Source organism: Peptoniphilus grossensis, from assembly GCF_001940285.1.
Classification (GTDB): Bacteria; Bacillota; Clostridia; order Tissierellales; family Peptoniphilaceae; genus Peptoniphilus_A; species Peptoniphilus_A faecalis.
Map to the genome: position 1 here is coordinate 922,744 of NZ_MJIH01000001.1, position 230,686 is coordinate 1,153,429.

205 protein-coding genes, 1 tRNA gene, 3 rRNA genes, 1 other RNA gene, 5 pseudogenes and 2 other annotated features (2 of these 217 running past the window's edge) are annotated in these 230,686 nt (G+C 32.6%); of the genes and pseudogenes, 59 read left to right on the forward strand and 156 right to left on the reverse strand.

What is annotated here, in order from left to right; all coding sequences use genetic code 11:
* A protein-coding gene (locus BIV18_RS04505) for a nitronate monooxygenase (RefSeq protein WP_075659487.1) crosses the window boundary here: on the reverse strand, positions 1-841 show its 5' portion. Its footprint begins 92 nt before the window's first position; the window shows 841 of its 933 coding nt (coding positions 1-841); it begins with the start codon at positions 839-841; its stop codon lies off the left edge, out of view.
* Between the two features lie 252 nt (positions 842-1,093).
* Between BIV18_RS04505 and BIV18_RS04510 the strand changes: the two genes are divergently transcribed.
* From BIV18_RS04510 to BIV18_RS04540, 7 genes are all read left to right on the forward strand, one after another.
* The gene (locus BIV18_RS04510) at positions 1,094-2,167 is read left to right on the forward strand and encodes a TAXI family TRAP transporter solute-binding subunit (protein ID WP_075659488.1); all 1,074 of its coding nucleotides are present in this window, start codon (positions 1,094-1,096) and stop codon (positions 2,165-2,167) included.
* A complete protein-coding gene (locus BIV18_RS04515; protein WP_075659489.1) occupies positions 2,167-2,712 on the forward strand; it encodes a DUF1850 domain-containing protein in 546 nt (181 codons plus the stop codon). The genes BIV18_RS04510 and BIV18_RS04515 overlap by 1 nt, the downstream gene beginning before the upstream one ends.
* Positions 2,702-4,768 carry a TRAP transporter permease gene (locus tag BIV18_RS04520; RefSeq protein ID WP_075659490.1) on the forward strand — a complete coding sequence of 689 codons (2,067 nt, stop codon included), beginning with the start codon at positions 2,702-2,704 and terminating at the stop codon, positions 4,766-4,768. The genes BIV18_RS04515 and BIV18_RS04520 overlap by 11 nt, the downstream gene beginning before the upstream one ends.
* 190 nt (positions 4,769-4,958) lie before the next feature.
* A complete protein-coding gene (locus BIV18_RS04525; protein WP_075659491.1) occupies positions 4,959-5,612 on the forward strand; it encodes a response regulator transcription factor in 654 nt (217 codons plus the stop codon).
* Positions 5,600-6,472 carry a sensor histidine kinase gene (locus BIV18_RS04530; RefSeq protein ID WP_075659492.1) on the forward strand — a complete coding sequence of 291 codons (873 nt, stop codon included), beginning with the start codon at positions 5,600-5,602 and terminating at the stop codon, positions 6,470-6,472. Before BIV18_RS04525 ends, BIV18_RS04530 begins: the two co-directional genes overlap by 13 nt.
* An 88-nt stretch (positions 6,473-6,560) precedes the next feature.
* The gene (locus BIV18_RS04535; protein ID WP_075659493.1) at positions 6,561-7,238 is read left to right on the forward strand and encodes an ABC transporter ATP-binding protein; all 678 of its coding nucleotides are present in this window, start codon (positions 6,561-6,563) and stop codon (positions 7,236-7,238) included.
* A complete protein-coding gene (locus BIV18_RS04540) occupies positions 7,222-9,702 on the forward strand; it encodes an ABC transporter permease (RefSeq protein ID WP_075659494.1) in 2,481 nt (826 codons plus the stop codon). Before BIV18_RS04535 ends, BIV18_RS04540 begins: the two co-directional genes overlap by 17 nt.
* A 198-nt stretch (positions 9,703-9,900) precedes the next feature.
* On the opposite strand, the gene BIV18_RS04545 is transcribed toward BIV18_RS04540, so the two are convergent.
* Both BIV18_RS04545 and proB read right to left on the reverse strand, forming a co-directional pair.
* Positions 9,901-11,157: a glutamate-5-semialdehyde dehydrogenase gene (locus BIV18_RS04545; protein ID WP_075659495.1), complete on the reverse strand. Its 1,257-nt coding sequence runs from the start codon at positions 11,155-11,157 to the stop codon at positions 9,901-9,903.
* Positions 11,135-11,917 carry a glutamate 5-kinase gene (gene proB / locus BIV18_RS04550; protein ID WP_075659496.1) on the reverse strand — a complete coding sequence of 261 codons (783 nt, stop codon included), beginning with the start codon at positions 11,915-11,917 and terminating at the stop codon, positions 11,135-11,137. Before proB ends, BIV18_RS04545 begins: the two co-directional genes overlap by 23 nt.
* A 160-nt stretch (positions 11,918-12,077) precedes the next feature.
* On the opposite strand from proB, the gene BIV18_RS04555 reads away from it, so the two are divergent.
* On the forward strand, positions 12,078-14,399 hold the full coding sequence (locus BIV18_RS04555; protein WP_075659497.1) for a bifunctional dihydroorotate dehydrogenase B NAD binding subunit/NADPH-dependent glutamate synthase: 2,322 nt from the start codon (positions 12,078-12,080) through the stop codon (positions 14,397-14,399).
* 140 nt (positions 14,400-14,539) lie between these two features.
* Here the strand turns inward: BIV18_RS04555 and BIV18_RS10635 are convergent, their stop codons facing one another.
* Together BIV18_RS10635 and BIV18_RS04560 are read right to left on the reverse strand one after the other, a co-directional pair.
* A complete protein-coding gene (locus BIV18_RS10635) occupies positions 14,540-14,710 on the reverse strand; it encodes a hypothetical protein (protein ID WP_178385769.1) in 171 nt (56 codons plus the stop codon).
* 136 nt (positions 14,711-14,846) lie between these two features.
* Positions 14,847-15,650, reverse strand: coding sequence for a thioredoxin domain-containing protein (locus BIV18_RS04560; RefSeq protein WP_075659498.1), 804 nt, complete (start codon positions 15,648-15,650; stop codon positions 14,847-14,849).
* A 235-nt stretch (positions 15,651-15,885) separates the two neighbouring features.
* On the opposite strand from BIV18_RS04560, the gene nrdD reads away from it, so the two are divergent.
* Both nrdD and nrdG read left to right on the forward strand, forming a co-directional pair.
* Entirely contained in the window at positions 15,886-18,009 is a 2,124-nt protein-coding gene (nrdD, locus tag BIV18_RS04565) for an anaerobic ribonucleoside-triphosphate reductase (protein WP_075659499.1), read from the forward strand.
* Positions 18,009-18,505, forward strand: a pseudogene (gene nrdG / locus BIV18_RS04570) (anaerobic ribonucleoside-triphosphate reductase activating protein). The gene nrdD and the pseudogene nrdG overlap by 1 nt, the downstream one beginning before the upstream one ends.
* 58 nt (positions 18,506-18,563) lie before the next feature.
* On the opposite strand, the gene BIV18_RS04575 reads toward nrdG, so the two are convergent.
* The 13 genes from BIV18_RS04575 to BIV18_RS04635 all read right to left on the reverse strand — a co-directional run bounded on the left by BIV18_RS04575 (position 18,564) and on the right by BIV18_RS04635 (position 30,242).
* Positions 18,564-19,199, reverse strand: a complete 636-nt coding sequence (locus tag BIV18_RS04575; protein ID WP_075659500.1) for a hypothetical protein — start codon at positions 19,197-19,199, stop codon at positions 18,564-18,566.
* 205 nt (positions 19,200-19,404) lie between these two features.
* Positions 19,405-19,521 (reverse strand): 5S ribosomal RNA (gene rrf, locus BIV18_RS04580).
* Positions 19,522-19,548: 27 nt separating this feature from the next.
* Positions 19,549-22,398, reverse strand: a 23S ribosomal RNA gene (locus BIV18_RS04585).
* A 118-nt stretch (positions 22,399-22,516) separates the two neighbouring features.
* A tRNA-Ala gene (locus BIV18_RS04590) sits at positions 22,517-22,592 on the reverse strand.
* Positions 22,593-22,631: 39 nt separating this feature from the next.
* Positions 22,632-24,156, reverse strand: a 16S ribosomal RNA gene (locus tag BIV18_RS04595).
* The 16S, 23S and 5S rRNA genes sit together here with 1 tRNA gene alongside, the layout of an rRNA operon.
* 397 nt (positions 24,157-24,553) lie before the next feature.
* A complete protein-coding gene (locus BIV18_RS04600) occupies positions 24,554-25,381 on the reverse strand; it encodes a putative ABC transporter permease (protein ID WP_075659501.1) in 828 nt (275 codons plus the stop codon).
* A gap of 8 nt (positions 25,382-25,389) precedes the next feature.
* The gene (locus BIV18_RS04605) at positions 25,390-25,959 is read right to left on the reverse strand and encodes a LuxR C-terminal-related transcriptional regulator (protein WP_075659502.1); all 570 of its coding nucleotides are present in this window, start codon (positions 25,957-25,959) and stop codon (positions 25,390-25,392) included.
* Positions 25,952-26,965, reverse strand: a complete 1,014-nt coding sequence (locus tag BIV18_RS04610; RefSeq protein ID WP_075659503.1) for a LacI family DNA-binding transcriptional regulator — start codon at positions 26,963-26,965, stop codon at positions 25,952-25,954. The genes BIV18_RS04605 and BIV18_RS04610 overlap by 8 nt, the downstream gene beginning before the upstream one ends.
* Before the next feature lie 10 nt (positions 26,966-26,975).
* On the reverse strand, positions 26,976-27,869 hold the full coding sequence (locus BIV18_RS04615; RefSeq protein WP_075659504.1) for a diacylglycerol/lipid kinase family protein: 894 nt from the start codon (positions 27,867-27,869) through the stop codon (positions 26,976-26,978).
* 102 nt (positions 27,870-27,971) lie between these two features.
* Positions 27,972-28,466 (reverse strand): hypothetical protein, encoded by a 495-nt coding sequence (locus tag BIV18_RS04620; protein ID WP_075659505.1) that lies wholly within the window; start codon positions 28,464-28,466, stop codon positions 27,972-27,974.
* 15 nt (positions 28,467-28,481) lie between these two features.
* The gene (locus BIV18_RS04625) at positions 28,482-29,042 is read right to left on the reverse strand and encodes a YtxH domain-containing protein (RefSeq protein WP_075659506.1); all 561 of its coding nucleotides are present in this window, start codon (positions 29,040-29,042) and stop codon (positions 28,482-28,484) included.
* Between the two features lie 97 nt (positions 29,043-29,139).
* A non-coding RNA gene (gene ssrS, locus BIV18_RS04630) (6S RNA) lies at positions 29,140-29,323 on the reverse strand.
* A 34-nt stretch (positions 29,324-29,357) separates the two neighbouring features.
* Positions 29,358-30,242, reverse strand: coding sequence for an RluA family pseudouridine synthase (locus BIV18_RS04635; RefSeq protein ID WP_075659507.1), 885 nt, complete (start codon positions 30,240-30,242; stop codon positions 29,358-29,360).
* A 75-nt stretch (positions 30,243-30,317) separates the two neighbouring features.
* Here BIV18_RS04635 and BIV18_RS04640 point away from each other — a divergent pair, with 75 nt between their 5' ends.
* On the forward strand, positions 30,318-31,118 hold the full coding sequence (locus tag BIV18_RS04640; RefSeq protein WP_075659508.1) for an NAD(+)/NADH kinase: 801 nt from the start codon (positions 30,318-30,320) through the stop codon (positions 31,116-31,118).
* An 80-nt stretch (positions 31,119-31,198) separates the two neighbouring features.
* Here BIV18_RS04640 and BIV18_RS04645 read toward each other — a convergent pair whose 3' ends face one another.
* The 4 genes from BIV18_RS04645 to BIV18_RS04660 form a co-directional block, all read right to left on the reverse strand.
* Positions 31,199-32,794, reverse strand: a complete 1,596-nt coding sequence (locus BIV18_RS04645; RefSeq protein ID WP_075659509.1) for a CTP synthase — start codon at positions 32,792-32,794, stop codon at positions 31,199-31,201.
* A gap of 8 nt (positions 32,795-32,802) precedes the next feature.
* Positions 32,803-34,875 carry a glutamine synthetase III domain-containing protein gene (locus BIV18_RS04650; RefSeq protein ID WP_075659510.1) on the reverse strand — a complete coding sequence of 691 codons (2,073 nt, stop codon included), beginning with the start codon at positions 34,873-34,875 and terminating at the stop codon, positions 32,803-32,805.
* A gap of 121 nt (positions 34,876-34,996) precedes the next feature.
* On the reverse strand, positions 34,997-35,953 hold the full coding sequence (locus tag BIV18_RS04655; protein WP_235860784.1) for a sensor histidine kinase: 957 nt from the start codon (positions 35,951-35,953) through the stop codon (positions 34,997-34,999).
* A gap of 260 nt (positions 35,954-36,213) precedes the next feature.
* Complete coding sequence (locus BIV18_RS04660; RefSeq protein WP_075659512.1) at positions 36,214-36,906, reverse strand: response regulator transcription factor; 693 nt, start codon at positions 36,904-36,906, stop codon at positions 36,214-36,216.
* Between the two features lie 82 nt (positions 36,907-36,988).
* On the opposite strand from BIV18_RS04660, the gene BIV18_RS04665 reads away from it, so the two are divergent.
* A complete protein-coding gene (locus tag BIV18_RS04665; RefSeq protein ID WP_075659513.1) occupies positions 36,989-37,912 on the forward strand; it encodes a YihY/virulence factor BrkB family protein in 924 nt (307 codons plus the stop codon).
* Here BIV18_RS04665 and BIV18_RS04670 read toward each other — a convergent pair.
* The 4 genes and pseudogenes from BIV18_RS04670 to BIV18_RS04685 all read right to left on the reverse strand — a co-directional run bounded on the left by BIV18_RS04670 (position 37,909) and on the right by BIV18_RS04685 (position 44,662).
* Positions 37,909-38,511, reverse strand: a complete 603-nt coding sequence (locus BIV18_RS04670) for a ComF family protein (RefSeq protein ID WP_075659514.1) — start codon at positions 38,509-38,511, stop codon at positions 37,909-37,911. The two genes, BIV18_RS04665 and BIV18_RS04670, sit on opposite strands and share 4 nt — an antisense overlap.
* Positions 38,492-40,675: an SF1B family DNA helicase RecD2 gene (gene recD2 / locus BIV18_RS04675; RefSeq protein ID WP_075659515.1), complete on the reverse strand. Its 2,184-nt coding sequence runs from the start codon at positions 40,673-40,675 to the stop codon at positions 38,492-38,494. The genes BIV18_RS04670 and recD2 overlap by 20 nt, the downstream gene beginning before the upstream one ends.
* A 192-nt stretch (positions 40,676-40,867) precedes the next feature.
* Complete coding sequence (locus BIV18_RS04680; protein ID WP_075659516.1) at positions 40,868-41,173, reverse strand: PspC domain-containing protein; 306 nt, start codon at positions 41,171-41,173, stop codon at positions 40,868-40,870.
* 64 nt (positions 41,174-41,237) lie between these two features.
* Positions 41,238-44,662, reverse strand: a pseudogene (locus tag BIV18_RS04685) (pyruvate carboxylase).
* Between the two features lie 454 nt (positions 44,663-45,116).
* On the opposite strand from BIV18_RS04685, the gene BIV18_RS04690 reads away from it, so the two are divergent.
* A complete protein-coding gene (locus tag BIV18_RS04690; protein ID WP_083635506.1) occupies positions 45,117-46,277 on the forward strand; it encodes an ISL3 family transposase in 1,161 nt (386 codons plus the stop codon).
* Between the two features lie 229 nt (positions 46,278-46,506).
* Here BIV18_RS04690 and BIV18_RS04695 read toward each other — a convergent pair whose 3' ends face one another.
* The 9 genes from BIV18_RS04695 to BIV18_RS04730 all read right to left on the reverse strand — a co-directional run bounded on the left by BIV18_RS04695 (position 46,507) and on the right by BIV18_RS04730 (position 51,398).
* A complete protein-coding gene (locus BIV18_RS04695) occupies positions 46,507-47,019 on the reverse strand; it encodes a hypothetical protein (protein WP_075659517.1) in 513 nt (170 codons plus the stop codon).
* A gap of 92 nt (positions 47,020-47,111) precedes the next feature.
* Positions 47,112-47,312 (reverse strand): hypothetical protein, encoded by a 201-nt coding sequence (locus BIV18_RS04700; protein ID WP_075659518.1) that lies wholly within the window; start codon positions 47,310-47,312, stop codon positions 47,112-47,114.
* A gap of 30 nt (positions 47,313-47,342) precedes the next feature.
* Entirely contained in the window at positions 47,343-47,846 is a 504-nt protein-coding gene (locus BIV18_RS04705; RefSeq protein WP_178385770.1) for a hypothetical protein, read from the reverse strand.
* A gap of 199 nt (positions 47,847-48,045) precedes the next feature.
* Positions 48,046-48,276, reverse strand: coding sequence for a helix-turn-helix transcriptional regulator (locus tag BIV18_RS04710; RefSeq protein WP_075659520.1), 231 nt, complete (start codon positions 48,274-48,276; stop codon positions 48,046-48,048).
* A 112-nt stretch (positions 48,277-48,388) separates the two neighbouring features.
* Positions 48,389-48,514: a hypothetical protein gene (locus tag BIV18_RS11220; protein ID WP_268875143.1), complete on the reverse strand. Its 126-nt coding sequence runs from the start codon at positions 48,512-48,514 to the stop codon at positions 48,389-48,391.
* Positions 48,515-48,609: 95 nt separating this feature from the next.
* Positions 48,610-49,002 (reverse strand): 30S ribosomal protein S9, encoded by a 393-nt coding sequence (rpsI, locus tag BIV18_RS04715; RefSeq protein WP_075659521.1) that lies wholly within the window; start codon positions 49,000-49,002, stop codon positions 48,610-48,612.
* 12 nt (positions 49,003-49,014) lie between these two features.
* A complete protein-coding gene (gene rplM / locus BIV18_RS04720) occupies positions 49,015-49,443 on the reverse strand; it encodes a 50S ribosomal protein L13 (RefSeq protein ID WP_075659522.1) in 429 nt (142 codons plus the stop codon).
* A gap of 164 nt (positions 49,444-49,607) precedes the next feature.
* On the reverse strand, positions 49,608-51,113 hold the full coding sequence (locus BIV18_RS04725; RefSeq protein ID WP_075659523.1) for a 4Fe-4S dicluster domain-containing protein: 1,506 nt from the start codon (positions 51,111-51,113) through the stop codon (positions 49,608-49,610).
* A gap of 12 nt (positions 51,114-51,125) precedes the next feature.
* The gene (locus BIV18_RS04730; RefSeq protein ID WP_005957852.1) at positions 51,126-51,398 is read right to left on the reverse strand and encodes an NAD(P)H-dependent oxidoreductase subunit E; all 273 of its coding nucleotides are present in this window, start codon (positions 51,396-51,398) and stop codon (positions 51,126-51,128) included.
* Positions 51,399-51,517: 119 nt separating this feature from the next.
* Here BIV18_RS04730 and BIV18_RS04735 point away from each other — a divergent pair, with 119 nt between their 5' ends.
* Positions 51,518-52,162: a Crp/Fnr family transcriptional regulator gene (locus BIV18_RS04735; protein WP_075659524.1), complete on the forward strand. Its 645-nt coding sequence runs from the start codon at positions 51,518-51,520 to the stop codon at positions 52,160-52,162.
* On the opposite strand, the gene BIV18_RS04740 is transcribed toward BIV18_RS04735, so the two are convergent.
* From BIV18_RS04740 to BIV18_RS10305, 11 genes are all read right to left on the reverse strand, one after another.
* Entirely contained in the window at positions 52,163-52,669 is a 507-nt protein-coding gene (locus BIV18_RS04740) for a phosphatidylglycerophosphatase A family protein (RefSeq protein WP_144015200.1), read from the reverse strand.
* A gap of 8 nt (positions 52,670-52,677) precedes the next feature.
* Positions 52,678-53,175 (reverse strand): hypothetical protein, encoded by a 498-nt coding sequence (locus tag BIV18_RS04745; RefSeq protein ID WP_075659525.1) that lies wholly within the window; start codon positions 53,173-53,175, stop codon positions 52,678-52,680.
* A gap of 8 nt (positions 53,176-53,183) precedes the next feature.
* Complete coding sequence (locus BIV18_RS04750) at positions 53,184-54,305, reverse strand: FAD:protein FMN transferase (RefSeq protein ID WP_075659526.1); 1,122 nt, start codon at positions 54,303-54,305, stop codon at positions 53,184-53,186.
* A gap of 257 nt (positions 54,306-54,562) precedes the next feature.
* On the reverse strand, positions 54,563-56,359 hold the full coding sequence (locus BIV18_RS04755; protein WP_075659527.1) for an oleate hydratase: 1,797 nt from the start codon (positions 56,357-56,359) through the stop codon (positions 54,563-54,565).
* Between the two features lie 266 nt (positions 56,360-56,625).
* Entirely contained in the window at positions 56,626-57,159 is a 534-nt protein-coding gene (locus BIV18_RS04760; RefSeq protein WP_235860785.1) for a TetR/AcrR family transcriptional regulator, read from the reverse strand.
* A 245-nt stretch (positions 57,160-57,404) separates the two neighbouring features.
* Entirely contained in the window at positions 57,405-58,328 is a 924-nt protein-coding gene (locus BIV18_RS04765) for a branched-chain amino acid transaminase (RefSeq protein WP_075659529.1), read from the reverse strand.
* 169 nt (positions 58,329-58,497) lie between these two features.
* Complete coding sequence (locus tag BIV18_RS04770) at positions 58,498-59,505, reverse strand: electron transfer flavoprotein subunit alpha/FixB family protein (protein WP_075659530.1); 1,008 nt, start codon at positions 59,503-59,505, stop codon at positions 58,498-58,500.
* Positions 59,506-59,519: 14 nt separating this feature from the next.
* Positions 59,520-60,317, reverse strand: a complete 798-nt coding sequence (locus BIV18_RS04775) for an electron transfer flavoprotein subunit beta/FixA family protein (RefSeq protein WP_075659531.1) — start codon at positions 60,315-60,317, stop codon at positions 59,520-59,522.
* Between the two features lie 18 nt (positions 60,318-60,335).
* Positions 60,336-61,478, reverse strand: coding sequence for an acyl-CoA dehydrogenase (locus tag BIV18_RS04780; RefSeq protein WP_075659532.1), 1,143 nt, complete (start codon positions 61,476-61,478; stop codon positions 60,336-60,338).
* Positions 61,479-61,823: 345 nt separating this feature from the next.
* The gene (locus BIV18_RS04785; RefSeq protein WP_075659533.1) at positions 61,824-62,258 is read right to left on the reverse strand and encodes a universal stress protein; all 435 of its coding nucleotides are present in this window, start codon (positions 62,256-62,258) and stop codon (positions 61,824-61,826) included.
* A 427-nt stretch (positions 62,259-62,685) separates the two neighbouring features.
* A complete protein-coding gene (locus BIV18_RS10305; RefSeq protein WP_083635527.1) occupies positions 62,686-64,869 on the reverse strand; it encodes an S-layer homology domain-containing protein in 2,184 nt (727 codons plus the stop codon).
* 363 nt (positions 64,870-65,232) lie between these two features.
* Between BIV18_RS10305 and BIV18_RS04805 the strand changes: the two genes are divergently transcribed.
* The 5 genes from BIV18_RS04805 to BIV18_RS04825 are packed head-to-tail and all read left to right on the forward strand — an operon-like array spanning position 65,233 to position 69,777.
* Entirely contained in the window at positions 65,233-66,384 is a 1,152-nt protein-coding gene (locus BIV18_RS04805) for an ABC transporter substrate-binding protein (protein ID WP_075659534.1), read from the forward strand.
* Between the two features lie 55 nt (positions 66,385-66,439).
* On the forward strand, positions 66,440-67,327 hold the full coding sequence (locus tag BIV18_RS04810; RefSeq protein ID WP_075659535.1) for a branched-chain amino acid ABC transporter permease: 888 nt from the start codon (positions 66,440-66,442) through the stop codon (positions 67,325-67,327).
* Complete coding sequence (locus BIV18_RS04815; RefSeq protein WP_075659536.1) at positions 67,327-68,307, forward strand: branched-chain amino acid ABC transporter permease; 981 nt, start codon at positions 67,327-67,329, stop codon at positions 68,305-68,307. The genes BIV18_RS04810 and BIV18_RS04815 overlap by 1 nt, the downstream gene beginning before the upstream one ends.
* Positions 68,307-69,077, forward strand: coding sequence for an ABC transporter ATP-binding protein (locus tag BIV18_RS04820; RefSeq protein WP_075659537.1), 771 nt, complete (start codon positions 68,307-68,309; stop codon positions 69,075-69,077). Before BIV18_RS04815 ends, BIV18_RS04820 begins: the two co-directional genes overlap by 1 nt.
* A complete protein-coding gene (locus BIV18_RS04825; protein ID WP_075659538.1) occupies positions 69,070-69,777 on the forward strand; it encodes an ABC transporter ATP-binding protein in 708 nt (235 codons plus the stop codon). Before BIV18_RS04820 ends, BIV18_RS04825 begins: the two co-directional genes overlap by 8 nt.
* A gap of 80 nt (positions 69,778-69,857) precedes the next feature.
* On the opposite strand, the gene BIV18_RS04830 is transcribed toward BIV18_RS04825, so the two are convergent.
* Positions 69,858-70,061 carry a hypothetical protein gene (locus BIV18_RS04830; protein WP_075659539.1) on the reverse strand — a complete coding sequence of 68 codons (204 nt, stop codon included), beginning with the start codon at positions 70,059-70,061 and terminating at the stop codon, positions 69,858-69,860.
* A 302-nt stretch (positions 70,062-70,363) separates the two neighbouring features.
* Between BIV18_RS04830 and BIV18_RS04835 the strand changes: the two genes are divergently transcribed.
* A complete protein-coding gene (locus BIV18_RS04835) occupies positions 70,364-71,080 on the forward strand; it encodes an ABC transporter ATP-binding protein (RefSeq protein WP_075659540.1) in 717 nt (238 codons plus the stop codon).
* 4 nt (positions 71,081-71,084) lie between these two features.
* Positions 71,085-72,743, forward strand: coding sequence for a permease-like membrane multi-spanning protein (locus BIV18_RS04840; RefSeq protein WP_075659541.1), 1,659 nt, complete (start codon positions 71,085-71,087; stop codon positions 72,741-72,743).
* Between the two features lie 28 nt (positions 72,744-72,771).
* Here BIV18_RS04840 and BIV18_RS04845 read toward each other — a convergent pair whose 3' ends face one another.
* Positions 72,772-73,869: a SpoIIE family protein phosphatase gene (locus BIV18_RS04845; protein WP_075659542.1), complete on the reverse strand. Its 1,098-nt coding sequence runs from the start codon at positions 73,867-73,869 to the stop codon at positions 72,772-72,774.
* A 52-nt stretch (positions 73,870-73,921) separates the two neighbouring features.
* On the reverse strand, positions 73,922-75,052 hold the full coding sequence (locus BIV18_RS04850) for a THUMP domain-containing class I SAM-dependent RNA methyltransferase (protein ID WP_075659543.1): 1,131 nt from the start codon (positions 75,050-75,052) through the stop codon (positions 73,922-73,924).
* Between the two features lie 126 nt (positions 75,053-75,178).
* Between BIV18_RS04850 and BIV18_RS04855 the strand changes: the two genes are divergently transcribed.
* Entirely contained in the window at positions 75,179-75,532 is a 354-nt protein-coding gene (locus BIV18_RS04855) for a class II SORL domain-containing protein (protein ID WP_075659544.1), read from the forward strand.
* A gap of 67 nt (positions 75,533-75,599) precedes the next feature.
* Here BIV18_RS04855 and BIV18_RS04860 read toward each other — a convergent pair whose 3' ends face one another.
* From BIV18_RS04860 to BIV18_RS04890, 7 genes are all read right to left on the reverse strand, one after another.
* Positions 75,600-76,772 carry an iron-containing alcohol dehydrogenase gene (locus BIV18_RS04860; RefSeq protein WP_075659545.1) on the reverse strand — a complete coding sequence of 391 codons (1,173 nt, stop codon included), beginning with the start codon at positions 76,770-76,772 and terminating at the stop codon, positions 75,600-75,602.
* Positions 76,773-76,781: 9 nt separating this feature from the next.
* Positions 76,782-78,524: an ABC transporter ATP-binding protein gene (locus BIV18_RS04865; protein WP_075659546.1), complete on the reverse strand. Its 1,743-nt coding sequence runs from the start codon at positions 78,522-78,524 to the stop codon at positions 76,782-76,784.
* Positions 78,511-80,223 carry an ABC transporter ATP-binding protein gene (locus BIV18_RS04870; protein ID WP_075659547.1) on the reverse strand — a complete coding sequence of 571 codons (1,713 nt, stop codon included), beginning with the start codon at positions 80,221-80,223 and terminating at the stop codon, positions 78,511-78,513. Before BIV18_RS04870 ends, BIV18_RS04865 begins: the two co-directional genes overlap by 14 nt.
* Positions 80,224-80,334: 111 nt before the next feature.
* On the reverse strand, positions 80,335-81,609 hold the full coding sequence (locus BIV18_RS04875) for an aminotransferase class V-fold PLP-dependent enzyme (RefSeq protein ID WP_075659548.1): 1,275 nt from the start codon (positions 81,607-81,609) through the stop codon (positions 80,335-80,337).
* A gap of 42 nt (positions 81,610-81,651) precedes the next feature.
* On the reverse strand, positions 81,652-82,071 hold the full coding sequence (locus BIV18_RS04880; protein WP_075659549.1) for a RidA family protein: 420 nt from the start codon (positions 82,069-82,071) through the stop codon (positions 81,652-81,654).
* Positions 82,071-83,288: a pyridoxal phosphate-dependent aminotransferase gene (locus BIV18_RS04885; protein ID WP_075659550.1), complete on the reverse strand. Its 1,218-nt coding sequence runs from the start codon at positions 83,286-83,288 to the stop codon at positions 82,071-82,073. Before BIV18_RS04885 ends, BIV18_RS04880 begins: the two co-directional genes overlap by 1 nt.
* 21 nt (positions 83,289-83,309) lie before the next feature.
* Positions 83,310-84,518, reverse strand: coding sequence for a dicarboxylate/amino acid:cation symporter (locus BIV18_RS04890; protein ID WP_075659551.1), 1,209 nt, complete (start codon positions 84,516-84,518; stop codon positions 83,310-83,312).
* 115 nt (positions 84,519-84,633) lie between these two features.
* On the opposite strand from BIV18_RS04890, the gene BIV18_RS04895 reads away from it, so the two are divergent.
* From BIV18_RS04895 to BIV18_RS11425, 3 genes are all read left to right on the forward strand, one after another.
* Positions 84,634-85,575 carry a LysR family transcriptional regulator gene (locus BIV18_RS04895; RefSeq protein ID WP_075659552.1) on the forward strand — a complete coding sequence of 314 codons (942 nt, stop codon included), beginning with the start codon at positions 84,634-84,636 and terminating at the stop codon, positions 85,573-85,575.
* A 116-nt stretch (positions 85,576-85,691) separates the two neighbouring features.
* Positions 85,692-85,958 (forward strand): hypothetical protein, encoded by a 267-nt coding sequence (locus BIV18_RS04900; RefSeq protein ID WP_075659553.1) that lies wholly within the window; start codon positions 85,692-85,694, stop codon positions 85,956-85,958.
* Positions 85,959-86,002: 44 nt separating this feature from the next.
* Positions 86,003-86,221 (forward strand): hypothetical protein, encoded by a 219-nt coding sequence (locus BIV18_RS11425; protein ID WP_075659554.1) that lies wholly within the window; start codon positions 86,003-86,005, stop codon positions 86,219-86,221.
* Positions 86,222-86,340: 119 nt separating this feature from the next.
* On the opposite strand, the gene BIV18_RS11225 is transcribed toward BIV18_RS11425, so the two are convergent.
* The 6 genes from BIV18_RS11225 to BIV18_RS04940 form a co-directional block, all read right to left on the reverse strand.
* A complete protein-coding gene (locus BIV18_RS11225; protein ID WP_083635530.1) occupies positions 86,341-86,823 on the reverse strand; it encodes a transposase in 483 nt (160 codons plus the stop codon).
* Positions 86,820-87,500: a transposase gene (locus BIV18_RS11230; RefSeq protein WP_083635531.1), complete on the reverse strand. Its 681-nt coding sequence runs from the start codon at positions 87,498-87,500 to the stop codon at positions 86,820-86,822. The genes BIV18_RS11225 and BIV18_RS11230 overlap by 4 nt, the downstream gene beginning before the upstream one ends.
* Positions 87,501-87,664: 164 nt before the next feature.
* Positions 87,665-88,858 carry an elongation factor Tu gene (gene tuf / locus BIV18_RS04915; RefSeq protein ID WP_075659124.1) on the reverse strand — a complete coding sequence of 398 codons (1,194 nt, stop codon included), beginning with the start codon at positions 88,856-88,858 and terminating at the stop codon, positions 87,665-87,667.
* A gap of 93 nt (positions 88,859-88,951) precedes the next feature.
* A complete protein-coding gene (locus tag BIV18_RS04920) occupies positions 88,952-90,283 on the reverse strand; it encodes an MATE family efflux transporter (protein ID WP_178385771.1) in 1,332 nt (443 codons plus the stop codon).
* Between the two features lie 1,379 nt (positions 90,284-91,662).
* The gene (locus BIV18_RS04930) at positions 91,663-92,400 is read right to left on the reverse strand and encodes a DUF1835 domain-containing protein (RefSeq protein ID WP_075659556.1); all 738 of its coding nucleotides are present in this window, start codon (positions 92,398-92,400) and stop codon (positions 91,663-91,665) included.
* A gap of 641 nt (positions 92,401-93,041) precedes the next feature.
* Positions 93,042-93,332 carry a hypothetical protein gene (locus BIV18_RS04940; RefSeq protein ID WP_144015201.1) on the reverse strand — a complete coding sequence of 97 codons (291 nt, stop codon included), beginning with the start codon at positions 93,330-93,332 and terminating at the stop codon, positions 93,042-93,044.
* A gap of 425 nt (positions 93,333-93,757) precedes the next feature.
* Here BIV18_RS04940 and BIV18_RS04945 point away from each other — a divergent pair.
* From BIV18_RS04945 to BIV18_RS04960, 5 genes and pseudogenes are all read left to right on the forward strand, one after another.
* Positions 93,758-94,710, forward strand: a pseudogene (locus BIV18_RS04945) (2-hydroxyacid dehydrogenase family protein).
* Positions 94,711-94,718: 8 nt separating this feature from the next.
* The gene (locus BIV18_RS04950; RefSeq protein WP_268875144.1) at positions 94,719-95,432 is read left to right on the forward strand and encodes a formimidoylglutamase; all 714 of its coding nucleotides are present in this window, start codon (positions 94,719-94,721) and stop codon (positions 95,430-95,432) included.
* 50 nt (positions 95,433-95,482) lie between these two features.
* Positions 95,483-95,749, forward strand: coding sequence for an arginase family protein (locus BIV18_RS11235; RefSeq protein ID WP_268875186.1), 267 nt, complete (start codon positions 95,483-95,485; stop codon positions 95,747-95,749).
* A gap of 217 nt (positions 95,750-95,966) precedes the next feature.
* Positions 95,967-96,365, forward strand: a complete 399-nt coding sequence (locus BIV18_RS04955; RefSeq protein ID WP_075659559.1) for a hypothetical protein — start codon at positions 95,967-95,969, stop codon at positions 96,363-96,365.
* Between the two features lie 46 nt (positions 96,366-96,411).
* Complete coding sequence (locus BIV18_RS04960; RefSeq protein WP_075659560.1) at positions 96,412-96,711, forward strand: hypothetical protein; 300 nt, start codon at positions 96,412-96,414, stop codon at positions 96,709-96,711.
* A 79-nt stretch (positions 96,712-96,790) separates the two neighbouring features.
* Here the strand turns inward: BIV18_RS04960 and BIV18_RS11530 are convergent, their stop codons facing one another.
* The 9 genes from BIV18_RS11530 to BIV18_RS05000 all read right to left on the reverse strand — a co-directional run bounded on the left by BIV18_RS11530 (position 96,791) and on the right by BIV18_RS05000 (position 103,909).
* On the reverse strand, positions 96,791-97,183 hold the full coding sequence (locus tag BIV18_RS11530) for an ATP-binding cassette domain-containing protein (RefSeq protein ID WP_268875145.1): 393 nt from the start codon (positions 97,181-97,183) through the stop codon (positions 96,791-96,793).
* The gene (locus BIV18_RS11535) at positions 97,177-97,569 is read right to left on the reverse strand and encodes an ATP-binding cassette domain-containing protein (RefSeq protein ID WP_268875146.1); all 393 of its coding nucleotides are present in this window, start codon (positions 97,567-97,569) and stop codon (positions 97,177-97,179) included. The genes BIV18_RS11530 and BIV18_RS11535 overlap by 7 nt, the downstream gene beginning before the upstream one ends.
* Entirely contained in the window at positions 97,562-98,437 is an 876-nt protein-coding gene (locus tag BIV18_RS04970) for an ABC transporter permease (RefSeq protein ID WP_075659561.1), read from the reverse strand. The genes BIV18_RS11535 and BIV18_RS04970 overlap by 8 nt, the downstream gene beginning before the upstream one ends.
* A 5-nt stretch (positions 98,438-98,442) precedes the next feature.
* Positions 98,443-99,444, reverse strand: a complete 1,002-nt coding sequence (locus BIV18_RS04975) for an ABC transporter substrate-binding protein (protein ID WP_235860786.1) — start codon at positions 99,442-99,444, stop codon at positions 98,443-98,445.
* A gap of 72 nt (positions 99,445-99,516) precedes the next feature.
* Positions 99,517-99,763, reverse strand: a binding site (T-box leader).
* 194 nt (positions 99,764-99,957) lie between these two features.
* Positions 99,958-101,160, reverse strand: a complete 1,203-nt coding sequence (locus BIV18_RS04980) for a 2-oxoacid:acceptor oxidoreductase family protein (RefSeq protein ID WP_075659563.1) — start codon at positions 101,158-101,160, stop codon at positions 99,958-99,960.
* Positions 101,160-101,912 carry a thiamine pyrophosphate-dependent enzyme gene (locus BIV18_RS04985; protein ID WP_075659564.1) on the reverse strand — a complete coding sequence of 251 codons (753 nt, stop codon included), beginning with the start codon at positions 101,910-101,912 and terminating at the stop codon, positions 101,160-101,162. The genes BIV18_RS04980 and BIV18_RS04985 overlap by 1 nt, the downstream gene beginning before the upstream one ends.
* Positions 101,912-102,976, reverse strand: a complete 1,065-nt coding sequence (locus BIV18_RS04990; RefSeq protein WP_075659565.1) for a 3-methyl-2-oxobutanoate dehydrogenase subunit VorB — start codon at positions 102,974-102,976, stop codon at positions 101,912-101,914. Before BIV18_RS04990 ends, BIV18_RS04985 begins: the two co-directional genes overlap by 1 nt.
* 11 nt (positions 102,977-102,987) lie before the next feature.
* The gene (locus BIV18_RS04995) at positions 102,988-103,206 is read right to left on the reverse strand and encodes a 4Fe-4S dicluster domain-containing protein (protein ID WP_083635532.1); all 219 of its coding nucleotides are present in this window, start codon (positions 103,204-103,206) and stop codon (positions 102,988-102,990) included.
* Positions 103,207-103,216: 10 nt separating this feature from the next.
* Complete coding sequence (locus BIV18_RS05000) at positions 103,217-103,909, reverse strand: ATP-binding protein (protein ID WP_075659567.1); 693 nt, start codon at positions 103,907-103,909, stop codon at positions 103,217-103,219.
* Between the two features lie 267 nt (positions 103,910-104,176).
* On the opposite strand from BIV18_RS05000, the gene htpG reads away from it, so the two are divergent.
* Positions 104,177-106,030, forward strand: a complete 1,854-nt coding sequence (htpG, locus tag BIV18_RS05005) for a molecular chaperone HtpG (RefSeq protein ID WP_075659568.1) — start codon at positions 104,177-104,179, stop codon at positions 106,028-106,030.
* Between the two features lie 149 nt (positions 106,031-106,179).
* On the opposite strand, the gene BIV18_RS05010 is transcribed toward htpG, so the two are convergent.
* Together BIV18_RS05010 and BIV18_RS05015 are read right to left on the reverse strand one after the other, a co-directional pair.
* Positions 106,180-106,422 carry a hypothetical protein gene (locus BIV18_RS05010; protein WP_144015202.1) on the reverse strand — a complete coding sequence of 81 codons (243 nt, stop codon included), beginning with the start codon at positions 106,420-106,422 and terminating at the stop codon, positions 106,180-106,182.
* 24 nt (positions 106,423-106,446) lie between these two features.
* Complete coding sequence (locus BIV18_RS05015) at positions 106,447-107,148, reverse strand: hypothetical protein (protein WP_075659570.1); 702 nt, start codon at positions 107,146-107,148, stop codon at positions 106,447-106,449.
* A gap of 219 nt (positions 107,149-107,367) precedes the next feature.
* On the opposite strand from BIV18_RS05015, the gene BIV18_RS05020 reads away from it, so the two are divergent.
* A complete protein-coding gene (locus tag BIV18_RS05020) occupies positions 107,368-108,480 on the forward strand; it encodes a sodium ion-translocating decarboxylase subunit beta (protein WP_075659571.1) in 1,113 nt (370 codons plus the stop codon).
* A 10-nt stretch (positions 108,481-108,490) separates the two neighbouring features.
* Positions 108,491-108,616 (forward strand): hypothetical protein, encoded by a 126-nt coding sequence (locus tag BIV18_RS11250; RefSeq protein WP_268875147.1) that lies wholly within the window; start codon positions 108,491-108,493, stop codon positions 108,614-108,616.
* Positions 108,617-108,772: 156 nt separating this feature from the next.
* Here the strand turns inward: BIV18_RS11250 and BIV18_RS05025 are convergent, their stop codons facing one another.
* A complete protein-coding gene (locus BIV18_RS05025; protein WP_235860787.1) occupies positions 108,773-109,174 on the reverse strand; it encodes a hypothetical protein in 402 nt (133 codons plus the stop codon).
* Between the two features lie 155 nt (positions 109,175-109,329).
* Between BIV18_RS05025 and tpx the strand changes: the two genes are divergently transcribed.
* The 4 genes from tpx to BIV18_RS05045 are packed head-to-tail and all read left to right on the forward strand — an operon-like array spanning position 109,330 to position 111,251.
* Entirely contained in the window at positions 109,330-109,830 is a 501-nt protein-coding gene (tpx, locus tag BIV18_RS05030) for a thiol peroxidase (protein ID WP_075659572.1), read from the forward strand.
* A gap of 2 nt (positions 109,831-109,832) precedes the next feature.
* Positions 109,833-110,315, forward strand: a complete 483-nt coding sequence (rlmH, locus tag BIV18_RS05035) for a 23S rRNA (pseudouridine(1915)-N(3))-methyltransferase RlmH (RefSeq protein WP_075659573.1) — start codon at positions 109,833-109,835, stop codon at positions 110,313-110,315.
* A 7-nt stretch (positions 110,316-110,322) separates the two neighbouring features.
* Positions 110,323-110,844: a hypothetical protein gene (locus BIV18_RS05040; RefSeq protein WP_075659574.1), complete on the forward strand. Its 522-nt coding sequence runs from the start codon at positions 110,323-110,325 to the stop codon at positions 110,842-110,844.
* Between the two features lie 29 nt (positions 110,845-110,873).
* On the forward strand, positions 110,874-111,251 hold the full coding sequence (locus BIV18_RS05045) for a hypothetical protein (protein ID WP_075659575.1): 378 nt from the start codon (positions 110,874-110,876) through the stop codon (positions 111,249-111,251).
* A 7-nt stretch (positions 111,252-111,258) separates the two neighbouring features.
* Here BIV18_RS05045 and BIV18_RS05050 read toward each other — a convergent pair whose 3' ends face one another.
* From BIV18_RS05050 to hisS, 9 genes are all read right to left on the reverse strand, one after another.
* The gene (locus BIV18_RS05050; RefSeq protein ID WP_144015203.1) at positions 111,259-112,014 is read right to left on the reverse strand and encodes a ZIP family metal transporter; all 756 of its coding nucleotides are present in this window, start codon (positions 112,012-112,014) and stop codon (positions 111,259-111,261) included.
* A 338-nt stretch (positions 112,015-112,352) separates the two neighbouring features.
* Positions 112,353-113,576 (reverse strand): DUF1015 domain-containing protein, encoded by a 1,224-nt coding sequence (locus tag BIV18_RS05055; protein WP_075659576.1) that lies wholly within the window; start codon positions 113,574-113,576, stop codon positions 112,353-112,355.
* Between the two features lie 7 nt (positions 113,577-113,583).
* A complete protein-coding gene (locus tag BIV18_RS05060; RefSeq protein WP_235860788.1) occupies positions 113,584-114,765 on the reverse strand; it encodes a phosphoglycerate dehydrogenase in 1,182 nt (393 codons plus the stop codon).
* On the reverse strand, positions 114,762-115,847 hold the full coding sequence (serC, locus tag BIV18_RS05065) for a 3-phosphoserine/phosphohydroxythreonine transaminase (RefSeq protein ID WP_075659577.1): 1,086 nt from the start codon (positions 115,845-115,847) through the stop codon (positions 114,762-114,764). The genes BIV18_RS05060 and serC overlap by 4 nt, the downstream gene beginning before the upstream one ends.
* Positions 115,848-116,065: 218 nt before the next feature.
* Positions 116,066-116,281, reverse strand: coding sequence for a hypothetical protein (locus BIV18_RS05070; RefSeq protein WP_075659578.1), 216 nt, complete (start codon positions 116,279-116,281; stop codon positions 116,066-116,068).
* An 8-nt stretch (positions 116,282-116,289) separates the two neighbouring features.
* On the reverse strand, positions 116,290-116,829 hold the full coding sequence (locus BIV18_RS05075) for a M48 family metallopeptidase (RefSeq protein WP_075659579.1): 540 nt from the start codon (positions 116,827-116,829) through the stop codon (positions 116,290-116,292).
* A 1-nt stretch (position 116,830) separates the two neighbouring features.
* A complete protein-coding gene (gene cls, locus BIV18_RS05080; RefSeq protein ID WP_075659580.1) occupies positions 116,831-118,294 on the reverse strand; it encodes a cardiolipin synthase in 1,464 nt (487 codons plus the stop codon).
* A gap of 12 nt (positions 118,295-118,306) precedes the next feature.
* Positions 118,307-120,130, reverse strand: coding sequence for a translational GTPase TypA (typA, locus tag BIV18_RS05085; protein WP_075659581.1), 1,824 nt, complete (start codon positions 120,128-120,130; stop codon positions 118,307-118,309).
* Between the two features lie 115 nt (positions 120,131-120,245).
* Positions 120,246-121,553: a histidine--tRNA ligase gene (gene hisS / locus BIV18_RS05090; RefSeq protein ID WP_075659582.1), complete on the reverse strand. Its 1,308-nt coding sequence runs from the start codon at positions 121,551-121,553 to the stop codon at positions 120,246-120,248.
* Between the two features lie 177 nt (positions 121,554-121,730).
* Between hisS and BIV18_RS05095 the strand changes: the two genes are divergently transcribed.
* The gene (locus BIV18_RS05095; protein WP_268875187.1) at positions 121,731-122,267 is read left to right on the forward strand and encodes a sodium/glutamate symporter; all 537 of its coding nucleotides are present in this window, start codon (positions 121,731-121,733) and stop codon (positions 122,265-122,267) included.
* Positions 122,268-122,362: 95 nt separating this feature from the next.
* Here the strand turns inward: BIV18_RS05095 and BIV18_RS05100 are convergent, their stop codons facing one another.
* From BIV18_RS05100 to BIV18_RS05120, 5 genes are all read right to left on the reverse strand, one after another.
* The gene (locus BIV18_RS05100) at positions 122,363-123,847 is read right to left on the reverse strand and encodes an aldehyde dehydrogenase family protein (RefSeq protein WP_075659583.1); all 1,485 of its coding nucleotides are present in this window, start codon (positions 123,845-123,847) and stop codon (positions 122,363-122,365) included.
* A 192-nt stretch (positions 123,848-124,039) separates the two neighbouring features.
* Positions 124,040-124,510, reverse strand: a complete 471-nt coding sequence (locus tag BIV18_RS05105; RefSeq protein WP_075659584.1) for a hypothetical protein — start codon at positions 124,508-124,510, stop codon at positions 124,040-124,042.
* Positions 124,503-124,721 carry a helix-turn-helix domain-containing protein gene (locus BIV18_RS05110; RefSeq protein ID WP_075659585.1) on the reverse strand — a complete coding sequence of 73 codons (219 nt, stop codon included), beginning with the start codon at positions 124,719-124,721 and terminating at the stop codon, positions 124,503-124,505. The genes BIV18_RS05105 and BIV18_RS05110 overlap by 8 nt, the downstream gene beginning before the upstream one ends.
* Before the next feature lie 8 nt (positions 124,722-124,729).
* Positions 124,730-125,200 carry a DUF2975 domain-containing protein gene (locus BIV18_RS05115; RefSeq protein ID WP_075659586.1) on the reverse strand — a complete coding sequence of 157 codons (471 nt, stop codon included), beginning with the start codon at positions 125,198-125,200 and terminating at the stop codon, positions 124,730-124,732.
* A 279-nt stretch (positions 125,201-125,479) separates the two neighbouring features.
* Positions 125,480-126,586, reverse strand: a complete 1,107-nt coding sequence (locus BIV18_RS05120) for a poly(R)-hydroxyalkanoic acid synthase subunit PhaE (RefSeq protein WP_235860790.1) — start codon at positions 126,584-126,586, stop codon at positions 125,480-125,482.
* 359 nt (positions 126,587-126,945) lie between these two features.
* Here BIV18_RS05120 and BIV18_RS05125 point away from each other — a divergent pair, with 359 nt between their 5' ends.
* A complete protein-coding gene (locus BIV18_RS05125) occupies positions 126,946-127,539 on the forward strand; it encodes a leucine-rich repeat domain-containing protein (RefSeq protein WP_075659587.1) in 594 nt (197 codons plus the stop codon).
* An 86-nt stretch (positions 127,540-127,625) separates the two neighbouring features.
* Here BIV18_RS05125 and BIV18_RS05130 read toward each other — a convergent pair whose 3' ends face one another.
* The 25 genes and pseudogenes from BIV18_RS05130 to BIV18_RS05250 form a co-directional block, all read right to left on the reverse strand.
* Positions 127,626-128,624, reverse strand: coding sequence for an ornithine cyclodeaminase family protein (locus BIV18_RS05130; protein WP_075659588.1), 999 nt, complete (start codon positions 128,622-128,624; stop codon positions 127,626-127,628).
* 142 nt (positions 128,625-128,766) lie between these two features.
* Positions 128,767-129,915, reverse strand: coding sequence for a 2-hydroxyacyl-CoA dehydratase subunit D (locus BIV18_RS05135; protein WP_075659589.1), 1,149 nt, complete (start codon positions 129,913-129,915; stop codon positions 128,767-128,769).
* 12 nt (positions 129,916-129,927) lie between these two features.
* Entirely contained in the window at positions 129,928-131,250 is a 1,323-nt protein-coding gene (locus tag BIV18_RS05140; RefSeq protein WP_075659590.1) for a 2-hydroxyacyl-CoA dehydratase subunit D, read from the reverse strand.
* 20 nt (positions 131,251-131,270) lie between these two features.
* A complete protein-coding gene (locus BIV18_RS05145) occupies positions 131,271-132,089 on the reverse strand; it encodes an acyl-CoA dehydratase activase (protein ID WP_075659591.1) in 819 nt (272 codons plus the stop codon).
* A gap of 237 nt (positions 132,090-132,326) precedes the next feature.
* Positions 132,327-134,096, reverse strand: coding sequence for an acyl-CoA carboxylase subunit beta (locus tag BIV18_RS05150; RefSeq protein ID WP_075659592.1), 1,770 nt, complete (start codon positions 134,094-134,096; stop codon positions 132,327-132,329).
* Positions 134,097-134,108: 12 nt separating this feature from the next.
* Positions 134,109-134,903, reverse strand: a complete 795-nt coding sequence (gctB, locus tag BIV18_RS05155) for a glutaconate CoA-transferase subunit B (protein ID WP_075659593.1) — start codon at positions 134,901-134,903, stop codon at positions 134,109-134,111.
* Positions 134,903-135,874, reverse strand: coding sequence for a glutaconate CoA-transferase subunit A (gene gctA / locus BIV18_RS05160; protein ID WP_075659594.1), 972 nt, complete (start codon positions 135,872-135,874; stop codon positions 134,903-134,905). Before gctA ends, gctB begins: the two co-directional genes overlap by 1 nt.
* Before the next feature lie 73 nt (positions 135,875-135,947).
* Positions 135,948-137,084 (reverse strand): sodium ion-translocating decarboxylase subunit beta, encoded by a 1,137-nt coding sequence (locus BIV18_RS05165; protein ID WP_075659595.1) that lies wholly within the window; start codon positions 137,082-137,084, stop codon positions 135,948-135,950.
* 14 nt (positions 137,085-137,098) lie between these two features.
* Complete coding sequence (locus BIV18_RS05170; protein ID WP_075659596.1) at positions 137,099-137,524, reverse strand: biotin/lipoyl-containing protein; 426 nt, start codon at positions 137,522-137,524, stop codon at positions 137,099-137,101.
* A 51-nt stretch (positions 137,525-137,575) separates the two neighbouring features.
* The gene (locus BIV18_RS05175) at positions 137,576-137,884 is read right to left on the reverse strand and encodes an OadG family protein (protein ID WP_075659597.1); all 309 of its coding nucleotides are present in this window, start codon (positions 137,882-137,884) and stop codon (positions 137,576-137,578) included.
* A gap of 409 nt (positions 137,885-138,293) precedes the next feature.
* Positions 138,294-139,378, reverse strand: a pseudogene (locus tag BIV18_RS11540) (IS30 family transposase).
* A gap of 286 nt (positions 139,379-139,664) precedes the next feature.
* Positions 139,665-140,507, reverse strand: a complete 843-nt coding sequence (locus tag BIV18_RS05185; protein ID WP_075659598.1) for a serine hydrolase — start codon at positions 140,505-140,507, stop codon at positions 139,665-139,667.
* A 15-nt stretch (positions 140,508-140,522) separates the two neighbouring features.
* Complete coding sequence (locus tag BIV18_RS05190) at positions 140,523-141,839, reverse strand: GntT/GntP/DsdX family permease (protein ID WP_075659599.1); 1,317 nt, start codon at positions 141,837-141,839, stop codon at positions 140,523-140,525.
* Between the two features lie 59 nt (positions 141,840-141,898).
* Entirely contained in the window at positions 141,899-142,993 is a 1,095-nt protein-coding gene (locus tag BIV18_RS05195; protein ID WP_075659600.1) for a mandelate racemase/muconate lactonizing enzyme family protein, read from the reverse strand.
* A gap of 15 nt (positions 142,994-143,008) precedes the next feature.
* Positions 143,009-144,181, reverse strand: coding sequence for a M20 metallopeptidase family protein (locus BIV18_RS05200; RefSeq protein ID WP_075659601.1), 1,173 nt, complete (start codon positions 144,179-144,181; stop codon positions 143,009-143,011).
* Between the two features lie 61 nt (positions 144,182-144,242).
* Entirely contained in the window at positions 144,243-145,100 is an 858-nt protein-coding gene (locus BIV18_RS05205; protein WP_075659602.1) for a MurR/RpiR family transcriptional regulator, read from the reverse strand.
* Positions 145,101-145,268: 168 nt separating this feature from the next.
* Positions 145,269-145,835, reverse strand: coding sequence for a manganese efflux pump MntP (locus BIV18_RS05210; RefSeq protein ID WP_075659603.1), 567 nt, complete (start codon positions 145,833-145,835; stop codon positions 145,269-145,271).
* 54 nt (positions 145,836-145,889) lie between these two features.
* Positions 145,890-146,117 (reverse strand): glutaredoxin family protein, encoded by a 228-nt coding sequence (locus tag BIV18_RS05215; protein WP_075659604.1) that lies wholly within the window; start codon positions 146,115-146,117, stop codon positions 145,890-145,892.
* An 85-nt stretch (positions 146,118-146,202) separates the two neighbouring features.
* Positions 146,203-146,553: an ArsR/SmtB family transcription factor gene (locus BIV18_RS05220; RefSeq protein WP_075659605.1), complete on the reverse strand. Its 351-nt coding sequence runs from the start codon at positions 146,551-146,553 to the stop codon at positions 146,203-146,205.
* A gap of 6 nt (positions 146,554-146,559) precedes the next feature.
* A complete protein-coding gene (gene rsmA / locus BIV18_RS05225; protein ID WP_416351110.1) occupies positions 146,560-147,417 on the reverse strand; it encodes a 16S rRNA (adenine(1518)-N(6)/adenine(1519)-N(6))-dimethyltransferase RsmA in 858 nt (285 codons plus the stop codon).
* The gene (gene rnmV / locus BIV18_RS05230; RefSeq protein WP_075659607.1) at positions 147,404-147,955 is read right to left on the reverse strand and encodes a ribonuclease M5; all 552 of its coding nucleotides are present in this window, start codon (positions 147,953-147,955) and stop codon (positions 147,404-147,406) included. Before rnmV ends, rsmA begins: the two co-directional genes overlap by 14 nt.
* Positions 147,952-148,716, reverse strand: a complete 765-nt coding sequence (locus BIV18_RS05235) for a TatD family hydrolase (protein WP_075659608.1) — start codon at positions 148,714-148,716, stop codon at positions 147,952-147,954. Before BIV18_RS05235 ends, rnmV begins: the two co-directional genes overlap by 4 nt.
* An 8-nt stretch (positions 148,717-148,724) precedes the next feature.
* Complete coding sequence (metG, locus tag BIV18_RS05240; RefSeq protein WP_075659609.1) at positions 148,725-150,683, reverse strand: methionine--tRNA ligase; 1,959 nt, start codon at positions 150,681-150,683, stop codon at positions 148,725-148,727.
* 335 nt (positions 150,684-151,018) lie between these two features.
* Positions 151,019-151,957 carry a phosphoglycerate dehydrogenase gene (locus BIV18_RS05245; protein WP_075659610.1) on the reverse strand — a complete coding sequence of 313 codons (939 nt, stop codon included), beginning with the start codon at positions 151,955-151,957 and terminating at the stop codon, positions 151,019-151,021.
* The gene (locus BIV18_RS05250; protein ID WP_075659611.1) at positions 151,958-152,860 is read right to left on the reverse strand and encodes an alpha/beta fold hydrolase; all 903 of its coding nucleotides are present in this window, start codon (positions 152,858-152,860) and stop codon (positions 151,958-151,960) included.
* A 118-nt stretch (positions 152,861-152,978) separates the two neighbouring features.
* Here BIV18_RS05250 and BIV18_RS05255 point away from each other — a divergent pair, with 118 nt between their 5' ends.
* Positions 152,979-154,544 carry an SH3 domain-containing protein gene (locus BIV18_RS05255; protein WP_075659612.1) on the forward strand — a complete coding sequence of 522 codons (1,566 nt, stop codon included), beginning with the start codon at positions 152,979-152,981 and terminating at the stop codon, positions 154,542-154,544.
* A 92-nt stretch (positions 154,545-154,636) separates the two neighbouring features.
* Positions 154,637-155,344, forward strand: a complete 708-nt coding sequence (locus tag BIV18_RS10320) for an RNA polymerase sigma factor (RefSeq protein WP_083635533.1) — start codon at positions 154,637-154,639, stop codon at positions 155,342-155,344.
* 36 nt (positions 155,345-155,380) lie between these two features.
* Here BIV18_RS10320 and BIV18_RS05265 read toward each other — a convergent pair whose 3' ends face one another.
* The 8 genes from BIV18_RS05265 to murA all read right to left on the reverse strand — a co-directional run bounded on the left by BIV18_RS05265 (position 155,381) and on the right by murA (position 163,335).
* Positions 155,381-156,226: a DnaJ domain-containing protein gene (locus tag BIV18_RS05265; protein ID WP_075659613.1), complete on the reverse strand. Its 846-nt coding sequence runs from the start codon at positions 156,224-156,226 to the stop codon at positions 155,381-155,383.
* Entirely contained in the window at positions 156,219-156,848 is a 630-nt protein-coding gene (locus tag BIV18_RS10950; protein ID WP_235860792.1) for a metallopeptidase family protein, read from the reverse strand. Before BIV18_RS10950 ends, BIV18_RS05265 begins: the two co-directional genes overlap by 8 nt.
* A gap of 92 nt (positions 156,849-156,940) precedes the next feature.
* Positions 156,941-157,732 carry an ATP-binding cassette domain-containing protein gene (locus tag BIV18_RS05275; RefSeq protein WP_178385796.1) on the reverse strand — a complete coding sequence of 264 codons (792 nt, stop codon included), beginning with the start codon at positions 157,730-157,732 and terminating at the stop codon, positions 156,941-156,943.
* Positions 157,733-157,734: 2 nt separating this feature from the next.
* Entirely contained in the window at positions 157,735-158,691 is a 957-nt protein-coding gene (locus BIV18_RS05280; RefSeq protein ID WP_075659615.1) for an ABC transporter ATP-binding protein, read from the reverse strand.
* A 1-nt stretch (position 158,692) separates the two neighbouring features.
* The gene (locus BIV18_RS05285) at positions 158,693-159,535 is read right to left on the reverse strand and encodes an ABC transporter permease (protein ID WP_075659616.1); all 843 of its coding nucleotides are present in this window, start codon (positions 159,533-159,535) and stop codon (positions 158,693-158,695) included.
* A gap of 7 nt (positions 159,536-159,542) precedes the next feature.
* Complete coding sequence (locus BIV18_RS05290; RefSeq protein ID WP_075659617.1) at positions 159,543-160,472, reverse strand: ABC transporter permease; 930 nt, start codon at positions 160,470-160,472, stop codon at positions 159,543-159,545.
* 64 nt (positions 160,473-160,536) lie between these two features.
* Positions 160,537-162,063, reverse strand: a complete 1,527-nt coding sequence (locus tag BIV18_RS05295) for an ABC transporter substrate-binding protein (RefSeq protein WP_075659618.1) — start codon at positions 162,061-162,063, stop codon at positions 160,537-160,539.
* A gap of 24 nt (positions 162,064-162,087) precedes the next feature.
* Positions 162,088-163,335, reverse strand: coding sequence for a UDP-N-acetylglucosamine 1-carboxyvinyltransferase (murA, locus tag BIV18_RS05300; RefSeq protein ID WP_075659619.1), 1,248 nt, complete (start codon positions 163,333-163,335; stop codon positions 162,088-162,090).
* 145 nt (positions 163,336-163,480) lie between these two features.
* Between murA and BIV18_RS05305 the strand changes: the two genes are divergently transcribed.
* On the forward strand, positions 163,481-164,635 hold the full coding sequence (locus BIV18_RS05305; RefSeq protein WP_075659620.1) for an aminotransferase class I/II-fold pyridoxal phosphate-dependent enzyme: 1,155 nt from the start codon (positions 163,481-163,483) through the stop codon (positions 164,633-164,635).
* A gap of 52 nt (positions 164,636-164,687) precedes the next feature.
* On the opposite strand, the gene BIV18_RS05310 is transcribed toward BIV18_RS05305, so the two are convergent.
* From BIV18_RS05310 to sdaAB, 11 genes are all read right to left on the reverse strand, one after another.
* Complete coding sequence (locus tag BIV18_RS05310; protein WP_075659621.1) at positions 164,688-165,371, reverse strand: DUF554 domain-containing protein; 684 nt, start codon at positions 165,369-165,371, stop codon at positions 164,688-164,690.
* A gap of 4 nt (positions 165,372-165,375) precedes the next feature.
* Positions 165,376-166,251: a DNA-3-methyladenine glycosylase family protein gene (locus BIV18_RS05315; protein ID WP_075659622.1), complete on the reverse strand. Its 876-nt coding sequence runs from the start codon at positions 166,249-166,251 to the stop codon at positions 165,376-165,378.
* Positions 166,252-166,298: 47 nt separating this feature from the next.
* Complete coding sequence (locus tag BIV18_RS05320; RefSeq protein WP_075659623.1) at positions 166,299-166,928, reverse strand: redox-sensing transcriptional repressor Rex; 630 nt, start codon at positions 166,926-166,928, stop codon at positions 166,299-166,301.
* A gap of 114 nt (positions 166,929-167,042) precedes the next feature.
* Positions 167,043-167,219 carry a hypothetical protein gene (locus BIV18_RS10640; protein ID WP_178385773.1) on the reverse strand — a complete coding sequence of 59 codons (177 nt, stop codon included), beginning with the start codon at positions 167,217-167,219 and terminating at the stop codon, positions 167,043-167,045.
* A 4-nt stretch (positions 167,220-167,223) separates the two neighbouring features.
* The gene (locus tag BIV18_RS05325) at positions 167,224-168,123 is read right to left on the reverse strand and encodes an arginine deiminase-related protein (protein WP_075659624.1); all 900 of its coding nucleotides are present in this window, start codon (positions 168,121-168,123) and stop codon (positions 167,224-167,226) included.
* Positions 168,124-168,192: 69 nt separating this feature from the next.
* Positions 168,193-169,023 (reverse strand): bifunctional 5,10-methylenetetrahydrofolate dehydrogenase/5,10-methenyltetrahydrofolate cyclohydrolase, encoded by an 831-nt coding sequence (locus tag BIV18_RS05330; RefSeq protein ID WP_075659625.1) that lies wholly within the window; start codon positions 169,021-169,023, stop codon positions 168,193-168,195.
* Entirely contained in the window at positions 169,016-169,912 is an 897-nt protein-coding gene (locus BIV18_RS05335) for a diacylglycerol/lipid kinase family protein (RefSeq protein ID WP_075659626.1), read from the reverse strand. Before BIV18_RS05335 ends, BIV18_RS05330 begins: the two co-directional genes overlap by 8 nt.
* A gap of 18 nt (positions 169,913-169,930) precedes the next feature.
* The gene (gene ymfI, locus BIV18_RS05340; RefSeq protein ID WP_075659627.1) at positions 169,931-170,665 is read right to left on the reverse strand and encodes an elongation factor P 5-aminopentanone reductase; all 735 of its coding nucleotides are present in this window, start codon (positions 170,663-170,665) and stop codon (positions 169,931-169,933) included.
* Between the two features lie 129 nt (positions 170,666-170,794).
* Positions 170,795-172,036 carry a dicarboxylate/amino acid:cation symporter gene (locus BIV18_RS05345; protein WP_075659628.1) on the reverse strand — a complete coding sequence of 414 codons (1,242 nt, stop codon included), beginning with the start codon at positions 172,034-172,036 and terminating at the stop codon, positions 170,795-170,797.
* Between the two features lies 1 nt (position 172,037).
* Positions 172,038-172,919: an L-serine ammonia-lyase, iron-sulfur-dependent, subunit alpha gene (gene sdaAA / locus BIV18_RS05350; RefSeq protein WP_075659629.1), complete on the reverse strand. Its 882-nt coding sequence runs from the start codon at positions 172,917-172,919 to the stop codon at positions 172,038-172,040.
* On the reverse strand, positions 172,920-173,588 hold the full coding sequence (sdaAB, locus tag BIV18_RS05355; protein WP_075659630.1) for an L-serine ammonia-lyase, iron-sulfur-dependent subunit beta: 669 nt from the start codon (positions 173,586-173,588) through the stop codon (positions 172,920-172,922).
* Between the two features lie 277 nt (positions 173,589-173,865).
* Between sdaAB and BIV18_RS05360 the strand changes: the two are divergent.
* A pseudogene (locus BIV18_RS05360) lies at positions 173,866-175,434 on the forward strand (AbgT family transporter); the annotation flags it as partial.
* A gap of 128 nt (positions 175,435-175,562) precedes the next feature.
* Here the strand turns inward: BIV18_RS05360 and BIV18_RS05365 are convergent.
* Positions 175,563-176,246: a radical SAM protein gene (locus BIV18_RS05365; RefSeq protein ID WP_075659631.1), complete on the reverse strand. Its 684-nt coding sequence runs from the start codon at positions 176,244-176,246 to the stop codon at positions 175,563-175,565.
* 235 nt (positions 176,247-176,481) lie between these two features.
* On the opposite strand from BIV18_RS05365, the gene BIV18_RS05370 reads away from it, so the two are divergent.
* The 7 genes from BIV18_RS05370 to BIV18_RS05400 all read left to right on the forward strand — a co-directional run bounded on the left by BIV18_RS05370 (position 176,482) and on the right by BIV18_RS05400 (position 184,206).
* Positions 176,482-177,324 carry a DegV family protein gene (locus tag BIV18_RS05370; protein ID WP_075659632.1) on the forward strand — a complete coding sequence of 281 codons (843 nt, stop codon included), beginning with the start codon at positions 176,482-176,484 and terminating at the stop codon, positions 177,322-177,324.
* Between the two features lie 349 nt (positions 177,325-177,673).
* A complete protein-coding gene (locus BIV18_RS05375) occupies positions 177,674-178,615 on the forward strand; it encodes a DUF2232 domain-containing protein (protein WP_075659633.1) in 942 nt (313 codons plus the stop codon).
* Positions 178,616-178,626: 11 nt separating this feature from the next.
* Positions 178,627-180,624: a DHH family phosphoesterase gene (locus BIV18_RS05380; protein WP_075659634.1), complete on the forward strand. Its 1,998-nt coding sequence runs from the start codon at positions 178,627-178,629 to the stop codon at positions 180,622-180,624.
* A 1-nt stretch (position 180,625) separates the two neighbouring features.
* On the forward strand, positions 180,626-181,075 hold the full coding sequence (rplI, locus tag BIV18_RS05385; protein WP_075659635.1) for a 50S ribosomal protein L9: 450 nt from the start codon (positions 180,626-180,628) through the stop codon (positions 181,073-181,075).
* Positions 181,076-181,080: 5 nt separating this feature from the next.
* Positions 181,081-182,436: a replicative DNA helicase gene (gene dnaB, locus BIV18_RS05390; RefSeq protein ID WP_178385774.1), complete on the forward strand. Its 1,356-nt coding sequence runs from the start codon at positions 181,081-181,083 to the stop codon at positions 182,434-182,436.
* A gap of 87 nt (positions 182,437-182,523) precedes the next feature.
* On the forward strand, positions 182,524-183,399 hold the full coding sequence (locus BIV18_RS05395) for an undecaprenyl-diphosphate phosphatase (RefSeq protein ID WP_075659637.1): 876 nt from the start codon (positions 182,524-182,526) through the stop codon (positions 183,397-183,399).
* 12 nt (positions 183,400-183,411) lie between these two features.
* Positions 183,412-184,206 (forward strand): carbon-nitrogen hydrolase family protein, encoded by a 795-nt coding sequence (locus tag BIV18_RS05400; RefSeq protein ID WP_075659638.1) that lies wholly within the window; start codon positions 183,412-183,414, stop codon positions 184,204-184,206.
* Positions 184,207-184,255: 49 nt separating this feature from the next.
* Here BIV18_RS05400 and BIV18_RS05405 read toward each other — a convergent pair whose 3' ends face one another.
* On the reverse strand, positions 184,256-184,897 hold the full coding sequence (locus BIV18_RS05405; protein WP_075659639.1) for an SdpI family protein: 642 nt from the start codon (positions 184,895-184,897) through the stop codon (positions 184,256-184,258).
* On the reverse strand, positions 184,887-185,162 hold the full coding sequence (locus BIV18_RS05410) for an autorepressor SdpR family transcription factor (RefSeq protein ID WP_075659640.1): 276 nt from the start codon (positions 185,160-185,162) through the stop codon (positions 184,887-184,889). Before BIV18_RS05410 ends, BIV18_RS05405 begins: the two co-directional genes overlap by 11 nt.
* Before the next feature lie 381 nt (positions 185,163-185,543).
* On the opposite strand from BIV18_RS05410, the gene BIV18_RS05415 reads away from it, so the two are divergent.
* The gene (locus BIV18_RS05415; RefSeq protein ID WP_075659641.1) at positions 185,544-193,499 is read left to right on the forward strand and encodes an S-layer homology domain-containing protein; all 7,956 of its coding nucleotides are present in this window, start codon (positions 185,544-185,546) and stop codon (positions 193,497-193,499) included.
* Between the two features lie 220 nt (positions 193,500-193,719).
* On the opposite strand, the gene BIV18_RS05420 is transcribed toward BIV18_RS05415, so the two are convergent.
* A complete protein-coding gene (locus BIV18_RS05420) occupies positions 193,720-194,547 on the reverse strand; it encodes a PrsW family intramembrane metalloprotease (protein WP_075659642.1) in 828 nt (275 codons plus the stop codon).
* A gap of 437 nt (positions 194,548-194,984) precedes the next feature.
* Between BIV18_RS05420 and BIV18_RS05425 the strand changes: the two genes are divergently transcribed.
* Entirely contained in the window at positions 194,985-195,704 is a 720-nt protein-coding gene (locus BIV18_RS05425; RefSeq protein ID WP_075659643.1) for a CPBP family intramembrane glutamic endopeptidase, read from the forward strand.
* Between the two features lie 417 nt (positions 195,705-196,121).
* Here the strand turns inward: BIV18_RS05425 and BIV18_RS10955 are convergent, their stop codons facing one another.
* Positions 196,122-196,367: a helix-turn-helix domain-containing protein gene (locus tag BIV18_RS10955; protein ID WP_235860795.1), complete on the reverse strand. Its 246-nt coding sequence runs from the start codon at positions 196,365-196,367 to the stop codon at positions 196,122-196,124.
* Positions 196,368-196,568: 201 nt separating this feature from the next.
* On the opposite strand from BIV18_RS10955, the gene BIV18_RS05435 reads away from it, so the two are divergent.
* From BIV18_RS05435 to BIV18_RS05455, 5 genes are all read left to right on the forward strand, one after another.
* Positions 196,569-197,924 (forward strand): sodium/glutamate symporter, encoded by a 1,356-nt coding sequence (locus tag BIV18_RS05435; protein WP_075659644.1) that lies wholly within the window; start codon positions 196,569-196,571, stop codon positions 197,922-197,924.
* Positions 197,925-197,932: 8 nt separating this feature from the next.
* Positions 197,933-199,000: an NAD(P)-dependent oxidoreductase gene (locus BIV18_RS05440; RefSeq protein WP_075659645.1), complete on the forward strand. Its 1,068-nt coding sequence runs from the start codon at positions 197,933-197,935 to the stop codon at positions 198,998-199,000.
* Complete coding sequence (locus BIV18_RS05445) at positions 198,969-199,490, forward strand: hypothetical protein (protein ID WP_075659646.1); 522 nt, start codon at positions 198,969-198,971, stop codon at positions 199,488-199,490. Before BIV18_RS05440 ends, BIV18_RS05445 begins: the two co-directional genes overlap by 32 nt.
* A 139-nt stretch (positions 199,491-199,629) precedes the next feature.
* Positions 199,630-200,379 carry an IclR family transcriptional regulator gene (locus BIV18_RS05450; RefSeq protein ID WP_075659647.1) on the forward strand — a complete coding sequence of 250 codons (750 nt, stop codon included), beginning with the start codon at positions 199,630-199,632 and terminating at the stop codon, positions 200,377-200,379.
* Positions 200,380-200,484: 105 nt separating this feature from the next.
* Positions 200,485-202,374 (forward strand): ABC-F family ATP-binding cassette domain-containing protein, encoded by a 1,890-nt coding sequence (locus BIV18_RS05455; protein WP_075659648.1) that lies wholly within the window; start codon positions 200,485-200,487, stop codon positions 202,372-202,374.
* A gap of 267 nt (positions 202,375-202,641) precedes the next feature.
* Here BIV18_RS05455 and BIV18_RS05460 read toward each other — a convergent pair whose 3' ends face one another.
* The 3 genes from BIV18_RS05460 to BIV18_RS05470 all read right to left on the reverse strand — a co-directional run bounded on the left by BIV18_RS05460 (position 202,642) and on the right by BIV18_RS05470 (position 205,104).
* On the reverse strand, positions 202,642-203,289 hold the full coding sequence (locus tag BIV18_RS05460) for an aspartate/glutamate racemase family protein (protein ID WP_075659649.1): 648 nt from the start codon (positions 203,287-203,289) through the stop codon (positions 202,642-202,644).
* Between the two features lie 87 nt (positions 203,290-203,376).
* Entirely contained in the window at positions 203,377-204,270 is an 894-nt protein-coding gene (locus BIV18_RS05465; protein WP_075659650.1) for a DUF368 domain-containing protein, read from the reverse strand.
* A 132-nt stretch (positions 204,271-204,402) separates the two neighbouring features.
* Positions 204,403-205,104, reverse strand: a complete 702-nt coding sequence (locus BIV18_RS05470) for a hypothetical protein (RefSeq protein WP_075659651.1) — start codon at positions 205,102-205,104, stop codon at positions 204,403-204,405.
* Between the two features lie 454 nt (positions 205,105-205,558).
* Between BIV18_RS05470 and BIV18_RS05475 the strand changes: the two genes are divergently transcribed.
* Positions 205,559-207,028 carry an alanine/glycine:cation symporter family protein gene (locus tag BIV18_RS05475; RefSeq protein ID WP_178385775.1) on the forward strand — a complete coding sequence of 490 codons (1,470 nt, stop codon included), beginning with the start codon at positions 205,559-205,561 and terminating at the stop codon, positions 207,026-207,028.
* Positions 207,029-207,162: 134 nt separating this feature from the next.
* The gene (locus tag BIV18_RS05480) at positions 207,163-207,513 is read left to right on the forward strand and encodes a phage holin family protein (RefSeq protein ID WP_075659652.1); all 351 of its coding nucleotides are present in this window, start codon (positions 207,163-207,165) and stop codon (positions 207,511-207,513) included.
* 42 nt (positions 207,514-207,555) lie between these two features.
* Here the strand turns inward: BIV18_RS05480 and BIV18_RS05485 are convergent, their stop codons facing one another.
* The 16 genes from BIV18_RS05485 to BIV18_RS05560 form a co-directional block, all read right to left on the reverse strand.
* Complete coding sequence (locus BIV18_RS05485; RefSeq protein WP_075659653.1) at positions 207,556-207,861, reverse strand: DUF4298 domain-containing protein; 306 nt, start codon at positions 207,859-207,861, stop codon at positions 207,556-207,558.
* A 131-nt stretch (positions 207,862-207,992) separates the two neighbouring features.
* Positions 207,993-208,601 carry a L(+)-tartrate dehydratase subunit beta gene (gene ttdB, locus BIV18_RS05490; protein ID WP_075659654.1) on the reverse strand — a complete coding sequence of 203 codons (609 nt, stop codon included), beginning with the start codon at positions 208,599-208,601 and terminating at the stop codon, positions 207,993-207,995.
* Positions 208,598-209,494: a L(+)-tartrate dehydratase subunit alpha gene (ttdA, locus tag BIV18_RS05495; protein WP_178385776.1), complete on the reverse strand. Its 897-nt coding sequence runs from the start codon at positions 209,492-209,494 to the stop codon at positions 208,598-208,600. Before ttdA ends, ttdB begins: the two co-directional genes overlap by 4 nt.
* A 12-nt stretch (positions 209,495-209,506) precedes the next feature.
* Entirely contained in the window at positions 209,507-210,781 is a 1,275-nt protein-coding gene (locus tag BIV18_RS05500; protein ID WP_075659656.1) for an SLC13 family permease, read from the reverse strand.
* 333 nt (positions 210,782-211,114) lie between these two features.
* Complete coding sequence (locus BIV18_RS05505; RefSeq protein WP_075659657.1) at positions 211,115-212,158, reverse strand: AraC family transcriptional regulator; 1,044 nt, start codon at positions 212,156-212,158, stop codon at positions 211,115-211,117.
* Positions 212,159-212,248: 90 nt separating this feature from the next.
* Positions 212,249-213,439 (reverse strand): amidohydrolase, encoded by a 1,191-nt coding sequence (locus BIV18_RS05510; protein ID WP_075659658.1) that lies wholly within the window; start codon positions 213,437-213,439, stop codon positions 212,249-212,251.
* Positions 213,440-213,505: 66 nt separating this feature from the next.
* Entirely contained in the window at positions 213,506-217,177 is a 3,672-nt protein-coding gene (locus tag BIV18_RS05515; RefSeq protein ID WP_075659659.1) for a phosphoribosylformylglycinamidine synthase, read from the reverse strand.
* Positions 217,167-218,528 (reverse strand): amidophosphoribosyltransferase, encoded by a 1,362-nt coding sequence (gene purF, locus BIV18_RS05520; RefSeq protein WP_075659660.1) that lies wholly within the window; start codon positions 218,526-218,528, stop codon positions 217,167-217,169. The genes BIV18_RS05515 and purF overlap by 11 nt, the downstream gene beginning before the upstream one ends.
* Before the next feature lie 278 nt (positions 218,529-218,806).
* Positions 218,807-221,326 (reverse strand): bifunctional lysylphosphatidylglycerol flippase/synthetase MprF, encoded by a 2,520-nt coding sequence (mprF, locus tag BIV18_RS05525; RefSeq protein ID WP_075659661.1) that lies wholly within the window; start codon positions 221,324-221,326, stop codon positions 218,807-218,809.
* Positions 221,326-222,048, reverse strand: coding sequence for an alpha/beta fold hydrolase (locus BIV18_RS05530; protein WP_235860837.1), 723 nt, complete (start codon positions 222,046-222,048; stop codon positions 221,326-221,328). The genes mprF and BIV18_RS05530 overlap by 1 nt, the downstream gene beginning before the upstream one ends.
* 100 nt (positions 222,049-222,148) lie before the next feature.
* Entirely contained in the window at positions 222,149-224,794 is a 2,646-nt protein-coding gene (locus tag BIV18_RS05535) for an S-layer homology domain-containing protein (protein ID WP_075659663.1), read from the reverse strand.
* Positions 224,795-224,992: 198 nt separating this feature from the next.
* Positions 224,993-226,315, reverse strand: a complete 1,323-nt coding sequence (locus tag BIV18_RS05540; RefSeq protein WP_075659664.1) for a M18 family aminopeptidase — start codon at positions 226,313-226,315, stop codon at positions 224,993-224,995.
* Positions 226,316-226,333: 18 nt separating this feature from the next.
* Positions 226,334-227,770, reverse strand: a complete 1,437-nt coding sequence (locus BIV18_RS05545; RefSeq protein WP_075659665.1) for an APC family permease — start codon at positions 227,768-227,770, stop codon at positions 226,334-226,336.
* Between the two features lie 393 nt (positions 227,771-228,163).
* On the reverse strand, positions 228,164-229,198 hold the full coding sequence (locus BIV18_RS05550) for a uroporphyrinogen decarboxylase/cobalamine-independent methonine synthase family protein (protein ID WP_075659666.1): 1,035 nt from the start codon (positions 229,196-229,198) through the stop codon (positions 228,164-228,166).
* 63 nt (positions 229,199-229,261) lie between these two features.
* Positions 229,262-229,479: a binding site (T-box leader), on the reverse strand.
* 46 nt (positions 229,480-229,525) lie between these two features.
* The gene (locus BIV18_RS05555; RefSeq protein WP_075659667.1) at positions 229,526-229,930 is read right to left on the reverse strand and encodes a hypothetical protein; all 405 of its coding nucleotides are present in this window, start codon (positions 229,928-229,930) and stop codon (positions 229,526-229,528) included.
* Between the two features lie 9 nt (positions 229,931-229,939).
* Positions 229,940-230,686: the 3' end of a potassium/proton antiporter gene (locus tag BIV18_RS05560; protein WP_075659668.1), read on the reverse strand. It continues 855 nt past the right edge of the window; only the last 747 of its 1,602 coding nucleotides appear in the window; its start codon lies beyond the right edge, outside the window; it ends in the stop codon at positions 229,940-229,942.

The window sequence follows — 230,686 nt, forward strand, 5'->3', positions numbered from 1 at the left end:
ACTCAAATCCTTCACCCGCCAAAACAGAACCCCATTCTACATCTCCATCTCTTACAGCTTTTTTCCCTGAACCACGAGCATATTTTTCAAATTCTTCTTCTCCAAGATTGTTAATTTCTATCTCCAAAAGTTTTTCTGCCAATTTGTTTTTGTAGCATCTTATAGGATGATTTGTTGTTACTCCCGTTACAATTGTATCTCTATCCTTTGCTTCTATTAAAACTTCTTTAAATTTTTCGTGGACTGGTGCTTCTCTTGATAGCAAAAATTTTGTTCCCATTTGTACGCCACTTGCCCCTAAAATTTCTGCCGCTAAAATATGTCTTGCCGTGTAAATACCACCCGCAGAAATCACAGGAATCTTTACAGAATCGCAAATTTCTGGGAGAGCAGGAAAGGTGTTTAGCTTTCCAATATGTCCTCCCGCCTCTGCGCCTTCAAATACACAAGCTATTGCCCCGAGGCTCTCAACTTTTTGTGCCATTTTTTTATTTGCAATAATGGGAATTACTTTTAATTTGTTTTTTAACCAATAGTCAAAATATTTTTGAGGGTTTCCTGCTCCACAAGTTATTATCTCAACTCCCTCTTCAACGACAACTTTATTTAATTCTTCAATATCTGGATGAATCATTACAAGATTTACTCCAAAGGGCTTGTCAGTCATTTTTTTTATTTTTCTAATTTCCCTTCTAACTTCGTCAGGGCTAAATCCACCAGTTGCAATCATCCCGAGACCGCCAGCAGTAGATACTGCACCGGCAAGCTCTGCTGTTGAAATATTTGCCATAGCACCTTGAAAAATTGGATATTTAATATTTAAAATCTCATTAATCTTCATAAATCCTCCTATTTATTTTCTTTATTATTTATTTAAAATATTTACCCAAAAATATTTATTCAACCAAAATCAAATTACAAAATACTTATAAATCGTTTTCAATAAAATTTTCGTACAAATAAAATGCGACTTTTCAGGATAATTAGCTTTTTATTTAATTGACAATTAATATTCAATAATGTAATATAAAATTATCGGATAAACATTTTCATAAAATTTTAGTTTATTTGAATAATGTCAAGGAGGGTTATTATGACTAAGAAAAAATTTATGACGCTAATCATGCTTATTGCTTTAGCTGCAGTTGTTTTGACAGCTTGTAGTGGTGGAGGAAACAAAAAAGAAGATTCTTCGGCAAACGCTACTAAAACTGAAGAAGGTGCAAAAACAGAAGAGGGTAATAAAGCTACTGGCGACATCAAAGCCGAAGGTTTAATGGAAACTAAGGGCGGATTTATGTCAGTTGCAACAGGCGGTACTGGTGGTACATATTACCCATTAGGTGGAGCACTATCTAATATTTTAAACAATGCAGGCGTTAATTATACTGCTACTGCACAAGCTACTGGCGCATCTGTTGAAAACGTGGAACTAATTACTAAGGGCGATGCGGAAATCGCATTCATACAAAATGACGTTGCCTATTATGCAGCAAATGGTACTGATACTTTTAAAGGAAATCAAAAATCTTCTCTAAGAGGTCTATGCTGTCTATATCCTGAATTCGTTCAAATAGCTGCTTCTGATGATTCTGGAATCGAAACTATTGAAGACTTAAAGGGTAAGAAAGTTGCAGTTGGCGCTCCTGGCTCTGGCGTTGAAGTTAATGTTAAGCAAATCCTTGAAATTCATGGAATTACTTATGATGATTTGGGAAAAGTTGACTTCTTATCTTTTGCTGAAGCTGCTGATCAAATTAAATCTGGTCAAATAGACGCTGCTTTCATTACAGCTGCTATTCCATCATCAGCCTTTACTGAACTTGCTACAACTCATAATATTCACTTAGTTCCTATAGCTGAAGATAAAGCTGCTGAACTTATTAAAAAATATCCATTCTACGTTAACCTACACGTTACTCCAACTGAATATAAGGGACAAGACAAAGAACTTTCTCTTGTAGCAGTTCAATCAATGTTAGCAGTTGACGAAAAAATGGCTGATGAAGATGCTTATAACATTGTTAAACTTTTATTTGAAAATCTTGATACAATGAAAGAATCTCACGCAAGAGGTGGCGACATCGCTCTTGATAAAGCTCTTGACGGTATGAGTATTGAAGTACACCCAGGTGCACAAAAATATTTCGATGAAGTTAAAAAATAATGAGTGGCAGAAATAAAGAGGGCATTGGAAAGAAGTTATTCTTTCCAATACTCTTTATTATATTAGTTTTTTTTATTTTATCCTTTATTATTTTATCCTTTATTAAAATCGATGCAATTTTTATAAAATCTTATTTTAATGGAAATATTAAAAAGATTGAATATTTAAAGGATAAGGATAGGTTTGGCATAGTTTATACTCATTCAGTTGAGAAATCTCAAACTAGCGAATGGTATGAAGCTCGTGATGGAAAGTTGATCCTTATGGAACAAAGGTATCGCGACCAAGGTGCAGGACTACCTGTAAATTTAATTTACAAGTTTAAATATGCTGAGGATGGAAGTTTCTGTCTATATGATATGAATGTTCCCTTTGATACTGTTGTTTATAGAACAGGAGCTGTTATAGCAAATCATAAATTCGTAATTAATGGCAAAGCTACTCCTTTCTTGGAATTTTCTGAACCTAGAGAAGCTTTAGAATTTTCTACCAAACATATATCGCTTTTACAATATGCACTAAGGAGGTGCCAAATTGAGCAATAATAATAATAATAATAATAATAATAATAATTTAAATGAAAATATAAAATCTGAAAAGATATCAGATGCTAGTGTTACAAAGTCAACAGATGATCTCGGCGCTATGAATGTCGATGAATTAATGGAACAATATGATCTCGAAACTAGTAAACTTCGTAAGTTATCTGGCAAGGTTGCTTTATTTATTACAATCGTTGCAATTTTAATGTCTGCTTTCCATCTATATACTGCATGGCACGGAACATTATTAGCAATGAAACAAAGATCACTTCACTTAATCTTTGCTTTCACTCTTGGTTTTGCCCTATATCCTGGTTTTAAGAAGTCATCTAAGACTAAAATTGAAATTCTGGACTGGGCATTGATGATTTTATCAATTGGTGTATGGAGTTACATATTCTTTAATGTAGAAGCTATTGCCTTAAAAGGTGGTCAAATGTCCACACTTGACATGGTAATGGGAGTTCTTGCAGTTCTCCTTACTCTAGAAGTTACAAGAAGAGTTGTTGGCCCAGAGCTTCCGATTGTTACTATAATATTTCTAATTTTTGCATACTTTGGCAGACACTTGCCTGGAGTTTTTGCTCACAGAGGCTTTAACGTAACTAGAATTGTTTCCCACATGTACATGACTACAGAAGGTATTATGGGTACACCTCTCGGAGTATCTTCTACATTTGTATTTATGTTTATCTTGTTTGGTTCTTTCCTAGACAAGACTGGTGTCGGTGAATTCTTTATAGACTTTGCTTATGCCCTTACTGGTTCTACGAGATCAGGTCCTGCAATGACTTCAGTTCTTTCTTCAGGTCTTATGGGTTCAATCTCAGGTTCATCTGTAGCAAACACAGTTACCACTGGTGCTTTTACAATTCCATTAATGAAATCAGTTGGCTACAAGCCTCATTATGCAGGCGCCGTTGAAGCTACTGCATCTACTGGCGGACAAATTATGCCTCCAGTAATGGGTGCTGCTGCCTTTATTATGGCGGACTTCACTGGTTTTCCTTATATTTCAATTGTTAAAGCTGCTATTATTCCAGCAATTCTATACTATATAGCCGTTGGTACAATGGTTCACTTGGAAGCTTGTAAACTTGGTCTTAAGGGTATGCCAAGAGAATCTCTTCCAAAGGTTTCAAAAATTTTAGCTAAACAAGGTTATTTAACTCTACCTCTTATCGCAATCATCTTTATGTTGGTTAAACAATATCCTCCAACAATGGCTGCTTTAACTGGTATTATCATTGGAGTTATAGTTGCCTTTGTAGCATCTCTAATTAAAAAAGATAATTCTTTTACTGCAAAAGATATTCTTGAAGCAATGGAAGCCGGTGCTAAGGGTGCTGTTGGTGTAGCTTGTGCCTGTGCATGTGCTGGTATGATAGTAGGTGTGGTAACACTTACTGGATTTGGTCTAAAGATCGCAGAAGTTATAGTACTAATAGCTAAAGGTAAACTTATTCCAACATTACTACTAACTATGGTATCTTCAATTATCCTTGGAATGGGACTTCCAACAACTGCAAAATACATAGTACTTGCAACTATGGCTGTTCCAGCAATAACAAAACTTGGTGTAAACCTAATGTCAGCTCACTTATTTATTCTATACTTTGGTGTAGTTGCTGACGTTACTCCTCCAGTAGCACTAGCTGCTTATGCAGGAGCAGGTATCGCAGGTGCAAACTCAATGAAAACTGGATTTCAAGCTTTTAAACTTGCAATTGGCGCCTTCATAATACCTTACATCTTCGTTATTAATCCACACTTAATAATGGTTGATTCCGTTGTTGGAACAACAGTAAATTGGCTTCCAATAACTGCTGCAATACCAACTATTGTAACTGCTCTTATTGGTACTTTCTGCTTGGCAGGTACAGTTGAGGCCTATCTATTTGGTAAATTAAGAATTTGGCAAAGAGTAATACTTCTTTTAGCTGCCTTTGCACTTTTAGATCCAAAACTTCTTACTGATGTTATTGGACTTGCAGCTCTAGCATTTATCTATATTACTCAAAAAATATTAAACAAAGATAAGCCAGCTGCGGCTGTTTAAATTTTAATAAAAATATAAAAGGACTTTGCAAAAATCCTAAAAATAAAAAAGGCGAGGATAAAAAATTCTCGCCTTTTTTGATACAATGTATATACTAAAAAACAATATTTTCAAGAATATAAAATAAATTTATATATAAGATAAATAGAAGTGGATATATAAATATAAAATTAATATGAGGAGGAAAGCTATGAAAAAGATATTAATAATAGAGGATGACAAACATCTAAATAAAGGCTTATCCATAGCTTTAGAAAAAAATTATGAAGTCATTTCTACATTTACTATAAATGATGCCCAAAATTTTATTGATGATTCTGATTTGATTTTACTTGATATGAATTTGCCCGATGGGGATGGTCTTGAAATAATAAAATATACAAGAAAGATTTCCACAATTCCAATAATTGTGTTGTCAGCTATAAATTTAGAAGCCTATATCATCTCCTCAATTGAGTTAGGTGCAGACGATTATCTAACAAAACCTTTTTCTTTGGGAATCTTAGAAGCAAAAATAAAAAGAACCTTCGAAAAGATAGCGTCTTGTGATTTAAACCTTTTTAAAAAAGATGGTCTAGATTTTAATTTCAATGAAAATACTTTCTATGTGGATGATAAAAATATAGAACTCACAAGGACGGAGGCAAAAATTTTGTACTATCTAATAAAAAACAAGTCTCAGGTTATAACTAAAGAATTGCTATTTGATTTTGTTTGGGGAATAGATGATGAATTTATTGATCAAAATACTTTGAGCGTCAATATTTCTCGAATCAGAAATAAGTTAAAACCCTATGACCCTATAGGGACAGTCTTTGGAGTTGGATATAAATGGCAATTTTAATAGGTCTTTTAGCTCTTATAATTGGAATTCTTTTATATAAATATATTGTCTTGAGAAATGAGGTGCGTGAATTTTCAGATTATATTGATGATGCAATAGATGGAAATTTAGAAATTACTAAATTCGATGAGAAGGAACTTTCTAAAATAAAATCAAAACTCATTAAATTTTTATATGCAAGTCAGGTAAAAGAAGTGAAAATCAATACAGAAAAAAATAAAACAAAGAATTTAATAGCAGATATATCTCATCAAACCAAGACGCCAATAACCAATCTTTCGTTATATATTAGTCTTTTAGAAGATAATCCAAAAGATGAGTATATTGAGATTATTAAGTATGAATTAGATAAATTAAAATTTTTGATTGATACCCTCGTAAAATCTTCTAGGCTTGAATCTGATATTATAGTTTTGCAAAAAAATCCAGCAAATTTAAAAGATTTAGTAAGGGATGTTCTAGAAGAATTTAAAGCCCTATTAAGGGAAAAAGATATAAAAATTACTTTAAAAGATGAAGACTTAATTTTCGATTTAGACGAAAGATGGCTCAAAGAAGCTATCCACAATTTAGTTGACAATGCCATAAAATATTCGCCAAATAGCACAAATATTAATATTTCAGTTTATAAATCTTATCTAAATTATAATCTAGACATAGAAAATAAGTGCATAGACTTATCAGAAGAAACTTTGCCTAAAATATTTGAAAGGTTTTATAGAGGAAGAAATTCAGTCTATAAAGATGGACTTGGTTTAGGACTTTTTATAGCCAAAGAAATTATAGAGAAACATGGCGGAAATATAAAGGCATCTTTGAAGGAAAATAAAATAAAGTTTTCAGTAGACTTCCCCTTGTGAGAAGTCTTTTTTCTTACAAAACTGTAAGAAGTCTTGTAAGTGTTTTGTAAGATGAGGATGTTATATTAAATGTAAAGAGGTGATAGATATGTTAAAAGTTGAAAATTTAAAAAGATATTATAAAACTAATGAGGTTGAGGTAAGAGCTCTCGATGGTGTATCTTTCGTTGTTGAAAAGGGAGAATTTATCTCTATAATCGGAGCATCTGGTTCGGGGAAGTCTACCCTATTACATTTAATGGGAGGACTCGATTATCCCACAAGTGGTAAAGTTATAATTGATGATACAGATATTTATGCTTTAAAGGATGATGAGAGAACCATCTTTAGAAGAAGAAATATTGGTTTTGTCTTTCAAGCATATAATCTTTTACCCATGCTAAATGTATATGAAAACATAATTATTCCCTTTGGTCTTGACGGCGACAAGGTTGATAAAAAATATGCCCAATATGTAATGGATATTCTAGAGATTAGCGATCAAAAAAATAAAATGCCCAATGAATTATCGGGTGGTCAACAGCAAAGAGTTGCCATAGCAAGAGCCTTGGTCACTAAACCATCTATAATTCTAGCTGATGAGCCTACAGGAAATTTGGACTCAAAATCATCTTCACAAGTTGTTTATTTATTAAAAAAGATTAATAAAGAGCTTGGAAATACTATTCTTATGATTACTCACGATGATTCCGTGGCTCAAGCGGCAAATAAAGTTATAAGAATTGAAGATGGAAAATTGGTGGTAGATAATGAAAGTCAAAAATAAAGCTTATATAAGGAGGCTTGCAAAAAACATTTTAAATGCGAATAAAAATAGGAGAAATATTCTCTTAATTGCCATTGCTTTGACTTCTATACTATTTACAAGTCTGTTTTCCGTAGCCTTAGGTTTAGGAAAAAGCATGGAAACCCAAAGGATGAAAACTATTGGTACAATCAGCCATGGTTCTTTTAAAGATATTTCTGACGAAGATGTAGAAATATTAACTCAAGATAAGGATGTAAAGGATTTTTCAGTAAGAGAGAAAGTTGGAATACTTGATGATGAAAAAATAAGTGCAGAACTATCCTATATGGACAAAAAAGGATTTGAATGGTCTCTAATAGAAAAAGTTAAGGGGAAGTTTCCAGAAAAAGAAAACCAAGTATTTATAGATATAGCAACTGCAAAAAAGTTAGGTTATAAAGGAGAAATTGGAGAAGAGATAGAAATTCCTTTTAAAATAGAAAAACCTTACACAGGAGAGATTATTGAAAAGAAAAGTGATAAATTTATTATATCGGGGACTTTTCAAAATCCTATTGACTCCAACGTTGGTGTAGGACAAATCTATTTATCAAAAGCTTATGTAGACAAATTATCCCTTCCAGAAAATAATAATGACGTGGAAGTAATGCTAAAGAATTCCTTTATGATAAGGGATAAACTTATAAAAATTGCAGAGAGAAATGGTTATAAAGTGGTAGATGACCCTGGAAATCTATCCGACAAAGAAATAAGAACTGGTGTTAACTTTGCCTATCTTTTATCTGGTGATTCTAGTTTTGATTTTAAAACATTTCTACCCTTCTTATCTTTTTTGATTTTGGTAATAGTCGCGGGATATTTGATAATAAATAATATTTTTAAGATATCCGTAAATGAAGATATTAAACTTCTGGGACTTTTAAAAACAATTGGAATGACAAAGCCACAAATCAAAAGGCTTATTCATCTTGAGTCTTTAGCAGTCGCACTTCCGTCAATATTAGTTGGAGATTTAGTAGGAATTTCTATCGGAAAAATTATTTTAAATAAAATATTTGCAAATAATGAGATGTTAACGGATGTAAAATTATCGCTCATGGTAATAATCTTAATTATAGTATTTTCGACAGCCTTTACTTTGCTTACTGTATTTCTATCGGTGATGAGACCTGCAAGATATGCAGCAAAAGTTTCTCCAATAGATGCCAGCAAATACAACGAAACCACGATAAAAAAGAAATATAAAAGTGAAAATATTTCTCTGGGAAAGCTTGCTAGAAGAGAGGTTTTCTCAAATAAATTTAGATTTATCTCAATTGTTCTTTCTATAAGTCTATCGGCAGTTATTTTAAATAGCGTTTTAACTTATACCGGCAATATTGATTTAGAAAAGGGAATTTCTGATGTAATCGTAACGGACTATAATATAGCAAGCCCAAAATATTTTAGATATATGTATTTAGGTAGTGAAGAAGGAATTGAGAAAAAGTTTATTGATGAAATAGAAAGCTATAAGGGTTTTAAGGGTGGGGGCGCCTTATACTATTATGGTTATGAGTACGATTATCCAGATATTAAAATAGAGGACAAAAAAGTTGCACCAATTTTATTTGGTATAGATGAATATCTAATAGACAAACAAAAATTCATAGATGGAGAGTTTGATAAAGAAAAATGGCAAACAGGAAATTATGTTATTATAGGAGAATATGGAGATAAAAAATCTGCATTTAAAGCTGGCGATAAAATAAAGATTAATGTCAAAAATAAAGTCAAAGAAGTCCAAGTGATGGGCAAGGTTGAATATAATTTTTCCAATGGACTTAGATATTTCCCTGTAATTAAGGAAGATATAAACGACGAATCTAGTCCTACTTTAGGTTTGGAATATATTTATATGAATCCGAATGAGTATAGAGAGCTCACAAGAGATCAAAGTATAATGTCCTATGGATTTGATGTGGAGGATATTGAAAAGGAAAATTTTGATAATCTATTAAAAACTTTTGAAAATGAGCCAGACTTTTCCTATGATTCAAGAGACCTTCAGATCAAATCTACAACGGAATTCAAAAGCCTAATAGAATTTGCTGGCTACAGCTTATCTATAGTATTGTTCTTAATATCGGTGCTTAACTTTATTAACGTTATTGCTACTGAAATTTTAAAAAATATGGTCAACTTGTCAATCCTTGAAGCAATTGGAATGACAAAGAAAAATATTAAAAAATATTTGGTGAAAAAGAATTTGATTTACTCTTTTTGTGGCTTAATATTTTCTTTTCTCATTATGCTTCTTGTAAATAAATTTATATTAGTAGATTTCATGGCACAGACTAAATGGACTTCCTATAAATTCGTGATTATGCCGCTTATTCTCGTAAATATTATAAATATAATTATCGGGATAATATTTACTGGTAAGTTCTATGAAAGGCACAGCAAAAACAATCTTATTGATAGGATAAGAAATTTGGAATAATGGAAGAGAACAATATATTTATTATACTAATTCTTATTGATTTTAATTCTGCCCATAGATATATTTCGTAGTTTGTAAATGCATAAGAGTTCTATATAAAATAAAACCGACATTTATCTTAAAAAATAAGTGTCGGTTTTTGTTGACTCTTAATATCTCTTGGAAAATAAAATCTCTAACAAATATTTTTAAGAAATATTATCTTCTAAACTCGCCATGCCCAAATACTATATATTTGTAGCTTACAAGTTCTTCCAATCCAACTGGTCCTCTAGCGTGAAGTTTTTGTGTTGAGATGCCAAGTTCTGCACCTTTTCCAAATTCTCCACCATCTGTGAACCTTGTTGATGCATTTACATAGACACAAGCTGAGTCCACTTCTTCCAAAAATTTCATTGCTCTTTCATAGGATTTTGTTAGTATTGCTTCAGAATGCCCCGTTGAATATTTTGTAATATGTTGAATTGCTTCATCAACATTGGAAACTGTCTTTACAGAAAATTCGTAGTCTAAGTACTCCCTTCCAAAGTCATCTTCAGTTACAGCTTCTGCATTTTTAAATTTTGAAATAGATTTTTCATCTGCATGAACTTTTATATTATATTTTTCTACAACTTCATTTAACATTTCAAAAAATTTATCTGAAAGATTTTCATTTAACACAAGTGATTCCATGGCATTGCACACGCCAATCCTTTGTGTCTTTGCATTTTCTATGATCTTTACTGCCTTTTCAATGTCCGCTTCATCGTCTACATATATATGGCAATTCCCCACTCCAGTTTCAATTACAGGAACTTTTGCATTTTCCACGACGGAACTAATTAAGGATGCCGATCCCCTTGGGAGCAAAAGATCTATATATCCCTTTAATTGCATAAGTTCTCTTGAAGACTCTCTAGATGTGTCCTTTACAATTTGGACGAAATTTTCATCATAACCTGAATTTTTTATCCCAAGTCTAATTGCATCTGCTATTGCAATATTTGAATTTATAGATTCCTTGCCTCCACGAAGAATTATGGCACTAGATGCTTTAAGCGACAAAATTGAAGCATCTAGTGTTACATTTGGTCTTGATTCGTAAATTATTGCAATAACTCCCATGGGAACAGTTTTCTTTCCAATTAAAAGTCCCGCATAATTTTTTTCCATTGACAATACCCTTCCCACTGGATCCTTAAAGTCGATTACATCGTCAATAGATTTTGCCATAGCTTCTATTCTTGCATTATTTAAAAGAAGTCTATCTATTAGACCTTCTGGCATATTATTTTCTCTACCCTTTTTTATATCCAGTTCATTTGCCCTTAATATATTTTCACTTTCAGACAAAAGTGACTTCTTAATTGAAGCTAACATTTTATTTTTTTCTTCTGTATTTAATTTTTTTAATTTATAGGAAGCTTCCTTTGCTATTTCCCCTAATTCCTTAACACTTAAAATAGGTTCCAATTTCTTCTCCTTTAACTATATCTCTAATTATCTTCATATTTTCACCAGATGCGATTACAACTTCGATATTCTTTTCCATGGCAAGCTTTGCCGCCTTGATTTTTGTGAACATTCCTCCTGTGCCAACATTGGACTTTGTTTCCTTTGCCATTCCTTCCACATTACTTATGTCTTTAACTTCACGAATAATCTTTGCCTCGCTATTTTTTCTCGGATCGTCAGTATAAAGTCCCTCAATATCTGTTAGCATAATGAGAAGATCTGCCTCTGTAATTCTCGCAATCACAGCAGATAATGTATCATTGTCGCCAAATTTTATTTCGTAAGTAGAAATTGTGTCGTTTTCATTTATTATCGGTATGGCATTCATCCCCTGCAATTTTTCAAAAGTATTTTTTGCATTAATTCTCATCTCGTCATCTTTTTCTATTTGTCTAGTTAAAAGAATTTGCGCAGAGTTGTAGCCATAGCTAATTAAAGATCTATCGTAAATATTTGTAAGTGCAACTTGACCCACTGCTGCAGCAGCTTGTTTATCGGAAGTTTCCCTTGGCCTTTCTTTTAAATTTAATTTCGCACGACCTGCTGCAATAGCACCACTAGATACTAAAATAACATCTATTCCTCTATTTTTTAAGTTTGCAATTTCATAACAAAGTTCATCGATTTTTTGTAGATTTATCTTTCCATTGTCGTGAGTAATAGAAGAGGACCCAACTTTTATCACGACTTTTCTTATTTCTTTTGAAAATTTCCTCATTTCAATCACCTTAAATATAATATACTTTAAATTTTTACTTTAGTAAATATTTTTTACCCTTTATAACAAAAAAGTATATTTTAAATAAATAATCCTAACATTTTAAATTCCTTTTACCTTAATTTCCCTTATGCTATAATAATTGTGGAGTGTGATTATTTTGCCAAAAATTTTAAGAAAAAAATTACTTGCGCCAAATATTTATTTATTTGACATTTATGCACCTAAAATTGCAGCTTCTGCAAAACCAGGTCAGTTTATTATTTTAATTGCAGACAAATATTCCGAGAGAATTCCTCTTACAATCTCAGATTACAATGTAGAAAGGGGAAGTGTTCAAATAGTTGTACAAGCTTCGGGAGAATCTACCAAAAAAATTGTATCCTTTGAAGAGGGCGAAAGCTTTAAGGATTTCGTTGGCCCCCTTGGTCACGCATCCGATTTTTGCGACATGCCCCTTGAAAATTTAAAAGATAAAAAATATTTATTCGTTGCCGGTGGTGTTGGAACTGCTCCAGTTTATCCTCAGGCAAAGTTTTTTAAAGAAAAGGGTCTTAGCTGCGATATTATTATTGGAGCAAAGTCAAAGGAATTTGTAATCTTAGAAGATGAGCTTAAATCTGTCTGTGATAATTTATACATAGCCACAGATGACGGAAGTTACGGTTTTAAAGGTTTAGTAACTGATAAAATCGTGGACCTAGTTGAAAATGAAAATAAAAAATACGATCATGTAGTTTCCATTGGACCTATGATTATGATGAAATTTGTATGTTTAACTACAAAAAAATATAATCTGCCTACTACAGTTTCCCTAAATCCAATTATGGTGGACGGAACTGGAATGTGTGGGGCTTGTCGTGTAAGCATTGGCGGCAAAACTAAATTTGCCTGCGTCGATGGACCAGAATTTGACGGTCACTTAGTTGACTTTGATTCTGCAATGAAAAGGCAAAGACAATATGTAAATAACAAAAAAACTAAAGCAATTGCAGACCACCACTGCACAATGGACCTTGCCATATCTGATCACTTGGCAGAAAAATCTGTACAAGATAAAAATTTAGAAGGCGAAACTATCGAAAACTTTACAATAAAAAAAGCTAAAGATAGATTTAAAAGAGTTCCAATTTCTGAACAAGCACCTGATGAAAGAAATAAAAACTTTAAAGAAGTATGTCTTGGCTACACTGCAGAGGAAGCCGTAGAAGAAGCGAGCAGATGTCTTAATTGTAAAAACCCTGGATGCGTTGGAGGCTGCCCAGTTTCTATTGACATCCCTGGCTTTATTAAAGAAATAGCCAATGGGAATTTCAAGGAAGCTTACAAAGTTCTTTCACTTTATACTTCTCTTCCTGCAGTATGTGGTAGAGTTTGTCCTCAAGAAACTCAATGCGAAGAAAGATGTATCCTTGCAAATCGAGGCGACTCCGTATCCATTGGTAAGCTTGAAAGATTTGCAGCTGATTATGCAAGACGTCACCAGATTAAAGACAGTGGTGATATTAAAAAACTAAACAAAAAAGTTGCTATAGTTGGTGCAGGTCCTGCTGGACTTACTTGTGCAGGAGAACTTGCAAAGATGGGCTATGACGTTACAATTTTTGAAGCTTTGCAACAATCTGGCGGAGTTTTAATTTATGGAATACCTGAATTTAGACTTCCAGACGAAGTTGTTGAATACGAAGTAGAAAATATTAAAAATCTCGGCGTAAAAATCGAAAATAACTTTGTAATTGGCAGAACTATGACTATTGACGACATTATAAAAGAAGGTTACGAAGCAGTCTTCATTGGATCGGGTGCAGGTCTTCCTAAATTTATGAATATTCCTGGAGAAAACTTAAATGGAGTTTATTCTGCAAATGAATTTTTGACAAGGAACAATTTAATGAGATCCTTTGACGAAGAATACGACACTCCAGTAAATGTTGGCGAAAAAGTTGCAGTAGTTGGCGGTGGAAATGTCGCAATGGACGCTGCAAGAGTTGCAAAAAGACTTGGAGCTGATGTTTCAATTGTATATAGACGTACTGAAAAAGAACTTCCTGCGAGAGTTGAAGAAGTTCACCACGCTAAAGAAGAAGGAATCAAATTTGAAATGCTAACTGCTCCCGTTGAAATTATTGGTGACGACGAAGGCTGGGTTAAATCCCTTAAATGCGTTAGAAATGAATTAGGAGAACCTGACTCATCTGGCAGAAGAAGACCAGTCCCAATAGAGGGTAGCGAATACGAAGAGAAATTTGAAACTGTCATTATGGCACTTGGCACAAATCCAAATCCTCTTATTTCTTCAACTACAAAAAATCTAGAAATTGCAAAATGGGGCGGAATTATTGTAAATGAAGAATCACAAACTTCTCGAGAAGAAATTTTTGCCGGCGGAGATGCAGTAACTGGCTCTGCCACAGTAATACTTGCCATGGGCGCAGGGAAAAATGCCGCAAAATCTATTGACGAATTTCTAAGAAATAAATAATAATAAGCTAGTGATAAAAATTTCTATCACTAGCTTATTATTTTATATTATATTAATAACGAGTACCATCTACTTAAATGTAAAACTTAATTCTAGGTTATATGCCCTTGATACATTTAGTATCCTGTAATAGTTGTGCATCATATATCTCTAGCTGATCTAGATTTTTCCTTTGCTTTTCTCCAAAAATTTCTAATATCTTTTTTTGTAAAACCATCTTTAAGCATTAGATTAAATATTTCCTTATGAGAAAGTAATTTTTCATCCTTTAAAACAAGTGAATTATCTACTATGAATTTTTCACATAACAATTATTAATTTTTTAATCTAATCACCTTAAAAATTTTATATAAAACCATTGTACTAAAAGAATAATTAAGAAAATCAACTGTTGATCTAATAATATTTATTATTAGATTAAATATTCAAATAAACCATTCTCTAAAATCACTTTATTTTTAAAATTTCAAAATTATTTATATTTTCTAACTTAATCTTTCCACTGCTAATGAGAGCCTCTAATTTATTTTCGCCAAAAATAATTTTAATTTCATTTTTTAAAACTAAATCATAGGATTTTATATAATCTAAAATTTTTTCTTCTTCACTTAAATTCCCTTGAATCTCTTCAAGCTCCAGATTTTCTAAAATGAACTCTTCAACTCTATCGAATTTCATAATATTTTGTAGAACTCTATGATTTTCTGTAATCAAAAATCCCGGCAGTTTCTTTATTCTGTAATCAAAGGCTTCCATTCTATTTTCTAAAAAGATTTCATGACTATTTTCATAATTAAAGACAAATTCATCAAAATCAACTTCAAATTCTTTTAAAATTTCTCTTTGCACATCTAATTCATATATGTTTTTCCCAAATATTATTGCCTCTTCTAAAATTTTTCTCATATAGTCCTTTGAAGATTTCTCGTCTAACTCTTTAAAGGCTAAAAAATATTTATCTAAAGGATAACTTGATTTATATTCCTCAGTAAAAAGCTTAGGCACTCTTGCAAAGCCCGGCATATTTGTTACCGTCGCCGTAGCCCTATACATATCGTATAAAATTTTGTTTCCAAGTTCCACAGAATTTTTTTCTCTAAAATTTTGTGGCAAAAACTCTTCATAATTTCCTATTAATCCGCCCATTACAAATTTATAACTAAAATTTTTATATTTTCTTTCAAATTTTCGCAAAATTGGAATAAATCCCCACAAAAAGGGGTCCAGTACATCTGTAAATATTTTTAACATAGAACCTCCTATAAATATTAATTTCATTATATCATTAACTACAAACATCTTAAAATCAAGATCTTCTAAAACTATAATCTTCGTATACATACTGTATATAGTAGATTTTGATTTACAAATCACACAATATGTTGTATAATTTATGTATTCGCAAAAGAAAATTCTTTTGCTTTTAAATTTTATTTAAAATAATTTTATGGAAAATATTACATATTTAAAAGAAAGGATGAGTAAAATGCCACAAGTTATTAAGAGAAATGGCAAAAAGGTTGATTTTGATAGAAATAAAATCATAATCGCCATAGAAAAAGCCATGCACTCAAGTTCTGGCGTATATGTAGAAAATCAAGCGCTAGAAATTGCAAAGGAAATTGAAGCCCTTGCAAACCAAAAGGAACTTCCTCTTTCAATCTACGACATAGAAAGTGAAGTTTATTACCGTTTAATTCAAAATGACAATCCTGCCACTGCAAGATCCTATGAATCTTACAAATCTGTTCAACAATATAAACGCGAACAAAATACTACTGATGAAGATATCCTCGGTCTATTAAACGAGACCAACGAAGATTTAATGGATGAAAATTCAAATAAAAATGCAATTATTGCATCTACTCAAAGAGATTTAATTGCCGGAGAAGTATCAAAGGACATTGCAAAGAGAAAAATGATCCCTGCCGATTTAGTTGAAGCACATGAATCTGGTGCTATTCACATTCACGACATGGATTATTTTATCCAACCTATTTTTAACTGCTGTCTAGTAAATATGAAGGACATGCTTGACAATGGAACTGTTGTCAATGGCAAGATGATCGAAACTCCAAAATCCTTCCAAGTTGCCTGCAATGTTATGACACAAATTATTGCACAAATTGCATCAAACCAATATGGCGGACAAAGTATTAATATCTCTTGTCTCGGCAAATACCTAAGAAGATCCTATGAAAAGAATTTAAATTTAGCACTTGATACTTTAGGCGACATTGAACTTGCCGAAAAAATGGCAAATAGAATGACTAAAAAGGATCTTGAAAGTGGCATTCAAACTATTCAATATCAAATAAATACTCTCATGACTTCAAATGGTCAAGCACCTTTCGTAACACTTTTCATGTGGCTTGAAGACAATGATCCCTATGTTGACGAAGTTGCCAAGATAATCGAAGAAATTTTAAAGCAAAGAATTCAAGGCATAAAAAACGATGCAGGAGTATATGTAACTCCAGCTTTTCCAAAATTAATTTATGTTCTCGACGAAAATAATATTAACAAGGACTCAAAATATTATTATTTGACTTCCCTCGCCATTAGATGTACTGCAAAGAGAATGTACCCTGACTACATCTCTGCAAAGAAAATGCGTGCAAATTACGAAGGCAATGTATTTTCTCCAATGGGCTGCCGAGCTTTCCTTCCTCCATACAAGGATGAAAAGGGCAATTACAAATTTGAAGGCCGATTTAACATGGGCGCTTGCTCTATAAACTTACCTCAAATTGGAATTTTAGCAGGTGGCGACGAAGAAAAATTCTTTGAAATTTTGGAAAAAAGACTAGACCTTGTCAAAAGAGTTGGACTACTTCGCTATGAGCATTTAAAAAAAGTTACTAGCGATTCATCCCCAATTCATTGGCAACATGGTGCCATTGCAAGACTGGGAAAACACGAGTCCATTGCACCACTTTTATTAAATGGCTATTCCACAGTTTCCCTCGGCTACATTGGAATTTATGAAGCAACTATTTTAACTAAAGGTGTAAGTCATACAGACAAAAAGGGCTATGCCTTTGCTATGAGAATAATGGATGCACTTAACGCCGCTGTAAAAAAATGGACAGAAGAATATGGAATTAAATTTACACTTTACGCAACTCCTGCAGAATCACTTACACAAAGATTTGCAAATATCGATAAAGAAAGATTTGGAATAATAGAAAATGTAACTGATAAAGGTTATTATATCAATTCCTTCCACGTTGATGTTCGTGAAAAAATTTCTGCTTTTGAAAAATTCGCCTTTGAAGCAAAGTTCCAAGATAAATCCACTGGTGGATGTATCTCTTATGTAGAAATTCCAAACATGGGACACAATTTAGAAGCACTTGAAACTATCGTAAGATTTATCTACGACAACATTCAATATGCAGAATTTAACACAAAATCTGACTACTGCTCTGAATGTGGCTTTGATGGCGAAATAAAACTAAACGAACATGGCGATTGGGAATGTCCACAATGTCATAACACAGATAGATCCACACTAAGCGTCGTAAGACGTACTTGTGGTTACCTTGGTGAAAATTTCTGGAACGAAGGACGCACAAAGGAAATTAACGCAAGGGTGCTACACATCTAATGAATTATGCACAAATAAGAAAGTATGATGTTGCAAATGGACCTGGGATTAGGAGCACAATTTTCGTCACAGGTTGCACTCACAATTGTTACAACTGTTTTAACAAAGAATATCAAGATTTTAATTACGGAAAAATCTGGACTGATAAAGAAACAAGAGAAGTAATTGAATATTTGAAACTAGATGAAGTAAAGGGGCTTACCCTACTTGGAGGTGAGCCCTTTCAAAATGAAGTAGATCTCTTAAAAGTAGTTAAAGACATAAAAAAGAAGTCCAAAAGGGAATTTGGATCTTCTCTGGATATACTTACGAAGAAATATTAAAGAACGAAAACAAAACAAATCTACTAAAAGAATGTGATGTCTTAGTCGATGGTAAATTTGTTGAAAACTTAAAAGACTTGAGTCTTAGATTTCGTGGCTCCTCAAACCAAAGGATTATCGACATAAAAAAATCCTTAGCTTCAAATAAAATAATTTTATTTGACTTAAAGTAATTTACACAATTTTAAATTTTTATAAAAACCTCAGTGAATTTACTGAGGCCTTTTTTTTCTATTTAGTTTCCGGTGGAATTGGCTCTTCTAAATATTCATTATCAAAAAAATCTGTACCATCATTTGCATTGTTTTGGAAAGTTCCAAAGATAGAAACATAGTCCACATCATCAATAGTATAATAAATCTCCACTATAAGATACTCCATAAAATATTTTTCATATTGCGTGCTATACCTTTTAGTTTCATAAAAATAAGTACCATCATCAAGCCTATCAAGTTCTCCCTCTATAATGCGCTTTTTATTTTTGTCCTTATAACTAGAAGCATGAGCATTAATTCTAATTTTTGGAGTTTCAGGATAATAAATCTTCCCATCTTTTTCAAAAGTAAAATAAATTTTACTATCCTTATTTAAATGAATAGAAGTAATATCCCCCTCTATCCTTCCATCAATCTTATCTTTTACTCTCATAATCTTATTTTCAGGCATATTTTCATATTCTGATTTTTTAAAAGTCCTTACAATGGGTTTTCTATCATCATTGGAAACCTGAATACTTATCTTAACACCATTAATGGAATTATTTCTCATAAAATTTGGCGTTGGAGAAAAATAGACATGTATAGAAACAAATAAAATCACTATAATAATAAAAATAATAGAAAAAATTTTTATTATTCTATTTAACATATAATCACCTTGTAAATAAATACCCTAAAAATATTAAAATTACCAATAAAAAAATCTTCCAACTAAGGAAGATCTTTCTATCTTTAATATGTAATGAGATAACTCATTGTGGAATAATTAAAGCAAAATATTTTACTAATTTTAAAAGGAGTATTTAAAATAAAAAGTCTATTGATAAAGAAGATCTTGCATCAATAGACTTTTTAACTGGCGATAACTTACTCTCCCAGGTCGTTGCCAACCAAGTACCATCAGCGGACTAATGCTTAACTTCTGTGTTCGGCATGGTTACAGGTGTGTCCATTGTCCTATTCTCACCAGATTCCTTAAAACTAATCGCCTTTCCTTTTTGGTCAAGTCTTCGACCTATTAGTACTCGCTAGCTTAATGTATTGCTACACTTACACCTTGAGCCTATCTACCTCGTTTTCTTCAAGGGGTCTTATCTTTCGAGGGAAATCTCATCTCGAGGGGGGCTTCGTGCTTAGATGCCTTCAGCTCTTATCCCTTCCAAACTTAGCTTCCCAGCTATGCACTTGGCAGTACAACTGGTTCACCAGCGGTTTGTCCATCCCGGTCCTCTCGTACTAAGGACAGCTCCTCTCAAATTTCCTACGCCCACGACGGATAGGGACCGAACTGTCTCGCGACGTTCTGAACCCAGCTCGCGTGCCTCTTTAATGGGCGAACAGCCCAACCCTTGGGACCTACTTCAGCCCCAGGATGAGACGAGCCGACATCGAGGTGCCAAACCTCCCCGTCGATGTGGACTCTTGGGGGAGATAAGCCTGTTATCCCCGGGGTAGCTTTTATCCGTTGAGCGATGGCCCTTCCACTCGGTACCACCGGATCACTAAGTCCTGCTTTCGCATCTGCTCGACTTGTTGGTCTCGCAGTTAAGCTCCCTTCTGCCTTTATACTCTTCGCACGATTTCCATCCGTGCTGAGGGAACCTTTGAACGCCTCCGTTACTCTTTCGGAGGCGACCGCCCCAGTCAAACTGTCCAACTGAGAGTGTCCCTTCCCCAGATTCATGGGGTTAGGTTAGAATTCTAGCATTAAAAGAGTGGTATCCCAACGGCGGCTCCTAAGATACTGGCGTACCTTATTCTTTGCCTCCCACCTATTCTGTACATTTAATCCCAAAATTCAATCTCAGCCTACAGTAAAGCTCCACGGGGTCTTTCCGTCCTGTCGTGGGTAAGCGGCATCTTTACCGCTACTACAATTTCACCGGATCCTTTGTTGAGACAGTGCCCAAATCGTTACACCTTTCGTGCGGGTCGGAACTTACCCGACAAGGAATTTCGCTACCTTAGGACCGTTATAGTTACGGCCGCCGTTTACTGGGGCTTCAGTTCTAAGCTTCGCTTGCGCTTACTCTTTCCCTTAACCTTCCAGCACCGGGCAGGTGTCAGCTCCTATACTTCGTTTTTCAACTTAGCAGAAACTTGTGTTTTTGGTAAACAGTCGCTTGGGCCTTTTCACTGCGACCCCCTTTTACAGGGGTTCCCCTTCTCCCGAAGTTACGGGGTCATTTTGCCGAGTTCCTTAACAAAGGTTTTTCCGCTCGTCTTAGGATTCTCTCCTCACCTACCTGTGTCGGTTTGCGGTACGGGCGATACTTCTCTTGTAGTGGCTTTTCTTGGCAGTGTGGAGTCTTAAGCTTCTCTACTTGTTTTCGATCCGCATCACGCTTCATCTTTTTCGAAAAGCGGTTTTGCCTACTTTTCAGACTTTGCGCTTGCACGCCTCACCAACTGGGCGCTCTTATTATCCTCCTGCGTCCCCACTTCCTTTTTAACGATTGTATCGGTACAGGATTTTCCACCTGTTGTCCATCGACTACGCTTTTCAGCCTCGCCTTAGGTCCCGACTTACCCTGAGTGGACGAGCCTTGCTCAGGAATCCTTAGGTTTTCGACGGGTGAGATTCTCACTCACCTCTCGCTACTCATGCCAGCATTCTCTCTTGTATGTTGTCCACAATGGCTTTCGCCTTTTGCTTCTTCCTTCATACATTGCTCCTCTACCAACGTTTGACGTTCCATAGCTTCGGTATATAGTTTAGCCCCGGTTATCTTCGGCGCAGAGTCACTTGACTAGTGAGCTATTACGCACTCTTTAAATGAGTGGCTGCTTCTAAGCCAACATCCTAGTTGTCTCAGTAACTCCACATCCTTTCCCACTTAACTATTATTTTGGGACCTTAGCTGATGGTCTGGGCTCTTTCCCTTTCGACTATGAAGCTCATCCCACATAGTCTGACTCCCTAGTTTGTGATATGGTATTCGGAGTTTGATAGGTCTTGGTAACATATGCATGCCCCTTGACCATTCAGTGCTCTACCCCTTTTCACTTATCTAGAGGCTAGCCCTAAAGCTATTTCGAGGAGAACCAGCTATCTCCGTGTTCGTTTGGCTTTTCACCCCTATCCACAGGTCATCCGATAGCTTTTAAACGCTACCCGGTTCGAGCCTCCATTGAATTTTACTTCAACTTCACTCTGCCCATGGATAGATCACACGGTTTCGGGTCTACGACTACTAACTTTTGCCCTCTTTAGACTCGCTTTCGCTTCGGCTCCACATCTGTAATGTTTAACCTTGCTAATAATCGTAACTCGCTGGCCCGTTCTACAAAAAGTACGCGATCGTAGTTCTTGTCTACTTTCGCTGCTTGTAAACACTAGGTTTCAGATTCTTTTTCACTCCCCTCTCGGGTTCTTTTCACCTTTCCCTCACGGTACTTGTTCGCTATCGGTCACCAAGTAGTATTTAGCCTTAGGGGGTGGTCCCCCCATATTCCCACGGAATTCCTCGTGTTCTGTGGTACTCTTTTGTGCTAGATATCTTCGCTTTCGTCTACGGGACTTTTACCCTCTTTGGTTCTTCTTCCCAGATGATTCGACTGGCTATTTTTTCTTTCTGCACTTTGGGCTCTTCCCTGTTCGCTCGCCGCTACTTTGGGAATCGAGTTTTCTTTCTTTTCCTCAGGTTACTTAGATGTTTCAGTTCACCTGGTTCGCTTCCTATACTTATTTATTGGGTATGGGATACCTCTTACGAGGTGGGTTTCCCCATTCGGATATCTACGGTTCTTCGGATATTTGCTCCTACCCGTAGCTTTTCGCAGCTTGTCACGTCCTTCTTCGCCTCTTGGTGCCTAGGCATTCTCCTAGTGCTCTTCTTAACTTGACCTTTGTTTTAAACATTTCTGTTTTTCCAGTTCATTGTTTTTTTTGAAATTTTGATTAGTTTTAAGTTGTTATGCTTCTCTTCTCTTTGCGAGAAGTTTTAACTAACTTTTTTGTTAGTCTGGTGGAGATAAGGAGATTCGAACTCCTGACCTCCTGCTTGCAAGGCAGGCGCTCTCCCAACTGAGCTATACCCCCATATATAATTAAAATAGTGTGAAGATTTTCTTTCCTTAGAAAGGAGGTGATCCAGCCGCACCTTCCGATACGGCTACCTTGTTACGACTTCACCCCAGTCACTTATCCTACCTTCGACTGCTGCTCCCTTGCGGTTTGCTCACAGGCTTCGGGTATTACAAGCTCCCATGGTGTGACGGGCGGTGTGTACAAGACCCGGGAACGCATTCACCGCAGCATTCTGATCTGCGATTACTAGCAACTCCATCTTCATGTACTCGAGTTGCAGAGTACAATCCGAACTGAGAGAGGCTTTTTGAGGTTTGCTTAATATCTCTATTTCGCTTCCCTTTGTACCTCCCATTGTAGCACGTGTGTAGCCCAGGACATATAGGGCATGATGATTTGACGTCATCCCCACCTTCCTCCGATTTGTCATCGGCAGTCTCTTTAGAGTCCCCATCCTAAATGCTGGCAACTAAAGATAAGGGTTGCGCTCGTTGCGGGACTTAACCCAACATCTCACGACACGAGCTGACGACAACCATGCACCACCTGTATTGAGGCTTCCGAAAAAGACGGTATATCTCTATACTTGTCCTCAGTATGTCAAGCCCTGGTAAGGTTCTTCGCGTTGCTTCGAATTAAACCACATGCTCCGCTGCTTGTGCGGGTCCCCGTCAATTCCTTTGAGTTTCATGCTTGCGCACGTACTCCCCAGGCGGAGTGCTTATTGTGTTAACTGCGGCACCGACTTCTGCCGACACCTAGCACTCATCGTTTACAGCGTGGACTACCAGGGTATCTAATCCTGTTTGCTACCCACGCTTTCGTTCCTCAGCGTCAGAATGAGCCCAGTAAGTCGCCTTCGCCACCGGTATTCTTTTTAATATCTACGCATTTCACCGCTACACTAAAAATTCCACTTACCTCTACTCTTCTCAAGATATGCAGTTTCAAATGCTTACAGTAGTTAAGCTACTGCCTTTTACACCTGACTTGCATTTCCGCCTGCGAACCCTTTACGCCCAGTGATTCCGGACAACGCTAGCCCCCTACGTATTACCGCGGCTGCTGGCACGTAGTTAGCCGGGGCTTTTTCTTATGGTACCGTCATTATCTTCCCATATAAAAGAACTTTACGACTCGAAAGCCTTCTTCGTTCACGCGGCGTCGCTGCATCAGAGTTCCCTCCATTGTGCAATATTCCCCACTGCTGCCTCCCGTAGGAGTTTGGACCGTTTCTCAGTTCCAATGTGGCCGTTCACCCTCTCAGGCCGGCTACCCATCGTCGCCTTGGTAAGCCTTTACCTTACCAACTAGCTAATGGGACGCGAGTCCATCTTAGACCACCGGAGTTTTGATCATTGTTGCATGTGCTTCTATGATTTTATTTGGTATTAATCCCAGTTTCCCGAGGCTATCCCAATGTCTAAGGTAAGTTACTCACGTGTTACTCACCCGTCCGCCGCTAATCCATTTTTGCTTCTTCCCGAAGAAAGTTGCTAAAATTTCATCGCTCGACTTGCATGTGTTAAGCGCGCCGCCAGCGTTCGTCCTGAGCCAGGATCAAACTCTCAATTAAAATTTGTATGACTCATTTGTTTTTTCAACTAAACGAATTTCTGGTTTGCTTTGTGATTCTTTTACGAATCTTGATTCTTTATGAATCTTTTATCTTCACACTATTTAATTATCATGTTTCTTGCTACTCTTTTGAAGTAGCTTATTTATTGTACTCTTGTAAGGTTTTTTTGTCAAGTATTTTTTTACATTTTTTCAAATTCTTTTTTACTCAACTTTTACAAAAGTTTTTGTTGCCTCAAGTGACAACTTTTATAGTTTATCATTTTCAAACTATCTTGTCAACCGTTTTATACTTTTTATTAAAAAAATAACAGTTATTTTTTTCGACAACTGTTATATAATACTATTTTAATTTTTACTTGTCAATATTTTTTCTAAATTTTTATGTCGTTTTTTTAATTTTCCCTTTTATTAGTATTGCTGTATTGATCCTTTATTCTTTGTTTTAACTCTTCATAATTTCTTTGTGTATCCTCTAGTCTTTTAGTTAAATTTGGATAGGCTCTTAATAGTCTTCTTTCTCCTAATACTTTTTTCTTTTCTCTTAGTTCTTTTATTCTACTTTCAATTTCTACTATTTCTGCTTTATTTTTTAAGGCTTCTTGTTTATTTTCGATCTCTACAGTTTTGTCGTAAACTTTTATTCCTATCATGTCTGATATTTTCCTTATATCTTTGCTAATCTTATCTATGGTTTTCATCTTTTGGTTTAATCCTATAATAGTATTAACTGTAGCTATTAAATCTATTGTCATTATTATCGCTAATCCTATATCCAAATATTTTAATGCGACAAAAGGTGTTAAATCCACTAAATTTCTTACAACTGGATGAACTGCTTCGTATAATAAAAAACAAAACATCCCCCAAATCACCGAAAATTCAAGACAAATATAACCTCCTATATTTAGTTTTCTGTCTGAATAATCCCACCATCTTTCGTGAAATATTTTCTCTAGCAAAAATCCTGACAAAAACTCTATTAATGTAGCAATTAACATTGAACCCAAGAAAAGCACAAATTTATTTTTCTCTGCTATGTCTGTTAAAAAATATATTACTGATATAGCGCCAAAGCCGTAAATTGGGCAATAGGGTCCTGATAAAAATCCTCTATTTATAAATTTTCCAACTGTTACTGCGTGATAACTAACTTCTACAACCCAACCTACAAAGGCATAGATAAAGTAATACATTAGGTACAATAAAAAATATTTTTCCATTTCTCCTCTTATCTATTTAAAAATAATATTTTCTTTTTCCATGCTCTATTACTTTTATTAAATTTCACTATATTTTTTAAAATTTCTCTTCTTCCACTGACTTTTAATTTTTTGTATAGTCCTGTGAGATTGTTTTTTATAGTTTTATCGCTAATATAAATTTTCTTGGAAATATCCTTATTGGTTTTGCCCTTTAAGATTTCTTCTAATAAGTATTTTTCACGTTTTGTAAGAGATTCTATGTTTTTAATTTTTTTATTTCTATATTTTTTAAATTCATCAAGGCTCTTTTCTATATAGTTATATCCCTTTAAAGTTTTTTCTACTGCTTCAAGTATTTCTTTTTCACTTGTCCTTATACTTATTAAAGAGTAGTCAATGTTAATTGGAAGGTCTTTTTCATTTACTATTCTGATTTTTAATTCTCTTCTTTTGGCTAAGTTTTCATCTTCAAAAAATAAAAGGTCAAAAACTTCGTCTATTCCCTCATAATAATCAAGGACTTCATAATCCTTTAAAATGTTTTGAAGTCCTCTTTTTACAATTTCACAATTTGATTCAATAGCGATTTTAGTCATTTAAATTTTTTACACTTTCTCTTTCAAGAATTTCAAATGGAAGCACTACATTTTCTGAAAAGTCGCTATCTTCTTTTGCTATTTTCTTTAAAATTTTTCTAATTGAAACTGCGCCAATGTCATAATAAGGTATTTTTACAGTTGTTAGTTTTGGTCTATAGATATCTGAAATATAAGATCCTCCAAAGCCTGTTACTGAAATATCTTTTGGTGTCTTATAATTATTGTCTAAAAGCAAATTAATTAGGTGAATTGCAATTGTGTCATAGGATGTGAAAAAAGCTGTAACCCCTTCTTTTTTAACTGCTTCAATAATTTGTGCTTCTTCCTTTTCAACATCGCTTGCTTTGCGACCTTCTACAAATAGATTGATTTTCTTTAAGCCATGTTCTTCTATAGCTCTATTGTAACCTTCAACTTTTTTCTTTTCAAAGGTTCTATCGTAATCCTTCCTAATTCCTAGAGATGCAATGTTTTTATGACCCTTTTCAATTAACAAGTTGACCATGTCATAGCTAGCTTTTTCGTAATCTATTGTTGCCGAGAATTTTTCTACGTCGTAGAAATTGCTAATGATGACATAAGGGATTTTGCTTTCTTCCAATTTGTATTCAAGTTTTGGGTTGTGAAGGTTTGAAATTACAATTATCCCTTCTACTTGCTTTTGTGCCAATAGGTTTGCAAATTTCATTTCAGATTCAGCATCGCCATAGGAACTTGATAAAAGTATGTCATATTTATACATTCTTCCAACTTCTTCCACTCCTCTTAAAATCTGCGAAATAAAGTTAGAGCCAATGTCTTCTACAATTACGCCTATTAAGTTAGATTTTTTTGTGACTAAACTTCTAGCCACTTCGTTTGGCTTGTAATCCAAAACATCAATGGCGTGCAAAACTCTTCTTCGGGCCTCTGGGCTAACGGGTTTTGAGTCATTAATTACCCTCGATACTGTAGAAATGGAAACATCTGCCATTTTTGCTACATCTTTAATTGTAGATGCCATATTTTCCTCCTTATGGTACTATTATTTTTAATCTATTTTCCAACACCTTGAAATTCATTGGCAGTGTTGAAGTTTTTTCTCCATCAACGTCTATTGTTACATCGTCAGTTGATTCTATTCTTATATTCTTTGTCTTTAGGTAAATTATTTTATTATTATCTAAGTGCTTTCCTCCTACTAAGGATGCAAAAAGTTCAGGCACATCAGAAATTTTTATCTTCTTAAAAATTAAAACATCTAAATATCCATCAGAAACATCAGCAAAGGGCGCCATTTTTTTAAATCCACCAACTGAAGTTGAGTTAGTTATTAAAAATAAAAGTGCATCCACATTTCCTGACATTTCTTCACTTTCAACTCTCAAATTCATTGACTTTTGATATTTGAAAATTCTCTTTTCCAAAAGCTCTCTGGCGCCTTCAAGATAATATGCCATATTGCCAAGACTTGCTTTTTTTTCAGCTGTAACAGTGTAGGCGATTTCAGTTAACATACCTCCTGCTGCTACATTAATAAAGGCTCTATCACCAGCAAGCCCCAGATCAATAGTTTTTACATTGTAGTTTTTTATCATTTGATAAAATTTAAAAGGTGAAGTTGGAAGTCCTTGTGCGTTGGCAAAGTCATTTACAGTTCCACTTTGAAGAATTGCAAGAGGGGTATCTCTCTTTGAAAGATATATTCCATTTACAACTTCATTTACAGTCCCATCGCCACCGCTACATATTACAAAATCTTCTCCTGTGTAATTTGCAGCAAAGTTCTTGCCATCACCCTCTTCATGAGTAAATAATAATTCAATTTCATATTTATCATGGCTCATTAACTCAACTAATTCTAAAATTTTGCCAAGAGCTGCACCTCTCCCTGAATTGGGATTTGCAATTATCTTAACTCTTTTCATTTTTCTCCTTTTATGTAAGAATCATTATATCAAAATAAGATGGATAGTGATTCTTATACTTTGAAAATAAAAGAAGACGAAGCAATAACTCCGTCCCCTAGATCATTTTAAAAAGACTTCTTTAAGTGTCTTTGCAACTTCTTTTATAATATAAAAATAGTCGATGGCGTTATTTGAACTAAGTGAAATAGTTTTTGCCGTATCAGAAATAACATCCGAAACATTCATAACAGTATTTGATACTTTTAAAGATGTATCATCGACCTTTCTTGTAATTCCATTGACAGTATCTGAAACTGATCCAACTGTAGCTACAACTTTTTCGATTTCTGGCTTCACGTCATTTACGAGCTTTGTGGCATCAGTTGAAATTGAATTTACATTTGTAGAAATATCCTTTGCATTGTCCATTATTGAAGGAAGTGTTTTTATAGTATGATCGATTTCACCTTGGTTTCTTTCAACAATTTCATTGATATTTTTTAGAATTTTAAAAACATTTATTAGCACTAAAAATAGTGCAACAAGTGCAGCTATCCCAGCTACATATAATAAGAAACTAAGTAGGCCACCTATTGTAAATGCTTGTTCTAACATTTTATGCCTCCCATCTTATTTTCTATTAACTTCTCTTTCTGCCTTGTTTTTTGTTTCCTCAACAGTTTCTTTTACATTTTCAGAAGATTTTTTAACCTCTCTCTTTATGTCTTCTGCACCTTCTTTTAAGTCTTCTTTAACATCATCAGCGGTACCTTTAACTTCTTCAGTTGTGTTTTTTACATCTTTTTTAATATCTTCAGCTCCAGCTTTAACAACTTCACCAATTGCCTTTGCTTTTGCTTTTGCTACTTCAACATCTTCGTCAAATTCATATTTTTTAAGGACAGCTCTATCTCTTAAATCATTGTAAGTTTTTTTAGCTTGTTCGCCAGCTTGATATGCCTTAAATTCAATTGTATCTCTTGCATCATTAGCTGCATTTATAGCTTGATTAGCTGCTTCCTTGGATTTGTTCACAATATCTTCACGAGTCTTTTTGCCCTCTTGTGGTGCAAATAAAATTCCACCAATTGCTCCAAGTGCAATACCTGTACTTATTTTAGAAATATCCTTTAATCTTCTTCTTCTAGCTGCTTCGTTGCGCTTTTCTTCTAAATAATCAAATAATCCCATAATAACTCTCCTCATTTATTGATTTACTAATTTTTTACCCCTTTTATTTAAAAGTCAATCAAAATGTGTTCAAAAACAATAAATTTATAAATAAATAGTAAAAACCGCAATGCCGTTACCTAATTAATTCACCCCGCCCATTTTCATGGTGGGTCAAAAACTTGATAGTGTCTTCTGACTTCCGCTCAAAGACGGCTTGTCATATCTCACTGATACACAGTTTCCCGTGTTCTATTTGTCGGTTGAATTAAAAAGGATTATTTCGCACATCGCAGAATTTACCTAATTAAATTATAACTCAATGAAATTGTTTTTTCAATAAAGAGCAGGAAAAAAATGAAAATCTCCGGGAACCTTTGCAAATATTTCTATTTCTTTATTATTCCTTGGAAGTTTAAGCTTTAAAGAGTAGGAATGAAGTGCTTGCCTATTTATAAGTTCTGATCTTTTGCCATAAAGACTATCTCCAAGAATTGGATGACCAATATAACTTAAATGCACTCTTATCTGATGTGTTCTTCCCGTGTGAAGTGTTAACATTACAAGGCTCATGTTTTTATACTCCCTAAGAACTTTATAGGAAGTAAGGGACTTTTTGCCAATTACATAATTTATTTCTCGCTTAATATTGTCTTCACTTTTGGCAATAGGGGCGTCAATTATTCCCTCTTTTTCCTTGAAAGTACCCTCGCAAATAGCCAAGTATTTTTTCTCAACGCTTTCTTTAAATTCCCTTGAGATTTTATCTTGTGAAAAGGAATTTTTTGAGACCACAACTATACCCGATGTATCTCTATCCAATCTATTTATAAATCTAACTTTTCTATTTATATTATTTTCTTTAAAATATCCGCATAGATAATTAAGAAGTGTACCCTCACTGTCGTCCTTGGCAGTGTGTGTTACCATAAAGGGTTCCTTGTTTATTAAAATCAAATCCTCATCTTCATATAAAATATCTAAATTTTTATTTTCAATTTTTCCATTTGGAACTTCATCTTCAAATCTAAGGGAAACTATATCATTTAATTTTATTCTTTTATTTGTTTTAACACTTTTACCATTTAGGTAAATACTTCCACTATTAACAGATTTTCTAATCAAGCGAGAGGATACTCCACACTCCTTTAGGTATTCATTTATCTTAACTTCTTTAGTTGCTCTAAAGTTTAAAAAATCCTTTTGATTTAATCTATACATTTTACACCTCTAGTCAAGGGAACTTTATTCGTTTATAATATAAATAATAAAGAAAAAAATCAAGGGGGTTTAACCTTGTCAAAAATTATAAATATACTTACAAATGCAAATTTTGAATCTAAAAAAACTGCTACGAATTTGCACAAGGTTTTAACAAAATATGGCTACGAACCATTTAATGGTTTCAAAAAAAACGCCTTGCTTTCTATTTGCATTGGCGGCGATGGTTCTTTTATAAAAGCAATTCATAAAAATGATTTTCCCGAGATGCCCTTTGTCGGGATAAATACAGGGCATCTTGGATTTTATCAAGAAATAAAACCAGATGAAATCGAAAAGTTTGTAAAAGACTATAAAAATGGCCATTACAGTATAGATGACATAAAATTAATTCGTTCAGACATTTACACAAAAAATAAAGTTTACAAATTTTATTCAATTAATGAAGTCGTATTAAAGGCAACTCACTCAAAGACTATTCATATGAATGTTTTTATCGATAGAAATCATGTGGAAAAGTTTTCTGGAGATGGCGTACTAGTTTCCACTCCATCGGGCTCTACTGCCTATAACTTTTCTAGCGGAGGGGCTATAGTATATCCAAGTTTGCACGTTCTTCAAATGACACCTATATCTCCAGTTAATTCTTCTGCCTACCGTTCTCTTGGCTCTTCTGTAATCGTGCCAGGTTCTCACACAATTTCTCTAGTTGTTGAAAAGAGATACAAGGACTCAAACTTGCTTTTAGTTGACGGATCAGAATATTTCTTCAACAATTTACACAGAGTAAATATTAGGTTGTCAAATAAGACAATAAAAAAACTCGTCTTCTCAAATAATTCCTATTGGGATAATTTAAAGGACAAGTTTCTATAAAGTTCCAAGAAAAATCTTGGACTTTTTTTATTTAAATTTTGCAAAAATCTCACCCACATATTATATGGATGAGATTTTTATTAGTTTTTATTTTTTATAGCTGCTTTTACAAAGCCATTAAATAGTGGATGAACCTTTGTTGGCCTTGATTTAAATTCCGGATGAAATTGACAAGCTACAAAGAAGTCATTGTCTTTAAGTTCTATGATTTCTACAAGATCTTTGTCTTCATTTATACCAGAGAAAACAACGCCAGCCGATCTAACTTTTCCTCTAAAGTCGTTGTTAAATTCATATCTATGTCTATGTCTTTCTTTTATTTTTTCTTCTCCATAAAGTTCATAAACTAAGGTGTTTTTTTCTATTGTGCAGTCGTAATTTCCAAGTCTCAATGTTCCACCAATATTTTTTACATCTTTTTGATTTTCCAAAAGGTCGATTATGGGATAATTAGTTTCTGGATTTATTTCCGTTGAGTTTGCATCCTTAAGTCCTAATTTATTTCTCGCAATATCTATTAATGCAATTTGCATTCCATAACAAATGCCAAAGTAGGGTATGTTTTTTTCACGAGCGTACTTGCTTGCCATGATCATACCTTCAGTTCCACGAGAACCAAATCCTCCTGGCACGATTATTCCGTCAAGTCCTTCTAATATACTTACATCTTTTTCAATTTCTTCGGAGTTAATCCACTTTATATTTACTTTATATCCATTTTCACAACCTGCATCAGTTAGTGCTTGTGTAACAGATAAATATGCATCGTGAAGGCTTACATACTTCCCTACAAGACCAATTTTAACCTCACCCTTGACGTCTTTAAATCTTTTAACCATTTCCCTCCACTTGCCCTTTGAAGTTGGTCTGTCTTCAAGTTCAAGTTCTTTTAAAATATAATCATCTAAATGTTGTTCATGGAAAACTAGTGGAACTTCGTAAATTAAATCTACATTAGTTGATTGGATAACTGCTTCCACTGGAACATCACAAAATAGAGAAATTTTCTCTCTAAGATCCTTTGTAACAATGCCATTTGATCTTACGATTATTACATCTGTTTTTATTCCATTACTCATAAGTTCCTTGAAAGAATGTTGAGTTGGTTTAGTCTTAAGTTCGTCTGAACCAGGAATGTTGGGAACAAGAACTGTATGCACAAATAATACATCGGACTTATTGTTTTCTGAGTGAATTTGTCTTATTGCTTCTAAAAATGGAAGGGATTCAATATCACCAACTGTTCCTCCAATTTCTGTAATTACAACATCGGCTTTTGATTCCTTTGCCGCTTTGTATACTGCATTTTTAATTTCATTTGTTATGTGTGGAATTACTTGAACAGTTGCTCCGTCATAATCTCCACGTCTTTCCTTTTCTATAACTGTGGAATAAACTTTCCCAGTTGTAATTGACGCACCCTTAGTTAATTCTTCGTCGATAAATCTTTCATAATGTCCAAGGTCTAAATCAGTTTCAGCACCATCCTTAGTTACAAAAACTTCTCCGTGCTGGTATGGACTCATAGTCCCTGGATCCACATTTAGATAGGGATCAAACTTTTGCATAAATACCGAAAGTCCTCTGTCCTTTAAAAGTCTTCCAATACTTGCAGCAGAAATCCCCTTGCCAATTCCTGAAACAACCCCACCTGTAACAAATATAAATTTAGTCATAATTCCTCCTAGCTTAATGAATTAAAAATATCTTCATAGGATGGCAGCGTAATATTTTTTCTCGAAATCAATTTTTCCATTTTATCTGCAACTTCCCTCGTGGCAAGAAGCTTTGTTGCAATATTTCTTTCAACATACTCCGCCTTTTCGTAGATGTCATCTATTTTCTTCGAATGTGAGAGCAAAATTTCTATTTCCCTTTCACATTTAATTAACTTTGTAATCATGCTATCTATTTTAGCATACTTGTCAGAAAGCATTTCATTATCCTTAAAACTTAAAACTTCTGACAAATCTCTCAACTCGGCAATCCCCATTGGTACAATGTCCTTTTCAATCATGGACACCATAGTCTTTGCCTCTAAAGTGTGGTAAATCACAACTTCTTCTAAGTTTACTTCATAACTTGCCTTTATTTCTTTTTCTGTGTAAACTTCTCTTTTTAAAAAAATATCTGTAAAGTCAAAATCCTTTAGGGAAACTAATGCTTCAAAATAAGTCTTGTGATTGGCAAGACCTCTTCTCTTCGCTTCTTCTCTCCACTCATCAGAATAATTGTCTCCATCACAAATAACTCTGTCGTGTTTCTCCATAATTTCCTTTATGGTTTTAAGGACAACTTCTCTTAATTTATTGTAATCATCTTTATAAGGTTCAAGTTTTTCATAAATTTTTGATAAAGAGTCTGCAATGGCACAATTTAATGCAATATTTAAATCAGAGCCAGTCTTTGATGATCCAAGCATTCTAAATTCAAATTTATTTCCAGTAAAGGCAACAGCTGCAGTTCTATTTCTGTCGCTAGAATCCTTTGGGACGCTTAAAAGATTATAGCCACTAAAAATATTTTTATTTTCTTTTTTGTATTCAATTTCTTCCTTTATATCTCTAAAAAGTTCTTCTAAATCACTTCCTAAAAACAGTGAAACTATGGCAGGTGGCGCTTCATCTGCGCCAAGTCTAAAATCGTTAGAAGTTGAGGATGCACTTACTCTTAAAAGATTTTGATATTTGTCAATTGCTTCTATAAGTGCTGCTACAAATAATAGGAAAATATTGTTATTATAGGGATCTTCACCTGGATCAAATACATTTAATCCATAATTTGTAACAATGGAATAATTGTTGTGTTTTCCAGAGCCATTTACAGTTGCAAAGGGTTTTTCGTGGAATAGGCAAACTAAATTATTTTCTAAAGCCGTTTCCTTTAAAATGTTCATAAGAAGTTGATTGTCGTCAATTGCAACATTTACATTTTCAAATAAAATTGCCATTTCAAATTGATTTGGTGCAACTTCATTGTGTTCTGCTTGAGAATAAATTCCAAGCTCGTAAAGTTTTTCGTCCACCTCTTTATAAAATTTTTCAACTCTAGCGGGAATTTGGCCAAAATAATGATCGGACAATTCTTGTCCCTTTGGGGAAGGAGCTCCAACAATAGTCCTGCCAATATTTTTGAGGTCGCTTCTCTTTTTATAAATTTCCTTATCCACCAAGAAAAACTCTTGTTCAAGACCAACTTTTACTCTCATTCTGTAGGCGTACTCATCTTTGTGAAATAAATTTACAATTTTTACGCCTTCATTGCTTAAAATTTTTGTAGAGTCAATGAGAGGCCCTCTCTTGTCTAATTTTTCGCCCTTATATGACATAAAAATAGTTGGAATATAAAGTACATTTCCAATTATAAAAGAATTTGCAGTAAGATCCCAATAAGTATAGCCCCTTGCCTCAAAGGTAGACCTCATGCCTCCACTTGGAAAAGAAGATGCATCAGGCTCTCCCTTTACAAGTTCCTTACCAGAAAATCTGTTTATTGGTTCTCCATCAGATGTCCTTGAAATGAAGGCCTCGTGTTTTTTTGCAGTATGCCCACTTAATGGCAAGAACCAGTGGGCAAAGTGAGTTGCTCCATTTGCAAGTGCCCAGTCCTTCATCGCATGTGCAATGGCATCTGCCGTTTCTCTGTCCAAGTCCTTTTCATTTCTAAGTGCATCCTTCCACTTTAAATAAATTGGGTATGGAAGTGAGTCCTTCATCTTTTTTTTGTTAAAACTTTTTATACCGAATTTTTCAATCATAATTTCCCCCATAAAAGTTCTGAAAATAAAAAAATGGCAATTAATTAAAATTGCCATTATGAAAAACCTGTGGTTTCTTTTTATTTTATTTCAAAAATTATCCTTTGTCAATAAAATATAATCACTCTGAATCCTTTAAAAGGAGTACGTGCACATCAAACCACTGACCGTGAATTGAAATTTTTACATCGCCTCCAAGTATTTCAGAAAGATTTTTGACGATATTTAGGCCAAGACCCGAACCCTCAGAATGTCTTGATCTATCTGCCTTTAGAAGTTCTTCAAAAAGTTCATCGCTATTCATATTTAATTTTTCGCTCATAATATTTTTTATATAAAATTCAACTGTGGACTCTCTTTCAATTACACCCGCAAGAACTTTTGTCCCATGCTTTGAATGTTTTGCGGCATTTGACAAAAGATTTTCCACAATTCTAACAAATAGATTGACATCTGTATAAACTAAAATTTCATCACTTGTAGAGTTGTACAAAAAATCTAAATCCCTTTGCTTAAAAAGTGAGTCATAGTCGCCATAAATTTGTAAAATCATTTCATTAAGTTCGACTAAAGATTTTTCCACAGAAATGTTCCTAGTGCTAGTCTTTGAAGCAAAAACTAAGTCACCAATTAAATCCTTAAGTCTTGTTGAGTTTCTTTTTAAAACGCTCACAAATTTTTTTGCTTCATCATCAAATTCATCTTTCTTAGATAAAAGATCTGCATAATTTATTATAGAGGTAAGGGGAGTCTTCAAGTCGTGAGAAATATTTGTGATGAGTTCTACCTTTAATTTCTCCGACCTAAAGTTTTCTTCCAATCTCTTTCTATCTCTCTTTTTGAAATCTTCCATTAAAACTGTGATTTTTTCCAAGTATTCATTTTCGAAGGGCTCTGGGATTACAAAATCATATCCATAGAGTATTGATTCCACAAGTTCAATGGATAAAGTATTTTGTGCAAACTGAATTTCCACAGTGAAAATTGCTCTGAGAATCATAAAGAGAAGGACATTTAAAAGGACTATTCCCTTTGTTAAAAGACTGTAAAATAAAATGTATAGAATAAATAATGTCACATTTAAGGTGCCAAAGAGCCTGAAATTTTTAAAATGTCTATATTTAAAAAGATTGTATGTGAAACATGTATCCACAAGTTTTTTTCTTTTAATTTTTAAAATTATAATTAAAAGCGTGACAATCCAAGTGATAATGAAGTGTTTGTTTATGTTTAAAAGTTCAAAAATAATTACGCAAGACGCAAAAATATTTTCTACAAAAAAATTATCTGAAATATTTATAAAAATGTCCTTAATATATTCTCTTATATCAGAAAACATCATTTTGCCTCAATCTTATATCCCATGCCGTATACTGATTTAATTAAATCTGGTTTTCTTGGATTTATCTCTACCTTATCACGAAGATGAGAAATATGTACTGAAATAATCTTTCTAACGTCAATTGCTTCTTCTTCCCAAACCCTTTCGTAAATTTCATTAGAAGAAAAAACTCTTCCTGGATTTTTTGCCAATAGGTATAAAATTTTGTACTCATAGGGAGTTAAACTTACGACTTCATCTTCAACTCTGACTTCCTTTGATTCATCATATATGCTAACTCTACCTATTTTTAAATCTCCCGTCTTTATTTCTGATGCACCAAGGGAAAAATATCTTCTTATTAGAGAATTTACCCTTGCAGTAAGTTCCACTGCATTAAAAGGTTTAGTTATATAATCATCTGCACCTACATTTAATCCAACAATTTTATCTGTAACTTCGCTTTTAGCCGAAAGCACAATAATTGGAATATTTGTAATCTCACGCATTTTCATAATAAGTGTAATGCCATCCATCACCGGCATCATTATGTCTATTATAGCAAGGTGTATTTCATTTTTTTCTACGATTCCAAGAGCAGTTGCTCCATCTTCCGCCGTAAAGGTTATGTAACCTTCTGCCTTTAAGTAAATTTCTATTGCATTTAAGATGTCTCTCTCATCATCGCAAACTAATATGTTATAATTCATAATCATCATCCTTTACTCTATTTTATCATGTAATGAATTGTTATCACACAAAAATTAATATATAATACAAAAGAGGTGTTTAATGAAATTCTTAAATAATTATATAGATAAAGTCAAAAATAAAAAAACCTTTATCTTTTTTGATAAATTAATATATAGAATAATAAATCACGACACTTTTTCCTACGGAGGAAGTCTCTCTTATTTTTTAATTTTATCAATTTTTCCCTTTTTAATTTCTTTGATAAATGCGATTAACTTTTCAGGGCTATTAAACCCAGATTATATTTTTTCACTTATAAAGGTTTTGCCAACTGAAGTCCAAAATATTGTATCAAATTTTTTAGTTGAAATTCAAAATTCATCTTCAGGCTCTTTTTTCACAATTTCCTTTGTAGTAGGTCTTTTTACTGCATCTACTGCCGTTTTTAAACTAATAAATATTATAAATTTATCCTATGGTTTTGCTGAAAAAAGAGGTTTTATTAAATTAAGACTTCTTGCATTGTTTTTTACAATTGCACTTATTACAATGTTTTTTTTATTAATATTTACTCAAATCTTTGGTGAAATTATTTATGTAAATGTGATGAAGTATCTCGGCATTAAAAATGAATTTTTTGACAAAATGTGGCGAATAGCAAAAAATACAATACCTATTTTATATATGCTAATTACCTTTGTCCTACTATATAAATTTTCACCATCTAAAAGCAGCGAAAATATGGTTACTTTTAAGGGCGTGCTTCCAGGTGCAATTTTTTCTACAATTGGTGTAATAATAGCCTCCATTGTATTTGGGTTTTATGTAACAAATTTTGGAAAATACTCCATAACCTATGGCTCTCTTGGGGGTATTATTATATTTTTGGTTTGGTTATATTTACTTTCCATAATTATCTTAATTGGTGCAGAGATAAACTCCACTATCTACTCCATGAAATACTTTAAATCGTTAAATCATTGGCCAAGACATGATTCAATATTTAAAAATTTTAATAATTAAACAATTTCTGTGGCTGCAATAAGTGCAGTCACTTTTTTTATGCCCGAAGCTCTAGCAATTTTTGCAAGTTCCCTTATTGTAGAACCCGTTGTGATTACATCATCTACAATGATGATCTCTTCTGGAATTTTTATAATTTTAAAGGAATCTTTTAAATTTTCTTCACGTTCATGTCCCTTTAGACCAACTTGAAATTTTGTATCTATTACTTTTTCAAAGACGCCCTCACATTTTAAGTCTAGCTTTCTTGCAATATCTTCTGCCAATATTTTTGATTGATTGTATCCTCTTTCTCTTTCCCTATATCTATGCATGGGTACATAGGTCAAGATTTCACCACTTAAATTTTTCTCCAAAAGCTTTTCTATCATAATTTCAGAAATAATTTCCCCATATGCCAGCTTCCCCTTAAACTTAAAATCAATTATAAGCTTTCTCATTATCCCAGAATAAGTTGAAGATACAATTAAATTCTCTAAACCATCGATGTCATAGTAAAAGACTGGATCTTTATCGATTAAATCAAAACAATCACTGCAAAGCCCATAGTTTCTTACAATTTTCCCACATATAGGACAATTATTTTCCAATAATTTCATTTTGTCTCCTCAGTTTTTCTGCCAAATTGGAATATCTTTTCACAGTTCTATTGTTTTCAATCATTTTTACTAAATATTCACTCATGCCCACAAGGACAACCGCCTTTGATGCTCTAGTAATTGCTGTGTAAATTAAATTCCTAGTAAGTAGCATTGGCGCTGCTCTATAAAGTGGAATTACAACTACTGGAAACTCACTTCCTTGAGATTTATGGATAGTCATGGCATAGGCAGGTGCCAGTTCATCTAAATTTTCAGAATTATATTCCACACTTCTCACATCGTCAAAAATTACTGTAACTTTTTTGTTTTCCTTGTCAATTTTCGAAATATAACCTAAATCTCCATTAAAAACTCCCTTTTGTCTATCTTGATAAAACTCATTTTCTACCCTTGACTCAAGTTCATAATTGTTTTTTGTCTGAAGAACTCTATCGCCAACCTTGAATTTTTTTCCGAGAATTTCTATAAATTCTTCATTATTGTTCAAGTGATCTTGGAGCACTTTATTTAAATTAATTGTACCATGACTTCCCTTTTTAGTTGGAGTTAAAACCTGTATATCTGCCTCGCTTACATTAAAATAATTTGGAAGTCTAGTCTTTACTAGGTCCTTAATAATTTCCAGACCCTTCATCTCTCCTCTTTCAGAAATCATAAAAAAGTCGCCCTCATTTAAAATTGGCATCTCGCCCTTATTTATTAAGTGAGCATTTTTTACTATCATTGATTTTTCTGATTGTCTAAAAATTTCCTCTAAATTCACAGATTCTATTATTCCAGATTTTAAAATATCCGATAAAACATTTCCTGCGCCAACAGATGGAAGTTGATCCTTGTCGCCAACTAAAATAAGTCTAGTGGGACTCTCAATTGATTTTAACAAAGTTTCCATTAAAATAATATCAACCATGGACACTTCATCGAGGATTAGAACATCGCACTCAAGCTCTTCAATATTTGAAAATCCTATGTCTCCTGCAAATCCAATTTCAAGTAGCTTGTGAATAGTAAAAGCATCTCGTCCTGTCTGTTCCTTCATTCTCTTTGCTGCACGTCCCGTTGGAGCTGCAAGTTTAATGACTTTGCCCATGGATTCAAAGATGTCGATTAACACTTTTAGAGTCGTGGTCTTGCCTGTTCCAGGCCCACCAGTTATTACAAAAACTCCTCTATTTATAGCCTCTTTAACGGCCTTTCTTTGCGTCTTCGAAAGTTCAATTTCTCTAAACCTCTCTGTCTCAATAATTTTTTTATCTATGTCAATTTCTTCTTCAAAGGAAATATTTAAGTCCTTTAATTTTCCCGCAACATAATTTTCTGCGGCAAGATATCTCGCAATATAACAGTTGTAATTTTCGCCATCTCTTTCCACGAAAAAGTTTTTCTCAAGAGTTAATGTCTTCGCAATTTCGTCTGTATTTTCAAACTTTAAACCTAAAATATTTTCTGAAGCTCTAATTAATTTATCTAGCGGCAAATAAGTGTGTCCATCTCTATTTGCAAGCATGAGGGCGTACTTTAACCCTGCAATCTTTCTAAAATCAGAATCCTTTTTTACACCAATACTCTCTGCAATTTCGTCAGCCTTTTTAAATCCAATGCCCCTAACTCTTCCGATTAAGTCATAGGGATTTCTCATGACAATTTCTATGGATTCGTCGCCATATTCCTTGTAAATTTTTAAAATTATGGCTGCCGGCAGATTATACTTAGAAAAGTATAGGAAAATTTTGCGCATTGCATATTGTCTATCTAGCGCTTCCTTTATGTCCTTATATTTTTTCTTTCCAATTCCCTCAACAGACAAAAGTCTTTCAGGATTCTTTTCTATTACGTCCAAGGTTTCATCCTTAAATTTATTTACAATTCGCTCTGCCATTTTTTCACCGACATGAGGTATCATTGAACTTGAAAGATAATTTATTATTGCAGCTTCGCCTTCTGGCATAATTTCTTCCATTTCTATAAAGGCAAACTGCTCTCCATATTTGTTGTGATATGTAAAATCTCCCGTGAATTTATATTTTAAATTTGTTTTTAAAATAGTAGCAGAACCAACTATTACAAGATCTCCATCTGTTGAATTTATTTTTGCAACAGTGTATCCATTTTCTTCATTTCTAAAAATAATTCTCTCCACAATTCCTTCAAGAGTAATCAATTAAAACACCTCGTGATTATTGTATCAATAATTTGCGATTAAATACAGAAATAAATACAGAAATAAATACAGAAATAAATACAGATATTAACACAGACTTTAATATAATATGCTATTATAAAAACTTTTTAAAATAAAACTAAGAGTATTTTGCAAAAATAAAAAGAGACCCGAAGGTCTATCAGGTCTCTCTTAATAAAAATCTTCATCAGATTTTTTCTTTTGTTCTTCATAGGTGTTTCTGTAATTTTTTTCATAAGAATCCGTCTTTGGTTCGCTAAATTTCTCCCCATAACTCTCATCAATTATATTTCCATGAGGTTCCGGTGGAATAATAATTGCAAGTGCAATATAAACCCAAATGCTAAGTCCACCTGGCACAATTAATAAGAAGGCAATAATTCTTACGATTGTCGAATCAATCCCTAAATATTTCGCTATACCACCGCATACCCCTGCGAGTATCGCATCATCCCTAGATCTATATAGTTTCTTCATTTTACACTTCCTTTGTACATTAAATAAACTAATCCTTTTTTTTAATTACCCAAGAAGAAATTTTTTATTCAAAGGACAAAAGTAGTTCTCCACTTTCCACCATGTCGCCCTCTTTTACAAAAACATTGGCTACTTTCCCATGGATATTGGCAACAATATTAGTTTCCATCTTCATGGCTTCTGCGATAAATAGTTTGTCGCCCTTTTTAATTTCATCGCCTTCTTTTACCAAGACTTTTACAATTTTACCTGGAATAGAAGATCCAACTTCCCTTTCATTTTTTGGATCGGCATAAATTTTTTCTTCTCCAAAATTTTCTTTGTCCTTAACAGTTTCGTCCTTGATATTAATAGTTCTCCTTGAGCCATTTATTTCAAAAGTTAAATTTCTAGTGCCGTTGTCCAAAAGTTTTCCAACTTCAATTAATGTTACGATTAAAGTTTTGCCCTCTTCAATGGAAATTTCTGTACTTTCACCTTCCATTAGTCCGTGGAAAAATACATCTGAACCAATTTTTGTAACTTCGCCATTTTCTTTTATATAGTCGATATAATCGTCAAATACCTTTGGATAAAGTGCAGAAGAAATTAAATCTTCTTCCCTTGGCTCTATTCCCTTTTCTTCTAAATGCTTTTTGATTTTATCAAAGTCTTCATCTTCCAAAAGCTCACCAGGGCGAACTGTAATTGGCGTTTCTCCCTTTAATATCATCTTTTGTAGTTTTTCTGGAAAACCACCATAAGGTTGACCCATCATTCCTCTAAAATAAGTCATTACAGAATCTGGATAGTCTAGGTTTTTGCCCTTTTCCAAAATATTTTCTGGAGTAAGATCATTTTGTACCATGAAAATTGCAAAGTCGCCTACCATTTTTGACGAAGGAGTAACCTTTACAATGTCGCCTACCATTTCATTTACACGCTTATACATTTCCTTTACATCTTTAAATTTGTGACCAAGCCCAAAACTTTCAACTTGCGGTTTTAAGTTTGAATATTGTCCACCAGGAATTTCATATTTATAAATTTCTGTAGTTCCAGATTTTAAATCAGATTCAAAATTTTCATAGACAGGTCTTACTGCTGCCCAATATTTTGAAATATCTTCAGCTTTATCTAGGTCAATTTCTGTATCTCTGTCTGTATTTTTAAGAGCAGCTACAACAGAATTTAGCGCAGGTTGTGAAGTAAGTCCACTCATGGAGTTTACCGCAGTGTCTACGATGTCGACGCCAGCTTCTGTTGCTTGTAAAATTGTTGCAACCCCATTTCCAGTAGTGTCGTGAGTGTGAAGATGAATTGGCAGTCCAATTTCTTCTTTCAAATTTTTTATCAACTTCTTAGCTGCATAAGGCTTTAGTAGTCCTGACATATCCTTTATTCCAATTATATGTGCACCAGTTTTTTCAAGTTTCTTCGCAAAGTCCACATAATATTTTATAGAATACTTGTCTCTATATTCATCTAAAATATCGCCTGTATAGCACATAGTTGCCTCTGCAATTTTCCCATTTTTAAGAACTTCATCAATAGAAAGTTGCATACCCGGTAGCCAATTAAGGGAATCAAAAATTCTAAATAGATCAATTCCATTTTTGAAGATTGCTTTATAAATTTAACTACTACATTGTCAGGATAATTTTTGTATCCAACAGTGTTGTTGCCACGAATTAGCATTTGTAAAAGCATATTTGGCATCTTTTCACGGAGAATTTTTAATCTTTCCCATGGATCTTCGTGCAAAAATCTGTATGCAACATCAAAAGTTGCTCCGCCCCACATTTCCACAGAAAATAATTTGTCCATGTTGTAGTTTAGTGCCTCAGCAATCTTCACAAGGTCAATAGTCCTCATTCTAGTCGCCATAAGCGATTGATGAGCATCACGCATAGTTGTATCAGTGAGAAGAAGTTTTTTCTCCTTTAAAATATGTTCCTTTAATTTGTCCCCACCAAGCTTGTCAAAAATTTGCTTGTAGCCTTCAAAATTTTTCTTTTCAAATTCTGGAACTTGTGGCACATCAAAATTCTTTTCCAAAGTTTTGTTGTCATTTACAACTCTTTCGCCAATAATCTTCATAAGCCTTAGTTCTTTGTCCTTTGAGGATTTTATTTCAAAAAGTTCTGGATGCTCTTCGATAAAACCTGTATCACAAATTCCCTCTTGAAACTCCTTTGTATTTAAAACATTTAACAAAAATCCAATATTTGTCTTTACTCCGCCAACTTTTAACTCAGATAAGGATCTCTTTGCCTTTCTAATTGCATCCTTCCAAGTCCTTGCTTCAGTAATGACTTTTACAAGAAGTGAATCGTAATAAGGAGAAATTACTGCACCAGTAAACCCATTGCCGCCATCAAGTCTTACTCCAAACCCAGATGATGATCTATATAAGTTAATTTGTCCCGTGTCTGGCATAAAATTATTTAGCGGATCTTCCGTTGTAACACGACATTGAATAGAAAAGCCTCTGTGTTCAATTGAATCTTGTCCCTTTATTCCAATTTCTTCGCTGTCAAGCCTGTATCCCATGGCTATTAAAATTTGCGACTGCACAATGTCGATGTCCGTGCACATCTCTGTAACAGTATGTTCAACTTGAATTCTTGGATTGACTTCTATAAAGAAGTGATCTCCCTTTGAATCCACTAAAAATTCCACAGTACCTGCGTTAGAATAACCAATTGATCTAGCAATTTTTAGGGCATCTTCACAAATTTCTTCCCTAAGCACCTTCGGTAGCGAAAAAGCTGGAGTGTACTCAATTACTTTTTGATGTCGTCTTTGAATTGAACAGTCCCTTTCATAAAGGTGGACAATATTTCCATATTCATCGCCTAAAATTTGCACTTCAATATGTTTTGGCTTGTGAAGATATTTTTCTATAAACATCGAATCGTCACCAAAAGCTTTTTTCGCCTCATCCTTTGCAGATTCAAATTTTTCCAAGAGCTCATCTTCACTTTCAGCAATTCTCATTCCTCTACCGCCACCACCAGCAGCAGCTTTTATCATTACAGGGTAGCCGCAAGACTTTGCAAACAAAATTGCCTCTTCCTCATTTTTTATTGGCCTTTCAATACCAGGAATAGTTGCAACTTTCGCTTTTTTTGCAACAATTTTTGAGGTTATCTTGTCGCCAAGCTTTTCCATTACTTCTGATCTTGGACCTATAAAAGTAATTCCTTCTTCTTCACATTTTCTAGCAAATTCAGGATTTTCAGACAAAAATCCATATCCTGGGTGAATTGCATCTACGCCCTTTTTCTTTGCAAGACTAATTATCTCATCGATGTCGAGATAGGCATCAAGGGGCGACTTTCCCTTGCCAATTAGATAAGATTCATCAGCCTTAGTCCTAAAAAGTGCAAGCTTGTCTTCTTCAGAATATATTGCAACTGAGCGAATCCCCAATTCTCTAGCAGCCCTAAATATTCTAATTGCAATTTCACCACGATTTGCCACTAAAATTCTTTTGAACTTCTTCATAATATCCTCCCTTTAGTTTTACATATTATACATCAAATATGAATTAAAGTGTAGAATCAGCAAATAAAAATCTGAATTTCCCTAAACTTGCAATAAGTATCCAAAGTTCAATTTTTTATTTTGAATTTTCAAGTCTAAATTATTATCTACTCCAAAACTAAAAGAGTTTAAAATTAATTTGCTTAAAATAATTTCTGAAAAATCATCGCCTTTACAATGATATAATAAAAAATTTTTGCATACATTATTAAATGTCCTTTTTATCTATTAGGAATTTTACTCTCAAGCATTAAAATTATCATTATATTAAAAGGCTCTATAATATCTGTTGGGGAGTAAATCTCTAACAGATATTTTTATGTAAAAAAAATTGCACTTATACGCATTTAGTCCTAAACTTAAAATAACAACAAACTTTGTTAGGAGGTGCATATAAGTGCAAAATAATAATAACATGAATTTGTTGGGTTTTAAAGATGTAATTTTTGATAGTTTTTGTGAGGATAAGGAATTTGTTCACATTTATGCTTCTGTTACAAAGATGGATACTTGTCCTCACTGTGGTTCTACAAAGATTTGGGTTCATGATCATAGGATTCAAAAGATTAAGGATACTCATATTCATGGTAAGAAATGTCTTATTCATTTAAAGAAGACTAGGTATGATTGTAAGTCTTGTGGTTGTCGTTTTGAAAGAGAACTTGATTTTATTGCTAAGGGTCACACTATGACTTATAGGCTTGTTTTTGCTATTGTTGCTGAATTTAATGAACTTCATTCTAGCTCTTCTATTGCTAGTAGGTATAATGTTTCTTCTAATACTGTTTTGAGAATTTTACATTGTTTATATGTTTCAAGAGCAAAACTTTCAAGTGTATTGTGTATAGATGAGTTTAAAGGTGATAGTGGAAATATTAAGTATCAAACTTCTCTTCTTAATGGTGATAAGCACTCTGTCATTGATATTTTGCCTACTAGGGATAAGAACTTTTTGTTTAAATACTTTAAAAAAGTTCCTAACAAGGAGAGACAAGAAGTTAAGTTTTTTGTAAGTGATATGTCCAATACCTTTAAGTCTGTTAAGAATAGGTTCTTTAAAACTTCTATCCATATTGTTGATAGGTATCACTTCATAAGACAAGTTTCATGGGCTTTAGAGAATGTTAGAAAGAGGATTCAAAAAGATATTTCTTCTAAGCTTAGAAAGTATTTTAAGAGAAGTAGGAGTCTACTTACAAAACCTGCTTCTAATTTAACAACTGAACAAGCTAAAGAAGTTTCTTTAATGCTTGATTTAAACAACGATTTGAAGTTAGCATATAGGTTAAAGGAACTGTTTTACCAATATGTTCTAAGTCAACCCAATAGAGTTAGAGCATCTAAATCTTTAAGGGAATGGATAAGAAGAGCTGAAGAATCTGATTTAAAAGAATTTAAATCTTGTATCACTGCTTTTAATAACTGGTTTGATGAGATATGTAATTCTTTTGATTATCCTTGGTCTAATGGTCCACTTGAAGGTACTCATACTAAGATAAAGACTTTAAAAAGAAATTGTTTTGGTATGAAAAATTTCAATTTGTTTAGAAAGAGAATCATGTTTGCTTGTAAGTAATGATATGAAAATGGGAAAATTTTGCAAAACCCCTAGGGGTTTTGTTTGCTATACCTATTTTTAGTAATTTTTTAGTTATTTTAGTTTTGATATTCTAATAGCGCCTAAGTATTGATTTTTTAATGGAAAGAGAGACTCGAATTAACGAGTCTCCCCAATATTTGACATAGAGCCTATTAAAAAAGGAACCAAGCATTAAGCTCAGTTCCTTTTTTAATTGTCGCTAATATTATTTAGCAATTTCTCTTGTTATGACAACTTCTTTTGTAGTTCCATTCCAGATGATATCCTTGCCATCTTCATCTTTTACAACAACTTTTATATTGTCAGTGTTCTTAATAATTACGCCTGTACCTTTATCTTCGTTAATTGGAAGGATAGATTTTTTATTAGTAACATCTATCTCGTCATCAAGACTTGTGCTAGGCGTTGATGGTGTTGATGGGTTTACTGGTCTTACTATTTCGGGATTTGCTGGTTTTACTGGTGGCACTGTTTTTGCTTTGTAAATTGCAACAAATTCTTGTGATACTACTTCGCCAACTGTTGGAACTGTGCTATCCCATTTTTTAAATTCTTTTGTTGCATCTTTGCCGATAGCTTTTGCTGGAATTGCTTTTATTACTTTTTCGTTATTCCATGTTGTTCCTGTTAGGATATCTAATACCTTGTATCTATTTGTTCCGTCTATTGTTCCCTTTTCTGTTGCGTCAAATGTCACTCTTGTATATCCTTCTGGCACTTCACTGTTTTTAAAATCAAAAATGGAGTCACCCTAGAGATAACTCCATTTTAAATAAACCCTATAATTATTTTCCTATTATATTAAAAGTCTTATCTTTTATAAATATTATCTAACAAATTAGAAGCCATATTTATTGCACATATAAGAGATATACCTCTACAAATAACAGCTCCATCAACAGATAATTGATATCCTTTTGTAACGAATACTTCAGGATTCAAAAACAAATAGATTGCTACTATAATAAAAATTATTTTTGCTATAATATAGGAAGTTGAACTTAATTTCATAAAATATTCTCCATTTTAAAAAGCAATTACTTAATAATTTATAAGCTTATACTCCCCGTATTGTGGAGTTTTTACAGTATAACTATCTGATCTGATTACTTTTCCGGTAACAATATCGTAATACTCATTTATACCTGTTTCAACTTTATAGTACACTCTGTAACCCATATAAACTCTCTTATTCTTGTCCACATTTAATGTATACCCTATTGAACTACTAACTGAACCATTTGTAGATATATTTAATCCACTAATGTTTCCAGAAAAACTACATCCAAATGTAACTGATATATTCGATGATATAGAACCTCCTGCATTCCCTGTTTGAATATTGTCGGAAACCCTTTTAAAAGGAGACCATTCGTTATAAGTTCTAACATTCTTTTTTCTATTTCTAAAATCATTTACAAAGCTAGGTTTAATATTTTCTTCTATCGTTGGATGTTCCAATTCACTTGACTCAATAACAATTATATCTTTTTCATCAACATATTTTCCTTCTTGTGCAAATACATTATTAGTTGGTACCATCATCAACCCTGCCATCATATAGTCGCTAACCCTGTAGCAAATAACTTTTTCTTTAACATTTTCTTTTCCTCACTTTCGATTTTATTTTTATAAATTTTTAAACTCCACATCGAAAAGTAATGAATCTCCGTTTTTATACCTTTGAGGATTATTATAGTTCATAAATTCCACTTCTCTTTTTCTTGATGTAGTCATATAATTTTTAACAACAATTATGACTATGACACTTATATGTTTCTTCTCCGTCCAAATCAAAAATCTGATACATACAAATCCCTAAAGCATTTGCTATATCATTTGCAGTTTTTAGACTTGGTATTGTTTTTTCTGTTTCTATCTTATTTATACTTATTCTTGATATTCCAATTTTCTTACCTAGCCTATGTTGTGATAAACCTAATGGTTTTCTATATTCTTCAATTCTATTTCTCATTCTTTAGCCTTCTTTTTTTGGTTAAGTTTAATTTACCCTATTCTTTTGGAAAAGTCAAAGATTTTAATTAGTGTTCTTTAATTCTTTTCATTTTTATTTAGTTGAATATTACCTATAAAGTTAAAGCACACATCAACTTGTTGTTTTCTATCCTTGCCTTTTCTTCTTTTGCAATTAAATAATTAACTACTATATTTAAAATAAGCTCCATAATATCTATTAGAGTTTTTACACCCAACAGATACTATAGAGCCTCCCAAAATTTGACATAGAGCCTAAATTAGAGCAAACAAAAAAGCCCTGTTTCCAAGGCTTTTGTAAAATAATATAAAATTATCTTTTTGAGAATTGTGGAGAACGTCTTGCTTTTTTAAGACCGTATTTCTTTCTTTCCTTCATTCTCGGATCTCTTGTTAAGAAACCTGCTTTTTTAAGAACTGATCTGTATTCAGGATCAACTTCAAGAAGTGCTCTTGCAACACCATGTCTTATAGCACCTGCTTGTCCTGAGTAACCGCCACCGATTACTTTAACAATTACATCAAAAGATCCTTCTGTATCAGTAAGTTCAAGGGGTTCTTTTGCAACTGTTCTTAGAGTTTCAAAATCAAAGTATTCTTCAATATCTCTTCCATTAATTGTAAATTTTCCATTGCCAGGTAGAAGTCTAACTTGGGCGATGGATTTTTTTCTTCTTCCAGTACCTCTATATTGTATAGTATCCATTCTTACCTCCAATTAAAATTCGTATACTTCAGGTGTTTGCGCTTCGTGTGGATGTTCGCTTCCAGCATAAACCTTAAGTTTCTTGATCATCTTTCTACCAAGTCTGTTTTTAGGAAGCATTCCCTTAACAGCCAGTTCAATAACTCTCTCTGGTCTTTTTTTAATCATTTCAGAATAGACAATTTCTTTTCTTCCGCCTGGATATCCTGTGTGATATGCGTGAATTTTTTGATTTAATTTATTTCCTGTCAATACAACTTTGTCCGCATTAATTACAATTACAAAGTCCCCACAGTCCACATGTGGTGTAAAGATAGGTTTTCTCTTTCCTCTTAGTACGCTTGCAATTTCAGATGCTAATCTACCAAGGACTTTGCCTTCTGCATCAATTACATACCATTTTCTTTCAACTTCATTTGCTTTAGCCATGTAGCTTTTCAATGAATTTTCCTCCTAAATAGTTTAAAAAATTATTCCGGGGCTTTTTAAACATGACCTATATTTTAGACTACGTAGCCTAGTTTGTCAATATTTATGGTGGATTTTTTTATTTATTTTTACAAGCTTTTGGATTAGATAGTTTGTAAAATTAAATACTTAAATTCCTATATATTTTCTCTCTCTTTTTCTATATTTACATTTTCTAAAGGAGTTTGATAAATTGATTCTTTTTTGAATTTTTCAATTTGCTTTTTAACTCTATTTACGGATGCAATAGTCCCCACACCTGCGATACATCCGCCAGGGCATGCCATACCTTCTAGTAAATATCCATCTAACTTTCCAGCCTTTGCAATTTTTAGCATCTTCATACATTCAGAAAGTGTGTGTGCTCCTTGAATATGAATATCCCTGTCTGGAGCAATTTTTTCTGCGACAACTTTTACAGATTCGGCAACGCCACCTGCAATTGGATACCCTCGCCCAAGTGCTGAACCATCTTCAACCTTTTCTTCAACTTTTATTTCTGATGGTTCAATATTTTTTGCTACAAACATTCCCATAAGTTCTTCAAAAGTTATTACAAAGTCAACATCGGATTTTACTTTTGTATCAATTGCCTCTAATTTTTTCGAAGTGCAAGGTCCAATAAATACTACTACTGCATCGGGATCCTTTGCCTTTATATGATTTGCCGTGTACCTCATTGGCGAACCTGAGTCAGAAACTTGATCAAAAAATTCTGGAAATTCATTTTTTATCATAAGCGTCCATGAAAAGCAACAACTTGTACCCATAAATGGTATATCTTCAGGCACCCTTTCGAGATATTCCTTTGCTTCATGAAGAGTTGTTAAATCCGCTCCAAGAGCAACTTCTACTACATCTTCAAAACCAAGTAATTTTATTGCTTCTATTATTTGTTTTGCACTTGTATTCGCACCAAATTGTCCTATGTATGAAGGTGCAATAGCTCCATAAACTTTTTTGCCAGCTTTTATTGCCTTTATCAATTGGAAAATTTGTGTCTTGTCAGAAATTGCTCCAAAGGGACATTCCGCAATACACCTTCCACATGCAACACATTTATCTTGATCTATTTCAGCTCTTCCATATTCATCTGAATCAATTGCATTTACACCACAGGCTGCTGCACATGGTCTTTCGTACTTTACAATTGCAGAATATGGACAGGCATCTTGACATCTGCCGCACTTAACGCACTTGTCCTTGTCAATTATAGTTCTGTCCTTTCCCATAGAAATTGCATTTACTGGACATACATTTATGCATGGATGTGCAAGGCATTTTCTACAATTATCCGTAGTGTAATATGCCTTAGTTGGACAAGCTTCACAACCAAATTTTATTACATTTATAAGAGGTTTTTCATAAGCATTTGTGTCTATGTCTACTTTGTCAAAACCATCAGTTACATTTTTAAATACGCCAATTTTTCTAACATCTAGACCCATAGCTAGCCTAAGTCTCTCGTCAACAACTGCTCTTTCTCTAAAAATATCACTTCTATATCTCGCCACTTCGCCAGGCACAATTTTGTAGCTGGACTCTTCTAGGGCGGAAATATCTATATCATTATATGCAATTCTTGCAACTTCAGCAAAAACTTTTCTTCTGATATCGACAAGTGTTCCATATGTTTCTTTCATCTCTTCCCCTTACTATATCCTTAATTTATCAATAATTTTTGCACTAACTTCCTGAGCGGTAGCCTTTAGCATAATTTCGTCATCTACAATAACAACTGGCGATGCTTCGTTGTTGTGAATCTTGCAATAATTTAAGCAATGTGCAAATTCAACTTCCAAATTTTCTGCAGAACAAAGTTCAGACTCAGGCCCACACAAATGGTCTTGTAAGTACTCTACTGCGTCGTATATAGCATTAGCTCCCATAAGAGTGCACCTAGCACCCATGCAAATAGTAACTTTCATATATCCTCCTAAAGATTTCTATATAGATAGTTTAACATTTAACAATTACTTCTTCAATAATCATGTGATTTTTTTAATATTATTATCCCTTTAATGTTAAAATATAGATGAGGTGTTATATGGAAATTTCAAATATACTTACAAATCTACAATTATTCAACAATTTAAATGAAGTAGAACTTGATGAAGTTAAAAATTATCTTTCAGATATAAAAGTTTATAAAAATAAAAGTACTATCTTTAGCGTGGGAGATCACATAAATTACTTTGGCATACTATTAAAGGGACAAGTGGATCTAGAAATGGACGATGTCTTTGGCAACAAAACTATTTTATCAAAATTATCTGCGCCTGCACTTTTTGCCGAGTCAATTTTAATCAAGGGCGTAAGGGAAATTCCGCTATCCGTAGTTACAACTATGGATACAGAAATAATTTTCTTCGACTACAATTCTTTTTCAAGTAAAAATTTAAAATCAAAGGAAAAAGTTAAGGATAATTTAATAAAAATTCTTGCTGGCAAAAATTTATTTATGCGCGACAAATTAAATCTTTTGACCCTTCCCACTTCTCGTGCAAAAATTTTGTATTTCTTGTCAACGCAAGCCCGTAAAAGTCACTCAAAATACTTTACCATTGACTTTAACATAACAGAACTAGCACAATTTTTAAATTTAAACCGCTCCTCCCTCTCCCGTGAACTTTCTAAACTAAAAAAAGAAGGTCTCATCGATTATCACAATAAAACCTTCCGCATTTTATAATTATTTTCTATTTTGATGTGCTATTCTTGCAGATGCAGCTGCAGCAATTGCTGCCACCAAGTCATCTGCAAAGGTAGTTACTCTTTCCGCTTTTTTCTTTTCATCAAGTTCTTTTATTATCCCAATTTTTTTCTTGTCGAGATAGCCAAAGTTTGTAAGACCAATTGTGCCATACATATTCACAATTCCAAGAGTTAATATCTCATCAACTCCATATAATCCTTCGTCGTCGTGAATTATTGATTGAATTGGTTCCGGTAATTTTCCTTCATTTGCCAAGTCATCAAGGGCAAGTCCAGTTAGAATTGCATGAACGGAATCCCTCTTTTTTATTACACTCTTTACACTGTCAAGACATCTATCAAGATCAAGATTCTCGATATATTCGCCCTGCAATTCCTGTACCAACTTTGCAATTTCTATTAGTTCAACACCAAAATCCCTTAATCTATTGACAGCGTGATTGTAAAGCTCTTCACTGTCGTATTTGTAAATTGAATTTTTCATGTATCCTCCTATTTTCTTCTGTTTTTAAGTCTATTTCTTTTAATCATCTTTGCTCTAGAAATTTTTATGCTGATTCCATAAATAAAACTCGGTATTAACGTAGCAATAAGAAGACTTATGGCATTGTAATTTATTCCCAATACCTTAATAGCATAAACTTCTGGCATCAAAAAGAATTCCAGAGGAAATTTCCAATAACTCCCTCCAACTGAAGCTTCAAAAATTTTTCTTCCAAGCCCTAAAAAACCAAAGGCAAATAAAATTAATCCTATTAAGAATATTAAATTACCTGCAAAAAAATCAATACTCCTTGCATTTCTCTTTGAAAGCAGTTTTCCAAAATTGTAATATAACAGCAAAATTGCGGCAACTAAAATATATTTAAAAAAAATATTCCCATAAACTAAACTTCTCACGCTGCTACTTATATTAATTATAGCAGCCATGGCAAAAGTTATAAAAATTATTAAGATGTGAAAAATTAAACCTCTAGTGTTATTTCTCATGATAACTCCTAATGGTCAATGTACTTAGCTGCATTTTCTGTCATCTTTAAGTTCATGTCCTTATCCACCCAGATAATTGCAGAATTAGTTTTTTCTGACAAAGACTCTATACCTTCACCTGTGGAATTAAAAGCAGCTGTAGATAAAAAGTCAGCAAGTCCTGAATCTTCCTTAATAATAGTTACAGATTTCAAGTCTGTTGCGGGCTTTAAAGTGTCAGGGTCTATTATGTGACAATATCTCTTGCCATCTAAATCAAAATATCTTTGATAATCGCCACTAGTTACAATAGAAGTGTTAGTTACATTTACAACGGCAATAATTGAATTTTCACTTTCCATATCAGGATTTTGAATCCCAATTTTAAAATTATCACGACCATCAACTGGCTTTCCAATTATTCTAACATTTCCACCAGCAGAAATTACCGCCGACTTAACTCCTCTTTCCTCAAGTTCCTTTGCTACAATCTCAGTTGCAAATCCCTTGGCAGTTGCACCTAAATCAAGCTTCATACCCTTGTCAATATAGACTTCTCTTGTATCTTCATTTAGTTTTATGTTCTCTACCTTTATGAAAGGACGTAGCTTTTCCAACTCCTCATCGCTAGGAATTGCCTCTCCCTTTAGCTTTATAACTTCTTCTTTAGTCTTTCCAGACTCATAAAGATCTCTGTACTCATTCCAAAGCTTGGTTACAGGCCCAAGGGCGATATTAGTTTTGTGAGAAATATTATTATAATCGTCGATGGAGCTTTTTATAAGATTAAATAATGTCTTATCTACAGCGACTGGCTTGACACCTGCGTTGTCATTAATAGTTTTTACATTTACAATACCATTATAATTTTTATAATTGTCAAAAAGTTTGTGGAGTTCTTCGTACCTTCCCTTTGCATATCCCAAATTTTCATTTGCAAAATCATCGGAATCAGAAAAAATTGCAATATTTATAACAGTATCAAAGGTATCGTAAAATTCCAGTTCGTGTTTTTCTCCATCTTTTTTAACTTCTTGAGAAATTGAATTATTGTTTTTTTGATTTGAATTTTTATTATTAACATTTTTATCGCCACAACCGGAGAAAATTAAAAGTCCTCCCAAAGCCAAGGCAAGTATTATCTTTTTCATAGTATCACCTTCTATATGATACCATTTAAGGTCATGTTTTTACAATATTTATTGCTTCATACATACTTCAAAAATTTAAAATTCAAAACTATATAACAATAAATTTTCATATGATGCTATAATTTTTCATATCAATATTCTTTATAAATATCTACATTTTTAAGTGCTAATTAGACAACATTAAATTGCGACTATTATAAAGAAAACCAGTCCTTTTCAGAACTGGCATTCTTTCTTTTTTATTTTTAATTTATCTTTTAAATCAAATTATATTCTTTAAGCATTTTTTCGATTTCTGTGCCTGCAATTTTCTTTCCTACAATCGCATCTGCACCAAAAGGTAGATCTAATTCTGGCTTTTCACCATCATTTAATACGCTTACTCCTGCCAATACATATCTAATATCATATCTTGATGCAAATACCTCTGGTACTTTCTTTTCTACACCTGTTAATACATACACTGCTTCCATTGCACATCTTGCAGAGTATTCTGTTGTAAATACTGTATCACGACCTGGATTGTCAAGTGTTTCAACAAATTGTCCTAGAAAAGCAAAGTTGACTGCATTTTTAGGAACAACATAAGGTCTGTCTCCAAAACTTCTTGGCATAAATTGTGCTGTAATATATGGCATGAATACAGGAACAGTTGAAGTTTCTTTTGCAAGCCTATCAATGTCGCTTTCAGGTACTCCAATATGGTATAGCCATTCTTTTGCAATTTCTTCACCAGTACAGAATTTCATAGGTTTTTTAATATAATCTCCCTCTTTATCAGTAAAGAGTGCATATACCCAAACAGCTATTTCATCTTCTGGTTGTCCAATATATTGTCCTTGACGATTAATTGTCCAACTCATTAACCAATTTGAATCAAGTACAGATACAATTCCACCAGTTACAACTTTTCCCGTGTAAGGACTTCTCTTAGTTATTTTTTCAATATAAGATGAAATTTCTTTGCTCTTTACAGTTACTGTTGCTGATTCCCAATTTGTTTTGTCAATATCTGATGTGAAAACTTCTGGATGTCCAAAATCATCAGATTTTTTAGCAATATTTTTCCACAATTTAAAGCTTTCTTCTGTATCAATGTCAATGCTTGGTGCCTTATTATTGTTGCCATAAACTGATGATTCTACTAAAGAACCTGTAGTTACAAATACAAGATCATTTTCTGTAAGTGAAATTGACTTATCTTCACCTGTCTTTGAATCAGATGCGATAATTTTAGTAGCAACTTTTTTATCCTTTGTAATATTAAATTCTATATCACTAACTTCAAAATTGTATTCAGTTTTAACACCCTTATCCTTTAACCATTTCATCATAGGTACTACAATAGATTCATATTGATCATATCTTGTGAATTGTAATGCTGAAAGGTTAGGCAATCCACCGACTAAGTGAATAAAACGATTTATATACAATTTTAATTCAAGTACTGAATGCCAATTTTCAAAGGCAAACATCGTTCTATAATATGTCCAAAAATCACTTTCTAAAAATTCATCAGATAAAACTTCTTCAACAGATATACCTTGTAATTTTTCATCTGGTGTCAAAATTAAATGAATAATTTCTTTAATTACATCTTTTGAAAGATTAAATTTTCCATTATCATAGCGTTGACCATTGTTTTTTGTAATACGACAATTGCTGAAGTTAGGATCGTCAAGATTAGTGTAATATAGATCATCTAAAATTGACATTTCAGGATTTTCTCTTGAAGGAATTACACTTAAAATATCCCACAATGTTTCAAAGCGGTTACCCGTTTCACGACCACCCCTTGCAACATAGCCACTGTTTAGAAGAACTTTACCATCAAGTGCTCCACCAGCTATATCATCTTTTTCTAAAAACACGATCTTTGAAGGATCCATTTTTGCGTCTTTAATTAAAAAGCCAGCAGTTGATAATCCAGCGATTCCTGTACCTATGATATAAGCTTTCTTTTCATCAATTCCCTTAGGTTTTCTAGAGTTTACAAGTCTGTCATAATCTCCATTACCAAGTTTTAGTCTTTCGTCAAATGTCTTAATTTCCATAACTTACCTCCATTAATTTTATTTCTTTTTCTTTATCTTTATTCTACCCTGGAAATATTTGGTTCACATCAGATAATACTTCTGCTTTGTATTAATTTAAGATAGTAAAGTTGCATTGACTAGTTTTTAGACAAATTATATATTTTGCACAAGTTCTCACTATAAAATTTAAAAAATAAAAAAGCTTGAGAGTGTACTAAACTTCTAAACCCGAACAATGATTATGTCCTCAGTACATTCTCAAGCAATTATAGTTTTTAATTTTATTAAACTTCATCTAGATCCTCGCTAATTCGAAGAGATCTCTCAATATTTCCATCAAAGAGTTTGCCAATGCGATAAATCATATCTTCGGGCGACTCCTTCATTCCATCCTGAATCCAATTATCTAATAATCCAACAAGCGCTGCACGATAAAAATCTGTCACTAGTCTTTTGTCTCTTTTCTTTGCAGAAATATTTTTGGATTTACATTCGTTCTCCACATATTTTTCCATTACAGACTCACAAACTTGGTAAAGGTAATTGTCTCTGTCACTTTTTTCAATAGATTTGAAAAGATTCTGTGCTGCTTTTTTGTTCTCCATTAAGAAAGAAGAGGCGTGAATCAAGCTTTTTTCCCAAGAAAAGGTTTCATTAAATTCTTCATCAACTTTTTCTAGTTCATCACTTAAAATTTCCTTCACTAGAGTGTATATATCTTCATAATGATAGTAAAACGTGTTTCTATTTATCTCGCATCTTTCTGAAAGCATAGATATCGTAATACTGCTAAAACTTTTTTCTTCAAGTAGTTTCAAAAACTCCCTCTTGATTAGATTTTTGGTGTATTGCTTCGCCACTTAATCACCTCTCTATGTAATAAATTACCCAAAAATATTAAAACTATAATTAGACTATTTTAAAAGAATTATATCATATTTGAATTTTGTATCTTTTATTTTTAAATAAATATTTTCAACAAAAAATCGGCATAGACAATAAGCTACACCGATTTCTATAAGTTTATAAAATAAAAATCATTTTATATAAATATTTAAAATTTTTATTTGCCATAAACTGGTCTCAATGAATCTTTGTATTTTTCATTTCTACCATGTGTTATATCTGCAAAAAGTTCCTTTAACTTCATACAAACTTCGCCTGATTTGCCATCAGCAACTTTTATACCATCGACTTCAACTACAGGTGCAACTTCCATTGCTGTTCCAGAGAAGAAAACTTCATCTGCATTGTAAAGTTCAGTTCTCGCTATTGACTTTTCTACACATTCAATTCCAAGTTCTTCCCTTGCAAGCTGCATTACTACATCTCTTGTAATACCTTCTAATATATCGTCTGAAGCAGGTGGTGTAATTAGTTTTCCCTTTTTATAAATAAAGATATTTTCACCTGGACCCTCACATACATATCCATTTCTATTTAGCAATACAGCCTCATCATATCCCGCTCTCTTAGCTTCTAGCGATGCAAGTGCTGAGTTAAGATAACCTGCCGTAGCCTTAGTTCTTGGTGGAAGCATATTGTCTGCAATTCTTACCCATGACGAAACTTTAACTCTAAATTCCTCTTGTTCCATGTACTTGCCCATTGGTTGCAAATAAATTGCCACTACGTCATCTTCATGTCCTTCAATACTAACTCCAACTGTTTTAGTATCTTTATAAGCGATAGGCCTTATATAAGTGGTTTGTTTATATCCATTTTTTCTCAAAAGTTCAATTGTAAAGTCTGCAAGTTCTTCTGCAGTATAATCTATTTTTAAATTAACTACCTTTGCTGATTGTAAAAATCTTTTGTAATGTTCAATTAATTTAAATCCATAAAGTTCTTGATCTTCATCGCTCCAATAAGCACGAATACCTTCAAAAACACCTAGTCCATAGTTTACAACTCTAGATCTAATGCTTACTGATACCTTTTCCTCTTCAACGATTTCTCCATTATAAAAAACATAAGACTTATCCATTATCTTCCCTCCATTTGTTACACTAAAATAAAAATTATTGAAATAAATTTTACCACTTTTGCACGCAAAATCCAAGTGCTTTTAAGTATTTAATATATCTTTTCCTCAACTTTTATAATCTGAATAAAAAAGAGGTTACGAAAAGGTAACCTCTAAATTTATTTAAAAATTAAATTTCAGCTTTAATTCTTTGTTCTCTTTCAATTGCATCAATAAGCTTTGGAACAACTGCATTAATGTCGCCAACTACGCCTAAATCTGCAACTTCAAAAATTGCTGCTTCTGGATCCTTGTTGACAGCGATAATAAGGTCAGAATCTTCCATACCTGCAACGTGTTGGATTGCTCCAGAAATTCCCATTGCGAAGTAAAGTTCTGGTCTAACTGTCTTACCAGTTTGTCCAACTTGGTGATCTTTAGTTATCCAGCCTGAATCTACAGATGCTCTTGATGCAGAAATTTCTGCATCTAATTTATCAGCAAGTTCTTGAAGAGGTTTAAATCCTTCTGGTCCACCAATTCCACGACCACCAGATACTAATATCTTAGCTTCTGTGATATCTTTCTTATGAGACTCTTGTTTAGCAATTTCTTTAATTTCAATATTCATATCGGCATCAGTAAAGTCAACTTTGATTTCTTCAATTTCACCTTTTCTAGAATTGTCAGAATCAAGTGCTTGCATAACTCCGGGTCTAACTGTCGCCATTTGTGGTCTAAAATCTTCACAAAGGATTGTTGCCATTAAGTTACCGCCAAAGGCAGGTCTTGTCATCATAAGATTTTTAGACTCTTCATCTATTTCTAGTTTAGTACAGTCAGCAGTAAGTCCTGTGTGAATTCTTGCTGCTAGTCTTGGTGCAAGGTCACGGCCTATTGATGATGCCCCATAAATTACAATTTCAGGGTCTTTTTCCTTTATAATTTTTGTAATTGCTTTAGCATATGGTTCAGTAACATATTCTTTAAGCATTTCATCTTCTACTACAATAACTTTATCGGCTCCATGTCTGATAAGAGTTTCAGCATGATCTTTAACTTTTTCACCAAGCAACATTGCAACGACATCTTGTCCAAGATCGTCAGCAAGTTCTCTAGCCTTTCCCAAAAGTTCTATTCCAACTTTTTCAAGTTTATTGTCTCTTTGTTCTACAAATACAAATACATCTTTACTCATTTTTAAACCCCCAATTAGATAATATACTTTTCTTGAAGTTTAGCAACGATAGCTTGAGCTGCTTCGTCAGCAGTAAGGTCAGTTAAAAGAACACCTTTACCTTTTCCTTGTTTAGGGAAGGATTTTTTAACCTTAGTAGGTGATCCCTTAAGCCCTATGTTTGCCATATCGAGTTTGTCTTTAATATCTTCAAGACCCCAAACTTTGATTTCTTTTTGGTAAGCTTCAAAAACTTTACCAATCGTCATATATCTAGGTTCTGCTAATTCTGCAATTGCAGTGATTAAGCATGGGAATTTAACATTGATTATGTGATATCTATCTTCAAATTGTCTTTTAACAGTTATACCCTTCATATCTTTGTCTAGTTCAAGTTCTTCAACATAAGAAACTTGTGGAATTCCAATGTGTTCAGCAATTTGTGGCCCAACTTGTGCAGTATCTCCATCGATAGCTTGTCTACCACAGATAATTAAATCATAATCTAAGTGTTCAAGTGCTGCAGTGATTGTACAAGATGTAGCCCAAGTGTCAGCTCCACCAAAGGCTCTATCACTTACAAGGATTCCTTCATCTGCTCCCATTGCAAGAGCTTCTCTTAATGCAACTTCAGCTTGTCCCGGTCCCATTGATAAAACTGTTACGTGGGTATCTGGATTTTCATCTTTAAGTCTAAGTGCAACCTCAAGTCCTGATTTATCATCAGGGTTTATAATACTTGGCACGCCCTCTCTAATAAGAGTGTTAGTAACAGGGTCAAGTTTAACTTCATTAGTATCAGGTACTTGTTTAATACATACTACTATATTCATCTATAATACTCCTTCCGATTATTTAACGCCCATCCAGCCAGATACAACCATCTTCATTACTTCAGATGTACCTTCGTAAATTTCAGTGATCTTAGCATCTCTCATCATTCTTTCAATTGGATAATCACGAGTGTAGCCGTATCCACCGAATAATTGAAGACATCTTCTAGTTATATCACTTGCTGCTTCTGCTGCAAATAATTTAGCCATAGCTGCATAATGTCCGTAAGCTTCGCCATTACCTTTAGCATCAGCTGCTCTATAAACTAATAATTGAGCTGCTTCCGCAGTAGTTTTCATATCTGCAAGTTCAAATTGAGTGTTTTGGAATTGAGAAATTCTTCTTCCAAATTGTTTTCTTTCAGAAGTGTATTTAACTGTTTCGTCAATTGCACCTTCTGCAATGCCAAGAGCTTGAGATGCGATACCAATTCTACCACCATCAAGAGTTTTCATTGCAAGCTTAAATCCTTTGCCTTCTCTTCCTAAAAGATTTTCTTTAGGAATTCTACAATCTTCAAAGATAAGCTCACAAGTAGAAGAACCTCTGATACCCATCTTGTCTTCTGGTTCACCAACTGTAAATCCTGGAGTTCCTCTTTCAACTATGAACGCAGAAATTCCGTGATTTCCCTTAGATCTATCAGTCATTGCGATAATTACAAATACATCAGCAAATCCTGCATTTGTAATAAAGATCTTTGATCCATTAAGTACATATTCATCACCATCAAGTACAGCAGTTGTTCTTTGACCGCTTGCATCAGTACCAGCACCTGGTTCAGTAAGACCAAAGGCACCGATTTTTTTACCTGCTAATAAATCTGGTAAGTATTTTCTCTTTTGTTCCTCTGTTCCATTTTCATAAATTGGAGCACAGCATAGTGAAGTATGAGCAGAAACAATTACACCAGTAGTAGCACATTTCTTTGAAAGTTCTTCTACTGCCATAGCGTAAGCTAAATAATCTGCACCTTGTCCACCATATTCTTTAGGAAATGGTATTCCAAAGAAACCATATCTGGCCATTTTTTTAACATTTTCCATAGGAACTTCTTCTGTTGCATCTACATCAGCAGCAACAGGTTCAACTTCAGTTTCAGCAAATGCACGATACATTTGTTGTAACAATAGATGTTCCTTGTCCATTCTAAAATCCATTTAAAATCCCCCTAACAATTATTATAAAGAATGTTATTTAATTAACATACGTTATTTCTATTATAACATTATGTGCTTGTTTTTCAAGGCATCTTTAACTAAAAAAACAAGCAATAAATAAATTTGCCACAAATTTGAAATTGAAAATAAAGTAAACTTTTTCTAATTAAAAACAAAAAATACAAGGTGTTTTTTATCATTGTTTAACTAAAAGTATATAAAACTAACTTTGAGTTTGAAAAAATATAAATAACAATAGTATTTTTATAAAATTTTACAAAATATTAATTGAAATTATTTTCTCTCTTAAAAATCAAAAAATAAAAGGCGGATAACCGCCCCTTATTAAATATCTGACTTAACTACAAGTACAGATTTCTTTGAATGATTTATTACTTTATTGGATACAGAACCTAAAAGCGTCCTAGAAAAAGCACCTAGTCCCCTATTGCCCATTATAATAAAGTCAACATCTTTTTCCTCAGCAAACTTACAAATTTGTTCACCAGGATTTCCAGAAGTGTAAAAAGTTTCAACTTTGTTTGGATATCCGCTTAAATCCGTTTCTGCATCTTTAAGTATCATCTCTGCTCTTTCAACATTAGCCTTGTCTATTTCAAGTGTAAAATTAAAATTGGCTGGATATTGTTCAAAGATAGAAGTTTCTGGAGTAACAGTCAAAATAATAAGATCTGCCCCTAGTTTTTGTCCCATATCTCTTGCTACCTCTATTGATTTTTTTGAACTCTTTGATCCATCGATTGGCACTAATATTTTCATAATTACCTCCTATAAAATATAAATTATAAGTATTTGTTATCTATACTATACCCAAAAATAGATGCTTTTAAAAACTCTTGTAATTCTTTATAAAGATAAAGTATTAACTTTGAAGTTTCTTTGATTTTTAAGCTTTTTCAAATATATTTAACATCACCATATATCAATAACTTTTTCTGTGATTTTTATTTCTATAATGTGTTGATGCCAAGGAAATAATTAAAATTTTAAAACTTTTATCTTCTTTTATCTTCTATTTAAAATAATTTAACTTACACTCACTTAAAATATAAATATTTTCTAGTATATCATCTATATCAATTTAATTTATTTGCATTTATCCATTAAATATGTTTAAAGCAAAAAAGCGGCAAGATATCCTGCCGCTTTCTTTATTAAATTTTAATTTTTAAATTTAAAACTTAATTTATTGCCATACACTTACTTCGTCTGAACTTCCAGTTTTAGCTGCATTGTGTCCATTAGAAGCATCTAGGATTTCATAATATGCCCAGTGGCTCTTTGGTACATCTGTAAATTTCTTTAATCCGCTTTCACTAACCTTTGTGAAAGATGTTGATTTAGTATTTCTGCCAAATACAGAGTTTAAAATTGTTACAGCTTCTGCTCTTGTAAGCTTTTGATCTGGCTTAAATGTTCCATCAGAGTAACCTTTGATGTTCTTATTTCCGTAAAGTTCATTGATTGCATCAGATGCCCAGTGACCTTTTACGTCTTTAAATGATCCAGTTCCTGGATAACCATCTTTAACAAATACAGAAATCATTTGTGCAAATTCTGCTCTTGTGATTGCTTGATTTGGTTTAAATGTGTTGTCAGAGTAACCCTTGATAAAGCCCTTAGAAACTGCGTAGTTAATTTCATCTGAATACCAAGCATTGTTTGCGTCTTTAAAACTTGTCTTTGGATTGCTTGGAAGTTCTTCTCCATTATTTACAAGTTTAACAAACATTCTAACAGCTTCTGCTCTCGTAACTTCCTTAGATGGTTTAAATGTTCCATCTGGGAAACCTGCGATATATGAAGGTTGGTTAACTTTTTCTGTAGAAACAGCTACTCCACCAACTTTATATTCAGTACTTCTTGAAACTTTGCCAGATTCCTTAGATTCAACTTTAATAGTTTCTCCAGCTCTCAATTCTCTGTTTAATACTACATTGTAAATGCCAGTATCTCCTGCAGTTGTACTTCCAAGTGTATTTCCACTTGCATCATATACAGTTACAGTTGCATTAAATCCTGCATTACCTCTTACATATTTTGCTCCAGCTGAAACTGCGTTAACAGTTGGAATAATTGAATATCCATTATCTGCTTTGTAAGTTCCATTTACATAATAGTCTAAAGTTCTTCCAGTAGAAACATAAGGACTATTCCAAGTTACTTTAAAGTATCCCTTTGAGTCAATTACATCGCTGCCAAGATAAGTTCCATCGTCATATACATATACAGTACTGTTGCTATATCCCTTTAGATATCCACTAGTTGAATAATTTGTTCTAGAGATATCAGTTGGATAAACTTTTTTGTCGTATCTGTCATAATATCTATAATCTCTGTAATATCCGTCCCAATATCTTCCGTCATTTAGATAATATTTAGAAGATGTTTCATAATCATCGCTAGTTGCTAAAAGATATCCACCATAATATCTGCCATTATAGTATCTATCATTGTAATATCTATAATTATATGGAGTATAATTTATATATTGTCTGTCTCCCTTAGAATCATAGTAATAGTATTTATCTTTTATACTATCATAGCGATAATATCCATAATAATCGTCATCATAATATCCATAGTAGTAATCGCCTACATAGATATCAAAATATCCATTAGCATCTGTTACATCAGATTTTCCTGTATAGTCTCCGTCATAATCATATAATTTAACAGTAGCGCCTTTTACTGCATCTCCATCCGCAGTTACTTTGCCATAAAATCTTCCCTTGTCATAATATCTTTCAGAAATAGAAAGAACTTTTGTAACTGGTACATCTTTTTCCCATTTTGCTTTTAAAGATTTGTCTCCTGTAATAGCAGTGTTGAAATCAAATTTTGTATCTCCATCGTACCAACCTTTAAAAGTATAGCCTTCTTTTTTTGGTTTTAATGGTTCATTTGCTTTTTGTCCACTTTCAACATCCTGAGAAGGTACTTCACTTCCACCATCTGAATTAAAAGTAACTGTAAATTTTTCTGCCCATTTTGCTGTTAAAGTTACACTTCTTGTGACTTCATAAGGGAATGTTACTTTTGTATCTCCATCGTACCAACCTTTAAAAATATAGCCATCTTTTGTTGGGTCTTCTGGTTTAGTTACTGTTTCTCCACTTTTAACAGGTTCTTTTTTCACTTCACTTCCATCTGAATTAAAAGTAACAATAAAAGGATCTTCTTGTGATGCCCTTAATGCTTCAGGAACTTCTTCTTCACCAACTTCAAGTTTTTCAGGTTCTTCAGCAGACGCTGTTACTTCAGTATTTGGTCCTTCTTGTACCTCTTTAGTACCTGCAAATACATTAAATGGAATTGCCGTAATCATTACTCCCGCAAGTAATAGACTAAGTACTTTCTTGTTTTTCATAAACTCTCCTCCTCGTTATAAAATTAAATGATATAAAAACATTTTCTTTAGTGCTATTATACCCAATATCAACAAAAAGTTTTAGCACTTTATGAAATTTTAATAAATTTAATATATTTGTAACATTACTTAAATAAAATCTATAGACAATTAATTTCAAATCTTAAATTTTGTTTAAGTTGATAATATGATTAGATAACTAAAAAATGTATTAATTTACAATAAATTTGTCTTTTTCTATTGACCTTTTTGCATAAATTGTTATAATAAAAAAAATATCTTAATTAAACAGTTGATATATGTTAAACACTTATTAGTTGAGATGAAAATTTTTTAAGAAGGTAGGTAAGAAAGATGACGACGATGAAAAAAATATTATGTGTCCTTTCACTTGCTGCATTACTTACAGCCTGTGGAGGCGGAGCTGAAAAGACTTCTGCTGCTCCCGACAATGGAGATGTTATTAAAATTGGAGGAATTATTCCAAAGACTGGTTCTGCTGCTGTCTATGGTAATTCTGCTGACAAAGGTGTTAAGCTGGCAGTGGAGGAAATAAATGCAGCTGGCGGTATTGGCGGAAAACAAATTGAATACCTCTCTGAAGACGACAAGGGTGATCCAACTGAAGCAGTTACTGTTTACAACAAATTAGTTGAAGGTGGTAATAATGTCATCATCGGCGCTATTACTTCGAAACCTTCCCTTGCAGTTGCAGAAAACTCTTCTCAAGATGGAATTCCTATAATTACTCCAACAGGAACTAGTGCTCCTATAACAGAAAATAAAGACAATGTCTTTAGAACTTGCTTTACTGATCCTCTTCAAGGAAAAATTTTAGCAAACTTTGCTTGTGACAACTTGAAGGCAAAGACAGTTGCAATCCTTAGAAATACTTCTAACGATTACTCTAATGGTGTTGCTGATGCTTTCATTGAGCAAGCAAAATCTAAGGGACTTGAGGTTGTTGCTGATGAAGGTTATGGCGATAGTGATGTTGACTTCAAGGTTCAACTTACAAATATTGATAAAGAAAAACCCGATGTAATTATAGTGCCTGAATACTACGAAAAAGATGTTTCAATTATTAAGCAAGCTAGAGACCTTGGCATTGAGTCTAAAATTATTGGTCCTGATGGATGGGATGGAGTGCTTGCTGTTATTGACGAAGGTTCAAAAGACTTATTAAATGGTGTTTACTTCACTAATCACTACTCAGTTCACGATACTAGCGAAAAGGTTCAAAACTTTGTAAATGCTTACAAGGAAAAATATAATGAAGATCCTTCTGCATTCTCTGCTCTTGGATATGACACAGTTTATATTTATAAAGAGGCAATAGAAAAGTCCGCTTCTATGGACTTTGCTGAAATAGTTAAGGCTCTAAAGTCTGTAGAAGTTAGTGGCGTTACTGGAGATTTGAGGTTTGGTGAAAACAACAACCCTGTAAAATCTGCAACTATTATAGAAATTAAGGACGGCTCATATACTTTTAACAGTTTAGTTTCAGCTGAATAATAAAAGCAAAGGCAAGCTTATGCTTGTCTTTTTTATTAATTTTTAAGGAGGCTCTATGAGTTTTATAAATCAACTATTAAATGGACTTAGTTTAGGTTCTGTATATGCTCTTGTTGCGCTTGGCTACACAATGGTATATGGCATTGCTCAACTTATAAATTTTGCTCATGGCGAAATTATAATGATTGGATCTTATACTGCTATCTATGCTATCTCTGGTCTTCTTCTAAGTGCTGGTCTTCCCTTTTATCTTGCTATTATTCCATCAATATTAGTCTGCATTGTTGTTGGCGTATTAATAGAAAGGCTTGCCTATAAACCGCTTAGAAATAGTCCTAGAATTGCAAATTTAATCACTGCTATTGGCGTGAGTTTACTATTACAAAATTCTTTTATGAAAATTTTTGGTGCAGGTGCAAAATCTGTTCCTCCAATTTTTAAATCAGGTATTATTAATATTGGAGAAATAAACATTGCTCCTTCTACTTATGTAACTATTATTACCACAGCCATACTCACTGTTATTTTGCAATTATTTATGAAAAATACAAAATATGGCAAGGCTATGATTGCCACTAGTGAAGATTATGGTGCTGCAAGTCTTGTGGGAATTAATGTTGACACTATACTGTCCCTTACTTTTGCAATTGGATCTGCCCTTGCTGGAGTGGCCTCTGTTTTATACATCAGTGCCTACCCACAAGTTTATCCTTTAATGGGATCTATGTTAGGCATAAAGGCCTTTACTGCCGCAGTTATTGGCGGCATTGGTCTTATTCCCGGTGCCGTTATTGGTGGAATCATCATTGGAATTGTGGAAGCTCTTATAAAGGCCTATGTTTCTTCAAAACTTGCTGATGCAATTGTCTTTGGTCTTTTAATTGTAGTGTTACTTGTTAAACCTAATGGCTTACTTGGCAAGAATCAAAAGGAGAAAGTATAATGACTAGAGAAAAAAAGGGAATAATGGTTTTAAGTGTAATACTTCTTGCACTATTTTATTTTATAGTTATTGGTCTAAATTATGTCGGCATCTTAAATAGATATGCCATGAGTGTTTTAAGACTTGTCTTAATAAATATAGTCCTCGCCGTTTCTCTTAACATCACCGTGGGAAACCTTGGACAAATAACTTTGGGGCACGCAGGTTTTATGTCAATAGGTGCTTATACTGCTGCCCTTTTTACAAAAGCTGGAATTATACCAGGACTTGGTGGTTATATCATGGGAATGCTTTTAGGTGGAATTTTTGCATCTATCATTGGAATTTTAATTGGCATCCCTGCCCTTAGATTAAAGGGCGACTACCTCGCCATTGTAACTTTAGCCTTTGGTGAAATCATAAGGGTTTTAATTGAATACTTTGGATTCACTGGTGGTGCACAAGGTTTATCTGGCATTCCCGTTATGCAAAACTTCTTAGTTATTTATATAATTACAATAATTTCTGTTGCTATAATGTTTAGCACTATGACATCAAAACATGGTCGAGCAATTTTATCTATTCGTGACGACGAAATTGCAGCTGAATCTTCTGGTATAAATATAACTTATTTTAAAACCTATGCCTTTGCACTATCTGCTTTCTTTGCGGGTATTGCTGGTTCAATGTATGCTCACAACATAGGTGTAATTGGTGCAAAAGTTTTTGACTACAATAGAAGTTTTGACATCTTGGTAATGGTTGTCCTTGGTGGTATGGGTTCCTTTACTGGTGCAATTTTTTCTGCAATAGTTCTAACTATAATTCCAGAATTTCTTCGTCAGTTTGCAGAGTACAGAATGATTTTCTATTCTCTAGCTTTAATTATTGTCATGATATTTAGACCTAATGGCTTACTTGGAAGAAAAGAATTTACCCTTACTGGACTCGTTTACAAATTATTAAAGATAGATAAACACTATGAAGGGAGTGAGGACTAATGACTTCTGTTTTGAAATTAAATAATGTTGGAATAAATTTTGGCGGTCTTAAAGCTGTTGACGATTTTAATTTGGAAATAAATGAAGGCGAGCTCTTTGGACTAATTGGACCTAATGGTGCTGGCAAGACTACTGTATTTAATATGATAACAGGCGTTTATTCTCCCACTGAAGGTGAAATCCTTTTAAAGGGCGAAGGAATAAATGGTCTTCAACCTCACAAGCTTGTGAAAAAGGGAATATCAAGAACTTTTCAAAACATAAGGCTCTTTGGCTATATGTCTGTCCTTGACAATGTTCGTGTTGCTCAAAATGATGAAATAAAATATGGATTATTAGATGGAATGTTTAGGACAAAAAAATTTTGGAGAGAAGAGTACGAAGGCATCACTCGTGCCATGGAATTTTTGAAAATTTTTAATTTAGATAGGTTTAAAAATTTCTCTGCCAATACTTTGTCCTATGGCGATCAACGAAAATTAGAAATCGCCCGTGCCATGGCATCTAATCCAAAACTTCTTCTCTTAGATGAACCTGCCGCCGGAATGAATCCTCAAGAGACAGAAGAGCTTATGGAGACAATTAGACTTATTCGTGACAAATTTAATATTACAATTTTATTGATTGAACATGATATGAAACTTGTACTTGGCATTTGTGAAAGGATTGCTGTGTTAAATTATGGAAGGATGCTAACTCAAGGTCTCCCTCGCAATGTTATAAATGATCCTAGAGTTATAGAAGCTTATCTTGGAGGTAGCAATGCTTAATGTAAAAGATTTAAATGTATTTTATGGAAATATACACGCACTAAAGGGCGTAAGTTTTGAAGTAAAGGAAGGTGAAATAGTTTGCTTAATCGGTGCCAATGGTGCTGGAAAAACTTCCACTCTTCAAAGTATATCGGCATTGATCCCCAAAAAAAGTGGTGTGCTTAGATTTTTAGACAAAGATATTACTAAGGCAAAGGCTCATGAAATTACCAAAATGGGAATTGCACAAGTGCCTGAAGGTCGAAGAGTCTTCACAGATTTATCTGTTTTAGATAATTTAAAGCTTGGTGCCTTTGCTGTGAAAAATCCACGGGAAAGCGACGAAGATATTTTAAAAGTTATTTACGAAAGATTTCCAATTCTTGAAGAAAGAAAAAATCAAAGAGCAGGCACACTTTCTGGTGGCGAGCAACAAATGCTTGCCATGGGTCGTGCCATGATGACTAGACCAAAATTAATTTTATTGGACGAACCTTCTATGGGACTGTCTCCTCTCTTTGTTGAAAAAATTTTTGATGTAATAAAAAATTTCAAAGAGATTGGAGTAACAGTTCTATTAGTGGAACAAAATGCAAACCTAGCTCTTAAAATTTCTGATAGAGCCTATGTCCTTGAGACTGGAAAAATTGTCAAGAGCGGATCTGCAAAGAAACTTTTAAGTGATCCTATTGTAAAGGCAGCTTACCTTGGTGCTTAATAACTAACATTAACTTTTTAATAAAATAAATATCAAAAAAGAGTACAAGTCGCAAAATTACTTGTACTCTTTTTTATATATTAGTCTTCTGCAAATGCCGTAATAAGAGCAATTAAAATTACTATTATATTTATTGTTATTATTAAGGATGAGCTTATCCCCGTAAATAAAGGAGAATGTATTTTAATTTCTATAGCCCTTTTTATAAATGCTAAGGGTATTCTCAATATATTAGCTAATAATAAAAGTTTTAATATTCTAATACTTTTTTCTTTTTTATTCAATTAAACATAGCCCTCCATCATCAACATAAAAGTTTTTATGCAATTCATTTTTTCTTTATTAGAATATCAAGAAAACTAACTAAAGTCAAGTTCTCCATTTATATTTATCGTTTATATATAGGAGCTTTCAGTTATTTTAAAAATATATTGATGTATTCATAAAATTTTCATTATTCTATAAATTATTTTACAGGACTATTTAGAATATTTTCAAAATAGAGTTGACGTTGCCTTGAATTTATTATAATATTAATTTGAATTTGGAGTTTAAATTTTTGAAGATATAAAAGCAAGGAGGCAATATGATTAAAATAGAAAGTTTAAAGAAATTTTTTGCAACAAAGATTGCAGTTGATGATCTAAACTTAGAGGTGCCCAATGGTGTTGTCTATGGTTTCTTAGGCCCCAATGGTGCAGGCAAAACTACTACAATTAAAATGATAGTTGGCATGTTAAGACAGGACCAAGGAAAAATTGAAATTGATGGTGTCGACACTTTATATGACCCAATTGAGGCAAAGAAAAAATTTGCCTATGTCCCAGACAATCCTGACATCTACGACAATATGACTGCGAGGCAGTATATAAATTTTATCGCCGATGTCTTTAAACTTAGTTTAGAAAAGCGAAATGAAAACATAAAAAAATACGCAGAAATTTTTGAGATGGAAGAAAATTTAGATGCGACAATTTCCGCTCTCTCACATGGAATGAAGCAAAAAATAGTTTTAATTGGCGCACTTATTCACGAGCCAAAACTTTTAATTTTAGACGAGCCCATGGTGGGACTTGACGCAAAAAGTTCCTTTAGACTAAAAAATATTATGAGAGAATTTGCCGAAAGGGGCGGCACAGTTTTCTTCTCAACTCATGTCATGGAAGTTGCAGAAAAAATGTGCGACGAAATTGCAATTATCAACAAGGGCAAATTAATTGCAAAGGGAACTCTCGAAGAGATTAGGGCTTCTGCAAAGGATAGTGGAAGTCTTGAAAAAATATTTTTGGAACTTACGGAGTGATTTTATGGACAAATTTTTAGAATTAAAGACTCTTTTAAAAAAAGACCTCTATTTGAATTTTATTGCTCCCCTTAAAAAGCCATCAAAAAGGGGTGGATCTTTTAAAGCTTTGTCAGTATTTGGACTTGCAATTCTATTTATCTACCTTGGATTTCTATATTTAATGCTAATTCTCGCTTTTATAATACCTATGGCTAAAAATGGCATGTCAAATACAGTGCTAATGGCATTTTTTGGATTTGTTTCCATTGGAGTGTTAATTTTTACAAGTGCAAATATTATTTCTAAAATTTATTATTCAAAAGATGTGGAAATACTTCTTCCCCTTCCAATTAGGCGAAATAATATTTATCTTTCAAAAATTTTGGGCTCTGCTCTTCCTTCCTTGGTTATTAGTTTTATAATTTTTGTTCCAATGGTATTTCCCTTAATAAGATTTGCGAATTTAAGTTTTTTAAAATTTTTTTCAATTATCTTTTTGAATTTATCAAATATTATTTTTACTATTTTAATTTTGTCTACTCTATTAATTTTATTTATGAGGGCTTTCGCAGGTATTGGCGGTTTGAAAAATTTATTGCAAACCCTTGGTTCTATAATAATTATTTGTGTAACCTTATTGCCACAAATTATGAATAGATCAGAAAATTCAAGTATATTTAATGAAAATAATTTAGTACATTTTATAAAACTCCTCTTCCCCCAAGTTCATTTATTAAATAAAATTTACGGAATGAGTGATTTGCCTGCCTTTTCTTTAAGCTTTTTTATACTTATTGCAATGGCAATAATTTTGTATGTACTCAGTTTCCCTCTTTCAAAGATAATGATTGCTGGAGTTTTAAAAACTAATGTGCAAAGTTCAAGGGTTTGGCACAGTAGAGAAAATAAAAATACATCAATTGTTCTTTCACTGGCAAAAAAAGATGTCGTCAATGTATTAAGGACGCCTGTTTACTTTTTTAATTTGGCATCTGCTTCCTTTATGCTTCCATTTTTTATATTACTTTCTTTTTTTAAGAGAAGGGAAAATATAAGTATTGTTCAAAACTTCTTCGACAATATAGAAATTTATGGCTTTGACAAAATTAATTTATTCTTTGCCTTTATGCTTACAGTATTTTTCTATGCAGCTTTTATGACTCCACTGTCTTTAACAAGTATTACTCGTGAAGGCAAAAATATTTATATTATGCAGACTCTTCCCATAGCCTACGAAGATCAAGTGAGTGGAAGACTTTTAGGTTCAACTATTTTTCAAGTTGTATCAACTCTTCCCATAATAATATTTTTATCCTACCTTACAAAATTTAATATACTATATATTTTATCTATGCTGTGTGGTGCCATATTGGGTTCCTATGCTTCTTCAAGCTTTGGAATTTTCTTTGGGATAAAGTACCCTAAACTCAATTGGGAAAATCCACAAGATGCTGTTAAGAGAAATTTCCCAGTGTTTATTTTTGGAATACTTAACATGATTGCAATAGCACTCAATGCCTTTTTATTTTATTTGATTTTTAAGAATTTAGGCTCAATAATTGTTTTTAAGTTTATAGCTACTTTCTATTTAGCCTTGGCAATATTGCTTTCAACTGCAATAAAAAATCAGGCAAAAATTTCTCTAAAAGAAAATTTGCCTGAATATGATTCATATTTTTAGCTCATCAATTGGTGAGCTTTTTTTAATTTTACCAAATATTTATAAGTAACATGGAAATGTCGTCAGTTTGTTCTCCATCGTTAAATTCCTCTAATTTACTATTTAAAATTTCTAGCACATCTTTATTGTTTTCTAATATAATGTTGTAAATTCTATCGTAGCCAAAGGATTCTTTTTTTGAGTTTCTAGCCTCTACAACTCCATCTGTCATAAATAAAATATAATCGCCTGAATATAGTTTTATCTCTTTTTCTTCATAATCTGGCTTTGCAAAAAATCTAGAAATTGGATATCCCCTAGACTCTAAATTCATATATTCTCGGTCACGAACCATTATCGGCAACGGCAAGTGGCCTGCATTAGAAAAAATAATTTTCTTCTTTTTTATGTTGTAAACTCCGTAGAAACAGGTAAAATAATTTTCTATCTCAAGTCTAAGACTAGTGAACCTAGTACAAAGTTCTGTTAAAGTTTTTTTAGGAGATAATAGTGTCAATTTATCTAAAGTTCTTATCACAGATTTTATAAACATAGTTACCATAGATGAGGCAAAACCGTGACCAACGGAATCAGCTATATAGACTGCTATATTCTCATCGTCAATTTCAAATACATCAAACATATCGCCACTTAAAATAGTGGAGGGTTTGTAAATATAATTTACCTTTAGATTTTTTATAAATCCCTTTTCTGGCAAAACTTTCTGTTGAATAAGTGATGCAGCCACAGTTTCGCTAGTCATAAATCTATTTTTCTCGATAATTTCCCTTTGAAGCTTTCTTGCCATAGTAACATTTCTAAAAACTTCAACTACGCCTTTGATTTCTCCCTTTTTATTGGTAATTGGTGAACATTTTACAGAAAAAATCATATTTCCAATATTTTCTTCCCTTTGAATAACTTCGCCACTTAAAAGTGCACGCCTAGTTATCTCTGGGTCAAAGAGATCTTCGCCCAGAATGCAAACTTTTTTGTCGCTGTCATACCCAAGCAAGTCCTCCATAGCTTTATTTACAAAGACAACTTTTTCGTTATAATCTAAAACTCGCACTAAGTCTGCAATGGCATTTAGAACCTGAAAGTCAATTTTGTCATCATTTATTTCCTCAGCTAAATAATTTTCCATATTCACCACCTATTATTGTTTACAGTATAACAAATTAAAATTAAGTAAACAATTATCTTTTTGGCTTTGGTCCATAATATTGGTAATAATAAGTTTTAATTCTACCATTGTATAGTTTTCTATTTCTATGCGCTTTTCTACCAAAATTTTTTTCAAAATTTTCATTTGCAGTAATTATATAAAAGGACCAAGTCTTTAGCGTCTTTGCAAGTTTGCCTAATTCTATGTTTAGCTCCTCAACATCTTCTTTTCCAATTCTCTCACCATAGGGTGGATTGGTTATTATTACACCATAATCATCTGGTAAGTCAATATCTTTTATATCCTTTTGGAAAAAGGATATATCTTCATCAAGCCCAAGTATCTCTGCATTTGATTTTGCAATTTGAATTGCCTTGTAAGATACATCTGAAGCCAAAATTTCCAATTTTACATCGTATTTTATTTCTGAATAACATTTTTTCTTTTCTTCTTTAAATATATCTGGATCAAAAAAAGTAAAATTTTCAAAGTCAAATTTTCTCATAAGTCCCGGTGCAATATTTTTTTCTATCATCGCAGCTTCAATTGGAATTGTGCCTGAACCACAGAAGGGGTCAGATAAAATTCTATCTTTGTTCCAAAAAGTTAACTTTACAAGACTTGCTGCAATAGTTTCGGAAAGCGGCGCTTTGTAATTTACTTCTCTATAACCTCTCTTGTGAAGTCCATCGCCCGATGTGTCCATGGTAATTTCTGCAATATCATTTAATAATGAAACTTCGATTTTTACTCTTGGACCACTTTTTTCAAACCAAGATATTTTATATTTCATCTTTAATTTTTCGATTATCGCCTTTTCAGTAATCCTTTGACAGTCGGAAATAGAAAATAACTTTGACTTCCTACTTCTTCCTTGGATGATAAAGTTGTCATCTTTAGCGATGTAGTCCCACCATCTTATTTCAAAAACCTTGTTAAAAAGTTCTTCAAAGGTCTCTGCTCTAAAGGAATCAATTAAAAGTAAAACACGCTCTGCCGTCCTAAGTTTTAAGTTTAAAATTGCTATATCCTTTAGCTCACAATTTATTTCAATTTTTCCGTCACTAACCTTTATGTCCTCGTAACCCAAGTCAATTAGCTCTCTTTTTGTAACTGCTTCAAGACCCATATTTGTCGTGGCGATTAATTTTATTTTTTCCATTTTACACCTCTTTTTTATTATACTAGATATGAAAAATTTTTTCTTTGTTTAAAATTAATGAGTTAATTAATTTAAAAAGGGTATTTATTTTATGTAGTAAAAAAATATAATTTGGGGGTAATAAAAATGAAATTAACTGAAACAGTACAAACTGCTGATTTTAAATCTGAAAAACACGTTCCTGTAATCCACGTAGAAAAGGCTGATGGTCTTTTAAAGATAAAAGCAATTGTTGGAGAGGAAATAGAACATCCAAATACTTTAGAACACCACATTGCATGGATTAAGGTATTCTTCAAACCAGAAGGAGAAAAATTCCCAATTGAAGTTGGTTCTTATGAGTTTAAGGCTCATGGCGAAGGTGAAATCTTTACAGTTCCTTGTGTTAAAACTGTTGTGAAGACTGACAAAGGCGGAGAAGTTTACGCACTAAGCTATTGCAATATCCATGGACTTTGGGAAAATTCAGTAGAAGCATAATTTAATTTTAAAGAGCTATGACCTTAAAATCATAGCTCTTTTTTATTTCTATTCTATTGTATTCAAATTAAAGAGAAGCCTTATAAATTTCTAAGATATCATCTTTTTTAAGTTCAACAACACCCTTTATTGAACCGCCAGAATGCCTTGCTGCCGCTTCTGCCATCTCTTCTAATTTTTTATCATCAATTCCCACTTCGCCAAGAGTCATTGGAATATTCATGTCTTGTTCAAAAAATTTGTGAAGATTAGCAATAGCTTTTTTAGCGTCGTTAAATTTATCCTCGCTTGGCTCTACTCCAAAGACATTCACTCCAAAATCTCTAATCATATCTACTGTGTCCTCATTTAAAATATAGCTCAAAAATCTTGGAGTCAAAATTGCAAGTCCAATGCCATGAGTAATATCATAAAAGGCAGAAAGCTCGTGTTCCATTGGGTGAACTGACCAAGGTGTCGCCTTTCCAGTTGATAGAAGTCCATTTATCGCCCAGCTTGATGCCCACATAATATTTGATCTTGCTTCGTAATTTTCTGGCTCTGCCATGGCAATTGGTCCATAGTGAATGCAAGTTTTTAAAATTCCCTCTGCAAGTCTATTTTGCATATAAGCTCCATCCTTTAATGTGAAGTAATTTTCCATTGTGTGACTCATTATGTCAGCGACACCTGCAGCTGTATGCTTTGCATTAACTGTGTAAGTTATTTCTGGATTTAAAATTGAAAATTTTGGAAGAGTGTAAGGTGACCCAAATGCAAGTTTTTGTTTAGTTTCGGGATTTGTAATAACCCCTCCGGCGTCCATTTCAGAACCAGTTGCTGCAAGTGTAAGAATAGTGCCAATAGGGAGTGCCTTTTCAATTTTTGCCTTTCTAATCACAATATCCCATGGATCACAATCTAAAAATACTGCTCCCGCAACTAATTTTGATAAATCAATTACAGAACCACCTCCAACTGCCAAAATAAAGTCCAAATCATTTTCTTTAAGGATTTTTACGCCTTCTCTTGCTGACTCAACTCTTGGATTGGGTTCAATGCCAGAAAGTTCTTTGTAGAAAATATTGTTTTCTTCAAAAATTTTTATTATCTCGTCATAAAGCCCACTTCTTTTGATAGAGCCTCCTCCATAGGAAAGCAGAACTCTGCTGCCATAATTTTTAATTTCCTTTGCCAAATTTTTCATTTGGTCCCTTCCAAAAAGAATTTTCGTACTCACATTAAAAATAAAATCTCTCATAATAACCTCCTAGTTCTTAAATTGTGAATTGTATAATTCCGCATAAACTCCATTTTTCTCAATTAAGTCGCTGTGACTACCCTTTTCAACAATGTCCCCCTTGTCTAAAACTAAAATTAAATCTGAATTTACAATTGTCGATAACCTATGTGCAATTACAAAATTTGTCCTATCGTGCAGAAGATTTTTCATCGCCTTTTGAATTAGCGCCTCTGTTCTCGTGTCAACAGATGAAGTCGCTTCATCTAAAATTAAAATTTCTGGGTCGGACAAAAGTGCCCTTGCTATAGTAATAAGTTGTCGCTGTCCCTGAGAAATATTTGTAGCCTCTTCATTTAAAACTGTATCATAACCCTTGGGCAGTTTCTCAATAAAAGAATGACAATAAGCCCTCTTTGCTGCATCAATAACTTCATCTAGCGTGGCATCTTCACGTCCGTACAAAATATTTTCATAAATTGTGCCGTGAAACAACCACGAATCTTGAAGAACCATTCCAAAAAGAGAGCGCAAGTTTTTTCTCGAAACATCCCTTATATCCCTTCCATTTATCTTAATACTTCCCCTATCAATATCATAAAACCTCATGAGAAGATTTACAATAGTAGTTTTGCCTGCACCAGTAGAACCTACTATGGCAACAGTTTTATTTTTTTCAACTTCAAGATTAAGATTATTTATTACAGGTTTTTCTTTGTCGTAGGAAAAACATACATTTTTAAATTCAATATCCTCCACAGGTTTTTTTATTTCATCTTTTACAATTTCAACTTCAGCTTCTTGATCCAAAAATTCAAAAACCCTTTCAGCAGCTGCAATAGATGCTTGAAAAATTGACGCCATCTCCGCAAGCTGCTCAATAGGATTTGCAAGTCTTCTTACGTATTGAATCACAGCTTGAATATCTCCCACAAATAACTTGCCAGATAGCACTAAAAGCCCGCCAACTATTGAAAGCATTACATATCCAATATTTGAAATAAAGGTCATTATAGGGAGCATGATGCCCGTCATAAAGGAAGCTCGATAACTTACTTCATAGAGGTTTTCATTTATCTCTAAAAATTCTCTCTCAGCCCTACTTTCATAATTAAAAGCCTTAATTAGTTCAGAACCAGAAAAGTTTTCTTCGACAAAACTTACCATAGATCCTATACCCCTTGACTTTCTTCTAAAATATCCTTGAGATTTGCTAGAAATAAATTTTGTAGAAAAATAAGTCATAGGAAGAGTAAATAAAAATACCAAAGTTAAAATTGGTGAAATTTTTATCATCACAGTCAAAATTCCTACAATTAAAACTATAGAAGATAAAACCGAAGAAATCGTCTGTTGCAAATTCTTTCCGAGAGTCTCCACATCATTGGTCATCCTAGATAAAAGGTCGCCGGTTTTATTTTTGTCGTAATATGCTGTGGGGATGTACTTAACTTTCTCAGAAATTTCCCTCCTAAATTTTGCAATTAAATCCTGCGTCACATCTACTAAAATCCTGCCCTTAAAAAATTCAAAGGCACCTTGCAATAAATAGACCACTGCCATAATTATACAAATTTTTATTACATAATCAAATTCTATAGCTGTATTCATCTTCAAATTTTCAAAAATACGCGTAGTGATATTTCCCATTAACTTTGGTGAAACTATCTCAAAAATAGAAGAGCCAATAGTTAGAAAAATGGCGAGAAATAAAAGACCCTTATAATCTTTTAAATATGAAGTTATCCTTAAAATTGTATTATTTTTCTTCATATGCTTGCCCCTGACTTGTCGCAATTTCCCTATAAATTTCATTTGTCTTCATTAAACTATAATGATTTCCATAGCCCGCCACTTCACCATCTTCTAATACCAAAATTTTGTCGGCATTCAAAATAGTAGCAACTCTTTGTGCAACTAGAATTACAATTTTATCCCTTAAATTTTTCTTTAAAGTTTGTCTAAGTTCATAATCAGTTTTATAATCTAATGCAGAAAAGGAATCGTCAAAAATATAGACTGACGCATCACGAGTAAGTGATCTTGCAATTGCAAGTCGCTGTCTCTGTCCTCCCGAAAGATTTTTTCCTCCCCTTGCAATTTTTTTGTTCAATGGATCTTCGCCCAAAAAACCATCTGCATCAGAATTTTTTATTGCCGCAAGCATTTTTTCTTCCTCAGCATTTTCCTTTGCATAGGATAAGTTTTCTGCAACAGTTTTTGAAAAAAAGAAATTTTCCTGTGGCACATATGAGATTTTATCTCTTACTCCATAATTATTTAAACTCTTGATGTCTATTCCGTTTATAAAAAGTTCGCCATCTCCCGGCTCATAAAATTGAAGCAAAAGTCTTAAAAGAGTCGACTTTCCAGAACCCGTTCCACCAATTATGCCAAGAGTCTCTCCCTTTTTGACCTTAAAACTTATATCCTTTAACACCTTTAAATTTGCATCAGGATAAGAAAAGGACAAATTTTTTGCCTCAATCTCATAAATTTCACCTGATAAATCTTTTTCGCCACCAGTTTTTGTAGAATTAAAGTCTAAAACTTCGTTGATTCTCTCCATAGAAGCAAAAGTTCTAGGTAAAAGCGTTAAAAGAAAACTCATCATAATCATTGCGGATAAAACTTGTGTAATGTACTGAATAAAAGCCATGAGTTCTCCAATGCCTAAATCTCTAATGTCAATTAATTTTGAACCAAAAAATAGCACAAAAATAATTCCAAAATTTAAAATAGTGCCAAGCATCGGTCTAACATTTACAAGAAGCTTATTTACCTTAATAGCCATCTCTTGATAAGATATATTTGCCTCATCAAAAATTTTCTCTTCATATTCATCCTTTGAAAAAGCTCTTATGACCCTAAGACCTGTAAGTCTTCTTCTAAAAAGTTCATTTAGTTTATCAAGTCTCTTTTGCAAAATTGGAAAATAGGGAAGTCCTATTTTAAAAACATAAAAAATTCCAATAGCAATAAAGGGAATGGTAATAGGAAACACAATGGAAAGCTTCACATTTGTAGAAAGTGCCATAATAAGTCCACCAATAAACATAAGTGGACCTCTAATTAGCGGTCTAAGTCCCATTAAAACCATTTGCTCCACTTGATCTACATCATCCGTAGTTCTCGTTATAAGTGATGAAATGGAAAAATGTTCCACATCATCAAAGCTGAGATAATTTATCTTTTTAAAAAGTTCATACCTAAGATCGCGCGAAAAAGCCATAGCAGTTTTTGAAGAATGATAGGCAGCAGAAGCTCTACACATAACAGTGAGTATCACAACAAAAATCATAACTGCACCAATTTTTAGCACATAACTTGTGTCGCCATAAGCCACGCCCTTGTCAATGACAAGACTCATAAGTTTTGGCAAAAAAAGTTCACCTAAAGCATTGCCAAAGGTAAGCAAAATAACTACTATTATTCTAATTTTATATTTATTAAGTCCTTTATATATACTCATAAATCCTCCATCTTTCCATTATAACATATAGATATTTAAAAGATAATCAAAGGACTTAATAAATAAAAAAATCCCAGCTTTATACAGCTGAGATTTTATCAAAGAGATTGCTTAATTAAATTTTTCTGCTATTTCCTTTGTAATCAATAAGAATTCTCTTATTTCATCAAAGGTATTGCAGTGAAGTGGAGATACTCGAATTGCCCCTGTGAGATTTAAGGCTTCAACTATTCTCTTAGAATACATTGAATCGTTAGTCCTATTAAATAGTGTTACTCCTCTTTCCGCATACTCAAGAACTACATCTTGGAAGGAGATTCCCTTTATCTCAATAGCACTTATTAGGTCCCTATTATCTAGATTTTCATCATCGACAAATACTGTAACACCTTCTATGTGTCTCAAACCAGATATTTTTTCATCACCTTCTAGCATGAAGTATAGAAGAGCCTTTTCTTGTGCTGCAATTTTATTAATTCCTTCTACAAATTGTTCTCTCCTATTTTCTGTATTTATAAATTCTTTGCCAATGTCACAAACATAGTCTATTACTTTCCTCATTGACAAATATACTGTTGGAGCTGGTGTCCCTATTGTCCACTCGTCATAAGGTTTAGCAAGAAGTTTATCATGATTTAATTTTGACAACCTATCTGAACAATATCCAAAACCTACTCCCCTATTTGCAAAAAATTTATAAGGAGCAAAGTTAGTGAAGTCTAATCCGTCTTTTACAACATCAATTACACCATGAGGTGCGTGTTGAACAGCATCAGAGATGAAGTAAACATCGTTTTTCTTTTCTCTAATTAACTCATTAATTCTTTCTAAATCCATTATGTTTCCAGAAATATTTGAAGCCGCAATTACGCTTACTACTACTGTGTCTTCATCTACAAGCTTGGCTACTTCTTCAGGCTCAACAAAACCAGTTTTTGGATTTACCTTTGCAACCCTAAATTCAAGATTATTTTTTTCTGCTGCAATCTTTAAAGAGTCATAAGCAGAAGGGTGTTCAACATTTGTTGTTACAACGTTCTTACCTTTAATATTTTCACAGATAATTCTGGTTGCTTTAAAGAAACATGATGAAGCAGAAATTTCAGTCATAATAGATCCATCTTTTGCACCAAAAACGGTTTTCAAAAGATCCTCCATTGTGCCATTGACAAGTTTAGTTAAGTCTAAAGCCCTCTCATGATATCTCAATGGGCAATCAGGGAAAAGGTCCCAAGAAACTTTTTCTGTAATTGATTCTGTCAACCTAAGAGATCCACCTGCATTATCCATGAATAATCTCTTGCCATATCTTGGGTCATAGTTTAAATAAGCAAATTTAGATCTCAATTTATCTAAATACTCATCAGAAAAAACATTCTTATACATACTTCCACTCCTAACTTTAATAAATTTCTACTAACTTCTTTTTTATCTATAACTTGCAACAAGTTGGACTTCCACAGGCGCATTACCAGGAAGTGAATATACTCCAATTGCAGCTCTTGAACAAATTGCAATTTCTCCTAAGTTCTCTACAATATATTCAGATGCAAAGTCAGCAATTTTTGATTGTGATGTGAAGTCTTCTTCAGCGTTTACATAAACTGTCATAGTTACAATAGAGTCTATCTCTTGATTTTCTTCAAGTGTATTTTTTATAGCAACGAGTGCATTTTTTGTTGCTTGTCTCACTCCATCTCTGAACTTATTGAGATCATCAGATAGCATAATCCTACCTTCTATAATTAATTTTCCATCTAATCTTGGTGTCATACCTGCTGAAAAAATTAAATTTTGTGATTTCTTAGCTGGTATATATTTTCCTTGAGGAATTGGGTTCTTTTCCATTATTTTGACCTATACCTTTCTATCATTTCTACGATTCTATCTACTGCATCTGATGCTTTTTTAGGATCTTGAGAGAAGTTAAGTCTTATGCAATCATCAAACTGTGGTCCAAATTCAGTACCAACTGTTACTATTACATTTGCATGAGCTCTTAAAATCTTAACAAAATCTCCAATACTTACATCCAGTTTAGGTAGTTTAGGAAAGATGTAAGATCCACCTTCGGTTGGTCTAATCTTAACTCCTTCAACACTTCTAAATTTAGCAACTAAGTCATCTCTGATTTCTTGATGTGCCCTTATCCTATCTTCTAACCATCCTTCAGGTTCATCAAACCATAAATCTAACATTGCTTGGTTATAACCTGGAGCCCTAAGGGATACTATAGCTTGAAGTTTTTCCATTCTATCAATAATTTGCTTAGATCCATAAGCTATACCAAGTCTAAATCCACTCATTGATTCAGTCTTTGATGGTCCCATAATAGTTATTAGCTTGTCAAAATCTACATCTTCATTAATCATATGGTGGTATTCACGTCCATCAAAAATTTGTCTTGAGTATAATTCGTCAGCAAGTAAAGTAACTTCATACTTCCTGGCTAATCTCGCTATTTCTTCAAGTTCTTTCTTTGAGTAAACAGCACCAGTTGGATTACCTGGGTTTGTAAATAAGAAAACTCTTACTCCATCTTTAAAAGCATTTTCTAGAGCATTAAAGTCAATCCCTGAACTTCCTGAAGGCGCATTTAGATAGTCTAATTGGATTGGATAAATGTCTGCTTCCAGAAATTCTGCTAATTTTCTATTATCAAAATAGTCTGGTTCTAAGATTGCTACCTTATCATCTGCAGCAATTAGAGAACTCATAGCTAAGAATAATGCTCCCTGCGTGCCTGGAGTTATAATTATATTATCATTAGGATCTATTTTTACTCCTGTGAAATCTTCAATATTCTTAGCAACTTTTTCACGAATAAACTTGTGACCTCTATATTCAGAGTAAGCTTGCTTTCCACCAGCCTTATAGGACTCAATGAATCTTTCTAAGGAACCTGGTATAGGCGGATGAGCATCTACATCACCATGTGAAAAATCAACAAACTCTCCTTCAAGTTTTTCACCCCTTAGCTCAAGTTTTTCTTCAGCTTGAAGCCCTTCTTGACCTGGGGCATTATCAATACCTAATTTTTTAAATTTTTCTTCAACTCTAGTCATTTTTTATCTCCTTATATTTTATTATGAATTTAATACTTCTCTATCTAGTTCACCAACTGAGTGAGCTACAACTATAGTTCCGGCTAGGTCTCCTGTGATATTTGCTGTAGTGTGACAAATATCAATTACAGGCCATATCGCTGCTAATATAGGCACCAAAGTCAATGGCATTCCTAATGTTTGTAGTAAAACAGTTGACATTACAATTCCAGCGCCTTTAACACCAGCAGCTCCTATAGAGAGCACAAGACCCATAAATACAAATTGTATTAATGCTCCTGCAGTAATATCATATCCATATAAATTTGATGCAAATACAGAAATAACACCTAACGCTACTGCCATACCATTCATGTTACAAGTGTTTCCTAAAGGAAGTGTAAATCCATATATTTTTTCTGGTATTCCTAATTCATTTTTCGATAAATCAATAGATACAGGTAAAGTTGCAGCTGAAGATGTTGTAGATGCTGCTACAATCATTGCTGGAGCAATTTTTTTCAAGAAAAGGAAAGGACTTATCTTTGCTAAAGCTTTTACTAGTAGTGGTTGAAGTATAAAAATTACCACTAAACAAGCAACCCAATCCGTAATTATCATATTTAATACTTGCATTAACATTGATCCAGAAAGTTTTGTCATCATATCAGCTATTAAAGCAAATATTCCAAAAGGAGAAATCTTCATAACAAGTTCTGTCATTTTTAACATTAAGTCTGCGCCTTGTTCAATAACCTTAACTAAAGTCTTTGCACTATCACCTAATATTAAAAGTACAACTCCACTGAATAAAGCAAAAACTATTATCTGTAATGTATCTCCATTTGTTAAAGATTCAAATATATTTGTCGGAATCCAACCTATCATATTCTCTACGAAACTATACTCTTGAGCCTGACCGACTTCTGAAGTTAATAAATCAACAACACCTTTACCCGGCTGACTTATTAGTGCAAAACCCATTCCAATAGCTGCAGCTATTGTTGATGTAATAATGTAAAATAGAACTATTCTTATACCTACAGTTCTTAGTTGTTGAATATCTCCCATCTTTACTACGCCACTAATTAGAGTAGTTAAAACAAGTGGTGCAATGAGCATCTTTAAAAGTCTCAAGAATATTTCGCCCATAAACTTTATGTAAGGCACTACACTTGGACTAAATATTCCAACCAATGCACCTAATACTATGGCGATTACTATCTGTTGCCATAATTGTAACTTTTTCATAATATACCTCCTTAATTTACCTATATATTATGATATAATCATAACAGTAAAACCTTTTCACTGTCTAATACGTATTCTTGTATAAGATTATATGAGTTTGATTATAGGAGATATTATGTTTGATTATAATGAATATGTTTATGAAGTTTATGTGCATAAAAGTTTTTCTAATGCAGCAAAATCATTGTTTGTTTCTCAGCCCTCTCTCAGTAACATTGTAAAAAAAGTTGAGGATGATTTGGGAGTTGTCTTATTTGATAGGAAGTCAAACCCAATTCAATTAACTGAAGCTGGAAAAATTTATATAGACGCAATAGAAAAAGTTATGGAGTTAGAAAAAATAACTTCTGAAAATTTAAAAAAATTAACTGACTCTAAACAAAATATTTTTACTCTTTGCGGATCAACTTATTTTTGCACCCAAGTATTCCCTGAGATTATTGAAAAATACTCTGATATTGATCCCGAACTAAAAATTGCAATAATAGAAATTGGAACAGGTGAGATTGATGACTTTTTAAAATTTAACTTGGCCGATTTAGGCGTCTGTGTTGAAAATTTAAATCCAAAATTATTTAACTCAAAAGTTTGGTTCAATGAAGAATTAATTTTGGCCGTACCTAAGTCTAATTCAATAAATGATGATTTACTTGAGTTCGCTTTAAGTTATGAAGACATAACTAATTTGGATAATGTCAGCCAAGAAAAGTGTGTTGATTTAAAATTATTTCAAAATGAAAATTTTATTTTCTTGAAAGAAGGTAATGATTTACATGATCGTGCTATGAACATTTGCTACGAGTATGGTTTTAGACCAAATATTTTAATTTATATGGATCAGCTCCAAACTTCCTACGACATAGCAAAATCTGGCAAGGGAATAGTATTCATTAGAGATCGTATTGTTAAACAGGATAAATTTAATGACTCACTACTTTATTATAAATTGAAAAGTGATAATGCAAAAAGAAGTGTTAACTTATTTTATCTGAAAAATAAAGTCTTCTCTGACAAGGAGAAAGAATTTATTAAATATCTAAAAAGTTTTCAACTTTAATTTCTTATATAATAAATCATATAAAAATATGCAATTATTCCTATGGTCAATCCCTTGAAGTCATCCTTCTTTCATGCTAATTTAATCTTATAAAATATTTTATAAGAAGATAATTTATGAGAATTGGAATTATAGGATATGGAAATGTTGGAAAGGCTTTTGTTAAGCTTTTAAAAATAAAAAATAAATATCTTGAGACTTTGGGTATAAATCCTATCTTGACTTATGTACTTGATAGTAAAGGCGGAATTTATAATTCCAATGGAATTGACTTTGATAACGTGATTATTTCCGAAAGCCTAAAGTCTAATGAACTTTATGACAAGAAAATAAATTTTGATTTTTTGATGTCTAATAAGGATATTGATGTTCTAATGGAATAGAAAATCTAGATGCCGAAGAAGTTATTGCCGCAAAAAATAATAATATGCGATATAAACTAGTGGGATCTTGTATCAGAAATGACGATAAGATAAAAGCTGAAGTTGGCTTAAAACTAGTTAATGAAGATGACACTTTATATTCAATTAACGGAAAAAATAAAGGCGTTAAATATAAAACAGACACCATTGGAGAATTAGTTATTATAGGGGCTCTATGTCAAATATTGGGGAGACTCGTTAATTCGAGTCTCTCTTTCCATTAAAAAATCAATACTTAGGCGCTATTAGAATATCAAAACTAAAATAACTAAAAAATTACTAAAAATAGGTATAGCAAACAAAACCCCTAGGGGTTTTGTAAAATTTTCCCGTTTTCATATCATTACTTACAAGCAAACATGATTCTCTTTCTAAACAAATTGAAATTTTTCATACCAAAACAATTTCTTTTTAAAGTCTTTATCTTAGTATGAGTTCCTTCAAGTGGACCATTAGACCAAGGATAATCAAAAGAATTACATATCTCATCAAACCAGTTATTAAAAGCAGTGATACAAGATTTAAATTCTTTTAAATCAGATTCTTCAGCTCTTCTTATCCATTCCCTTAAAGATTTAGATGCTCTAACTCTATTGGGTTGACTTAGAACATATTGGTAAAACAGTTCCTTTAACCTATATGCTAACTTCAAATCGTTGTTTAAATCAAGCATTAAAGAAACTTCTTTAGCTTGTTCAGTTGTTAAATTAGAAGCAGGTTTTGTAAGTAGACTCCTACTTCTCTTAAAATACTTTCTAAGCTTAGAAGAAATATCTTTTTGAATCCTCTTTCTAACATTCTCTAAAGCCCATGAAACTTGTCTTATGAAATGATACCTATAACTATATGGATAGAAGTTTTAAAGAACCTATTCTTAACAGACTTAAAGGTATTGGACATATCACTTACAAAAAACTTAACTTCTTGTCTCTCCTTGTTAGGAACTTTTTTAAAGTATTTAAACAAAAAGTTCTTATCCCTAGTAGGCAAAATATCAATGACAGAGTGCTTATCACCATTAAGAAGAGAAGTTTGATACTTAATATTTCCACTATCACCTTTAAACTCATCTATACACAATACACTTGAAAGTTTTGCTCTTGAAACACATAAACAATGTAAAATTCTCAAAACAGTATTAGAAGAAACATTATACCTACTAGCAATAGAAGAGCTAGAATGAAGTTCATTAAATTCAGCAACAATAGCAAAAACAAGCCTATAAGTCATAGTGTGACCCTTAGCAATAAAATAAAGTTCTCTTTCAAAACGACAACCACAAGACTTACAATCATACCTAGTCTTCTTTAAATGAATAAGACATTTCTTACCATGAATATGAGTATCCTTAATCTTTTGAATCCTATGATCATGAACCCAAATCTTTGTAGAACCACAGTGAGGACAAGTATCCATCTTTGTAACAGAAGCATAAATGTGAACAAATTCCTTATCCTCACAAAAACTATCAAAAATTACATCTTTAAAACCCAACAAATTCATGTTATTATTATTTTGCACTTATATGCACCTCCTAACAAAGTTTGTTGTTATTTTAAGTTTAGGACTAAATGCGTATAAGTGCAATTTTTTTTACATAAAAATATCTGTTAGAGATTTACTCCCCAACAGATATTATAGAGCCTTTTTATTTTGTAAGCCAAGGATTAGTCAAGAATCTTTGATACTACTCCTGATGCTACTGTTCTTCCACCTTCACGAATGGCAAATCTTAGTCCTTCGTCCATTGCTATTGGTGTGATTAGTGTTACTGTAAATGTGGAGTTGTCTCCTGGCATTACCATTTCTGTTCCTTCTTTTAGTTGGATATCTCCTGTTACGTCTGTTGTTCTGAAGTAAAATTGTGGTCTGTATCCGTTAAAAAATGGTGTGTGTCTTCCGCCTTCTTCTTTTGTTAGTACATATACTTCGGCTTCAAATTTTGTGTGGGGATGTATTGTTCCTGGTGCTGCTAGTACTTGTCCTCTTTGGATTTCTTCTCTTTGTACTCCTCTTAGTAGTGCTCCTATATTGTCTCCTGCTTGAGCTTGGTCTAGTTGTTTTCTAAACATTTCTACACCTGTTACTACTACTTGTCTTTTTTCTTCTGTTAAGCCTACTACTTCTACTGTGTCCCCTACTTTTACTACGCCTTGTTCTACTCTTCCTGTTGCTACTGTTCCTCTTCCTGTGATTGAGAAGATGTCTTCTATTGGCATTAGGAATGGGTGTTCTGTGTCTCTTGCTGGTGTTGGAATGTATTCGTCTACTGCTTCCATTAGTTTTACGATTTTGTCTCCCCATTCTCCGTCTGGATCGTCTAGTGCTTTTAGTGCTGATCCTACTATGATTGGTGTGTTGTCTCCGTCAAAATCGTATTCTGATAGCAAGTCCCTTACTTCCATTTCTACTAATTCTATTAGTTCTGGATCGTCTACTTGGTCTTCTTTGTTTAGGAATACTACTATCTTTGGTACTCCTACTTGACGTGCTAGTAGAATGTGTTCTCTTGTTTGTGGCATTGGACCGTCAGCTGCTGATACTACTAGGATAGCTCCGTCCATTTGTGCTGCTCCTGTGATCATGTTCTTTACATAGTCAGCGTGTCCTGGGCAGTCTACGTGTGCGTAGTGTCTGTTTGGTGTTTCGTATTCTACGTGAGATGTGGATATTGTGATTCCTCTTTCTCTTTCTTCTGGTGCTTTGTCAATGTGAGCGTAATCTACGAATTCTCCACTGCCATATCTCTTGTTCATTACAAGTGTGATTGCTGCTGTTAGTGTTGTTTTACCGTGGTCAACGTGACCAATTGTTCCAATGTTTACATGTGGTTTATTTCTTTCAAATTTTGCTTTAGCCATGCTATTCCTCCTAGGATTTTTTAAATTAACTTCATGATACATCAAATTTAAATTTTTTTCAACATTTAAGCCATTTTAAGACTTAAATATGCTCTAATTTTTTCTAACAAAAGTGTTCATAAAATATATTACAAATAATATTGAAGCGAATTCTGCGATTACATATCCCCACCATATTTCATTGACTGTGAAAAATTTTATTGCAATATATGCTACTGGTAGGAGCACAATTATTTGTCTTAATATAGAATCAAATAATGCTAAAATTCCATTGCCAAAGGCTTGAAAAACTGCTACCCCAACGATTGATATTCCAGCAAATATATATGATAATGCACATATTCTTAACATTGGTATTCCAATTTCGAGCATCTTGCCACTTGCTGAGAATATGGAAAGTAGTTCTCGTGGGAAAATTATTATAATTGCCGATACAATTATCATCATTCCTGTTACTGCTAAAAAGGCGAGTTTTATTGATTTTACAATTCTCTCTTTATTTTTTGCACCATAATTGTAGGCAACTATTGGCACCAATCCGTTATTCACTCCAAAGACTGGCATAAATACAAAGGACTGTATTTTGAAATATGCTCCAAGTGCCGCAATTGCAGAAGTTGATATTGCTGAAAGCATTTTATTTAGCACATAAATTGTAAAGGATTGAATTGTAATTGTAATCATAGAAGGGACTCCAACTACGTATATTCTCTTCACTATATCTAAATCTAAAACTGGTTTCTTAATTGTTATCTCTTCATTGAATTTATATTCGAAAAAGCATCCAAAGAGAGCTCCTATAATTTGTCCCATTACAGTTGCAATTGCCGCTCCCTTTACTCCCATGGCAGGAAGTCCAAAATATCCAAATATAAAAATTGGATCAAGGATTATATTTAATATTGCCCCAATGAGTTGCGTGAGCATTGTGAATATTGATCTTCCCGTGGACTGTAAGAGCCTTTCGAGAAAAATTTGCATAAAAACTCCCATAGATAGACCCATTACAATTTGGAGATAATCTACTCCATAATTTATTATATTCTCGTTTGTCGTCTGTGCTGACAAAAAAGGTCTTGGCAGAAACCTTGAAATTATTAGAAGTATTATTCCGTAAATTATTGCAAGAGACAAACCTGTCTCGGCAACCCTATTTGATTTTTCAAAATTCTTTTCTCCCAAGTACCTTGATATCAAAGAGTTCATTCCTACACCAGTTCCCACTGCCATTCCTATCATTATATTTTGAATGGGAAAGGCAATTGAAATTGCTGTAAAGGCCTCTTCGTTAATCTTTCCAATGTAATAAGAATCCACTAAGTTATACATAGATTGTATAAACATAGAAACTACAATAGGAAAGGATACTTGAAATAAAAGCTTTGGGATTGCCATTGTCCCCAATTTATTTTCATTACTTTGCACCTAATCACTCCCTAACTTTTTTATAAGCCTATCTATTATATATTAGATTTTAAAATTTTTAAAGCTTATGCAATTTAAAAAGAAGTTAGAAATTATAATTTCCCAACTTCTTATAAATTTATATTTTATTTTCTCTTACAAGTAATTATATTTTGAAAACAATAATAATTAATTAGTATTAAGTCCACTAATCTTATAAAATTCTATATGTATTTACAAAAAATTATAGGTTTTTGACTTTTGATTACTTCTACACCGATAAGAAATACAATGTCATTTAATAAAACAACTATACTCCTAAATTCAGACTCTTTATATTTTGAAATATTTCCAAATAACATTATAATCAATGATGTTATTAAAAATAAAAAAATATTTGTATATCTTATCAATAATTTCTTTCATTTTTTGCTTAATTCTTATATCTGATAAAAACTTTAGAATAAAATAAAACGTCCCACAGAGATATTTTATAAGAATATAATTTATCATCTGATTTTTCCATAGGATAAAATACAGCCATTACTCGAAAATCTCCTTTACTATTTAATTCATCTGTACATGGATTTTCTATTAAAATTTTCTTGTCTAATTCAGTATTTATATAAAATACTCTATCTCTTATTATCTGTCCTTGATTATCTTTTATAAAAAATATAGCTAAACTAACTAGTATATTTTCTTCAAAATTAATATCATTTATTAGTTTATCAAAATATGGTGAATTATTTAACTCTTTTTCTATATCTATAAATATATGTTTTTTCAGATCATCTTTATTTTTGAAATTTTCATCTAACTCATCAAATTTATAATCTAATAGTGCTAAGTTTTCTATCCATCTAAGTTTATTTTTTTTATTTTTCTATATAAATTTTTTGTATATGTCGGCTCTATTTTTTGTGTTGACTTTGTTCCATAATCTTGAACTGTGAATCTAAAATGTTTAATTATGTCAATTTTATTTTTGTTTAGTTCCCAAAAAAATCAAAATATAATCATTTAAATTTAAACCAGTATTTTCTGTTTTTATTAAAATGTTTGAAGATGCTTTCTTTGTTTCTGGGAACTTTATTCTCTGTATATTTGAACTCTTTAATTCATTAATCGAAAATCTTTTATTTTCGAAATTGTTAATCAGCACCGTATTAAATAACAATTCTTTATTTGTTGAGAAGTTAATGTTTAAGTTTATTTCATTATTTACATTTTTCCTTTGTCGTTTAATGCTATCGTTCTGATATTATTTTCTGATCCTAATATTTGAATATTGGTGCATTCATAATTAACTAAATCTTCATTTTTATAAAATTCAAAAAAATTTAAAAATAACAAAACGGTCAATAAAATTCCACTTAGTATAAGCTTTTTAAGTGATTTCATATTATTTTTACAATCATGCCTTCTCTTATTTCTATCATATTATTTTTTTCAAGAAATTCTATCATGTGAGCCGCAATATTATAACTATAGGAAAGCTTATCTCTGATTAAAAGTATATTCTCTTCTAGATTATATTTTGTTTCTAAAGCAAAATATACATCTGGAACCAATTCTGAATAACTGAAATTTAATATCCTCCTATAATTACTATTATATAATCTAATAGTGCCTTTTTTATTAAAATTTTGTTTAAATTCAGCAATATAATTTTGTTTTTCTATGTTATTTATTCTTTTAATTTTTTTCATTGTTAAAGGTATAAATTCTTTTGTTATCTCTGAAGTCCTTTTTATATCTATAATAAGATTATTTAAATACAATACATCGCTACCATTGATTAAATAAATATTTTTATTATTAGTTTTTCTTAACTTATAAAGAACATATAGCATTCCACAGTACTCATTGGAATCTTCTGAATACCAAATCACAAAATTCTTTAAAGTAGTACTCGCTACTAAATACTCAAGTTTGTCTAAAATACTTCTTATATTTATTTCATTTTCCACATAAGGATCTAAGCATACCTGAAACTCAAGGTTTTCTATTTCTTGTAAATTTCCAATGTCAAAGGAAATTGGTATTGATAGTATTTTTAATTCTCTATTAAAATCCTTTAAAACTCCTTCTAACGACTGAGAAAAACAAATATTAATAGTTTCTTTTTGATTCATAGCTATAAGTTTCTGGATATATACAAACTATCATTAAAAACTTTAACACCCGCTGAATTCCAACAGTTATGGAAACTTCTAAATTCAAAAACATCTCCTTTTTTATAATCAATATAAGGAGAGTTGGACCTAACATTTCCATAACCTCTTGTAGAAGATGCTGAATTTATTGAATGATAATTTTTGAACATATCTCCTCTTACACTTACTTCATATTTTTCAGGTGCTGATGTAGATGCCCACCCTCTTATTTTCTTAGTAAATCTATTTACATTAAAACCAGAATAAGCTAATGCTATATCGGGGATAAATGACTTACTATTTATATCAGACTCAATTATATATCCTTCTTTATACCCATCATAATTATATCCTTCTAAATATTTAGAAGAAGTTATGTCATAGAATTCTTCCGTATAATCTGTATGTAATTTTTCCGCACATACAACATTTATAGTTCCAATTAATATTATTAATATTAAAATAATTTTTTTAATAATAATCTCCTTATATAATACATTTAGGTTTTTAAAGGTAACCTATAAACCTTGAAAACACCTCCTATGTTTAATTTATTTACTTATTTATATTTTTAACACTTTAAATTATTTGTTTAAAAATATTGCACTTTAGTTTTTTTGTCAATACATTTTATCTTTCTCTATTTCTTTTTCTTCTTTTAACAGTAATAATATGTTCGTAATAGTATAGATAAATAAGGCTAAACCAATAAGACTTATTATATTTTCAACAATTTGAAAAAAAGCTAAATACTTTATGCTTTGACTTATATCTCCTGTGATTTTCCATTTAATATGATTTATAAAATAAATTATAGAATCAAAACCTAATCCCCTACTTCCAAATAGCATCATTACTATCGAACTAATTAAATATAAAAAATATTTTAATATTTTATAAATTTTTTCCATATTATGTTTTTCCTCATTCAAGGCTATCACTATGCATAAAATGCTATACTCCTAAGGTTATGTTGAAGTCATAAAATTTTCTAGCAAACCAACTTTCTGATTTTGTTACAGAAAATCCAACTGACTCTAATAATTCTACATCAAAATAATAATTTTTTTCATCGTAATCTTCTTTTTATTAATAAAAACTATGTCTACACTAATCTCTTTTATTAATATAATATGAACATTGGAAACATCTCTTCTCTTTTAGCTTAATATAACATTTGCTTGTTTTTTAGTCAATACGTTTTCCTATTTTTTTCTTTTATACTATTTTTTGTCACGAATGTTTGATGAACCTAGACTTTTCCCCTTTATAAAATTTTTATCATCTTTTAATATATTCCTTAAATATGTTAAAATAAGATTATGAGGTGAATAAAATGAAATTATTAATTACGAGTAATATTCCTGAAAAAATTTATGACGAACTAAATAAAAATTTCGAGATAACTTATCACGACTCCAATATGCCTTTAAAAAAAGAAGAAATTATTGAAAAGATAAAGGGTCAAGATGCACTTTTGTGTCCTCTATCTGATAAAATTGATAAGGATGTAATTGACGCAGGAAGTGACTTAAAAATTATTGCAAACTACGGAGCTGGTTTTGACAATATAGACATAAACTACGCAAGAGAAAAAAATATTGTTGTTACAAATGCACCGGCACCTGCATCTGCCGTTTCCACTGCGGAACTTGCCTTTGGACTAATGCTTGCTGCTGCAAGAAAAATTGTGTCAGGCGACAAAGTTACAAGAAGAGGAGAATTCTATGGTTGGAGACCAACTTTTTACCTTGGAAGTCAACTTAAGGGAAAAACTCTTGGCATAATTGGTCTTGGAAATATTGGCAAAAATCTAGCAAAAAGAGCAAGAGCCTTTGAGATGAATGTAATTTATTATTCACGCACTAGAAAAGAAGATTTTGAGAGTGAATACAATATTGAATATAGAACAAAGGATGATGTAATTAAAAATTCTGACTTTTTGAGTCTTCACACTGCCTATGTGCCTGAACTACATCATATGATTTCTAAAACGAACTGGATATGATGAAAAAAAGTGCTATATTAATAAATGCTTCAAGAGGTCCAGTTGTGGATGAAGATGCCCTTGCTGATGCCCTAATAGAAGGAAAAATCGCAGGAGCTGCTCTTGATGTATATGAAGAAGAACCAAGAGTTAATGAAAAACTAATAGACCTAGACAATGTAATCCTTGCTCCTCACCTTGGCAATGCTACTTTTGAAGCAAGGCTAGAAATGGGTGAAAATGCAAAGGACAATTTAATTGATTTTAAAAATGGAAAAACTCCAAAGAACAAAGTAAACTGAGGTGTAAGATGATAAATTATTACAGTCCCCAAGAAATGAAAATTTGGTCGGGTAGAATTGACGACGAAAAGGATTATGAAAGCTTTAGATGGCATCAATGGGTTAAGCCCCTTGACTTAAATGACGATAGCCTAACTCCCTTTGACGGTAAACTTGGTTTTGGAATAATTGGTTTTGAATCAGACCAAGGTATTGAGCTAAATAAAGGTAGATTTGGTGCTGCTGCAGGCCCTGCTGAAATAAGAAAGGAACTTGCAAAACTTCCTTGTCAGTTTTCTAAAGATCTTAAAATTTATGACTGCGGTAATGTTACAAGTAAATACACAACTCTTGAGGCAAGCCAAGATGAACTTGCAAAGGCTGTAAAAAAAATTTTAGAATTAAATTTATTCCCACTAGTTCTAGGCGGCGGTCACGAAACTGCCTTTGGTCATTACAAGGGAATTAGCACATATCTCGACGATAGAGAAGACAATAAAATAGGCATTTTAAATTTCGACGCTCACTTTGACCTACGACCTTACGAAAAAGGTACTGGAACAAGTGGAACAATGTTTAGACAAATCGCCGACTATACTCGTGAAAAGGGAACTAATTACGCATACTATGTTATTGGAATCCAAAAACATTCTAACACTCTTGCACTTTTTAGAACTGCTGAAGATTTAGGAGTAAAATATGTGTTAGGAAAGAATTTTGTCAATGGAAATTTTTTGAGATAACTCATGAACTTGATGAATACATTGCAGAACAAGATCATCTATATATTACAATTTGTATGGACTGCTTCACATCTTCCTTTGCACCAGGAGTTTCTGCACCACAACCCCTTGGAGTTGACCCAGAAAAAGTAATACTTCTTCTAAAACATATCTTTTCAACGGGCAAGCCAATTAGTTTTGACATCTGTGAAGTTTCTCCAAGATTTGACCACGACTCTGTAACTGCTAACTTAGCTTCAATTTTAGTCTACACAGTTGTATCAACTATGGCGCAACGCATATTGGGCAAGGAAAATAAAAAATACATCCCTCGATAAAATTTAATATAAGTGTCTCTTATTTATTGATTACCCTCTTTACTTGGAAAATAGTAAGGAGGGCATTTTTATGGATATGCTTAAAAATGATTGATAAAAACTTGTGAAAGCGTTATAATTTACCTGAATGAACTGCTAAATTTTTATCAAGGGATCATTATATGACTAAAAAAGTTCTCATCTTGACTTTTATTTTAATCTTTACAATGGCTTGACAATGGCTTGCTCAAAAGCTAATTTATATTCTTTAAAAACTGACTTAAGCCACGAGGAAAATGTCGAGAAATTAATCAATCAATTGGATTGGGAGAATAAGGATTCCTACAAAATAGAAATAAAAGATAAGACAATTACTATAATTTTTGACAATAATATAGATTATTTTAATGCCAATCTAAAACCTTATTTTGTAAATGGAGTTTATTTATTGATCTTGACAAATGCTGATGATATCAATTTCAAAAATAAAAGAGGTTCATTTTTTGGTATCGATAAAAAAATAGCAAATGTGTTTTTATATGCTCAATGTAATAAAAGTTTAGATGATATTAAAAATAGCGAAGAAGAATTCCACAAATTAGAAAAATTTATGAAAAATTTAAAAGTCGATTCATAATTCTATGTTTTAGAAATGCAAAAAATATTTTATTGGAGGTGGTAGTATGAAAAAGTTTTTCTATTTTTTATTAGTGCTTTTAATTAGTGTGCCTTTCATAGCTTTTGCTCAAGATAAAAATGCAGAAAGTCCTAAAGTAAAGAAAATTGTTACTGTTGGTTATTCTTTAAAGGATAAATCAAAAATTTTTGGCGATAAGTCTATTGAAGAGATAGACAAAATATTAGATTCAAAGTGCAGAGAACTTCTTGAAAATGATTTTGATTCTACTTTATCCCATAATTCTTATAATGATTATGATGGGCTAATAATAACTGTTAGCTATCCTCAATCTAATAATCACTAAAATATGCCTTAGTCTTCCGATAAAATAATAAACCTCTCTTTTCTTTGTGATTGAGAGGTTTATTTGAGTTGTTTATGTTTTATAAAGAGTTTCCAACTTCAATACTTATTTCGTAAAACTTATCTAGTATATCTTCTAATTTTAAATTTTTCTTAATCTCTTTAGATTTATCCATGACTTTATTTCCCTTGTGCATCATAATTAGCCTATCTCCATACTTTAAGGAATACTTTAAATTGTGAGTTACCATTAACGCTGTCAAGTTTTTTTCTCGCACTATTTTATTTGTGATTTGCATGACTATATCTGCAGTCTTTGGATCAAGTGCTGCTGTATGCTCGTCTAAGATTAAAAAATCTATAGGCACGAGAGTCGCCATAAGCAGTGCAAGGGATTGTCTTTGACCACCAGATAAAAGTCCAACCTTGTCATCTAACTTGTCCTCTAGTCCAAGTCCAATTTCACTTAACATTTCTCTATAAGCTTCTTTTTCTTCTTATTTATTCCACGAGTTAAATTCCATGATTTATTTTTATTTTCTGCCATAGACAAGTTCTCTAATATTGTCATATTTGGAGATGTGCCAACTTTTGGGTCTTGAAATACTCTTCCAATTTTTTTATATCTTTTGTGTTCAGGAATTTTTTTAAGATTTTCATCATCTATTAATATTTCTCCACTATCTTCTCTTATGGAACCACAAATAATATTTAAAAGAGTGGATTTCCCCGAACCATTGGAACCAATTATGGATACAAATTCTCCCTTTCCAACCTTTAAATTAAAATCTTTAAATAATTTATTCTCATTTATTGTTCCAATGTTAAAGGTTTTGTCAATTGATTTAAGTTCAAGCATTTTTAACCTTCTTCCTACTTCTTCCAGCAATTAAAATTACAAGAAAAATAATTGCCGTTATGAGTTTCATTGAGTTTGCTGAAAATCCAATTGCAATTGCCAAGGCAATGGACGCCTTGTATAAAATTGATCCAATTAAAACTTTTGTGGAATCTTTAATAAAATTAAAACCCTCTAAAAGTTTTATTCCAAGGACAACTGCCGCAAGTCCCATGACCATGGAGCCCGTTCCCATGGAAACTTCAAAAAATCTCTGTTCCTGAGCTACTAATCCGCCACTTAATGCCACAAGTCCATTTGAAAAGGAAAGTCCTAAAATTTTTACCGTCCCTGGATCCACTGCCATAGTCCTAACTAGAATCTCGTTGTCACCGCAAGCTTTTAAGATAAATCCTGCCTTTGTCTTTAAAAATTCGTCCAATAAAATTTTTATGATTATAACCGTGGGAATCATAACAAATAATACTGTGAACTTCGATAATTCATCGGGAATAAAATTTGCCATTCCCGTAGTAAAAATAGTGTCGCTGCTAAAAATTGGAACATTGGCTTTGCCTGCAATTTTTAAATTAATAGTCCAAAGTGCAGTTTGCATTATAAGCCCTGCCAAAAGGTCTTCTACTTTTAATTTTATGTGGATTAGTCCAGTAAGAGAACCTGCAATTGCACCTCCAAAAAAACTTATTAAAAGTGCAAGTGCTGGATTTATTCCCTTTAAAATTGCAAAAACACTTATGGCAGCACCTAGTGGAAAGGAGCCGTCCACAGTTAAATCGGGAAAATCTAAAATGCTATAAGCTATATAAAGACCAAAAGCTAAAAAACTATAAGTTAGCCCTTGTTCAATTACTCCCATTAAAATATCCATTTTATTTATTTACCTTCTGCTAAATTTATTTCAGAAAAATTTTCCACAGCTCTATCAAGAAGATCCTTTGGAATTTTTATTCCAAGATTTTCCGCAACCTTTGAATTAAGATATAAATTTGGCTCTAAAATTGTTTCGTAGGGCATTTCCCTTGCCTCTTTTTCGCCCTTTAAAATTTTTGACGCCATCTTACCAGTTTGATTTCCAAGAGAAATGTACTCAATACCCTCTGAACCAAGACAGCCCATTTTAACTTGCTCAATTTCTGAACCAAATACAGGAATTTTCTTTTCATTTGCCTTGTCAAGAATAGTTGGAAGTGAATTTACTACTGTGTTGTCTAAAAGATTTGTAATTGCATCAACCTTTGACAAAATATTATCTGTGGCAAGTGGTATGTCTGCTGTTGTGTTTATCGCTTCATCGACAATTTTAAAATTATATTTTCCTGCAAGATCCTTGTAAATTTTTAACATTGAATCAGAATTTGCCTCACTTGATGTGTGGAGAATTCCAATATTTTTTGCATCGGGAAGAATTTCTCTAATCATTTTTAGCTGCTCTTCTACGGGAAGAATATCACTTGTGCCAGTAATATTTCCCACTGGATTTTTATTTTCATCTGCAACTTGTGCCGCTACTGGATCAGAAAGTGCTGTGTATACAACGGGTATATCTGTGTTTAATGTCGCATTATAAGCACTCATGGCAGCTGGTGTCGCTATTGCAATTATCATGTCAACTTTATTTGACACGAAAGAGTTTGCAATTTGGGCAGAAATCCCCATGTCTGCTTGCGCATTTTGGTAATCAATTTTTAAATTTTTACCTTCAACAAATCCTTCTTCCTTTAGTCCTTCAATTAAACCTTCTCTACAATTATCTAGCGATGGATGTTGCGCAAACTGAAGTATCCCAATTTTTAAAACATCATCGCCCCTAGAAGCACTTTCACCTTTTTCGCCTTTTGCACAACCCACTAACAACAATAATGACAATACTAACAAAATTTTTTCATTTTTTTCTCCTTTTCATCAAACTATGAGAGAAGGATGGAAATAAAAAAAGACTTCCATCCCTAATGGGACAAAAGTCTAAACTTCTGCGGTACCACCCAATTTTGCATAAAGCACCCTCTCATCAATACTAACATATTGGTCTTATTTTAACGGCTAAGTCCCGTCGGGCATTACTCTAAATTAAAAAATTTATTTCTTCCCGCCCTCAGAAGTCCATTCACTTAATAATCACATACAACTCTTTCACCAATTAAGTCGCTCTCTTTGATGTTCATAAGAAGTTACTACTCTTCCTTATCGGTTTATTATATATAATATAGACTCATCTAAAAACTTTGTCAAGGGTTTTTTTATAATTTGTAAGTGTATAGTGTAGAGAAGTCAAACATTTATGACACACCCAATAAAATAACTTTTATACACCCCTTTCAATTTCATATTCCAAATAAAAATAGTGCCGATGATTTATCACCAACACTATTTTTATAACTTTTAAAACTATTACATTTTTGAGAACATTTGGTCAGCCCACCATTCTTCCTTATAGATTTCGTACTGACCTGTTACTTGTTCTAATTGGAAATTTTCCCAATATTCTAGTTCATCATATAGTTTATTTGCTTTTTTATCCTTTGTATTTTCCTTTGCCTTTTTATAAAAAGCAATAGAAGAGTTTTTGATGTCCTTTGCAATGGCAAATACATTAAGTGCAAGTCTTGCCTTTTCTTGGTCGACTTTTCCCCAATCGTATTCTTCTCTCTTTGTAAGTTTTGCCTTGATTTTATCTACAAAAGACGTTTCGTCCTTTGACTTCAAAGATTCTTTTAGCCCCTTTAAATAAGATATATGTTCTTCTGATTGCTTTGAAAGTGATGCGAAAATTTTTCCTGCATCGTCTCCCTTTAACATTTCAGCTGCCTTGTTGCAAAATTTAATAGATTCTTCTTCTATAAAAAGTGCTTCGTCAACAATTGTCATTTCATTTTCAAAAATCTTTTCATCATCTTCTGCTGAATATTTTTTGATCGTCTTTAGGTATTCAATATTTTCAAGATCTGTTCCACTAAGTTCAACATTAGCTGCAGTTTGTCTTGAATAAGAACTCTTAACTTGAGAATTAGTCTTTTCTGGAAGAATTTGACATACTCCACCTACGCAACCTGCTTCTTTAATTGAATTTTGTCCAAGGGCAATTGCTTTTTCATTTATTGGAAGAAGCTTTTTCTTTGAATCTCCATAAACTTTTGTAAAAGCTTTTATAACTGATTCTGTCTTAACTGTATTTGTAACTTGTAAAAATGCACCTAGCATTACCATATTTGCTACTTTTGCATTCCCAAGTTCATTTGCCAAGTCATTTACTGGAATAGAAAAAACATTTACGTCATCTCTTGTTGATGCTTTTTTAACAAGGGATGAATTTATAAATAAATTTCCACCTGGTGCAACATATTGTTCAAATTTTTCTAGAGATGGTTCGTTCATTACTACTACATCTGTCGCTTGTGAAATTACTGGAGAGCCAACAGGTTCGTCTGAAACTACTACTGAGCAGTTTGCTGAACCTCCACGCATTTCTGGACCATAACTTGGAAGCCATGATACAAATTTATTTTCAAGCATTCCTGAATAAGTTATAAGTTGACCCATTGCCATGATACCTTGTCCGCCAAATCCTGCGGCAATAATATTTCTTGTAGCCATTATTCATCCCTCCTAAAGTTTCCAAGTGGATAATATGGAATCATATTTTCTCTTAACCATGCAAGTGCATCTGCAGGAGGAAGTCCCCAGTTTGTTGGACAAGATGATAATACTTCAACTATTCCAAAGCCCTTGCCTTCTAGTTGATATTTAAAACATTCTTTAATTGCCTTCTTAGCTTTTCTAATATTTGCTGGAGTATCAACTGAAACTCTTTCTACAAATTTTGCTCCATCAATTGTAGCAAGCATTTCAGAAACTTTAATTGGTTTACCACACCATGCTTCATCTCTTCCATAAGGAGATGTAGTTGTAACTTGACCAACTAAAGTTGTAGGTGCCATTTGTCCACCAGTCATTCCGTAAATTGCGTTGTTTATGAAAATTGTTGAAATATTTTCTCCTCTATGTGCTGCTTGAACTATTTCTGCAGTACCAATTGATGCCAAGTCTCCATCCCCTTGATATGTGAATACTAAATTATCTGGATGTACTCTTTTTATTCCAGTTGCAACAGCAGGTGCTCTTCCGTGAGCTGCCTCGTGCATGTCACAGTTAAAATATTTATATGCTAGAACTGCACAACCAACTGGTGCAACTCCAATTGCTTCGTCTAAAACTCCTAGTTCAACTAAGGATTCAGCCACTAATTTATGGATTACACCGTGAGTGCAACCTGGACAATAGTGAGTTTCAGTTCTAGTCAAACCTTCTGAATATTTATATAAAACTTGTTCATTAGTTTTTTCCATTATTTGAGACCTCCTAAAACTTTAAGAGCAGCTTCTTTAATTTCTTCCACATTTGGAATTACGCCACCTTGTCTTCCAAAGAAGTGAACCCTTTGTCTACCTTCAACTGCAATCTTAACATCATCAGTCATTTGACCTTGATTCATTTCACAAACTAAAATGTCTTTGCAATTTGGATTTATTCCCTTGAAAGCTTCATATGGATATGGCCAGCAAGTAATTGGACGAATAAGCCCTATTTTATAGCCTTCTTTTCTTAAATGTTCAATTGCACTTTTTGCAATTCTAGCTGTAGTTCCATAGGCACTGATTACAAGATCTGCATCCTCGATGCCATCAATTTCTACTCTAATTTCATTTTCAGTAACTTGTCTATACTTTTCAATTAAATGTTTATTAAGTTCTTCAAGTTCATCAGCAGAAAGATAAAGTGAGTTTATAATATTTCTCTCTCCGTGATTTTTGCCCTTGCCTCTTGTTGCCCAAGTCTTTTCAGGAAGAACCATTTTTTCTTGCATGCCAAACTCAACTGGTTCCATCATTTGTCCAAGTACACCGTCACTCATAATTACAACAGGATTTCTATACTTGTCCGCTAAATCAAAACCAAGTTCAATTAAATTTACAAGTTCTTGCACAGAAGATGGTGCTAAAGTAATAGTTCTATAATCACCATTTCCGCCGCCTCTAGTTGATTGAAAGTAATCTGTTTGAGAAGGTTGAATTGATCCAAGTCCTGGACCACCTCTCATCATATTTACTATTACGCAAGGAAGTTCTGCCCCTGCCATATAAGAAATACCTTCTTGCATTAGTGAAACTCCCGGAGAAGAAGATGAAGTCATAACTCTCGCTCCAGATCCCGCAGCACCATATAGCATATTTATAGCTGCAACTTCAGACTCCGCTTGCAAAAAACATCCGCCAATCTTTGGAAGTTCCCTTGATAAGTATTCAGGAATTTCAGATTGAGGAGTAATAGGATAACCGAAAAAATATTTGCAACCAGCTTCAATAGCTGCTGCACCAACTGCTTCGTTTCCCTTCATAAGTACTTTTGTCATGTAAACACCCCTTAAGAAATTTTATAAACTGTAATAATTGAATCAGGACAAGTTATTGCACAGTTTTGGCAAGCAATACAATCTTCTGGTCTTTTTGCCATTGCAGGTGCATAACCCTTTTTATTAATAGTGTCAATGTCAATTTCAATTACATTTTTAGGACATACAGTTACACATAGTCCACAACCCTTACATCTGTCACTTTCAAACTCAACTCTACCTTTAGCCATTATTTACCTCCTATAACATCCAATCTTCTCTAAAAAATAAGTCAATGGGAAAAACTTCCGCCGCTAAATTTAAAGCTCTAACTTCACTCTCAATACTCCTTAGGCAAACTGCATATACATAGGGAAGATTTAATTTCTCTGAAACTTCCCTTGCAAGCTCATCACCATACAAAATATCATCAGCTGTGGTCTCTTTTAAAAAATGAGTAGTGTTTATAATCCCCGTAACCCTAGTTTGTGAATGGCCTTCCACTTGTCCGATAAATTCTCGCACGGACTTAAAGTCCCTAGTCTCTGGTCTATTTCTATTTATTACAAAATAGTGGTCATAACCCTCTCTTTTCAAAATGTCTCTATACCTTCCAAGAGAAAGGGAGCCCTTTGGATTTCCTCCAACATCTAATACAGCCATGTAATTTTTATTTTCAAGTGGCTTTAAAATTGCTGGATCTACTGCTGGTATGTCCAAGGCATTTTTTTCACGCATACTAGATGAAAATGATTCCACGCCCTTTTCGCTTAAAAGATCCATTTTCTCTCTCAGCCTAAAGTATGTATTAATAATATCCAGGTCAACCGCTGCAACATTGTCAAAATACTTTTTTAAATATAAAGCATAATTAATTGAAAATTCAGTTTTTCCACTGCCAAAGTGTCCTGTAATAATTTTTATTCTATTGCCTGTTTCTACTTCTGTATACATTTCTCCTCCCTTCTAAAAGACCAATTATATTATACCTCAATTGCAAAAAATTGAAAACAATTGCAATATACTTTTTACTTCATAAGTTTTGGAAATCTATATTTAATGAGTTAAAAGCTATGTTTTGTTTTAAATTTTTAATTAAAATATTTTTAAAAACATAAAGATTTTAATAAAACTTTACTATTTAAATTTGACTAATTATTAGAAAAGATATATATTATTAGCAGAGGCATAGAATGAGTGCTAATAAGGAAAGGTGATTACATGAAAAATAAAAAATACAATGCCGAAACTGAAAGATTAATGGACTTAATGATTAATTCCATTTACACAAATAAAGAAATATTTTTAAGAGAATTAATTTCAAATGCATCTGATGCAATGGATAAAATGTACTACATCGCCCTTAATGACGACAATGTAAAATTTAACCACGAGGACTATTATATTAGAATCACTCCAGATAAGGAAAAAAGAACAATTACAATAGAAGATAATGGAGTGGGCATGACTGAAGATGAATTAGTAGAAAACTTGGGCACAATTGCCAAGTCAGGCTCTCTTGATTTTAAAAAATTAAATGAAAAAAATGAAGAACACGAAATTATTGGACAATTTGGCGTAGGCTTTTACTCTGCCTTTATGGTTGCAGATGAAATTAGCGTCTTGACAAGATCCTATAAAGAAGATGAAGCTCATATTTGGAAGTCAAAGGGTGCAAAGGGCTACACAATAGAAAGTGGAAAAAAGGATTCTCACGGAACTATTATTACTCTTCACTTAAAAGAAAATTCTAAGGATGAAGATTATGACAAATACCTTGATGAATACAAAATAAGAGAACTTGTAAGCCATTACTCAAATTACATTAGCTATCCAATAAAAATGGAAGTCGAAAAGAAAAGACCTGCAGCTGACTCAACAGAAGATGACCCAAAATTTGAATCTTATAGAGAAGATGACATATTAAATTCATCTGTGCCAATGTGGAGAAAAAATAAAAACGAACTAAAGGAGGATGACTATAACAATTTCTTTAGACAAAGACATTTTGGATTTGAAGATCCCCTAGCTCACATACACATTAGTGTAGAAGGCGTGATTTCCTTTAAGGCTATTTTATACATTCCTTCAAGAAGACCTTTTGATTTCTTAAATCCAGATAGGAAAGGCGGACTTGAACTTTATTCCAATGGAGTTCTAATAATGGAAAAATGTGAAGACCTTCTTCCCGATTATCTAAACTTCGTCAAAGGTGTAGTTGACTCCGAAGATATTTCTCTTAATATTTCTCGTGAAATGCTACAAAAAACTCGTGAATTACAACTTATAAAGAAAAATATAGAAAAGAAAATCCTAGAAGAACTTGCAAAAATCCTTAAAAATGACAGAGAAAAATACGCCCAATTTTTCAAAAACTTTGGCATAAGCTTAAAATCTGGTGCCTATGAAAATTATGGAGCAGATAAAGACAAGCTAAAGGATCTATTTATATATACAACTACAAAAAGAGAAAATATAACCTTTAATGAATACAGAAAGGACATGGCGCCTGACCAAGAATGCATCTATTACGCAAATGGAAATTCCATAGAAAGCGTGAAAAAACTTCCACAAATAAAGCACTTTATGGAAGAAAACATAGAAGTCCTTGCCTTAACAGATCCAATTGATGAATTTGTCATAAAAATGCTAGAAGAATATGACGACAAAAAATTTAAATCAATTTCTGAAACTGATGCTACAAAAGAAGAAGATGAAAAAAATCTTGATGATTATGTAAAGAAAATGAAGGACATCTTATCTGGTGAAGTTTCATCAATAAGGGAAAATCCAAATTTAAAAGATGATGCAGCTTATCTATCAAGCAAAGGTGAAATTTCCATAGAAATGGAAAAAACTCTAAGCCATATGCCTAATAACCAAGGTTTTAAAGCCGACAAAGTTTTAGAACTAAATCCAAATCACCCGGCAGTAAAAAAATTAAAGGACATGGACAATGATTCAGAAGAATTTAAAAATTACACAGAATTGCTTTACGATGGCGCAAGACTAATGGCAGGTCTCGACATAAAAGACCCAATCGCTTATGCTAGAAATGTATCAAAACTTATGTAAGCAAAGGATTTTATAAAATTCAATTACAAATATTTTGCAAAGTAAAGGCTCTTTTCATTGTGAGAAGAGCCTTCTTTATGAGTTTTTAATTTGAATGCTTAAACATTGCAGTTTTGATGCTAAACGAAAAATTATAAAGATCTATACCATCACTTTGAATTTTCAATATTTTCATCATCCTTGGCATTTAATGCTTTTTCTAAGTTATCAAGCTTTTTCAACATATCGTCAAACTTTTTGTTAAAGATAATGTGTTGAATTATTAGCATTATATACATTGAAATGCCAAATTGCGTTCCCCAACCCAAAAATTCGGAATAAGGTAAACTGAAAGCTACTACAGAACCTACAACTGCAATTATTAAAAATTTAAAAATATTTTCTATCATCATTGTCCCCTTAATATTATGGCATAATTATATATCATCGCCCATTTCTCTAGTACTTGAACTTAAAGAAACAGAAATTGTTCCTGAGCTTGAAATATTTATACTTGGAAATACATTTTTATAATTATGAAGGTATTTACCATGAACTTCAACATAATCCTTGTTTTCTCTATTATCTATAACTAAATAAACTTTTCCACTACTTAAAGATCTTAAGGCACCTGGCGCATAGCTTTGTTCAAAATCAAATCTTACACCTTGAACTAAACCACTTGGATAATAATATTGTTCACCTTTGTAATTGCCATCTAAATCTCTATATGTTACCTTCATTACTGTTCTATTTAAATTAACTGTAAATCCGTCGCTCCATCCAAATACAACAGTATCTCTTCCTGCCCAAATAGGAGAAGACTCCCATGCCCAATAAGCATCGACAACTGCGTAATCTCCATATTCAAATCTATTCTCGTACATGTTGAATCTGAAGTTTGCACTTGCTCTTCTTGCAACGTCATTTGAAACATCTTCCGCACTTAATCCTTTAGTCGATAAAATTGCATCAAATTCGTTAATTGTTTTTGAACCTTTCATTTTGGATAATTCTGAAAAATCTAGAGCTGGAGAATCCATGAATTTTTGAAAATCCACATCTGTGCTTTTTGCGTAAACGCAAGATGAACTGATTAATACAAAAAACAAAAGTATCAAGCTTACTAATTTTTTCATAAGATATCTCCTATCACAAAAGATAACGTTCTCAAATTAAATAAGATCTTATTTAATTTGAATTTACCACATAAAGCTTTTTTTATCAAGAAAATATTATAGTTTTAACTCACATTATTTTACAATTTGAATTTGTTTTTCTCTATAATTTCTAGATTTATTGAATATTTTTAGTATTTATGTTATATTACTTGTCATCTAAAAAGTTTAGGAGGCACAATGGAAACACTTTTATCTGGAATTTTAAATCTCGAAGTTAAACACTTAATTATGTTTGTCATTGGTGGAATTTTAATTTATCTTGCCATTGAAAAACAATATGAACCTTCACTTCTTCTTCCCATTGGTTTTGGAGCAATTATTTCTAATATTCCACTATCATCTGCAGTTGGAGAGGAGGGTTTCTTGACAATTTTATACAATGCAGGAATTGCAACAGAACTCTTCCCAGTATTAATTTTTATCGCAGTAGGTGCTATGATTGATTTCAAACCACTTATTTCATCGCCCTTTATGTTATTTTTCGGTGCAGCGGCACAGTTTGGAATTTTTGCAACTATGCTCTTTGCAATTTCAACAGGCAAATTCACGCTTCCCGAAGCAGCGTCAATTGGAATAATAGGAGCAGCTGATGGCCCTACATCAATATATGTCGCAAAGGTCTTTGCTCCAAATTACCTTGGTCCAATTTCTGTTGCTGCCTATTCTTATATGTCTCTCGTTCCAATAATTCAGCCACCAGTTATAAAACTTTTAACTACTGAAAAAGAGAGAAAGATTAGAATGAAGTACACTACAGTTCACGTGCCAAAAAAAGTTGAAATTTTATTTCCAATTGTAATTACAGTTATAGCTGGAATTATTGCACCAATGTCTGTTGCCCTTATTGGTGCTTTGATGTTTGGAAATTTAATCAGAGTCTGCGGAGTTCTTGAAAGACTTTCAACTTCTGCACAAAATGAACTTTCAAATTTAGTTACAATTTTGCTAGGCATAACAATTGGTGGCACAATGTCTGCCGATGCCTTTTTAAACATCCACACACTTATGATACTTGCCATGGGACTTGTTGCCTTTATTTTCGACACAGCAGGCGGTGTTCTTTTTGCAAAATTTTTAAATTTATTTTTAAAAAACAAGGTAAACCCAATGATTGGAGCTGCTGGCATCTCAGCTTTTCCTATGTCTGGTAGAGTTGTGCAAATGATGGCAGCAAAGGAAGACCCAACTAACTTTATCCTTATGCAAGCAATGTCAGCAAATGTTGCCGGTCAACTTGGCTCAGTAGTTGCAGGCTCAATGATCTTGGCTCTCGTGCCAATGTTTATGTAGGAGTGATAAAATGGATATGATAGTATTTATGCAGGGAGTGGAAGTCGCACTTTGGGGACTGGTTGGAGTTTTTGCAGTCCTAATACTTTTCTACATCTTTACAAAAATAATGCTAAAAGTTTTTAAGGAAAAATAAATTTAATTTTAAAAAAGCTGATGTGCAAGATAGATAAATCTATTCCACACATCAGCTTTTTTAAAATAAGAGTTTTGTTGTGTTTCATAACCAGAAGCCGCAAAAGTTCTTCCTAGTAACAAAAAAACAAAACCTTAGTATTAAAATAGATTTTTACTATAATTCATGATTTTGATGTAAAAACAAAAAAATATTTTCTCCTATAAGCAAGAAAAAATACAAGGCATTAAAATCATAAAGGTAGACAAAATTTTCTTGCAAATAATATTTTTTTATGACTATATAAATTGCAAATATAAAAATTTCAATTAATAAAAATATTCCAAGAGTCTTTTTCGATAGTTTGCATGAGAAATTAATATAATAGGCGAGCATAAAACCCAAAAATAAAATCATTAAAATTTTCACAATATCTAAGATAATCATATATTTTATGTCAAAGGTCGCTTGAATTCTCCCATTGATGTATCCAAAAACTTTTATACAGATTAGATTTAATATTGGAAATAAGAATAATGATATTAAAAAATTTATATATTTTTTCAAATACTTTTTCATATTCCCCCCCTCCTTTTATTCCTTTAACTCGCAAAACTTTTCTTACTTATATTTTAATTAAGTTTCATTTTATTGCAATCTCTTGTTATGATTATAAATAATTGGATATAAATGTAGTGTAAATTAAAACAAAAATAATTTTAGGAGGAATTAAAATGGATATAACATTTGGCGGAAATAAAGTAACTCTTGAAGGTAAAGAAATTAAGGTTGGAGATATAGCTCCAGAATTTAAGGCAGTTAAAAGAGATCTATCTGATTTTAATTCAGAAGATTTAAAGGGCAAAATCGTAGTTTATTCAGTTGCTCCATCTATTGACACATCTGTGTGTGCAATTCAAGCAACTACTTTTAACGAAGAAGCTGCAAAATTATCTGACGATGTAAAAATTGTAACTGTAACAGTTGACCTTCCTTTTGCACAAGAAAGATTCTGTTCAGTAAAGGGAATCGAAAGCGCAGACATCGTTTCCGACTACAGATACAGAGAATTTGGCGAAAAATATGGCTTCATGATTAAAGAGCTTAAACTTCTTGCTCGTGGCGTTGTAATTGTCGATAGAGATGGAAAAGTTGCATACGTTGAATATGTTCCTGAAGTAACTCACGAAGTAAACTTTGAAAAAGCTCTTGAAGAAGTTAAAAAATTAAGCTAAAAATGATAAACATCAATCTAATCGTACTTGGCAAAATCAAGGAAAATTATTTTAAAGATGCCATAAATGAGTATAAAAAAATGCTTAGATCCTATGCCGATTTAAGCATTTTTGAAATTATAGACGAACCATGCCCCGAAAATTTATCTGAAAAAGACATGGAGAGAGTGAAAAATACTGAAGGCGAAAAAATTTTATCAAAGATAAAAGATGACGCCTATGTAATCGCCCTTGCTATTGACGGAAAAAGCCTTGACTCTGTCGCCTTTGCCGATAAAATAAATGAACTTATGATTGACGGCTACTCAAATATAACTTTTATAATTGGAGGAAGTCTCGGTTTATCTAAAGAAGTTTTAAATAGAGCCGATTACAAACTTAGCTTTTCAAGGATGACCTTCCCACACAAACTTATGCGTGTAATTTTAATGGAGCAAATTTATAGGGCCTTTAGAATAATAAACAATCACCCTTATCACAAATGAGGTAAATATGAAACTAAATTTATTAAATCAGGTTTTTTCCCTTCACGATTTTCATTTGACAAATCTTGAAGTTTTTGACGACAAATTTATTTTGTCCTTTGATGAAGGAATTTATTTTGAAAAAAAGGACGACAAAGAAATAGATTATGTAATGACAAATCCCAAACTCATCCTAGAGAAAACTGATACAAGCTTTACAAAGGTAGAACTTGAAGAAGTTATAGAAAATATTATCCATTCCTTTGATTCTGATTTTTATGAAAATATTGAAATAGATGATATTGAAGGGGGAATAATGGATTCTGTGGAGATAATTCTCTTTAAAGATGGAGTCTACAAAAAAATTTCAATTGAAGAATTTTTAAAACTTAATTTTGAAATAATTAACGAGTCCTTTGGTTATGGCTACATGAGATTTTACGGGATAGTAACAGGCTTTGATGATAAAGAAGAATGGCAAAATGCATCTCTTGAAATTTTTTACAATAATGAATTGGAACTTATTTATGACTCCTTAGAAAAATTATAATAACTTTAATTAATGATCGAGGTGCTAAAATGATTTTTAATTTTGACTCTTATATGATTAATGTAAATAATTATAGAACAGAAGAGTTTATGAAAAAATTAGAGACTGTGGATATAAAATTAGACGAAAAAATAATTGCGATGCTAAAAGAAATGTCCATTGACTATAAAAAACCAAGCTACATAAAAAATTTTGGCGAAACTCTTCTCTTAAAATACCACGCAGTTGGAGATATAATTTCCTATGCCGATGTGAGAATAAATAAAGAATTAAAATTTGTCGACGGCATCCATCCAATATATTTTATAGATGGTGCAGAAATTTATTTCACAGAATCAGTGGAGCTTCGGGAAGAATTTTTAGATGAAAATTCCTTTGAAATAAATATAAATGTTAAAATAAAATAATTTTTATTTAAATTAAAGAATCCAAAAACATCATAAGTATAAATCCAAAAATTACGCCATAAGTAGCCAATCTTTCGTAACCATTTGAATGAGTTTCTGGAATTATCTCATCACTAATTACAAAGAGCATCGCTCCCGCTGCAAGGGCAAGGATAAACCCAAGCGTTGCAGAAAAAATCGACACAAGTCCAATTCCCATAAAGGCTCCTATTGGTTCAACTAGTCCAGTTAATGCTGCTACTGCAAAACCTTTTTTGCGAGAATAGCCTTCACGCACAAGGGCAAGGGCTACTGCCAACCCTTCTGGCATATTTTGAAGGGCAATTCCAAAGGCAACAGAAAGCCCATTGGACATGTTTTCTCCTCCAAAGCCAACTCCCGTGGCAAGTCCTTCTGGAAAGTTGTGAATCGCAATTGCAATTACAAAGAGCCAAATTTTCGAAAGATTTTTTACATCTTTTCCTTCATATCTCTTGTCAATTAAATGTTCATGTGGGGCATATTTATCTATAAGATCTAGCATTAGTGCACCAGTAAATATTCCAAGTCCAGTTATTAGAACTGCCCTCTCCCCTTCTCCTATTTCAAGGCTTGGTATTACAAGAGAAAAGCAGGTCGCCGCAAGCATTACTCCCGCTGCTGCTGCAAGAAGCACATCTAATACTTTTTGGCTAACATCTTTTGCAAAAAATATTGGGATTGCACCAATCCCCGTCATAAGTCCTGGCACTATACAGCCTAGGATAATAAAAGTTAAATTCATTTTCTCACCTTTTTTTATTATAACATAGTCCATAAAAAAATAATTTTAATAAATTCTATGCAAAAAGGCGACAATAATATCCCTTAAATTTTAACCTAGTACATTAGCAAATCTTATGCGATCTCTAATATTTTTTGCCACATTTTTCTTGCCACATTCTATTTTGTTAAATATCCTATTTTTATTCTTTACTCCTTGTGATATTAATATATTTTAGCTATATATTATCCTTTATGGATTATTGATTTTAAATTCTGTGCTGTATTTGCATTTAAAAACTGACCTCCTTAGTTAGTTTTTTAGTCCAACTTTTGAGGTCAGTTACCTTTCTAATTCTATTATTTTAATTCGTGTATGAAAAGACCTGAGAGAGGCTTTGGTTCAAACCATGTTGATTTCGGCGGCATTACTTCACCTGCATCTGCAACTTCAAATAGTTCTTCAAGTGATGTAGGGTATAGCGAGAATGCTATTTGCATATCTTCTCTTGTCCTCTCTTCAAGTTCATAAAGTCCTCTTATTCCTCCAACAAAGTCTATTCTCTCGTCTGTCCTTGGATTTTTTATCCCTAAAATTTTATCTAGAACTAGATTTTGTAATATTGAAACATCAAGTCTTTCTATTATGTCATCTTTTACAAGTTCATCTTTTACTTTTAACTTATACCATTTATCACTGAGATACATTCCAAAGCAACCCTTGCCCTCTGGCTTATATGGCGAAGTCTTCGCTACTTCTACTTCAAAGTTTTCCCTTAATTTTTCTAAAAATTCCTTTTCAGTGAAATTATTCAAATCCTTTACAACTCTATTGTAGTCCATAATCTCAACTTCCTTTGAAGGAAATATTAAAGATAAAAAATAATTAAACTCTTCATTACCTGTGTAATTCTTATTTTCTTCACGCCTTTTTAGTCCAACTTTTACGGCAGAAGCACATCTGTGATGACCATCTGCGATATAAAAATTTTCTACATTTTTAAATAAAGTGATTAATTTTTCTATTGTATCTTCATCTTCTATTGTCCAAATTTTGTGATTTACGCCATCTTCCGTCCTAAAGTCTATTTCAGGTATTTCCTTAATTTCTGAATATATTATCTTATTTATTTCATCTAAAGACTTATATGTCAAAAATATTGGCCCCGTATTTGCATCAAGCTTGTCAACATGATCTACTCTATCTGCTTCCTTGTCTTTTCTAGTAAATTCGTGTTTTTTAATCTTGCCCTCTAAATATTCATCTATTGATGCACAGGCGACAAGTCCAACTTGAGTCTTTCCCTTCATTGTAAGAGAATAGATATATAGTTTATCCCTATCTTCTTTATAAAAATATCCCTTCTTTTTTAAATTATTAAAATTTAAAAGGGCTATTTCATTTAAATTTTTAACTTCATCATCTACAGTTGCCGCCGGAAGATCCACTTGCAAAAAGGATTTTGGGTTTTTCTTTATTATTTCTCTAGCCTCTTTTACAGAATAGACATCGTAGGGAAGTGCTGCAATTTCACTTGCCAATTCTTTCTTAGGTCTAATGGCTTTAAATGCTTTTATCTCCATTATGCACCTACTTGATTAGCCTAACTCTAAGGACGCCTTTAATTGCATATAGTTTTTTTCTAAGATTTTCATCAACCTCTGAATCTATATCAATCATTGTCGCTGCAAATTTCCCCTTGTGGCGATTTAATAAATCAGAAATATTTACCTTTTCATCTGCAAGAATTGTAGTAATTTGTGCAATCATGCTTGGTATATTTCTATGAAGCACGAGAATCCTGTGGACACTGTTACAAGTTCCCATATCCATATTAGGAAAGTTTACAGAATTTTTTATATTTCCATTTTCTAAATAGTCTATTAATTCTTCAACAACCATCTTTGCAGAATTTTCTTCTGACTCTGGTGTTGATGCACCTATATGAGGCAGATTAATTGTATTTGGAAGTGTAATTGTTTCCTCGTCAGGGAAGTCGCATACATACTTTTTAACTTTGCCATTTTCCAAATATTCTTTAAGAGCAGTAATATCTACAAGTCCACCTCTCGCAATATTAAGTAACACTAGACCATCCTTTGCAATTTCAAGAAGCTCTCCATTTACTATATTTTTAGTTGCTTCGCTATAAGGAATGTGAAGAGAAATATAATTTGAATTTTTAAAAATTTCCTTTATGTCCTCTGTATAATTAACTTTAGTGTCTAAATGAAGTGCGTTTTTAATTGAAAGAAAGGGATCGTATCCAATTACTTTCATTCCCATTTCAACACCAGCTGATGCAACAAGTTGTCCCGTTGCACCAAGTCCTATTACTCCAAGTGTTTTGCCCTTTAGTTCAGGCCCAGCAAAAGCCTTTTTGCCAGCTTCCACATCTTTTTTTATATTTTCATGACCCTCTAGATTGTTTGCCCAATTAACAGCACCAATAATATCTCTTGATGCAAGGAGCATTCCCGTCAGAGCAAGTTCTTTTACAGCATTGGCATTAGCACCTGGAGCATTGCAAACTACAATTCCCTCTTCAGCACATCTATCTACTGGAATATTATTTGTTCCAGCTCCAGCACGACCAATGTATCTCACACTTTTAGGAAATTCTACATCGTGAAGGTCGGCACTTCTAACTAATATTGCATCGGGATTTTCTTCCTCTGCACTATATTTAAAATTTTCTGGCAAAAGTTTAAGTCCCTTATTAGAAATATTATTTATTGTTTTAATTTTGTAAATTTGTCCCAATTTTATCACCTATTCTCCCTCTCAAAATCCTTCATATAATCTATAAGAGCCTTTACGCCCTCTATTGGCATGGCATTATAAATACTTGCCCTCATCCCACCAACTGTGCGATGTCCCTTTAGATTCTCAAGCCCCTTTTCCTTTGCTCCCTTGACAAATTTCGCATCTAGTTCAGCATCTCCTGTTACGAATACAATGTTCATAAGTGAGCGGTCTTCTAGTTTAACATTATTTTTGTAAAGAGAAGAATTATCTATAAAATCATAGAGAAGTTTTGACTTTTCCTTGTTTATCTCTTCCATTGCTTCCACTCCACCCATTTTTTTTATCCACTTAGCCACAAGTCCTGTAACATAAATTGCAAAACATGGAGGCGTATTGTAAAGTGAGTTTTTGTCGGCATGAGTTTTGTAAGAAAGCATTGTAGGAATCTCTTCCCTAGTTTCTTTAATTAAGTCTTTTTTTAGAGCTACAATTGTAACGCCTGCAGGCCCGAGATTTTTTTGAGCGCCTGCAAATACTAAATCAAATTTATTATAGTCGTATTTTTCAGACAAAATATTTGAAGAAATATCTGCAACAAGTGGCTTGTTTAGCTTCCCAATTTTTTCTGGAGAAATTCTCGTTCCATAAATTGTGTTGTTAACACAAAGATATAAAAATTTTGACTTTTCATTCATTTTACTTTCATCAATTTCTGGAATATAGGTATAAATATCTTCCTTAGAAGATGCTAGAATTTCAGGTTTTGCAAATTTTTTAGCCTCTTTATAAGCCTTGTCAGCCCAAGAACCAGTGATTAAATAAGATGCAATATCATCTTTATTTAACAAATTCATAGGAATCATTGCAAATTGAGTTGACCCTCCACCTTGCAAGAATAAAAGTTCATAGTCCTCATCAAGACCCATTAATTCCATTAAGTCCTCTTTAGCTTCATTATGAATTTCGTCATAAAGGGAGGAGCGGTGACTCATCTCCATAACTGACATTCCTGAGTTTTTATAGTCTAACATTTCCTTTTGTGCTTTTTCTAGAACTTCTACTGGTAGAGTAGATGGTCCTGCAGAAAAATTATAAATTTTTTTCATTTCGTCCTCCTCTTTCAAAATTATTTACTTAAGTAAAAAAGTAAATTGTATTAATTATAATGAATAGTTTTGCAAAAGACAAGGCTAAATTTTCATGAAAACCTTTGATTTTTAAAATTTTTTTATAAACTTATATTATTAATATATTTTCCATAAAAAAACTGACCTCCCTAGTTGGCTTTAGTCCAACTTTTGGCGGTCAGTTCAAAGGCTTTCTTTTATAAACTATTTACTGCCTTCTTTATACCAGATACAAGTTCATTTAAAAAATTTGATATTTTGTCAAAGAGGTCGCCAAGGTTAAAATTCCTTACGCTTTGAATAATTAGGTGTTTATCTATTTTTTGATTGCCAATAAATATTGAAATATTAAATAGTTTCATGAGTATTATCACTATTGCAATTATTGCTAATATTTTCAATGCCTTTTTCATTTTATCACCTATCTCTTTAGCTCTCTTTCAATTTCTTCATAATTTGGCATATACTTTTTACACTCATTAATAAATTTTTCATCGTGATAAAAATATTTTAAATGCACAAGTTCGTGTAGCACCACAGCTTCAATTTGTTCAATTGGTCTTTCTGCAAGATATAAATTTATCTTTATGTCCCCACTTTTTGGATAACATGTACCCCATCTTACTTTCATCTTTCTTATTTGAACTGTTTTTGGCGAAAGTCCCGTAATTTTTTCATATTTTTCAAAAATATTATCTAGTGCTTTTTCTAGTTCTAATCGATAAATTTTTTCTATTTCTTTTTCAGATTTTACTTCTATTTTTTCGCCAAACAAGTGATTTTTGTACCTCTTTTTATATGAGTCCTCTTCCTTTAGTCTTTCAATTGTATCTAAATTATTTTTTATAATACTCTTTATTTCTCTTTCACTTGTCCTTTTTGGTGCTGATACTTTTATTATACCATCTTCTACTTTTATTCGAAGATTTTTAATGTCTTTTCTATTTATTTCTATTTCCATTTTATAAAAGTGGAGACAATAGTCTTGATATTGACTCTCTAAACTTAGTGAATCTCGATCTATTATTATACATCTCTGGAGTTATTTCTGTACAAGATTTTAAATCTTCTTTAAAGTCTTCCTTTAATTTTTTATTTAATTCTTCGTCATATAAAAAGGCATTTACTTCAAAATTTAATTCAAAGGATCTTATGTCGAAATTTGCAGTACCAACACTTGATAGATAATCGTCTGATATAACTATTTTTGTGTGAAGAAATCCACCTTCATATTGATATACATGTGCTCCCCATTTTAAAAGTTCTCCCATAAAGGAAAGAGATGCCCAATGTACAAAGATATGATCTCTCTTTTTTGGAAACATTAGATGTACCTGAACTCCACTTAATGCCGCAACCTTTAAGGCTTTTAAAAGTCCTTCATCGGGTACGAAGTATGGTGTTTGAATATATATTTCCTTTCTAGCTGATGTTATTAACTTTTCGTATCCATTTCTTATGGAATCTGCCTTGGTGTCTGGCCCACTTGTTACAATATTTATGTCAATTCCATCTTCTATTTCGGGAAAAAGTTCTGTGGTAAATCCCTTTGTATAATCATCTGATGCAAATTTAAAATCCAAAAAAAATCTCCACGCAAGTCCATTTACTGCTGGGCCCTCAATTCTAAGATGTGTGTCTCTCCAAAATCCCATTGGTCCCTTTGATACATATTCATCCCCGACATTAAAACCGCCTACATAGCCAATTCTCTTGTCTACTACTACAATTTTTCTGTGATTTCTATAATTTATATGGGTGTTAATTTTATAAAAAACCCCTGGAAAGAATATAGCAAGTTTTACTCCTGCTTTTTTTAAATCTTTTCTATCCCTTAGTTTCATCTTCCTAATGCCCATTCCATCAATTAAAAGATAGACGTCTAAACCTTCTATTGCCTTTTCTTTTAGTATATTTGTAAATTCAGTGGAAAGTTCATCAGACTTATAAATATAATACTGTACATAAATTGTGTGTTTTGCATTCTTCAAATCCTCAAATAAATCTTTGAATTTGCTTTTACCTTCATTGTATTTTTTTACTCTATTATTTGTGTAAAGAATTTCCCCTTCTGCACGATTAAACATTTCAATCATGTCAACGTGATTCTTTGTCCTCTCCTTTGAGTAAACAAAGGTACCATCTTTTATAGCTTTAAGTTGTGCCACTGATTCCTTTTCCAAAATTTTATCGGCTGTGCTTTTTCCAGCAAATATCTTAGATTTTGAAATATCCTGCCCTATAAATAGATATAATATAAATCCTATTACTGGCAAAAAGTTTATAGCCATTACCCAAAGTAGTGTGGAAACTGGCTTTTTATTGTCGTATAAAACTATGAATGCTGAAATTAATACATTTGCTATAAATAGGAATGAATAAACCTGAGCAAAGTTTTTTAACATTCCAAAATAGGTATTAAGCATAAAACACCTCTATTATTTATTTTTCTTTGATTTATATCTTTGTTGTGAATCTAAAATTTTCTTTCTAAGTCTAAATTCCCTTGGCGTTATTTCTATTAATTCGTCATCCTCAATAAATTCAAGGGCTTCTTCAAGACTCATCTTCTTAACTGGAGAAAGTCTTAAGGCATCATCAGAACCCGAAGCTCTGACATTAGTTTGCTTTTTTGCCTTTGTAACAGAAACTTCTATTTCAATTCCCTTTGGAGATTCGCCGACAACTTGACCTTCATATACATTCTCGCCTGGCTCTACAAATAAAGTTCCACGTTCCTGTGCATTATTAAGTCCATAAGTTGACGCAACACCTGTGTCAAAGGATACAATTGATGCATTAACTCTTCTTGGAATCTCGCCCTTAAAGGGTACATAATCTTCGAATATAGAATTTAAAATTCCACTTCCCTTTGTATCAGTCATAAATTCTGTTCTATAACCAATAAGTCCTCTTGACGGAATTATGAACTCAAGTCTTTGATAGCCACCATTAGGTTCAACTATATTTACAAGTTCTCCCTTTCTTCTTCCAAGCTTCTCTATTACAGTTCCAGCATAAACACTATCTACATCAATAGTAACTCTTTCAGTTGGTTCAAGTTTTTTACCCTTTTCGTCATATTTATAAAGAACTTGTGGTTTAGAAACTTGAAATTCGTAACCTTCACGTCTCATATTTTCAATTAGTACAGAAAGGTGAAGTTCTCCTCTACCACTTACTTTGAAACAATCCGTAGTATCAGTTTCTTCAACTCTTAGTCCTACATCCGTTTGTAGTTCTCGATTAAGTCTAGCTTTGATTTGTCTAGATGTCAAAAATTTGCCAACTCTTCCTGCAAAAGGTGAATTATTTACAGAAAAATTCATAGAAATAGTTGGCTCAGAAATTTTTACAAATTCAAGTCCTTCAGTGTCTTCAGTTGATGTAATAGTATCTCCAATGTTGATTCCTTCTATTCCCGTAACTGCAACAATGGATCCAGATCTCGATGAATTAACCTCTACTCTATTTAGACCCTCAAATTCATAAATTTGTGCAATCTTAATATTTTCTTTGAAGTCAGGTTTTAATTTATTTACTCTAACAAGCTTGTCATTTTCTTTTATAACACCTTGCTCAATTTTTCCAATACCAATTCTTCCAACGTATTCATTGTAGTCAATTGTTGAAATCAATAGTTTAAAAGGTTCATCGTCTCTATTTTCTGGCGCTGGAATGTACTTAATAATAGTTTCAAAAAGTGGATCCATGGATTCCATCTTATCATCTAAATCAAGTGCAGCCACACCTTGTTTTGCTGATGTGAATACAAAAGGACAGTCCAATATGTCTCCATCTGCTCCAAGTTCAATAAATAAATCTAGAACTTCATCTACCACTTCAAGAGGTCTCGCTTCTGGTCTATCCACTTTGTTTATGCAGACAATTACTGGAAGGTTTAGCTCAAAACTTTTCTTTAGAACAAATTTAGTTTGTGGCATTGGACCTTCAAAGGCATCAACTAATAAAACTACGCCATTAACCATCTTTAACACACGTTCAACTTCTCCCCCAAAGTCAGCGTGTCCTGGAGTATCAATTATGTTGATCTTAACACCATTGTGATTTACGGCAGTATTTTTGGAAAGGATAGTAATACCTCTTTCCCTTTCAATATCATTGGAGTCCATAACTCTGTCGTTTACTTGTTGATTTTCTCTAAAAATTCCTGATTGTCTTAGCAGTGCATCTACAAGTGTAGTCTTGCCATGATCGACATGGGCAATAATTGCTATATTTCTAATATCTTCTCTTTTCAAAATCTCATCTCATTTCTTCAAACTTCTATCCTATTTTAATCTTAAATAAAAAAAAGTGCAACAAAAGTTGCAGCTTTTCTTGTATAATTTGGGATTCTATTAAAATTAGTCCCTATTAATTTTTAAATTTTTCAACTAGTTCATCAAAGGAAACTTCAACTTGATCTCCGCTCTTCATATTTTTTAAACTGTATCTTCTACTCTTTACTTCCTCTTCGCCAAGGACAATTACATAATCGACCTTAGTTTGATCGGCGTACTTGAATTTTTTCTTTAACTTTGCAAATTCTGTGTATACAGAAACTTTTAGTCCCTTTTCCCTTAATTCACTGAGTAATTTTATTCCCTCATGTATACAGTCGTCCATTGGAATTATTAAAAGATCAACTAGAGATTTTTCTTCACTAGAAATAATTTTTGCTTCATTTAATTGATAGAAAAGTCTTGAAAGTCCAATGGAAAGTCCCACTCCAGGAAGAACTTTATCTGTGTAGTAACTTGCAAGGTCTTCATATCTTCCACCAGAACAAACTGATCCAATATTTGGATAATTATCAAGGGTAGTTTCATAAACTGTGCCAGTGTAATAATCTAATCCCCTTGCAATTTTTAAATCAATGTCAAAACAATCTTCATCAATTCCAAAATCCCTCATATAACCAATTACTTGTGTTATTTCGTCAAGCCCTTCAAGGAAAATTTCATTTTCAATCTTTAAGTCTTCTAATGATTTAATAATGTCGTCTACGCTTCCCCTGATTTTTATAAAATCTAAAATTTTTTCGCCGGATTTTTTCTCCACGCCAAGTTCTGTAAGTTCAGATAAGACATTTTCTTCGCCAATTTTGTCGATTTTATCTACAACTCTTAAAACATTCATTGAGTCTTCAATGCCAAGAGAAGCAAAAAAGCCCTTTAAAATCTTTCTATTATTGATGTGAATTGTAAAATCAGTAAATCCTAAATCCTTAAATGTATGATATATTACAACTGGAAATTCTGCATCATTTACAAGAGAAAGCTCTCCCATTCCAATTGTATCAATATCGCATTGGTAAAACTCTCTAAAACGTCCCTTTTGAGCTTTTTCACCTCTATACACCTTTCCTATTTGATATCTTTTAAAGGGAAAGGATAGGTCGTTCATGTGTTCTGCGGTGTATCTCGCTAATGGGACTGTTAGATCAAATCTAAGACTCATGTCAGTGTCGCCCTTGCTAAATCTATAAATTTGTTTTTCAGTTTCTCCGCCACCCTTTGCTAGTAGAACTTCAGATTTTTCTATAACTGGCGTGTCTATTGGCAAAAAACCATGTTTTTCAAAATTTTCTCTTATTATATCTCTCATCTCGTTAAAAAGCATTTGATCCTTTGGGAGTAGTTCCATAAATCCCGGAAGGGTTGAAGGTTTAACTATACTCATGATATCACTCCTCTTTTTATTATTAGTATTTCTTATAATTTTTATTTTATCACATAATCTTTGCTTTTTGTACTTTTGTTAATTATTAAAGAAAAGTGTATTTCATTGATATATGTATAATTCTTAATTACAAAATCTAAATATAAATTTCTTTAAGTAAAGCTTTTTACTTAACTCATTTTATTTGGACAATTATTCTTCTTAGCACTTAAACAAACAAGTGTGAATATTCCTATACATGTTTGTTGTATGCTCGGGGGAATACTAGTGAGATTGTTTCTAGATAAAAGCCATAGAGTTAATGATAGCTTGCTAGAAGCAATTGATACAGTTGGAGATTTTTCTCTAGCTCTTTTCGTATCAATGTCAATTGTAACTATGAAGTTATGGCAACTTGCAGATTTAGGTCCACAATTAATGGTTCTACTAATTGCACAAGTTATCCTAATACTAATATTTATTTACTTCTTAACATTTAGATTACTTGGTAAAAACTACGATGCTGCAGTTATGGCAGTAGGTCACTTAGGCTTTGGCCTTGGTGCAGTTCCCGTATCTATGACTACGATGAAAACTGTTTGCGACAAATATAGATATTCAAGGCTAGCATTCTTTGTAGTACCAGTAATAGGTGGATTTATAAGTAACTTATCTAATGCCATTATTATTACTACTTTCTTAGACATAGCTACAAAAATGGGCGCAGGTATGTAATTAAAGAATTATATTTATAAAATTAAATTAAAACATTTTAAAAGGGCTATAGTTTAGACTACTAGCCCCTTTTATATTTTACTTTTTATTTTGTATTAATAAAGTCCTGATGGCTTTTCAGAAATATTTATGAAAATATTTTTAACTTGTGAATAAGCATCAAGCATCATCTTATGGGTTTCTCTACCTATGCCAGATTTTTTATATCCACCAAAAGGTGCTCCTGCAGGAAGTTGGTTATAAGTGTTAACCCACATTCTTCCAGTTTCAATTCCTCTAGCAACCCTAATTGCCCTATTGATGTCCTTAGTCCAAACAGCACCTGCAAGACCATACTCTGAATCATTTGCCATTTTTATAACTTCATCTTCATCTTTAAATTTAATTACAACAGCAACTGGTCCAAAAATTTCTTCTCTCGCAACTTTCATATCATTACTTGCATTTGTTATAAGAGTTGGCATTGTAAAGTATCCCTTTTCTGTACCATTCTTTGTAGCCCTTTCGCCACCAACAGCAATTGTTGCGCCTTCTTTCTTAGCAATTTCAACATAGCCTAAAACTTTTTCAATTTGAGCTTTATTTACTTGTGCACCAACTTGAGTATCTTCTTCCCAAGGAAGTCCAACTTTAATATTTTCAAACTTTTTAATTGCCCTTTCAATAAATTCATCGTAAATATTTTCGTGAACAAAAACTCTTGAACCTGCACAACATACTTGACCTTGATTAAACAAAATTCCCATAGCAAGTCCATCTATTGCAAGATCCATGTCGCAATCATCAAAAAAGATATTTGCTGATTTTCCACCAAGCTCTAATGTTGCAGGAATTAATCCATCTGCTGCGGCACTTGCAATTTTATATCCAACTTCAGTTGAACCAGTAAAAGCAAGTTTAGAAAGTCCCTTGTGATGTTGCAAATATTCGCCAGATTTTGAACCAGAGCCAGTTATAACATTTATAACTCCCTTTGGCACAACATCTTTAATTAACTTCATTAACTCAAGAAGTGAAAGTGAAGTTGTTGAAGATGGTTTAATTACAACTGCATCTCCCGCTGCAAGAGCTGGGGATAATTTCCACGCTGCCATCAAGAATGGAAAATTCCATGGAATAATCTGACCTACAACTCCAAGTGGCTCACGAAGAACTATTGAAAGCGTGTTTTCATCAATTGCATTTGCAGTTCCCTCTTCCGCTAAAATTGCACCTGCAAAATATCTAAAGTGTTCAGATGCTAGTGGAATATCTATATTTCGAGTTTCTCTAATTGGCTTGCCATTGTCTAATGTCTCAACCATTGCAAGATGTTCAGCATTTTCATCAATTATATCTGCAATTTTGTTTAAAATTTTTGCTCTTTCATATCTATTAGTCTTTTTATACTCTTTGAACCCTTCCCAAGCAGCTTCAACTGCATTGTCAACATCCTTTTCAGATGCTTGTGTAATGCTTGATAAAAGTTCACCATCAGCTGGACAATACACATCAAGCATTTCTCCACTTTCTCCTTGGACAAATTCTCCACCAATAAATAGTCCATATTTTTTATCTAAATTAATTTTTGGTTTACTCATAATACACTCCTTACTTTTAATTTAATACATCATAAAAAGCTTACATATAAAAAATACCCCTCATAATTAATTTAAAACGCATAATGCTTATATTTTAATAATAGATTATTTTTTAACGATGTTTTACACTGTGAAAAAATTTTTGTTAAAATGTAAACTTACAAAAATAAAAAGACCATGTCGGTCTTTTTATCAAGTATCTCCTTTTAAAAATAAAATCTCGCACTTCTCATTGTCGATTACAAGAGCGATGTAATTTCCATATGGATTAGTATTATTAGTTGACTTAAAATATTTTTCATTACTTAAATCTATGGAAGTATCAAATCCTCTCCTCTTAACACTATTATAACAAGTTTCTATCGCATCAATTTTTTCGACCTCCCCTTCAACTTTACAATCTTTCAGTTCACTTTTTATTTTATCAATATCATTTTTATCTACAGAAAATAAAATTGCAGCCTCTCCATCTCCGTGAAAACTCGGTTCCTTTTTAAGTTCTCTAATTCTTTTTACGCTAGGTGGAAATTTTATTTTAAACTCATTTTCCACTTCTTTCACAGACTGTTCTCTATTGTCAGAAAATAAAAATAAAACAGGAATTAATCCGAGAAAAATCACAAAGATTAAAATCAAAACTCTTTTAAACCTTTTATCACTCATCTTTATCACCTTGATACCTTAAAATATCGCCAACTTCACAATTTAAAACTCTACAAATTTCTGAAAGAGTGGAAAATCTTATAGCCTTTGCCTTATTCGTCTTTAAAATAGATAAATTTGCGATAGTTATACCTATACGATCAGATAATTCTGTTAGAGTCATTTTATTTTTTGCAAGTTCAACATCTAAATCAACAACTATTTTACCCATGATTCACCTCAAATCGTAAGATCATTTTCTTCTTTTAAGACAATACCTTCTTTTATCAGATCACATAAAAGGAGAAAAATTTGTGCAATTAACATGGATAAAGTCCCACAACCAATGAAAATTAAATTTGTGATCGAGCCATCTAGGTTAAAATTCGTGTAAATTATTGAAAGAATTGAAAGGAAAAAAATTCCAATAAAACATAAAGCGATAACTTGGAGGTCAAATAGTGTTCCCTTTTCAAAAACACTATTCCTCTCATACTTTTTTAGAGCAAAAAGTCCAAATAAAATTGCAAAAATTAATGCCAAAATTATCCCTTCGCACAAAAATAACATGGGATATTTCATGTTCATAAACATGGGATATATTTGTCCCATTAGCTTTGCAAATTTAAAAATTCCATAGGATGCCATAGTCAAAATTACAATTGCAATAATTAAAAGTAATTCTATAAATTTAACTCTAAGCGATTTCATAATTACCTCCCTTTGTCATAAGTATATCATGGTATTTTATGTTTTACAATAAATATTTATTGTTTTTCGATAAAAATATTGTAAAAATAGAAATAAAAAAAGTCTGCAGAATTATTCCACAGACTTTTTAGGAGAAGATTTTTTCTATTTGATTATTTTACTGATTATTTTACTTAGTTTTTTTAAGAGCAGCTATTTCTTTCTTCAATTCTTCGATTTCTTTTTTAACCGCTTCATCAGCTTCCACTTTTTTCTTTGCGTTTTCTTCTTTTAATTTTTCTACTTCTTCTTTAAGAGCTTTGATTTCTTTTCAGAATCTGTTTTAATCTTAGTAACTTTTCTTTCTAGGTTTGTTTTAGCTCTTTTTTCATCGTCAAATTTCTTAGTAAGTCCTTCAACTTCACTAGTTAAATTTTCTGCGTCCTTTTCAGTAACAATTGGAAGATCTGCTAATTTTTCAACAAGTCTTTCCTTATAAGCTTCTTTGTTCTTTTCAACTATATCTAAAATTTCTTGTGCTTTTTCCTTGTATTCTTCTGAATTAACAAGTTCTTTATAAGCTTTTTCAAAATTGTTAATATAGAAATTGTAAAAATCTGCAAAATCCTCTAATGAAGCTTCAGTTTCAAGTCCATCTATATAAGTTCTTTGTGCCTTCAATGCTGTTTCTTGATTTTTCTTTTCAAGGAATAAGTTAAATTCTAAAAGTTTAAGTTCAAGGTCAATATAATTTTGTAATTCTCTCTTTGACTTTTCCTTTTCTTCAGAGCTTACACCAATAGTTGGCATTTCAAAGATTTTGTCTAAAATTCCTTGATAAAAATCTCTTACATCTGCAATTAAAAGTTCTGGTCTGTTTTTTATGGCATTTTCATAAAAATCAATAGATCTCTTTGAATTTTCAATAACTGGTTTAATGAATTTTTCTAAATTAAAGTTTTCAAGAATTCTGTAATAACTATCTGGAATTAATTTATAAAAATATTTTTTGGACATTTCAACTAATTCATCGCTATATAATTTAAACAATTCAATTAGTTTATTTTGTGCAGCCACAAGATCAAAATCCCTGTAAAAATCGTCGTAAGCAAAGTAAAGTTTATTCAAAAATTCCATGTTTTTCTTGTAATTTTCCAGTGAATCTTCATATCCCGGCACTTTTGAAAAGAATTCTTTAAAATTTTTTTCAAATTTCTCATTCATTTCCTTATAATTATTGAAAAATTCCATTGGATTTTTAAAATTATTTACAAACATATTCGTACCAAAGGGCTTGAAGTCTCCGAACTTAAAAGATTCCATAAATTTGTTATAAGCTTCCTTTTGATTTTCAAAAATATTTTTTTGCATATCCACTATTTCTTCAAAAAAATTTTTGTTTTCCATTTTTTCCTCCTTTTAAACACTATTCCACTATTATCTTAATATTTTACTTAGATAAATTATAACGACATTTTTTTATATAGTCAAATTATGACTACCTTTTCCTTAAAAATATTTTAAATTTTACATTTTCTTGACACAAATTAAATTTAATTTCTTCTTATATAAGATATATTACCCAATAAACAATCTATTATTTATATTTAGTAACAAATTTTATTTAATTCAATCTTTTAGTAAAAAACTTCTTTTTATTTATGAAAAATGTTCATCCTTTCTCTATTTTACAACCTTCCTTTATAAATTCTCTCCACTATGTTATAATATAATTAAGAAAAATTATGTAGAGGGGGATACATATTATGGAAAAACCTTGGGAGTTTGACGATTTTATATTTGATGGCGATGTGCTTAAGGGCATGACGAGAAAGGGCAAAGACAAGATCAAAAATGAAGAATTATTTGATATGGTAGTGCCTACAGAAGGACCAGATGGAACTAAAATTAGAGTTATAGGAGAGCAATGCTTTTTCAGAAGAAAACTTAATTCTATTGTAATTCCAGATACTGTTGAAGAAATTCAATATGAAGCTTTTGGAGTTAATAATTTAACTGAAGTAGAAATTCCTGATTCAGTTAAAAAACTTGATGCTTTTGTATTTTATAGAAACAAATTGACTGATGTTAAATTACCTAAAAATTTAGAATACATTGGCGATAATGCTTTTTCTCTAAATGAAATTGGAGAAATTGAAATTCCTGATTCAGTTGAATTTATTGGCGTAAGTGCTTTCTACAAAAACAAACTTGAAGAAATTAAATTACCTAAAAATATCAAGGAAATTGACATGTATGCTTTCAGAAAAAATAATATAATGGAAGTAGAAGTACCAGCTGGTATGGAAAAATTTGACGACAGAGCTTTCGAAGAAAACACTGTTGTTAAAAGAGTATAATAAAATTTATTTTTAGCTGTTGCTATTAAGCAGCAGTTTTAAAAAAAGAGCTGCCACATAAGTGACAGCTTTTTTAATATTCAAAATCACAATTCTATTTTTGTACCAATGTTTTTTTCTACTGCTAGTTCATAAATTTTTTCTGCTGCTACTAAATCAAGCCCTGCAAATCCTACAGTTTTAAACCAAGTTATTTCCTTTTCACTTTCTCTACCAACTTCTCTACTTAAAATTAAGCTTCCAAGTTCATGTGAAACTTTCTCTCTTTTTAATTTTCCCGATTTAATTGGAATTATTACATCGCCTGACTCCTTTAAAACTCCTTCCTTTGTGTCCGTAAAAATTTTATCGGCACGAATTAAAAATTCTTCTGGGGTTTCTTGCATATCAGGTGTGTAAGATCCAACTCCATTTATATGAACGCCCTTTTTAACTTTTTTGCCGTCAAAAACTGGTTTTTTTGAAGTAGTAACAGTTGTGATGATATCTACATCTCCTATTACTTCTTCAGAATTTTCTATTGCAATAATTTCCGCACCATAATTTTTTAATTTTTCCTCCATGATTTTTGCAAATTCTTTTGCTCTTTCAAAATTTAAATCGTACACATAAGCTTTTTTAATTTTTCTAACTGATAGCACTGCTTCAAGTTGCCTTTCTGCTTGTCCTCCAGTTCCTATGAGCAAAAATTTATTTGCATCCTTATTTGATAAAATTTCCGTAGCAGCACCTGAGACTGCTCCAGTGCGGAGTCTAGTCAAAATCGTTCCGTCTAAAATTGCCTTTACAAATCCATTTTCTTTATCTATTAAGATCATTGTTGATGGTGATGTAATTAAGCCTTTTTCAATATTTTGTGGATATATGTCGATTATTTTTATGCCAAGGGCATTCTTATCTTCTACAAGCCCTGGCATAAAAATTGCCGTGCTAGAATTTTTCTTATCAACGTCTATTACAGTCCTAAGAGGGATATCGCACTTTCCCCCACTATAATTTTTTAGTGCCTCTTTATCTGCCTCAATAATGTCTTTTATATTTACAGCATCTAAAATATCTCTTTCTTTTAAAATTAAAATTTCCATTTCAACCTTCTCTCCAAATATTTTTTATTTTAGTACTCCAAAGTCTTTTCTATATCTTTTATTATAACAAATGAAACGTAAAGTTTAAAAATAATAAAAAAGACGCCGATTACTCGACGTCAAAAATTTATTTTAATTTTTATTACATTCTGTTAAGCTCAACCATTTCGCTAAATGTTTCAAGTTGAGTTTTAGCTTGACCAAAGTCAGTCATTTGTTGGTCATAACCCATTTTAATTAGAGGAATGCCTGCTTTTTCGTAAGCATTTTTAAGTGATGGATATTCCATTTCTTCTGTATCATTAAATGTCATCATAAATACTAGACATCCATCAGCATTGTTATCAATTGCTAAGTCAACAACATATTTTGGTCTCTTCCATATATCTGGGTCGTAAAGAATTGGATCTTCGTCCATTCTTGCAAATTGATCTGCTAGAGCCATATATGGATCTTCTATTGATGTATCTACATCAACTTTAAGTCCTCTTGATTCACTTGCAATGTCATCTGCTACTACACAAATGTTAAAGTTGTCAAGTACTTCAAGAAGTGCTGGGTTGTCAGCGATAATACCAGAAGTTACTACTCTTGGTCCTGTGCATTCTTCTTTTGGCATTGCCTTTAAGGCTTCTATAAGCTCTTTAAGCATTTTGTTGTGTTCATCTTTTAACATGTGGTAAGAAGATTTTAGAACATTACATCTGTCAGAGGCTTTTATAGTCTTTGAATAATCTCCAACTAATTTGATGAATTCCCTCTTTAAAGCTCTATTTTCATTATAAACTTCAAAAGCTTTCTTTAGATTTTCGTCTGTAATTTTAACATCACAAATTTCTTCTAATCTTTTTGCAGCTTGTTTAAAGATTTTTGCATTGTAAGTTTTACCAAAGTCTTCTTTTCTATGTTGTGCGTGGTTTAAAAATACCATTGGAATTTTTCTACCAACAGAAACCTTATAGTTTTGAGAGAATGGTCTTAAAGTGTCGTCAAGAGTTGTAACCATTGATGCACTAAGTCCGTCAAGAGATCCGTCAAGTCCCATTTCCAAACATCTAAGAGCTAATGAATAATAGAATGTTGGAAAATATTCTTTAGCTTTGTCAATTGGACCTTGTCCTCCCCATACTCCATAAGGTACAAGTCCACCTGCATAAATAATTTCCTCAGGTGCGTAGTAAGGGAATACGCCGACAACTTTTTTGCCTTCAGCAAGGTATTTGTCAATTTGTTCTCTTCCATTTTCTGCAATATATTTAAATTCTTTTAATAATTCTTTTATATCAGTCATCTTGCACCTCAATTAAATTGTAGTTTTAGACCAGTCAGTTTCTTTAGTGTTTTCGAAATTAGTGTAGACTTCTTCGCCTTTAGCCATTCTATCAGCTTTTCTTTCGTTCATAATTTCTACTAAACCTTGAACTCTAGTCTTGTATTGTTCTTGTGAGAAGTTCCTTTCATCAGCTTGGTCTCCGTCAAAGTGAACTACTGGAATGTCAAGATCTTCTCTCCATCTTCTTTCGATTTCAGGCATTGCTCCTGACCATGGTTTACATGATCTGTTGTAATTGACAAGTGCTCCAGAAACTCCGTTTTCTTTTGCCATTGTTTCTCTCCATTCAACACCATCTTCGATACATACTGAACAAGGTGCTTTACAATAAGCTGCAGCCATTTCTCTAACAGTAGTGTATTGGAATCCAAATGCAGGCGCATATACAACTGCAGTTACGTTAACTCCATTTTGTTTTAGTGGTTCAAACAATTGTCTAAGTCCTGGCCAACAAGGTATCCCTTCAAATAGAATTCTATGTTCTTCAGGATATTCCCAAGTTGAAGTTCCTTCTCTAACAGATTGCTCGTATTCAGCTGCTAGAAGTTCAAATCCTTCAGCTGCATCAATTTCACATCTTGCAGCAACTATATCTGCCATGTGGTTGAATAGGTCAAATCCAGAAAGTGGAGATGGTTCATATGCCATATAAGAGCAAGCTTTAAGCCATGCAGCAGCTGTTCTATTAGCAATTTGACATGCTTCTTCAAATTTCTTTTCATCAAATTTCTTTCCAGTTAATTTTTCAAGTTGGTGAATAGCATATTCAAATTGTCCCATTAAATAGTCAACTTTTTCTTCAGGTACATCAACAGTATTTTGGAAAGGAATATCGATCATTATCATTGGAATATTATGCATTCTTGCAATATTTTCATACCATTTAGTCATCATGTTACAAATATTGTTACAGCAAAGTACAAAATCTGGTTGTGGCATCTTTCTTGAATCAGTTGGTTCTCCAGCTGCATAAGCAAGCGAAATCCTTGCATAACCACAAATATCGTTATCGTATCCCATATCTTCAGCAGCTTGGCAAAGTCTTAGACCGTCCTTTTTAGCTGCAGTAGTAGCTGCATGATTTTCTGGATATACTGCGTGTAATCCAAAAGCCTTTGCAAGTTCAATAGGGAATTTAGATGATGACCATCCAACTAGTTCTCCTCTTTTTTTTGCATCCCATGCTGCTCCATAAACTCTATCAACAACATTTCTTAGAGCTTGAGCTGCTGGGATATGTCCTTCGATTGGTCTTGGTTTTTTACCAGGTATCTTTTTAATTTGTTCAGCCATAGTTTACCTCCTAAAATAAATTATGCATTAGCCTTTTCTTCTTTTATTTTTTGCAATTTACATTTTTGATATCCAAATAGTGCCGCTCCTAGTGCACCATTTAGCTGACATAGTGGTGAAGTCAATATCTTATGTCCAGTGTTTTCTTCAAGAGCTCTAACCATACCCTCGTTAAGAGCAACACCACCTGTGAATACTACATCGTCATTTAATCCAACTCTTTTTGCAAGAGAACCAACTCTTGCAGCAATGGAGTCGTGAATCCCCTTAACTATATCTTCAATCTTAGTTCCACTTGCAAGTTGCGAAATAACTTCAGATTCAGCAAAAACTGTGCAAGTAGAAGAAATAGTTACATCTTTTGTAGACAATTTATCTAACTCTTCAAGCTTAGAAACATCAACTTCAAGAACCTTTGCAATTACATCCAAAAATCTTCCAGTACCTGCGGCACATTTATCATTCATAACAAAGTTTTCAAGCATGCCATTGTCTCCAATTTTTAAAGCCTTGGCATCTTGTCCACCAATATCAATAATTGTGCGAACATTAGGAAATAAGAAGTAAGCCCCCTTTGCGTGACAAGAAAGTTCAGACATTTGGAAGTCCGCTTCCTCAAGAGAAGCTCTACCATAACCAGTTGCCATGACATAGGCAATGTCCTCTTTTTTCATGTTAGCCTTTTTAAGAGTCTCACTAATTGTTCTTGATGGACCACTTGTTCCAGCTCCTACATCAATAACAGAAGTTGAAATAATTTCTTTACCATCTTTTAAAATAATACTCTTTGAGGCAGTTGAGCCAATGTCAACTCCCATTGTATAAATAGCTTCTGCCATACAATCTCCTCTTTAATTTAACAAAAATATCTTTCTCTATTTAATTCTACTATAATTATGTATCTTTGTCAAAATTTACAAGCCAAGATACTTGAATTTCCAATGTTTTAAGAGTTTTTATGTTTTACTATTTATTACTTTTAAAAAGTAAAATTTACTTATAGTAAACAAATATATCGCATACAAAAATATTGGATAATCCTTTACAGATTATCCAATAAAATGTCGTGTTTTGTATTATTTAATGTTATTTAATCTGTCGTAATCTCTAATAATTCTTGGAGTAAGCATTTGATGAACTGGACAAATTGAATCTGGATCTTGGTATGCACTTTCAGTAAATGCAATAATATAGTTTCTCAAAAGATTCATATTTACAATTTCATCAACTAAACCATATTTAGCACAAGAGAAAGGTCTTGATTTTTCTGCATAATCTTGAATCAATTCATTCATCTTGTCAATAGTTGGTTGAAGATCTTTTCCTGCTTTCTTATCCTTTGCAAGTCTTCTAGAGTACATTGCAGTAGCGGCAGTTTCTCCATTCATTACATTGATTTCAGTTGCGGCAGTTCCTAGTGAAAATGCATTAGTATCATTTCCTTGTGGTCCACCAAGTACATAGTGAGCAGCTGCAGTTCCCTTTCTCATTGTAATTTCCATTTGTGGAAGATCAGATTTTTGTATTGAATAAATAAGTGATTGACCAAGTCCTAGTAGTTCAGCCCTTTCTGCATCATCACCTACATCTATACCAGTAGTATCTTGTAGCCAGATTATAGGAAGTCTGTCTCTAGCACAAAGTGTTACAAATTCATTCATTTTTATTAGACCTTGTCTATAAAGTTTACCACCAATAGAAATATGTTTTGGATCATTATAGTATTCTGGATAGCCCATTAATAAACCTTGAACATTGGCAACAACACCAACTAAAAGCCCATTAACTTTTGCAAGTCCAGTTACCATTTCTCTGCCATAGCCCTTTTTGTATTCCATAAATTCAGAACCGTCAAAAAGTCTAGCGATTACATCATATATATCATAAGCTTTTTTGCCATTAATAGGAATTAGTGAATACATATCATTAGGATCGTATAGCGGATTCTTTGGATCGTCTACTCTAAAGAATTCTCTTTGATATTTTGGAAGCATTGAAAGATATTTTCTAATTCCTTCAAGTACTCCTTCTTCTTCAACATATACTTCTCTCATAAAACCAGTCTGTGCAAAATGAACGCTAACTGATCCTGGAGGAGTAGTTTTTTTAGCATTTGCAGTTTGATCTGCAATTTGATTTGCTCCCTCTTCGTCTATATATCCCTTAGGATTCATGCCGCTAAGGATTCCAGCTCCACCAACAGCCATGTTTGCATCTTTATGTGCAATTATAATTGTAGGTGAAATTGAGTGATATCCACCACCAGCAGGGTTAGTTCCATAAATTCCAACTATTACAGGAACTCCACATTGGTTTAGTCTTGAATTTCTATAAAATGGAGTACCGCCTCCACGTCTGTTTGGATAAACTTTTTCTTGTTCATCAAGTTTTACGCCTGAACAGTTTAGTATATAAACTAGTGGAATTCTAAGCCTTTCAGCTGTATCTGATGCTCTTAAAAGGTCATCAGCTTGTCCAGCAATCCATGCACCCGCAAGTTTTTTATTGTCGCTGGCAACAATATATACCCATCTGTCGTCAACTTTTGCAAGCCCTTTAACAACGCCAGTTGTACCGTGGTCGTTATCACCAGGGTTGTAAATCGTGTTAAGTGGACACCATGTGCCTTCATCGATAAGTCCAGCAATTCTTTGTAGTGCTGTCATTTCTCCACGTTCATTTACTTTTTCATCTGGTTTTCCAGCAGCAAGAGCTTTTTCTGCAAACTCTCTAATTTCTTCTTCAATTTCTCTTAATTGATTAAAATTGTCTTCATCAACTGCTCTTAATGGCTTTCCAATTGTCTTCATATTTTGAAAATATGAAGCAAGTGAATATTGAGTCATAAATCCTCCTTATTATTCTACAGGTCTCTTAATGAAAGCTTCGCCTGGATCTATTTCTTCTCTTATTAATTTAATTACATTTTCATCTGGTGCTTCAAGTTCAACTGCACGAGATACATCGATATCGAATCCTGTGTTTTCAAGAACATCTTCTGGTGAAGAAGAAGGATAATATCCAGCAAGATACATTCTCTTAGTATCTTCGTCAAATTTTAATATACCCTTATCAGTTACAACCATTTGTGGACCAACATTTTCAGGAATTCCAACTCTAGTTCTTCCACCAGGACCATCTATCCAACCAGGAGAAGTAACATAATCAACTTTTTCAATAAATCTTCTCTTTTCATGTTGCATCATGATAATAGTATTTACATAAGTTGCAATACCATTAGCGCCACCTGAACCAGTAAATCTAGTCTTAGGGTGGTGGTAATCGCCAATTACTGTTGAGTTAACATTTCCAAAGGGATCAATTTGAGCTCCACCAATAAATGCTATCATTCTCTTCTTGTCATGTCTCCACTCATTAGCTTGGAAGCCAACATAAGTTGCATTTGTCCAGTGAACTGCACAATGTGCCATAAACCTATTATCACCAACGGATCTTGGAACTTCAATTGGATCACAATCCATAAGTCCTGATTCTACGATTAGGTAACAGTCAGGAGCATAAACTGCTTTTGCAAGAGAAGCTCCAATTAGAGGTAATCCTGTTCCAACAATTGCTATTTGACCATTTTTGATTTGTCTAGCAATTGTTACTGCTTGCATTTCCTTATTTGTATAATTATCATATCTAGCCATTATTTATCTTCTCCCTTCTTTAGTACGTCTGTTGCGTAACCAAATCCTGGAACATTTCTAAGACCAATTATTCTTGTAGCTCCAAGTTTGTCAAGGTATTCATCATGATCTTCAACACCGTAAACCCATTCGTCCAAGAATGCGTTGAAATCTTCTTCTGTCTTTGATTTAACATTGTACATCTTGTAGAAATCAGCATCGTAATCATAATATTCATAACATTGTGAAGGGTGAGCTCCAAAAGGTACGTGAACTACTGCATCAACACAAAATCCTGGAATTTTATTGTCAGCTGCATCAAAGTTTTTAATGTATTCGTCAGAAACAAGCTCTTCACAAGTTACAATAACTTTTTTAGCTGCAATTGCAATGTCAACATCGTGGAATGTGTTTCCAAGAATTCTTGTAGTTCCATCTGGAGAAGCCATTTGTACGTGAATTATTGCAGTGTCAATTTCGGGAACTGGTGCTGCAACAAGTTTTTCGCCTTTTTTGAATGGATTTTCTACATATATATACTTGTCGTTTGGAAGTTTGTCGATTTTTTGTCTTTCTTCTTTGGATATTCCCCATTCATCAACTAAACTTGAACCCATCATTAATCTACATGGTAAGTATGGAAGGCCAAGTGCAGCTGCGTGAATTCTTTGCATTTCAACGTCTTGAGAGTAGTCTTCCATAAGAAGTTCTCCCTTTTCAACTGCTGCTCTAAATCTTCTTGAAACATTTGTGTATCCTGAGTTAGCAGTATAGCAATTTATGTATGCCTTTACTCTGCCCGCTCCAATTAATGTGTCCCAGTCTCCTCCTGCAGGTCCTGCTTCAACGATAAAATCCTTTTGACCTTGACGCAAAATTTCGTTTACTGCTGCGTAAGGTTTCCTATTAGTTGTAAATCCCCCTAGTGAAATTACATCGCCATCTTCTACATATTTTGCTATGGCGTCTTTAAGTTTCATTACTTTACTCAAGTTAAAACCTCCTTTTGTTAAATATAACTTGATTGCATAAATATTCAGCCCACGGTGGAGCTGAATAAATTAATTAGTGACTAAATAATATTAAGAATACACCTGCCGCTACGGCTGAGCCAATAACTCCCGCAACATTAGGTCCCATTGCGTGCATTAATAAGAAGTTAGTAGGATTATATTTTCTACCTTCAACTTGTGATACACGTGCTGCCATTGGAACTGCTGATACCCCAGCTGAGCCAATGAGCGGATTTATTTTACCACCTGTTACAATGTATAAAATTTTTCCAAAAATAACACCGCCTGCTGTTGCAAAGCAGAATGCCATAAGTCCTAGAGCGATAATTTTAATAGTTGCAGGTTGTAGGAAAGTTGTTCCATCTGCAGTCGCTCCTACTGTTGTGCCAAGCATTATAGTAACAATGTTCATTAACGCATTTTGTACAGTGTCAGATAATCTATTAACTACTCCTGATTCTTTAAATAAATTTCCAAGCATAAGCATACCAAGAAGTGGTGCTACATCTGGAAGAAGTAGTGATGTGAAAAGTACTACTACAACTGGGAAAATTATCTTTTCTAGTTTAGATACCTTTCTTAATGATGTCATAACAGTTTTTCTTTCTTTTTCAGTAGTAAGTGCCTTCATAATTGGCGGTTGAATCATTGGAATAAGTGCCATATATGAATAGGCTGCTACTGCAATTGGTGCCAATAGATGTGGTGCAAGTTGTGATGTTGTAAATATAGCTGTAGGTCCATCTGCTCCACCGATAATTCCAATTGACGCTGCTTCTGGTCCAGTAAATCCAAGTTTTACAGCAACAATAAATGCAACATAAATGCCAAACTGTGCTGCTGAACCCAAAAGTAATGAAATTGGATTAGCGATAAGTGGACCAAAGTCAGTCATTGCTCCTACGCCCATAAAAATTAGACATGGGAATAAGTTTGACTTAACTCCATTATACATGATAGCTAAAACCCCAGAGCTTTGCCATGGATCCCCAACGTCCATTAAACCTGCTAATGGTAAATTCCTTAAAAGCATACCAAAGGCAATTGGAAGTAATAGTAGTGGTTCAAATTCTTTTTTTATTGCCAGATAAAGAAGAATAAAAGATACGATAAACATTACTACATTTTGCCACTGTAATCCTGCAAACCCCGATTCACTAAGAATCCCTTGTAATGTTTCTAATAACATGTTTCGACCTCCTATTATTGAACACTTGCTAGTAATGCGTCAGTATCTACTGTTTCTCCCGCTTTTACATTAAGTGTTACCTTTCCAGCACATGGAGCTACGATTTCATTTTCCATCTTCATAGCTTCAAGAATAAGAATTACATCTCCTTCTCCTACAGTGTCTCCATCCTTAACATTTATTTTAAGAATAGTTCCTGGCATAGGTGAAATTACATCTCCACTTCCGCCTGATGCTACAGGTGCTGCTTGAGGCGCTGGTGCTGGTGCTGCTTGAGGTGTTGGTGCAGCTGGAGCTACTGGAGCTTGGGCTGCTATAGGTGCTGCTTGAGGTGCTGGTGCTGCTGTAAGTGAGCCCGGTGTAAGTGTTTGGTAACCTCCACCAACTTTTTCAACTTCTACTTCAAAAACTTTTCCATCTACTTTAACTTGATACTTCATTAATTTCTCCTTTTCATAAATAATAGAATAATTTTTAATTTATTTTTTCGTTTATTTTTTTTCGTTTATAGAAACAATTCTAAAACTTTCAACTCTTGATCTTTCTTCCATATTAATAGCTCCAATGATTGCTGCTAATAGTGCAGGATCCATTGAATTATCAACTACTTTCTTTTGTGGTGCTGCCTTTGCAGGCGCTACACTTGGACTTGACTCTTTTTTACCTTCTATACTGTTAACTACTTTACTAATTATTTTTATTGCTATTAATAAAGATATGAGGGCCAAGAATACTACTGTAAGTCCTGTCAATGCTACACCAAAAGCTTCTCCAAGGGTAAGAGTAACATCTCCTAACATTAAAACACCTCCCAATGTGGTTTCATATTGCGGAATCCATTCCAGCTTTTAAGATTATTATAACAAAGACCTAAGATTAATTCAATTAAAATATCTATGTATGATTAATTAATCTAAATCTTTTCTAAGGTTAATTATACATGAAAAAGTGAGTAAAATAAAGGAAAGCCTGCTTATTTATTCTTTATAATAAATAAATTCCAACTATTTTTTAATTATAATTACATTTGTTAAAAAAAGTTATAATTATAATCCTTTTTTTTATAAAAATTAATTTTTAAAGGAAAATCTTTGACTAAATGAAACTTTAATTTTTATATGTTTCTATAAAAAAGTCTTTTTTCTTCTAAATTGCAACAATAAGTTAGCCACTTTCTAAGTCTAAAGTAAACCAAGTGATATAACATCCCTAGCTAGCTAGGGATGCTTTTTCTATTAAGTTTAATTCTTTCATAAATGCTTCTTCAGCAGTCATATATCCTAAAATCTTTCTTGGATAATTATTCATCCAAGTCATTATTCTTTCTATTTGTCTATCTATGTACTTGTTTATTTCTTCGCCTTTTTTTATGAATCTTCTTATTAACTTGTATTGATTTTCACTTGTTCCTCTTTCATAGGAACTGTAGGGATGACAGTAGTATATTTTTACATATTCACATATTTTTGTTAGGCTAGAGAATTCAAGTCCATTGTCTGATGTTATTGTTTTAAAAACTTACTCTTTTAATGGATTTTTATCTTTTAGAAAACTAAGTCCCTCTTCTACTGCTTTATTTGTTTTTGAGTTTATCTTTATTATCAATTCGTATCTTGTTTTTCTCTCTGTCAATGTTAGTATTACTGGATCTGTTTTTTTCTTGCTTCCTATTACTGTATCTATTTCCCAGTCTCCAAATTTTTCTCTGGTTTCTATTTCTTTGGGTCTAGTCTCTATTGATTCTCCTAACATCATCTTGTTTTTTCTATTTTTTTGTTGTTTTTGCTAGTTTTTCTTTTTAGTTTAAGTTCTAGATCTATATTCTTTGTTTTCATCAAACCCCTATCTATCCAGTTATACATACTTTTTACTGATGGGATTTCATTTTCGTTAAAGAGCTTATTTCTCTTTGCAGAACCTACACAGGCATCAACAGACCACTTCTCTTCAAGAATCTTTTTATCTGCCCAATTTAAAAATTTTTCACAAGCTAAAAATTTAGGTTTTCTACCACAATTTTTTCTATTTTCAAGATATATTCTGTGATTTAGATCAGCAAAGTATTTTATATCTTCATAAACATAAACTTCATTTTTTTGAACTACTTGTCTCTTTTGAATAACGCTAGCTTTTTTTACTGCATTATTTATCGTCTGATGGCATCTACCTAATTTTTTTGCAATTTGCCTATTGCTATATCCTTCGCCTTTATATGCTTCTATTAAAATCATTTCTTTTTCTGAAAGATGGCTTCCTTTAATGTTTCTCTTTGTGTTATTATTTAGATGAGTCATGTAAATCTCCTTTGTGAATTTGGTTTTTTGGTCATTACTAATATATCACAAAGTTTACATGACTTTTTTAGTTTTATTTGGCTAACTTCATTCTACAATCTTCCAAGTCTTTTTTCTTTATTTTTATGAAAACAAGTAAAAAATATAAATAAAAGACGTTTCTAGTTATAAATTTAAAGAGAGTTGATTCTGATTATTTAGTAAATATTTTTTGCAATTCTTCATATCAAAAAAGTGCTGATAATTTCTCGTCAGCACTTTTTTTACCATTTTTTTGAGTGTGTTATTAATAATTATATTTGTCTATCATATATTCGTACGCTGCCTTAGAAATCTTTGATATTGTTTCTATACCTTCATAATCTTCAGCTAATTTTTGGCTAAACACAGATATTACATATCTTTCTCCTTTAGGAAGGATAAAAATACCTACATCATGTTGCACTTTCCAAAGATCTCCTGTCTTATTCGCTACTAATACTTTTCCTTCATCTGGCAAGTCTGCTGTAGCTTTTGCATCATAAGAAGTAATAGCTGGTATTAGATTAGGTAATTTTTGTCTAAATTGTTGCATCTTCATCATCTTTAGCAGTAATTCAGATGACTCTTTAGAAACACATTCATCTTTAGCTACTAGAGAAAGAATAGTTCCTAGATCTTTAGCTGTTGTAAAATTATCTTTACCTTCTTGTAGAGACTTTAAGTCTAGCATTTTTCTTTGAAATTTTGTGTCATTTAAACCTAGACTTTTGCTAAATTCGTTTATATTATCAAAGCCACCAACTAAATCTACAAGTTGATTAGTTGCAACATTATCACTAACTGTTATAGCTAAGGTCATTAAGTCTGATACAGTTGGTTTATAGTTTCTATTTAATGTTTTTAAAACTCCTGTCCCTCCAACTCTATTTTCTGGTTTGATTTCAATTTCATCATTTAAACCAAATTTTCCTTCTTCAGATAGTTTTAAACCTAAAGCTACTAGTGGAATTTTTATTGTACTAGCTGCTGAAAAAACTATGTTTTCATTTAGTAATATTTTTGTTCCATCTACAGTATCTTCAAAATAAACTCCAAATTCACCTTGAACTTCATTTATTAATGATTTTATTTTCTCTTCTAATAACATCTTTACACACTCCTTTTAAAGAATAACTGCCATTATAACTACTAAGGTCATAGTAACTAATATTATTGAATATCCAAGTTTGAGCATTGATTTTATATCTTTAGATTGTGCTAAGCCCATTGCGCCCAACATATCTACTCCTGGATAAGCAAAAGATGTAATTTGGTGACCAACTAATACTAATAGACACCATAATCCCATGTGCATTCCCATGCCTCTTATCATTTCGCCAAATAAATTATCCATCAAAACAGCTTGAGCTACTGCTGCACCATTTATTCCAAAAACTCCTATTAGTGCTATAACAACAGATGTGATTACTTGTCCACTTGAAATTACTAATGGTTCTAATAGTTCAAATAAAGCAGTAAATGCTCCTGAAGCTTCTACAAATCTTAGGAAAGGTTCAAATAATATAAACATACAGAACATCCAAACCATTTTTTGCATACCTTTAAAGAAATCTTCTGCTATATCTTTCGCTTTTAGCCCGAAACTTAATCCTGTAAGCATTGCCACAGTTATCATTATGAAAATAGCGTAAGATGCTCCTCTTCCTTTAACTACACCAAATACTAGTAGAGTAAAAAGAGATACTAGAAATACAATTGTTGCTCTATTTGTTTGCTTTGTAGGTTTGTATTCTTTGTTATCTGTGAATTCTTTAAGATCAAATTTTGAAATACCTTTAGTTGACTTTTGAACATGTTTTGCTACAAAATATGTAACAATCCACATAGATAACGCTACAGGAATACCTGCATACATTAAAACTTGCCCATATGTTAGACCTGTTATTTCTTTTAATGTAACCATAGGTGGACTAAATGGACTTAAGAAAAGACCTGCTTGTCCAGCACCTTGGAAAATAACAGCTAGCGTACTAGGTGTAATACCTACCGCAGCAACTAATGAGATAACTATTGGTGCAATTACAGCATTCGCACCTGCTAGAGTACCCAATAAAGTAACTAGAATTACTGATGTTAACATAGTTGCTAAGATTGCTTTTCGTTCAGTATTAATTCCAATTTTATCCATTAAAAAGTGTACAATATTTTCTGCAATTCCTGTTGTTTGCAAAACAGAACCAAGTCCTGAACCTAGCATGATTATTAAACCAACTAATGCTAAAAAAGAGCCCATTGCTTCCTTAATAACATCACCTAACTCCAAAAGAGGTTGCTTTACTAAAATAGCGCCTAAAATAACACAAATTCCAACATTTACAACCGCATTTGAATTTTTCTTAAATGATAAGAAAACATACAATAGTAAAGGTAGAAGCCCAACTATAGGTGGTAAGTTAAATAATAGTTCTTTCGTTTCCATAAATTCTCCTCCAAATCAATAATAAAATATTTATTAAAATTTAATATCGATATTAATTTTTAATCAAAAATGTCGTCGTTTATTTCTACTCCTAGCCCTGGTCCTTCAGGAACAGTTAAACATCCATTTACTAACTCAAACTTATTCTTTATTATATCGTTCTTATGAAGTATGTTACCTAAATAAAGATCGTTTGGAATATCAACATATTTAGAGCTTGCAACAAAGTGTAGGCTAGCTGCTGCTCCCAATCCAACTTCAAGATTACTTCCTGCTGTAGCATGTAGACCATTTGCTTCTAAATAGTTTGCTATTTTTTTAGCTTGTGATAGTCCTCCAACTTTACCAACTTTAATATTTGCAATATCACATGCATCATTGTTTACAACATTTACAACTTCATGGAAATTTGATATAGCTTCATCTGCCATTATAGGTGTGTCTAATCTTTCTCTTAGCATTCTGAGTCCTTTAATGTCATTCCTTTTAACTGGTTGTTCAATACTTTCCAAATGAAACTCTTCTAGTTTTTTAAATGTTGTTAAGGCTGTTCTATAGTCATAACCTTGGTTAGCATCCAATCTAATTGGGAATCCATATCCCAATTCTTCTCTAACTTTAGATAATAACTCTATGTCTCTTTCTGGAGAAATACCTACTTTAATTTTAATTACTTTGTATCCTTCAGCTAATCTTTCTTTTGCTTCTTCTATAGAGCCTTTTAAGTCTTGCATTCCAACAACCCAACTAAGTTCTATTTTATCTCTGTATTTACCTCCAAGTAATTTATAAACTGGAACATTTAAAGTTTTTCCCATTAGGTCGTAAAGAGCGATATCTATTGCTGATTTAGCAGCATAGTTACCATATATTGCTGTGTCTAATTTATCGTGGATATTGTCAATGTTAAAAATGTTTTCACCAATTATAGATGGTCCCAAATATTTATTTATTGCTAATTCCATTGTATATCCAGTTTCACCCATAAATGCTGGGGATGGAGCTGCCTCTCCGTATCCTACAAGACCATCTTCTGTAATTATTTTTACAATACAATGCGGTCTTGTCTTTTGTTCATACAATGATATTTTCCAACTCTTTTTTAATTCAAGTTCTACAACTTTAACTTGAAAGTCTTTGATAATGCTCTTCAAATTATACCTCTCCTTTTATTTCAAATATTTTTCTGCCACTTTCGCAAATAGGTATGAACCCATCCAAATGTTTTCTTCATCAATATCAAAAGTATCTGAATGTAGTGGTTCATGATTTCCATCAACACCAAACCATATAAATGAGCCTTTGTACCTCTTTAGATAATAACTAAAATCTTCTGCTATTGTTGAAATTTCGCAACTATCATCAACAACTTCTTCTTCGAAAGAACTAATGGCAACACTCTTAATAAAATCAGTTGCCTTCTTGTCATTTACAACAACGGGATATCCCCTCTTGTATATTAATTCACATTTGCATCCATGTTCAATTTCTTTCGATTTTAAAATTAAACCTAATTTTTCTTCAATATAGTCTCGAACATCTTCATTAAAAGTTCGAACCGTTCCTTCTAATTGGCAAAAGTTAGCTAGTATATTGTATCTAGTTCCACCTGTGATTTTACCTACAGTAATAACCGCTGGACTTAAAACATCAATATTTCGACTAACTATAGATTGAATTTCTTGTAATATTTGAGATCCTATTAGAATAGAGTCTATTCCAAGATGAGGTTTTGCCGCATGAGAACTTTCCCCCCTTATGTTTATATAAAAATGATCTGATGAAGCCATTATTGGTCCGCTCAGTATTCCAAAAGTTCCGCCTTTGATAAAAGGCCACATATGTAAACCAAAAATATAGTCTAAATTTCCTATTTTTTCTGACTCTAAAATACCTTGTGCTCCACCTGTAGGAGAAGCTTCCTCTGCTGGTTGAAATATTAACTTAACTTCTCCGTTAAGGTTTTCTTCATGATTCTTTAAAGTTTTTGCTAATCCTAACAATATTGTCATGTGTGCGTCGTGTCCGCAAGCATGCATTACACCTTCATTTTTAGATTTGTAGTCATAATCATTTTTTTCTACAAGAGGTAGTGCATCCATATCTGCCCTAAATCCTATTTTTTTATTTGTTTTTTTATTGCCTATAGTAGCAATAATTGCATTGCTATAAAAATTGGTTTCATATTTTATGTCCAATTTATCTAAATATTCCATTATCTTTTTTGATGTTCTTTTTTCCTCATAAGACAAATCTGGATTCATGTGAAAATCCCTGCGAATTTCGATTAACTTATTATTAATTTTTCTTACTTCTTCTTTCGATATTTTTTCTATATTCATTTTCTTAAAAATCACAACCTTATATTCAAAATAATTTACTTTAGATTATAAAATGTATAGGTTAATTGTCCTCAAAATCTTCCAAATATAATCCCAAATCATCAGATGCTTCATTGTGGCGACTGTAATAACATAAGCTTTTTTCTTTATCTAAGTTCGCATAGTATAATACTAGGGCATTTATAACAACTATTGTTGAAACTACAGTAAAAGTTTTAGAGCTGTTTTTTGCTTCCAACACAATATCTGAATATTTAGCAATAGGCGAAATTTTTGCATCCGTAATAGATATAATTTTTACATTCTGTTTTTTTAAATGTTTAATTATATTAAACGTAAGCTTTGTATATTTTGGATAGCTGATTGCTATAAAAACATCATTCTCTCCTAACAGATCTAATTTAAATGAAATATCATCATTTATATTTTCCAAAAAATATACGCTATTGGAAAATTCGCTTAACATATAATATAGAAATAAAGCAGGTGACCTAGATGTTCTTGAACCAAATATAACTATCTTCCTTGATTTGTGTAATAAATTTGAAGTGTTTTTTAAATTTTCCTCTAATTCTTTGCTATATAAAGCATTCAAAGCATCTAAACAATTTGATATTTCATTGTATAAAAAATTTCCATCTTCATTTTTTAAATTGTTTCTGATTTCTTCGAATGAAAGAGAACGTTTTTTCGTATATTGTTCAAAATCTTTTTGGAAATCACTAAAAGATTTATATCCTAGTAGTTTTGGAAATCGACTTATTGTTGCTTCACTAACTCCTATTTCCTCTTTCAAATCCATGATTGTTCTTAGAGGAACCAAATCATAATTTTTTAAAATATATTTAGCAATTTTTTTATTAGATCTTGAAAAAGAATTATATTTTTCTCTAATTAAATCTAAAACATTTTCCTTCAATAGTTAACCTCCTTTATCAAATCTTTACATAAGTATATTAAAAATTATTTCAAATGTCAATATATTTGAAAAATTTTTTTCATTTTTAATCTCGTGATAAATCGTTATCTAAAAAAACTCCAATAAAAAACTCTTAGCAAAAGCTAAGAGAGTTATGGTTTTATTAAATTAAAAGGCGAGTAGGCCTAGATGCTCAACTAAAATCTTTAAGCCAAGCAGAATTAGTATTAATCCTCCTGCTACCTGTGCCTTGTCCTTTAAGGCAATTCCAAATACCCTTCCTATTCTCACTCCCAAAAATGAAATTAAAAAAGTTGTAAGGCCTATTGCAAGTACGGCAATAAATATCTTTATTTTTAAAAAAGCAAAGGACACTCCCACTGCAAGTGCATCAATTGATGTTGCAATAGAAAGCATTAATAAGTTTTTAAGATCTAGTCTATCTTCTTCAAATTCACAAGTTTTATCTCTTGATTCTCTTATCATATTAACCCCAATAATTGACAAAAGTACAAAAGCTATCCAGTGATCTACTGCTTGAAGTTTTTCTGCAAAAATTGAACCCAATAAATAACCTATATAGGGCATTAGTGCTTGAAAAAAACCAAAAAATAGTGAAATCACAAAGGATTTTTTTAAAAAATTTCTTTTTATGGAGAGTCCCTTACAAATTGCCGCTGCAAAGGCATCCATAGAGAGTCCAACTCCAATTAAAAATACTGATACTAAATTCATCTTCACTCCCAAAAAAATAGATGCTTTTCAGCATCTACTTCTAATTTTAAAAAATTATTTTAATAATTCGTCTAATCTATTTTTATCGAAGCCAACAATTTGTTCATCGTCAACGCAGATTACTGGCACTCCAGTATAGCCCATTGCCATTAATTCATTTCTAGCTTCTTTATCTGTTTGGACATTCTTTTCTTCAAATTCAACTTCTCTTTCTTTTAAATAGTCCTTTGCCATTGTGCAATAAGGACAAGTATTACTTGTATAAACTGTTACTTTACTCATTTTATTCCTCCTCATTAGTTCTTTTATTATACTCCAATAGTATAAGCGAATCAAATAATTTAAAATTATTTACAAAGATTTAATTTTATAATTTATGCTTTGCATGATCTAATCCATCTTTAAAAATACATAGAACATGTTCATCGTCTAAGGAATAGTATGCTCTTCTACCCTTTCTCTTCACTTTTATTAAGTTTTGATTTCTTAAAAGTGCAAGTTGATGTGATATTGAAGATTGACTCATATCAAGTAAAACTGCAATATCAGATACACATAATGGCCCATTCATAAGCGCATAAATAATCTTAATCCTCGTAGGATCAGATAAAGCTTTGAATATTTGAGAAATTACTTCTATTAAATCCTCTTCTTCGTTAAAAATGGAAATCTCCCGCTCCACTTCTTTTGGAATTTTATCTATATATTTATCATTCATTTTTATTTACCCCACACTTTTAAAATTTACACTTAAAATAATAAACTCTTCAAGTTTAAGAGTCTCTGCTCTTCTTCTTTCATCAATACCACTTAATTCAAGAGCTCTTTTTATTTCCTCTTTAGTGTAATTTAATTTTGAATTGGAAAGAGAATTCAAAATAGTCTTTCTCCTTGTATTAAAGGATGCACGAACAACTTTAAATAAGAATTCTGTATCAATTTCTTCTCTATTTATCATCTTCAAGTTAACTACAGCTGAGTCAACATTTGGCTTTGGCATGAAAACTGAACTTGGCACTTGAAATTTATATTTGCAATCTGTGTAATAATTTATAAAAACAGATAACGAGCCATAGTCTTTGCTGCCAGGCTCTGCCGAAAGTCTCTTTGCAACTTCCCTTTGTACCATTACTGTTATGGAAATTAAATTTACCTTTGCTAAAATTAATTTTTCTATTATAGGTGTTGTAACGTAATAAGGTAGGTTTGCGACTACTTTAAAATCTTCATCTCCAAACTCCTCTTTTGTTAGTTTTTTTAGATCTAAGTCGAGGAAATCTCCGTAGATTACTTTTACGTTTTCAATATTGAGAGTTTCCTTATGAAGCTCTCTTAACTTTTCGTCAATTTCTACTGCCACAACTTTTTTTGCACGAAGGGCAAGCTCTTCTGTTAAAGTTCCAACGCCAGGACCAATTTCAACTACATTGTCCTCTTCACTTATTTCTGCTACGTCAACAATCTTTCTGACAATATTTCCATCGATTAAAAAGTTTTGTCCTAAAGACTTTGTAAACCTAAATCCATACTTTGAAAGAATTTCTGAAAGTTTGCTTGGTTTATATAATCTATCTATGAGAATTCACTTCCTTCATAGCCTCTTCAAATTCATCCCTTGTAATTCCAAAGGAATTTAATTTGTGTAGAGTCTTTTTTCCATTTCCATATCCTATTTTTAGGATTTCAGAAAGCTTTTCACGTCTAGCACTTGCATCCTCTGAATTTATAAGTCGATTTTCGATTAAATCACTCATAGTGTATTCGCTGACTACCTCAATTTTTGTAGCTCGTGCCGCCTTTAATGCCTTTAAAATTTCTTCAGGAGAGGCATTTTCAACTCCAATATCTCCATGTTTTGTGGAAACATTTTGAGAAAGGTAGGCGTGCTTTGCACTTGGAATTTCATCTGCAATTCTCTTTCTAATTTGAGAACCCATATAATCTGAGTCTGTGAAGATGATTATCCCTCTCTTTTTTTCTATATCCTTTAAAAGATTAATTAATTTTTTGCCAAAGGCAAAACCGCAAGTAGTAATGATCTCAGCGTCCACAGCCTTTTTGATGGCAATCTCATCATCACGACCTTCTGCGACAATTACTTCTTTAATTGTCCTTTTCATATTCCAAAAAACCTCTTTGTATTTTCTGCTGTAATTTTTTCAATTTCAGCCGCTTCCCTTTGTCTGAGATCGGCAATATATTGACAAACGAATTTCACAAACTTGGGTTCATTTCTCTTTCCTCTATGGGGAACTGGCGTCATGTATGGGCAATCCGTCTCGAGAAGTAGTCTATCAAGTGGTACTTCCTTTGCAACTTTCTTAGGCGTTTTTGCATTTTTAAAAGTAACTACACCGCCAAGGGCGATGTAGTCGCCCATTTTTATATACTCTCTCATCATGTCCACAGATTGAGAAAAACAGTGAATCAATGCTTTAAAATCGTATTTTTCATGAGCTTCTTTTAAAATATCAAAGGTATCTTTAGCTGCATCACGAGAGTGAATTACAATGTTTTTCTTTAACTTTACTGCAAGCTCAATTTGTCTTTTAAAAACTTCTCTCTGCACATTTCTTGGAGAATTATCGTAATAATAATCTAGACCAATTTCTCCAATTGCAACAACCTTTTTATCCTTTGAAAGCTCAATAAGTCTTTTTTCTACATCATCGTCATAGGTTTTTGCGTCGTGAGGATGCACTCCAATGGCTGCGTAAATATTTTCATACTTGTTAGCAAGTTCTACTGACCTTTCTGAAGATGGCAAGTCTGAAGAATTATTTATTACAAGTTCTATTCCATTTTCACTTAAACCCTTGATTAAATCATCACGATCTTCATTAAAGGCCTCGTCATCTAAATGTACATGTGAATCTATCATATTTTCTCCTAACTAATTTTTGCTCCCGATTTAATTTCAGATAAAGTTGATGCAAGTGTTAAATTTCCATCGTCATCTTCTGCTGCAAGTAACATACCATTAGATTCAACGCCCCTTAATTTAATTGGCTTTAGATTTAAAATCATTAAAATTTTTCTTCCAACTAAATCTTCTTTTTTGTAGTACTCCTTAATTCCAGAGACAATTTGTCTATCAATATCACCTATTTTTAATTTTAGAACATAGAGTTTATCTGCATTAGGATGATCTTCAACATCAACAATTTCTGCAACTCTTATATCAAGTTTTGCAAAATCTTCTATACTAACTTCCTTTTTTATGTTTTCTTTATCCTCTTCTTTAGCTTCAGAAATAGTTCTTGAATTTAAAAGAGCGGTGTTCTCTTCGTTAAATCTTTCAATTTCAGCCTCAATATCAAGCCTTGGAAAAATAACTTCACCCTTGTTGACCTTTGTGTCGTCTTTCAACAAGCCAAAAACCCTTGAATCTTCCCAATTGATTTCATCACTTAAACCAAGTTGCTCTCTAATCTTTAGAGAAGTATCCTTAATAAAAGGATAAATTAAAATAGAAACTATTCTTAAGCTTTCTGCCAAATTATATAAAACTGTGTTAAGTCTATCCTTTTTATCTTCATCCTTAGCTAATTTCCAAGGTTCAGTTTCATCAACATACTTATTAGATCTTCTAATTAGTTTCCAAATTGACTCAAGAGCAACAGAAAATTGATAGTGTTCCATTGCTGCTTCAACTTCATCCACAACAGAAACGGCAAGGTTCTCTAAATCCTCGTCAACATCTTCTCTTACGCCCATGTCATTTATTAAACCCTCATTGTATTTGTCAATCATGGAAACAGTTCTTGAAAGAAGGTTTCCAAGGTCATTTGCCAAATCAGAATTAAGTCTTTGCATAAATTTTTCAATATTAAAGGAACCGTCAGAACCAAAAGAAAATTCACGAAGTAAAAAATATTTAAGAGCATCAACACCGTAAAGTTTGATAATTGGTTCAGGATAAATGACATTTCCCTTAGACTTGCTCATTTTGTCGTTGTCAAATAAAATCCATCCATGTCCAAAAACTTTTTCGGGAAGCGGTAAATCAAGTGCCATTAAAAGAGCGGGCCAAATAATAACATGAAATCTCATGATTTCTTTTCCAACAAAGTGGACACTAGCTGGCCAATAAGAATTGAATTTTTCCTTATCAGTGCCATAGCCAATAGCTGTCAAATAGCAAGCAAGAGCGTCAATCCACACATAGACAACATGCTTGTCGTCAAAGGGAACCTTAACTCCCCAATCAAAAGTAGATCTAGAAACAGAAAGATCCTCAAGACCATCTTTGCCTTCAAAGAAGTTTTTTATCATTTCGTTTTTTCTAAAAGCGGGCTCAATAAATTCTGGATGATCTTCATAATATTTTAAAAGTCTATCTTTATATTTAGAAAGTCTAAAGAAATAAGATTCTTCGTGAGTTAACTGAGTTTCCCTTCCACAGTCAGGACAAGTTTTGTTTTCGCCAAGTTGTGCCTCAGTCCAAAAAGATTCACAAGGAGTACAATAATAACCTTCATATTCGCCTTTATAAATATCGCCCTTGTCATAAAGTTTTTGGAAAATATTTTTAACATCTTTCTCGTGATCCTCATCAGTCGATCTAACAAAATAGTCGTAGTCAATATCCATGATTTTCCAAAGTTTTTTTATATTTTTAACAATTCCATCGACATAATCCTTTGGCTTCATGCCAAATTCCTTAGCCTTTTCCTCTATCTTTTGACCATGTTCATCTGTACCAGTAGTAAAAAATACATCATAGCCCTTAATTTTTTTAAATCTCTTAACGCAATCAACTGCCACGGTGCAGTAAGTATGCCCAATGTGAAGATTATCACTTGGATAATAAATTGGCGTTGTAACATAAAATTTCTTATTACTCATAAAACCTCCATAAAAAAACCTAATCCCGTAGGATAAGGTCTTGGCAAAATCTGTCAAAATTTCGATAAACTGTTATCTTTGTTAAAATAATTATAACTGAATTTAGCCATAAAATCAATTTAACCCTTGCTAATACAAGAAAAATTGATAATTTTTATAAAAAACAAATTTGGATTTTAACCCTATTTTCTACTTAATATTCTTTAAACAAATATTTATTACTCTTGTTTTTTCCACAATCCTTTAAAATTACAATAGAATTATTTAACATCTCAAATATTTTTTACGCACAAAGGATTTTTCTCCGCTTTAAATAAAGAAACTCTTTATTTAAATTAATAACCCTTTTCAAAGTCCACTATATTTTTAAAATCTCCATCATTTTTTAATGCCTTTAGGTTTTGATAGGCTGTGTCAAATTGCCTTTTGCCCAAGTCTTCGCAGGAGAAGGAAATATGTGGATAGATGTAGACATTTTCCATTTCCCAAAGTGGTGATGACTCGCTTAATGGTTCTTCTTCAAATACATCAAGTGCCGCTCCTCTTATTTTTCCAGATTTAATTGCATCTACAAGTGCATTTTCATCTATTGTTGCGCCCCTTGATATATTCACTATTACTACGCCTTCCTTTAATTTTTCAAAGCGTTCTTTATCAAGTATGTGGTGAGTCTTTTCTGTTACTGGTAGGCACATTATAATATAGTCCATGTGCGGAAGAATTTCATCAAGTTCTTCTATTGAATAGACATTATCAAAGGGTTCAACTTTTCTACCACTTGTATTAAATCCATTTAACTCAATATCAAATCCCTTTAATCTCTTTGCTCCAGCTATCGCAATTGTTCCAGTACCCATGAAAAGAGCCTTTTTGCCATATAAATTGTAGGCAAAACTTCTCTTATCCCAAATTTTTTTATTTTGATTTTCAATATTTTTTCTATCTTCTTTGTCAATTTGAAGGAGTCCATAGACTATCCACTCTGCAATAGGATCATCGTATGCTCCGTTGTTATTGGATAAAATTATTTCTTTTTCTTTAATGTAATCTAAATCCAAAAAATCAATTCCAACTGATGCTAAAAATATATATTTTAGATTTTTGTGATTTTTATAATTTATATTTTTTAAATTAATGTCACCAATTAAAATATCTTCGCCATAGTCTTCAACTTCATTGGGATTTTTTTCATCGTAACCAATTACTTCATAGCCCAATTTTCTTATTGTGTCGCCGTATTTTCTTGCCATACCTTTGCTTAATAAAACTTTCATTTATTCCTCCACAAATTTTTTTATTATTTTTACTACAAAATCCTTTTTATCCGTCATTACAGAATGTCCACAATCATTTAGTTTTTCAAATCTTGCACCTAATTCATCTGCCAAAAATTTTCCGTCCATGTATGAAATTACCCTATCATCATAGCCGTGCAAAACTGTACTCTTTTTGTTTAGCTTTCCACCAAAATATTTATAATTCCTTAAAATTTTCGCAACTTCCTCTAAATTTCTCTGCTTAATTGCAGAGTCTATATTTCTCTCAAATTCCTCCTTTCCTGGCATATTCACATTGTATATAAAGGTTTTAAATAAAATTCTAATATTATCTTTTTTTAATTCATCGCCCTTCATGCCTATGCTTGCAAAACTATCTTCAATTAAACCCATATTAAAGGTCATTAGTCCCTTAAAGATTTCCAAGTTTTTTTGAGGATTAATAAAGTCAAAATTGCTCAAATATTCTTGAAAATTACTTGTAAGAACGTCTGCACCATTAACACTATAAGGTTCATAGCCAATTGGAGCTAAGAAAACTTGATTTTTTATTCTATTATTTATTTCCCTATCCTTTGAAAGTTCAAGGGCAACTCCAGCGCCAAGAGACCATGAGACCACGGTAAAATTATTTATATTAAGTTTTAAAATAAATTCTTTTATGTCCGAAGCAAAATCATCTATTGATGTAACTTTTTTGTTATAAGAACTATTGCCATATCCTCTCATGTCTGGCGCAAAAATTTTGTAATCCTCTAAACTTTTAATAACTTCTATAAAACAAGAAGATGAGTACATATTTCCATGTATAAATAAAATATTTTTGTCTAATTTACCTTCGTTTTCTAGGTAAAAAATTTTTTCGCCCCTTATATCCACATAATTTCTTTTTAAATTCATCTTCCACCTCTCTTCTATGATTAGATTATATGATAAAGCCATAATTTAGTAAATAGAGCCATATTGTAAAAATTTTTCAAGTAGATTATAATTAATTAATAAATAGAAAGGAGTCTTTATGAGTTTTTTTAGAACCTTACCCACAAAACTTAGCTTTAATACAAATGAAAAAATTCAAATTGCTAATGCCGAACTCACTAGCGGTGATTTTGCAATAGCAATTGATATATTAAATGCAACAGACTCTTATGTAACTAATATAGAATTTGCTGTAAAGTTTAAATCTATTGATAAATTTTATTTGTTTAATGGCAAAGAATTTTATTTTGCACAATCAGTAAACATAAAACCTTACACGAGATATTTTTTAGATCCTTTTTTATTGGACGAGAGATTTTATGATGCAAGGGCAATAGATATTTACATCTCAAAATACACTTGTGATGGCAAAACTATACCTTGTTCAGAAAAAAAATATGAAATCAATCTTCCTGTAATACCAGAAAAAAAACGTGCCCAAATAAAGGACACCCTTGGCGAAGGAATTAAAACTTACGGAGAAAATCAAATTGATTTTTGGCGCTGTGCCTGTGGTTTTATAAATGAAAAGGAAAACACCGAGTGTGATTTTTGTGGCAGAAATAAAAGTTTTGTGTTAAACAATTTGACTGAACCACTTATAAATTCAAAAATTTTAAATGTAATTGAAAACACGAGGTCTACATCGGATATTAATTTAAAAACTTTGGAAACTCACTTAACTCAAACAAATTTATCAAAGATTGCCCCCAATATTGAGAGCCTAAAAAGCGACAGAACTAACGATGTTAGCTTAAAAAAGCCAAGAAAATTTTCAGGAAAAATCATCTTCTTTTCCTTAGTTTTAATATTTATCTTGTCAATAATTTCTATACTTATAATTAATTTTACAGTAGTTTCTCGAAATGAAAATAAAATTGAAGATGCAAGAGCTTTGGCATTAAGCGGCGAATATAATGAAGCTCTTGAGGTTTACAAAGAAGCTACAAAGGAAAAAACAACTCCAGAAATTTCAAAGGAAATTGAAAAATTAAAGAAATTAGTTCAATCTAACGAATTTTATCAAAAAGGTATTGAATTTTACAGAGAAAAAAATTATATTGACTCTGCCTCTAATTTTAAAAAAGTAATTCAAGAAGACGATAAAAACTATAGTTCAGCACAAGATAAACTCCTCTCCATTGACAATATAATTTTGACTAATGTAAAAAGTTTATACACGGAAAACAAAATTAGTAATGCACTTTCACTTTTAAATTCCTATCTTGAAGTGGTGCCTGAATCTGCAAAAGCGACAACTTTAAAAAAAGAAATTGAGAGCAAAAACGCCATTGATTTGAATAAAAAGGGCGTTCAAAGGGAAAATTTTGAAAAAGAAAATGACTACACAGATGCAGCACAGACGGCAAAAAAATCTTCTGAACTACTTCACACTTATAGAAATGTAGCAACAGAAAAGGCAAACTTGAGGAAAGAACCCAGTGTTGATTCTGAAATAATAAAAATTTTGGAAAAGGGAACTGAACTCTACATCTTGGAGACAAAAATCGAACAAGGCGAAAGAATTTGGTGCCATGTAGAAGTTAAAAGTACAGTTTCAGGCGAAAATACAACTGGTTGGATCTCTGACAAAACTTTAAATTAAATCTCCACTTTTGTGGGGATTTTTTGATTTTTTTAATGAACCTTTTTGCATCCTAAATAGTCTTATAATTAGATGCATCAAAGGAGGATAAAATGAATCAAGATAATAATTTTACCTTAGAAAATTTTGAAAAATTAAAAAATGGTGATAAATATTCCTTTAACCTCCTGTATAAAGAGTACAATTTAATATTATATCGCACTGCACTTCTCCTTTTGGGAAACAAAGACGATGCAGAAGATGTACTGCAGGACACCTTCTTATCAATTTACAAAAATATAAATAGTCTAAAAGATTTTAATAAACTAAAACCTTGGATTTTTTCAATTCTAAAAAATTTTTGCTATACGAAGTATAAAAAGAGAAAGAGAGAATTTCCAGACGAATTTGTTTTAGATAGGGCGGATATAGGTAGTGTTTCAAATGGCGAAGATGAGTTCCTTTTAAATGAAGTTGGGGAAAAAGTAATTCTCTTTGTTGATAAATATCCAGAAACTTCAAAGCCAATTTCAGAACAACCTTATAATGAAATGAGGGATATTAATGAAGTGCCAGTTTATTATTCAAGAGTTGAAAATTTATTCCTAGCAGATGAAAAAGATGCAACTCCAGAAGAACTTGAAAGGTCAAAAAAAGATCCCTTCTTTAACCTAGCTATTGGTTCAGAAGAAAGAATAGAAGAGGTTACAAAAAACCTAATTTTTCAATATAGGAGTATCCAATATTCACTTCTCGCCGGTGAAAAAATGGATGTAAATGAATATTATGAAATGGCAAGAGAAATAATTAAATATAAATAAAACTCTTGATACAAGAAAAGGACCCATCGGTCCTTTTTAATTTACACCACTCATTTTTTTATACATCTCAATATTTGAATCATTTAAAAATTCATAGGCTGCATTTATTTTTTGAAATTTTTCCTTTGCTCCCTCTTCTTTATTTAGATCTGGGTGATATTTTTTTGCCATTTTCCTATAGGCAAGTTTAATTTCATATTTGTCTGCAGAATAATTTACACCGAGAGTGTCGCAGGCACTTTCATATTGCTCTTTAAATCCATATCTCTGTCCTTGTGATGAATTATTACCATAATTTCCATAATTGTCATAATTGGAGCTTTGACCGTCATAGTATCCATAGCCTGCTTGTCTAAAAAATTCTTCAAACTGAGAAAAGTCGTCAAAAGTTGTCCATGTAAATCCGCCAAATTCTTTAAACCTTTGGTTAAATTCTTCTTCTCTTCTCTTTCTCTTTTCTTCCTCTTGTTTAATTCTTTCTCTCTCTTTTTTCTCCCAATAAGCCCTTCCATAGCCAGAAATATTTTCAAATTCATTTTCTTTTCCAAGAAGATAATGATCTGCCCTATCGTAGAAAAATTCAGTTACCATGTAGTGAATATATTTAAGAAAGGATTCTGAAACATTTCCCAGTAGTGGCACGATTATCGCAAGAGTTATTATTGTGGATAACCATCTATTGCGAGCAATCCCCACCCACGCAAAGGGATTTAAAAATATCAATATTATTAAACAACCTCCCATGGATATGACGTATAAGAAAAATTTCCTTATCGCAGAAAATAAATCCACGGCAATATTTACTATCACTATTAAAAAAGTTAAGATTAGGTCAAAAAATTTGCCCAAGCCCTTATAAAAATATCCTAAAATTTTATTCATTAACTTTACCTTTTCTATATTCTTCTAAAAATTTCTTGTCTTCGATTACAAGTCCCCACTCATTTGCTAAAAACTCCAAGTGATGAGTGAACTCGTGGAGCAAAACTTCCTCTAGCTTTTTCTTTAAGATCTCCCTCGATGAAAATCTATACATCTCCATAAAGGAGCCATAATAAATTTTTATCATATTGCCAAGCATTGACCTTTGGTATTCGCCCATTATGAGTAAATCGTCATTGCGAGATTCTTCGTGATACTTTACCTCTTCTGTTAGAATTATACCACCGTTTAGATGTTCATAGGCATAAGATGGTATGCTTTCGCAAATTTTTTCCAAAATTTCTTGGACTTCATCTATCCTATCCAAATAATATTCGTCGTAAAAGTCATTATTTTCTTTAGGACTTTGTTCTAAAAATCCTTCGCTATTTAAAGGTGCAGACTCCCCTTCTTTATTATATAAGATTTCTCTTTCACTTTCATTATCTTCATCAATTTCATTTTCTTTTTCAAAAAATTCATCCCTTATTTTTAATGAAACTTTAATTTTATTTTTATCTTCCTCAGTGAATGAATTATCTCCAAGCAAATTTTCATCGCCTTCTATGTAATCATTTAGCATCTTGTCACCTCCAAAATAAAAAACTGTAGAATTCTACAGTTTTACCTACTCTATTTAATTATAATACCCCCGAAAGAAAATTTCTACACGTCTTAAATTTCTGCCAAGGTCTTGCCCGGCACTGATGACAATAACTTTTTAGTGTAGTCCTCTCTTGGGTTTTCAAAAATTTCTTCTGAATTATTATACTCCACGCACTCACCATGGTACATTACAAGTACATCTTCTGCCACATGCCTTACAACTGAAAGGTCGTGAGATATAAAAATCATGCTAAGTCCAAGATCCCTTTGTAAATCTTCCATTAAGTTTATTATTTGTGCTTGAATAGAAACATCTAATGCAGAAGTGGGTTCATCTGCCACAATTATTTTTGGATCTACTGCAAGAGCCCTTGCAATAGAAATTCTTTGCCTCTGTCCTCCAGAAAATTCATGAGGATATCTATCGGCGTGATATTCTGAAAGCCCACAAATTTCCATAGTTTCAATAACTTTTTTGTGGATTTTTTTCTTGTCCCTTTCGCCCAATAGATTTCTTATGCCCGTTGCAATTATATCTTTACATTTTTTTCTTGGATTAAGGGAGGAATAGGGATCTTGAAAAATCATCTGCACGTCTTTTCGATATTCCTTTAACTCCCTTTGATTTTCCTTTAAAATATTTTTCCCCTTGTAAATTATTTCACCCTTTGCATCGGGATAAAGGCCCATTATACACCTTGCAAGAGTAGATTTTCCTGAGCCACTTTCGCCAACTACGCCAAGGGTATGAGAGGTTTTTAAATCAAAGGAAATATCCTTTACTGCCTTTAAAACTTCACCGCCATTTATTTTAAATTCTTTATTTAAATTTTTTACTTCTAAAATTGTTTTGTCCATAATTATCACCTATACAAAAAACAGCTGACTTTGTGCCCATTGATGTCGATCTCCTCTGGAACTTTTTCTTCACAAATTTTCATCTTCTCATCACATCTGTCACAGAAGTAGCAACAATCAGGTAAGTTAATCGGATTTGGCACCGAACCTCTAATTGTGTATAGCTCGTCCTTTTTTTTATATACAGTAGGTATCGCCTTAATAAGTCCCTTAGTATAGGGATGTAGTGGTTCATTAAAAATATCTACTGCCCTTGCCCTTTCAACAATTTTTCCTGCATACATCACATTTACATAATCGGCAATATCGGATACTACACCAAGGTCATGAGTTATGAAAATTATAGAAGTGTTCATATCTTCCTTTAATTTTTTCATTAGCTCCAAAACCTCCCTTTGAATTGTAACATCAAGGGCAGTGGTAGCTTCATCTGCTATTAAAAGTTTTGGAGATGCAGAAAGTGCCATGGCAATCATAACTCTCTGTCTCATTCCCCCTGAAAGTTCGTGGGGATATAAATTATAAATATCTTCTGCTCTATCTATCTCAACCTTTTTAATCATCTCAATTGATTTTTCCTTGGCAGTTTTTTTATCCATATTAAAATGAGTCCTATAAACCTCAGACATTTGATAGCCAATTTTTAGCGCTGGGTTAAGCGAAGTCATTGGTTCTTGAAAAATCATGGATATTTCCTTTCCCCTAATTTTTCTAAGTTCTTCTTCTGAAAATTCCAAAAGATTTTTCCCCTCAAAATTTATTTCACCAGAAATTTTTTCAAGAGATGACTTGTCAATTAGGCCCATTATTGCAAGGGATGTTACAGATTTGCCCGAACCGCTCTCGCCAACTATGGCAGTTGTCATCCCGTCACGCGTATTTATATTCACTTTGTTCACAGCTTTTACTGTTCCTTGAGAACTTTTAAAAAAGACTTCAAGATTTTTTATTTCTAATAACATACTACCTCCTGAATTTTGGATCAAAGGCATCTCTAAGGGCATCGCCCACAATATTTAAAACTAAAATTGTAAGGGCAATGGCAAGGCCTGGAAATAGAGTTATATGTGGATAATTTCTAATATAGGCTCTCCCTTCAGAAAGCATTTGTCCCCATTCCGCTTCTGGCGGCATAATTCCCATCCCAATAAAGGAAAGAGATGCCGCAGATAAAATTGCAGTTCCAACTCCAATTGTAGCTTGCACAATTATTGGTGCAAAACAATTGGGAAGTATCTCAGCAAAAATTAATTTAAAAGTTTTTACGCCAGACAGTCTAGCCGATTCAATGTATTCCAAGTTTTTAATAGACATTACCTGACTTCTTACAATCCTAGCATAGCTTGGTATAGAAGATAGAGAAACTGCTAAAATTAAATTCTTCATTCCGCTGCCTAGAGCAGCTGCAAGGGCAATCGCAAGTACAAGTTGTGGAATAGATAAAATTGTATCCATTACTCTCATGATTATAGAATCAAAAACCCCCTCGTAGTAGCCTGCAAAAGCACCTATAATTACTCCGATTATCGTTGAAATTATTACAGATGTAAATCCAATTTTTAGAGAAACCTGCGCTCCGTGAAGGACTCTTGAAAAAATATCTCTGCCAAAATTATCTGTGCCCATTAAGTGAGCGCTACTTGGTTTTAAAAAATTATCCTTGGGGAACTGCTCTGTATAATCATAGGGTGAAAGCACATCCGCAAAAATTGCTACAAAAATTAATAGAATTAAAAATCCAAGGGCAACTACTGCTATTTTATTTCTGCTATAATATTTAAAAAAGTTTTTTAATCTCTTTAACATAGTTCACCTACTTATACTCTGACTTGATCCTCGGATTTATAAATCCATAGAGAATGTCGACAATAATTGAAATCACAGAATAAACTATTGCAATAAGCATAATTGCACCGAGAATTATTGGATAGTCCCTAGTTTTTATAGAATCAACCATTAGCCTTCCAATTCCAGGAATGGAAAAAATAGTTTCTGTCAAAATACTTCCACCGAGAAGGCCACCAGCTTGAAGCCCAATAGTAGTTATAACGGGGATCATTGCATTTTTAAGCGCGTGGACAAATATTATCTTCCTCTTGCTAAGTCCCTTTGCATAGGCAGTCCTAATATAATCCTTGTCGAGAACATCTAACATTGCAGATCTTGTCATTCTCATGATTACTGCGGAAGACTGAAAACCCAGTGCAAACCAGGGCAATATCATCTGTTTTAAATATGAAAAGCCCGATGCAGGAAGCACCTTTAATTTCGTAGAAAATACAATTATAAGTAAAAGTCCTGACCAAAAAATTGGCATTGCAAGTCCAACCATGCCAAGGGCTGTTATAATTGAGTCGATAAAAGTATTTTTCTTTAGAGCTGCAATTATACCCGAGATAATTCCCATAATTACTGCAATGGCAAGGGCGCCACTTGCAAGTTTAATTGTCGTTGGAAAGACTCTAATAAGAGCCGCTGTTACAGATCTACCAGATTGATAACTTGTGCCTAAGTCAAAGTGAAAAATTAAATTCTTTAAATAATTTCCATACTGAATTACAAAGGGCTGATTTAGCCCCAAATTTTCCCTTATAGCATCTACAGCTTCCTTAGTTGCATCAGGCCCTGCTACTGCAAGGGCAGCATCTCCCGGCGATAAATATAAAAGTGAAAACACTATAAAGCTCACGCCTAAAAGTGTTGGTATTAATATTAAAAGTCTTTTTAATATATATTTAGTCATATCTAATCCTTTCTTCTGTAGAAAAGACAAATTCACCAAAGAATACCTTGGTGAATTTAAAAAATTATTTTTCTAAAAGATTTACATCTTTAAGTTCTTGTGGGTATTTTGGAAGAAGATCTAGTCCTTCAACTCTATTATTGCCAGCAACAACCGTTTCGCCATAACAGATGTATAACCATGGATACTCTTTATTGATAAGCTCTTGAGCTCTCTTATAGATGTCAGCCCTCTTCGCTTCATCAATAGTTGAAATACCTTCTTTTATTAAATTATCAAGTTCTTCATTTCCAAAGTACATATAGTTTGGTCCTTGGCCCTTATTTGAGGAATGGAAAGGTTGAAAAAGTTCATAATGTGCATCGACAACTGAGGGATTCCAACTCATGATAAACATATTGTGTTCCTTATTCTTTAGTGCATCTATAAATGCTCCCCATTCAAGTCTTTCTACATCAAGGCCAATGCCATATTCCTTTAGTTGTGCTTGCATCATTGTTGCGACATTTACTCTTTGAGTGTTGTCAGATGTATAAATGGAAAGATTTGTTCCTTCTCCCATTCCTGCGGCTGCAAAAAGTTCCTTTGCCCTTTCTTTATTCACGACATTTGGTTTAAGTGAATCTGCAATAGAATATTTGAAATTTGGATTAATTGGACTTGTAGCAAGTTTTCCACTATTCATATATACAGTTTCAAAAATTGAATTCATGTCAATTGCATTTACCATAGCTTCTCTAGCCTCTTTTTTGTCAAAGGGAGCTTTGTCCATGTTAAATCCAATAAAATGAACTGAATTATCTAATTTTCTATAAAGTTTTAAATCCTTATTTTCTTCAATATTTGGAATTTCTGACGGATCTACTTTATATGCAAGGTCAACTCCACCACTTTCAAGTTCAATAATTCTTTGGGAAGCTTCTGGTATTACCTTCATTTCGATTCCAGAAATTTTTGGAGCATCGCCCCAATAATTTTCATTTACAGAAAAGTTTGCGTGATCATTTTGAACCCATTCGTCTAATACAAAAGGTCCAGTACCCATTGGTGCATTAGCGAGATCTGCTCCACTTTCCACATATTTTTTAGACAAAATAGAAACAGCTGGATGTGATAGCGAGTTTAAAAAAGCTGCATCTGGTTCTGTTAATTTAAAGGAGAAAGTTAAATCATCTTCTTTTTTGTAAGAATTGGGATCAATTTTTCCATAAAAAGATTTAAACTTTTCACTTGCTGCCGCTCTTTGTAAAGTAAATATTACATCTTCAACTGTAAGTGGATCTCCATTGGAAAACTTAACTCCTTCCCTAATTTTTATTTTAAAGCTCTGTGGGTCTGGTGTTTTAATTGACTCTGCAATGGAATTTACAAGTTCACCCTTAGAATTTCTTTTTACCAAAGTGTCGTAAACTTGAATTAAAATATTTTCTGCATAGTCGTCGTTTAAATCATTAGGTTCAAGAGTCTGTGCATCTTCTGAAACTGCAACTTTTAGAACTTTTCCTTCAGCCTTGGTATCTCCTTTGTTGGAACAAGCCACCATAAAAAGCGAAAGTGCTAAAAGCATTGCTATAATTAATTTTTTCTTCATATTCATCTTCCTCTCTATATTTTATTATACTCTTCTTATATTAGCTCCAAGATGTCTAAATTTTTCTTCGATTTTTTCGTAACCTCTGTCAATGTGGTGAATTTCAGAAATTTCTGTTTCACCTTCAGAAACTAATCCCGCAAGAATAAGTGCAGCTCCTGCTCTTAAATCTGTTGCAGCAACCTTGGATCCATATAATTTACTCTTACCCAATAGTATGGCTTCTCTATCTACTACTTTGATTTTTGCGCCCATTTTTTTAAGTTCTTCGGCGTGCATAAATCTATTTTCAAAAACTGTTTCAATAATGGCTGATTGTCCTTCCGCTTGAGTTAGTAATGCCATGAATTGTGCTTGTAAATCAGTTGGAAATCCTGGATGAGGAAGAGTTTTTATCTCAATTGGTTTTATTTCTTCAGTTCCAATTACCCTGATCTTATCGTCATTTTCAATAATTTTCGCACCAGTTTCCGCTAATTTTGCAATAACTGGCTTTAAATGAGAAACAATAATGTTTTCAATTGTTATATCTCCACCAGTGATTGCAGCCGCAACCATAAATGTTCCTGCTTCAATTCTATCTGGTATTACTTGATGAGTGCAGCCTCCTAGTTTTTCCACTCCCCTAATTCTAATAGTTGAAGTGCCTGCTCCCATTACCCTTGCCCCCATTTTATTTAAAAAATTTGCAAGGTCTACAATTTCAGGTTCCATAGCACAGTTTTCCATCACAGTTTCGCCCTCAGCTAAAACTGCAGCAGTCATAATATTTTCAGTTGCACCAACTGATGGGAAGTCCAAATAAATTTTCGTGCCAACTAATTTATCGCACTCAGCTTTTATTTCTCCATGAGTCATTTCAATATTTGCGCCTAAGGCTCTAAAGCCCTTTAGGTGCAAATCTATTGGTCTTGAACCAATATTACATCCTCCGGGAAGAGAATTATAAGCTTTGTTTAATTTTGCAAGAAGTGGTCCCATTACCAAAAATGATGCCCTCATCTTACTCATAAGTTCATAATCTGTTTTATAAGAATTAAGTCCACTTGGATCAATAATTAATCTATTTCCATCTTTATTTATTTTGAGACCTAATTTTCTCAAAACTTCTGTTATTATCTCAACATCCTTAAGTTCAGGTACATCTTCCAATACTATTTCTTCCGTTCCAAGTATTGTAGCTGCAAGTATTGGTAGAGCAGCATTTTTCGCACCCGATATTCTTACATTGCCCTTTAGTGGGCCCTTTGGTCTTACTAAAATTTTATCCAAAAGGATTCCTCCTATATTCTTTTATTTATATCAATTTAATTATATCATAGAGCCATAAAATATTTAAGAAATTAAAATTATCACTTTTAATAAAAAATATTATTTGTTAAAATAAGTTATTAATTAGTTAATGAAGGAGGCTTTTATGAAGGAATTTATACAAGAAAAATACAAGGACATTAAGGAGTCAATTTATTCAGTTGACTATTCGAGCAAATACCCTGACCTTATAAATTTTGGTGTGGGCGACCCAGATTTAATGACCCATGAGATGATTATAAAAGAAGCCTACGATTCACAAATCGCAGGGCACACTCACTATGAAAATCCTCAGGGCTACCTTGGTCTAAGAGAAGAAATTTCAAAAGCCTACAAAGAAGACTTTGATGTAAAATGCGACCCATCAGAAATTTTAATAACCATGTCTGGCACTGAAGCCATGTACATAATTTTAGAGGTAATCCTTAATCCTGGAGAAGAAGTAATTGTACCTTCGCCCTATTTTAGCGTCTACCCAGACCAAATAAAAATGGCAGAGGGTGTGCCAGTTATCTACGAAACAAAATTTGAAAAGGAATTTAACATCGAGCCAAGAGAAATTGAAAAGTTAATAAATGAAAAAACTAAGGCAATAATAATTAATACGCCAAACAATCCAACGGGTTCAGTATATAGTGACGAAACATTAAAAGAAGTTTATGAAATGGCAAAAAAATATAATTTAATTGTAATTTGCGATGATATATACACAATCTATTCCTACGAAAGCAAATTCAAGCCAATGATTTCTTACGACCCTGAATTTAAAAATGTAATTTCCATTTCTTCCATGTCAAAGGATTATGTAATGACTGGATGGAGACTTGGCGCCATAGTAGCACATAAGGATCTCATAAATGCAATGACTTATGTCCACGAAAACACAGTTTATGCAGTTCCAACCCTTTGCCAGTATGCAGGTGCAATGGGTATAGCCAATCGAAAGATAATTTGTCCGCCTCTTTATGAGGAATATAAAGAGAGAATGTATCTAGCTTACGAAAGATTAAAAAAATTAAATCACGTAGAAGTCCTAAGACCAAAGGGAACTTTTTATATCTTTCCAAAAATTACTGTGCCAGACATGACTACAGATGAAGTTGTAAGGGAAATTTTAGAAAAGGCACATGTGAATTTAATCAATGGATCGGCCTTTGGACCAGCTGGCGAAGGATTTATAAGAATTGCAGTAACTGTCAATAAAGATAAAATAAACGAAGCCTTTGATAGAATAGAAAAACTAGATATTTTTAAAAAATAAAATAAAAGACTGAGCAAAATGATATATTGCATATCAAAAACTCAGTCTTTTTTTATATAAACTTTAAGATTAAGCCATAAATAACTGGAATAAAAATTGCTGGAGTAGAGTTTGCAAGCTTAAAGTCCACAAGTTTTAACATATATAAGCAAATGGCAATAATCATCACGCCACCTGTCCCCGATAAGTTTGCTGCTACTTCTTGCGTAAATACAGGAAGCAAAAATCCCGACAGAAATACTAATATAGCTTGATATATGAAAACTGGTATCGCAGAAAAAGATACTCCCTTTCCAAAGGTTGTGGCAAAGAAAAACGCCGTCAATCCATCCATAACTGCCTTGGCAAATAGAATGTCATTGTCGCCCTTTACTCCTGCATCAATACATCCAAGTATTCCCATTGAACCAACACAAAATATTAAACTTGTAGTTATAAAACCTTCAGAAAATCTTGTATCCTCAGAATTTATAAACTTACTTTTTATAAAGTCGGTGAAATTGTTTAGTTTGTCATCTATTTTTAATAGTTCGCCAATTGCAACTCCGAGAACTATGGAAATTATCACTACAATAATTTCTCCTTCCAAAGAGGATCTCACTCCAATAATGAGTACACAAACTGGCAAAAATTTCATTATGGATTCCTGAATATTTTTTGGAAATTTATCTCCGACAAAGGATCCAAAAAGTCCAAGGACTAAAACACTTATTGCATTTACAAAAACACCCAACATATTGCTACCTCCCTAATTTATTTTCCCTGCCATAATAAAATAAATATTGATTGGCAAAGCCTGCATTTTTGCCAAATACTTCACGTCCACGCACTGCAATTTTTGATTTTGGCGTCACTTCTTTTAGATATAATTCTTCCATTACTCTTTTTATCCAAACATCTACGGGAAAAGACTCCTTTCTATCAAAGGCAAAAAGAAGAATACAGTCGGCAACCTTTGGTCCAACTCCTGGCAAAACTTGAAGAGCAGACCTTGCATCTTCTAAATTCATTTTTTCAATTTCATCAATATTTATAATTCCATTATTTATTAAATTTGCTGTATCCACAATTCTCTTGTCACGAAATCCAACTCTTGCAAATTCACGAAGATCCTCTGGCTTTGCCTTAGAAAGTTTTTCCGCACTTGGAAAGGAAAAATATTTTCTATTTTCATCTTCTCCTAAAAACTCTCCATACATTTCAGAAATTTTTTCGATGGATTTTTTTATCCTTGGTATTTGATTGTTGGCAGAAATTATAAAGGAAATAATCGTCTCAAACTTCTCCTGATTTAAAATTCTTATACCTTTACCGTATTCTGTTGCGCTTTTCATGACATCGTCCTTAGAAAGTTCTTCTATTACTCTCTTGTAGTCTCGGTCAAGGTCAAAATAATCGTAAAAAATTTCATCAAAAGAAGTTCTATCAACACCCCTTAATAAAATCTCATCGCCAACTTTTTTTGCATTGGCAACTCTGCCATGAGTTATAAAAGTAAAAGAACCGTCATCCTCTTCATACCATCTAAAGGCTTGACCACAAGTAAAAATATCCCTTGGGTCAAATTCCTCTAATTCACTAATAATGCAAAAATTTCCATCAAAATTAATCTTCATTAAAATTTAAACTCCTATAAATAAAGAACCTATTAATAAATAATAGGTCAGCTAATTTCTTTCATAAAATAAGAAAGCGTTAAAAGTGAATCGTTAAGCCTAATGTTTTCAACTACTACGCCAGAAGGCGCTTTTAAGTCATAGGGTGCAAAGTTCCAGATTCCCTTTACTCCCGCATCAATAACTCTTTTTGCCACATCCTCACAAGATTCCTTTGGCACAGTTATTATTGCAACCTCAACTTTCTCATCTCTTATGTATTTTTCCAGATACTTCATATTTCTTACTTTGATGCCACTTATATCTTCGATATCTTCCTTAATATCAAAGAAAGAAATAACATTAAAACCAGAATCCCTAAAGCCCTTGTACCTTGCAATTGCTTGTCCAAGTCTACCTGCCCCAATGACAATGCTATTGTAAGTTTTATCTATTCCAAGAATTTTATCCACTTGTTCCTTTAGCGCCTTTGTGTTGTAGCCATAGCCTTGTTGACCAAATCCACCAAAATTATTTAAGTCCTGTCTAATTTGAGAAGCGCTAAATCCAGTAATATTACTCAGTTCTTTAGAAGAAACTCTTTCGATTCCACTGTCTATTAACTCTTTTAAATACCTGTGATAAACTGGCATTCTCCTTATAACCGTTTCAGAAATACCCCTTGCATTCTTCGGCAAATCAACACCCCCTAATCGTTTATATTATAACAATCTTTCTACTTTTTGTAAATTAAAGCAAATATATTAATTACAAGTCATTATTGTGATTTAGCTGAAAAAATTCTAACATATTCAAACAAAAACTCCTATTGCCAAGATTATTGCAGCTAGAATCATAAAAATTTTCCCAAATAATTCTAAGAAGTTCTCCAAATTTCTATCTTCTCTATAATCTCTTAAAATTTTTGGTAATTCTAAAGCCAACCCAAGTGCCACAAATACAAATCCAAGCATTTTTAATATATCCACTTCATTAATTCTCCAATTCAAAAAAATTTTCTGCAATCATACATCTAATAGAACCGCCGCCATATTTTGAAATGGTTTCTACATCAATTGGAAGAATAAAGTCATATTTTTCAATTGTATTTTTGTGTTTATCAGTCAAAGCATTATATCCAGATTTTGAAATCACGAGGATATTTTTGCCCTCGCCCTTTAATTCAATTGAATTTCCTACGTAATTATTAAATTCGTCTTCAGTAAGAGAAATTATTTCCTTGCCAGAATCCCTTAGAGATTTTAAAACCTCATCTCTATTTTCACTAATCAAATTATCTGCAATTATTGCAAACTTTTCTCCCACCATCATTAGTACATTTGTGTGGTAAATATCTACACCCTTATCCATAGATCTAAAATAAACTGGCTTTAAATTAAATCTCTTTGCAAATTTCAAAAATTCGCCCTTGTCACAACGCTTTGAAAGACTTCCATAGCAAATACTATTCCATCTATCTATTACAACGGCACCAGTCCCCTCTAAAACTCTTCCCTCTTCGTTTCTAAAATCAATTACTTCAGACCTATTGTAATCAATAATTTTTTTAAGCTGAGGCAAAATCTTATTATATTCCTTATTTCTATTTTCTGCATACATCTCTGAAACAAAAACCTTTCCCGGAAAAGTTACAAAAACATTATTAGGAAAAATTGAATCAGGAGTACTCTCATCAAAATCCTCAATTACGTCCACATGAATTTTATTTTTGCGAAGAATGCTAACAGCATCATCAAATTCCCTTAACGCAAAATTTTTTATTTCATTTTCAGAAGTTTCCTTTGGACTAATTTGGTAAATATTATCCTTTGCCGTCTCTTTATTAAAAGTAAAGGCATGGGGTCTAACTAAAATTACTCTATTTGTTACCATTATTTTCTCCTTTTCTCCATTATAACAAATTTAAAAATAAAAAACTCTCCATAATAGAGAGTCAAAAATTTATTCATAAAAATTTATTACATTTTCAATTAAAAGAAGATTAGTTATACTCCCAATACCACCGGGCACAGGAGAATAAGCCTTGATTTTTCCCTTGACAGATTTTTCGTCAAGATCTCCCCTATATTTTCCCTCACTATTTTTTGACGTTCCAATGTCAATTACAATTGCATCCTCATTAAAATAACTTGCATCTAAAGTTTCAGCACGACCCATTGCAGTAAAAATTATCTCTGCTGATCTTGTGTGTTTTTTAAGATCCACTGTACCCACATGACATATTGTAACTGTAGCAAGATCCCTTAAAAGATACATCATAAGAGGTTTCCCAACAACATTTGAGTGATTTATAATAACTGTATCCTTGCCCCTTAATTCATAGCCATAAAACTTTAAAAGTTCATAGGCTGCCTTTGGTGCAAGGGGAGTAAATCCACTCACATCACCACTAAAAACTCTAGCTCTGTTTATTGGGTGCATACAATCCACATCTTTTTTTGGGTCAATGGCAAGAGAAATTTTTTCCTCGTCAAAATTTTCAGGAAGAGGCCTAAAAATAATTATTCCGCCAACTTTTTCATCGTCATTTAACTTTTTTATTCTTTCAATTACTTCATCTTCCCTTACATCTTCTTTAAACTCATTAGAATCAACATCAACACCGAGTTTGTCCGCAGTCTTCTTTATTCCCTTTTCATAGGCAATACTACCATAATCGTCGCCCACTCTTATAGTAGAAAGAATAGGCTTGGATTTTAGTTTCTTCACTTTTTCAATTAACCTACCCATTTTTTTATCAACATAGTCCTTGGCATATAAAATTTTAGTCATTTCCCCCTCCTTTTGGAATATAAACCTCCACAGCTTCCTTTAAAATTTTTATATCAACTGGCAAGCTAGGCCCTCTATTGCCATCTATATCCATTATAACTTCTTCTGTACCCAATGATGAAATTTTTGCTTCCTTTAAAGTATAATGGACAACACTATCTCCTTCTTCAACTTCTCCAGCAATTGAATCCTTTAAAACCTCAAGTCTGTCTTTTATAGAATCACTTGTTAAAATAAATAAATCGGCATTTCCACTATCTCTTTCCTTATCTATATTTGTAAATTCTAATTTCCCAATTTTATTTGAAAGAGCAACTATTAAGTGATCTACTGACCCACTATACTCACCGCTATCTGATTTTACTTCTAAATTGTATTTTTCAGATGAGGTTAATTTTTCTATGGATTTTTTTATATATGCCATCCCTCCAAATTTTGATTTTTCTTCTGAAGATACTTCGTGAATGGCTTCTGGAACTGCACCGATAGATGCAAATAAGCTAAAAACTTTATCATTTGCCTTGCCTAAATCTATTTTTTTCGTCCTTATAAAATCAAAGGACAATAATGCACTTTCTTTATCTTCTGGAATTTCTAATTTTTTTGCTAATAAATTTCCCGTACCTCCAGGCAAAATTAAAAGTTTTGCTTTTGAGGAAATTTTATTCATCCCCATTAAAACTTCATTTACTGTTCCATCGCCACCATATACTCCAATAGCGTCGACATTTTTCACTTCTTCAACAAAACTTGTGCCGTCGCCAGCTTCCTTTGTTTCTCTTAAAATTATTTCATCAAAATACTTTTTAAGTTCTTCATTAATTTTTCCAATAAATTCTTTTCCACTTTTATCGCCTGAATTTGGATTATAAATAAACAAAATTTTCATATTTCTCCTAATCATTAATTAATATACAATCATTCCACCATTTGGTGAAATTATCTGCCCCGTCATATAAGAATTTTTGTCTGAAATCATAAATGCTACTAACTCAGCAATTTCTTCTGTGGTTGCAAGTCTACCCATAGGTATATCTTCTGATAGAATACATAAATTTTCTTCTCCGATTTTATTTGTCATTGGCGTGTCAACAGCTCCTGGAGCAATAGCATTCACTGTTATGCCTGAGTATCCCAATTCTTGTGCCAAAGCCTTAGTAAGTGCATTTATTGCACCCTTAGTCGCCGAATAATGACTTTCCATAGCTCCTCCAACTATGCCCCAAATAGAAGACATATTTAAAATTTTTCCAGAATGTCTTTCTAACATATAGGGTAGAGCTGCGTGAATAGAATTGTAAACTCCCTTTACATTTACATCAAATATCTCGTCCCAAGTTTTTTCATCTATGTCTTGGAAAAGGGCATAACTAGAAATCCCAGCATTGTTTATCAATATGTCCACTCCCTTAAATCTTTTTGAAACTTCATTAAACATATCTTCCACTTCGACAAATTTTGTAACATCTGCCTTTATTGCAAGGGCATCTCTACCCCTTTCTCTAATTTCTTTCTCTAATTCTTTTGCTTCTTTTTCTGATTTATTGTAATTAATTATTATTCTGTAATCTTCTTTTGCAAGTCTCTTTGCAATATCTCGCCCTATTCCCCTTGAGGATCCTGTTATAAGTACAGTTTTCATCTCACACCAACCTTTAATTTAATTATACCGATCTCTTATTACTATTTAAATAGATATTATTTTATAAAATCTTTACGCAAAAAAAGCTACGCCCTTAGACATAGCTTTTTAGGTAAATATGCTTTTTAATTATAATTCTATTCTCGCTTCATCCTCAAAGTCTTCTTTTGGAATAGGTCTTTTTACAATGTGTTTGTAATAGATTTTTTCAACTGCCATAGAAATAGCATTATCGCCAGTTACATTGGCTGCTGTACCGAAAGAGTCTTGAGTTAGATATAGTGAAATTAATATTGTAGCAAGTGTTCCTGATGAATCAATTCCAACTACTGGCAAGAATGGAAGGGCACTCATTACTGCTCCTCCTGGTGCTCCTGGTGCTGCTACCATCGCAACCCCTAGAATTCCTATAAATTTAATAAGTAGTGTGAAAGAGTGATCCATGTTAAACATTGAAAGTAATGTAAATACACAAGCTGTTAAAGTAATCATAGATCCAGCTAAGTGAACAGTTGCACATAATGGAATACAAAATTCTCTAATTTGTCTTGTTACGCCCATTTTTCTATTACAAGCAACATTAACAGGGATAGTAGCTGCTGAAGATTGAGTTCCTACTGCTGTTAAATAAGCTGGAACTGCGGCTCTTAAACATTTTACAGGGTTCCTTCCAGTGTATCCTCCTGCTGCTGTAAATAGAATAACCATGTATAGTAAGTGCAAAATAATAATACATAGGAATATTTTCCAGAATATTCCAAGAATTGCAAATACTGAACCTGAATATGATAAGTTACAGAAGTTACCAAAAATAAAGAATGGAAGTAGAGGAATTACAAATTTTGCTAATACTAAATTTATGATTTCGTTGAATTCGTTAATTCCTTTGTAGAAAGTTTCTCCACTGCCCTTTGCTCTTAATGCTGAAACTGTAAGTCCTAACATAAACGCAAGTACAAGTGCTGCAGTTACATCGATGAAAGCTCCTAGCGGAATTTCAAAGAATGGTGCAATTTCATTTGCTGTTGCTTTTTGAACTTGTTCTGCAAGTTCTGGCTTAATAAAGCTTGGGAATATAGTCCTTGCCATTGTATAAGATAGTGAACCTGCAATAAGTGTTGATGCATAAGAAAGTCCAACTGTTACTCCTAAAAGTTTGCCAGCACCTTCTGATAGATCTGCAATACCCTTAGATACAAAGGCGATGATCATCAATGGAATAATGAAATTTAAAAATGCTCCAAATAATCCAGAGATTGTGATTGCTACTTTAGTTACCCATGCTGGCAAAAATTGACCAACAAGAATACCTAGTGCAATAGCTATTATAAGTCTAGGTATTAGACCTATTTTTTTCTTTTTTTCTGTCATTTTAATCCTCCTTAATATTCAAAAACTTGGACCTAATACATTGTCCAGTTTTTGTACCTGCTAATCCGCCAAGACCAGTCTCCCTAATTGATTCATGCAATAGATGCCCTACTTCGCCCATTGCCTGACAGACTTCGTCAAAAGGTACAATTGATTTTATACCCGCAAGGGCCATATCAGCTGATATAAAAGAATTTATAACACCTGAGGCATTTCTAAAAGTGCATGGATACTCTACTAGTCCTGCAATTGGATCGCAGGCGAGCCCCATTACATTAACAAGTGTAATGCTGGCTGCATTTAGTGCTTCTTCGACACTTCCGCCAAGCATTTCTACTAGTGCAGCTGCTGCCATTGCACTGGCAGAACCACATTCAGCTTGGCATCCACCTTCAGCACCAGCGAATGTAGCATATTTACCAATGATTTGCCCTATTCCTATTGATGTCAAGAGTCCATTTATTAAAATATCATCATCAAGACCATACTTTTCTCTTGCCGCCATTAAGGCTGCTGGCATAATACCAGAACTTCCAGCAGTTGGCGCTGCCGCAATAATTCCCATATTTGCATTAGTCTCTGATGTGGAAAAGGCCATAGCCATAGTCCTCGCTAGAAATTTACTAGTTAAAGGATCTTTTTCTTTTTGATAGTTGTTCATTTTTTTTGCAAAACCGTCTATCATTTTATATTCTGTATCATAAACTTTATCTAAAGTTTCATGAGAGGAAGATTTCATAACTTCTAAAATTTCTTTTAGCTTATCCTTCATTTCCTCTTCAGATATTTTAAGAGTCTTTGTCTCAGACTCTAATACTAAATCATAAAAGTGAAGATCTTCACTTTTACAAACTTCTATAATTTCCTTAGCAGTATTTAACATTTAAACCTCCACATATTTTGATGTTAAATATCTGGAATTATTTAACAATTTATTTTTTAGATTTTCGTTAGCATTTTCATCTAACTCAACAGTTAGGGTAACAATATTTGTCAGTTCGTCCTTAGTCGTGTTAATAGATTCAATATTATAATTATCATCGGCTAATGCCGTTGAAACTTCAGCTATAACGCCCTTTTGCTCATTGTATTGAAATAAAAATGTTGGGAATTTTCCGTCAAACTCAACTTTTATTCCATTTATGTCAACTATGACCATATTGCCTCCGCCAATTGAGGAACCGATTACATATTCACTACTTCCATCTTTGTAATTGAATTTTATTTTAACAGTATTTGGATGATATTCTTCTCCTAAATTTGTCGGGATAAAAGAGTATTTTACACCTCTCTCCTTTGCTATTTCATAAGCATCTCTAATAGAACTATCATAAGTTTTAAAACCCATTATTCCACCTAAAAGAGCTCTATCAGTACCATGTCCCTTATATGTATATGAAAAGGAGCCGTGTAAATAAAATTCCACGTTTTCATAATTTTTAGGGCAGATTTTTGCCGCAACTCTCGCTATCTTGCAAGCGCCTGCAGTGTGAGACGAAGATGGACCAACCATTATAGGTCCAAGTATCTCAAAGGAACTATATTCTTTCATTAGCTTACCTCCTCGCTAATATATTTTATCATAAAGGGATACTATTGTGAAATAATTTTATTCTTCCTCCTTCCGCAAATCAACAAATTTGCTTAAATATAGCATATTATGAATATATTCTTTAATTCTCATAATTAATAATGCAGTTTATCCTATTACAGTGCTGCCAAAAATAACAATATCGTGAAATATTTCTTGCAAGTATTTTATAAATACTATAACATTAATTTGAAGATATCATTTTCATTAATAAGGAGGAATATATATAAATGGTTGAAAAAAGAAAAAAGTTAGAGACCAAAACGATGTCGGTGGTTTTTTAAAGGGTGTAGAAAGAATTGGCAATAAATTACCGCACCCCGCAATGATTTTTGCTATACTCAGTGCAATCGTAATCATAGTATCTTATTTTGCAGCTAAATCAGGCATGAGTGTTACATATTTCGACGCAAAAGCTAAGGAAGAAGTAACTAAAGAAGCCATTTCTCTACTTAATTGGGAAGGGCTTGCTTATATCTTTAACTCTGCAACAGAAAACTTTACAGGATTCGCTCCCTTGGGAACAGTTCTTGTGGCTATGCTTGGTGTTGGCGTTGCTGAAAATAGCGGTCTTTTTGATGCTACACTTAAAAGACTTCTATCAAATGTAAATCCTACGCTTTTAACTGCAACAGTAGTATTTGCCGGAGTAATGTCAAATATTGCATCTGATGCTGGATACTTAGTAGTAGTTCCACTAGGAGCTCTTATCTTTGTAAATGCTGGTCGCCATCCCCTTGCCGGTATTGCCGCAGCTTTTGCAGGTGTAAGCGGTGGTTTCTCTGCAAACTTATTGCTTGGCACAACAGACCCACTACTTACAAATATTACTAACGAGGCCCTAAAGGCAGGAGGAATTGATCTAACACTTGCAGCTACTTGTAACTGGTACTTCCTATTTGTATCTACTTTCTTAATTACAATTATAGGTACTCTTGTAACTAATAAAATTGTCGAAAAGAACTTAGGAGAATATAAGGGATCTTACAAGGCAGATTCAACGCCTCTTACAGACCTAGAAAGAAAGGGACTTAGAAATGCTCTTATATCCTTTATAGTATTCGTAATAGTTATGGCATTTTTAATGTTCCCAGCAAATGCACCTTTTAGAGCTTTCGAAGAAGGCAAAAATGCAATGACCCTTAAATATTTCTTAGGTAATGGACTTATTCCAGGGATGCTACTATTATTTATGATTCCTGGGATTGCCTATGGAAAAACTGTAGGAACAATAAAAACTTCACATGATCTTGTCGATGCAATGACAAAGGCAATGAAGGGCATGGGCGGATATCTTGTTCTCGCCTTCTTTGCAGCACAATTTGTATCTTATTTTAACAAGACAAACTTAGGTCTAATCCTTGCAAAAAACGGAGCGGACTTCTTAGAATCAATTAAATTAAAGGGACTTCCACTTCTAATTATGTTTATCTTGCTTTCAGCTTTTCTAAATTTATTTATGGGATCAGCTTCAGCAAAATGGGCAATTATGGCTCCAATTTTTGTTCCAATGATGTACGAACTTGGACTATCACCTGCCCTTACACAAGTTGCCTATAGAATTGGCGACTCTTCAACAAATATAATTACACCTCTTATGTCTTACTTTGCAATGATAGTTGTATTCATGCAAAAATACGATGAAGACTCTGGGCTTGGAACTCTCACATCAATGATGCTTCCATATTCAATATGTTTCCTAGTAGGTTGGACAGCACTAATGATTGTATGGTATCTATTGGGACTTCCTGTTGGTCCAGAAGCACCGCTTCATGTACAAGACATGGTATCGATGTTATTTATCTAAAATAAAATATACTTAAAAATTATCCCGATGGATTTTCCATCGGGAATTTTTATTGTGTTTGCACTATATTCTATAATAATGCCTAATTATTTCTAATATATTTCTATCTTTAAGCCCTTTAATTTTAATCAACCCACACCAAAATCAGTTATTTCAAATAAAATATCTACATGAGGATCATCCTCAAGATATCTATATTTTTCCACGAACCATTTTACAAGCTCTTCATCTCTTTTTATTTCAGTTGAATTATTCATAAAAATATTCACAGTTGCATGGGAAAAGTTTTTTATGATTTCCATGTCCTTATCTATCATTTCCTTTGTCTGACCCTTTATTCCCACCATGACACAGGGAGAGTCGAAGTATTTTTGTACTTCCCTATAATCTTTAAAATTTGCTCCCTTTTTTAAAACCCCTTCTCTAAAGTCATTGTCAAAAGTTTCTACACCAATTTTAAATGTAATTGGCACCTTAAAAAAACTTCTGATTTCATCAAGCCTATTTCTATAAATCCAGTGTGATTCAAAAAATAATCTCTTAATATTTTTTTCTTCTACAACTTTTTTTATTTCCCTTAAAGTATTTTCTGTTAGTTCAAAAACTGATGCAGAGTCAATTACTTCTAATACGCCAAATTCACCACTTACGTTTTTTAAAACCTCAAAATTTACCTCGTCAATTCTTTTATCATCTCTATCATTGTCTTCTATATAATCGCAAAAGGTACATCTTCCCCATTTGCATGGTCTTGCCTTTAAAAGCACGATTTCTCTTTTAATCTTATTTATAATTTTTGAATATCTATTGATAAAATCATCTCCCTATAACAAAGTCTTTTTACAATATTATTTTAACATATTATATATGTCCTATATCTAGGTTGACACCTAATGGACTTTTCTTTATACTAAAGTTTGCAAAAGATGTTAAGTATGTGTAAAAATTAATTAAAGGATCATATTTTCTTAAAAAATAAAAGTTTTAATATGATTATAGTATAAGTAATAAGTAAAAAATTTTTTTAATATAATTGTGAGGAAGTATATGTCAGTAAAAATAATTGTAGGATCAACTTGCGATGTTGAAGAAGATATTAAGAAGGACTTAATCGTCGTTCCCCTCCATGTAACCTTTGGAGAAGAAGACTTTTTAGATTCAATTGATATTACAAAGGATGAATTTTATGAAAGGCTTGAAAGGAAAAAAGAATTTCCTAAGACAAGTCAACCCACACCCATGGCCTTTATGGAGGCCTACAAAAAAGTCATTGATAACGGTGATGAAGCAGTAGTAATAGTTATTTCTTCAAAATTATCTGGCACTTATCAAAGTGCAAAAATAGCTGCCAAGGGTCTTAATGATAAAATTTTTATTGTGGATTCTCTCAATGTTTCCAATGCAGAAGGTGCCCTTGTGGATTTTGCAATGAAACTTGTCAAAGAAGGAAAGTCTGCAAGAGAAATTTCAGAAATTCTAGAAGAAGTAAAAAAGAAATTAAGGCTTATGGTCTTAGTTGACACTTTGGAATACCTTGAAAGGGGCGGAAGAATTTCAAAAACATCTGCCTTTGTAGGAGGTCTCTTCTCTGTAAAAGTTCTCCTCTCAATGGAAGATGGAGCCATTGCAACTGCCGGCAAGGCAAAGGGAATAAAAAATGCCAATAATTTATTTATTCGTGAAATCGAAAAAAGGGGATCAATTGACTTTTCCATGCCTATTAAACTTGGATACACTGGCAGAGATAGTAGCAAAATTGAAAAGTATTTAAGAGAAACAAAAAATCTCTGGGAATGCAAAATACATTCCCCAGAATTTATCCAAATTGGAAGTGTAGTAGGAACTCACACAGGTCCTGGCGCACTCTTTTTAGCCTATTTTAGCAATTAATCCTTTTAATACTTTCTACATAGAGTTTTCATTTAATATTTTTTCATTTTAAGTTATTTATTATTGTAAAAATTTTTATGAGTTAAATAATATTGAAGAAAATAATTGTAGATGGGATTAACTTTTATTGCGATGACTTGAAGATAAATAATTATATAAAAATATTAAAGATTTGATAGGAGAGTAGCCATGGCGAATCTGCAATGGCTTTATTTCTATAAAGATAATGACTATGTACATTTACTAATTAAGCTAGATATTTCTAGCTTTTTTAATTGTCTAAATATCCAAGTAAATTTTTATTTCCCCAAGACTAGATTCCTTTATCAAATTGTAATTCTGTGGTAAAATGAAAATACTAGGAGTTGATTTATTGGAAAAAGAAACTGATTTTAAGGGACTCTTTAGACTTTTTACAAGGTCTATAATTATTTCCATGATTGGAATGATTTTTCCCTTTTTTTATATTTTATTTCCTTCTATGTATGTAGTTGAATCTGTAAAAGAAGGAATTATGAAAGTGATGGCGACTTTAATTGCAGTTGTCCTCTTAATAGCTGTCCTATTGGGACCCATATATGCAATAATTATTTTTACAATCTTTGGACCTTTCATCTTGATTTTTCACTATATGATTAGCACCAATAGATCTGTTTCCATGACTATTACGGCGACATCTCTTATATTTTTTACATCGATTATGGTTCTATTTTTTGCCTTTGGCATAAATAGCGATGTGCTAAATTCAAGGGAAACTATTAACACGATTACAGGTTTCTATACAAATGTCGCAAAGGAAGCGGGACTTTCTCAAGTTGATTTGTCTAATTTTGCTCAAAGTGCTGAAATTTATTACAAGAGATTTTTGCAAATTCTTCCCTCTGTTTTAATTATTATATCCTTAGTTATTTCCTATATAACTTACACAACGGCTGGAAGAACATTGCTTTCAAGGGGAAAATTTATATTGCAACCTTCCTCTCTTGAATTTTTAAAATTTCCAAAAGAAATTCTCATGCTATCAATTGCCACAGTTGCAATACTTTCTTTGGCTGGCGAATATTTTGGATCAAGCGCTCAGATTTTTACATTAAATTTAATGAACTTAGTTTACTTCATGCTCTTTATAGCAGGTATAAGTGTAGTTAAATTTTTTATGACGAAGTTTGGTTTTAAAAGTTTTTTACAATATCTATTAATTGGTCTATGCCTTACTATTTCTTCACTCCAAATATTTGTGATGATAATTGGTGCAATTGACCAAATTGTTAACTTTAGAAAAATTAATTAAGTGAGAATAATATGAAAAATAATTATAAAATTAGCGATTTTCTCCCCTATCTTGTCTTTGGAATTGCCCTAGTTATTATTTTAATAATCCTAAATCCATTAATTGGTTTTATTTCAATTTTGGGTTTTGCTTATATTTTTTATATAACTTATAACAAGATCAATAATAAGAATGTCGAGACTATCAAACACATTGAAAACTTAAATGAACAATTTGATTCTTTAACTAAAGAAGCAATTTTTGACATGCCCTTTCCCCTTGTAATTACTGATGAAAAGGCAAAAATCTTGTGGTACAACACTCCCTTTATAAATTTATTTAAGGAAAAGACTTTAATCGATGGCGACCTTGAAAATTTAGTTAAGGATATTGACATCTCAAATATAATAAATAGAAGTGGTGCAAATACACTTCCCATTGAGATTAACAAAAGATTTTTTAATGTCTACACAAATATTTGTGAAAATAAATCTAAATCCGCTGACAGCAAATCTGTGCTACTTTATTTTGTAGACAACACTGCCTACAAAAATTTAAAGGACAAATACACAGAGGAATATCCCATTATTGCAAAAGTAGAAGTAGACAATTTCTCAGAAGCAATAAGCAGTGCTCCCTCAGAGATTAGACCTCTTTTAATTGCAGACATTGACTCAACTATCTCTCAATATTTTGAAGAATACGATGCTTTGGTTAAAAAGGCTGACGAAGACTTATATTTAGTTGTCATGAATTATAAATCTTTAAATTCCCTTAAAGAAAAGAGATTTGACATACTCGATGATTTAAGAGATTTAAATAAGGGCAACTCAATTCCCATTACTTTATCCATTGGAGTTTCTTCCTTTGGGCTTAACTTTAAAGAGGCCTATATGGAAGCTGACTCATCTCTTGACCTTGCACTAGGTCGTGGCGGCGACCAAGCCGTTGTAAAAGTCGACGACAATTATGCCTTCTTTGGCGGAAAGTCAAAAGCTGTTGAAAAGAGAAATAAAGTTAAGGCAAGAGTTATTGGCGAAGCTTTAAAACAATTAATCGACAGATCTGAAAATGTCTACATTATGGGACATCAAAACCCTGATATGGACGCAATTGGTGCGGCTATTGGTTGCCTGCGTGCAACTTTAAATAGAAATAAAGAAGGTTATATAGTCCTTGAAAAATCCAATCCATCCATCGACAATTTAATCGACAGGATGAAGGAAGAGGAGCCAGAACTTTACAAAAAAGTCATATCAAGAGAAACGGCAATGAACACCATTAAGCACTCCTCTCTAATAATTTTAGTGGACAATCACAAGCCATCCTTTACTGAATATCCAGACCTCTTGAAGGAAACTAGCCAAATAGTAGTAATAGATCACCATAGGAGAGGCAAGGAATTTGTAGAAAATCCCGTCTTGTCCTATGTAGAACCCTATGCCTCCTCAACTTGCGAGCTCATAACTGAAATGCTCACTTATATGTCAGAGGATTTAAATTTAACTCATTTTGAGGCAGATGCTCTCATGAGTGGTATAGTTGTAGACACAAAAAACTTCTCTTTCCAAACAGGCGTAAGAACCTTTGAAGCTGCCTCAGTTTTAAAAAGAGCTGGTGCAAATATGTTAAAAGTAAAGGCACTTTTCCAAGATGATTTAGATACTATGCTTTACAGAGCAGATGTAATTCACAACACAAAAATCATTCACGACAATATTGCCGTATCGAGATTTGAAAAGGAAGCAAAAAATTCTGTATTAGTTGCAGCACAGGCTGCCGATGCCCTTCTCGACATAAATGGCATTGACGCATCCTTTGTTCTTACAATTAATAATGGCAAAACTCATATTTCAGGCAGATCCCGTGGAGAAGTAGTTTCAGTTCAATTAATTCTTGAAAAAATAGGCGGCGGCGGCCACTTAAATATGGCTGGTGCACAAATTGATACACAAGATTTAGACAAAGCAGAAAAGATTTTAATAGAAGCCATAGAAGAATATTTAGAAGAAAATAGAAGCGAGGAATAACATGAAAATAATTTTATTAAAAGACGACAAAAATTTAGGACCAAAGGGAAGCATAGTTAACGCAAAAACTGGCTATGCTAGAAACTTTTTAATCCCAAGAGGAATTGCTATTGAAGCTACTCCCGAAAACTTAGAAATTTGGAAGAAAAATAAAATCGAAGAAGAAAAATTAGAAAAGGAAAATCGAGCAAAGGCCAATGAAATTAAGAAAAAACTCGAACAATTAACCCTTACTATTAAGGCAAAAGCTGGAGAAGGTGGAAGACTTTTTGGTGCAATAACTTCTGGCGACATTGCAAAAAATTTAAAGAGCGAATATAAAATTGAAGTGGACAAGAAAAAAATCGACTTGTCCGAAAATATTAAAGAAGCTGGAATGAAAAACATCGACATAAAATTATATCCCGATGTAATTGCAACTTTAAAGGTAAATGTTAGACCGGAATCTTGATTGATATGGATGTAAATGGAGAAAACTTAAATTCTGTTGAAAATTTAAAAATGCCTCCTCACAATCTTGAAGCAGAGGAATCGGCGCTAGGTTCTATGATGCTTTCAAAAGAAGCAATCACTGCATCTATTGAAATTTTAAAAACAGAGGATTTTTATCAAGATGCCCATAGAAAAATTTATGACGCAATTTTAAATATCTACAACAGAAATGAACCTGCAGATGTAATAACTATTGCAGAAGAATTGAAAAAAACTGAATCCCTAGAAGAAGTTGGAGGTATAACATATCTCGCCGACTTGTCTTCAAATGTAACAGCTGTTTCAAATATTAGATCCTACTGTGAAATTATTAAGGAAAAGGGCGTTTTGAGAGAACTAATAAATGCCTCCGATAAAATTATTTCTGCCGCTTATTCATCTGATGCAAGGGCAGACCTTATTATCGAACTTGCAGAAAAATCTGTCTTTGAAATAACTCAAGACTCAACAAAAAATGGTCTAGTAAATATTAAAAATATTGCCCTAGATTCCTTTGCTGATTTGGAAATGAAGGCACAAAATCCAAATGCCCTCACTGGACTTACAACTGGTTTTATAGACCTTGATAGAAAAATTTCTGGACTTCAAAAGTCTGATTTAATATTACTTGCGGCGAGACCTTCCATGGGTAAAACTGCCCTTATGGTAAATATCGCAACTAATGCAGCATTAAGAGGCGGTGCATCAGTTGCCATTTTTTCCCTTGAAATGAGCAAGAACCAACTTTTCCAAAGGATTATTTCTTCAAATGCCCATGTAGACCTTCAAAAAGTTATTAGCGGAAACTTAAATGAAGAAGAGTGGACAAAAATAATTAACACAATGCCAATTATATCCAATCTAAAAATGGAAATTGACGACACTGCCGGCATCTCTCCTCTGGAACTAAAGGCAAAGTGTAGAAGAATGAAAATAGAAAAGGGACTTGACTTAATAGTAATCGACTACTTGCAACTTATGCAGATGAATTCTAGAGCTGAATCAAGGCAACAAGAAATTTCTGCAATATCGAGAAACTTAAAGGCAATTGCAAAGGAACTTGAAGTTCCCGTTATTGCCCTATCACAACTTTCTCGTGCACCTGAACTAAGAACAGATCACAGACCAATTTTGTCTGACCTTCGTGAATCTGGTGCCATTGAACAAGATGCAGACATAGTAATGTTTTTGTATAGAGATGAATACTACACAAAGGAAGAATCTGAAAAGCCAAATATTGGCGAAGTAATCATTGCAAAACATAGAAACGGTCCTACAGGAACTGTTGAGTTGATGTTTAAAAAGGAATTTACAAAATTTTTAAATTTACAAAGAAATTAATAATAAGGCTCTTGTCATTGACGAGGGCCTTATTTATCTTTTCTCAATCAAATGTTATAATAGCTTTGTCAAAAAATGGAGGTAAATATGATTTCAGACATAATAAAAGTAATAGTCCTTGGACTCATCGAAGGGCTGACAGAATTTTTACCTGTTTCATCAACAGGTCATCTTATAATCGCAGATAGCTTTATAAAACTTGAGCCAAAGTCCTTTTCCAATGCCTTTAGCGTAATTATACAACTGGGTGCAATATTAGCAGTAGTATATCTCTACTTCTACGATATAAATCCAATTGCAAGGGGAAAACTTGTACCAGTAATTGGTGAAGAAAGATATGAAAGCTTATCCTTCAAGGAAAAATTTAAGTATAGAGATCTTGAAACAATGCGACTAATTGCAAAAATAATCATTGGATTTTTGCCCGCAGCTTTTTTTGGGTTTTTATTAGACGATTTTATCGACGCACATCTTTTTAATCCAATTACAGTTGCAATTGCACTTATTGTCTATGGATTTATAATTATTTTTATGGAAAAAAATAATAAAAACAAAGAATTTAAATACAAAAGTTTAAATGACATTGGGCTTAAAACCGCATTACTAATTGGCTTTTTCCAATGCCTTGCCATGGTTCCCGGCACATCTCGTTCTGCCGCAACAATTATTGGCGCAATGCTACTGGGTTGTTCAAGGACAAGCTCCGCAAAATTTTCCTTCTACCTTGCAGTGCCAACTATGCTTGGAGCAACTGCCCTTAAAATTTTAAAAATCGGATTTTCCTTCACCCTTTGGCAATGGTTTTTGATAATCCTTGGCGGACTTATTTCTTATATAGTTGCCCTTGTAGTAATTAAAAAATTCCTTGGCTATGTTCGTGAACACGACTTTATTCCCTTTGGCTATTATAGAATAGTCCTTGGAATAGTAGTTTTATGCCTTGGCTTTTTTAACATTATATAATTTGAGGTTATTATGAAAGATTTTAATGTTGGAATAATTCAGTTGCCTGCCACTGGCGACAAAGAAAAAAACTTAAAGACAATGGAAGAATATATATCTTGCGCAAAAAATAAAGGTGCCGATGTAATATGCCTTCCAGAAATGTGGAACTGCCCCTACCAAAATTCTTACTTCACAAAATTTGCCGAAGAAGATTTTGGAAAGACTTACAAAAAAATGAGTGAAGTGGCAAGGAAAAATGAAGTCTATTTAATTGGAGGCTCAATCCCCATTAAATCTGGCGAAAAAATTTACAATAGATCCTATGTCTTCGACAAAGAGGGCAAGGAAATTTACAGATATTCAAAGATAAATCTCTTTGACATCGAAGGCTACAAGGAGTCTGACACAATTTCTGGCGGCAAATCTCTAGGCGTTTTTGAAACAGAATATGGCATCTTTGGCCTTGCAATTTGTTTTGATTTAAGATTTCCCGAGCTCTTCCAAAGTTTTCGCAACTACGGTGCTGAAGTAATTTTTGTGCCATCGACTTTTATGAAAAAGACGGGCGAAGTTCACTTTCACCTTTTAAATAGAGCTCGTGCAGTAGACACTCAATGCTATATAGTTTCTCCTGCCATAGCAAGAGATGCCAAACTTTCCAAAAATGCCTACGCACATTCCCTATGCGTATCACCAAGTGGCGAAATAATCGCAGACCTTGGCGAAGAAAAAAATCTTGCTATAGTAAAATTAGAAAATGAAAAAGTAAAAAGAGAAAGAGAAAAACTTCCCCTAGAAGTCTCAAGAAAAAATAGAAAACTATAAGGACTACCACATTGTGATAGTCCCTTTTTTATTTTTTTATTTTAACTTTTTAAATTCCCCTAGTGTAGAGATAAAAGGAATAAATTGTAGGTATGGCTATGGCAAAAATCACAACACCAAAAATTAAAGCCTCACTTTTAATAAAGGGATAGGCAAAAAAAGTTAATCCCATCATAATAAATGAAATTCCGCCAATTCTATGAGTTCTCCTCCAATTTTCGTCGCTATTTAAAGTCCAAGGAAGCTTAATTCCCATGGTGTAATTTCTCTTTACCTTTGGCATGTAATTTCCAATGACTACAAACAAAATTCCAATTGCTAGAGAAATTATAATGCTAGTGTTTACTTCCCTACCTAGTCCATATAAAACTGTTATTACATAGATTACAATCATCATAAGGGGAAAGGTCATCTTAGTAATAGTCATAAGTAAATTATTTTGCAACCTATTTTTTGGATCATTGTCCAGCATAAAGCAAAGGAAAATATTCATGGCAACTAAAAACAAAGGAACTCCTATCATAGCCTCAAATTTTGAGCCATAGGCATCTACTTCATTGTTAAAATTCCAGTGAGTAGGAAGTTCTCTTGGCATTTTGTTATAAAAAACTGCACTAAAAAATATTAAAATAATAATTGATGCAATTATGGAATAAATGCTGCTTTCTCTAAATCTAAACTTATTTTTCATCTTGACCTCCTTTAAATTTCACAATCCATGTCAAAATTTCTTCAAAAACCGAAGTGTTTAGCTCATAATAAATAAAATTTTTTTCTTTAGTTTCGTAAATCAAATCCTGCTCTCTTAAGATCTTTAGGTGATGAGAAATTGTTGCCTTTGTCAAATCAAAATTATCGGCGATTTCCCCTGCATTCATCCTGCCATTTTTCCTGAGCATATTTAAAATCTCAAGTCTAACAGGGTCGGATAGGGCTTTAAAAGTATTAGAAAACATAATTCACCTTCTTAAATATTTTGATATCTATCTAAATACTTAATTTTATTATATAGAAATTTTCATAAAAGTCAATTTTGTTTTTTTCAAAATGCTTTTATAGAAAGACCTTGAAAGGGATTAAAAAATTGAATTAGATTAATTTTCCCTGATTATTCTAGTTCTTATTACATCTTGCAACTTTAATTTACAAATCTAATAAAATTTGGCTTAGATACAAAAATTTTTTTGCATAATCTTAATTAAACTAGTAAACTTTTTGAATCTTAGATGATATAATAAATGTATTTAGATCATTATATAATATAATAAAAGATATTTTAAAAAGGATGTCTCTATATTATAATAATGCTCAGACATTAAAATTAAAGGGAGGTATTTATGAAATTAAATAGGAGATGTTTGGCATTTTTTATGGCGCTACTTATCTTATTGACAAGTTTTCCTGCGAATATCTTTGCATATTCAGGCGAACCTAATTTTAAAATAGATGATTACGACAATATAAAAAATGACAAAGTACATTATATTAACAACGAAGATGTAGAGGTCAAGGAATTTGACAAAGACCCTACAAATAAAGATGAGGCAAATAATCAAATAGCAGATCCGCCTGTGGATGAAAAATACACATTACAAGTGGACTATTACATTGATGCAAATGGTTTTAAAATTCCTAAATTTCAACCTTATATAGTATCTGTATTTAAAAATGGAAAAATGGACATAGATAAAACTGTGGACCTTCCAATCATAGATGGATATACTGCGCCAACTCCGAGATATACTTTTTCAAGGGCAGAGGTGGCTAATTTTAAAGATTATACAAAGGGATATGTATATACACCAAAGGAAACAGAAGTAAAGATAGTTCATCTTTTTCAATCTTTAACAGATCCGGAAGTCTTTGAAAAGAAAAAGGAAACAATAAGTTATGCTAAAGTTGGAACTAAATTCACTTTTTATGCATTGCAAAAAAGTGAAACTCCCGGATTTTCTCCAGAGTTTTCAAGCTTACATGTTCAAGTGCCTGAAAGTACTAAAGACTTTCAAGTTGTATTTAGATATTTAAGAGATGCCAATACTGTTACCTACAACACATCTGAAGGCGCTACTAAAATAAGAGCAAAGAAATTATATTATGAGCAAAATATTCCAAATGTAATTGAACCAAAAAAAGAGGGTGCTACTTTTTTACATTGGATTGCAAATCGCGATCTTTTAAAAAATGACGGAAGTACAGTTAAAAAGGGAGAGCGCATAAGGAATGAAGATATAGAAAATCTTAAAATGCCTTCAGAAGATTTAGAATTTAAAGCTATTTGGAAGGAAGATACAGAAGCAGATTATACAATTCTTTTCTATACTGAAAAATCGGACTATGACCCTTCTGCACCTTTTAAAGAAAGATACGACTATGTTGGCAGCAAGAAGATTTCAAAGGGAGAAGTCGGCACATCTCCTGACCTTTCAAAAGTAACTCCAGATGGAATAAAGTTCCCAGATATTGATGAAACCATTACTAGTAATCCAACTGAACTTGCAAAATACTATCATAGAAATGAAAACTTAATAAAAGAAAAAAATGCAGGTGAAGATGGAAATCAAAAGCTAATTTCATCTACAGGAAAGACTGCATTTAGTATCTACTATGATAGAGAAGTCTATGAGCTTGTATTTGAAATGGCGAAAGGCACTTTTCACCCCATCATCACTAAAAACGGAGTAAAATATGATGCGAAAACCAATCCATATACAATAAAGGCTCGCTTCAATCAATCATTGGCGGCTGCATGGCCAAGGGACAGTGAAATAGAGGGCTGGACGAGAAACAATTCCGGTCAAGGCTGGCTTATAAATTATGGTAATTATATATTTAGAGATACGCCGCCTTATAGGCTTTCAGCTTCTGATTTTATAAATGCTGTAAATCAAGAGGGAAATAGCTTTTTAAGTAGAACCGGCGTTAAAATTGGACCAAGGCAGATAAGTTTAGGGATTGCCCAAGCACCAGTTAGAAACAATCATCCTTTACATGTGGATTTTTTCAAAGAGGATTTTGATGGAGTTTCTAAACTCGATTCTTCAATGTATTATTGGAAGTCCGACACTAATTATGCCGGCTATGAGTTCTCACTTCCTGAACTTAAGGGTTTTAAAGAAGCTTATCCTAAAAAAAGACAAATAAAATACGAAAAAAATGATTCTTTTTGGGAAACTATAAATAACGGAAGACCTGATGGGCAAGTTCAATATGTAGACATGCTTGGCGGCCAAAGAGCAAATAGTAATGGATATTTAAAATTAGAATATAAAAGAAATAAATATGATTTGATACTACGTCCAACAAAGGGCAATGCGACTACAATGCAAGTTCCTTATGACAAACCGCTAAGGGATTTAGACCTAGACACAAAATATGTGCCGAAAAGACCTCAAGGCATTCCAGATACCTATGAATTTAAGGGCTGGGCATTAGACCCCGTAGGTCAAAATTTGGTAAAGGACTCCGCACAGACTATGCCAAACTACAAGTACGATCTATACGACCACTGGGCTGAAAAAGATATTAAGTGGAAGGTTACTTTGGATCCAAATGGCGGAAAATTAAATGGATCTAGCGAAAAGGTAATTGAAACGGTAAACAATGGAGCAAAGATAAGTCTTCAAAGTAAACCGACTAAAGAAGGTTCTACTTTTGCCGGCTGGGAATTAGTGCTTTTTAAAAGGGATGAAAAGGGTCAGTTAATACTTGACGGCAGCGGAAGTACTACAATAGATACAAGCTATTTTGACAAATATCATGTGCCAATAAGGTATGCAGAAGATAATCCAGTAGCTGAAGATATTTATCTAAAGGCAATGTGGGTCGCTACAAATAGAACCTATGCTACTAGTTATCATCATTTCTACGACCTTCAGGGCAATGAAATTTTAGATAAGAAGCAAAAAATTAAACTTGAAAACTTGACAATAGGCGAATATGCAGCAGCTATGGCTCAATTTACAGGAGAAGATTGGCTTTTAAGAGATGATATGCCAAATAATGAATATTATCAAACTAAAATAATAGATAGAAATCCTGAAAATAATAAATTTGATTTCCATTATAGGCCTTTTAGAACAAGACAGTACAATATCAACTACATCGACCAAAATGATAAAAATATAGTCCCACCGGAAAAAATTGAAAATGGCAAAAAGGATTATGATGCAGTGTCTTATAGAAATATACCGGGCTATAAATTGACATCAGCTCCTAATGTCGAACTTTCATTTGAATTGAATGAAAAGGGCGAGCTAACTAATATTAAGGGCTATGGAGATGGCGATGTTATTACAAATAAAGATAGCGTAAGCTTTAAATACGAAGACATTCGTGTGTTAAAGAGAAAATCAAAGGAAGTCGTAACTCCTGATGGATATCACAGAGTAATCTTTAGGGCGGATGAAGGCGGAAATATTTCATTAGGCGATAAAGATCAAGGTGTGAAGGAGATTATATACGATGTAATTGACGGACTTGAATTTAAAAAGCTTCCAAAGGTCAATGCCTTTGCCGATGATTCCGGAAATTATGAATTTGATGAATGGAATGACGAAAGATTTTTAAATGACAACACGCCTATAAGAGAAGACCATATATTTACTGCTAAATTTGTTTTAAAATCAAGTGGAAATGAAAAAATTGTGCCAAAGGGTTCTACTCCTACTGCAAAAGATTTATTGACTAATTATGAAGAATTGGAAAAGGCGGGAGCAAGATTCTCCTTTGAACCAGTAGACACTTCAACAACTGGAGAAAAGACTGTTAACGTAACAATCCACTATCCAAGTGGCAAGACTGGCACTGTAACTGCAAAAATAAAGGTAGTTCCAATTGTGGAAGAAGTTACAGATCCTAATGAGGAAGTCCCTAATTACTACACAAGGGTAATTTTTGATGCCACAGAAGATGGTAAGTTAAATGGAACAGATAAGACTACAAAAGTTTACAATGTTTATAAGGGCACAAATTGGAAAAGGACAAAATATGAAGGGCTTTCTATTCCTAGTGCAGCTTACAAAGACGGCACAAAATCCTTTGACAAATGGAATACCCTTCCTGAAGATAACTTTGAAGTAAAAGAGCCTTTGACAATTAAGGCAAGTTATGCTGATGTTAAAACTATAATCCCCTACGACCCGAGCGATCCAATGGGAAGACCTGATGACAGATATGTGAGATTGACTTTTGAAGGAACAAAGGGGATAAATCTTTCCGATGTCAAGTCCTACTATATTAAAAAGGATGCTGGAATAACTCTTGGAGATGCAAGTATTATTAAGCCTACTCAAAAGCCAGAAATCGGATATGCCTTTAATGGTTGGGATAAGGATGATGCTACACCAATAAACACTGACATCGTGGTAAAAGCTAAGGCAGTGGAATTAGAAGATGTGATTGAAGTAAAAGACGGCGTAAGTAGCCCAGAGGGTTATGTAACTGTAAAATTTATTTCAGGTGAAAATGGTGCAGTTGTTGAAAAATCCTACTATGTAAACCCAAATAAATATGTAACACTTACTCCGCCAACAGAGAGTGAAATAAATCCCAATACGGGCTATGAATTTTCTGCGTGGGACAGAGATGTTACTCATAATCAACAATATAAAGTAGACACTGATATAAAAGCTGTGTTTTCTCCTACGGGTGCAATTTCAACTACTCCTGTTGATGGTTATAGCAAGATAACTTTTGAAATAGAAGGCGAAGGCGGAAGTATTGTAGGGGAAAGTACAGTATATGTCGACCCTAATAGAATGGTAACTCTAAAAGGACCTAAGTTAGATGTGGAAGTCGGATATTACTTTGACTCTTGGGATCCTCCTATAAATCAAACTACTTTTAGTGCAGATACTATCATAAAGGGAAGATTCAAGGCTTATGATGATATAATTCCAGAAAAAACAGATGACGGAAGTACAAATTCAAAACCTGAGGGTTATGTTGAAGTTATATTAAATAATGGAGACGACGGATATATTAAAGATGATTTAAACACGGTCTTTTATGTAAATCCTAAGAAGAATAAAACTTTGGGAGATATTTTAAGCAAATTTGTCGACACAGATGTAATTGCTTTCACCGGATATAAGTTTGATGGCTGGGACAAAGAAGCCGGTGAAAAGATCGACGGAAGCGAAGGGACAATTTATGTAACTGCCGACTACACTCCTCTTAAAAATGTAATCCCTGAAAAAGATGAAAGTGGCAATCTAAACAAAATTCCTAAGGGATATGTGAAAGTTGTCTTTGACACTACGGATAAGGGAAGCATTAAGGATTCCGCAGATACAATTAAAAATGTATATGTAAATCCGACTGTTCCCGTAAAGCTTTACGATTTTAAACCAAATATAGATGCTAAAACTGGTTATGAATTTGTGGGTTGGACAGAAATCATAAATTACTCAGTCTTATACAGTGGTGGAGAGGTAATCACCGCAAGATACAATGAACTAGAAAATGTCTTAACAGAAGAAAAACCGGGCTATATAAAGGTAACTTTAGATTCCGGTGAAGGAGGAAACTTCAAAGAGGGCGCTCCTACAACTTATTGGGTAAAACCAAAGGTTGATGTTACTATTCCTCAAACAGAAGTAATAGAAAAAACTGGAAAGAAATTCAAGTCTTGGGATAAACCTCTAACTATGAATATAAGTGACGGAAAAGAAGTTACAATCACTGCAACATATGACGACATCGACCCAATTCTTCCTGCTGAAGGAGAAAAACCTAAGGGCTATGTTACAGTTGAATTTATTACTGACGGCAATGGAAAACTTTCCGGAACTACTAAGTACTATGTAAATCCTAATGCAGATGTCGATTTAACTAATAAGGCGGAAGGACTTGGATTTGAACCCGCTATTGGCTATGAAAAGGGAACATGGGAAGGCTCTATGACAGGTCCCTTTGCTGAAGGAATGAAGATAAAACATATCTTTAATAAACTAAAGGATGTTTATACAGCTGATGAATCGACGGATAAACCTAAGGGCTATGTTACAGTTCTATTTATTACTGACGGCAACGGAACTCTTTCTGGAACAACTAAGTACTATGTAAATCCTAATGAAGGGGTTAAATTAGGAAGTGGAGTAACAGTTCCTAAGTATACGCCAAATCCAAATTATGTTTTCGACACTTGGCGTGAAACTTTAGATATGGATAGTGAAATAACCGGCGACAAAACCTATGTGGCAACCTTTAAGACTGACAAAGTAACACTAACTTATGTTGCAGATAAAGACAATCCTCAAGGTGTAAGCGGAGATGTTCCCGTTAAAACCGATGCCGATATTAATCAAACTATAAGAATTGCCAATGAAGGAAATTTAAATAAGCCAAAGGCAAGATTTGTCGGTTGGAAAATTGGAGATGTGGTTTATCAACCGGGCGCTGAGTTTAAAATCACAAAGAATGAAATTGCCTATGCACAATGGGATGAAACAATGAGCGAAGTAAGCTTTGAATTTATCTCTCAAGATGATAGACCTTTACCTCAAGGAGTAATAGAACAAAAACCTCAAAATATTGAAAAGAATATTGGAGAAGAATTTACACCTCAATACAAGTTTAGCGAAGTAAAAATTACCGATCCAAACGACCAAGGAGTTTGGAGATTTGTAAGCTGGAGACCGGAAAGCTTGTCTATTGATAAAGATAAGGCTAAGAATGTCTTTACAGGAACTTGGGAATTTGTCCCAAGAGGAAAAGTAAATTATGTTTTCGACTATGTATTTAAAAATGGCGAGGAAGAAGTTTTAAAACCTGAAGCAATAAGTGCCGACTTAGTAGATAGCATAGAAAAATATGAAGATGAAACTCTTGATATGCCAAATTATATCGGCGAGTATCCTGATACAGTAGATGACGTACCAGGAGTATGGAAGTTTGCCGGCTTTACAAAATCTTCCGAACAAGCGGGCGAAGTGCATTTTATCGGTACTTGGAAATTTATTTCAAATGAAAAGGTGCTTGTAAGATATGAATACAAATTCGTAGATGAAGATGGCGTTACAGAAATTGAAAGACCTGCTGATTTCACACAGACTCCACCAGAGGGCAAGGAAATTTACAAGTCACAAAATGCAGAAGTTCCCACAACTCCAGTAGCAAATACTGAAGAAAAAACTGACTTTGCGACATATACTTTCTTAGGTTGGGAACCTGCTTATGAACAAGAAGATGTACAATCTGATGTTACTTTTGCAGGAACATGGAAAGTTGTAAAATTCGACAATATAAAATACGATGCAAAAGCTAGCATGATTACAAAAAATTATGGAGAAAATACTACTCCAGAAGAAATAGCAAATAGCATTGAATTAGTAGGATATAAGGGCGACAGAAGTGCGGTAAAATTTGAAATTTCTGATGAAACGACAATTCCTAATGGAAATCAAGCTGGAAGATTTTTTGTAAGAGTGGATGTAACTTATCCAGATGGAACTAGTGATAAAGTTTATGTTAGAATTTTAGTTAAAGACCCAATCAAGCCTCATGAGCCTGAGCCTAGTTATCCAGATGAACCTTACTATCCATCTGAACCTTATACTCCATGGCGTCCAACTTGGCACGAGCCTACTCAAAGGACTTTTGCTCCTTTGACACCAATTGCTCCAAAGGTTGAAGTTTCTAAAGTTGAACCAAGGGTAGAAAGACATGAGGCATATATCTCTGGCTATCCAGATGGCACAGTTAGACCTGATGGAGAAATCACGAGGGCAGAAGTGGCTGCTATATTTACAAGGTTGGCAGAAAAAAATACTCAAGGATCCTTTGTGGACAAGTTTAGCGATGTAAAACAAGGTGATTGGTTTACAGAAAGTATAATGAAATTGACTTCTAAGGACATCATAAAGGGATATCCAGATGGAACATTTAAACCTAATAATAGCATTACAAGAGCTGAGTTTGCTGCTATTGCATCAAAATATATAAATGACAAAAAACTTGCAACAGAAAGCTTTGTAGACGTACCTTCAAATCACTGGGCAAGAGATGTAATATCACAAGTTAAGGCACAAGGTTGGATCACTGGATATTCAGATGGAACATTTAAACCTGATGCACCTATCACGAGAGCAGAAGCAGTATCAATAGTAAATAGAATGTTTAATAGACAGGCTGATAGAGCCTTTGTAGATGAAAAGTCCTTTGAATTAAGAAAGTTCAAAGATTTAAGTACTTCTCATTGGGCATACTATGATATTTATGAAGCTACAAATACTCACTACTATGAAAAAGACGATCATGGCGTAGAAAGATGGAACAAAATAGCAAACTAATTCAATAATTAAGACAAAAAGGAAATCGGAAAAGTCCGATTTCTTTTTTTATGTTAATTTTCACAAGGATAGACTCTACTATTGTCATAGAAAATTTATCCACTTGTTTTAATGAGAAAATATAATTAGACTTTATAAAATATATTTTTGTATAAAAAAAGGAGGCTAAACCTCCAATTTTACAATCAAATACAATTACAAGACAGTTTTTAATTCAATACTAAACTTGAACTATTTTATCCCCTTCATCTAAAGAGTCCACAAAGGTAAATACATAATAGGCAAGGCATAGATTTATGCTTCCAAACAAAGGCGTTACCCAATCTCCTTCAAGTGGAGAATTCCAAGCGAAATGTAGTACAATAGGTGCTATTATGAAAAATAATGCCTTAGATTTTGGAATAGAAGTTTCTTTTTTCAAAAGAGCTATAAGTCCAACTCCAAAGACTATTGCAAAATCCATATGACTGCCCAGTGCATTGGACACTCTTTCAAAGGCTATTGAAAAACCCGTATTGGTTTCGCCAAAGGTGCTTTGAAAAATATATGCGAAGTCCTCTAAAACTTGAAAGCCAAAGCCGGAAATCATCCCCGATATAAAAGCATCTTTTAAAGAAATCTTTTTGCAGAAAAAGTATGTCAAAAGGACAACTATTCCCTTTGCTATTTCTTCTGTAAAGGGTGCTGTCATAGCTGCTCCCCATTTGCTGAGTATTTCCTTTGGAACATTAAGTGAAAATAGCAATAATGAAATTAGTGAATTGCCTTGACTTGCTAAATACAAGGGTATTGTAAATCCAAATATAAGACTTAGTAGCACGACTTTGCCCGAAACATTAAATCTTTTTACTAAATAATATATAAATAGGGCAACAGGTATGGCATATAGGAACACTGTGCTTGCGGCAATGAGAAATATGGGAAATAATGCCTGCGACTTGTCCTTTTCTGCAAATTGAACAAAGTAATCATTAAATCCTATAAATACTAAAGCCAGGGTTATAATAATCAAAAGATTGCGTCCATAAATATTAATAAATTTTTTCATGTAATCCTCCCAATTTTTAAAATGTAAAAACTGCATAATAAAATGTAATCTGATTTAAAATATATTTAAAAATTAGGAAGAATAATAGCTAAAAATGTCAAACCCTAAAATCGCAAATCATAAGTATATTTACGAATTTAAAAGTTTGGCATTAAAAATTTGCATCTTCTCTAACTTTTTATGTTATAAAAATAACATTGTATATGTAAAAAGTCAATATTTTTGTTATGAAAATAATGTGTCAAATATGCAATGCTCCAAGGCAAGCGCCGCAAATATATTGAAAGCTAATTTTATTTTTAGTATAATTTTTATGGAAAATATGGCGTGCTTAAATTAAGAACAAGTTTACTTGTAAATTTTATTTTATATATTAAGTGTATACTCACATAATATATTTTTCGCCATTATAAAATATAAAATAACTCGGAGGTCTAATGAAGAAAAATTATACTATTTTATCCCTATACTATGTCCTAATGGCATTGGGCTTATTTGTTTGTAAGCATTTTTTAAATACACCCTATGATTCATCTAATTTTAGTGAAAAATTCTTGCCCTTTATGATATTATTGTCCCTATTGGTCTTATATTATGGATTAAAAAATAAAGATCAATTAGTTTTATCAAAGAGCAAAAGCCCAAGTTATCTTCTCTCTGCCCTTATATTTGTCCCTGTAGCTGGTTTTGGAGTTTATTCAATAATAAAGAGTTTTAGTCTTAATTTAGCTTTCTTTATTCTCATTGTTGACACTGCCCTCATTGGCATAGCAGAAGAAGGGATGTTTAGAGGCATAGTATTAGGCGGATTAGTGCGAAAAATTCATCCAGTATTGGCAATTTTAATATCCTCCTTTTTTTTCTCTTTGCTGCATATATTAAATATATTAGGAGGTTTGCCTTTTTCTGAAGTAACAAATCAAATGCTATCCACCTTTATTATGGGTGTATTTTTGGCAGCAATGTATTTAGATACAAAAAATATTATTTTTCCAATAATATTCCATTCCCTTTGGGACTATATATTGTTGAGCGAAAGCCTTGCAGATATATCCTTTTTACCTTTACTCCTTATAGGTATAAATGTAGGTGAGATAATTGTTTCACTTTTAATAATTATAAAATTAATGAAGGCAAGTAAACAATTTTATATTTAGCTTCTAAAAAGTAGTGAGTTTTCACTACTTTTTTCGTAGTCGAATATTAGATCACACAAAACTAGAGTAGAATGCCTTCCCCTTTGCCCTAATTTTAAATTCCCTACTTATTATGTTTTGTTTAATAACTTACATATCAATATAATTAATTAACTATGAGTTTATTTTTGTTGCACTTATCTGATATTTTATACTTGTGTCGCCTTTAATTTTAAAACTTATAAAATTAAAAAAACCACATTTACTGTGGCTCATAAACAAATTCAAACTATTTTTTATTAATTTCTTTATATAATTTTATTTTTATCGCTGCCTTGTATCCAAATTCAATAAGATCCTCAAGAAATTCTTCGTCATTTAAATATTCCTCATCTATTTCTTTTTTACAAAGTATTTTATCAATTTTATTTACTTTATTTACCTTAAAAATTTTTCTTCTTCTTTAAAGACCTTTTTATTTATATAATTTTCTCTTCCAAACATCTCGTCTATTGAAACATCAAATAACTCTGCAAGATCAATTATTGTTTCTCTGTCTGGAAATCTTTCATCCGATTCATATCTTCCAATTGTCGGCCTCGATAAATTTAACTTTTCAGCTAATTCCTTTTGTGTAAGATTATTCTTTATTCTTAAATTCTTAATATTTTCTCCAAATGTCATAAAATCACCTATTCAAAGATTAATTAAAATATATCACAAGGGCATTGTTATTTTATTTAATGTGCCAAATAGACGACTATTTTTGATTTCGCCCTTGACAAGTTCCATTTCGACACCTTATAATAGTTTTATAGAATTCTATTCTTTATCTAATTAAAGAAAAAATAATTATCCGGATAATTCCATTTATGAGGTGAATTTATGGAATTTACATTATGGGATTTATTACAAGACACAGCATTACTTGGATTGTTAATGATATTGGGTCAATTTTTAAGAGCTAAGGTAAAATTATTTCAAAGTTTACTTATGCCCGCATCTTTAATTGGTGGGTTCATAGGACTTGCTCTAGGTCCAAGTGGATTTAATATTTTGCCTTTTTCTGATCAATTGTCAAAATATTCTGGTGTACTTATTGCAATTGTATTTGCTTGTACTCCTATAGGTGATGATTCTTTTACAAAGGAGGACTTAAAGGGAGTTGGGGGATTCTTTTATCAAAATACAGGCATTTTAATGCTTCAATATGCAGCTGGAATGGCTTTAGCTCTAGGTGTTTTAAACAAATTTTGGGATCTTCACGATTCCTTTGGTCTAGTACTTGCCACAGGATTTTATGGTGGTCATGGAACTGCGGCAGCTCTAGGAGCTATGTATAAGGATATGGGATATCCTGAATTTTTGGATTTAGGAAATACTTCTGCAACTGTCGGGCTTGTTGGTGGTATCGTTGTAGGAATGATTTTAATTAATTGGGGAACAAGAAAAAAATATACAAACTTTGTTGATTCTCCTAAAGAACTTCCTGACGAAATAAAGCGAGGCGTTATTCCAAGAGATAAGCAAAAATCTTCTGGAAATCTCACTATTTCTAATATGTCATTGGATTCACTTGTGTTTCACTTATCCATTGCCTTATTTGCTGCTTATTTAGGAAGAGTTGCTTCTAAATTCATACAAAGTAAAATTGATTGGCTGTCAATTCCAGTATTTGTACTAGCTCTTGCTGCTGGTTATCTAGTTCAAGGATTTATCAAAATTACAAATACTCAAGAATATGTAGATAGAGCTACTATGCAAAGAATTAGTGGGTCATCAACGGATTTATTAGTTGTATCCGCTGTTTCTTCATTAAATCTTGGGGTAATTAAATCAAATTTAGCTCCGCTTACTATTACTTTTATATTTGGCTTTGTATTAAACATCTTATGGTTCTTGTGGGTAAGTAAATATTCTTCATCTAAAAACTGGTTTGAGAGAGGAATACTAAATTTTGGAAGATCCAATGGTGTTGTTGCTACAGGGGTTTTATTAAATAGGGTTGTCGATCCAGACCAAAAGTCAAGAGGTCTAGAAGATACTGGTCTTACAGATCTATTAAATCGTCCAATAGCTATTGCTTTGCAAGTTCTGCCTCCTCTTTTTATAAGTTTTGGCGGCAAATATCCATTGTACACAACACTTGTAATGTGGGCTGGCTTTATTGTGCTCACAGTTATAGCTCTCGTGCTTAAATGGTGGACACCAGGAAAAATGCAAGGAAATCAACATAAGTGAGGTGTGCTATGAATTACGATATTATACATTTTGAAGCTTTAGGAAAAGAAGCTGACTATTTGGAAATAGAAACAAATAATTTAATTAAAGAAAACATTTTACCAAAGGATTTTAAATCATTAATAACTCCTTTAACGGTACAGGAATATTTATCAGAAAATAATATTGAACTGCCTAAAATAATAACTATAAAGACTCATTCAATTTTACCTGATAATTATATAAACAGTAAGAATAAAAACAATGTAATTACAAGAAGTGCTGGATATGATCATCTCGAAGAATACCAAGATAAATTAAATATCGCATCTCTTCGAGAATATTGCGTTAATGCTGTTGCACAAACTGCACTAAAATTTGGATTATGTACTTGCGGTTTATTAAATGAATATGTTAAAAACACTGCATCTTTTGAAAGAAATAAAACTAATTCCTTCATGGAAATTAGTAAGGACAGAACTGTAACAGTTTATGGAGTTGGCAAAATTGGCTCTAAAGTATATGAGTATTTTGAAGCTGTAGGTTTTAACATGCAAGCCGTTGATATTAGAAGTGAGGATTTAAAACTTCAAGAAAAATATAAGGATTTTAACTTTATAAGCAAAGAAGATGCCATTGTAAACTCTGATATTATAGTTAATGTAATGAATTTAACTAAAATAAAAAATTCAAAATTTTACAATGTAAATTATTTTAACGAAGAATATTTGAGAAAAAATAAAAAGAATTTTATTTTTATCAATGTTACTAGAGGAGAAATTGCCCCTGAAAATGTTCTTTTAAAATTATACAATGAAAATAAAATATTGGGTTTAGGCTTGGATGTGTTCAGCCATGAATCTGAACTTACAAAAGATCTACGAAATCAAAATATTTCTAGGGATATTGATGTTTCTGCTGCTAAAAAAATTATAAAGGATTCCCTTTCTTTAAAGGAAAATTTTTATGTACAAGCCCATCAAGGTTTCAATTCTGATTTAGCTGCCAAATCTAAAGCTCATGAAGCTATAGAACATTTGAAGTATTGGTATCTAAATAATAAAAATGGATTTAAAGAACAATTGCCTTATTATTAAAGATCGAAATAAAGTTATTTTATTTATAGTTTTAATTGCATTACTAAATTTTGTTTTATTGCCAATAGATTCCTACCTTCAAAATAATTATATTTATAAAGTTTTAAATTTGAAAGATAAAGAATCCTTAACTTTGGAAAGCAAAAAAACTTTTTATCTTCCTAATGTATCGGATGAAATAAACATCTTTGAATATAATGTAAAGGATAAAAAAATTTATGATTCTCTTGATTTTGATAACAAAGATTTAGATGCATTTAAAAAAGACAAAAATTTTATGTTAATATTGTCCCATCTCAATTTACAATCATTTTTAAAAAATGACCTTCCAAAGGATTCTATTACAACTTTATTATTTTTTAATAGAAGATTGAATAGCAATAACTATTACATTAAGGATCTTAAGGGATGGGACTTTATTATAATAGACAAATATAAAAACAAGATAACTCTTGTAAATTATGTTAAATCAAGTTTTACCCTTTCTTGATATGATTTTAAGTCAGATTATATGTCTGACTTATTTTATTTAACAAAAATTTATACTTTACTCCACATTACTAGCTCTATTTTTCTTTTAATGAAATACTTTCCATAATATGGTATAATTTTATTTGGAAGGTGAAAAAATGATTCAAAGTTTAGTTAAGGCTGCCAATGTTTTAGATGTGTTAAAAAATGAAAATCGAGAGCTTACTATTGCAGAAATATCTGAAATTTTAAATATACCGCCTAGCACAGCTCATAGAATTTTATCTACTCTAATAGAAATCGGCTATGTTTCTAAGGACGAAAGGACACACCTTTATGGACTTGGACCATCCCTTATACCTCTTGGTATAAAGGCATCCTCAAAACTAGATCCACAGGATGTGGGAAAATCTGTATTAGAAAATTTATCCGAAATAACAATGGAAGATTCCTTTTTTGTTATAAAATCTGGAGACAAGGGACTTATGCTGTCAAAATCAGAAGGCAAACATACGTTGAAAATCGTTGAAAATTTTGGAATTGAAATTGATCTTCACAAGGGTGCAATTAGAAAGACAATTCTCGCTTTTCAACCTGATGATTACATCAACTATTATTTGAAAAAGGATCTTTCAAATTATTTAGATTCGCCAGTTGATAAGGAAGAGCTACGAAAAGATTTAATGGAAATAAGGAGCAAAAAAATTTCCGTATCCGACTCAGAATACATTGAAGGTGCAATAGGAATTGGTGCTCCTGTTTTTAATTATAAAGATGTTTTAGTGGGAGCAATTGGTGTAGTAATTCCAAAGGAAAGGGTTACGGAAGAGACAAAGAGAGAATATATAGAAGCTGTTAAAAACTGCGGCATTGAGTTTTCAAAAAACTTGGGACATTCAGAGGTTTAATAAAGTTGTGTCATTTAAATTTGGCACAACTTTTTTATTTGTTTTGAAAGTGGTCAATCTTTTAAAGAGATTAATTATTTGTTAAAATGTATCTAGGAGGTCATTATGCCAATACTTAGTTTAACAAATATTAAAAAATCCTACATTGACGAAGAAACTATTAAAGATGCTAATTTAATAGTGGAAGAGGAGGACAAAATTGGCCTTATTGGAATTAATGGAAGTGGAAAGTCCACCCTTTTTAATATAATTACTGAAAACTTATCCTATGATGATGGTGAAATTTTTAGAAAAAAAGATTTAAAAATCGGATATTTGGAGCAACAACTTAATTTAAATCAGGAAGGCAGTATTTACGATAATTGCCTTTTTATTTTTAGAGATTTAATTGAGCTTGAAAAAAATCTTAGAGAACAAGAGCACATTATAGCAGAAAATCCTAATAATTTGGAAGAGGAATTAAATAGATATCAAAGTATGCAAGATGAGTTTCACAAGCGAGATGGCTATTCCTTCCACTCTAGGATCAGGGGAACTTTAATTGGGCTTGGATTTAGCGAGGAGGATTTTGATAGGGACATATCAACTCTTTCTGGTGGGCAAAAATCTCGTGTGGCTCTTGCCATGCTTCTTCTTGAGGATGCAGATCTTCTCCTACTAGATGAACCTACAAATCATTTGGACATAGATGCAATTTCTTGGCTTGAAAAATACTTAAAGGATGTGAACAAGGCAATTATTATAATTAGCCACGATAGATATTTTTTAAATAATATTGTGTCAAAAATTGTCTTAATGGAAAAGGGAGAAACTAAAACTTATTCTGGCAATTACGACAATTATATGAGGCAGAGGAAGAAAGATTTTGAGGTTTTAAAAAGACAATACGATGATCAGCAGAAGGAAATTAAAAGGCAAGAGGAAATTATAAAGCGCTACCTTAGTCTTGGTCGCGATAGATTTATAAAACAGGGCAAAAGCAGAAAGAAAATGTTGGACAAGATGCAAAAAATCGAAATGCCATTATCAAATAAAAAAACAAGTCTTTCCTTTACTACAAATAAGACTTCTGGCAAGGATGTTTTAGAGATTAAAAATCTTTCAAAATCCTTTGGCGATCACTTAGTTTTTCACGACTTAAATGCCTCTGTCTATAAAAATGATAAAATTGGACTTATCGGGCCCAATGGTGTGGGCAAGTCCACTTTATTTAAAATCATCGCAGGAAAAATTAGACCAGACTCTGGCGAAGTAAAAATTGGATCTAATGTCGAAATTGCTTTTTTCTACCAAGAACTAGACAATTTAAATTTAAATAACACAGTCTTAGATGAAATTTGGGACGAATTTCCAAAGCTTGAACATTTTCAAGTGAGAAAATATTTGGCTGAATTTCTCTTTGTTGGTGACGATATTTTCAAAACCATTGACGAACTTTCTGGTGGTGAGCGTGGAAGGCTTTCTCTATTAAAAATTATGTTAAAGGGTGCAAACTTTTTGGTCCTTGACGAACCTACAAACCACTTAGACATTGATTCAAAGGAAATACTTGAAGATGCTCTTCTTAAATACGAGGGCACTGTCCTTTCCATTTCTCACGACAGATATTTCTTAAATAAAACTGTTGACAAAATTTTTGAAATGAAAAAAGATGGCATAAATACTTTTTTGGGCAATTATGATTATTACTTGGAAAAAACTACTGAAGTTGAAACTTTTGAGGATAGTTACAAGTCAAAGACAGAAATTGCAAGGCAAAAGCGAGAGGAAAGAGAAGAAAGGAAAAAAAATAAAGAACTTAGAAGAGAAAAGGAAAAAATTGAAAATGAAATTGCAGACATTGAAGAAAAGTTATCCACAATAGATGAAAAACTTGCAAACTCTAATACTTACAAAGATTATCAACTAGCAAATGATTTATCAATAAAGCGTGAAACCCTTGCAAATACTCTCGATAAGCTTTATGAAATTTGGATGGAATTAGAAGAAAATTAAAAGATTTAAAAAAAGTTTTCCACAAGTATATTTGTGCCAACTACTTTATCCCCAAAGTTATTCACATTATCCACAGTTTAAGTAATATTTTTTTTAAAAGTAGTGCACAATTAATACACATTTTGAAAAAATTATCATTAAACAAAAAAAATCTCTAATCTTTCAAATTTTTAACTTAATTTTTACAAAAAATATACAATATTATCCACAGATATGAAAAGTTATCAACTTCTGTGGATAAATAAAAGAGCTGAAAAAACAGCTCTTTTATTTTGATTTTAGTTTGTGAATCATGTCCTCTGCAGGATCTAAAATTTCAATATTCGTTAATTTTTTAAACTCCTCTTTCATGTAGGGAAAGTGGGTGCAAGCTAAAATTATTGCATCTGGCTTTTTTTCCATGGAATTAAAAAATTTAAAAAGTTCCTTGAGACCAAGCTTTGATACAATATCTCTGGGCAAAGTTTTCTTTTCAATTTCTTCAACTATGGAAAGCATTCCAATGGAAATTGTGTTTCTAAAAATTTTCTCAGAGATTATTTTATCTATTCCATGGGCTGATTTTGAATTTGCTGCAAGTATTACTATGTCTTTATAGCGATTGTCGAGATTTTTGTAAAAGTCAAAGGGAGTTATAATTTCAATGTTTTGACTTTGAGTTAATTTGTCCACATCAATAGAGGCTGAAAGAGAATTGCAATAGATAAAAATTTTTTCTGCCCCTTCATTTTTTGCCTCAACTATTTTCTTTTCAACAATATTTGTTAGCTCATCCTTTGAATAATATTGAAGATGCGATTGCTCCTTTGGATTTTTTGAAATGGGAAAACTAAGGGTATCAAATCCTCTCGACTTTAAAAGTTCAACTCCCATCCTAGTGTCGACAAAAGTTCCTGCAAATACTCCTACTTTCATTTCATCACTCCCTTAAAATAAATCAATTTTTTCTATATTTATTTTCTTTGTAAAAATTTTCCATAAATATTATATAAATGTTAATTTTTATTCCGCTGTCCTTTTCTTTTTTGTACTTGTGAAAATCTTTATGATTTCTAAGATAAATAAAATTATTATTCCAATAAAAAATCCAAGTAAGCTAAAGTTTTCTGTGCTTAATGCTGCATTTCCTCCTATAGTAGTTGGTCCCATTACAATTGCATAAATAGAACCTATAATCATGCCGATAATTAGGTAGAGCATCTTTCCTCTGCTTTTTCTCATTTTATCTCTAATAATTCTTATGGACATAAAAATTCCAAATAAAATTCCCAGGGACATTGCAAATAAGGACATGATCTTTTCAAAATTAAATCTTAAAACTTCACCCACAGCCTCTACTATGGGAATGTAAACTCCTGCAATGAGAAGTATTGATGAGCCAGAGATGCCTGGCAAAACCATGGCAGAAATTGCCACTGCTCCCGATATAAATAAATAAAAATAGTCAAAGGTATTTGGATTAAATAAGTCAAAGTTCCCTATGAGTTTGCTCTTGCTCCTAAAATAAACTAAAAGGGCAACTACAAAAATTCCAATAAAAATAAAATAAAATTTGTCTTTATGCTTTTTTAAAATTTCTATTTCGCTTTTTATGACAAAGGGAAGGGACATAATAGTTAGTCCCAAAAAAACAGAGCTCATAAAGTAAATTTTACTTTGGAATAATTCTGACAAGAAAAAAATACTAAGAAGTAGTCCAAATAGCCAGCCTAGTCCCAAGTTTAAGAGATAAAAAAAAGAAGCTTTTCTCCCACCTTTTTCTCCTTCAAAGAATTCATGAAGAGATTCAATAAATTTATCATAAAATCCCAGTATAAAGGCAATAGTTCCGCCACTCACTCCAGGAACGGAGTCGGCTATTGCCATCATCATGCCGTGAAAAATATTAATTAACATAATTCCTCCATTTATATATGATAACATTTATGTGGAATTTTAATTATTAATTTATCGTAAACTTTCTTAAATTTTTATTAAAAATGCACAGAGTATTTGCTGTGCAATATTATAAAACTTCTTTATCTTCTATTAATCTTCGTAAATTTCTTCGATATTGTCTAAGTATATTTCAGAAAGCCTCGCCATATAGATGGGTGTAATTACTACAAATCCAATTATTGCAGCTATTCCAAGTATAGATACAATTATTATAATCAATGGCATAGTTTTTACAACTATCGCTAATAAAATTATAATAATACTTAAAATTATTGGAATCATGTAGACTTTTAATAATGTGATGAGAGTCTGTGAAAATAATCTTATTCCAGATTTAAAAATAAGTTTTATGTTTTGGGAAAAAGATAAATCTCTATATCTCTCATCTGCCATGACAAAGTTTAAATAAGCAAATATAAGTGAAATAATCGTATTAATCAAAATATATAAAATTGAAATAATGGGTATAATTTTTCCATTTTCCATATCACTTAATACCAATCCAGTCCCTGATGTTAAGGTTGAAAGTAAAAGTATTACAACACTAATTAATCCAATTAAAATATTCGCCAAAAAGACTTTTCCTGTAATTGTCTTTATTCCCCTTAAATACTCTGAAAAAGTGCCTTCTCTCGTGTATAAAAGTCCCCTGCAAACAACATAATTTCCAATCCAAAGAATAATAGGTCCAAGCATAGAAAGTTTATCGTCAAAAATATTGTCAAAAATTCCCGCTATAATTGCCATCAATAATAATATCAACATTATAGATCCATAACTATATTTTCTCATTGTATCCTCCTTTGTTTTTCATAAATATATTATCATAGTCGGAAACATAGTTAAAGTATTTATATTTTTATTGGTATCGATTTCATTTTGTGCTATAATAAATTTTAACTGAGGGGGTGAATTTTTATAGCTGAAGATTTAAAATTCAATTAAAATCGAGAGATAAAATTTATGTAAATTGAACTATTGCTCATGTTTTATTTTTAAATTTTAAAAATTTTTTATAAATATAATTTATATTTTTAATTTTTTAAAATAGATAATTCTGCAATCAATTTCAAATATCTCTTATTATAGGTCGTGAGAAGTTGCAATTTATAAATTTTCAAGCGAAATCTTCTCTATATTGGAATAATAATCTTATTATTTGCACTTTATATCATTTTTTAACTTATTAAAAAGATTAAATTTCCAGTGACCTTTGACAATATTTATAAATTTATAAGGAGCAATTATGGAAAATATAATTCAAACTATTCATGAAATAGGCAATTTAATCGGACAAAAAATGTATGGTGACGCTTTTTCCATGACTACAGGTCTTTTAAGCGATACTATCTATACATATCTTTTAATTCCTCTACTACTTGGCATTGGTCTTTACTATACTTTCAAGATTAGAGGCGGACAAATAACTAATATTGGACATGCTATAAAACTAATTTCAAAACCGGCAGAAAGTGAAAATGCTATTTCTCCTTTTAAGGCCTTTACAATTTCTGCGGCATCTCACATTGGTACAGGTAATATAGTAGGTGTTGCAGCAGCAGTATCTATTGGCGGTCCTGGTGCAGTTTTTTGGATGTGGGTTACAGCACTTATTGGTGGTGCATCATCCTTTGTAGAAAATACCTTAGGTCAAGTCTTTAAGGAAAGAAATCCTGATGGAACTTTCAAGGGTGGGCCTGCTTTCTACATGGAAAAAGCCCTTAAAAAGCCAAAACTTGCAGCACTATTCTCAATAGTAATATCTGTTGTATATGGTATTAACTTCAATGCGATGCAAGCAAACACAATTGCTGCTGGATTCAATTCATCCTTTGGACTTGACAAAAAAATTATTGCACTTGCACTTATAATAATTTCAGGTCTTATAATATTTGGAGGACTAAGAAGAATTGCCGATGTAACAAGTTTATTAGTTCCCTTTATGGCGATTATTTACATGGTAGTTGTATTATTTATAGTATTCAAAAACATCAAACTTGTTCCACATATGTTTGGACTAATTTTTGGTGGAGCTTTCTCACTTAAAGCTGGCTTTGGTGGATTATTTGGCACAGCTATACTAAATGGTATAAGACGTGGACTATTCTCTAACGAAGCTGGTATGGGTGCAGTACCTAATGCTTCAGCAGTAGCTGATGTATCTCACCCTGCAAAACAAGGTCTTATTCAAGCTCTTGGAGTATATCTTGATACAATCCTAGTGTGTTCAGCAACAGCTTTCGTTGTAATATTAGCAGGCGAAGGAATTTATGCCTCAGATTTACAAGGACTTGAAATTACACAAGCTGCTCTTGCAAAGGAAGTAGGTGGATGGTCAAATTACTTTTTGACATTCTGCGTATTGATGTTTGCATTCTCTTCAATTATCGGCAACTATTACTATGGTGAAAACAATATTTTAAAATTAAACCTTGGCAAAAACTCATTAAATATTTATAGAGTTCTAGTTCTTATAGCAGTTATACTTGGCTGCATTGGTGACTTTTCAATTGTATGGAACACAGGCGACGTATTTATGGGTATTATGGCAGTAATAAACTTAATAGTATTGATCTTCTTAGGAAAAATTTCTGTTGGCGTATATAACGACTACATTAAACAACTTAAAGAAGGAAAAGATCCTGTATTTAATCCAGAAGATGTAAGAGAACTTAAACCATACATGAGTGAAATCACTGCTTGGGACAAAAAATAAAATAAAATAAAATAAAAATTTAAAGTCGTAGCTAGTCTGCGACTTTTTTGTCGTAAAATTTTGTGAAATTTACTTGCTTTTTTAAAACCCTAGGATCTTTTGTATGTGTTAAAATAGAATAGAAGGAGGAAATCATGAAAAAAATATTTGGAATACTTGTGGCAAACTTTTTGTCCTTCTACATATTAGACATATTATTTGAAAATATTTATTTTACAAAACCAAGTGCCTTTGTAACAATGGCAATAATTTTTTCACTAGTAAATCTTACAATAAAACCAATATTAAAATTATTATCGCTGCCAATTACAATAGTAACACTGGGATTATTTTCCCTAGTTATAAACGCAGTAGTTCTCGAAATTGCCTTTAATCTAGTTTCCACTGCATATATCGGAAGCTTTGGCACAGCCTTTTGGGCAAGTATAGTTTTAAGTTTTATAAATAACTTTATAAGAGAAATAATTAGCAAAAACTTTAACTAAAAACGCAGTCCTATAAAGGGACTGCTATTTTTAATATATAATTTAGTGATTTTTTAAAATTTCAGTAGCGACCTCAAGCAAATCAATGGAGATATTAAAATTTTCGCAAAAAAGATTGTAGACAGCATCTTCAGAAAGAACGCCACAAAGTAAATTTTCTGGAAGTTCGCCCTTGTCATAACTTTCTAAATCATCAAAATATGTTTCTGAATTGTAGTAGTCCCTTAATTTTCTGTATTCATCTTGATGAGCTCCAAACCTTTCAAGGGAATCTCTAAGGTTTTCAATGAGTTCATTATGATCCCTTAAAATCTTTTCCATTTCACTAATTCTTTTTACAGGATCCATTACATCCCCCTTATTTAATAATATGACTTAATTTTTATCGAACTATTATATTATAAAAAAATAAAGGACAAAAGAAAAGGATAAACCACAGGTCTATCTTTTCTCGCCTTTATCAATTTTATATTACTCACTTATTTTATATAATGAACATGCTCAATAATATCTTTGTACACTTCTTCTTTTCTTTCATTGTAAATCACTTTGTTTTGTTCAAAAATATTATTGCCATGGCTGTCAATTGATACAATTAATGGTCCAAATTCTTCGACGTCGCATACCCATAAAGTTTCTGGCATCCCTAAATCCTTCCACTGCGCATCTACTATTTTATTTACTCTTGTGGCTGCCCAAACAGCATTCCCAGCAGGTATTACTACGTGAATGGCTTTATTCTTTTTGCAACCACGAGCAGTTCCTTCGCCCATACCACCTTTGCCGATAATTACTCTTACCCCTGTCTTATCTATAAATTCTTCTTCAAATTTTTCCATTCTCATTGAAGTTGTTGGACCAACAGAGATCATTTCGTAATTTCCATCTTTTTCTGAGATAATTGGGCCAGCGTGAAGTATTGCCTTATCACGAACGTCCACTGGTAAATCAAGCCCTTCTTCTATTACTCTTCTATGAGCAACATCACGACATGTAACCATCCTTCCTGATAAATATACTATATCTCCAACTTTTAAATCTTTAATATCTTCGGCTGATATTGGTGTTGTTAAAACTTTTTTACTCATAATTTTATCCCTTCATGGCTTAATATTTCATAATTCATCTCTTCGTCAAACAATATTGCACCTCTTCTATGTGACCAACATCCTACATTTAGTGCAACTGATAATACACTTGGATGTCTTGCAGTGTTTACAATATTGACGCCCATTACAGAATTTTCTCCTCCAAAACCTTGAGGCCCAATTCCAATTTTATTTATTCCATCTTCAAGTCTTTTTTCTAAATCTCTAGCTCTTTCATCTTCACTATGCTCTCCAACTTTTTTCATAAGAGCAAGTTTTGAATTCATCGCAGCTGTTTCAATTGAAGTTCCAATGCCTACTCCAACCAATAGTGGTGGACAAGCATTTAGTCCGTAAGATGTCATTCTGTCTAAAATAAACTTTACGACAGCTTCATAGCCTTCGCCTGGCATAAGAGTTACTCCTGCACCTGGAAGAGAACAACCTCCACCTGCCATATATGTGTAAATTTTTGCAGAAGATCCTGGAACAATTTTTGTAAATACAGTTGGCGTTCCCTTTCCTATATTTTTGCCAGTATTATATTCTTGAAAGGTTTCAACACTATTGTGTCTCAGAGGAGTTTCCATTGTAGCTTTATAAGTTGCCTCTCTCAAAAGTTCTTCTAATTTTGCTTTAAAGGGAAATTCTTCTCCAACTTCACAGAAAAATTGTAAAACTCCTGTGTCTTGACATGATGGTCTTTTCATTTCCCAAGCAAGTTCTTGGTTTTTCTTCATAGTTTCATAAATAGTTTTTGCCAATGGATTTGTTTCTTTCTCAGAAAGTTCCCTTAGCTTATCCTCTACATCCTTTGGAAGTTTCATACTTACAATGCCAACAAAGGATGCCATCTCGTCAATAAATTTTTTTTCTAAATTATTTCTATTCATTATTTACTCCTTTTAATTTGGAAAGAAGGGGAAGAAAATTGGCAAAAGTATTAGAGCTACTATTCCACAAATTATTATCAATGGAAGTCCTGCTTTTACATAATCCTTAAATTTATATCCCCCAATATTATATACCATAGTGTTTGCTGGCATACCAATAGGCGTTGCATATGCCATTGATCCACCAATTACTGTAGCCATTAAAACTGCCCTTGGATCTGCTCCTATTGCCTGTGAAATGGAAAGTGAAATTGGAACCATAAGTGCAGTTGTAGCCGTGTTTGACATAAAGTTTGTGAGTGTAGCACATATTATAAAGATTATAATCAAAAGTGCCCTTGGCGATGGATTATCTCCAAGTTTTAATACAATTGTATTTGCTATTAAATCTCCTGTGCCTGTTTCTTTCAAAGCCGTAGCCAAGGCAAGAGAACCTACAAAAAGTAAAACAGTATTCATGTCAATTGACTTAATTGCATCTGAACTTGAAATAACTCCCAATACTACGAGAATAAGTGCTCCAATCCACGCTGAAACAAAAAGTTTTATTCCAATTTGTTTTTCAAATACCATTGCAAGTACTGTCAAAATCAAAATTATTAGTGAAGCCCATTGTTTCCACTCGGCTACATCTTCATAGGACTTCTCTTGTGAATAAATTGAATCTTCGTCTTCCTTTGCTGCATTGTCTGGAAGAAGTTTGTATCCAATTGTTACAAAAAATATTATTCCAACAATCAAAACTGGAAGACCTATTTTTGCATATTCAAAAAATCCAAATTCAAGTCCAATAGTTTCAAGCCCAGACTGTGCTATCATATTTCCCGGTGCCCCAATTAAGCTCAAATTTCCACCCATGGCTGCTGCAAAGACAAGAGGTAATAAAATTTTTGACCTTGGAAATTTTGTCGACTGTGATATGCCAATTAATACCGGAATTAACACTGCTGCAGTACCCGTATTAGACAAAATACCAGACATAAGTCCCGTAATAATCATTATCGCCGCTATTAGCTGTCTCTCTGTCTTGGCAAATTTTGTAACAAGACCTCCAACTCGCTGTGCCATGCCCGTTTCAAAAAATGCCGCTCCAATTATAAACATTGCGATAAATAAAAGCACATTTGAATCGGTAAAGCCTGCAAAAGCATCTTTAGCTTCTAAAACTTTTGTAAGCACAAGACCAACTGCTACAATCATAGCCGTAACCCATAGAGGAATCCTTTCCCATGCAAACATAATTATTGCAAAAAGTAAAAATCCAATGGTGATAGTTTGTGTATTCATACTAACCTCCTATATTTTCATTTGTGATTCCATTATATGGAAAGCGTTTTATAAATTCTATCTCAATAATAAGTAAAATTTTCTTTAGGAAAACAGAAAAAACAAAAGATAATTAAATATTGGCTTATTTTTTTTAATTTAATCTTAAAATTTTACATAATAATTTTTTAAAACTTCTTGAAATTCACCCTTCTATTAAATTATTATTTTCCCCGTGGAATTTTCATCTTAAAATTTTGCATATCAAAAATTTAAGATTTGAAAATATTTAATTATTCTTCATCAATAGTTTAATTTCCTTAAAACTAAAAAAACTTCGGAAAACCGAAGTCTTTAAAATTTATTTAATTTTTTCTCTAAGTCATCAATTATATCTCTGTAAACTTTCTTCTCAATTTCCAAATAATTTACATTGGCTTCAACCTTTTCAAGCTTTTCATTTTCAAAAGTAAATTCTTTTTTTGCCCGTAACCAGTGTTCATTGTCAAGGCTTAAAAAAACTTTTTTAAACTGTGCATCTATTTCAATAGTTTCCTTATCTAGACTTTCACGATACTTTGATGGAGACCTGCCAAAGCTTTCCCTAAAGGACGTGTTGAAACTTCTCACATTGGAGAAGCCATAATCTAAAGCTATTTCCGATATTTTTTTATCACTTTGTTTTAAATCTTTAGTCGCCGCAGAAAGTCTTTTTCTTTGTAAGTATTCTGTAAAGGGAATGCCAACACTATTAGAAAAAATTTCAGAAGTGTAGTTAGGATGATAACCTACGAGATCTGCTATATCATTTAGGCTAATTTTTTCTCTGTAATTTTCATCTAAATAATGAATAATCTTTTTTATTGCATCATTTTTTTCTGAGTTTTTAATATCCTCTTTATTTACTTCTTCTTTTGTAGCAAAATTTTCAATTGACTCCAAAATTATCTTGTCTGTTGCAATTGATCTCTTAATTTTACTTTCCAAGGAATTGTCATAGAAGGATTCAATAATTTCAACAAGGCTCTTTCTAATTTCACGGGCAAATTTATTGTTTCTCGAATCGCTATCAGTTGCACCCTTCCAATGATATCTTTCTCTATTTTTATCAAAGCCATCTAAAATTTTTGGGCTAAAATGTAGTACAAGTGCAATAGTTTCCTTCTCCTTAGCAAGAGTTGCATGACCTTCCTTTGAGTCGAAGAAAACTATATCTCCCTTTGAAAGATTGTAAATTTCTCCATTAAGGCAAGCTTCCAGTTTTCCATTTAAAACAACTAAACACTCTACATCTTCATGCCAATTATAGTTAAAGGCACCGACATAATAAGCGTAACATTTTATTTTATAAATTTCATTTCCAATTTCTTTTTCATAGGAAAAGTTTAATTCCTGCATTTAATCAACCTCTGCTCAATTGTATCACAAGCTTTGTTCTTATTTCTCTAATTTTTAATAATATTAAAAATCAAAGGCAGGTTTTAAAATTTAATCTTCTGTTAAATATTTTACTGCAACAGCTGCCATGGCTTTTGCACAAATTATCATTGCATCTTCTCTTATGTCAAATTTTGGATGATGGTGTGGGTAAGGGGCATCTTCTTTATGTGCTCCTACATAGAAAAAGCAAGAAGGTCTTTCTTTTGCGTAATAGGAAAAATCTTCTGATGGGGGTTGTTCTCCTCCATCGCTTATTTCTTTAACTTCAGGAATTTCTGCTTCTTTTATAGCATCCACTACTAACTCTGTCATCTCTGGGTCATTGTATAAAACTGGATAGTCATTTGCGTAATTTATTTCCACTCCTGTATTAAAGGTATCGCCAATACCCTTTGCAATTCTCTTTACTTCGGTTTCAATTACATCCTTTGTGTGATCTGACATTGCCCTAACATCGCCTATTACCGTTACTGAATCCTTTATAATATTAAAAGTTCCTTCTCCTTCAAAGGATCCAATTGTTATAACTCCATTTTCAAAGGGTGAAAGTCTTCGTGATACAATAGTTTGTACTGCAGTTACAAAATATGATGCTGCAACTATGGCGTCATTGGATAGATGTGGCATTGATCCATGTCCACCTACTCCTTGAAACTTTACGCTAAATTTCGCTCTGCCCGTTTGCGTATTGCCTTTGTGGTACTGAACTGTCCCAAAGGGCATTGCTGACATTACGTGAATTCCAAAAACATTGTCTACACCATCGAGGACTCCAGCTTCTATCATTTGTTTTGCTCCCCCTGGAGGTGCTTCTTCTGCATGTTGGTGTATTATTACTATTTTTCCTCTTAATCTATCTTTTTTCTCTAGCAATATATCTGCCAATAGCATTAAGTAGGCTGTATGTGCATCGTGACCACAGGCGTGCATTACCCCTTCATTCTTTGATGCAAAGGAAAGTCCCGTTTCTTCCTTTATGGGAAGTGCATCAAAATCTGCCCTTAAGGCAATAGTCTTGCCAGGTTTTTTTGTGTCAATTACAACTCTAAGACCATAGCCTCCCATATTTGTTGTAACTTCAACATCCTTGTCCTTGTAATAATCTTCAAGATATTGTGCTGTTTCTTTTTCTTCAAAGGAAAGCTCGGCATTCTTGTGGATATGGCGACGATGCTCTACCATTTCGTCTTGTCTTTTATCGATTTCTTCAAAAATTTCTCTTAATAAACTTTTTTCCATAATGTGTACTTTTACTTCCTTTTATATGATTTTAATTATAATGGGAACTACATTTTGTAGTCCCAATTAGTCTTTCTTAAAAAATTCTACGCCTGCTGTAAAGATATCTTCTATTTCAATTCCAGCTATGTTCTTAAAGGTACCTTCTACAACTCTTTCGCTATGTCCCATTTTTCCTAAGATTTTTCCATCTCTTGATATCAAGGCTTCTACATTTAATAGCGATCCATTTGGTGCGTCTTTATAACAAATTGCAACTTGTTCCTCTGCTAATATTTCCTTTACCTTGTCTTCACTTGCGATAAATCTTCCTTCGCCGTGAGAAATTGGAACTTTATAAGTTTTTCCAACTTCAAGTTTTTGAAGCCATGGTGAATTATTTGACATTACAACTGTGTCCACTATTCTTGCAATATGTCTGTTGCAAGTGTTATAAGTTAGTGTTGGGTCGTCTTCTTCAAGATCTTTTATTTCTCCGTAAGGAAGTAAGCCCGTCTTAATTAATGCTTGAAATCCATTACAAATTCCAAGTATTAATCCGTCATTGTCTGTAAGTAATTTTTCGATTGCTGATTTAACTTTATCTGATCTAATTACATTTGCTATAAATTTGCCAGATCCTCCAGGTTCGTCGCCAAGTGAAAATCCTCCAGGTATTGCAAGAATTTGTGCATTAGAAATTTTTGCTGCCAATTCTTCTATGGATTCCTTTACCTTTTCATTGTTCTTATTTTTAAACACTACTACTTCTGCTTTTGCTCCTGCTCTTTCAAAGGCTCTAGCTGTGTCATATTCTGAGTTTGTGCCAGGAAAAGCTGGTATTATTACCTTGACAATGTCCACTGGTTTTTTGGACTTCATTCTTCTCTTTGGCACTTCTTTCTGTTTTACTTCAGCTAGTTTATTTGTGTCAACTGGCTTGAAAATTTTGTCCATTGTGTTTAAATAAGCTCTTTTTAATTTTTCTAAATCCAATTCACTGCCATTTACTTTCATCTTTTGGTCATCTCTAAATTCGCCAATTTTTTCTATAAATTCTCTATCCTCTAGATATTCAACTATAAAAGATCCGTAAAGTGGTGAATAAAGATCTTCAACTTGTAAATTAAAGCCTACATTATCTATTGCCATTTCGAAAATTTGTGGAAGTGTTCCCTTGTGATTTATTGCTGCAGCAGAAATTACATTGCCCTTCCTTATTTCCTTTTGTAAGTTTATAAAATTTTCCTTAGTTTCTTCAAGGTTAAGGGTGCCAATGTGTTCTCTTTCAGCCTTTATAATGCCAATTTTGCCCTTGCCCTTAAATTCTGGACTTATTATATTTTTTGCATCCACTGTATTTACTGCAAAGGAAATAAGTGTTGGGGGCACCTTTATATCTTCAAAAGTTCCACTCATGGAGTCCTTGCCTCCAATTGGAGGTGCGTCAAAATATCTTGATGCTGTTAATGCTCCAAGAAGTGATTTAAGTGGCTTTGGCCAAGATTTTGCATTGTCCATTTTTTCGTAAAATTCTTGGAAGGAAAGTCTTATTCCAGAAAGTGGTGCACCTGATGCAATGAGTTTTGCAATAGATTCTATTACTGCATAATATCCACCAAGATATTGTGATTCTTCAGATAACTTTGGATTAAATCCATAACTCATTACAGAAGCTGTTTTGCTATCTCCATTATCAACTGGTATAAGTGCTGCCATAACTTGTGCCGGCGTGTTTTGTTTACTACCTCCAAGTGGTTGAAGTACAGTCGCCGCTCCCACAGATGAATCAAATCTTTCAATCATGTTTTTCTTTGAAGTGATATTTAAATCAGCTAAATATTTTTCTAAATCTTTGACGCCATCTTTATTTACTAAAAATTCTGGGAAATCTTCAGATAGGACTTCAACTTTCTCTCTTCTTTTTGCTCCAGTTTGGTTTACAAAATCGTAGCTCATGTCGCAGATAATTTCATCTTCGTAATACATTTTTAGCCTGCCATCGCCAGTTACTCTTGCAACAACTGTACTTTCCAAATTTTCTTTGTCGCTAAGCTCCATAAATGTATCCACGTCTTTTTTATCTACAACTACTGCCATTCTCTCTTGAGATTCAGAAATTGCAATTTCTTTAGGCTTTAGTCCCATGTATTTTAATGGAACTTTGTCCAGTTTAACTTCGATTGAATTTGCAAGTTCTCCTATGGCAACGGAAACTCCACCTGCACCAAAGTCATTACATTTTTTTATTAATTTTGCGGCCTTAGGATTTCTAAATAATCTTTGAATTTTTCTCTCTTCAGGTGCATTTCCCTTTTGCACTTGTGCAGATTCTGTCTGTATAGACTCTACATTATGCGATTTTGATGATCCTGTCGCTCCTCCAATTCCATCTCTACCAGTTCTGCCACCGAGTAAAATTATTACATCGCCTTCAGTTGGTTCTATTCTCTGTACATTTTCAAGGGGACAAGCTGCAATTACTGCACCTGTTTCCATTCTCTTTGCCACATAGCCTGGGTGATATAATTCGTCGACAAGTCCAGTTGCTACTCCAACTTGGTTTCCATAGGATGAATAACCTATTGCAGCTTCTGTTACGATTTTCTTTTGTGGAAGTTTTCCCTTTAAAGTTTTTTCAATTGGAGTGAAGGGATCTCCTGCACCAGTAACTCTCATGGCTTGATATACATAACTTCTTCCAGAAAGAGGATCTCTTATTGCTCCACCTAGACAAGTGCTAGCTCCTCCAACGGGCTCAATTTCAGTTGGGTGATTATGGGTTTCATTTTTAAACATAAGAAGGTAATCTCGAAGTTCTTCTTTGCCATCAACTTCTACCTTTATTTTAATTTTTACAGAGCAAGCATTTATTTCTGATGAAACTTCTAAATCGTCAAGCTTGCCCTTTTTCCTAAGTTCCTTTGCAAGAATTGTGCCAAGGCTCATTAAGGTAATTGGCTTTTTGATGTCAAGTTCTTTTCTAATTTCTAGATAAGAGTCAAAGGCTCTTTTAATTTCTTTGTCTAATTCAGTAACTACGTTAAAATCAATGTCAAGTTCTGTGTTAAAAGTTGTGTGCCTACAATGATCTGACCAATAAGTGTCTATTATTGCAATTTCTGTTTCATTTGGATCTCTGTCTTCTTCTATAAAATAATTTTGAAGCACCTTTAAGTCCTCTGGACTCATGGCGAGGGATTTTTCTTCTACAAATTTCTTTAGCCCCTCTTCATCTAATTTATTAAATCCTTGGTAGACAAGATTTTCGTGATTTTTCTTTGCATCTTCTCTTAAAATTACCTCTTCAAAAACATCAACTTCTTTAGAGTCAACGGGATTTATGAGAAAGTTTTTGATTTTCTCAAGTTCATCTTTATTTACACCGCCAATATCATAAACTTCTGTAACCTTTGCCCTAACTTTTTCGTCAGTGAAAAGTGCAATAGTTTGAACTAAACCATCTTCTCTATTGTCAAATTGCCCAGCTTGATATTGAATGCCAATGGGATTTTCAAAGGAATCCTCTAATTTTTTATAGTCTTCATAATATACTTCTTCCACTGGCGCTTCGTAAAACACAGTGGCCATAGTCTTATCAAGAGTTTCCTCTGATATATCTACATCGTATCTTCTGTAAGTTTTTAAATAAGTGGAGTCAATTCCAAGAGAAGTTTTGATTTCTTCTCTAAGTGATTTTGACTCGTGATCGAATTCATCTTTTTTTGTAATATAAATTCTCTTAATATTATTTTTCATATTCAACTAACTCCTTTGGTTCAACTGCATAATCGCCATTAAAGCATGCTTTGCAGAAAACATCTTCTTTCATCAGAGTCGCATCTAACATTCCCTTCATTGAAATAAAAGCAAGAGAATCTGCGCCAATTCGCCTTCTCATTTCCTCAACAGAATAATTTGCTGCGATAAGTTTTTTTCTCGATGGCGTATCAATTCCATAAAAACAAGGGTACTTTACTGGAGGAGAAACTATTCTCATGTGGACTTCCTTTGCACCAGCTTTTTTCATCCTCATGATTAGGTTTTTGGAAGTTGTGCCTCTAACTATTGAATCATCTACTAAAATAATTCTCTTATCTCTTAAAACTGTTTCAAGGGGATTTAGTTTTAATTTTACAGAAAGTTCTCTTTCTTCAGGTGTTGGCTTGATAAAAGTTCTTCCCATATATCTATTCTTTACAAGACCTTCGGCAAAGGGAATTCCTGACTCTTGAGCATAGCCCATTGCTCCAGGTGTGCCTGAATCTGGAACAGCGATTACGAGATCAGCATCAACGGGTGCTTCCTTAGATAAAATTTCTCCACATCTTCTTCTAAAGTTATAGGAATTTACACCGTCAAGAGTTGCATCAGTTCTTGCAAAATATACATATTCAAAAATGCAATGTTGTCTTTTTTCTTTTTCAAAAAATTCAGAGTGAATGCCCTTTTTATCTACAACAATAATTTCTGAAGGTTCAACATCTCTTATGGCATCAGTTCCAATTATTTCAAGAGGAGCATTTTCAGATGCAATAATTACTTCTCCATTTTTTGCCCTTCCAATTAAAAGTGGTCTATATCCATAAGGATCTCTGAAAGCAACGAGTTTGTCCTCAAAAAGCATTACAACGCTGTAAGCACCTTTGATCCTCGACATAGTTTTTTTCACAGCTTCAATTATGTCGCCAGTATAATATTTTGCAACAAGTGACAAAATTACTTCTGTGTCAATTGCAGTTTGAAAAAGCATTCCTTCATCTTCAAGTTCTTTTCTTATTGACTTGTGATTTACTAGATTTCCGTTGTGAGCAAGGGCAAATTCTCTGTTTTTTGAGAAGGCAAGTAGTGGTTGTGAATTATATTCATAGGATCCACCTGCAGTTGCATAGCGCACATGACCTATTCCAATATTTCCCTTTAATTTAATAAAACTTTCATCGTCAAAATTATCGTAAACAAGTCCCATGCCCTTATCCAGCACCATATTTTTTCCGTCAAAGACACATATACCACTAGCTTCTTGTCCTCTGTGTTGAAGAGAATTAAGACCGTAAAATAATTTTTTGCTCACATCACTTTGTGAGTAAATTCCAATAACTCCACACATTAAATTGACACCTCTTCATTAAACCTAAAAATTTCAATAAAATAAAAATCTTCCATTTTTCCTCCAACTAAAAAAGCTCATCAAAAGATGAGCACAGCTAAATATTTAAAAGAAAATTAGTCGCAAAAATTGCGTTAAGAAGTCCACGAGGCCTATCCATAAAACTATTTGTAAACGCAGGGCAAAAAAGCATACAACTAATCCTCCATAAAGTAATAAAATTATTATATCATAAAATTTTTAGATTGTACTGTTCAAAAATAAATATTGAATAAATCTCAATTTCTTTTGTCCTTTGCAGCATTTATATCTACCATAAAAATTGAAAGCATTGTATAAAGTAACCATGTATTATTTGGATAACTTAAATAAACTGGCTCCCAATTTGGAGAAAATTTTTCCTTATAAGCTCGAAGTCCTTCAAAGGAATAAAATTTGTATCCAAACTTGTAAACTAAGTAGGCAAATTTCTCTTCCACAAAACTATTTGAGTTAATTCCAACATTGGATAGAGGTGCCATTCCCAGTTCAAAATATTTTTTGCCTTCGTCTTTAAAATGCAAAAAGAGTTGCAAAAACAAATAATCCATAATACCGCTTGGCGAAATATCTCTATCGTATCTCATTAAATCAATTGTCGCCCAAGTTTTATTTGGATTGGGCATAATATTTGCAAAAGCAAGTATTTTTCCAGTCTCATCTCTTGCAATTGCAATGTCGCATAAATTAAAATAATCCCTATTAAAATATCCAATAGAAAAACCCTTCTCTCTCTTGCCTTCTAACCAGTTGTCAGAAATTTTTTCTAAAACATCTAAAAATTCATCATCAAAGGGACCTTTTACAACTTCAAAGGTATATCCTAATTTGTTGAATTTTGAAAGGGCATTTCTTTGAGATTTATGTTCTCTTCCCTCCAAATTAAATTTTTGGAGATCAAGTGTTGCCGTCTCTCCAAATTTTATAAAAGAAAATCCAAAATCGTGAAGCATAATAGTTTCATCTTGACTTACTTCATAAAAAATCGGCTTGTAATCGTATATATCTGCTTCTTCCACAAATTTTTGCAATAGTTTGTCAAAATCATTTTTATTTCCAAAGGGTTCGCCCATTACAATTACCCTGTCTCTATATGTAGAAATAGAAATTCCACAAGTTGGCACGCCGTCTTCTTCATAATAGTAAATTTCCTTGTCTCCAACTAGTGCCAGACCTGACTCTGGATTGCATTCGTAAGTCGATAAAATATTTAAAACTTTATCTACATCTAGCTTTTCTCCAAGCTTTATTTTCTTTCCCTTTAAGTAAAACAAAAGAAGTCGAATAGAAAAAACTAATATAATAAAAATTATTGAAAATCTTGCAAAGCTCTTTTCAAAGGGGATTAAAAGGAAATCCCTATAATTTATTGGTCTCAATTTATAATTTATAACCATGAAATAAATTGTAATTACAGAAATTACAACAAAAAATAAGGTATCAATTGTAATCGCTTCAAAGGAATAGACAAGTTGTTTTCTGTTGGGAGTTTTTCTCGTAAAAAAGGCGAGGAAAATTACCAAAATTAAAAATATAAGCTCGATTATTCCAAAACCACTTAAAAAAGAATATATTAAGGCGAGAATGAGAAAAACCAAAGTTACCTTAGTTGCCCTTTCTACCTCTTCTCTATTGGCACGTCCCAAAATTATAAAACACACTCCAAAAATTAAACTTGGAAATTGGTAAATCAAATTTGCATTTATTGGACTAAATTGACTTAACCAATAATGTTCAGAAAGCTCCTCTGGAATTGTCGCTGACAAAATCATAAAAGTCCCAGCAATATATAGCATAAAGGACAAAATATCAAGCCCTATTGACTTTATAACTCTTGAAGGAATATTGTCATTTTTCTCGTCAAAAATGCACCCAAGATCGTGTATAAAAAATACAAGTCCAAAGGTAAAGGGAATAATATAATAAAAAATTCTATAAAGCAAAAGCCATGTGAGAACAATCTCGCTATCAATCCCAATGCTGTTAAAGATAGTTAAAATTACAAGTTCAAAGGAGCCAAGTCCACCTGGAATAAAGGATGAAATCCCAATTATATTTGCAATGACAAAGGCAGAAATTATCACAAATAAATTTAACTTTACTCCAAGGAAAAATCCAATTGTATAGAAAAAAAGTGCCGCTAGCAACCATTCGCAAATTGAAACTAAAGATACTTCCATTGCATATTTTTTGGAGATAGAAAACTCTCCATCATTTCTAATTTTTGATACAAAAAATAAAACTGGATAATATAAAATTGCACCGAGAAGCCAGATTTTATAATTAATTAAAATTTTGCTCTTATAGAAAATTAAAAATATTAAGGATGATACTGCCAAAAAAGAAAGACCTGCAATATCAAAGAAAAATGACTTTACCAAAAACTTTAAAAAGTTCTTGCCATCCTTTTCTTCGCCAAAATATCTCATTCTCAGTCCAATATTTATCACACCGCCAAAGCCAATTAAGTTGTTAAAAGAATTTACTGTGATAGATCTTTTTATTATGTATCCCTTATCTCTATCTAATTTTAAAAAATTATTTAAGAGAATATCATAAAAAACCATTGGTAAAAAGGCAATAAATCCCAATATTGCCATTGTAAAAATCTTTATTATAGAAATTTCATAAAAAATATTTGAAACCTCTTCAAAAGAAATTTCCTTTCTCAGTTTTGTAAATTCAAGAATTACTAAAAGAATTACACCAAATAAAAATATTGGCTTAATTCCCTTAGCAAATTTTTTAAATTTATCCATTACTTCACCTCTTTTTTCAAAAAATCAAGAACCACCTTATTGTATTCCTCAGGGTTTGTCCTAGCAACTTTGTGTCCGTGATTTTTTACTATATATAATTTAGATTTTTTTATTTTTTTAGCAATCTTGTAAAAATTTTTAATGTATATTAAATCTCTTTCGCCAGCAATAATTAAAACTGGAAAATCAAATTTTTTGTAGTCGCTATCTCTAATTTGTATTTTATCAAAAATCAGTTTATAGATTGAAAAATAATTTCTAAGACCTGTAAAAATTTTGGATAAAATCTTTAAATTATAATAAAAAATGTAACTTAAAATTCTTGGAATAAATTTCACCTGCGAAAAATCTTTATTGGGAGAATTTAAAATAAGTCTTTTAACTCTTTTTGGATAATTTTTCGCAAAGGTGAGGGCTAGATTTGCTCCATCAGAAAATCCTAAAATATTCGCACATTGAATTTTTAAATTATCTAAGACATCTAAAACATCCTTTGACAAGTCTTCAAAGTTTAAATTATAGCCCTTATCGCTTTTTCCGTGACCTCTAGTGTCCATGGCTATGACCTTAAAATCTCTTTTAAACCCAATAATTTGCTTGTCAAAAAAACTAGAATCATTTCCATTTCCATGGAGAAGTAGAAGGGGCTCGCCACTTCCAATAATTCTTGTAAAAATCTTCGCTCCATCACGCATTAAAATAAATTTATTCAAATCCCTCACCTCCATTTATTTTACCACCTTTAAAATATTTTATTCCTTTTTCCACAAAAAAAAGATGCTTCACAGCACCTTTAAGAAAATTATTAAATTAAATGTCAGATTATGAAAGCAAATTTACTATAACCCTTGATATTTCAGCTCTAGTAATATAATCCTTTGGAGCAAAGTTTCCATCATCTCTTCCTTCAAACAATCCCCTGCTCACAGCTTTTTCAACTTCGTCCTTTGCCCAATCTGAAATTTTAGATTTATCTTTAAATTCTATTTTTTTAAATTCTTTTCTTTCAATTCCAAATTTTTCAAAATATCTATTTATTATAGCTGCAACTTCTTCTCTCGTTATTTCACGATTTGGTTTAAATTCATTGTCTTCGTAACCATATATAATTCCTTTTTTATTTGCCCAAATTACATAGCCATTTTCATCAGAATTTTTGTCCATGTCTTTAAATACTTCTTCGCTATAATCTTTTGGATTTACATTTTGCATTTTAGCAAGTGCTTTTACAAGTTCCATCCTAGTCGATTTTCTATTTGGATAGAACTTTCCGTTATATAAATCCATGAGATTTTTATCTAAAACCTTACTAATAAATTCTTCTGCCCAATGATTTTTATAATCTTTTTCATCATCTTTTTTTATTTCATTTTTTGTTTCTTTATTATTTTCAGTTAATATTGAAGTTACCTTTACTGGATAAGTTTTTTCATGATGGCTCCTTATAAATAAATTATCTTGTAAATTTTCCTTTGAATTATCTGTAATAATTTCAGCATTGTCCTTTATTTCAGTCCAAGGAATTTCTATTCTATCATCTTTTTTGTCATCTGCATTGTTTTCTCTTTCAAATTTTTTTGCAAAATCAAATCTTTCATTAAAGTTTAAAGATATTACATCGTCATTTCCCTTGCCCATCATATAATTTACATCAAAAAAAGTCTTTTCACCTTCAGATAAAGTTGCTGCATATGGTGAATAAGTTTTTAGAAAAATTTTATTTGCATCTTCGTCAAATTCAGCATATTTAAAAAATCCATTTCCACCATTATAAGAGAATTGATAATCAGCTAAAACTGTTAATACTGGCTTTTTATTGTCGTTCATATAAATCTTATTTCCTGCGCCATGGTAATGACCAGAAACCGTCATAAACACTTGATCATATTTTTTAATTATCTTCCAAATTTCTTCTCCAACTCCAGAAAACTCTACTGAAGATGGTTCTGTATCTGAACAATCTACTATGTTATGTGATACAATTATTGTTGGATTTTCTTTATTGTTCTTTAAAAGATTTTCAAACCACTCTCTGTCACGACCAAGGTCATACCAAGAAAGTCCAATTATTAAATATTCATAGGATCCAGCTCTAACTTTCATATAAGAGGACCTACCAGAGGGAGAGTCGTTTACAACATAATTTGCTTTTTCCAGAAACTCTGAATCTTTTCCATAATATTCTTTATAAAATAAATCTCGTGGTCTATTATTTGGATTTAGATAAAAGGCCTTATTATCATATCCAAATCCAGCTTCAGGTAGATAATCGTGATTTCCTGGAATTATCATCGTTTTGATTTTTGAATCAGCAAGTTTGTAAAAAATATTTTTAGAATCTTCAAATTGTTCTTTAGAATCATAATCTTCAACTATATCTCCAAGATGTGAAACAGCCTTAATATTTCCCTTATCAGCATCCTTTATTAGTCCTTCAATAGCTTTATTCATTACATCTTTTTTAAATTTAATTGTGTTTTGTGTGTCAGGTAAAAATACAAAGTTGTAATTGTTTTTGTTTTCTAAGGAAAACTCTTTGTTTGAACCAAAATCACCAGCAAGTTTTTCAGGATTAGGTATTATCCATTTGCTTTTATCTAATGCTCCCCTAGAAATTTTAATAGTCTGAATATTCCCGTTTAAAAATTTGTCTAGAGTTTGAAATCCTTCTTTCCACCAAGATGAACCCACTCTAAATCTTCCATCGTTTGAATCTGCAAAAATTCCCTTCATAGCACCCTTATCTGTTGAATCATAATTTCTAAAGGATTCAGCTCCATTTAAATAAGACTTAATATTTCCCTCGTTGTCGCAAGTTATTGCAACATGATACCATTGACCACCCTTATCCATGGCAATTGACCAAACGGAAGAATCCATCATATGTGAATCATCAGCATTTGCTGTTAAATATTGAACTTCTTTACAATTTGAAACTGCAATAGAAGTTGAACCAAGCTGTGGTTCATCCATTGTCTTTACATTTTTGGTGTCTGCAACTTGTCTTGCAAGAATGCCCATCCATTTGTCATTATTAGTCCAGTCCTTTGGCAAATAATATAAAATTTCAATTGTGTAACCATCTCTAAAAATTTCGCTATTTATTGGTGCTTCATTAACTGTAATAAAATCTGCCCCCTTATCCTTTGCTACACCAGAAAATTCAATTGAACCCTTTCCATTAGTGGATTCATCTGAAAATTTAAGATAATCTTCCCATTTTTCTGCATTCTTGTCATTAGTTAAATGTCCACCTGTATAAGTTTGCATTATTAAGTCATTATTATTTCCACTTGCATCTTTAATTATAAGATCACCCTCAGATATAGATCCTGTCGAATTATCCCTATTAAAATTCCACTCTGCTATAACATTTTTCTCTGCAAAAATAGAATTTGGCATTAAAAAAATCCACATTGCCACAAATAAAAATAATGAGCATGCTTTTACTTTTAAATTATTTTTCACTTTTATACCTCCATGATTATTTTTCACTGCTAATATAGATTAACTTTGTCTAATTTAAGATAAGAAAAGGTAAAAAATAGGTAAATCAAAATTTGTTTCATTATTTTTTGCAAGAAAAAAGAGCAAACTTTACATGTCTGCTCTTTAAAAGTACTATTTAATTTTTACTAAAATAATTTTTTAATTAGTAAGCAAAAATTATTCTTCAATAGAAATTTTTGATGCTCCATTAATTTTAATATTTAAGTCATAATATTTTGTAAGTGCTTTAATCATATAAACTGGATCCTTTACGCCAGCTGTTTCATAATTTGAGTGCATTGCAAGTTGTGGAAGTCCAATGTCAACTGCGTGAAGTGAAACTTGTGTGTTAGATAGGTTTCCAAGAGTTGAACCTCCTTGCATATTACTTCTATTTGCAAAGTGTTGAACTGGTACATCTGCTAAAGCACAAATCTTTTTAAATACTGCTTGTGAAAAAGCATCTGATGTATATTTTTGATTTGCCGCTTCTTTTATAACAATTCCCTTGTTCATGAAAGTTTTATTTTCATCATCAGTTAATTCTTTATGATTTGGATGAACTGCGTGGGCATTGTCTGCACTTATTAAGAAGGATTTTGCCACAGCCTTGTGGTATTCTTCTTCCTCAAAGCCAAGAGATGCATTAAGTCTTTTTAATGTGTCGTGAAGTAATGTACTCATTGCACCTTGTTTTGTATTTGAACCAACTTCTTCGTTGTCAAAGCAACAGTAGACATTTACTGCCTTATCATTTGACCCTTGAATAAAGGCTTTAAGTGAAGTAAAAGCACATTCTAAGTCGTCAAGTTTAGGTGAAGATATGAATTCATCCTTGTATCCCCAAATTTTTCCTTCCTGTCTATTTACTAAGAATAAATCTTTAGAAATAATTTGATCAACCTTTATTCCAAGTTCATCAGCGATCATTTTATCATAATCACCTTTTTTCATTGCTCCTGTAGTAAATAATGGAAGCAAATCCACTTGTCTATTATAATTATAGCCCTTATTTACATCTCTATTCATATGGATTGCTACATTTGGAATAATTAAAATATCTTTGTCTATATATAAAAGTTTAGATACAATCTCATCTTTTTCTTCAACTAGCACTCTTCCTGCTATTGTAAGAGGTTTGTCAAACCAAACGGAGTCAATTGGTCCTCCATATACTTCAACATTTAACTTTATATAATCTCCAGGTCCTTCAAGTTCTGGAATACTCTTAACTTTAAATGTTGGAGAATCAGAGTGGGAAGCTACTAGTTGATAGTGATAGTCCGAAAGATCCTTACCTACTTTAAATGCAATTACACTAGAATCATTTCTAGTTGTGTAATAATTTTTGCCCTTTTCAATATTCCAACTTTCACCTTCTCTTATTTCAATAAAGTTTTCTGCGTCAAGATAAGATTTTACAGTGTCAATTGTGTGGAACATACTTGCACTTTTTCTAATAAATTCTAACAATTCCTTTGAAGTTTCTAAATAATTCATGCTTCCTCCTTTAAGAATTTAGTTAAGTTTTCTATCTTCCTTTGCTCTAAGCTTTGGTAAAATTACTCCAAGTGCAACAAGTACAAGAGGTGTAATTACATTAAGTGCCATTTGCATTGGATCATCTGAAATCATACCTAGTATACAACAAGCTAATGTTACTATAAAGCACCAGAATCCAAAAAATAGTGCAATTCCCTGATTTCGAGTAAAGAAGAAATCTCTTTTTACATCTTTTCTATTCTTTCTCAAGTAAATATATGCTAAAAATACCCATAGGTAACAAAGTGGCATTGTAATTGAATTAAGTTTTGTAAGTTGTCTTAATACAGTTGCCGCACCAGGCACAAGAATTTGTGCAAGAATAATAGAACCTGCAAGAACTATAATAAGTTTAATTCCATTGATATAAGCTCCATATTTATTTTTCTTGAGAAGCTTTCTCGGTATATATTTATTTGTCCTGTCGTCGTCAAGTAACATTCTTAATGGTGCATCAATACTTACAACAAGCGTAGAGAATTGACCGATCATGTTACACAACGCGTAAATAATCATAATTGCATTGCCAACACCATAATATTCTCCTAATTTTTGGAAAGCCCAATAAGCACCATTTGCTGCATAAGAGTCAAAAGTTGCTGGGTCCGAATTAATTATAGCAGGGTCAAACATCATGCCCATTGCAATAGTACCAAATATAGCCGAAATAACTACCATTACCGCTGCAAAAATCATTGATTTAGGAAACTCAGTTGAAGAATTTCCATCCATATGATTTACATAAGGACTCATTTTTTCAATTCCACCAACGGCAAATACAAGTATTGATAAACTTGTAAAATACTTCATATCAAATGTTGGAATTAAATTGTCAAGTGACCAGTCCATAGCTTGGTAACCACCATTAGGATTTATTTTTGGTGCAGCGAACATCATCAATATGTAAAGAATTCCCATTACAAACATACTAGAACCAGCAATAGTTGCCAAGTTTTTAAGTGGATTAAGTCCCCTACTAGCTACCCAACAAAATATTAAAAACACCGCTAAAGTTGCAAGTTGAACATACACAGTAGGTAATGAGTCATAAACTTCTGCATTTTGGAAAAACATCCAACTCATTGCCTTTAGTCCACCAGAACCCTTAGAAGCAATGTATGTGATATGACATGCCCAATAAGTCCATCCAGCGTAATAAGCTAATTTATCGCTTGAAGTTGCTCTAATCCATGAAGTAACTCCGCCACCCTCGTCCTTGAAGGCCGAACCAAGTTCTCCTACCATTAAAGCATTGGGTATAAAGTAAAGTGCGAACATTAGAATCCATGAAAATATTACTTGAATTCCGTTAAAGAACACGAATCCATTTACAACATTTCCAAAGCCCCATAAAGTAGAGAATGCCATAAATGACAGCATATACCACTTTATTTTCTTTTGTGAATCTTGCATTTTTTATCTCCTCTCATATTATAATTATGCTATCAAATTAATAATATCAAAAAAGAAATATGTAGTCTAGTCTATTTGAAGAATATTAAAAACATTTTTACATTTAAATAAATTTTTTATATCTGTTTAAATCAATTCTCATATAAAGTTTAGGCTCCCATTAAATACATAATTCTTTTGATTTATAGTGTTGAGTTAATCCTTTTGTTTTAAAATTGGTTTTTAACATTTTTAATTTAAAAAATACAATTTTATTTTTAAATAGATAAATAATTTAAAATAACTATAACTTTACTTCTATACATGTTCATATATAAGCAAAAATAAAATCCCCGAGAACTCGAGGATTTTGTATTTATTAAGTTTAAAATTTAATATGAATATTATTTTTATTTATTCTAAAACTTCTTCTGCGACCTCTTTTAGTAATGCAATTTTTTTCCATTGATCTTCTTCTGTCAATGTATTTCCTTCTTCTGTTGATGAAAATCCACATTGTGGTGAGATGCATATATTTTCTAGAGAGATATATTGTGAGGCTTCTTTTATTCTTTCCTTTAGTTTTTCCTTATTTTCAAGTTCTGGCCTTTTGCTTGTTATTATGCCAAGGACTACCTTCTTGCCCTCTGGAATTTTAGAAAGTGCTTTGAAATCGCCACTTCTTTCGTCATCGTATTCAAGGTAGAAAGCCGATACCTTTTCTTTTGCAAATACATAATCAGCTACTGCATCATAGGCTCCTTTAAAGTGATAAGATGATTTGTAATTTCCCTTGCAAATATGTGTTGTGATATTTAATCCATCTGGTGCCTTTTCTATTGCTCTATTATTTATTTCTAGATAAATTTTCTTTAAGTCTTCAATATTCTTGCCGTCAGATTCATAAATTTCGTGAAAAAATTCTCCATAAGCTCTTGCTACATCTTCTATAAATTTATTTTCATCTTTATAAACTTCTCCGCTGCCTATTTGCTTATAGACAGTTCTTAAAAGTTGTGCTGGTGATGGAATTGTTTGTTTTGCTACAGTATTTTCATCTTCAAACTTTTTTATGAATTTATAGTGCTCTAAAAAGGGGTGATTTTTTCCGCCAATTTTCCCTACAATTTTTACTCCTTCAGGTCTTAGTGTTTCACCATGGAAGTGAATTAGTTCATCTTCTTTTAAAATATATTTTTCAATTCCTTCTAGTCCCCAAAAAAAGTCGTAGTGCCACCAGCTTCTTCTAAATTCTCCATCAGATATGATTTTTAATCCTGCTTCTTTTTCTTTTTTAACTAATTTTTCAATTTCTCTGTCTTCAACTTCTTTAAGTTCTTTGGAGTCTATTTCTCCCTTTTTAAATTTTTCTCTCGCAATTTTAAGTTCCACAGGTCTTAAAAAAGATCCTACTACATCATACTTACTTGGTGCTAAAATTTTTGTCATTTTCTTTCTCCTTTTCAATTCATCTTGAGAATGTATAAAAAAAGTCCTTACTGTTTTAAAAACAATAAGGACGAAATTTTCCGCGTTACCACCTATTTTGCATAAATGCCACTCTCAAGTACCAACATACTCTATCTCTGTAACGGGAGCTCCCGTAAAAGTCTAATATCGACTAATCCCATCAGAGGCCATGTTCATCTTTCTTTTCCTTTGCCCCTTTCACCAAACGGGGTTCTCTGTAAAATTCCAAGTAAGATTACTCTTCTCTTCAAATGGTTTAATTTTATTTTTAATTATGTTAACATCTTTAATTTTTTCTGTCAAGATTTAATTTAATTTTTTTAAAATTTCTTCAACTCTTTTGCGAAGATTGTATAAATTTTCTCTTACATCTTTTATGTCTCTATCCACTCGAAGGTCTGTGAATATATTGTCAAAAATTACATCTACAAAAAAATCGTAATTTGTGTTGCTTATTTCCTCGTCTAAATTTAACTTCAAATCGCCAAGTTCTTTTTTGGCAATTGCTAATTTTTCTCGAATAACTTCTAAACCTTCGTTTATATCCTTTATTTTCGATCTTTTTACAAAGCCCACTATGCTAGAGCCTGCAAAAATGTCAGCTATGCTCCAGTTGCGTGCACTCTCTGTGTTTTTTATAACTTCATCAATTTCATTTCTTAAATCTAAAAGGGCATCCTTTGCTTCCCTTACTTCTTTAGAATCTAGCATATTTTACTCCTATTCTGGGTCTTCTATTTCATTTGTTTCTTTTGAAATAACTGCTCTATCCCCAGGATTTAAAACAGTATCGCCCCTTGGCACAATTATGTCTCCACTTGGAGTTTGCACCATAATTATAAGTTCATGTTTATCAATGTAAAGGTCTTTTACTTTTTTGCCTGCCCATTTGTGAGTATCGGAAATTTTTATTTCTAATAGATCTTGACCTGTTGAATCGAAGTAAGCTTCGCCACCTAGTACAACTATATCTCCGTCTCTAAGGTAGGTGTTGCCCCTTGGTACGATGCTCTTTTTATCTCTTTCGATTTTTGCAATTATTATATTAAAGGCTAATTCTATCTCAGATATTTTTTTATTTACCCACGGAGAATTTTTTGCAACATAAGTTTTTATAAATTCAAGATCTGTCTTGTCTGAATAATAGTTAAAGGTCCTTAAAACTGAGTCATCGGGGTCATACATGTCCAACTTTTTTGTGGCAAAGGGCAGTGCTGTTCCCTGTATTAACAGTGAAAATATACAAATTACAAAAACTATGTGGAAAATATCAATGGAGATGTTTACTCCAGAGTTTACAACCATTATAGCGAAGGCAATGGCTGCTGCTCCTCTAAGTCCTGCAATGGAAATTAATGTCAACTGATTTTTTTTCATCTTAAAGGGTGCCATTAATCCAAAAACCGAAAGTGGTCTTGCTATAATTAACATAAATATTGTAATCATAAATCCAATTGGAATTGCCTT

Bases quoted from the DNA above. Each gene is read 5' to 3' on its own strand.
- BIV18_RS04510 (WP_075659488.1), top strand. From the start codon at position 1,094: ATGACTAAGAAAAAATTTATGACGCTAATCATGCTTATTGCTTTAGCT.
- BIV18_RS04515 (WP_075659489.1), top strand. From the start codon at position 2,167: ATGAGTGGCAGAAATAAAGAGGGCATTGGAAAGAAGTTATTCTTTCCA.
- BIV18_RS04525 (WP_075659491.1), top strand. From the start codon at position 4,959: ATGAAAAAGATATTAATAATAGAGGATGACAAACATCTAAATAAAGGC.
- BIV18_RS04530 (WP_075659492.1), top strand. From the start codon at position 5,600: ATGGCAATTTTAATAGGTCTTTTAGCTCTTATAATTGGAATTCTTTTA.
- BIV18_RS04535 (WP_075659493.1), top strand. From the start codon at position 6,561: ATGTTAAAAGTTGAAAATTTAAAAAGATATTATAAAACTAATGAGGTT.
- BIV18_RS04540 (WP_075659494.1), top strand. From the start codon at position 7,222: ATGAAAGTCAAAAATAAAGCTTATATAAGGAGGCTTGCAAAAAACATT.
- proB (WP_075659496.1), bottom strand. From the start codon at position 11,917: ATGAGGAAATTTTCAAAAGAAATAAGAAAAGTCGTGATAAAAGTTGGG.
- BIV18_RS04560 (WP_075659498.1), bottom strand. From the start codon at position 15,650: ATGTTAAAAATATTTACAGATGTACTGGACCCCTTTTTGTGGGGATTT.
- nrdD (WP_075659499.1), top strand. From the start codon at position 15,886: ATGCCACAAGTTATTAAGAGAAATGGCAAAAAGGTTGATTTTGATAGA.
- BIV18_RS04575 (WP_075659500.1), bottom strand. From the start codon at position 19,199: ATGTTAAATAGAATAATAAAAATTTTTTCTATTATTTTTATTATTATA.
- BIV18_RS04600 (WP_075659501.1), bottom strand. From the start codon at position 25,381: ATGGAAAAATATTTTTTATTGTACCTAATGTATTACTTTATCTATGCC.
- BIV18_RS04605 (WP_075659502.1), bottom strand. From the start codon at position 25,959: ATGACTAAAATCGCTATTGAATCAAATTGTGAAATTGTAAAAAGAGGA.
- BIV18_RS04610 (WP_075659503.1), bottom strand. From the start codon at position 26,965: ATGGCATCTACAATTAAAGATGTAGCAAAAATGGCAGATGTTTCCATT.
- BIV18_RS04615 (WP_075659504.1), bottom strand. From the start codon at position 27,869: ATGAAAAGAGTTAAGATAATTGCAAATCCCAATTCAGGGAGAGGTGCA.
- BIV18_RS04620 (WP_075659505.1), bottom strand. From the start codon at position 28,466: ATGTTAGAACAAGCATTTACAATAGGTGGCCTACTTAGTTTCTTATTA.
- BIV18_RS04625 (WP_075659506.1), bottom strand. From the start codon at position 29,042: ATGGGATTATTTGATTATTTAGAAGAAAAGCGCAACGAAGCAGCTAGA.
- BIV18_RS04635 (WP_075659507.1), bottom strand. From the start codon at position 30,242: ATGTATAGATTAAATCAAAAGGATTTTTTAAACTTTAGAGCAACTAAA.
- BIV18_RS04645 (WP_075659509.1), bottom strand. From the start codon at position 32,794: ATGACTAAATTTATATTTGTTACAGGTGGGGTTGTTTCAGGAATTGGC.
- BIV18_RS04650 (WP_075659510.1), bottom strand. From the start codon at position 34,875: ATGATTGAAAAATTCGGTATAAAAAGTTTTAACAAAAAAAAGATGAAG.
- BIV18_RS04660 (WP_075659512.1), bottom strand. From the start codon at position 36,906: ATGAATTATAACATATTAGTTTGCGATGATGAGAGAGACATCTTAAAT.
- BIV18_RS04665 (WP_075659513.1), top strand. From the start codon at position 36,989: ATGAAATTCTTAAATAATTATATAGATAAAGTCAAAAATAAAAAAACC.
- BIV18_RS04670 (WP_075659514.1), bottom strand. From the start codon at position 38,511: ATGAAATTATTGGAAAATAATTGTCCTATATGTGGGAAAATTGTAAGA.
- BIV18_RS04680 (WP_075659516.1), bottom strand. From the start codon at position 41,173: ATGAAGAAACTATATAGATCTAGGGATGATGCGATACTCGCAGGGGTA.
- BIV18_RS04690 (WP_083635506.1), top strand. From the start codon at position 45,117: ATGAATTTGTTGGGTTTTAAAGATGTAATTTTTGATAGTTTTTGTGAG.
- BIV18_RS04700 (WP_075659518.1), bottom strand. From the start codon at position 47,312: ATGAAATTAAGTTCAACTTCCTATATTATAGCAAAAATAATTTTTATT.
- BIV18_RS04705 (WP_178385770.1), bottom strand. From the start codon at position 47,846: ATGATGGTACCAACTAATAATGTATTTGCACAAGAAGGAAAATATGTT.
- BIV18_RS04710 (WP_075659520.1), bottom strand. From the start codon at position 48,276: ATGAGAAATAGAATTGAAGAATATAGAAAACCATTAGGTTTATCACAA.
- rpsI (WP_075659521.1), bottom strand. From the start codon at position 49,002: ATGGATACTATACAATATAGAGGTACTGGAAGAAGAAAAAAATCCATC.
- BIV18_RS04725 (WP_075659523.1), bottom strand. From the start codon at position 51,113: ATGAAAGAAACATATGGAACACTTGTCGATATCAGAAGAAAAGTTTTT.
- BIV18_RS04730 (WP_005957852.1), bottom strand. From the start codon at position 51,398: ATGAAAGTTACTATTTGCATGGGTGCTAGGTGCACTCTTATGGGAGCT.
- BIV18_RS04735 (WP_075659524.1), top strand. From the start codon at position 51,518: ATGGAAATTTCAAATATACTTACAAATCTACAATTATTCAACAATTTA.
- BIV18_RS04740 (WP_144015200.1), bottom strand. From the start codon at position 52,669: ATGAAAAATTCAATTTACAAATACGACAGTGAAGAGCTTTACAATCAC.
- BIV18_RS04745 (WP_075659525.1), bottom strand. From the start codon at position 53,175: ATGAGAAATAACACTAGAGGTTTAATTTTTCACATCTTAATAATTTTT.
- BIV18_RS04750 (WP_075659526.1), bottom strand. From the start codon at position 54,305: ATGAAAAAGATAATACTTGCCTTGGCTTTGGGAGGACTTTTAATTTTC.
- BIV18_RS04755 (WP_075659527.1), bottom strand. From the start codon at position 56,359: ATGGAAATTAAGACATTTGACGAAAGACTAAAACTTGGTAATGGAGAT.
- BIV18_RS04765 (WP_075659529.1), bottom strand. From the start codon at position 58,328: ATGGATAAGTCTTATGTTTTTTATAATGGAGAAATCGTTGAAGAGGAA.
- BIV18_RS04770 (WP_075659530.1), bottom strand. From the start codon at position 59,505: ATGAGTAAAGATGTATTTGTATTTGTAGAACAAAGAGACAATAAACTT.
- BIV18_RS04775 (WP_075659531.1), bottom strand. From the start codon at position 60,317: ATGAATATAGTAGTATGTATTAAACAAGTACCTGATACTAATGAAGTT.
- BIV18_RS04780 (WP_075659532.1), bottom strand. From the start codon at position 61,478: ATGGATTTTAGAATGGACAAGGAACATCTATTGTTACAACAAATGTAT.
- BIV18_RS04785 (WP_075659533.1), bottom strand. From the start codon at position 62,258: ATGAAAATATTAGTGCCAATCGATGGATCAAAGAGTTCAAAAAAATCA.
- BIV18_RS10305 (WP_083635527.1), bottom strand. From the start codon at position 64,869: ATGAAAAACAAGAAAGTACTTAGTCTATTACTTGCGGGAGTAATGATT.
- BIV18_RS04805 (WP_075659534.1), top strand. From the start codon at position 65,233: ATGAAAAAAATATTATGTGTCCTTTCACTTGCTGCATTACTTACAGCC.
- BIV18_RS04810 (WP_075659535.1), top strand. From the start codon at position 66,440: ATGAGTTTTATAAATCAACTATTAAATGGACTTAGTTTAGGTTCTGTA.
- BIV18_RS04815 (WP_075659536.1), top strand. From the start codon at position 67,327: ATGACTAGAGAAAAAAAGGGAATAATGGTTTTAAGTGTAATACTTCTT.
- BIV18_RS04820 (WP_075659537.1), top strand. From the start codon at position 68,307: ATGACTTCTGTTTTGAAATTAAATAATGTTGGAATAAATTTTGGCGGT.
- BIV18_RS04825 (WP_075659538.1), top strand. From the start codon at position 69,070: ATGCTTAATGTAAAAGATTTAAATGTATTTTATGGAAATATACACGCA.
- BIV18_RS04835 (WP_075659540.1), top strand. From the start codon at position 70,364: ATGATTAAAATAGAAAGTTTAAAGAAATTTTTTGCAACAAAGATTGCA.
- BIV18_RS04840 (WP_075659541.1), top strand. From the start codon at position 71,085: ATGGACAAATTTTTAGAATTAAAGACTCTTTTAAAAAAAGACCTCTAT.
- BIV18_RS04845 (WP_075659542.1), bottom strand. From the start codon at position 73,869: ATGGAAAATTATTTAGCTGAGGAAATAAATGATGACAAAATTGACTTT.
- BIV18_RS04850 (WP_075659543.1), bottom strand. From the start codon at position 75,052: ATGGAAAAAATAAAATTAATCGCCACGACAAATATGGGTCTTGAAGCA.
- BIV18_RS04855 (WP_075659544.1), top strand. From the start codon at position 75,179: ATGAAATTAACTGAAACAGTACAAACTGCTGATTTTAAATCTGAAAAA.
- BIV18_RS04860 (WP_075659545.1), bottom strand. From the start codon at position 76,772: ATGAGAGATTTTATTTTTAATGTGAGTACGAAAATTCTTTTTGGAAGG.
- BIV18_RS04865 (WP_075659546.1), bottom strand. From the start codon at position 78,524: ATGAAGAAAAATAATACAATTTTAAGGATAACTTCATATTTAAAAGAT.
- BIV18_RS04870 (WP_075659547.1), bottom strand. From the start codon at position 80,223: ATGAGTATATATAAAGGACTTAATAAATATAAAATTAGAATAATAGTA.
- BIV18_RS04875 (WP_075659548.1), bottom strand. From the start codon at position 81,609: ATGTATAAGAATGTTTTTTCTGATGAGTATTTAGATAAATTGAGATCT.
- BIV18_RS04880 (WP_075659549.1), bottom strand. From the start codon at position 82,071: ATGGAAAAGAACCCAATTCCTCAAGGAAAATATATACCAGCTAAGAAA.
- BIV18_RS04885 (WP_075659550.1), bottom strand. From the start codon at position 83,288: ATGACTAGAGTTGAAGAAAAATTTAAAAAATTAGGTATTGATAATGCC.
- BIV18_RS04890 (WP_075659551.1), bottom strand. From the start codon at position 84,518: ATGAAAAAGTTACAATTATGGCAACAGATAGTAATCGCCATAGTATTA.
- BIV18_RS04895 (WP_075659552.1), top strand. From the start codon at position 84,634: ATGTTTGATTATAATGAATATGTTTATGAAGTTTATGTGCATAAAAGT.
- BIV18_RS04900 (WP_075659553.1), top strand. From the start codon at position 85,692: ATGAGAATTGGAATTATAGGATATGGAAATGTTGGAAAGGCTTTTGTT.
- BIV18_RS11425 (WP_075659554.1), top strand. From the start codon at position 86,003: ATGCGATATAAACTAGTGGGATCTTGTATCAGAAATGACGATAAGATA.
- BIV18_RS11230 (WP_083635531.1), bottom strand. From the start codon at position 87,500: ATGAATTTGTTGGGTTTTAAAGATGTAATTTTTGATAGTTTTTGTGAG.
- tuf (WP_075659124.1), bottom strand. From the start codon at position 88,858: ATGGCTAAAGCAAAATTTGAAAGAAATAAACCACATGTAAACATTGGA.
- BIV18_RS04930 (WP_075659556.1), bottom strand. From the start codon at position 92,400: ATGAATCAAAAAGAAACTATTAATATTTGTTTTTCTCAGTCGTTAGAA.
- BIV18_RS04940 (WP_144015201.1), bottom strand. From the start codon at position 93,332: ATGGAAAAAATTTATAAAATATTAAAATATTTTTTATATTTAATTAGT.
- BIV18_RS04950 (WP_268875144.1), top strand. From the start codon at position 94,719: ATGATAAATTATTACAGTCCCCAAGAAATGAAAATTTGGTCGGGTAGA.
- BIV18_RS04955 (WP_075659559.1), top strand. From the start codon at position 95,967: ATGGCTTGCTCAAAAGCTAATTTATATTCTTTAAAAACTGACTTAAGC.
- BIV18_RS04960 (WP_075659560.1), top strand. From the start codon at position 96,412: ATGAAAAAGTTTTTCTATTTTTTATTAGTGCTTTTAATTAGTGTGCCT.
- BIV18_RS11530 (WP_268875145.1), bottom strand. From the start codon at position 97,183: ATGTTAAGTGAAATTGGACTTGGACTAGAGGACAAGTTAGATGACAAG.
- BIV18_RS11535 (WP_268875146.1), bottom strand. From the start codon at position 97,569: ATGCTTGAACTTAAATCAATTGACAAAACCTTTAACATTGGAACAATA.
- BIV18_RS04970 (WP_075659561.1), bottom strand. From the start codon at position 98,437: ATGGATATTTTAATGGGAGTAATTGAACAAGGGCTAACTTATAGTTTT.
- BIV18_RS04980 (WP_075659563.1), bottom strand. From the start codon at position 101,160: ATGGCTACAAGAAATATTATTGCCGCAGGATTTGGCGGACAAGGTATC.
- BIV18_RS04985 (WP_075659564.1), bottom strand. From the start codon at position 101,912: ATGGAAAAAACTAATGAACAAGTTTTATATAAATATTCAGAAGGTTTG.
- BIV18_RS04990 (WP_075659565.1), bottom strand. From the start codon at position 102,976: ATGACAAAAGTACTTATGAAGGGAAACGAAGCAGTTGGTGCAGCAGCT.
- BIV18_RS04995 (WP_083635532.1), bottom strand. From the start codon at position 103,206: ATGGCTAAAGGTAGAGTTGAGTTTGAAAGTGACAGATGTAAGGGTTGT.
- BIV18_RS05000 (WP_075659567.1), bottom strand. From the start codon at position 103,909: ATGTATACAGAAGTAGAAACAGGCAATAGAATAAAAATTATTACAGGA.
- htpG (WP_075659568.1), top strand. From the start codon at position 104,177: ATGAAAAATAAAAAATACAATGCCGAAACTGAAAGATTAATGGACTTA.
- BIV18_RS05010 (WP_144015202.1), bottom strand. From the start codon at position 106,422: ATGATGATAGAAAATATTTTTAAATTTTTAATAATTGCAGTTGTAGGT.
- BIV18_RS05015 (WP_075659570.1), bottom strand. From the start codon at position 107,148: ATGAAAAAATTAGTAAGCTTGATACTTTTGTTTTTTGTATTAATCAGT.
- BIV18_RS05020 (WP_075659571.1), top strand. From the start codon at position 107,368: ATGGAAACACTTTTATCTGGAATTTTAAATCTCGAAGTTAAACACTTA.
- BIV18_RS11250 (WP_268875147.1), top strand. From the start codon at position 108,491: ATGGATATGATAGTATTTATGCAGGGAGTGGAAGTCGCACTTTGGGGA.
- BIV18_RS05025 (WP_235860787.1), bottom strand. From the start codon at position 109,174: ATGAAAAAGTATTTGAAAAAATATATAAATTTTTTAATATCATTATTC.
- tpx (WP_075659572.1), top strand. From the start codon at position 109,330: ATGGATATAACATTTGGCGGAAATAAAGTAACTCTTGAAGGTAAAGAA.
- rlmH (WP_075659573.1), top strand. From the start codon at position 109,833: ATGATAAACATCAATCTAATCGTACTTGGCAAAATCAAGGAAAATTAT.
- BIV18_RS05040 (WP_075659574.1), top strand. From the start codon at position 110,323: ATGAAACTAAATTTATTAAATCAGGTTTTTTCCCTTCACGATTTTCAT.
- BIV18_RS05045 (WP_075659575.1), top strand. From the start codon at position 110,874: ATGATTTTTAATTTTGACTCTTATATGATTAATGTAAATAATTATAGA.
- BIV18_RS05050 (WP_144015203.1), bottom strand. From the start codon at position 112,014: ATGAATTTAACTTTTATTATCCTAGGCTGTATAGTGCCAGGACTTATG.
- BIV18_RS05055 (WP_075659576.1), bottom strand. From the start codon at position 113,576: ATGGAGATAAAAGCATTTAAAGCCATTAGACCTAAGAAAGAATTGGCA.
- serC (WP_075659577.1), bottom strand. From the start codon at position 115,847: ATGAAAAAAATTTATAATTTTTCTGCAGGACCATCTACTCTACCAGTA.
- BIV18_RS05070 (WP_075659578.1), bottom strand. From the start codon at position 116,281: ATGAAAAAGGCATTGAAAATATTAGCAATAATTGCAATAGTGATAATA.
- BIV18_RS05075 (WP_075659579.1), bottom strand. From the start codon at position 116,829: ATGGAAATAGAAATAAATAGAAAAGACATTAAAAATCTTCGAATAAAA.
- cls (WP_075659580.1), bottom strand. From the start codon at position 118,294: ATGCTTAATACCTATTTTGGAATGTTAAAAAACTTTGCTCAGGTTTAT.
- hisS (WP_075659582.1), bottom strand. From the start codon at position 121,553: ATGAGTATAGTTAAACCTTCAACCCTTCCGGGATTTATGGAACTACTC.
- BIV18_RS05100 (WP_075659583.1), bottom strand. From the start codon at position 123,847: ATGAGTAAACCAAAAATTAATTTAGATAAAAAATATGGACTATTTATT.
- BIV18_RS05105 (WP_075659584.1), bottom strand. From the start codon at position 124,510: ATGAGTGATAAAAGGTTTAAAAGAGTTTTGATTTTAATCTTTGTGATT.
- BIV18_RS05110 (WP_075659585.1), bottom strand. From the start codon at position 124,721: ATGGGTAAAATAGTTGTTGATTTAGATGTTGAACTTGCAAAAAATAAA.
- BIV18_RS05115 (WP_075659586.1), bottom strand. From the start codon at position 125,200: ATGAAATCGCTTAGAGTTAAATTTATAGAATTACTTTTAATTATTGCA.
- BIV18_RS05120 (WP_235860790.1), bottom strand. From the start codon at position 126,586: ATGGAAAACAAAAATTTTTTTGAAGAAATAGTGGATATGCAAAAAAAT.
- BIV18_RS05125 (WP_075659587.1), top strand. From the start codon at position 126,946: ATGGAAAAACCTTGGGAGTTTGACGATTTTATATTTGATGGCGATGTG.
- BIV18_RS05130 (WP_075659588.1), bottom strand. From the start codon at position 128,624: ATGGAAATTTTAATTTTAAAAGAAAGAGATATTTTAGATGCTGTAAAT.
- BIV18_RS05135 (WP_075659589.1), bottom strand. From the start codon at position 129,915: ATGACTGATATAAAAGAATTATTAAAAGAATTTAAATATATTGCAGAA.
- BIV18_RS05140 (WP_075659590.1), bottom strand. From the start codon at position 131,250: ATGGCTGAACAAATTAAAAAGATACCTGGTAAAAAACCAAGACCAATC.
- BIV18_RS05145 (WP_075659591.1), bottom strand. From the start codon at position 132,089: ATGGCAGAAGCTATTTATACAATGGGAGTTGACATTGGCTCAACTGCC.
- BIV18_RS05150 (WP_075659592.1), bottom strand. From the start codon at position 134,096: ATGACTCAATATTCACTTGCTTCATATTTTCAAAATATGAAGACAATT.
- gctB (WP_075659593.1), bottom strand. From the start codon at position 134,903: ATGGCTAGATATGATAATTATACAAATAAGGAAATGCAAGCAGTAACA.
- BIV18_RS05165 (WP_075659595.1), bottom strand. From the start codon at position 137,084: ATGTTATTAGAAACATTACAAGGGATTCTTAGTGAATCGGGGTTTGCA.
- BIV18_RS05170 (WP_075659596.1), bottom strand. From the start codon at position 137,524: ATGAAGTATCAAGTTAAAGTAGATGGAAAAGTTTTTGAAGTAGAAGTT.
- BIV18_RS05175 (WP_075659597.1), bottom strand. From the start codon at position 137,884: ATGTTAGGAGATGTTACTCTTACCCTTGGAGAAGCTTTTGGTGTAGCA.
- BIV18_RS05185 (WP_075659598.1), bottom strand. From the start codon at position 140,507: ATGTTATTAGAAGAGAAAATAAAATCATTAATAAATGAAGTTCAAGGT.
- BIV18_RS05190 (WP_075659599.1), bottom strand. From the start codon at position 141,839: ATGGAAACGAAAGAACTATTATTTAACTTACCACCTATAGTTGGGCTT.
- BIV18_RS05200 (WP_075659601.1), bottom strand. From the start codon at position 144,181: ATGAATATAGAAAAAATATCGAAAGAAGAAGTAAGAAAAATTAATAAT.
- BIV18_RS05210 (WP_075659603.1), bottom strand. From the start codon at position 145,835: ATGAATTTAGTATCAGTATTTTTAATTGGAGTTGGACTCTCTATGGAT.
- BIV18_RS05215 (WP_075659604.1), bottom strand. From the start codon at position 146,117: ATGAGTAAAGTAACAGTTTATACAAGTAATACTTGTCCTTATTGCACA.
- BIV18_RS05220 (WP_075659605.1), bottom strand. From the start codon at position 146,553: ATGAATGATAAATATATAGATAAAATTCCAAAAGAAGTGGAGCGGGAG.
- rnmV (WP_075659607.1), bottom strand. From the start codon at position 147,955: ATGAAAAGGACAATTAAAGAAGTAATTGTCGCAGAAGGTCGTGATGAT.
- BIV18_RS05235 (WP_075659608.1), bottom strand. From the start codon at position 148,716: ATGATAGATTCACATGTACATTTAGATGACGAGGCCTTTAATGAAGAT.
- metG (WP_075659609.1), bottom strand. From the start codon at position 150,683: ATGAGTAATAAGAAATTTTATGTTACAACGCCAATTTATTATCCAAGT.
- BIV18_RS05245 (WP_075659610.1), bottom strand. From the start codon at position 151,957: ATGAAAGTTTTATTAAGCAAAGGTATGGCAAGAAAATACGGCGACACA.
- BIV18_RS05250 (WP_075659611.1), bottom strand. From the start codon at position 152,860: ATGAATTTAAAAAGAAATTATGTGGATATAAGGGGCGAAAAAATTTTT.
- BIV18_RS05255 (WP_075659612.1), top strand. From the start codon at position 152,979: ATGAGTTTTTTTAGAACCTTACCCACAAAACTTAGCTTTAATACAAAT.
- BIV18_RS10320 (WP_083635533.1), top strand. From the start codon at position 154,637: ATGAATCAAGATAATAATTTTACCTTAGAAAATTTTGAAAAATTAAAA.
- BIV18_RS05265 (WP_075659613.1), bottom strand. From the start codon at position 156,226: ATGAATAAAATTTTAGGATATTTTTATAAGGGCTTGGGCAAATTTTTT.
- BIV18_RS10950 (WP_235860792.1), bottom strand. From the start codon at position 156,848: ATGCTAAATGATTACATAGAAGGCGATGAAAATTTGCTTGGAGATAAT.
- BIV18_RS05280 (WP_075659615.1), bottom strand. From the start codon at position 158,691: ATGTTATTAGAAATAAAAAATCTTGAAGTCTTTTTTAAAAGTTCTCAA.
- BIV18_RS05285 (WP_075659616.1), bottom strand. From the start codon at position 159,535: ATGTTAAAGAGATTAAAAAACTTTTTTAAATATTATAGCAGAAATAAA.
- BIV18_RS05290 (WP_075659617.1), bottom strand. From the start codon at position 160,472: ATGACTAAATATATATTAAAAAGACTTTTAATATTAATACCAACACTT.
- BIV18_RS05295 (WP_075659618.1), bottom strand. From the start codon at position 162,063: ATGAAGAAAAAATTAATTATAGCAATGCTTTTAGCACTTTCGCTTTTT.
- BIV18_RS05305 (WP_075659620.1), top strand. From the start codon at position 163,481: ATGAAGGAATTTATACAAGAAAAATACAAGGACATTAAGGAGTCAATT.
- BIV18_RS05310 (WP_075659621.1), bottom strand. From the start codon at position 165,371: ATGTTGGGTGTTTTTGTAAATGCAATAAGTGTTTTAGTCCTTGGACTT.
- BIV18_RS05315 (WP_075659622.1), bottom strand. From the start codon at position 166,251: ATGAAGATTAATTTTGATGGAAATTTTTGCATTATTAGTGAATTAGAG.
- BIV18_RS05325 (WP_075659624.1), bottom strand. From the start codon at position 168,123: ATGGTAACAAATAGAGTAATTTTAGTTAGACCCCATGCCTTTACTTTT.
- BIV18_RS05330 (WP_075659625.1), bottom strand. From the start codon at position 169,023: ATGACTAAAATTTTATATGCCAAGGACTATGTTGATAAAAAAATGGGT.
- BIV18_RS05335 (WP_075659626.1), bottom strand. From the start codon at position 169,912: ATGAAAATTTTGTTTATTTATAATCCAAATTCAGGCGATAAAAGTGGA.
- ymfI (WP_075659627.1), bottom strand. From the start codon at position 170,665: ATGAAAACTGTACTTATAACAGGATCCTCAAGGGGAATAGGGCGAGAT.
- BIV18_RS05345 (WP_075659628.1), bottom strand. From the start codon at position 172,036: ATGACAGAAAAAAAGAAAAAAATAGGTCTAATACCTAGACTTATAATA.
- sdaAA (WP_075659629.1), bottom strand. From the start codon at position 172,919: ATGTTAAATACTGCTAAGGAAATTATAGAAGTTTGTAAAAGTGAAGAT.
- sdaAB (WP_075659630.1), bottom strand. From the start codon at position 173,588: ATGAAAGAATATAGTTCCTTTGAGATACTTGGACCTATAATGGTTGGT.
- BIV18_RS05370 (WP_075659632.1), top strand. From the start codon at position 176,482: ATGTCAGTAAAAATAATTGTAGGATCAACTTGCGATGTTGAAGAAGAT.
- BIV18_RS05375 (WP_075659633.1), top strand. From the start codon at position 177,674: ATGAAAATACTAGGAGTTGATTTATTGGAAAAAGAAACTGATTTTAAG.
- BIV18_RS05380 (WP_075659634.1), top strand. From the start codon at position 178,627: ATGAAAAATAATTATAAAATTAGCGATTTTCTCCCCTATCTTGTCTTT.
- rplI (WP_075659635.1), top strand. From the start codon at position 180,626: ATGAAAATAATTTTATTAAAAGACGACAAAAATTTAGGACCAAAGGGA.
- dnaB (WP_178385774.1), top strand. From the start codon at position 181,081: ATGGATGTAAATGGAGAAAACTTAAATTCTGTTGAAAATTTAAAAATG.
- BIV18_RS05395 (WP_075659637.1), top strand. From the start codon at position 182,524: ATGATTTCAGACATAATAAAAGTAATAGTCCTTGGACTCATCGAAGGG.
- BIV18_RS05400 (WP_075659638.1), top strand. From the start codon at position 183,412: ATGAAAGATTTTAATGTTGGAATAATTCAGTTGCCTGCCACTGGCGAC.
- BIV18_RS05405 (WP_075659639.1), bottom strand. From the start codon at position 184,897: ATGAAAAATAAGTTTAGATTTAGAGAAAGCAGCATTTATTCCATAATT.
- BIV18_RS05410 (WP_075659640.1), bottom strand. From the start codon at position 185,162: ATGTTTTCTAATACTTTTAAAGCCCTATCCGACCCTGTTAGACTTGAG.
- BIV18_RS05415 (WP_075659641.1), top strand. From the start codon at position 185,544: ATGAAATTAAATAGGAGATGTTTGGCATTTTTTATGGCGCTACTTATC.
- BIV18_RS05420 (WP_075659642.1), bottom strand. From the start codon at position 194,547: ATGAAAAAATTTATTAATATTTATGGACGCAATCTTTTGATTATTATA.
- BIV18_RS05425 (WP_075659643.1), top strand. From the start codon at position 194,985: ATGAAGAAAAATTATACTATTTTATCCCTATACTATGTCCTAATGGCA.
- BIV18_RS10955 (WP_235860795.1), bottom strand. From the start codon at position 196,367: ATGACATTTGGAGAAAATATTAAGAATTTAAGAATAAAGAATAATCTT.
- BIV18_RS05435 (WP_075659644.1), top strand. From the start codon at position 196,569: ATGGAATTTACATTATGGGATTTATTACAAGACACAGCATTACTTGGA.
- BIV18_RS05440 (WP_075659645.1), top strand. From the start codon at position 197,933: ATGAATTACGATATTATACATTTTGAAGCTTTAGGAAAAGAAGCTGAC.
- BIV18_RS05445 (WP_075659646.1), top strand. From the start codon at position 198,969: ATGGATTTAAAGAACAATTGCCTTATTATTAAAGATCGAAATAAAGTT.
- BIV18_RS05450 (WP_075659647.1), top strand. From the start codon at position 199,630: ATGATTCAAAGTTTAGTTAAGGCTGCCAATGTTTTAGATGTGTTAAAA.
- BIV18_RS05455 (WP_075659648.1), top strand. From the start codon at position 200,485: ATGCCAATACTTAGTTTAACAAATATTAAAAAATCCTACATTGACGAA.
- BIV18_RS05460 (WP_075659649.1), bottom strand. From the start codon at position 203,289: ATGAAAGTAGGAGTATTTGCAGGAACTTTTGTCGACACTAGGATGGGA.
- BIV18_RS05465 (WP_075659650.1), bottom strand. From the start codon at position 204,270: ATGTTAATTAATATTTTTCACGGCATGATGATGGCAATAGCCGACTCC.
- BIV18_RS05470 (WP_075659651.1), bottom strand. From the start codon at position 205,104: ATGAGAAAATATAGTTATGGATCTATAATGTTGATATTATTATTGATG.
- BIV18_RS05475 (WP_178385775.1), top strand. From the start codon at position 205,559: ATGGAAAATATAATTCAAACTATTCATGAAATAGGCAATTTAATCGGA.
- BIV18_RS05480 (WP_075659652.1), top strand. From the start codon at position 207,163: ATGAAAAAAATATTTGGAATACTTGTGGCAAACTTTTTGTCCTTCTAC.
- BIV18_RS05485 (WP_075659653.1), bottom strand. From the start codon at position 207,861: ATGGATCCTGTAAAAAGAATTAGTGAAATGGAAAAGATTTTAAGGGAT.
- ttdB (WP_075659654.1), bottom strand. From the start codon at position 208,601: ATGAGTAAAAAAGTTTTAACAACACCAATATCAGCCGAAGATATTAAA.
- ttdA (WP_178385776.1), bottom strand. From the start codon at position 209,494: ATGAATAGAAATAATTTAGAAAAAAAATTTATTGACGAGATGGCATCC.
- BIV18_RS05500 (WP_075659656.1), bottom strand. From the start codon at position 210,781: ATGAATACACAAACTATCACCATTGGATTTTTACTTTTTGCAATAATT.
- BIV18_RS05505 (WP_075659657.1), bottom strand. From the start codon at position 212,158: ATGCAGGAATTAAACTTTTCCTATGAAAAAGAAATTGGAAATGAAATT.
- BIV18_RS05510 (WP_075659658.1), bottom strand. From the start codon at position 213,439: ATGGAAAAAAGTTTATTAAGAGAAATTTTTGAAGAAATCGATAAAAGA.
- BIV18_RS05515 (WP_075659659.1), bottom strand. From the start codon at position 217,177: ATGAAAAATAATATTAAGAGAATTTATATTACAAAAAAAGATGAATTC.
- purF (WP_075659660.1), bottom strand. From the start codon at position 218,528: ATGTGTGGAGTTATTGGAATTTACTCACAAAGTGATGTGAGCAAAAAA.
- mprF (WP_075659661.1), bottom strand. From the start codon at position 221,326: ATGGATAAATTTAAAAAATTTGCTAAGGGAATTAAGCCAATATTTTTA.
- BIV18_RS05540 (WP_075659664.1), bottom strand. From the start codon at position 226,315: ATGAATTATTTAGAAACTTCAAAGGAATTGTTAGAATTTATTAGAAAA.
- BIV18_RS05545 (WP_075659665.1), bottom strand. From the start codon at position 227,770: ATGCAAGATTCACAAAAGAAAATAAAGTGGTATATGCTGTCATTTATG.
- BIV18_RS05550 (WP_075659666.1), bottom strand. From the start codon at position 229,198: ATGACAAAAATTTTAGCACCAAGTAAGTATGATGTAGTAGGATCTTTT.
- BIV18_RS05555 (WP_075659667.1), bottom strand. From the start codon at position 229,930: ATGCTAGATTCTAAAGAAGTAAGGGAAGCAAAGGATGCCCTTTTAGAT.